The 230,686-nt window shown below is 43.2% G+C and carries 171 protein-coding genes, 9 tRNA genes, 4 pseudogenes and 3 riboswitches (2 of these 187 running past the window's edge); of the genes and pseudogenes, 132 read left to right on the top strand and 52 right to left on the bottom strand.

Translation table 11 applies throughout. The annotated features are described in order from the left end of the window. The 7 genes from nadD to NG78_RS00725 all read left to right on the top strand — a co-directional run. On the top strand, positions 1-141 hold the end of the coding sequence (gene nadD / locus NG78_RS00695; RefSeq protein ID WP_413422831.1) for a nicotinate-nucleotide adenylyltransferase. It extends 633 nt beyond the left edge of the window; only the last 141 of its 774 coding nucleotides appear in the window; its start codon lies off the left edge, out of view; its stop codon occupies positions 139-141. Between the two features lie 96 nt (positions 142-237). Continuing rightward, the gene (locus NG78_RS00700) at positions 238-1,260 is read left to right on the top strand and encodes a ribose-phosphate diphosphokinase (protein WP_032837849.1); all 1,023 of its coding nucleotides are present in this window, start codon (positions 238-240) and stop codon (positions 1,258-1,260) included. 83 nt (positions 1,261-1,343) lie between these two features. Then, positions 1,344-1,414: transfer RNA gene (locus tag NG78_RS00705), tRNA-Gln, on the top strand. Positions 1,415-1,526: 112 nt separating this feature from the next. Beyond that, positions 1,527-2,936, top strand: coding sequence for a bifunctional UDP-N-acetylglucosamine diphosphorylase/glucosamine-1-phosphate N-acetyltransferase GlmU (glmU, locus tag NG78_RS00710; RefSeq protein WP_004135317.1), 1,410 nt, complete (start codon positions 1,527-1,529; stop codon positions 2,934-2,936). 35 nt (positions 2,937-2,971) lie between these two features. Continuing rightward, entirely contained in the window at positions 2,972-3,790 is an 819-nt protein-coding gene (locus tag NG78_RS00715; RefSeq protein WP_004135315.1) for a histidine phosphatase family protein, read from the top strand. A gap of 178 nt (positions 3,791-3,968) precedes the next feature. After that, positions 3,969-4,490 carry a LytTR family DNA-binding domain-containing protein gene (locus NG78_RS00720; protein WP_004135313.1) on the top strand — a complete coding sequence of 174 codons (522 nt, stop codon included), beginning with the start codon at positions 3,969-3,971 and terminating at the stop codon, positions 4,488-4,490. A 55-nt stretch (positions 4,491-4,545) separates the two neighbouring features. Next, a complete protein-coding gene (locus tag NG78_RS00725; protein ID WP_004135312.1) occupies positions 4,546-4,995 on the top strand; it encodes a DUF3021 family protein in 450 nt (149 codons plus the stop codon). 145 nt (positions 4,996-5,140) lie between these two features. Here NG78_RS00725 and NG78_RS00730 read toward each other — a convergent pair whose 3' ends face one another. After that, the gene (locus tag NG78_RS00730; protein ID WP_004135309.1) at positions 5,141-5,545 is read right to left on the bottom strand and encodes a pyridoxamine 5'-phosphate oxidase family protein; all 405 of its coding nucleotides are present in this window, start codon (positions 5,543-5,545) and stop codon (positions 5,141-5,143) included. A gap of 459 nt (positions 5,546-6,004) precedes the next feature. On the opposite strand from NG78_RS00730, the gene NG78_RS00735 reads away from it, so the two are divergent. The 4 genes from NG78_RS00735 to NG78_RS00750 all read left to right on the top strand — a co-directional run bounded on the left by NG78_RS00735 (position 6,005) and on the right by NG78_RS00750 (position 10,155). Then, complete coding sequence (locus NG78_RS00735) at positions 6,005-6,910, top strand: DMT family transporter (RefSeq protein ID WP_196218481.1); 906 nt, start codon at positions 6,005-6,007, stop codon at positions 6,908-6,910. A gap of 134 nt (positions 6,911-7,044) precedes the next feature. After that, positions 7,045-8,142 (top strand): hypothetical protein, encoded by a 1,098-nt coding sequence (locus tag NG78_RS00740; RefSeq protein ID WP_004135305.1) that lies wholly within the window; start codon positions 7,045-7,047, stop codon positions 8,140-8,142. Positions 8,143-8,251: 109 nt separating this feature from the next. Then, a tRNA-Ala gene (locus NG78_RS00745) sits at positions 8,252-8,324 on the top strand. Between the two features lie 103 nt (positions 8,325-8,427). Next, a riboswitch (Lysine riboswitch) is annotated at positions 8,428-8,614 on the top strand. A 47-nt stretch (positions 8,615-8,661) separates the two neighbouring features. Continuing rightward, a complete protein-coding gene (locus NG78_RS00750) occupies positions 8,662-10,155 on the top strand; it encodes an amino acid permease (protein ID WP_004135303.1) in 1,494 nt (497 codons plus the stop codon). Positions 10,156-10,225: 70 nt separating this feature from the next. Here the strand turns inward: NG78_RS00750 and NG78_RS0105895 are convergent, their stop codons facing one another. Together NG78_RS0105895 and NG78_RS00755 are read right to left on the bottom strand one after the other, a co-directional pair. Beyond that, positions 10,226-11,164 (bottom strand): hypothetical protein, encoded by a 939-nt coding sequence (locus NG78_RS0105895; protein WP_004135301.1) that lies wholly within the window; start codon positions 11,162-11,164, stop codon positions 10,226-10,228. Between the two features lie 209 nt (positions 11,165-11,373). Next, a tRNA-Asn gene (locus NG78_RS00755) sits at positions 11,374-11,449 on the bottom strand. Between the two features lie 204 nt (positions 11,450-11,653). On the opposite strand from NG78_RS00755, the gene NG78_RS00760 reads away from it, so the two are divergent. Next, positions 11,654-12,268 (top strand): M23 family metallopeptidase, encoded by a 615-nt coding sequence (locus NG78_RS00760; protein ID WP_004135299.1) that lies wholly within the window; start codon positions 11,654-11,656, stop codon positions 12,266-12,268. 133 nt (positions 12,269-12,401) lie between these two features. Continuing rightward, entirely contained in the window at positions 12,402-14,213 is a 1,812-nt protein-coding gene (locus tag NG78_RS00765; protein ID WP_004135297.1) for an AMP-dependent synthetase/ligase, read from the top strand. An 8-nt stretch (positions 14,214-14,221) separates the two neighbouring features. Here the strand turns inward: NG78_RS00765 and NG78_RS00770 are convergent, their stop codons facing one another. The 3 genes from NG78_RS00770 to NG78_RS00780 all read right to left on the bottom strand — a co-directional run bounded on the left by NG78_RS00770 (position 14,222) and on the right by NG78_RS00780 (position 17,465). Beyond that, positions 14,222-16,033, bottom strand: a complete 1,812-nt coding sequence (locus NG78_RS00770) for a substrate-binding domain-containing protein (protein ID WP_004135295.1) — start codon at positions 16,031-16,033, stop codon at positions 14,222-14,224. Positions 16,034-16,098: 65 nt separating this feature from the next. Continuing rightward, positions 16,099-16,905, bottom strand: a complete 807-nt coding sequence (locus tag NG78_RS00775) for a fructosamine kinase family protein (RefSeq protein WP_004135293.1) — start codon at positions 16,903-16,905, stop codon at positions 16,099-16,101. 104 nt (positions 16,906-17,009) lie between these two features. Continuing rightward, positions 17,010-17,465 (bottom strand): hypothetical protein, encoded by a 456-nt coding sequence (locus tag NG78_RS00780; protein ID WP_004127064.1) that lies wholly within the window; start codon positions 17,463-17,465, stop codon positions 17,010-17,012. 240 nt (positions 17,466-17,705) lie between these two features. On the opposite strand from NG78_RS00780, the gene leuS reads away from it, so the two are divergent. The 22 genes from leuS to pyrE all read left to right on the top strand — a co-directional run bounded on the left by leuS (position 17,706) and on the right by pyrE (position 51,558). Further along, the gene (gene leuS, locus NG78_RS00785) at positions 17,706-20,690 is read left to right on the top strand and encodes a leucine--tRNA ligase (RefSeq protein ID WP_004135291.1); all 2,985 of its coding nucleotides are present in this window, start codon (positions 17,706-17,708) and stop codon (positions 20,688-20,690) included. Positions 20,691-21,036: 346 nt separating this feature from the next. Next, positions 21,037-21,726, top strand: a complete 690-nt coding sequence (locus tag NG78_RS00790; protein ID WP_004135288.1) for a ComEA family DNA-binding protein — start codon at positions 21,037-21,039, stop codon at positions 21,724-21,726. Positions 21,727-21,733: 7 nt separating this feature from the next. Next, positions 21,734-23,416: a ComEC/Rec2 family competence protein gene (locus tag NG78_RS00795; protein WP_004135286.1), complete on the top strand. Its 1,683-nt coding sequence runs from the start codon at positions 21,734-21,736 to the stop codon at positions 23,414-23,416. Positions 23,417-23,484: 68 nt separating this feature from the next. Further along, positions 23,485-24,483, top strand: coding sequence for a DNA polymerase III subunit delta (gene holA / locus NG78_RS00800; protein WP_004135285.1), 999 nt, complete (start codon positions 23,485-23,487; stop codon positions 24,481-24,483). Positions 24,484-24,567: 84 nt separating this feature from the next. Then, entirely contained in the window at positions 24,568-25,140 is a 573-nt protein-coding gene (gene tsaE, locus NG78_RS00805) for a tRNA (adenosine(37)-N6)-threonylcarbamoyltransferase complex ATPase subunit type 1 TsaE (protein ID WP_004135283.1), read from the top strand. Positions 25,141-25,278: 138 nt separating this feature from the next. Continuing rightward, on the top strand, positions 25,279-26,139 hold the full coding sequence (tsaB, locus tag NG78_RS00810) for a tRNA (adenosine(37)-N6)-threonylcarbamoyltransferase complex dimerization subunit type 1 TsaB (RefSeq protein WP_004135281.1): 861 nt from the start codon (positions 25,279-25,281) through the stop codon (positions 26,137-26,139). Between the two features lie 25 nt (positions 26,140-26,164). Further along, positions 26,165-26,695 carry a ribosomal protein S18-alanine N-acetyltransferase gene (gene rimI / locus NG78_RS00815; RefSeq protein ID WP_004135274.1) on the top strand — a complete coding sequence of 177 codons (531 nt, stop codon included), beginning with the start codon at positions 26,165-26,167 and terminating at the stop codon, positions 26,693-26,695. 21 nt (positions 26,696-26,716) lie between these two features. Further along, positions 26,717-27,760, top strand: coding sequence for a tRNA (adenosine(37)-N6)-threonylcarbamoyltransferase complex transferase subunit TsaD (tsaD, locus tag NG78_RS00820; RefSeq protein ID WP_004135273.1), 1,044 nt, complete (start codon positions 26,717-26,719; stop codon positions 27,758-27,760). A gap of 85 nt (positions 27,761-27,845) precedes the next feature. Further along, positions 27,846-28,955 (top strand): tRNA (adenine-N1)-methyltransferase, encoded by a 1,110-nt coding sequence (locus NG78_RS00825; RefSeq protein WP_004135272.1) that lies wholly within the window; start codon positions 27,846-27,848, stop codon positions 28,953-28,955. Between the two features lie 9 nt (positions 28,956-28,964). After that, positions 28,965-29,522, top strand: a complete 558-nt coding sequence (locus tag NG78_RS00830; protein WP_004135271.1) for a SixA phosphatase family protein — start codon at positions 28,965-28,967, stop codon at positions 29,520-29,522. 208 nt (positions 29,523-29,730) lie between these two features. Continuing rightward, positions 29,731-32,073 (top strand): 5-methyltetrahydropteroyltriglutamate--homocysteine S-methyltransferase, encoded by a 2,343-nt coding sequence (gene metE / locus NG78_RS00835; protein WP_004135269.1) that lies wholly within the window; start codon positions 29,731-29,733, stop codon positions 32,071-32,073. A 3-nt stretch (positions 32,074-32,076) separates the two neighbouring features. Continuing rightward, the gene (gene metF, locus NG78_RS06130) at positions 32,077-32,931 is read left to right on the top strand and encodes a methylenetetrahydrofolate reductase [NAD(P)H] (RefSeq protein WP_004135267.1); all 855 of its coding nucleotides are present in this window, start codon (positions 32,077-32,079) and stop codon (positions 32,929-32,931) included. Positions 32,932-33,523: 592 nt separating this feature from the next. After that, complete coding sequence (locus NG78_RS00845) at positions 33,524-40,804, top strand: FIVAR domain-containing protein (protein ID WP_004135265.1); 7,281 nt, start codon at positions 33,524-33,526, stop codon at positions 40,802-40,804. Positions 40,805-40,930: 126 nt separating this feature from the next. Beyond that, positions 40,931-44,131: a bifunctional [glutamine synthetase] adenylyltransferase/[glutamine synthetase]-adenylyl-L-tyrosine phosphorylase gene (locus NG78_RS00850; protein WP_004135263.1), complete on the top strand. Its 3,201-nt coding sequence runs from the start codon at positions 40,931-40,933 to the stop codon at positions 44,129-44,131. Positions 44,132-44,226: 95 nt separating this feature from the next. Further along, entirely contained in the window at positions 44,227-44,460 is a 234-nt protein-coding gene (locus NG78_RS00855; protein ID WP_004135261.1) for a hypothetical protein, read from the top strand. Then, positions 44,460-44,792 (top strand): type II toxin-antitoxin system RelE/ParE family toxin, encoded by a 333-nt coding sequence (locus NG78_RS00860; protein ID WP_004135259.1) that lies wholly within the window; start codon positions 44,460-44,462, stop codon positions 44,790-44,792. Before NG78_RS00855 ends, NG78_RS00860 begins: the two co-directional genes overlap by 1 nt. Before the next feature lie 138 nt (positions 44,793-44,930). After that, entirely contained in the window at positions 44,931-46,199 is a 1,269-nt protein-coding gene (pyrB, locus tag NG78_RS00865) for an aspartate carbamoyltransferase (protein ID WP_004135256.1), read from the top strand. A gap of 74 nt (positions 46,200-46,273) precedes the next feature. Continuing rightward, positions 46,274-47,686, top strand: a complete 1,413-nt coding sequence (locus NG78_RS00870) for a dihydroorotase (protein ID WP_004135254.1) — start codon at positions 46,274-46,276, stop codon at positions 47,684-47,686. A 52-nt stretch (positions 47,687-47,738) separates the two neighbouring features. Continuing rightward, positions 47,739-48,782, top strand: coding sequence for an orotidine-5'-phosphate decarboxylase (gene pyrF, locus NG78_RS00875; protein WP_004135252.1), 1,044 nt, complete (start codon positions 47,739-47,741; stop codon positions 48,780-48,782). A 94-nt stretch (positions 48,783-48,876) separates the two neighbouring features. Further along, positions 48,877-49,773 (top strand): dihydroorotate dehydrogenase electron transfer subunit, encoded by an 897-nt coding sequence (locus tag NG78_RS00880; RefSeq protein ID WP_004135250.1) that lies wholly within the window; start codon positions 48,877-48,879, stop codon positions 49,771-49,773. 5 nt (positions 49,774-49,778) lie between these two features. Continuing rightward, the gene (locus NG78_RS00885; protein WP_004135248.1) at positions 49,779-50,756 is read left to right on the top strand and encodes a dihydroorotate dehydrogenase; all 978 of its coding nucleotides are present in this window, start codon (positions 49,779-49,781) and stop codon (positions 50,754-50,756) included. Between the two features lie 109 nt (positions 50,757-50,865). Next, the gene (gene pyrE / locus NG78_RS00890; RefSeq protein WP_004135246.1) at positions 50,866-51,558 is read left to right on the top strand and encodes an orotate phosphoribosyltransferase; all 693 of its coding nucleotides are present in this window, start codon (positions 50,866-50,868) and stop codon (positions 51,556-51,558) included. An 89-nt stretch (positions 51,559-51,647) separates the two neighbouring features. Here pyrE and NG78_RS00895 read toward each other — a convergent pair whose 3' ends face one another. Beyond that, the gene (locus NG78_RS00895) at positions 51,648-54,215 is read right to left on the bottom strand and encodes a BspA family leucine-rich repeat surface protein (protein WP_004135243.1); all 2,568 of its coding nucleotides are present in this window, start codon (positions 54,213-54,215) and stop codon (positions 51,648-51,650) included. A gap of 197 nt (positions 54,216-54,412) precedes the next feature. Between NG78_RS00895 and NG78_RS00900 the strand changes: the two genes are divergently transcribed. The 20 genes from NG78_RS00900 to NG78_RS00995 all read left to right on the top strand — a co-directional run bounded on the left by NG78_RS00900 (position 54,413) and on the right by NG78_RS00995 (position 79,373). Next, positions 54,413-55,363, top strand: coding sequence for a hypothetical protein (locus NG78_RS00900; RefSeq protein ID WP_004135241.1), 951 nt, complete (start codon positions 54,413-54,415; stop codon positions 55,361-55,363). 127 nt (positions 55,364-55,490) lie between these two features. Continuing rightward, entirely contained in the window at positions 55,491-56,054 is a 564-nt protein-coding gene (gene efp, locus NG78_RS00905; RefSeq protein WP_004111770.1) for an elongation factor P, read from the top strand. Positions 56,055-56,220: 166 nt separating this feature from the next. Then, complete coding sequence (gene nusB, locus NG78_RS00910) at positions 56,221-56,703, top strand: transcription antitermination factor NusB (RefSeq protein WP_004135239.1); 483 nt, start codon at positions 56,221-56,223, stop codon at positions 56,701-56,703. A gap of 275 nt (positions 56,704-56,978) precedes the next feature. Further along, positions 56,979-58,190 (top strand): glutamine-hydrolyzing carbamoyl-phosphate synthase small subunit, encoded by a 1,212-nt coding sequence (carA, locus tag NG78_RS00915; protein WP_004135237.1) that lies wholly within the window; start codon positions 56,979-56,981, stop codon positions 58,188-58,190. 51 nt (positions 58,191-58,241) lie between these two features. Continuing rightward, positions 58,242-61,622 (top strand): carbamoyl-phosphate synthase large subunit, encoded by a 3,381-nt coding sequence (gene carB / locus NG78_RS00920; RefSeq protein WP_004135235.1) that lies wholly within the window; start codon positions 58,242-58,244, stop codon positions 61,620-61,622. 18 nt (positions 61,623-61,640) lie between these two features. Next, positions 61,641-62,552 carry an orotidine-5'-phosphate decarboxylase gene (gene pyrF / locus NG78_RS00925; protein WP_004135233.1) on the top strand — a complete coding sequence of 304 codons (912 nt, stop codon included), beginning with the start codon at positions 61,641-61,643 and terminating at the stop codon, positions 62,550-62,552. Positions 62,553-62,568: 16 nt separating this feature from the next. Further along, positions 62,569-63,186: a guanylate kinase gene (gene gmk, locus NG78_RS00930; RefSeq protein WP_004135231.1), complete on the top strand. Its 618-nt coding sequence runs from the start codon at positions 62,569-62,571 to the stop codon at positions 63,184-63,186. A 116-nt stretch (positions 63,187-63,302) separates the two neighbouring features. Next, on the top strand, positions 63,303-63,587 hold the full coding sequence (rpoZ, locus tag NG78_RS00935) for a DNA-directed RNA polymerase subunit omega (protein WP_004135230.1): 285 nt from the start codon (positions 63,303-63,305) through the stop codon (positions 63,585-63,587). A 144-nt stretch (positions 63,588-63,731) separates the two neighbouring features. Further along, on the top strand, positions 63,732-64,952 hold the full coding sequence (gene metK, locus NG78_RS00940) for a methionine adenosyltransferase (protein WP_004135226.1): 1,221 nt from the start codon (positions 63,732-63,734) through the stop codon (positions 64,950-64,952). Between the two features lie 65 nt (positions 64,953-65,017). After that, positions 65,018-67,378, top strand: coding sequence for a primosomal protein N' (locus NG78_RS00945; protein ID WP_004135225.1), 2,361 nt, complete (start codon positions 65,018-65,020; stop codon positions 67,376-67,378). Between the two features lie 9 nt (positions 67,379-67,387). Then, a complete protein-coding gene (locus NG78_RS00950; RefSeq protein ID WP_004135223.1) occupies positions 67,388-68,548 on the top strand; it encodes a shikimate dehydrogenase family protein in 1,161 nt (386 codons plus the stop codon). A gap of 134 nt (positions 68,549-68,682) precedes the next feature. Beyond that, positions 68,683-69,555, top strand: coding sequence for an RNase adapter RapZ (gene rapZ / locus NG78_RS00955; protein ID WP_050543432.1), 873 nt, complete (start codon positions 68,683-68,685; stop codon positions 69,553-69,555). A gap of 204 nt (positions 69,556-69,759) precedes the next feature. Next, the gene (gene whiA / locus NG78_RS00960; protein ID WP_019261085.1) at positions 69,760-70,707 is read left to right on the top strand and encodes a DNA-binding protein WhiA; all 948 of its coding nucleotides are present in this window, start codon (positions 69,760-69,762) and stop codon (positions 70,705-70,707) included. A 585-nt stretch (positions 70,708-71,292) separates the two neighbouring features. Next, a complete protein-coding gene (locus NG78_RS00965; RefSeq protein ID WP_004135218.1) occupies positions 71,293-72,498 on the top strand; it encodes a phosphoglycerate kinase in 1,206 nt (401 codons plus the stop codon). Between the two features lie 204 nt (positions 72,499-72,702). After that, positions 72,703-73,500, top strand: coding sequence for a triose-phosphate isomerase (gene tpiA / locus NG78_RS00970; RefSeq protein WP_004135216.1), 798 nt, complete (start codon positions 72,703-72,705; stop codon positions 73,498-73,500). 52 nt (positions 73,501-73,552) lie between these two features. Then, entirely contained in the window at positions 73,553-73,801 is a 249-nt protein-coding gene (gene secG / locus NG78_RS00975) for a preprotein translocase subunit SecG (RefSeq protein ID WP_004135215.1), read from the top strand. Between the two features lie 153 nt (positions 73,802-73,954). Beyond that, positions 73,955-74,791 carry an HAD hydrolase family protein gene (locus NG78_RS00980; RefSeq protein WP_004135213.1) on the top strand — a complete coding sequence of 279 codons (837 nt, stop codon included), beginning with the start codon at positions 73,955-73,957 and terminating at the stop codon, positions 74,789-74,791. Positions 74,792-74,797: 6 nt separating this feature from the next. After that, positions 74,798-75,358 (top strand): GNAT family N-acetyltransferase, encoded by a 561-nt coding sequence (locus NG78_RS00985; RefSeq protein WP_004135211.1) that lies wholly within the window; start codon positions 74,798-74,800, stop codon positions 75,356-75,358. Between the two features lie 330 nt (positions 75,359-75,688). Beyond that, positions 75,689-77,062, top strand: a complete 1,374-nt coding sequence (locus NG78_RS00990) for a hypothetical protein (protein WP_032837844.1) — start codon at positions 75,689-75,691, stop codon at positions 77,060-77,062. 490 nt (positions 77,063-77,552) lie between these two features. Continuing rightward, complete coding sequence (locus NG78_RS00995; protein WP_004135207.1) at positions 77,553-79,373, top strand: PASTA domain-containing protein; 1,821 nt, start codon at positions 77,553-77,555, stop codon at positions 79,371-79,373. Between the two features lie 480 nt (positions 79,374-79,853). Here NG78_RS00995 and tal read toward each other — a convergent pair whose 3' ends face one another. Beyond that, positions 79,854-80,957, bottom strand: coding sequence for a transaldolase (gene tal / locus NG78_RS01000; protein WP_004135204.1), 1,104 nt, complete (start codon positions 80,955-80,957; stop codon positions 79,854-79,856). A gap of 220 nt (positions 80,958-81,177) precedes the next feature. Further along, positions 81,178-83,277 (bottom strand): transketolase, encoded by a 2,100-nt coding sequence (gene tkt / locus NG78_RS01005; protein WP_004135203.1) that lies wholly within the window; start codon positions 83,275-83,277, stop codon positions 81,178-81,180. A 326-nt stretch (positions 83,278-83,603) separates the two neighbouring features. On the opposite strand from tkt, the gene hrcA reads away from it, so the two are divergent. The 7 genes from hrcA (at position 83,604) to NG78_RS01040 (ending at position 95,776) form a co-directional block, all read left to right on the top strand. Then, positions 83,604-84,620, top strand: coding sequence for a heat-inducible transcriptional repressor HrcA (hrcA, locus tag NG78_RS01010; protein ID WP_004135202.1), 1,017 nt, complete (start codon positions 83,604-83,606; stop codon positions 84,618-84,620). A 69-nt stretch (positions 84,621-84,689) separates the two neighbouring features. Beyond that, entirely contained in the window at positions 84,690-85,847 is a 1,158-nt protein-coding gene (gene dnaJ / locus NG78_RS01015; protein ID WP_004135201.1) for a molecular chaperone DnaJ, read from the top strand. Positions 85,848-85,976: 129 nt separating this feature from the next. After that, entirely contained in the window at positions 85,977-86,963 is a 987-nt protein-coding gene (gene fmt, locus NG78_RS01020; protein ID WP_004135200.1) for a methionyl-tRNA formyltransferase, read from the top strand. Positions 86,964-86,967: 4 nt separating this feature from the next. After that, positions 86,968-87,642, top strand: coding sequence for a phosphoserine phosphatase SerB (serB, locus tag NG78_RS01025; protein ID WP_196218479.1), 675 nt, complete (start codon positions 86,968-86,970; stop codon positions 87,640-87,642). A 247-nt stretch (positions 87,643-87,889) separates the two neighbouring features. Next, entirely contained in the window at positions 87,890-88,720 is an 831-nt protein-coding gene (locus NG78_RS01030; protein WP_004135196.1) for an inositol monophosphatase family protein, read from the top strand. A gap of 395 nt (positions 88,721-89,115) precedes the next feature. Further along, positions 89,116-95,055, top strand: a complete 5,940-nt coding sequence (locus NG78_RS01035) for a GA module-containing protein (RefSeq protein ID WP_004135194.1) — start codon at positions 89,116-89,118, stop codon at positions 95,053-95,055. A 184-nt stretch (positions 95,056-95,239) separates the two neighbouring features. Beyond that, positions 95,240-95,776: a peptidylprolyl isomerase gene (locus NG78_RS01040; RefSeq protein ID WP_004135192.1), complete on the top strand. Its 537-nt coding sequence runs from the start codon at positions 95,240-95,242 to the stop codon at positions 95,774-95,776. A gap of 224 nt (positions 95,777-96,000) precedes the next feature. Here the strand turns inward: NG78_RS01040 and thiC are convergent, their stop codons facing one another. From thiC to NG78_RS01060, 4 genes are all read right to left on the bottom strand, one after another. Then, positions 96,001-98,658: a phosphomethylpyrimidine synthase ThiC gene (gene thiC / locus NG78_RS01045; RefSeq protein WP_004135191.1), complete on the bottom strand. Its 2,658-nt coding sequence runs from the start codon at positions 98,656-98,658 to the stop codon at positions 96,001-96,003. Continuing rightward, positions 98,656-98,759: riboswitch (TPP riboswitch) on the bottom strand. (Overlaps the previous gene by 3 nt.) Positions 98,760-98,876: 117 nt before the next feature. Continuing rightward, positions 98,877-99,557, bottom strand: coding sequence for a methionine ABC transporter permease (locus tag NG78_RS01050; RefSeq protein WP_004135189.1), 681 nt, complete (start codon positions 99,555-99,557; stop codon positions 98,877-98,879). Between the two features lies 1 nt (position 99,558). After that, on the bottom strand, positions 99,559-100,359 hold the full coding sequence (locus NG78_RS01055; RefSeq protein ID WP_004135187.1) for a methionine ABC transporter ATP-binding protein: 801 nt from the start codon (positions 100,357-100,359) through the stop codon (positions 99,559-99,561). Between the two features lie 154 nt (positions 100,360-100,513). Then, the gene (locus NG78_RS01060; protein WP_004135186.1) at positions 100,514-101,347 is read right to left on the bottom strand and encodes a MetQ/NlpA family ABC transporter substrate-binding protein; all 834 of its coding nucleotides are present in this window, start codon (positions 101,345-101,347) and stop codon (positions 100,514-100,516) included. A gap of 279 nt (positions 101,348-101,626) precedes the next feature. Between NG78_RS01060 and NG78_RS01065 the strand changes: the two genes are divergently transcribed. The 7 genes from NG78_RS01065 to NG78_RS01095 all read left to right on the top strand — a co-directional run bounded on the left by NG78_RS01065 (position 101,627) and on the right by NG78_RS01095 (position 112,315). Continuing rightward, a complete protein-coding gene (locus NG78_RS01065) occupies positions 101,627-103,324 on the top strand; it encodes an NAD+ synthase (RefSeq protein ID WP_004135185.1) in 1,698 nt (565 codons plus the stop codon). Positions 103,325-103,441: 117 nt separating this feature from the next. After that, positions 103,442-105,817, top strand: coding sequence for a formate C-acetyltransferase (pflB, locus tag NG78_RS01070; protein WP_004135184.1), 2,376 nt, complete (start codon positions 103,442-103,444; stop codon positions 105,815-105,817). 141 nt (positions 105,818-105,958) lie between these two features. Then, positions 105,959-106,840: a pyruvate formate-lyase-activating protein gene (pflA, locus tag NG78_RS01075; protein ID WP_004127262.1), complete on the top strand. Its 882-nt coding sequence runs from the start codon at positions 105,959-105,961 to the stop codon at positions 106,838-106,840. A gap of 157 nt (positions 106,841-106,997) precedes the next feature. After that, a complete protein-coding gene (locus NG78_RS01080; protein ID WP_004135183.1) occupies positions 106,998-107,903 on the top strand; it encodes a hypothetical protein in 906 nt (301 codons plus the stop codon). A gap of 106 nt (positions 107,904-108,009) precedes the next feature. Beyond that, positions 108,010-109,347, top strand: a complete 1,338-nt coding sequence (locus NG78_RS01085; RefSeq protein ID WP_004135182.1) for an HRDC domain-containing protein — start codon at positions 108,010-108,012, stop codon at positions 109,345-109,347. 51 nt (positions 109,348-109,398) lie between these two features. Next, on the top strand, positions 109,399-110,748 hold the full coding sequence (gene tig / locus NG78_RS01090) for a trigger factor (RefSeq protein WP_004135179.1): 1,350 nt from the start codon (positions 109,399-109,401) through the stop codon (positions 110,746-110,748). Positions 110,749-110,893: 145 nt separating this feature from the next. Then, a complete protein-coding gene (locus tag NG78_RS01095) occupies positions 110,894-112,315 on the top strand; it encodes a chloride channel protein (RefSeq protein WP_004135177.1) in 1,422 nt (473 codons plus the stop codon). A gap of 54 nt (positions 112,316-112,369) precedes the next feature. Here NG78_RS01095 and NG78_RS01100 read toward each other — a convergent pair whose 3' ends face one another. After that, positions 112,370-113,305, bottom strand: a complete 936-nt coding sequence (locus tag NG78_RS01100; RefSeq protein WP_004135175.1) for a hypothetical protein — start codon at positions 113,303-113,305, stop codon at positions 112,370-112,372. Between the two features lie 206 nt (positions 113,306-113,511). On the opposite strand from NG78_RS01100, the gene NG78_RS01105 reads away from it, so the two are divergent. The 5 genes and pseudogenes from NG78_RS01105 (at position 113,512) to NG78_RS01125 (ending at position 117,272) form a co-directional block, all read left to right on the top strand. Then, positions 113,512-114,123 carry an ATP-dependent Clp protease proteolytic subunit gene (locus NG78_RS01105; RefSeq protein ID WP_004135169.1) on the top strand — a complete coding sequence of 204 codons (612 nt, stop codon included), beginning with the start codon at positions 113,512-113,514 and terminating at the stop codon, positions 114,121-114,123. Between the two features lie 3 nt (positions 114,124-114,126). Then, the gene (locus tag NG78_RS01110; RefSeq protein WP_004135168.1) at positions 114,127-114,801 is read left to right on the top strand and encodes an ATP-dependent Clp protease proteolytic subunit; all 675 of its coding nucleotides are present in this window, start codon (positions 114,127-114,129) and stop codon (positions 114,799-114,801) included. Between the two features lie 120 nt (positions 114,802-114,921). Then, positions 114,922-114,995 (top strand) — tRNA-Arg (locus tag NG78_RS01115). A gap of 131 nt (positions 114,996-115,126) precedes the next feature. Beyond that, positions 115,127-116,365: pseudogene (locus NG78_RS01120) on the top strand (Na+/H+ antiporter NhaA); the annotation flags it as partial. Between the two features lie 103 nt (positions 116,366-116,468). Then, positions 116,469-117,272 (top strand): LOG family protein, encoded by an 804-nt coding sequence (locus NG78_RS01125; RefSeq protein WP_004135158.1) that lies wholly within the window; start codon positions 116,469-116,471, stop codon positions 117,270-117,272. Position 117,273: 1 nt separating this feature from the next. Here NG78_RS01125 and NG78_RS01130 read toward each other — a convergent pair whose 3' ends face one another. After that, positions 117,274-118,317, bottom strand: coding sequence for a succinate dehydrogenase/fumarate reductase iron-sulfur subunit (locus tag NG78_RS01130; protein WP_004135156.1), 1,044 nt, complete (start codon positions 118,315-118,317; stop codon positions 117,274-117,276). A 93-nt stretch (positions 118,318-118,410) separates the two neighbouring features. Here NG78_RS01130 and NG78_RS01135 point away from each other — a divergent pair, with 93 nt between their 5' ends. The 5 genes from NG78_RS01135 (at position 118,411) to era (ending at position 123,076) form a co-directional block, all read left to right on the top strand. After that, positions 118,411-119,208, top strand: a complete 798-nt coding sequence (locus NG78_RS01135) for a 16S rRNA (uracil(1498)-N(3))-methyltransferase (RefSeq protein WP_004135155.1) — start codon at positions 118,411-118,413, stop codon at positions 119,206-119,208. Between the two features lie 113 nt (positions 119,209-119,321). Next, on the top strand, positions 119,322-119,699 hold the full coding sequence (locus tag NG78_RS01140; protein ID WP_004135154.1) for a histidine triad nucleotide-binding protein: 378 nt from the start codon (positions 119,322-119,324) through the stop codon (positions 119,697-119,699). A 101-nt stretch (positions 119,700-119,800) separates the two neighbouring features. Then, positions 119,801-120,355: an rRNA maturation RNase YbeY gene (gene ybeY, locus NG78_RS01145; protein ID WP_004135153.1), complete on the top strand. Its 555-nt coding sequence runs from the start codon at positions 119,801-119,803 to the stop codon at positions 120,353-120,355. Positions 120,356-120,432: 77 nt separating this feature from the next. Next, positions 120,433-121,992, top strand: a complete 1,560-nt coding sequence (locus NG78_RS01150) for a hemolysin family protein (RefSeq protein WP_004135151.1) — start codon at positions 120,433-120,435, stop codon at positions 121,990-121,992. Positions 121,993-122,014: 22 nt separating this feature from the next. Continuing rightward, positions 122,015-123,076, top strand: a complete 1,062-nt coding sequence (gene era, locus NG78_RS01155; RefSeq protein WP_004135150.1) for a GTPase Era — start codon at positions 122,015-122,017, stop codon at positions 123,074-123,076. A 114-nt stretch (positions 123,077-123,190) separates the two neighbouring features. Here era and NG78_RS01160 read toward each other — a convergent pair whose 3' ends face one another. Both NG78_RS01160 and NG78_RS01165 read right to left on the bottom strand, forming a co-directional pair. Then, complete coding sequence (locus tag NG78_RS01160; RefSeq protein ID WP_004135149.1) at positions 123,191-127,195, bottom strand: coiled-coil domain-containing protein; 4,005 nt, start codon at positions 127,193-127,195, stop codon at positions 123,191-123,193. A gap of 324 nt (positions 127,196-127,519) precedes the next feature. Continuing rightward, complete coding sequence (locus NG78_RS01165; RefSeq protein ID WP_004135148.1) at positions 127,520-129,571, bottom strand: AMP-dependent synthetase/ligase; 2,052 nt, start codon at positions 129,569-129,571, stop codon at positions 127,520-127,522. A 321-nt stretch (positions 129,572-129,892) separates the two neighbouring features. Between NG78_RS01165 and NG78_RS01170 the strand changes: the two genes are divergently transcribed. The 3 genes from NG78_RS01170 (at position 129,893) to NG78_RS01180 (ending at position 132,766) form a co-directional block, all read left to right on the top strand. Further along, positions 129,893-130,516, top strand: a complete 624-nt coding sequence (locus NG78_RS01170) for a 50S ribosomal protein L25/general stress protein Ctc (protein WP_004135147.1) — start codon at positions 129,893-129,895, stop codon at positions 130,514-130,516. A 270-nt stretch (positions 130,517-130,786) separates the two neighbouring features. After that, positions 130,787-131,956 carry a branched-chain amino acid aminotransferase gene (locus tag NG78_RS01175; protein ID WP_004135146.1) on the top strand — a complete coding sequence of 390 codons (1,170 nt, stop codon included), beginning with the start codon at positions 130,787-130,789 and terminating at the stop codon, positions 131,954-131,956. A 90-nt stretch (positions 131,957-132,046) separates the two neighbouring features. Beyond that, entirely contained in the window at positions 132,047-132,766 is a 720-nt protein-coding gene (locus NG78_RS01180; RefSeq protein WP_004127330.1) for a trimeric intracellular cation channel family protein, read from the top strand. Positions 132,767-132,910: 144 nt separating this feature from the next. Here NG78_RS01180 and rpsT read toward each other — a convergent pair whose 3' ends face one another. After that, positions 132,911-133,171, bottom strand: a complete 261-nt coding sequence (rpsT, locus tag NG78_RS01185; RefSeq protein WP_004127335.1) for a 30S ribosomal protein S20 — start codon at positions 133,169-133,171, stop codon at positions 132,911-132,913. A 347-nt stretch (positions 133,172-133,518) separates the two neighbouring features. Here rpsT and lepA point away from each other — a divergent pair, with 347 nt between their 5' ends. The 3 genes from lepA (at position 133,519) to NG78_RS01200 (ending at position 137,244) form a co-directional block, all read left to right on the top strand. After that, entirely contained in the window at positions 133,519-135,399 is a 1,881-nt protein-coding gene (gene lepA, locus NG78_RS01190; RefSeq protein WP_032837872.1) for a translation elongation factor 4, read from the top strand. Next, the gene (gene hemW / locus NG78_RS01195; protein WP_004135141.1) at positions 135,396-136,712 is read left to right on the top strand and encodes a radical SAM family heme chaperone HemW; all 1,317 of its coding nucleotides are present in this window, start codon (positions 135,396-135,398) and stop codon (positions 136,710-136,712) included. Before lepA ends, hemW begins: the two co-directional genes overlap by 4 nt. A gap of 76 nt (positions 136,713-136,788) precedes the next feature. Then, a complete protein-coding gene (locus NG78_RS01200) occupies positions 136,789-137,244 on the top strand; it encodes a tripartite tricarboxylate transporter TctB family protein (protein ID WP_004135140.1) in 456 nt (151 codons plus the stop codon). Positions 137,245-137,662: 418 nt separating this feature from the next. Here NG78_RS01200 and NG78_RS01205 read toward each other — a convergent pair whose 3' ends face one another. The 4 genes from NG78_RS01205 to NG78_RS01220 all read right to left on the bottom strand — a co-directional run bounded on the left by NG78_RS01205 (position 137,663) and on the right by NG78_RS01220 (position 141,120). After that, positions 137,663-138,112 (bottom strand): Panacea domain-containing protein, encoded by a 450-nt coding sequence (locus tag NG78_RS01205; RefSeq protein ID WP_004135137.1) that lies wholly within the window; start codon positions 138,110-138,112, stop codon positions 137,663-137,665. 289 nt (positions 138,113-138,401) lie between these two features. Continuing rightward, positions 138,402-139,334 (bottom strand): LysR family transcriptional regulator, encoded by a 933-nt coding sequence (locus NG78_RS01210; protein WP_004135136.1) that lies wholly within the window; start codon positions 139,332-139,334, stop codon positions 138,402-138,404. 102 nt (positions 139,335-139,436) lie between these two features. After that, positions 139,437-140,087 carry an HAD family hydrolase gene (locus NG78_RS01215; protein WP_004135134.1) on the bottom strand — a complete coding sequence of 217 codons (651 nt, stop codon included), beginning with the start codon at positions 140,085-140,087 and terminating at the stop codon, positions 139,437-139,439. A 40-nt stretch (positions 140,088-140,127) separates the two neighbouring features. Then, positions 140,128-141,120 (bottom strand): ADP-dependent NAD(P)H-hydrate dehydratase, encoded by a 993-nt coding sequence (locus NG78_RS01220; RefSeq protein ID WP_004135132.1) that lies wholly within the window; start codon positions 141,118-141,120, stop codon positions 140,128-140,130. Positions 141,121-141,439: 319 nt separating this feature from the next. Here NG78_RS01220 and NG78_RS01225 point away from each other — a divergent pair, with 319 nt between their 5' ends. The 15 genes from NG78_RS01225 (at position 141,440) to NG78_RS01295 (ending at position 156,365) form a co-directional block, all read left to right on the top strand. Then, positions 141,440-142,621: a metal ABC transporter substrate-binding protein gene (locus NG78_RS01225; protein WP_004135131.1), complete on the top strand. Its 1,182-nt coding sequence runs from the start codon at positions 141,440-141,442 to the stop codon at positions 142,619-142,621. Between the two features lie 71 nt (positions 142,622-142,692). Beyond that, positions 142,693-143,415, top strand: coding sequence for a metal ABC transporter ATP-binding protein (locus tag NG78_RS01230; protein WP_004135129.1), 723 nt, complete (start codon positions 142,693-142,695; stop codon positions 143,413-143,415). A 6-nt stretch (positions 143,416-143,421) separates the two neighbouring features. Continuing rightward, a complete protein-coding gene (locus NG78_RS01235; protein ID WP_004135127.1) occupies positions 143,422-144,354 on the top strand; it encodes a metal ABC transporter permease in 933 nt (310 codons plus the stop codon). Then, on the top strand, positions 144,355-145,215 hold the full coding sequence (locus tag NG78_RS01240) for a metal ABC transporter permease (protein WP_004135125.1): 861 nt from the start codon (positions 144,355-144,357) through the stop codon (positions 145,213-145,215). Positions 145,216-145,387: 172 nt separating this feature from the next. Beyond that, complete coding sequence (thrS, locus tag NG78_RS01245; protein WP_004135124.1) at positions 145,388-147,418, top strand: threonine--tRNA ligase; 2,031 nt, start codon at positions 145,388-145,390, stop codon at positions 147,416-147,418. 178 nt (positions 147,419-147,596) lie between these two features. After that, positions 147,597-148,253: a CDP-alcohol phosphatidyltransferase family protein gene (locus NG78_RS01250; RefSeq protein ID WP_004135122.1), complete on the top strand. Its 657-nt coding sequence runs from the start codon at positions 147,597-147,599 to the stop codon at positions 148,251-148,253. A gap of 61 nt (positions 148,254-148,314) precedes the next feature. Next, complete coding sequence (locus tag NG78_RS01255; RefSeq protein WP_004129193.1) at positions 148,315-149,073, top strand: YebC/PmpR family DNA-binding transcriptional regulator; 759 nt, start codon at positions 148,315-148,317, stop codon at positions 149,071-149,073. 6 nt (positions 149,074-149,079) lie between these two features. Continuing rightward, entirely contained in the window at positions 149,080-149,661 is a 582-nt protein-coding gene (gene ruvC, locus NG78_RS01260; RefSeq protein WP_004135112.1) for a crossover junction endodeoxyribonuclease RuvC, read from the top strand. Positions 149,662-149,751: 90 nt separating this feature from the next. After that, complete coding sequence (gene ruvA / locus NG78_RS01265) at positions 149,752-150,375, top strand: Holliday junction branch migration protein RuvA (protein ID WP_004135111.1); 624 nt, start codon at positions 149,752-149,754, stop codon at positions 150,373-150,375. Positions 150,376-150,411: 36 nt separating this feature from the next. Then, complete coding sequence (ruvB, locus tag NG78_RS01270) at positions 150,412-151,473, top strand: Holliday junction branch migration DNA helicase RuvB (RefSeq protein ID WP_004135109.1); 1,062 nt, start codon at positions 150,412-150,414, stop codon at positions 151,471-151,473. A gap of 59 nt (positions 151,474-151,532) precedes the next feature. Continuing rightward, positions 151,533-151,937, top strand: coding sequence for a preprotein translocase subunit YajC (yajC, locus tag NG78_RS01275; protein WP_004135107.1), 405 nt, complete (start codon positions 151,533-151,535; stop codon positions 151,935-151,937). A 143-nt stretch (positions 151,938-152,080) separates the two neighbouring features. After that, on the top strand, positions 152,081-152,662 hold the full coding sequence (locus NG78_RS01280) for an adenine phosphoribosyltransferase (RefSeq protein ID WP_004135105.1): 582 nt from the start codon (positions 152,081-152,083) through the stop codon (positions 152,660-152,662). Between the two features lie 89 nt (positions 152,663-152,751). After that, positions 152,752-154,164: a cell division protein PerM gene (locus tag NG78_RS01285; protein ID WP_004135103.1), complete on the top strand. Its 1,413-nt coding sequence runs from the start codon at positions 152,752-152,754 to the stop codon at positions 154,162-154,164. Between the two features lie 26 nt (positions 154,165-154,190). Then, positions 154,191-155,906: a bifunctional phosphoribosylaminoimidazolecarboxamide formyltransferase/IMP cyclohydrolase gene (gene purH / locus NG78_RS01290; RefSeq protein ID WP_004135101.1), complete on the top strand. Its 1,716-nt coding sequence runs from the start codon at positions 154,191-154,193 to the stop codon at positions 155,904-155,906. 141 nt (positions 155,907-156,047) lie between these two features. Next, positions 156,048-156,365: a hypothetical protein gene (locus NG78_RS01295; protein ID WP_004135099.1), complete on the top strand. Its 318-nt coding sequence runs from the start codon at positions 156,048-156,050 to the stop codon at positions 156,363-156,365. Between the two features lie 7 nt (positions 156,366-156,372). Here the strand turns inward: NG78_RS01295 and NG78_RS01300 are convergent, their stop codons facing one another. Further along, complete coding sequence (locus NG78_RS01300; RefSeq protein WP_004135098.1) at positions 156,373-157,314, bottom strand: MIP/aquaporin family protein; 942 nt, start codon at positions 157,312-157,314, stop codon at positions 156,373-156,375. Between the two features lie 237 nt (positions 157,315-157,551). On the opposite strand from NG78_RS01300, the gene NG78_RS01305 reads away from it, so the two are divergent. From NG78_RS01305 to NG78_RS01335, 7 genes are all read left to right on the top strand, one after another. Continuing rightward, positions 157,552-158,325 (top strand): pseudouridine synthase, encoded by a 774-nt coding sequence (locus tag NG78_RS01305; protein ID WP_004135096.1) that lies wholly within the window; start codon positions 157,552-157,554, stop codon positions 158,323-158,325. Further along, on the top strand, positions 158,322-160,514 hold the full coding sequence (der, locus tag NG78_RS01310) for a bifunctional cytidylate kinase/GTPase Der (RefSeq protein WP_004135094.1): 2,193 nt from the start codon (positions 158,322-158,324) through the stop codon (positions 160,512-160,514). Before NG78_RS01305 ends, der begins: the two co-directional genes overlap by 4 nt. A 36-nt stretch (positions 160,515-160,550) precedes the next feature. Then, the gene (locus NG78_RS01315) at positions 160,551-163,079 is read left to right on the top strand and encodes a DEAD/DEAH box helicase (RefSeq protein WP_004135092.1); all 2,529 of its coding nucleotides are present in this window, start codon (positions 160,551-160,553) and stop codon (positions 163,077-163,079) included. A 77-nt stretch (positions 163,080-163,156) separates the two neighbouring features. After that, entirely contained in the window at positions 163,157-164,551 is a 1,395-nt protein-coding gene (locus NG78_RS01320; protein ID WP_004135090.1) for a replication-associated recombination protein A, read from the top strand. Next, on the top strand, positions 164,538-165,644 hold the full coding sequence (locus NG78_RS01325; RefSeq protein WP_004135088.1) for a hypothetical protein: 1,107 nt from the start codon (positions 164,538-164,540) through the stop codon (positions 165,642-165,644). The genes NG78_RS01320 and NG78_RS01325 overlap by 14 nt, the downstream gene beginning before the upstream one ends. Positions 165,645-165,782: 138 nt before the next feature. Continuing rightward, positions 165,783-166,280: a hypothetical protein gene (locus NG78_RS01330; RefSeq protein ID WP_004135086.1), complete on the top strand. Its 498-nt coding sequence runs from the start codon at positions 165,783-165,785 to the stop codon at positions 166,278-166,280. Between the two features lie 92 nt (positions 166,281-166,372). After that, entirely contained in the window at positions 166,373-167,539 is a 1,167-nt protein-coding gene (locus tag NG78_RS01335) for a hypothetical protein (protein WP_004135084.1), read from the top strand. Between the two features lie 116 nt (positions 167,540-167,655). Here NG78_RS01335 and NG78_RS01340 read toward each other — a convergent pair whose 3' ends face one another. The 3 genes from NG78_RS01340 to NG78_RS0105890 all read right to left on the bottom strand — a co-directional run bounded on the left by NG78_RS01340 (position 167,656) and on the right by NG78_RS0105890 (position 171,080). Continuing rightward, complete coding sequence (locus tag NG78_RS01340; RefSeq protein WP_004135082.1) at positions 167,656-167,961, bottom strand: YhbY family RNA-binding protein; 306 nt, start codon at positions 167,959-167,961, stop codon at positions 167,656-167,658. A gap of 161 nt (positions 167,962-168,122) precedes the next feature. Further along, the gene (locus tag NG78_RS01345) at positions 168,123-170,453 is read right to left on the bottom strand and encodes an energy-coupling factor transporter ATPase (protein WP_004135080.1); all 2,331 of its coding nucleotides are present in this window, start codon (positions 170,451-170,453) and stop codon (positions 168,123-168,125) included. A gap of 48 nt (positions 170,454-170,501) precedes the next feature. Next, complete coding sequence (locus NG78_RS0105890) at positions 170,502-171,080, bottom strand: ECF transporter S component (protein WP_019261031.1); 579 nt, start codon at positions 171,078-171,080, stop codon at positions 170,502-170,504. A gap of 6 nt (positions 171,081-171,086) precedes the next feature. Next, a riboswitch (FMN riboswitch) is annotated at positions 171,087-171,233 on the bottom strand. A gap of 68 nt (positions 171,234-171,301) precedes the next feature. Here NG78_RS0105890 and NG78_RS01350 point away from each other — a divergent pair. The 3 genes from NG78_RS01350 (at position 171,302) to NG78_RS01360 (ending at position 174,519) form a co-directional block, all read left to right on the top strand. Continuing rightward, on the top strand, positions 171,302-172,345 hold the full coding sequence (locus NG78_RS01350; protein ID WP_004135075.1) for a glycosyltransferase: 1,044 nt from the start codon (positions 171,302-171,304) through the stop codon (positions 172,343-172,345). A gap of 107 nt (positions 172,346-172,452) precedes the next feature. Continuing rightward, positions 172,453-173,229: a polyphosphate--glucose phosphotransferase gene (ppgK, locus tag NG78_RS01355; RefSeq protein WP_004135072.1), complete on the top strand. Its 777-nt coding sequence runs from the start codon at positions 172,453-172,455 to the stop codon at positions 173,227-173,229. Between the two features lie 99 nt (positions 173,230-173,328). After that, the gene (locus NG78_RS01360) at positions 173,329-174,519 is read left to right on the top strand and encodes a pyridoxal phosphate-dependent aminotransferase (protein WP_004135070.1); all 1,191 of its coding nucleotides are present in this window, start codon (positions 173,329-173,331) and stop codon (positions 174,517-174,519) included. 18 nt (positions 174,520-174,537) lie between these two features. On the opposite strand, the gene NG78_RS01365 is transcribed toward NG78_RS01360, so the two are convergent. Continuing rightward, the gene (locus NG78_RS01365) at positions 174,538-176,751 is read right to left on the bottom strand and encodes a hypothetical protein (protein ID WP_004135061.1); all 2,214 of its coding nucleotides are present in this window, start codon (positions 176,749-176,751) and stop codon (positions 174,538-174,540) included. A gap of 56 nt (positions 176,752-176,807) precedes the next feature. Then, positions 176,808-178,409: an ABC-F family ATP-binding cassette domain-containing protein gene (locus NG78_RS01370; protein WP_004135059.1), complete on the bottom strand. Its 1,602-nt coding sequence runs from the start codon at positions 178,407-178,409 to the stop codon at positions 176,808-176,810. 213 nt (positions 178,410-178,622) lie between these two features. On the opposite strand from NG78_RS01370, the gene uvrA reads away from it, so the two are divergent. Together uvrA and uvrC are read left to right on the top strand one after the other, a co-directional pair. Beyond that, positions 178,623-181,583 (top strand): excinuclease ABC subunit UvrA, encoded by a 2,961-nt coding sequence (gene uvrA / locus NG78_RS01375; RefSeq protein WP_004135057.1) that lies wholly within the window; start codon positions 178,623-178,625, stop codon positions 181,581-181,583. 68 nt (positions 181,584-181,651) lie between these two features. After that, positions 181,652-183,949 (top strand): excinuclease ABC subunit UvrC, encoded by a 2,298-nt coding sequence (gene uvrC / locus NG78_RS01380; protein WP_004135056.1) that lies wholly within the window; start codon positions 181,652-181,654, stop codon positions 183,947-183,949. A 182-nt stretch (positions 183,950-184,131) separates the two neighbouring features. On the opposite strand, the gene NG78_RS01385 is transcribed toward uvrC, so the two are convergent. Continuing rightward, positions 184,132-184,722, bottom strand: coding sequence for a hypothetical protein (locus NG78_RS01385; protein ID WP_004135054.1), 591 nt, complete (start codon positions 184,720-184,722; stop codon positions 184,132-184,134). Between the two features lie 382 nt (positions 184,723-185,104). On the opposite strand from NG78_RS01385, the gene NG78_RS01390 reads away from it, so the two are divergent. From NG78_RS01390 to NG78_RS01465, 16 genes are all read left to right on the top strand, one after another. After that, the gene (locus NG78_RS01390) at positions 185,105-186,235 is read left to right on the top strand and encodes a GuaB3 family IMP dehydrogenase-related protein (RefSeq protein ID WP_004135052.1); all 1,131 of its coding nucleotides are present in this window, start codon (positions 185,105-185,107) and stop codon (positions 186,233-186,235) included. Between the two features lie 218 nt (positions 186,236-186,453). Beyond that, on the top strand, positions 186,454-188,511 hold the full coding sequence (locus NG78_RS01395; RefSeq protein ID WP_004135051.1) for an AMP-dependent synthetase/ligase: 2,058 nt from the start codon (positions 186,454-186,456) through the stop codon (positions 188,509-188,511). Between the two features lie 67 nt (positions 188,512-188,578). Beyond that, a complete protein-coding gene (locus NG78_RS01400) occupies positions 188,579-189,067 on the top strand; it encodes a peptide deformylase (RefSeq protein WP_004135050.1) in 489 nt (162 codons plus the stop codon). Between the two features lie 240 nt (positions 189,068-189,307). Further along, complete coding sequence (gene rpsB, locus NG78_RS01405; protein ID WP_004126798.1) at positions 189,308-190,126, top strand: 30S ribosomal protein S2; 819 nt, start codon at positions 189,308-189,310, stop codon at positions 190,124-190,126. A 102-nt stretch (positions 190,127-190,228) separates the two neighbouring features. Continuing rightward, a complete protein-coding gene (gene tsf / locus NG78_RS01410; protein WP_004135048.1) occupies positions 190,229-191,080 on the top strand; it encodes a translation elongation factor Ts in 852 nt (283 codons plus the stop codon). 170 nt (positions 191,081-191,250) lie between these two features. Continuing rightward, a complete protein-coding gene (pyrH, locus tag NG78_RS01415; protein ID WP_004126813.1) occupies positions 191,251-192,000 on the top strand; it encodes a UMP kinase in 750 nt (249 codons plus the stop codon). Positions 192,001-192,019: 19 nt separating this feature from the next. Continuing rightward, positions 192,020-192,574 carry a ribosome recycling factor gene (gene frr / locus NG78_RS01420; RefSeq protein ID WP_004135046.1) on the top strand — a complete coding sequence of 185 codons (555 nt, stop codon included), beginning with the start codon at positions 192,020-192,022 and terminating at the stop codon, positions 192,572-192,574. Between the two features lie 50 nt (positions 192,575-192,624). Next, on the top strand, positions 192,625-193,650 hold the full coding sequence (locus NG78_RS01425) for a phosphatidate cytidylyltransferase (RefSeq protein ID WP_004135044.1): 1,026 nt from the start codon (positions 192,625-192,627) through the stop codon (positions 193,648-193,650). A 66-nt stretch (positions 193,651-193,716) separates the two neighbouring features. Continuing rightward, a complete protein-coding gene (gene lgt, locus NG78_RS01430) occupies positions 193,717-194,658 on the top strand; it encodes a prolipoprotein diacylglyceryl transferase (protein ID WP_004135042.1) in 942 nt (313 codons plus the stop codon). Between the two features lie 55 nt (positions 194,659-194,713). Beyond that, positions 194,714-195,379, top strand: a complete 666-nt coding sequence (gene rpe / locus NG78_RS01435) for a ribulose-phosphate 3-epimerase (protein WP_004126825.1) — start codon at positions 194,714-194,716, stop codon at positions 195,377-195,379. Positions 195,380-195,488: 109 nt separating this feature from the next. Continuing rightward, the gene (locus NG78_RS01440; RefSeq protein WP_004135041.1) at positions 195,489-196,094 is read left to right on the top strand and encodes a CDP-alcohol phosphatidyltransferase family protein; all 606 of its coding nucleotides are present in this window, start codon (positions 195,489-195,491) and stop codon (positions 196,092-196,094) included. A 15-nt stretch (positions 196,095-196,109) separates the two neighbouring features. Continuing rightward, complete coding sequence (locus tag NG78_RS01445) at positions 196,110-197,192, top strand: DUF881 domain-containing protein (RefSeq protein WP_004135040.1); 1,083 nt, start codon at positions 196,110-196,112, stop codon at positions 197,190-197,192. 2 nt (positions 197,193-197,194) lie between these two features. Continuing rightward, a complete protein-coding gene (locus NG78_RS01450) occupies positions 197,195-197,527 on the top strand; it encodes a small basic family protein (protein ID WP_004135038.1) in 333 nt (110 codons plus the stop codon). A 1-nt stretch (position 197,528) separates the two neighbouring features. Then, positions 197,529-198,365: a DUF881 domain-containing protein gene (locus NG78_RS01455; RefSeq protein WP_004135036.1), complete on the top strand. Its 837-nt coding sequence runs from the start codon at positions 197,529-197,531 to the stop codon at positions 198,363-198,365. A gap of 18 nt (positions 198,366-198,383) precedes the next feature. Then, positions 198,384-198,824: an FHA domain-containing protein gene (locus NG78_RS01460; protein WP_004135035.1), complete on the top strand. Its 441-nt coding sequence runs from the start codon at positions 198,384-198,386 to the stop codon at positions 198,822-198,824. Then, the gene (locus tag NG78_RS01465; RefSeq protein ID WP_004135033.1) at positions 198,802-199,437 is read left to right on the top strand and encodes a MerR family transcriptional regulator; all 636 of its coding nucleotides are present in this window, start codon (positions 198,802-198,804) and stop codon (positions 199,435-199,437) included. The genes NG78_RS01460 and NG78_RS01465 overlap by 23 nt, the downstream gene beginning before the upstream one ends. A gap of 507 nt (positions 199,438-199,944) precedes the next feature. On the opposite strand, the gene NG78_RS01475 is transcribed toward NG78_RS01465, so the two are convergent. The 12 genes from NG78_RS01475 to hisS form a co-directional block, all read right to left on the bottom strand. Continuing rightward, the gene (locus NG78_RS01475) at positions 199,945-200,664 is read right to left on the bottom strand and encodes an HAD hydrolase-like protein (RefSeq protein WP_004135029.1); all 720 of its coding nucleotides are present in this window, start codon (positions 200,662-200,664) and stop codon (positions 199,945-199,947) included. Between the two features lie 7 nt (positions 200,665-200,671). After that, positions 200,672-201,019: an RNA polymerase-binding protein RbpA gene (locus tag NG78_RS01480; RefSeq protein WP_004126876.1), complete on the bottom strand. Its 348-nt coding sequence runs from the start codon at positions 201,017-201,019 to the stop codon at positions 200,672-200,674. Between the two features lie 62 nt (positions 201,020-201,081). After that, complete coding sequence (locus tag NG78_RS01485; protein ID WP_004135027.1) at positions 201,082-203,715, bottom strand: DEAD/DEAH box helicase; 2,634 nt, start codon at positions 203,713-203,715, stop codon at positions 201,082-201,084. A 15-nt stretch (positions 203,716-203,730) separates the two neighbouring features. Then, on the bottom strand, positions 203,731-204,069 hold the full coding sequence (locus NG78_RS01490) for a hypothetical protein (protein ID WP_004135025.1): 339 nt from the start codon (positions 204,067-204,069) through the stop codon (positions 203,731-203,733). A 1-nt stretch (position 204,070) separates the two neighbouring features. Then, the gene (locus tag NG78_RS01495; RefSeq protein ID WP_004135023.1) at positions 204,071-205,993 is read right to left on the bottom strand and encodes a helix-turn-helix transcriptional regulator; all 1,923 of its coding nucleotides are present in this window, start codon (positions 205,991-205,993) and stop codon (positions 204,071-204,073) included. A 229-nt stretch (positions 205,994-206,222) separates the two neighbouring features. Then, positions 206,223-207,662, bottom strand: coding sequence for a UTP--glucose-1-phosphate uridylyltransferase (locus NG78_RS01500; protein ID WP_004135020.1), 1,440 nt, complete (start codon positions 207,660-207,662; stop codon positions 206,223-206,225). A 131-nt stretch (positions 207,663-207,793) separates the two neighbouring features. After that, positions 207,794-208,945 carry an amino acid ABC transporter permease gene (locus NG78_RS01505; protein WP_004135018.1) on the bottom strand — a complete coding sequence of 384 codons (1,152 nt, stop codon included), beginning with the start codon at positions 208,943-208,945 and terminating at the stop codon, positions 207,794-207,796. 5 nt (positions 208,946-208,950) lie between these two features. Beyond that, entirely contained in the window at positions 208,951-209,628 is a 678-nt protein-coding gene (locus NG78_RS01510; RefSeq protein ID WP_004126890.1) for an ABC transporter permease subunit, read from the bottom strand. A gap of 1 nt (position 209,629) precedes the next feature. Beyond that, on the bottom strand, positions 209,630-210,463 hold the full coding sequence (locus NG78_RS01515; protein WP_050543430.1) for a glutamate ABC transporter substrate-binding protein: 834 nt from the start codon (positions 210,461-210,463) through the stop codon (positions 209,630-209,632). A 74-nt stretch (positions 210,464-210,537) separates the two neighbouring features. Continuing rightward, complete coding sequence (locus NG78_RS01520; protein WP_029600181.1) at positions 210,538-211,308, bottom strand: amino acid ABC transporter ATP-binding protein; 771 nt, start codon at positions 211,306-211,308, stop codon at positions 210,538-210,540. Between the two features lie 188 nt (positions 211,309-211,496). Continuing rightward, entirely contained in the window at positions 211,497-213,293 is a 1,797-nt protein-coding gene (gene aspS, locus NG78_RS01525) for an aspartate--tRNA ligase (RefSeq protein WP_004135012.1), read from the bottom strand. Between the two features lie 88 nt (positions 213,294-213,381). Beyond that, positions 213,382-214,782: a histidine--tRNA ligase gene (gene hisS / locus NG78_RS01530; RefSeq protein WP_004135010.1), complete on the bottom strand. Its 1,401-nt coding sequence runs from the start codon at positions 214,780-214,782 to the stop codon at positions 213,382-213,384. A 95-nt stretch (positions 214,783-214,877) separates the two neighbouring features. Between hisS and NG78_RS01535 the strand changes: the two genes are divergently transcribed. Beyond that, positions 214,878-216,248, top strand: coding sequence for a DUF349 domain-containing protein (locus NG78_RS01535; protein ID WP_004135008.1), 1,371 nt, complete (start codon positions 214,878-214,880; stop codon positions 216,246-216,248). Positions 216,249-216,307: 59 nt separating this feature from the next. Here the strand turns inward: NG78_RS01535 and NG78_RS01540 are convergent, their stop codons facing one another. The 9 genes from NG78_RS01540 to NG78_RS01580 form a co-directional block, all read right to left on the bottom strand. Further along, positions 216,308-217,441, bottom strand: a complete 1,134-nt coding sequence (locus NG78_RS01540) for an Mrp/NBP35 family ATP-binding protein (RefSeq protein ID WP_004135005.1) — start codon at positions 217,439-217,441, stop codon at positions 216,308-216,310. 15 nt (positions 217,442-217,456) lie between these two features. Continuing rightward, complete coding sequence (gene ligA, locus NG78_RS01545; protein ID WP_004135003.1) at positions 217,457-220,228, bottom strand: NAD-dependent DNA ligase LigA; 2,772 nt, start codon at positions 220,226-220,228, stop codon at positions 217,457-217,459. A 55-nt stretch (positions 220,229-220,283) separates the two neighbouring features. Then, on the bottom strand, positions 220,284-223,520 hold the full coding sequence (locus tag NG78_RS01550; RefSeq protein WP_004135001.1) for a tetratricopeptide repeat protein: 3,237 nt from the start codon (positions 223,518-223,520) through the stop codon (positions 220,284-220,286). A gap of 75 nt (positions 223,521-223,595) precedes the next feature. Further along, a tRNA-Gly gene (locus NG78_RS01555) sits at positions 223,596-223,671 on the bottom strand. A 246-nt stretch (positions 223,672-223,917) separates the two neighbouring features. Then, a tRNA-Val gene (locus NG78_RS01560) sits at positions 223,918-223,990 on the bottom strand. A gap of 40 nt (positions 223,991-224,030) precedes the next feature. Next, a tRNA-Val gene (locus NG78_RS01565) sits at positions 224,031-224,102 on the bottom strand. A 30-nt stretch (positions 224,103-224,132) separates the two neighbouring features. After that, positions 224,133-224,203: transfer RNA gene (locus NG78_RS01570), tRNA-Cys, on the bottom strand. A 28-nt stretch (positions 224,204-224,231) separates the two neighbouring features. After that, a tRNA-Gly gene (locus NG78_RS01575) sits at positions 224,232-224,304 on the bottom strand. 324 nt (positions 224,305-224,628) lie between these two features. Next, the gene (locus tag NG78_RS01580) at positions 224,629-225,402 is read right to left on the bottom strand and encodes a helix-turn-helix domain-containing protein (RefSeq protein ID WP_004134999.1); all 774 of its coding nucleotides are present in this window, start codon (positions 225,400-225,402) and stop codon (positions 224,629-224,631) included. A gap of 48 nt (positions 225,403-225,450) precedes the next feature. Between NG78_RS01580 and NG78_RS01585 the strand changes: the two are divergent. Both NG78_RS01585 and NG78_RS06060 read left to right on the top strand, forming a co-directional pair. Continuing rightward, positions 225,451-225,633: pseudogene (locus NG78_RS01585) on the top strand (type IIL restriction-modification enzyme MmeI); the annotation flags it as partial. A gap of 183 nt (positions 225,634-225,816) precedes the next feature. Then, positions 225,817-226,140, top strand: a pseudogene (locus NG78_RS06060) (transposase-like zinc-binding domain-containing protein); the annotation flags it as partial. A gap of 409 nt (positions 226,141-226,549) precedes the next feature. Here the strand turns inward: NG78_RS06060 and NG78_RS01590 are convergent. Further along, positions 226,550-228,292: an AIPR family protein gene (locus tag NG78_RS01590; RefSeq protein ID WP_004134995.1), complete on the bottom strand. Its 1,743-nt coding sequence runs from the start codon at positions 228,290-228,292 to the stop codon at positions 226,550-226,552. Positions 228,293-228,392: 100 nt separating this feature from the next. Then, a pseudogene (locus tag NG78_RS06210) lies at positions 228,393-228,634 on the bottom strand (HpaII family restriction endonuclease). 929 nt (positions 228,635-229,563) lie between these two features. Between NG78_RS06210 and NG78_RS01595 the strand changes: the two are divergent. Beyond that, a protein-coding gene (locus NG78_RS01595; protein ID WP_004134992.1) for a DUF2075 domain-containing protein crosses the window boundary here: on the top strand, positions 229,564-230,686 show its 5' portion. Its footprint extends 1,070 nt past the window's final position; only the first 1,123 of its 2,193 coding nucleotides appear in the window; the start codon lies at positions 229,564-229,566; the stop codon falls past the right edge of the window.

Genomic DNA, 230,686 nt, shown 5'->3' with positions numbered 1-230,686 from the left:
GTTGATATTTTGGAAATTCCAGCATTGTCGATTTCTTCTACGGATGTTCGCCGTCGCGCTGAGCATGGTGAGCCAGTATGGTATTTGGTTCCAGATGGAGTAGTGCAGTATATTGTTAAGCACGGCTTGTATAGGTCGTGACTATTTACTTTTTCGGCTTGTCGCTGCAAGTCTGCGCAAAAAGTTAGTATTGATTATGTTCATTTCGCGAACTAAAGCGAACTAACGTTTGGAGATATGGTGAGCATCGTCCTTGAAGGAAAGCCAGATAAAAACCTCGTTCTTGTTACCGGTCGCGCCCATCCAAAGCTTGCGCGTGATGTAGCAGATCAGCTTGGCATTGATGTACTGGAAACAACGGCTTACGATTTTGCTAATGGCGAAATGTATGTTCGTTACACGCAGTCGGTGCGCGGTACGGATGTGTTCGTATTGCAAAGTCACAGCGACCCTGTCAACAAGTCCATTATGGAACAGTTGATTATGATTGACGCTTTGAAGCGCGCTTCTGCTCGTTCGATTACTGCAGTTTGCCCACTTCTTGGCTATTCTCGTCAGGATAAGAAGCATCGCGGTCGTGAGCCTATTTCTTGCCGTTTGATGTTTGATTTGCTTAAAACTGCTGGCGCTGACCGCATTATGAGCGTTGATTTGCACGCAGCTCAGTCTCAGGGATTCTTCGATGGCCCGGTTGACCACTTGATTGCTATGCCTGTTTTGGTTGATTATGTGCGCGATCGTTTCCGTGATGATCTTGCAAACGTAACTGTTGTGTCTCCTGATGCTGGTCGTATTCGCGTTGCTGAACAGTGGGCGCAGCGTTTGGGCGGCGGTCCTTTGGCTTTTGTGCATAAGACTCGCGATATTACTTGCCCGAATAAGACTGTTGCAAACCGCGTAGTTGGTGACGTTGCTGGTCGCGATTGCGTGATGGTTGACGACTTGATTGATACTGCTGGCACTATTGCTGGAGCTTGCAACGTTTTGAAGGAAGCTGGAGCTAAGTCGGTTACTGTTGTTGCAACTCACGGCGTGCTTTCCGGCCCTGCTGTTGAACGTTTGAAGTCTTGCGGCGCTCGCGAAGTTGTTTTGACTGATACTGTGCCAATTCCGGAAGAAAAGCGTTGGGATGGTTTAACTGTTCTTTCTATTGCTCCTCTTCTTGCAAGCGCAATTAAAGCAGTGTTTGAAGATGGTTCGGTTGCAAAGCTTTTCGATACTTACCCGGAGCATCACGGTCAAGGCTTCTTATTTGCGTAAACGCTGATTTTACTTTTCGCCACGCCAAATTTGACGAAGTCAATTCGTGTGGCATAATAGTGACTTGGCGGTTTTTCCGCCGTTCCCTCATGGTGTAATGGCAGCACACGGGTCTTTGGAACCCTTTGTCTTGGTTCGAATCCAGGTGAGGGAGCTTATACAGGCGCTACTTGTTTTGCAAGTAGCGTTTTTGTTTTGGATAGACGTTAAGACGTAATAGAATTGAATCAGTAAGAATATTATTTGATACAACATAAGGAGCATGCGTGGAAAAGCATGATGTTGCCGCGGCAATTATTTTAGCGGCGGGTGAGGGTACGCGTATGCGTTCAGCAACTCCGAAAGTACTTCATAACTTTGCTGGAAAAACATTCCTAAATCGTGTTATGAGCGCAATTGCTGGCGTAAATCCAAATAAGTTGGCTGTAGTAGTGCATGCTCAGGCTGATTTAGTAACTGAAGCTGCTCTTAGCTATAACAGCAATGCTTTAATCGTAAATCAAGACGAAAAGCCGGGAACTGGAAGAGCTGTTCAATGCGCTATTCGAGATCTTAATAACGTTTCAAAACGCGAAAATGGCGAAACGTTAAAAGGTGCTGTGTTAATCGCAGCAAGTGACATGCCTCTTTTGGACACTCAAACTCTTCAATCTTTAGTAGATTTTCACAATAATCATGGCAATGTTGCAACTGTTCTTACAGCAGTATTAGATGATGCTACTGGCTACGGCCGTATTGTGCGCGAAGCAAACGGCGATGTTTTGCGAATCGTAGAGCATAAGGATGCTAATGCTGGAGAGCTTGAAATTAAAGAAGTGAACACTTCCGTATACGTGTTTGATGCAGATGTGCTAAGTGATGCGATTGCAAATCTTAATTCTCAGAATGCTCAAGGCGAGTTTTATTTAACGGATGCTTTGGAACATGCTCGAAAGTTTGGTCATGTGGGAGCAATGTCTGCTCCTGACCCACTTAGCGTAGAGGGTGTTAATACTCGCGTGCAGTTGTCTGCGCTCGCAAAAGCTTATAATAAGCGCGTGTGTGAGCATTGGATGCTTGAAGGCGTAACTATTCTTGATCCGGATACTACTTGGATTGAAGATGATGTTACTCTCGCTCAAGATGTGACTGTTCTTCCTGGCTGCTTCCTTCAAGGTCATACTAATGTTTTAAGCGGCGCTGTTGTTGGCCCTTACACAACTCTTATTGATGCGCAAGTTGACGAGGATGCTGTAGTTGAGCGTTCGCGCGTGCAAGAATCGCATATTTGCAGGGCTGCTAACATTGGTCCGTGGACGTATTTGCGCGCGGGAAATGTGCTTGGTGAAGAAAGTAAGGCAGGCGCTTTCGTGGAAATGAAGAAGGCGCATATTGGTAACGGCACTAAGGTTCCGCATTTAAGCTATATTGGCGATGCCAACTTGGGTGAGCATACGAATATTGGTGGTGGCACGATTACTGCAAACTATGATGGCGTGCATAAGAATCATACGAGTATTGGTTCTGGTGTTCACGTTGGTGCAGGTAATCTTTTTGTTGCTCCAGTAAATGTGTCTGATGGTGTAACTACGGGTGCTGGCTCTGTTGTGCGTCACGATGTTCCAGCTGATTCTATGGTGTATTCGGAAAATACTCAGCACGTAATTGAAGGCTGGAAGCCTAGCTGGGAGCGCTAAATTATTTATAAAACGGCTTTAAAAGGCGGTAGGTTATGGTTGATTTTGTTGAAAACGCAACTAAGTCTCACAGTGTGAATGTAAATAGTAATCATGAAGGACTTGCGCGTTCTGTTATGCTGGTTCGTCACGGCCAGACGCCTTATAATGCGCAATTCCGTCTTCAAGGCATGATTGATATTGCTTTGGATGAGTCGGGAATGGATCAGGTGACTCGCTCTGGCAAGGCTTTGCGCGTGCTTTTTGGCGCTTCTGATTTGGAAGATCCAAAAGATCCGAATAGTCAGGAGCATGTGCGTATTACGCCGGAAGAAGCAGACGCGAGTTTTGTGGCGATTGTTTCGCCGCTTATTCGTGCGCAGCAAACAGCTCACGCTTTTGCGGATAAGCTTGGTCTTCATGTGCACGTTGAAAATGGCGTGCGCGAGCGCTTCTTTGGCGAGTGGGAGGGCTTGAACCGCCAGCAGATTAGCGAAAAATGGCCGGAAGATTTTAACGCTTGGGTAAAAGGCGAAGGCGGCGAGCTTCGCCACGGTGCAGAAACTAAGCAGGAAGTTGGCGAGCGCGCTGCTGCAACTGTTGAACAGTGGGCGCGCAAAACCGGTTCCGACCGCGATTTGCTAGTGTTTTCGCACGGCTCTTGCCTTTCTCAAACTGTTCATAAGCTTCTTGGATTAGACAAGGTGGATCCTTCTTATAAGACGATTGGTGGAATGGGAAACGGCCGCTGGGCGCGTTTAATTCCAAGTCTTAACGCGGATGGTTCGATTCGTTGGCGTTTGGATGCTTATGATCAAGGTCCTGCAGCTGACCCTACGAGCCAGCGCCTTATTCGCATTTGGGGAGCAGCTTAAGTGGCATAATCTCTCCTTTTTACCGCTTATATTTCGAAAACTACCGTTTAGCGATTTTGTAAAGACAGACTATTTACAGTGCCGTATAGTCAAAATTACAAAACAAAAAGCTAGAAATGCTAAGAAAAGTTAGAAAAATCTAGCAAACGCTAACGGTAGTATACGGAAGGGAGGCTTTATGAAAGTAACGATTGCTATTGTGCCGCCAGAAGAAGAGCAGCAAGCTCAATTGTCAGTTCACAATATTGACGATAATCTTAAACGCATTATAGCCAATTTGCAAAGCGTTGATTCTAAAAATGCAGAAGCAAGCAACGCCGAAAATAATACTGATAATGCCGAAAATAATACTGCGAATGCGGCAAATAGCAACAATAATTCATTCATATATGGTTATATTAACGATTCGATTATTGTTATGCATGAGCCAGATGTGATTATGATTTGCGTAGAAAATTCGCGCGTAATCATTCACAGTGATAAAGGCGAATGCGTGTCTTACAAGCGCCTAATGGATTTCGACAATCCGCAATTCGCGTCGTTTGTGCGCATATCTAAATCTGCAATCGTGAACTTGAATCGCATTGTTCGAGTCGATCCAGGATTCGGCGGAAGTATGAGCGTAAAAATGGACGACGGAAGCGTTGAGTGGATTAGTCGCCGCTGCTTAGCTGGGTTCAAAAAGCGCTTGGGAATGTAGTTTTAAGCGTATTTTTTAATACTAATTTTTAATACTTAAAAAGGAAACGATTATTATGGAAAAGCAAGTTACAACTTTTGGCAAAACAATGGTAAAAAACATTGTTAATGGCATTGGCATAGCGTGCACTATTTTTACTGCAATCAGTTTTGTGTCTAGCTTGTTAGCGCATAGCGCGGTTGGAAACAGAATTGCATCTTATGCTGTGGCGTCGTTTGTTATTGGCATAGGCTATGGAGTATTCGCTATTTTCTGGTCGAATGAGCGTATGTCAAATCTTGCAAAATTCGTTTTTGCACTAGTTCCACCAATTGCTATTCAATTTATTGTGTCTGTGATTGTTGGATGGATTTCATTCAAAGATGAGCCAGCTGTGATTTGCGGATGGATTGCGTTCACTGTTATTTTCCCGATTGCTATTGCTGGAATAATCTATTACTTCGAGAAGAAGAAAGCGGAAGAAATGAACTCTAGATTGCGCGAATTGCGTAAAGAAAGCAAGTAAATTAGTTGCAACTAAATAATCAAATAAAAGTAATCAAATAAAAAATTGAGTGGTGTTCATCTTCGCCTTTGAGGACGAACGCCACTCGATATTGTATGCCGCTTGCTTGAAACGTACTAATTCGGCGTTTTGCGCAAGCTATAAATTAATCTTTTGCGATTGTTTTGCCGGCAGTAGCGCCAGAAGTCAAATCCTGAATTTCAGTGATTTCCATAACTGGAACTGCAGCCGGCTTCTTTGTGCCTTTTTCTTCGGCCACGCGAACTTGCTCTTCGTAAATCGCGTCGTCAGTGTGAAGAGTTACGGTTCCGCGGAAGCGATAGCCCTTCTTTTCTGCCAAATTAGCAAAAGCAACTACTAGCTGGCTGCCGTCTTGCAAATTCTTAAAATGCTGGCCGGCAGTGCGCTCGTGGTAGGCCAAGTGATTGTCGTCAAGAACGAACATAGACATTTTTGGTCCTAAATCAAGCTCGCCATCTTTGCTTACTGTTGCAATCCAAGCCAAATTATTCGCAATAAATTCCTTCATATCGGCGTTAAGAGTTGCCATAATATTTCCTTTCGTTATTGATAAAATTGCGCGCGTCTGTGGTGTGCAATTAAACAAGTCATTACTTTTACATTACGCTGTTTTAGAAGAGTATACGAGTGTGTGCTGCAAAAAATTACGCAGTTGTGATATAAATCACCGAATTTTATAAAAGTTATTTAAGCGAAAGATATAAAGCAAAATAGTTAAGTATGCCGGTTTTATGAAGTGCATATCGGAAATTTTCCGAAAGAACGCCGAAAAGTTGTACTTTTCACGATTTTATGGCTAATCTGTGTATTTTATAAACTAAATTCACTAAATAAAAGAAAATTTTAAGGAAGCGATTTTAAGGAAGTAACTTTTATGAAGCGGCTTTAAGAAAGCAACTTTTATTAGTGGATCAACTTTTATAGTTGAAGGGGAGGCGTTATGAAAGCTAATGGTGAAGCAGCTAAAACAATAGTTGATAAATCTGGCATGCCTAAAGGGAAGAGTGTTCATATTTCTCAACTAATGTTGTTGGTTTGCGCTGCTATTTGGGGTGGCAGTTATGTCTCTTCAAAGTATGCTCTTGAAGTTTTTCCGGTTCAATGGCTTATGGGAGTGCGCATGGTTGGTGCGTGCGCGATTATGTTTGTAATTTTTTTCGGCACTCTTCGTAAAACTTTTACAAAAAAATTGATTATTCCTTCGCTAATAACCGGAGTTACATACTACGCAACTTTAGTTTTGCAAACTGAAGGATTGCAAACAATTGATCCGGGTCGTAGCGCTTTTCTTACTGCAGCCTACTGCGTGATTACACCATTTTCAGCTTGGCTAATTGTTAAGAAAAAGCCTACGATACTAGGTTTGATTGCTGCGGTAGTTTGCGTTGCTGGCGTTGGTTTTGTGGCTTTAAAGCCAGGAATGTTTGCTCTTACGCTTTCTTATGGCGATATTCTGACTCTTGTATGCGCTGCAGTTTTTGCTTTTAATCTTACGTTCCTTGCGTATTATTCAAGAAAATACAATCCTGTAACCTTAACTTTTGGCCAATTTGTTGTTTCAGGAGTTCTGTTCTTAGCTGGAGCGCTAATTTATGAGCCTTTGCCTAATTTCAACGGTGCGGATCATCTTTCTATTTTTGCAAACATGTTCTACTTAACTGTTGTGGTAACTGTTGTGGCACAAATTATGCAAAACTATAGTTTGGTTAATCTTTCTACAGCAAACGCATCGGTTATTATGTGCACTGAAAGCTTATTTACTCTGCTATTTTCTACGCTGCTTTACCATGAGCATGTGTCAAATATGGCATTTGTGGGATTTGCCTTAATATTTGCAGCCATTATTATTGCAAGTTTGGGCGAACATTATGGCAGCAAAGAAAGAACTAAGTAGATTCATAAAAATAGCTATCCAACTCATGTCTTGAGTGATACCATCGTTGTGAATGGTAATTTGTAATTTGTAGTAAGTTTATACATATTGCATTTATGTTTCGCAATACATTGTTAGGTAGTTAAGGTAAACACGTGAAGAATTTCTTCAAAGGCATATCATTTACGCAGGTTTTAGCGGGTTCGCTGGCAGCAGTGACCTCGTTTTTGCTTGCTTCTAAAATTGGTATTGCCGGTTCGGTTATTGGTGTGGCTATTGGTTCGATTGTGTCGGCTGTGGCTTCTCAGCTGTATCAGAATGTTATTCACGCTTCTTCTCGAAAGTTAGCTGAAGCAAATCCTAAGAATCTTAATAATTCTGATTCTGCTGGTTATGCTAATGATTCGAAGCAATATAAAGATAATGTTCAAACTCTTAACATGCATCCTGTCTACAATGTTGAAGTAAGAAATGCTGGATATAAAGTCGCGGGAGATGATGCTCGTATGGCGTATTCTAGGCAAAATAGTGAAGTTAATTCTGGGCGAACTATAAGCTCTGAAGCTAAAGATCCAGAATTAGAAAATACGCGACTTTTAGAGCTTTCTGCTTTACGAGAGCAGCGCGAAGAAGATATGGAATTGTCGGAAGGCGAGTTGAGTCAGCCTGTGCCGTTATCTAAAGCTATTCGCGATTCTAATTATGCTAACGAAAGTAATTTAAATCGACCTAAGAATAGTTATGCTGCAACTATTGCTATAGCTGTAATAAGCGCTTTAGTTGCTGTTGTTGTTACTGCAGGAATTGTTTTGCTTTTTACGCAAGGCAAGGGAACGGACAATATTCAGCCTCAGCAGATTCAGCAGAAGCCTAAAAATCAGGTAAATCCTCAACAAAATAGCAATAATGGCGTTGAGCATAAGAAGCCGTCTGATAGTGATTCAGAAAATCAGGATTCAGAAAAAGAGGATGAAAACAGCGGTTTACATTCCCGCGATGACTCGGATTCTAATTTAGGAAATTCTGCAGATGGTGAGTCTGGCGGTGATAATTCTTCAACAAGTGGCGGATCGCATTCTGGAGAATCAACTTCTGGAAGTAACGGGAGCGGGGAGTCTTCCTCGTCAACTGCTCCTGGTGGTGCTTCCGGTAGTTCTTCTAACGGCGGTTCAGGATCTTCTTCAGGGGGAGCTTCAGGCGGAGCGTCTACTTCTGGAAATGCAGAAAATTCCGGTAGTTCAAGCGGTAATTAAGTAGCGATATTTTTAGTAATATTTAAGCTGATTCGACACGCCGCATTTGGATAGAGCGCTAATTTGTTGTATCCTATCAAAGGTTCGCTTGAACAGCATAACTAAAAACGGGGCTATGGCGCAGCTGGTAGCGCATCTCCATGGCATGGAGGGGGTCGGGGGTTCGAATCCCCCTAGCTCCACGATTTATCTCGGCAAGTTACATAATTTGCCGAGATTTTTTTATTCTCTTTCCGCCACGCCGCAATTCTGTGTGTTTGTCGCTAAGTAGTACTAATAATGAACACCATCGACCAGAGGTTGCGCTCAACAAGAGTAGTAAGTATGAGCTCGGAAAAGCGTTGATTACTTACAAAAGGGGAGAGCGCCGAAGTTTACTACTGATTTCCAAAGGTAGTGAGCTGGGACTTGGTTTAATATGCCAAGTACTGTCGCAGCGATTCGGCATTCGCTGCGGAGCGCTATCGACACGCACGCTGTTGCTTGTTTTGCCTCTGATGCGACATAAAAGGAGGAAAAATGAGTAATAGTTCATTACCATCTACTGCTGAACAAACTTCTCAGCAGAATCACGATGTTCATCGTGCTTTGAAAACACGTCATATTTCCATGATTGCTTTAGGCGGCAGCATTGGTACCGGCTTATTTGTTGCCAGTGGTGCAACAATTCACATGGCTGGTCCTGGCGGCGCTTTGCTTGCGTACGGCGCAATCGGCATTATGGTTTACTTCCTTATGACTTCTCTTGGAGAAATGGCAACGTTTATGCCTATTAGTGGCTCGTTTGCTTCGTACTCCGGACGCTTTGTTGATCCTGCTTTAGGTTTTGCAATGGGCTGGAACTATTGGTTTAACTGGGCTATTACGGTGGCTGTAGACGTTAGTACTGCAGCAATTGTTTTGCAATACTGGTTCCCGAAAGTGCCAATATGGATTTTCTCGCTTTCGGTTCTTATGCTTATTTTGCTGATTAACGTTCTTACAGTTAAGTGCTTCGGCGAAACAGAATACTGGCTTTCTATTGTGAAAGTTGTTGCGGTTATTGTGTTCCTCGTTGTTGGCATGCTTACAATTGTTGGCATTATTGGCGGCAAAGCTCCATTCTTGCAAAACTTTACGCATAAGGATGCTCCGTTTGCCGGTGGTGTTCCTGCAGTGCTGTGCGCGTTTGCTATTGCTGGATTCTCGTTCCAAGGAACTGAGCTTATTGGTATTACTGCAGGCGAGTCTGCAACTCCAGAAAAGAGCATTCCAAAGGCTGTAAAGCAAGTGTTCTGGCGTATTCTTCTTTTCTACATCCTCGCAATTTTCGTTATTGCATGCATTATTCCTTACACCGACAAGAATTTGCTTGGATCAGAAGTAACTGATATTGCTATAAGCCCATTCACACTCGTGTTCCAGCGTGCAGGTCTTGCAGCCGCTGCAGCAGTTATGAATGCTGTTATTTTAACTTCTGTTATTTCTGCAGCAAATTCTGGAATGTACGCTTCTACTAGAATGCTTTATGCTCTTGCAAAAGACGGTAATGCTCCGAAAGTTTTCGGCAAAGTAAGCTTCCGTGGTATTCCAGTTCCAGCTTTGATTGCAACATTTGTGGTGGCTTTGTTCACGTTCTTCATGAGTATTTTTGGCTCGCAAATATACATGTTCTTGGTTGCTGCAAGTGGTTTAACAGGCTTTATTGCTTGGGCGGGTATTGCTTTAGCGCATTACCGCTTCCGAAAAGCATATGTGGCTCAGGGACATTCTTTGGACGATTTAGTGTACCGAGCAAAGTGGTATCCTTTTGGCCCGATTGTTGCGTTCCTTCTGTGCGTTCTTGTTATTATTGGCCAGGATTTGCACTCATTTGCAACTCTTAACTGGCAGGCCATTGGCATTACGTACATGTCTGTGCCACTGTTCTTAATTTTGTACGTTGGATACAAGATTAAGAATCATACTAAGGTTATTCCGCTTGAAGAAGTTGATTTAGCCGGTATTAAAGCTGCTAATCAGGTAAGAGCTTAAAAACTATTTAAAGGCACAAATAAAGCTCCCAACGAATCCGTTGGGAGCTTTATTTTATAATTCTATTTTATTAATGTGCTGCAGGTGGGTTTTGTGCAGGTGGGTTGGTTGTAGGTGGGTTTTGTGCAGGTGGGTTGGTTGTAGGTGGGTTGGTTGTAGGTGGGTTGGTTGTAGGTGGGTTGGTTGTAGGTGGGTTAGTTGCAGGTGGGTTAGTTTTCTTGCAGTTTTCGTCGCCTGGCTTGCATTCTTTCTGTGGTTTCTTGCAGTTTTCGTCGCCTGGCTTGCATTCTTTCTGTGGTTCCTTGCAGTTCTCGTCGCCTGGCTTGCATTCTTTCTGTGGTTCCTTGCAGTTCTCGTCGCCTGGCTTGCATTTTGGCTGTGGTTTCTTGCAGTTCTTGTCGCCTTCTTTGCATTCTGGCTTTTTAGTGTCTTTCTTCTTGTTGTTATTCTGAGGCGCTGGCTTCGTCTTTTGAGGAATAACGTTCGCACGCCTAATCACATTGCTGGTTGTTCGCTGTATTTCCTTCTTTTCTTCCTTCTTTTCTTCTTTCTTATCTTTGTCTTCAGCTTTTGTGTCAGCGCTATTTAGTAATTCAACAGCTAAAGCTCTAATTTCTTTTGCTTTAACCGCATACCATTCAGAAGCTGCCAAAGCCTCAGCGCTTTGGCTTCCAAGCTCTTCTGGAGAGTTTGCTGTGCAGCTTACAACTTCAGGAGTTGTCTCTTTTATTATTTTCGCAAGCTTCTTGCCATTTTCAGACTTATCTTCCGAAAGCTTAATAAGAATTCTGTTTTTAACTAAAGTGTCCCACGTTTTCTTAGCTTTCATAACTTGGGCAACTTTAACTTCGCACTGTTTACGTGCAGCCTTTGTGCGCTCAGTTTGTTTTACATACCAAAATGCGCCAAGCGCGCTAAGAGCTAATGCAAGTACAACAATACCTACAATAAGTATGATTAGCTTCTTCTTTTTGCCTTTATCGGCACTTTCGGAGGTGTGTTGAATCATTGTTTTCCTCTGTTTGTTAATGATTGCCCAATGCGTATCTTCTGATGACACATTTGTATCTATTTTACGACAAAGCTTTTAAGTTAGCCACTTTGTTAGGCGTATATCTTGTTGATATTTGAGGGTGTTGCCTTAAGCCTAATTAGCAATTCGCGGGGTATTCTCGTGTTCTTAAAAACAAAAAAGCCACTGGACTTCCAGTGGCTTGATGGCTCCTGCGGCTGGGCTTGAACCAGCGACCATTCGATTAACAGTCGAACGCTCTGCCAACTGAGCTACGCAGGAATATTTTGTGCAGGCTTACTGCCGCGCACAAGACATTTATATTACACGGAATTTTTGAAGATGCAAATATGGCGTGTTTTGGCGTGTCGAAATAGTGCTTATAAACATATGTTTTATCCACAATGCGCTAAAAGCTTATGATTTTGGCAAATTAGCTGCAAAACTTTTATAAAAGCCGCTTTATAAATATGGATGGGGGGATATATGTGTATTCGCAAAAATTATGAATTATATTGCCGAATAGCTGCCTGCTTTGGGATTTTTATAATCTCAGTTATTTTATTAGATGCACTGTTTTCGCAATATGAAATGCAGCAAAATAACCCTGCTAAATACTACGCTTCTAAATCTTTAGGTGCATGCTGTAAAACCTGCGCTCTTGCTAAAAGTTCTTATAGTGAAGAAACGTGCAAATCTACTATGAAGTGGCCGGTAAAGCCTCCTCGCATTGTAAAAGCTTTTAATCCGCCGCCTAAGCCTTGGATGGCTGGCCATCGCGGTGTGGATTTAGCAGCCTCAAAAGGAACTCCTCTTTATGCTCCTGCAGATGGTGTTATTAGTTTTGTTGGTAAAGTTGCGCGAAAGTCTGTTGTAACAATTAGGCATGGTGAGCTTACTTCTACTTTTGAGCCTGCAGTAACAAATCTTACTGTTGGAGTGTTTGTAAAGCAGGGGCAAAAATTTGCTCATGTTGAAGGTGGATCGGATCATTGCGCAAATCGCTGCGTGCAATGGGGTCTAAAACGAAAGAATCGCACTTACGTAAACCCTGCAAGTATGACTGCTCGCAAAAAAATCGTTCTTAAGCCAGTCGACTAAATAACATAATTAATATTCATATTTGTAGAAAACTGAACAAAATCTGCGTCAATCTTGTAGATATTGCCATAGTGTGAGGGTGTGAACAGCGTATAGTAAAGATTAACATCGATTATGCAACACAGGAGCGCATATGCAAGAATATTCTCGTCCACTTGATGAAGCTATTGATACAGATGTTAATATTTTTTCTCTGCTAGAAGATCGAGTTTCTCGTTGCGCTAATGATTCGTTAATTGAGTATGTTGATTCTTTAGGCTCGTGGAAGTCTTATTCTGCTAAAGAATTTCGAGATATGGTAGTTGCTGTTGCTAAAGGTTTTATTGCGCGCGGAGTTATGCCGGGGGATTCTATTTCGATTATTGCGCATACTTCATGGCAGTGGACTGTTCTTGACATGGCTATTATGTCTATTGGCGCTTTAACCGTGCCAATTTACGAAACTAGCTCATCTATTCAAATACAGCATATTGTTGAGGATTCTAAAGTTTGCTCAATATTCGTTGAGTCTGCCGATATGCTTCCAAAAATAGAAGCTGTTAAGGATGATTGCTCTACTCTTCACGACGTTTATGTTATAAACCGTGGAGCGCTTGATGCTTTTATTGAGTACGGTAAAACTGTAACTGATTCGGAGTTTTACGAGCGAGTTCACGCGGTTTGCGGAAGTGATTTAGCAACAATTGTCTACACTTCCGGTTCAACAGGCGAGCCTAAAGGAATTGAGCTTACGCATAGTAATTTTGCTTTTATTGCAAAGTCAGGCGTTGTTTCTATGCCAGATATTGCCTTAAAAGGTAATCCTCGCTTAATGCTGTTTTTGCCTCTTGCTCACGTGTTCGCAAGATTTATGCAATTCTTCTGCTTTGCTGGAAACGTTACGCTTGGTTTAACGAGCAATTTGAAAACAGTTTTGTCTGATTTTCAAACGTTTAAGCCGACTTTTATTCTTGGCGTTCCTCGTATTTTTGAAAAAATCTATAACGCTGCTTCGCAAAAAGCTGGCAGGGGAGTTAAAGGTTTTGTTTTTGCTTATGCGGCAAAAGTTGCGCGTCAATGGTCTTATTCTCAGCAGTCTAAAGCGATGGTTCCGCCTATGCTTGCTTTAAGCCACGCATTATGCAAAAAATTAGTTTATAAGCCACTTTTGCAAGTCTTTGGCGGTTCTGTTTCGTACGCTATTTCCGGAGGCGCTCCTCTCGATATGTCTATTGCGCACTTCTTTAACGGCATCGGTTTGCCTTTGCTTGAAGGTTACGGAATGACTGAAACTTGTGCTCCGGCTATGGTGAATCCTACAACCGGATACCGTATTGGAACTGTTGGTTTGCCGGTAAAAGGCGTGTCTGTTGCAATTGCGGATGATGGTGAGCTGTGTATTAAAAGCCCAGCAGTATGCAAAGGGTATCATAATAATCCGGAGCTTACTCGTCAACAAATTGTAAACGGCTGGTTGCATACGGGTGACTTTGGTTCTTTAGATGATGACGGTTTTGTGCGTATTACCGGAAGAAAGAAAGATCTTATTATTACGGCTGGCGGAAAGAATTTATCTCCAAACGCGTTAGAAGCTTCGTTAATGTCTTCTCCAATTGTTTCTCAAGCGGTTGTTATTGGAGACAGAAAGCCATTTGTTGCGGCGCTTATTGCGCTTGATTTGGCGGAAGTAAATTCTTGGCTTGCTTCCAGAGGAGCGTGCAAAGTGCGCTCGCTTAAAGAAGCGTCAGTAAACGGAATTGTACGTGCAGAAGTTGAGCGTGCCGTCACTAAAGCTAATTTGCTTGTTTCTAGAGCGGAGTCTATTCGCAAGTTTGAAATAGTGCCGGACGCTTTTACGCAAGATAACGGTCTGCTTACGCCAAGCTTAAAAGCTAAACGTCAGGCAGTTGTTGAGCGTTACCACGAGCTTATTGAGCGCGTTATTTACGCTCCTCGAAAGCACTAAGTGTAACTTTACAATCCTGCATCAGCTAGGGAAATGTAGCCCGGGTCTATTAGGCGAGCCTTCAAATTCGTTGCACTAACTGCTATCAGCTGTTCATAAACAGTTGGAACCGTAATTCCAGGCTCAATTGTCGATTGTTTTGTTGCAATCTTTGTAGAAAGATTTCCGGTGCTATTTAACGAATCGCACATTTCTGTAATATCTTTACTAATCTGTGCCTGATGCTCAATAGTTGTCATCCACTGCTTGCCGCTTACAATATTTGGCATAATATTCTTGTATGCTCCGTAGCCGGTTATTGCAGGCCATTTTTTTGCGTTAGCAGCATCGTTAGCATCTTCGGACTGTTCCTTGCTAATTTGCGCGTCTTTTGCGTGCTTATTGGAGCTGTTTTTAGGAGAAGGAACAGGGCGTTTAATAAGATTTCTTTTACCAATGAAGTTTCCAATAACATCCGGCAAAGTAAACGAAGGATTTATGTCTGCAGCGCTTCCTTCGTAGCCTAAATCGCTTAAAGTTTGCGAAGCTTGTAAAGCAACTTGATCGTCAAGAGCAATAATTCCGTCAACATGCATTAGCGAAGGTGTTAGGAGATTATTGTGTTTAGTAATACGATTCTTCAACTCAGTTTTTACAGCATCCGAATCGTCGGCGTCAAAAGCAACGTTAATCCAGTCTTTTTCGCTACTATTTGCGTGCAATTTTCCGGAAGTGCTAAGCAGAGTGCCAGAAGCGAAATATGGTCTAAGTACTTTCCACATTCCAGCAAAAGCGTCTTTTGCAAACTCGTCTTCTAACTGTGTTGAGGAGCTGGTATCTGCATTGTCTGAACTATTTTCGTCACTATTTTGAGATTCTTGATTATTATTTGAGGAAGAGTTTTGGTTTTCACTATTAGAATCTGCATTATTTGAGTCAGAAGCATTTGAATTGTTTGACTCGTTTGAGTTTTGACCGTTTGTGCCACTATTAGTTTTTGCGTGCAAATTTATATTTTTCTGATTGTGGCATGGCAAAAGAACTTCAATATAGCGCGGATTTTCGCGAGTAGCTCGGTCGAGAGCAAGTTTTTGAACTAATGTTGCTGCTTGAGTTTCGCCAATGCTATTAGCGTCAGAAAGGTGGAAAAGAACATCTGGCTTAAATCCTGGAATTGAGCGCGAAAGCATAACTACGTGCATTCCAGACTTTTGAGCAAGTCGAAGAGATGATGCTAAACGTTTTTGAGAAAGAAGAATATTTTTGTCTGTGTCTTCAGAATCATTTTTGCTTGTCAAAAGACCATGCTTGCTTTTTGTATTTTCTGTTTTGTTTGCTGTAGGTAAGGTTGCGTAATCCCCATAATTATTATTGCCATTCTTATTAGTCCATGGAGCAATAACAATAGTGGTTTTACTCAGCTTCTTCTTAATTTTTTCGCTTGAATTGCCAATATTTTGCTTATTTTTATTGTTATGATTTTCTAAATGCAATGGTGTTAGCAAATTCACAACATAATCCTGCACGTCTTGACTCTGCTGCGAAAGACTAGAAGAAGTTTTTGTAGTAATAGAATCATCGTTAAAACCCTTATTTTTTAAGTCTTTAACGATTTCTGGAACAAGATGATCCCATGTGCTTAGTGGCTTGTGTCTTGTTAAAGCTAAACCATCTGAAGGGGTGAAAATAACAACATTTCCGCGATACGTTTGCTGCACGTTTTTAGGACTGGAAGAAGTTTTAGAAGTAGTTCCGCATGCACTAACAACAAATAGTGTTGAAACTAGTGCTGTTAGCACAACTATAATTCTTTTCCAAGTGCTTACACGCAAACGAATCATACTAATGGCCTTTCGTAATTTTTACGATTAAGTCTTTAAATGTTTTATTTGTTTACTGCTGAAAGTCAGCTATTTAATAATCTTCTGCACATTTCTCGATACTCGCTTACGTATCCGCCGCCAAAGAATACGCAGTGGCCTGCAATAGGGTAGAGCTGCCAAATAATCATGCGCTGCTCAAAACCTGCCTTAAGTGGATGTACAGACTGGTATCCGTCCAAAATCTGCTTAAAATAGCTGATTCCAAACAGGTGAAGCATAGCTAAATCTTCTTCGCGGTGCCCGCCGTGGGCTGCAGGATCAATCAGCACAGCCTCCGTATGCTCTCCATCCTCGCTTTTAGTCCACAAAACGTTTCCGCTCCACAAGTCGCCGTGAACGCGCGCAGGCTTATCTTCCGCAGTCTTTCCTAATAAGTCGTAAAGATCGTCAATAACTTCGTTCGTAAGAGCCAAATCGCTTTTAGTAAGCTCTCCGCGAGCAATCCCAAGCTCAACCATAGGGCGCAAACGCCCATCCGCAAGGTAGTCAATAACGTTATTCCACTCGCCAGTTGGCATATTAACAGGGTCGCTTAAAGGCCCAAAATAGCATGTTCCATCATAATCTGCAGGAGCTTGACCAAAATATTTCGCACCATAGTCGTGCATGTGTGCAAGAGCTGCACCGAACTCAAAAGCAGCTAAAGGAGTTGGGGAAGCAGTGTCAATTCGCTCAATATTAAGGTAGTCGTTTCCCCAATCAAACACTTTTGCAACTCTAGGGCCGCCAAACTTGTGGGCTTCTTGCAACCATTGCAAACCCTTGCCTTCGCATTCAAAAAAACGCTCAGGTGCGTATAATCTGCTTTTTTTATACACATTATTGTCCATAGCAGCCTTCTTAACGTACTAGCATATACAGCTTATGCATATACGGCTTATCGTTACACACTTAATAAATATTTTACGAATAAACTAAATTATTCCCAATCTCACTATTTTACTGAAGTATTAGCACAATCAGACAAGCTGTGTTTAAATGCAGGGCAGAATGTTTTTGCAAACTGATATCCAAAAAGCAATCCTGCTAAAAATAGTGCAGAACCCAAACCGGTGTAAAACACTGCAATAAACTGTTCGGGAGCTATGTTGGTTGCGCGCAAAACAATTCCAAAAGTCATCATAAAAGCCATGATTATAAAAGATTTAACGTCAAAGAATTTGAGGAAAAATTGTTTTTCTTTGTATGCGAGGATTCTTTGAGTATGTTTTTTAACGAGTTTTCCAAAAATCAGGAATTGGAATATTGCAAAAACAACTAGAGACAAAGCGTAATTCAGCGGTTGCAAATAATTCTGGTAAGCCAACAAGCCAATCTTAAGAATATTAAAACCAGCAGCGCCCCAAACTAAGCAAGCAATAAGTAGTAACGTATTTTTTTGTACTTTCAATTCACAACCTCTTTAATATTTATAGTTTTATTGAATTTTACCTAATTTTCTAATCTTTATTCGCTTAAAAAGTTTATTTACTATTGTAATGATTTATTTTGCAAAATAAGCATAAAATCTTAATTTTGTGCGCGTATTAGGAAAACTTACGTTAAAACTACATATTTTCTCAATAAAATATCAATAAAACTTGTAAAAAGTGTTGCATAATGACTGCATAAGACGCTATAGTCCTAGGGTATGAACGACAACGATCAACAGTATGCAACAGCTGACAATAAAGCTACTATTGCTGAGCCAGCTTTTCGTTACAACGCGCAGCTCGCACAAGATATTGAGCAGCGCTGGCAAAAAACCTGGGACGAGCAGGGCACGTTCTGGGCTGCTAATGTTAAGGGCAATTTGAAGGATGGCGAAGGCAGGAATGCTGACGGTCGTCCTTCTTTCTTTGCAATGGACATGTTCCCGTATCCTTCCGGTAAAGGCTTGCACGTTGGGCATCCTCTTGGATACTTGGCAACGGATGTTGTAAGCCGCTACCACCGCATGAAGGGTGAGAATGTTCTTCACGCAATGGGTTACGACGCTTTTGGTTTGCCGGCTGAACAGTATGCTGTGCAAACTGGTCAGCATCCGCGCATTACTACCGAGGCAAATATTGCCAATATGCGCAGGCAGCTGCATCGCATGGGCTTGAGCTTTGATGATCGTAGGTCTTTTGCAACTATTGATACGAATTATGTGCGTTGGACGCAGTGGATTTTCTCCAAGCTTTATGACGCTTGGTACAACCCTGATTTTGTGCGCAAAGACGGCGGAAAGGGTTCTGCTCGACCAATTTGCGAACTTGTTGACGAGTTTAAGAGTGGCAAGCGCGAAATCCCAGGATTTGCAGGCAAAAAGTGGGAAGAGCTTAACAAGGTAGAGCAGGCGGATGTTTTAAACGACTTCCGTATTGCATATATTTCTAAGTCTCCTGTAAATTGGTGCCCAGGTTTAGGCACTGTGCTTGCAAACGAGGAAGTTACTGCAGAAGGAAAATCTGAGCGTGGAAACTTCCCAGTATTCCAGCGCAACCTTCGCCAATGGTCCATGCGAATTACCGCTTATGGACACCGTTTGGTTGAAGATTTGAACACTATTGATTGGCCAGAAAAAGTTAAGCTTATGCAGCGAAACTGGATTGGCGAATCTCACGGTGCTTCCGTGCACTTTGAAGTGCCATGTGCGGACGGCGAAACGCGCGATTTGGAAGTGTACACTACTCGTCCAGACACGCTTTTTGGCACAACATTTGCGGTTGTTTCCGTAGATCACCCAATTCTTGAGCATGTTCCAGAAGCTTGGGGTGCGGACGTTCCAGAAAGCTGGAAGGGCGGTTACGCAAGTCTTAAAGAAGGCTTGGCAGAGTATCAAGCTCAAGCTCGCGCGAAGACTGCAAAAGATCGCACGGAAGACGCGGGCGCTAAAACCGGCTTGTTTACTGGTCTTTACGCAATCAATCCTGTAACTGGAGCAAAACTTCCGCTCTTTACTGCAGACTACGTGCTTATGGATTACGGCACGGGCGCAATTATGGCAGTTCCAGGCGGCGATCAGCGAGACTACGATTTTGCAAAAGCCTTTGGTTTGCCAGTAATCTACACTGTTGAGCCTTTGCCTGAGTCTGGCGAAAAATTGGCAGATTACGAAGGTAAAGCTCCGTTTGTTTCTCACGACGGAATTGTTATCAACTCTTCTGTAGAGCATACGCACAAGCTTGGTGACGAATTGTCTATTAACGGTTTGCGCGTGGACGAAGCTATTAAAAAGGTGACGACTTGGCTTGAAGCTGCAGGCGTAGGAAAAGGTAGGGTTTCTTACCGACTTCGCGACTGGCTGTTTTCTCGCCAGCGCTACTGGGGCGAGCCTTTCCCAATCGTCTACGACGAGGACGGTGTAGCACACCTGGTTCCAGATAGTGAGCTTCCAATTGCTTTGCCGGACGTTCCAGACTATCAGCCAAAAACTTACGCTCCAGACGACGCAAATTCTGAGCCTGAAGCACCATTGAGCCGAAACGAGGATTGGGTAAAAGTTCAGCTCGACCTTGGTGACGGCGTAAAAACCTACTATCGCGACACCAACACCATGCCAAACTGGGCTGGTTCCTGCTGGTACTACATGCGCTACTTGGATCCAAACGACGCTGAGCATATGGTTGACAGCGACGAATACGACTACTGGATGGGTACAAACCGTCCAGGAAAAGAGCATGTGTCTGGCGGCGTTGACCTTTACGTTGGTGGCGTAGAGCACGCAGTTTTGCACTTGCTTTACTCAAGGTTCTGGCATAAGGCACTTTACGACTTGGGTTACGTGGATTCTGCTGAACCATTCCACCGCCTGTTTAACCAGGGCATGATTCAAGCTTACGCATACACGGATGAGCGCGGACAGTACGTGCCGGCCGACGAAGTTGAAGAAGGCGCTTCAAACGGCGCTGGCGAGCCAACCTTTACATGGCACGGCGAGAGCGTGAACCGTGAATTTGGCAAAATGGGCAAGAGCTTAAAGAATATTGTGACCCCAGACTACATGTACGAAAACTACGGTGCAGACACGTTCCGCTTGTACGAAATGAGCATGGGTCCGCTTTCTGAATCTCGTCCGTGGAATACGCGCAACGTTGTTGGCGGCATGCGATTCTTGCAGCGCTTGTGGCGTAACGTTGTTAACGAAGAAAACGGCGCTTGCGTGGTTACAGACGACGCTTTGGATGAGAAGACGTTGAAGATTCTTAACAACACAATTTCCGAAGTGACTGTGGAAATGGAAGCAATGCGACCAAACACTGCAATCGCTAAACTGATTGTGCTGAACAACCACTTAACTTCTCTTCCTCACGTGCCTCGCGCAGCAGTTGAGCCGCTGATTCTTATGCTGGCTCCAATTGCTCCGCATATTTGCGAAGAAATGTGGAGCAAGCTTGGACACACAAAGTCTATTGCTCACGCAGACTGGCCTGTTGCAGATGATTGCTACGTTGGTGAGGATACTGTTACTGCAGTTGTGCAAATTAAAGGCAAGGTTCGCGCAAAGCTTGAAGTTGACCCGAATATTGAGGCCGACGAGCTTGAAAAGCTTGCGCTAGAAGCTGTTGCCGATCGCTTGGGTGGCAAAGCTCCGCTCAAGGTGATTGTGAAGGCGCCGAAGATTGTGTCTATTGTGCCAGATGAAAGCTGAGTGTCAAGGTTAAAGACGGCTTGATTGTGCTGTGTTGCGCGATTTTTCGCGCAACACAGCATTTTTTTCGGTGTTAAAGGTTTTAACCACAGGCGCGACGACCTGCTTTCGCGCTTAGAGCGTAGCGCGCGAAAGCAACTCGGAGCGGAAACTCGCTTAAGTTGGAAGTCCGGTGGACTTCCAACGCGAGTTTCGTAGCGAGCGCGCTTTGCGCGTAAGCGTTCCTTCGTGCTTTACAGCATTTTTTTCGGTGTTAAAGGTTTTAACCACAGGCGCGTATTTTTCTTGCGCATACTTGCTATTTGTTCAATAGTATTAGCAAGAATTGCGTTAATTGGGGGATGCTATGGAATACTACGAGCCGGGGAGCAAGGTTCCTGAGCCTAAAACTTACTTGCCGAATAGGCGAATCGCATCGTCTTTGGCGGAATTTTCTAACGACGCTTTTAGCGAAAATAATATCGAAAATAACTTTAATTCTTTCGACGAAACTATTAGAAACATAAAATCTTCTCCGCGCTTTCACATGAAGCCTGTTCATACTTTGGCAATTATGTTTGTGCTGGTTGTTGCATTGTGCGCGAGTCTTACCATGCTTATTTCGCAATCGTTAACGTATCAGCGCGTGCAAAATAGTCAGTCTGAATCATTGCAAAAAATAGAAGATAATGCGGATTATTCAAAGCGTTCTTTTGATGATTTAGAAGATAGTAATTCTAAGAAAAATAACGAAAATAGTGAATCTGACTACGGTAACGAAAATAGTGACAATAGCGAAAGTAACGAAAGTAGTAAAAGTAACGAAAGTAGCGAAGTAAGCGAAAGCAACAAAAGCGGTACTCTTCGCATAAATATTAACACTGCAACAGTGGATCAACTGCAAAGCTTAAAAGGAATCGGCCCAAAAACAGCTGCGCGCATTATTGCTCATAGAAAGCGAGTTGGCGGTTTTAAAAGTTTAGAAGATTTGCTGCAAATAAAGGGCATTGGTCCTAAAACTTTGAATAAATTCCGCGGAAACGTTGACGTTAAATAGGTGAATTATGCGAGAAAAAGTAGAAAACGTTTCTGGAAGTCGCGATTTTAGAATGATTTTTGTTGCTGCAGCTTATTGGGCTGGATGCCTAATAGGAAAATGGATGAGCCAAATGCGAGTAATTAACGCAGGAATCGTTGCAATAATAGGATTTTCCTTCGCTTTTCTAGTAGCATTTTTTCTGCGTCGTAAATGCAATGACTGGAGCAGAACTATTCAAGCAGTAGTGTACGTTTCTTTAGCAGCATGCATGATTTCATACCTTGGTCAATGCGTGCTTTCAAAAGACGTTATTGCGCAAGAAATACGTGCAGAAAACCTTACTAAAATTCATTATTCTAACTATAAATCTACTTTGAATACTCGTGTTGCAGAAGCGGAAGTTAGAGTATTGACTCCTTTTAGAGCGTCAAAAAGTTTTAATGGAGATTGTCAAGCTAATGTGCGCGTTTACAAATTTGCAAATGCGCAAAGTTACGTTAATGCTAGGCTTTACGCATACAATCCAGTTTGTAGAAATATTAGTTACGGTATGCGGATTCGAGTGCCTGTTAGCTTAAAATCTTCGCGTTTTGACAATAAGCCTGAATTGCATGTGCAAAAAACGCAACAAAATGTGCAGATTGTACAAGACGCAAACTTTTGGCAAAACTCTGCTAGTAGCTTGTGGAAATCGTTTTATAACGTAACGAATAATCTTGATACTCAAGGCAGAATGTTGGTTCCGGGAGTAACTATTGGAATGTTGGGGCAAGAGTATGTGCCAACGGAAGCAACAAATTCGCTAAATCCAATAGACGAAACTTATTCAACTATGACACGTCAGCATTTTCAGCATGCTGGAATTATGCACGTTATGGCTGTTTCAGGCGGACACTTTTTGCTACTTAGCATGATTATTTACCGATGCTGCTCATATTTACTACTTCCGCGTTGGGCTACTTCTTCAATACAAATTGCGCTGCAAATTTCTTTAGCTGCAATAGTTTACCCTTCTGCATCTGTGCTCAGGGCGCTGATTATGGGAATAATATCCGCTGTTGCCTGGTGCTGCAAGCGCCCATACCAGTCGGCAAGCGCGCTAAGTTGGACTGTTATTGGAGTTCTACTAGTAAACCCTTCGTACGCTTGGGACTATGCTTTTGCGCTTTCTTCTGCAGCAACTTTGGGAATTGTTGTTATGGGAGTGCCAATGTCTAAAACATTTTCGCAATATGTGCCGCGTTTTATTGCTTCTGCGCTCGCAATAACTTTAGCTGCACAATTGTGGACTATGCCAGTGCAAATTCTTATGCAGCCGGAAGTTTCTTTTATGTCTGTGCCAGCAAACTTAATAATTGTGCCTTTTATGGATTGGGCAACAGTATTCGGCTTAATTTCGCTTGTTTGCGCGAGTTTTAATGCTGGGGCGTCGCTTGTTTTTGCAAGAGTTTCATCAATTGGAACAAGTTTTATGGAAAAGTGCGCGTATTGGTGTGACGAAGCGTCTTTTGGCGTGTTTCCTTGGATGAAGGGTGCTGCTGGAGCGTGGATGATGGCAGGAGTAGAAGTTGCAATATTTGCTGTTTTTATGCTTGCTTTTCGTGTCTTTCACAATCGTGCCTGCGTTCAGCGCATGAGCATAATCGGGCAATTATGGGCATCTTCTGCAAAGCGAACCATAAGTGAAGCTGCGCAAATCTTCGAGTAGTACTAAACACGCACGCATATTCGAGAGGAATATTATGATGGTTAAAGTTGGTTTGTTTAAGGAGCATTATGGCAGCAAGTAATAATCGCGCACAACGTATTATGCTGGTGACTCTTGTAGTTGGCGGGGATGCTTATTTAAACAATCTTAATGCTCGAACTTTGCGAGAAAAAATACAGAAGAATGCTCCGGATGCTGAAATTATTGAGCTTGACGCTTCGTCTGCAGACAAGTATGCGTTTGAAGAAGCTGTTGGCCCTTCGCTTTTTGGTGACGGTACAATTGTTATTATTGACGATTTGCAAAGTGCGGATGAGTCTTTAGTAGAAGCGATTGAAAAATTCTGCCAACAAGCGCAAAATAACGAAAATAATTTTGAAGAATCTTCTTTAAGCTGGGTTATTGCTCGCCATGAAGGCGGTCTTAAAGGAAAATCTATTGTTACGCGTCTTACAAAAGCTGGTGCTCAAACAATCACAGTGCCGGATCTTAAAAAAGACGATGCAAAACTCAACTTTGTTATGAGCATATTTGATCGTCACAATCGAAGTGTTGAGCCTCAAGCTGCCCAACGACTTGTGGCAGTTTTGGGTGGAAAAACAGGCGAGCTTGCAGCATTGTGCTCGCAATTATGCTTCGACTATGACGATAATCCAATAACTCTTAATATTGTTGACCGATACTTGATTGCAGATCCGCAAGTTACCGGCTTTTTTGTGGCAGATAAAGCTGTTACAGGTCACTTAGGTTCTGCAGTGCTTTCTGCAAGAACTGCAGTTGCGCAAGGAGTTGATCCTATAGCGTTAATCGGCGCTTTGGCTTCAAAAGTTCGTTTAATTGCGCTCGCAATGGCAGTTCGTAACGGCACAATTTCTAGTGCGGAAGCAAAAGCAAATCCGTGGGCGATGAAAATGGCAATGCGTCAGCTTGCAGGATGGAGTAGCGCTGGAGTTTCTAAAAGTTTACAAGCTTTAGCTTGGGCGGATGAGCAGTGCAAAGGCGGATCTAGCGACGCGAATTACGCGCTTGAAAAATGCATTATGATAATTGCGTCTAAAGGAAATTAAAAAACGTAAATTAAAAATTGTAAATTTGAAGTCTTAAATTAAAAATCTTAAATTAAAAATATTGTGTGAAAGATTGTGTTAAGAATGACAGAACAAATTGTGTTGGAACAGCAAAAAGTGCGTACTGTGCCTACGGATACTAATATGCGCGAGCTTGGTGAATCTGTGGCAAAACTTGTTAAAGAAGGTGACGTTCTGCTGCTTTCGGGCCCTCTTGGAGCTGGAAAAACAACGTTCGCACAAGGTTTTGGAGCAGGTCTTTCAATTAGCGAGCCGATTGTGTCTCCAACTTTTACGATTGCGCGCGAATTGCACGGCACTTTTGCGGATGGTAAGCCTGCAACTTTAATTCACGTTGACGCTTACCGTTTGGGTGGTGAGAATTTTGCTCCGGGTCAAGATACTGTTTCGCGTTTGCTTGACGAGCTTGAATCTTTGGGTCTTGATGAAGCTTTGGAAGAGCCAGGAGATGGCACTGTTGTGCTTATGGAGTGGGGTGAGCAAATGGCTGGAGTGCTGGCATCTGAGCGCTTAGAGGTTCATATTGCAAGGCCTATTGATTCTTCGCAAGTAGATGATTTTACTAGCGATGGTGAGCGAATCGTAACTTTGAAAGCTGTTGGCAAGGATTGGCTTAATCGACTTGCAAAATTGTAATTAAAAAATATCGCGGCAAATATTGCGGCAAATATCGCGGCAAATATCGCAATAAATAACGCTGTAAATATCGCTGCAAATAAATCAAGTTGTGGTAAGCGAGTAAGCTGATTGGGTACGTTTTGTTAAGGAATGAACATGAGTAATACGCTGATTATTGACACATCATTTGGCTCTACTGTTGGAATTGTGGGCCATGAGCCGATTGTTGAAACAGATTCTCGCACTCACGTAGAGCGTTTGCAAGTAAATATTGCAAAAGTCGTGGAAAATGCAGGACTCAAGCCTTCGGATATTGATCGCGTGGTTGTGGGAGTAGGCCCTGCTCCTTTTACAGGTCTTCGCGCAGGATTAGTTGCAGCAAAAGCGATTGCGTTTGCAAATAATGCTGAAATTTTGGGGTGTGATAGTCTTCTTCCTCAAAGTTTGATGATGCGCTCTGGTGCGTTTGAAGAAGCGCGCAAAAATGGCGTTATTTGCAAGGATTTGCTACTAAATATTCCGAATGACGCTGATTCTTGCGAGTCTTGCGAGTCTACTGTTCATCACTACGTGCTTTCGCTAAACGATGCGCGCCGCCGCCAAGTATACATGTGTTTGTACGACTGCGAAGGAAATGCGCTAATAAATATGGATATTGACTATCCGCAAAATGTTGTGTCTCGTGTGAACGAGTATTTAGCGAGCGAAACTAGCGAAAATCATTGCGTGGATGTGCTCGGTCATGGTGCTAAAAAGTACGTTGAAGACTGGCGAAATATTGCTCACGTTGGCGTTATTGCAGAAGTTTGCGCGCTTGACTTGGGTGTTAAAGGTTTGCAAATTTTCGAACAGTGCGCTTTAGAATGCGCTGAGAATTGCGCTGAGAATTGCTCCAATAAAGATGAGCACGTAAAAGCTGTTGAACCGCTGTATTTGCGCCGCCCGGACGTGTCTGTACCAAATCCGCTTAAGCATGTGCTTGGATCTGGCGAAGCGAATAAGGCAAAAGAAAAATAGAAGCGTTTTAACGATTTGAGTAATTATGATTGTTGATATAACGCGTTCTAAATTTCCAGCAGTAGCCGAGAATTGCAATATAGTTCCTAAGTGCGATTTTACTTGCGATGAGTTAGCGCAAAAAATAGCTCATATTGAAGCTGACTTATTTGGAAAAGGCTCGTGGAATGAAAGCATGATTTCGCAAGAATTGCAAGCTCCTATGCGCGCGTATTACGCTCAAATCGACGAAAATACGCATACGTTATGCGGGTATGCTGGCTACTGGTTTGACGGCGATGATGCGCAAATAATGACAATTGGCGTTGCGAAAAAATATCAAAGAAAAGGCTTAGCGGCGGAACTTTTATCAACTATGATCAAAACCGCAGAAAAAATTGGTGCCAAACGCATGCTTCTGGAAGTGCGAGTTGACAATGTTCCTGCGCTCGCGCTGTATAATCGCTTTGGTTTTAAGAAAATGGGTTTGCGAAAACGTTACTATCAGCCAGAAGGCGTGGATGCGTACACAATGTGCGCTGATCTAACCGCAAAAAATAACGGAACTGAGGAATAACGAGGAATAAAGAGGAATAAAATGAGCGAAGCAATCGTATTGGGAATTGAATCAACTTGCGACGAAACGGCCGCAGCTATTGTGCGCGGACGCACGCTGGTGTCAAATGTGGTGGCATCTTCAATGCAGGAGCACGCGCGCTACGGTGGCGTAATTCCAGAAATTGCTTCTCGTGCTCACGCCGAAGCTTTTGTGCCGGTTGTTTCTAAAGCTTTAGAAGACGCAAACATGGATTTAAGCGATGTTGATGCAATTGCAGTAAGTGCAGGCCCTGGTTTAGCTGGCTGCTTGGCTGTGGGAGTTTCGGGAGCTAAAGCCTTGGCTTGGGCTGCAAATAAGCCAATTTATGGTATTAACCACGTAATCGGGCATATTGCAGTAACGCAGTTGCAATTTGGTGACGTGCCGGAAGATGTGCTGGCTTTAATTGTTTCCGGCGGCCACACTTCGCTTCTTCACGTGAACGATATTGCTAGAAGTATTGACGTTGTTGGCACAACTTTGGACGATGCTGCCGGCGAGTGCTTCGATAAAGTTGCGCGCTTGCTTGGATTCCCATACCCGGGTGGCCCTCATATTGATAGGCATGGAAGGCTTGGAAATCCGGATACTTTGAAAGTTCCGCAAGGATTAACACAAGGTCGTTCCGGCAAAGAGCATCCTTACGATTTCAGCTTCTCGGGTGTAAAAACTGCTGTTGCTCGCTGGGTTGAAGCTCGTGAGGCTCAAGGTCTTGAAATTCCAGTTGACGACGTGTGCGCTTCTTTGGCTAATTCTGTGGCGGAAGTGCTTTCCAGAAAAGCTATGATGGGCTGCGAGCAGTATGGTTCTAAAACTCTTATGATTGGCGGCGGCTTCTCCGCTAATTCGCAGCTCCGTGAGCATTTGTTGGCTTGCGGCAAAGAGCATGGAATTGAAGTGCGTTTGCCGGAGCTTAAGCTTTGCACGGATAACGGTGCAATGGTTGCAATGCTTGGCGTGAATTTGGTGGAAGCAGGGGTTCGCCCTTCTGCTCCAGATTTTGCAATCGATTCTGCTATGCCGCTTACAACGGTGAGTTTATAATAGTAGAAATAATAAAAGTTGCGCTAAAAAGTCGTGATAAAAATCGTGCTCTAAAAAGTCGCTCTAAAAATAAGTGAGGTGTTTTGTGCAGTCAGTTAATTCGCGTAGTGGAGTATTACGAGTAGGTGAGAAGATTCAATTCACCGATCGTAAAGATAAGCGAATTACTGCACAGCTTGTTGCAGGCGGTGTTACGCAAACTGAGCACGGTCTTATTTGTCACGACGACGTGATTGGTCAAAGCGAAGGCGTTGTAATTACTACTGTTAGCGCAAAGCGCGAATCTTCGAAAACTATTTTAGATCCTTCTAAATCGTCTAATAAACCTTGGAAAGCAGCTCGCGCTATTGGTGGCTGGGATTATGTAGTTATGCGACCTCGCATGGTTGACTACGTGCTTTCTATGCCTAGAGGCGCGCAAATTATGTATCCGAAAGATATTGCGCAAGTAATCGCTTTAGGAGATATTCGCTCCGGAATGCGCGTTTTGGAGTCGGGCGCTGGCTCTGGAGCTATGAGCTTAAGTCTTTTGGACGCAGTTGGGGAGTGCGGAAAGCTTACGACGATTGAGCTTCGCCCGGATTTTGCGCGAATTGCCGAGTCTAACGCAACTTTGTACTACGGAAAGCGCCCAGAGTGGTGGAATTTGCTTACCGGCGATTTTGATTCGGTTGCAAAAACTTTAGACGCGCACAGCGTTGACCGCATTATGCTAGACATGCTCGACCCTTGGAATCGACTTGAACAAGCGCATCGCGTTATTGTGCCGGGAGGCGTGCTTATTGCGTATGTGACGACTACGACGCAAATGTCTCGAATGGCTGAAGCTTTGCGAGAAAGCGGCGTGTGGACCGAGCCGGAGATTCAGGAAACCTTGGAGCGAACTTGGAAAGCTCAAGGTTTGGCTGTGCGACCGGATCACGCGATGATTGGTCACACTGGATTTTTGATTGTTTCGCGCGCAATGGCTGAAGGTTTTAGCGCTTTGAAGAAGCGCGAGCATGGCACTAAAGACACTGTGAGCGATATTGACGATATGACAGCCGAAGAGCGCGCTGAGCAGTTGGAAGACTTGTCTTTGCGCGATATTTCGGATCGTAAGCTTCGTAAAGTTTTGCGCGATTTAGACGTGCAGCTTGCGCAATTGCCGCAAGATTCGCAATCTCAAAAAATAGAGCATAGTCAGGCTAAGTAGGAGATCATTATGGCATCACCAATGAAAAAGCTTATGAAGAAAGCACATCATAGTAAGTATGTTTTGTTGCTGATGCGTCATGCGAAGGCGGAAGCTCCTCAAATGGGCGATGACTGGGGTCGTGGACTTACAGATAAGGGCTTGAAGCAGGCAAAAATTATGGCGAAGGGCTTGCAGTCTTTGAAGCTTGTGCCGGATTATATTGTGTGCTCTAGCGCGAACCGCACTGAGCAAACTTTGAAGCGAATGTTGAAGCGTTTTGGTGATGCGCCTGTGGTTGAGTCGCGCAAAAGTCTTTACGATGGCGGCATGCAATCGGTTATGAACGAGTTGCAAGCTATTCGAGGCGATGTTCATACGACGATGATTGTGGGCCATGAGCCAACGATGTCGATGGCTGCGCAATGGCTTTCTTCGCCGGATTCGGATCCGGATGTGCTTGGGGCGATGCGTTTGGGGCTTGCTAATGCGTCGGTTGTGGTGCTTGTGTCTGATCGTCCATTCGCAACTTGCGGCTTGCGCGGCGCCACGGCCCTCGCAATCCTCACGCCCAAATCCTTCGAGTAGCTTTGCGCCAGTGCTCTGCAGACGCTGATTCCTGTTGTTCAAGGAACACTAGCATCAGTGCTGCCGCACGCAATTAAGCATATAAATTAAGCTTATAACGACACCCCAAGTTCTTTAATGACCCCAATCGCGCATTTCTTTGCTAGGCTAAAGCGAGTCGAAAGAAACAAATGTAAATGTGAGTCGAAAAGAAATTTTTGGAGGACGTATGTCTACGGTTTTAACTTCGGTGTCTGGTTTTCCGCGAATTGGCGCTGATCGCGAGTTGAAGAAAATTATTGAACGCTACTGGAAGCAGGATGCTTCTTTGGATGATGTGCGCAATGTTGCGAAGTCTTTGCGCGCTAAGCATTGGCGTTTGCAGTCTGAAGCTGGAATTGATTTAATCCCGAGTAACGATTTTAGCTACTATGATCAAATGCTTGATACTGCTATTTTGCTTGGTGCTGTGCCGGAGCGTTATAATGCTTTGAATTTTGAGCATGCTGAGGATACTTTGTTTGCTATTGCTCGCGGCTACCAGGGTGAGCGCGGCGATGTGACGGCTTTGCCAATGAAGAAGTGGTTTACTACGAACTACCACTATATTGTGCCGGAAGTTGAGAATCCGGAAGACTTGCATTTGGCTGGAACTAAGCCTTTTGACGAGTTTTTGGAGGCTCGCGCGCAGGGTTTGGAAACGAAGCCTGTGTTGATTGGTCCTTACACTTTTTTGAAGTTGGCTCGTACTCCTGAAGCTCAGGAGTTGGAAGTAACTGAGTCTGTGATTTCGGCGTTAAGTAACGCTTATGCGAGTATTGTTAAGCGTTTTGGCGAGCTTCACGCAACTTGGTTGCAGTTTGATGAGCCTTATTTGGCTTTGGATAAAGAGGAAGGCGATTTGGAGCTTTTTGAAGCTTTGTATAAGCCTTTGCTTGAGGCCAGGGGCGCGGAAGTTAATCTTCTTCTTAACACTTATTTTGGCAATATTGCTGATGCTTACGAAACTGTGAATAATCTTGGTTTTGACGGCGTTGGTGTTGATTTGGTGGAAGGCAAGGACGAGAATCTTGCAGCAATTGAACGTTATGGTGTGAATGATAATACTACGCTTTTTGCTGGCGTTGTGAACGGCCGTAATATTTGGCGCAACGATTATGCTGTAAGCCTTGGGCTTATTGACGCTTTGCGCGAGAATATTACGGATCGCGTGGCTGTTTCTACTGCTTGCTCGCTTCTTCACGTGCCTTTTAGCACTGTTGGTGAGGATGCTTTGGGTGCGGATGTGTTGCAGCATTTTGCTTTTGCTGTTGAAAAGTTGCAGGAGATTCGCGATATTGCAAATCTTTCTGCAGAAGGCGACGAAAATCGCAAATCTAGTAACGTTTTGGCTAAAAATCAGGCTTTGTTCGACGGTTCACGCGTAAAAGCGGATTCTGCTGTTGCTAATCGTCTTGCGAATCTTAAAGAGTCTGATTTTGTGAGACTTCCGGAGAGGGCAGAGCGTCAGCGTTTGCAGAAGGAAGCTCTTGGCTTGCCGGATTTGCCAACGACAACTATTGGATCCTTCCCGCAAACTAAGGATATTCGTAACGCTCGTGCTGATCTTCGTAAGGGCGAAATTACTCGCGAAGATTATGACGAGTTTATGCGAGATCGTATTGCTAAGTGCATTGAGCATCAGGAGCAAATTGGCTTGGATGTGCTTGTTCACGGCGAGTTTGAGCGCAACGATATGGTTGAATATTTCGGCCAGCATTTGCGCGGCTTTAAGTTTACGAAGAACGCTTGGGTGCAGTCTTATGGCACGCGCTGCGTGAAGCCTCCAATCGTGTGGTCGGATGTTTCTCGCGAGTCTGCAATTACTGTGGCGTGGAGCGCTTATGCTCAAAGCTGCACGAAGCATATTGTTAAGGGCATGCTTACAGGCCCGGTGACTATTCTTAACTGGTCTTGGCCTCGCGAGGATATTACGCACGAGGAGCAGACTCAGCAGTTGGCTCTTGCTATTCGCGATGAAGTGTTGGATTTGGAGCGCGCTGGTATTCGTGTGATTCAGATTGATGAGGCTGCTTTGCGTGAAAAGTTGCCGCTTCGTCGCTCTGATTGGCATAAGAAGTATTTGGATTGGGCGATTTCTGCTTTCCGCCTGGTTCATTCTGCAGTGGCTGCGACTACGCAAATTCACACGCATATGTGCTATTCGGAGTTTAATGACATTATTCGCGACATTGACGCTATGGATGCGGATGTGATTTCTTTCGAGGCTTCTCGCGGCGACTTGGTTGTGCTTGACGCTATTCACGACGCGCATTTTGAGACTGAGGCTGGCCCTGGCGTTTACGACATTCATTCTCCGCGCGTGCCTGGTAAGGCGGAGCTTGTGGAGCGTATTCACGAAATTTTGCGCAAGATGCCTGCCGAGAAGCTTTGGATTAACCCGGATTGCGGTCTTAAAACTCGAGGCGACGCTGAAACTTGGCCGAGCTTGGAGAATCTTGTTGCTGCAGCTAAAGAGGTTCGGGAAGAATTGCAAGATAACAAGCTAATCGATCATCCGAGCAAGGGGTGAGTTATGCCGTATAAACCAAAGTTTTCGCTGGAAGTTTTCCCACCTAAGCGCACATCTCCTATTGGTACTATTTACGATACTTTAGATGGCTTGAAAGGTCTTGACCCGGATTTTATTTCGGTTACTTACGGCACTGGAAAGCTGCAGGATCGTACTGCTACTGCGCGCATTGCGCATACTATTCGCTCCGAATACGGCATTGACGCGGTTGCGCATTTAACAGCTCGCTACCTTGATTATGATGCTGTTGATGAAGCTTTGGAAATGTTTAGCAATGCTGGCGTTTCCGGCGTTTTGGCTTTGCGTGGCGACGTGATTGCAGGCCAGGAAGCGGCCGGCGTTTTTGAGCACGCTAGTGACTTGGTTTCCTACATTCGTTCAAAGCACCCGGATTTGCCTATTCTTGGCGCTTGCTACCCGGAGAAGCATCCGGAAGCGGAAAGTTTGCAGGCGGATATTGAGAATCTTAAGCGCAAAGTTGACGCGGGTGTAACTCACTTAATTTCGCAACTTTTTTACGATAACGAGGATTTTTTGCGCTTCCGTGATTTAGCTCGTGCGGCTGGCATTAACGTGCCGATTGAGGCTGGCGTGATGCCTGTGGCGAATGCTTCGCAAGTGCAGCGCATGACAAGTCTTTGCTCTTCGCGCATTACTTCGCAAGTTTCCGCAATGATGGATCGCTGGGGTAGTAACGCTGAGTGCTTGCGCGATGCTGGCAGTATTTTTGCTTCGCAGCAGATTAACGATTTAATTGCTGAGGGTGTGGATGGTATTCACTTGTATACCATGAATCATCCTGGTATTGCGCGCAGGATTTGGGCGAATGTGAAGCCGCTTTTTACGAAGATCGGGTAGGTGGCGCGACGACCTTCCTGAGCGCTTAAAGCGTAGCGCGCGAAGGCAACTCGGAGCGGAAACTCGCTTAAGTTGGAAGTCCAGTGGACTTCCAACGCGAGTTTCGTAGCAAGCGCGTTACCCGCGCGAGCGTTCCTTCATCGATCCTCATTTTGCGAGTTTTTGTTTGCTGTGGCGCGAGTGCGCGGCTGGTTGCGTTGCTTTATAAATATTAATATTAGTGTATAAATGTATAAAATAATCGCGTTTTATACTAAACATTTGTTTAGAATCGCCATTAGAAATGTAATCTAGCTTACATTTGTTATATTAATTTTGACCGTAAAAACCTGCCAAAAACGTTGAAATAAAGCCTCACGGGGGGGGGTCTAGTAGGCTATACATCATAACAAATATGTTGAAAAAAATATGTATATTCGGTATTATTGAATATAAATCTCAACAAAAGAGATTGCGCTTCAGGGAGCTGAGCAGAAGTTTCATATGTATTTGACCGTAGTTCAATCAGCGTTTTGATTACTGCATCAAGCTCTTCGCTAATAAATTCACAAAGACTTGTTCAGAGAGAATTTGGTATTCAAGGAGATACACAATGACTAAGTCAAATTCTAGAAAGCACGCACGCAAGGTAACTTTGGATGCTGCAGTAAATAACGCAATTGAAAAGGCTGTTGACGCTCGTAAGGTGGCGGCGTTTACGGTTGGAGCCGCAGGCGTATTAGCCGGTGCGGCGTTCGCTTTTGGAGCAACTCCTGCAATGGCCGCGGAGACTGGTGCTGCGACTGAGCCTACAAAAGCACCTGTGGCTGCTGGTGATAAGGCTGGGGCTGGCAAGAAGGATGAAGCTGGCAAGAAGGATGACGGTAAGGCTGATGCTAAGCCTGAAGCTAAGGAAACTGTAGCTAAGGAAACTGAGTCTAATAACGCTGAGGACAAGGACGCTGCTAAGCAAGAGCAGACTGGCGATAAGAATCAGACTGAAGCTAATAAAGATGCTGGGGATAAGGCTGAGAATACCAATAAGCAGGCTGAGCAGCCTGTAGCAAAGACTGAAGATAAGAAGTCTTACGAAGAAAATCAGAAGCAGGAAACTACTACTACTGTTGGTCAAGATCGCGATGCCTCTGCAGCACCAGAGCCGAAGCCACAAGCTAACAACACAATCAACCTTTCAAAAGATACAAAAGATAATTTGCCAAACATGTACGCATGGGGCAAGTCTAATAACGTTTATATTGAAGACGGTCAGAATAAATCCGTTACAATTAACTTTGCAAAGCCTGATGACGGATACACAATCACAAAGGTAGCTATTTTCCCATCTGATGGTAATACCGTTGATAACAAGAAGTCTAGAGGATTCCTTGAGTATTATTCAGATCCAAGCGCTAAAGATGAGCATAAACCATATTCCGGCATATACGACTTTAAGGTAAATCCAGATGGTACAGCCACGCTTACTATGAGTAAGCTGTACAGAGATGGCAATCTTAAGAGCGGAGAAAGCTACTCTGCAAACCGTTGCATTTATTTGTACGGTACAGATAAAGACGGTAAAACAGTAGTGCTGTACAAGACGAATATTGTGCGTGCAGCAACACTTATTCCGCCTAAAACAGCTGGCTCTATTGTTTTACAGTATGATGAGAAGCTTAATGAAGATCAGATTCAAGCAAAGCTTAAGCAAGCTCTTGATGCTCCTACCGAAGCAACTGGTAATAAATCAATTCGCGAGCAAATTAAAACTGCAAGTACATCTAATGGCGTTGGTGTGCGCAATGAAGCAGCCAAAACGCTTACCAATACGCCAGATACCGCTGAAAACAAGGTAATTATTACCGACCATCAGGCGTATGACCCTTCCCAGGTTGCTAGAATCAACAAGGAAACGTCACAGCAGGGCCAGCCAACAACATATGTTACGGGAGTGAACAACCTCAAGACGTACCTTATTTCCGACTTAGGCTACAAGTCCGAGCCGCTCGCTCTTACGGTTGCTCGCTACGATACTCGTATCGATAAGCCGATTGTGGAAGACCCGACTAATCTTTCGAAAGAGGTTAAGGAAGAAATCGCAAAGAAGCTGGCAAATCTTAACCACATTGCTCAAGACAAGGTGACCATTAACGCTGACGGAACAGTCACCATCAACTTTGAAGGTGTGGACCCAAGCCTCGCGCCTACGCTTCAGCTCAGCGACCTTGTGTTGAAGCAGCTCAAGGAAGCTGATGTTAATGTTCCAACTGGCGAGAAAGCAGTCTTTGTTTACAACCCACTAGATTATTCAAAAGACGAGATTGCGCGTATTAAGAAGGCTATTTACGAGGCTAACAAGAAAAACGATAAGCTTGGTTTAAGCGATACTGACTACGAGAAGCAGATTTCACTTTCGTACCTTACTGGCAATCTTACTGCATCTGGTACTGGCAATCAGGGTATCTCAAATGGTCGTCAAGAGAATACGATTACCGTTAAGATTAAAACCGATAAAGCTGTTGCTGAGTTTACATCTGATGTGACGAAGAGCAAGCTAACGAAGTTTGTGAATATTCGCGAGGACTACACCGTTTCTTGGACTAAAGACAAGATTGATGGTCGCAACTCTGACGAAGGTCTCTCATGGAGCGAAGACCATAAGACTATCATCTATCGCTATGATCCAACCAAGGCTGTCGCGTTTAAGTCTAGCGACATTACCAAGTTGCTCACAGCTACACCGAAGGCTGGCAAAGCAGGTTTGCGAGTGCTTAAGGGTGACGAGCATATCGACCATGAAGGTGAGCCTGGAAAAGAAAAGAAGTCGCACGTTTACTACGTAATTGATAGTAATGGCGAGCCAACAGGCGCGCTTACGCTTGGTATTATGAACAGTGGTTATTGGACTGGTGATCCTCAGATTACAGGTACCGAAGTGGATAGGGGTAACGTGCTATCCAAGACGGGAGAATATAAGTGGGATGATGATGCTAAGCCTGTAACACTTGCGTCTAAGGACGGCAAGATCTATAGAGCGCGTCTGTTTGTTGCTCCGTATGGCATGGAGTCCTACCAGTATGTGTACACACACCCAGATGGAAAGAACCCAAACAACACAACAAAGGCAATTAACGTTATATTTGTGCCGCAGACGAATCATAAGACGAAGGATTTGAAGACGTCGGTTGAGGGTCACAAGCTTGCTGCTGACAAGAAGACTCCAATTGATTCTGCGTACTACAACGCGTCTAAGGATAAGAAAGATGCGTATGACGAGGCGTTGAAGGAAGCTAATGCTGCTCTTGAGGCTGCTGGTAATACAGAAGATTCCAAGCTGTCTGAAGCGCTTAAGGCGCGCATCGATAACGCTACGATTAACCTTAACAAGGCTCGCGAGGCTCTTGATGGTGCTAAGACTGACAAGGAAAAGCTAAAGGCCTCGATTGACGAGAACGGTAAAGCTGCTGAAGGCAACAATCCTGCAACGCTCACGCAAGCAACGAACCAGTTCAAGAACGTAAGCGACCCTGACTTTAAGGATGCTAATGGCAATCCTGATACCAAGAAAAATGAGGATGCTAAAGCGGCTAAGAAAGCTTACGATGAAGCACTTCAAGCTGCTGAGGCTGCAAGAGACGACGAAAACGCCACGCAGAAGGCTGTTGACGACGCCAAGGCAAAGCTGGACGAGGCTCGCAAGAAGCTTAACGACTTCACCACTAACAAGGATGAGTTAAGCGCCGCGATTGCTAAGGACGGCAAGGTAAACACGGGTGAGGCTGGTAAGACAGGTGACGAAAAGCTCAAGACTGCCGACCCAACCTACCAGAACTCTACTAAGGAAGAGCGCGACGCATACGACAAGGCTGTTGCTGAAGCTCAAAAAGTAGTTGCTGACCCTAATGCTTCCCAAAAGGAAGTGAACGAGGCAATCAAGAATCTTAAGGAAGCCAAGGCTGCGCTTGACAAGAACGCAACCGACAAGTCTCCTCTTGATGCTGCTGTGCAAAAGAGCTTAGATAAAGATCCTAACAACCATAGCGTGTTCTACAAGAATGCAGCCGCGAAGAAAGACACCGACCCTGCTGCTAAAAAGGCTGTTGAGGACTACGATAAGGCACTCGCAGAAGCTAAGAGAGTGCTTGGTGACAAGAATGCTACAAAGGCCGATGTAGAAAAGGCTAAGAAAGATCTTGAAGATGCTGAGAATGCTCTTCATGCTGATGCCTATGCAACCGACAACAAGAGTCTCGGTGAAGCACTTGCCGACAACTTCAGCGGTTATTTGATGCCAGCGTACTTTAACGCTTTTGATAAAGCGCAAGCTGGCGACGAGCAAGCCAAGAAAGACTTCAAAGCCTATAACGACGCATATCATGCTGCAAAAGACTTGATGGATAAGACCAAGCAGCAGGGAAGTACCGTAACGCAAGACGAGGTTGACAAGGTTAAGAAGCAGCTTCTCGAAGCACGTAAGGTAATCGATAAGTATGCAACCGACACCAGCAAGATTTCGGCGGCGCTGCTCCACAGCTTGGCTATTACTAATAGCCCGGCGTATAAAAACGCGTCTGCTGGTGCAGAAGGTTCTGAGGAAGCGAAGGCAAAGAAAGCATACGATGATGCTCTTAAGGCTTTGCAAGATGCCTTCAATGATAAGATGCCTCAAGATACGGTCGATGGCAAGCCTGATAGTGATCCAATCTCAACAGATAATATTCCTGCAAAGGATGGAGATACTAGTAGCCCTGACTATCTTAAGAACATCCAGTCCCACGCTAAGGGTCAGCCTTTGAATAGGGATGTAACAAAGCTCCTTGCAAAGCTTAATGATGCTGTTAAAGGTCTGGATAAGTTTGCGACTAAGACCGATGAGCTGATTGAGTCCATTAACAAGGATTCGTATACGCATCCAAGCCCTGCGTTTAAGAACGCCTCGCTGCCAAGCTACAAAAACGATGATGGTTCTGACAATACCGACAAGAACAATGCTGCTAAAAAGGCGGTGGATGCTTATGGTGAGGCTCTTAACAAGGCTAAAGAAAAGCTAAACGATCCAAACGCTACGCAGAAGGACATTAACGACGCCAAGGCTGCCCTTGACAAGGCTCGCACAGAGCTTGACAAGTACAACACCGACGTTGCCAAGCTCCAAGAGAGTGTTGCTGCACACGGTACTGAGGCTGTTGAAGGCACTAAGGATTCCGACGCATACCGTAACGCATCCGACCCTCACTTTGTGGATGAAACCGGTAAGCCTGACGAATATAAGAACCAGCAAGCAAGAGATGCAAAAACCGCCTATGACAAGGCGCTCACTGAGGCCCAGGCCTTGCTTGCAAAGCATAACGACGATAAAACGCCGCAAGATGCAAAGCCAACGCAAGCCGAAATTGATGCTGCTTTAGCAAAGCTTGATGAGGCTCGTAAGACGCTGGTTGGTGACGACTCTGCTCTAGATAAGCCAGGATTTGGCACAAAGACTACTGATTTGGATGTGGAGCTAGCTAAGTCTTCGCCTGTTGATGCAACCGACCCAACTCCTGGTACGGTTGAAGATTTAACCACATACAAGAATGCATTAGCTAAAACAACCGAAGACGGCAAAGAGAATCCTGATATAACAAGATATAAGGAAGCTCTTAAGAAAGCTACCAAGCTTGCTGAAAAGCAAAAGTCTACAAAAGCCAGTGAACGTCCGTTGCAAAAGGATGTTGACGAAGCATACCGTGCGCTTTTGGATGCCAAGAAGATTATTGCTGATGGCTACAAGACCGATGCAACGGCTCTTCAAGACGAAGCAGCGCTTGGTGCAGATGACGGTAACTTTACCAAGAGCCCGGAGTACAAGAACGCCGAAGCTAAGAAAGCTGAAGACGGCGGTGACAATGCTGAGCTTAAGGCGTACAAGGCTGCTCTAACTGAAGTTAAGACTATGCTCAACAACTTTGGTAAAGATGGCAAGCCGAATGCGGGAGTAGGTGACCAAGACCTACCAACGCAAGCTCAAGTTGACGCGGCACTTAAGAAGCTCAGTGAAGCTCGCAAGGCAGTAGAAGCTAAGTATGCAACCAACACCGACAAGCTCAAGAACGAGGTTGGCGATAAGGATCAAGATGGCAATCCTGTAATTCCTCCATTCGAGGCATCGGTTGCGTACAAGAACGCGCTTGAAAAGGCAAAGACGGAGGAATCTACAACAACGGATCCTAACTCCGCAACTGCAAAGCTCAAGACCTACGCCGATAAGCTGAAGGAAGCGAATGACCTCATCAACAAGGTCAAGAATCCTGATCCAAACGCAAAGCCAGAAGATCGTCCAACTCAAGATGACGTTGACAAGGCTCTTGCAGCTTTGAAGCAGGCCAAGAAGGACATCGACGACAACTTCAAGACCAACGTTGAAAAGCTCCAAAATGAAGTTGATGATAAAAACGAGGATGGCAGCGCGCGCACTCCAGAGTTTGAAAAATCAACTGAGTTTGCCAATCTTGAAGCAAAGACTGTAGATGGCAAGAAGCCTGATGACCTTGTAGCGTATGAGCAAGCTTTGGCAAAGGCTAAGGAACTCATCGATAAGAACGATGGCGAGGTTGCTGATCCTACAGACCCGACTAAGAAGGTTACCGTTCCAAAGGATCAGCTCCCAACTCAGCAAGAAGTTGACGAGGCTAAGAAGGCTCTTAAGGAAATCAAGGACAAGATTCTTGCTAACTACAAGACGAGTCCTGTTGAGCTTCAAAACGAAGTTGACTTGTCTAAGGACGGCGACGACGACACCAGCACCGACGTGTTCGAGAACACTCCTGCGTTCAAGAACGCTCAGGCTAAGGGTGATGAAGCTGCTCAGAAGGCTCTCAAGGACTACAACGAGAAGCTCAAGGCTGCCAAGGAGATGCTTGCGAAGTTCGATCGCACTACTGGCAAGCCAAAGAAAGACGCAAAGGATGTTCCAACCCAAAAGCAGCTTGACGAGGCTCTAAAGGCCTTGCAGGATGCCAAGAAGAAGATTGAAGACGAGTACAGCACAAGCAAGTCTGATTTGCGTCAAGAGGCTGGTGATGATTTCACTAAGTCTCCTGAGTATCAGAATGCTCAAGCTAAGGGTGATGATGCGTCTAAGAAGGCTCTTGAAGACTACAAGAACGCGCTTGACGAAGCTAATTCTGTGCTTGCAGATCCTAATGCTACCCAGGCTGAGGTTGACGCGGCTTTGAAGCGTCTTAAGACCGCTAAGGATAAGCTTAAGGATGAAAATGGCACGGATAAGTCTAAGCTTCAGGCTGAGGCTGATGATGATGCTAACTTCCGTAATTCGCCGTACTTCATTATTGGTAATAAGGCTGATATTGAAGCCTATGAGGATGCTTTGGCTGAAGCTAAGAGCGTGCTTGCAGATCCTAATGCAACTCAGGCCGAGGTTGATGCGGCTTTGAAGAAGCTTGAAGAGGCTAAGAAGCGTATTCTTGACTTCTTGAGTCATTTCGGCGGCTCTGGTAATGGCACTGGTGATTACGGTTTTGGCGAAGGAAATGGTTTTGTAAACGGCCATGAGTCTTATGGCGCTTTGGTAGATAAGTCTGCTTTGCAAATCGAAGTTAACAATGCTGTGGAGACTAGTGCTAATACTGCTGAGGCTGTGGCTTACAGGCAGGCTTTGGCTGAGGCTAAGAGCGTTCTTAACGATCCTAATGCAACTCAGGCTCAGGTTGATGCGGCTTTGAGGAAGCTTCAGGCGGCTAAGGCTGCGTTGCTTAATAGTTTGAGTGGTGCATCTGGCCATAAGATTGCTAAGACTGGTGCTGCAACTGGCTTGTTTGCAGGATTTGCTGCAATCTTTGCTGGTCTTGGTGCTGCGGGTGTGGCTTCTCGCCGTCGCAAGCACTCTAACGAGTAACCTTACGCATAACTAACAGATCCCTCGCAGGTTATCCTCTGATAATCCGCGAGGGATTTTTTCGTGCTCCTGCACACATCTCATACACAATTCGCCTTGTACATCACCACAGTGTAAAGTTGCGGTATGGAAAGCGCTAATAAAACAGATATTGCAACTGCTGAAACCAACTGCAACGAAAGCAGCACAACCTCTTGCGCACTCACTTCCAGAAGTCTTATTAAAGCCGGCTTTGCTCGCCCGGATTTTGCGCGCGAAGCTATTGTAAATATTTGCGAAAATTGCATGAATCATGCTGTTAGTCCGCAGCAATTTCTTGATTATGTAAGCCGCTGCGCAGACCCGGATTCTTCTTTAGTTGCGCTTCAAAATCTTGTGCAGGCGCAGCCGCAAACTATTGCTGATATTGCTTCAATGTCTGCAATCTCGTCTATGAATTGTCCGCTTGCTTCGCTTATGCAAGTGCTTGGTGCTTCTAGCGCTATGGGAATGTTTATGCGAACGCATCCGAATCTTATTATGGCTGCGGCAAGTGACCCGGATCATCTTTTTTCTATGACGCGTGATGAGCGTTGTGCTGATTTGCTTTGCGCAATTCAGGCTTACAAGGCTACGGTGGTTTCTTCCGAAAATAACGCTTCTAACACGATTTACTTAACTTCTCTTGGCTTTGCTCAAGCTGTTTCTGCTCTTCGCGCGCGCTATCGTGAGCATGTTGCTGCGATTATGGCGGCTGATTTAGCGAGCGCTGACCCTGTTGAAGTGCAGCCGGATATTAGCCGTAAGCTTTCCGATGCGGCGGATGCTGTTTTAGAGGCTGCTTTAGCGGTTGCTCGCGGTCAGGTTACTGGTTCTTCTGCGTGCAGGTTTGCGATTATTGCTATGGGTAAGCTTGGTGCGCAAGAAATTAACTATGTTTCCGATATTGATTTAATTTATGTTGTTGAGCCTGCGGATTCTGGAAATAAGCAGAATCAGGATGCTTCTTTGCGCGTTGGTGCGTCTATTGCAATGGTTTTGCAAAAAGTGTGCCAGTCAACGGTTGCTGGCTCTTTGGAGCCGCCTCTTTGGCAGATTGATACTGCGCTTAGGCCGGAAGGCAAGGATGGGCCTCTTGTTCGAAGCTTTGAATCTCACCGCGAATACTATGAGAAGTGGGCGAGTAGCTGGGAGTTTCAGGCGCTTTTGAAGTCTCGTCCTGCGGCTGGGGATGCGGATCTTGGAAAAGCTTACCGTGCTATGGTTGAGCCGCTTATTTGGAAGGCTTCTGGCCGTGAGCATTTTGTGGCGGACTGCCAGCATATGCGTCAGCGAGTGGAGTCGCTTATTCCTGCTTCTCAGCGCGATTTGGATATGAAGCTTGGCCGCGGTGGTTTGCGCGACGTTGAGTTTACTGTTCAAATGCTGCAGCTTGTGCACGGAAGCGAGGATGAGTCGCTTCGAGTAAGGGATACTATTTCTGCTTTGCAGGCTTTGGCTCAAGGCGGCTACGTTTCTAGGTCTCAGGCGGCGATTTTGGCGGAACATTACCGTTTTGAGCGTGTGCTTGAGCATCGTCAGCAAATGTGGAACATGCATCGCACGCATTTGTTCCCAGATTTGGGTGCGCAAGGAAACGGCGGTTTGGATCGTGCGCGCACAATTTCTGCTGAGCAGCTTAATAATAATGAGCAGATTCGTCGTCTTGCGCGTGCTGTTCGGCTGCGCCCGGAGGAGTTAGTTGAGCGTTTTGATAAAGCTCGCCGCGAAATCCGCAATTTGCATAAGGATATTTACTATCGTCCTATGCTTCCGATTAACGCTCAAACGGATGCGGATCCTATTGTGCTTTCGCCGGAGGCTGCTCGCGCGCGTTTTGCTTCTATTGGTTTTGCGGATGCTCGCGCCGCACAATTGCATGTTGAAGCGCTTACGGAAGGGCTTTCTAGGGCTGCTAAAATTCACAGGATTTTGCTTCCGGCAGTGTTGAAGTGGCTTGGCGACGGCCAGAATCCAGATATGGGTTTGCTTGCGTGGAGGCGTCTTGCGGAGCGTTTTGGCGGTAAGAACACGTATCTTGGTTTTTTGCGTGATTCTCCTTCCGCAGCTCAGCGTCTTTGCCACGTTTTGGCGGATTCGCGCTACTTGGGCGACGCTATGATGCAGTCGATGCAGTCTATTACTTGGCTTGGCGACGACGAAGCGCTATCTGCTCGCGATAGAGCAAGTCTCGATATGCAAACTAGCGCAATGGTTGCGCGTTATGCTAGTAATATTGCGGATTTTGCGCAGTCTTTGCGCGCGCTTCGCCGGCAGGAAATTGAGCGAGTTGCTTTAGCTTGGATGTGTGGTCTTATTGACGACGATACTTCTATGTGCGCTATGAGTGATGTTTTTGACGCTGTTTTAGACGCGGCTTTGTGCTGGTCTATGCGAGAGGCTGTTTTGCGAATGAATTTCAGCGCTCCTCAAGCCGAAATTGCGATTATTGCGCTCGGTCGCTACGGCGGTAGGGAAGTAAACTTCTGCTCGGACGCAGACATAATGGTAGTTTATAAGCCGGTTGGTGAAGATTGCGATTTGGATGCAGCTCACCGTTTTGCTCAAACAGCTGTAGAGATTTTGCGCAATATTTTGCAAGGTCCTCTTACTCTTGAGCCAAAAATTATGGTTGATTTGGATTTGCGTCCGGAAGGAAAAGACGGCCCGCTTGTGCGCAGCTTAGAGTCTTGCGAAAAGTATTATCGTCAATGGGCGAGTACTTGGGAGCATCAGGCCTTGCTTCGTGCTCGTTTTGCTGCAGGTTCTAAAGATTTGGCGGATGCTCTACTTGATGGCGTTGTGAACGACTTGCGTTACGCTGTAAATCCTCTTAGTGAATCTCAGCTTTCCGAAATTCGCAAGCTTAAAGCGCGTATGGAAGCGGAGCGTTTGCCTAGGGGAGTTAGTAGAGACAGGCATTTGAAGCTTGGTCGCGGCGGTTTAAGCGACGTTGAGTGGACTGTTCAGCTTTTGCAATTGCAATACGCTGGATCTTACGAGTCTTTGCGCGTTGTTGGCACAATGCAAGCTTTGAAAGCTTTGCAATCTGAGCATTTGATTGATAGTGACGATGCTCAAATTTTGGAGCGCTGCTGGCATATGTGTTCCGCTGTGCGCAACGCGAACTTCTTGTGGTCCGGGTCAATGTCTCGCGCGGATGTGATTCCAACAGACTCGTATTCTTTGGGCGGAATTGCAACTTATCTTGGCTACGAGCCTAACCAGGGTCGCGTTTTTGAAAATGATCTTTTAGCAACTATGCGTCAGTGCCGCGAAATCATGTCTCGTCTTTTCTACGCTCGCTAGGCGTTATGGCGTAATTGCGTCATCTTAGTACGATTTGCGTTTATTGTTGCATTCTCTGCTTTAGGTTATAATTACAGGATGGGAGGTGATTTTTAATGAAAAATGCAGTAATAAGTAATGATGTAAAAGAAAGAGCTAATTCTTCAGTTTTTTATGCTGATGTTTCTGAACCTATAAAACAAGCAGTCAGTAGTGAAAATTTAGAAGAAAATGACGAATTATTATCTACTGATTTTGCTGCAAAACTTATGCATAGTTATAAGCAGTCAGTTTCTGGTTTAGCACGCCCATATGCGGATGTTTTTGCTGAGTTAGAAAAGGGCTTGTAATGAGTTCTTTTAATATTCTTGTTACTCAAGATGCAGAAAATGATTTAAAAAATATAAGAGACTATATTGCATCTAATATTTCTAAGAAAACTTCCGTAAGAATTATTAATCTTATTAAATCTAGTATTGAAAGACTGTCTCTTTTTCCTCAGTTTGCGCCTGTAGTTAAGTATGAGCCTTGGAATTCACTTGGCGTGCGTCGTATAGTTGTAAAGAATTTTCTTGTTTATTACAGAGTTGTTTTAGAAGAAAATACAGTTTATATTTTGAAGGTTACTTATGGTAAACGTAATCAACAAACTGTATTGGAACAAATAGATTTATTGGATTAAGTACTTATTAAATGTTTCATAATAAGTTATAGTTCTTCGCCACTCCGCATATAGATTCGTCAACGCTAATCAGTAAAATTGCGTAGGTCGCGTGTGATTGCGGCCGTCTTGCCAACTGACGAAAGGTAAGCGATATTTATGACGAACGCAATGAACGCTTCTAGTTCTTCTAATTCATCTAGTTCTTCTAATTCTTTGCATCAAACTTTTTCTCTAAGAACAATTGCAAATTCTCTTGCCGGTAAAAGTGTTGTTACATTAGACGATATTTCAACGGCGCAAATACGAATGCTTTTAGACAAAGCGCGATACATTGATTCGCACCGTAAAGAAGTGGCTCACACTTGCGATGGCAGAGTGTTGGCCACTCTTTTTTATGAGCCGAGCACGCGCACTCGCTTAAGTTTTGAAACAGCAATGCTGCGTTTGGGCGGAAAAGTGATCGGTTTTGCAGGCGCGCAACTTTCTAGCGCAAGCAAGGGCGAAACTGTAAACGATACTTTGAAAGTCGTGTCTAATTATGTTGATGTTGTTGCTATGCGTCACCCAAAGGAGGGTGCTGCTTTTGTTGCAACTCAAGCTGTGAGCACGCCTATTATTAACGCGGGCGACGGCGGCCACATGCACCCAACTCAAACTCTTGCAGACTTGGCAACGATTCTTGCGCGATTCGGTCGCCTTAATAATTTGACTGTTGGCTTGTGCGGCGACTTAACATATGGTCGCACTGTTCACTCGCTTATTGAAACTTTGTGCCGCTTTGGAAACGTTCATTTTGTGCTGATTAGCCCGGATGAGCTTAAAACTCCGCAGTACGTAATCGACCGCATTAACGACACTCCTTCTTGCACTTATGAGGAAACTCGCGACTTGATGGAAGTTATTGGCAATCTTGACGTGCTTTACATGACTCGCGTGCAAGAAGAGCGTTTTACGGATCGCGAGCAGTACTTGCGACTTCGTGACACATATATTTTGACGGAAGAAAAATTGCAGAAAGCTAAGTCACATATGCCTGTGCTGCATCCTCTTCCTCGAATTAACGAGATTGCGGTTGATGTTGACGACGATCCTCGTGCAGCATACTTTGAGCAGGTTAAAAACGGTATGCTTATGCGCATGGCTTTGGAAAGTTCCGTTCTTGGCGACGAGCTTTGCGGCTACGAGCCAACCGATTTTGTGAACGTTCCAGAAGACGAGCTGCAATCGGTTGACGCGCACGGAATTTCCTTGGCAGATCCTCGCGTTCACACAACCGACGAGAATGCACCTGAAACTCTTACATGCCCGAATCCTCGCTGCATAACAAACAGTGAGCTAACTCTTAAACGCAAGTTCTACAAGGCTGATTCCGTAAGGCATGAGTATCGCTGTATGTATTGTGACGAAGAAGCAGAAAATAAGTAAAATTTACGAAAACTTACGCAGAACTTACGAAAATTTACGAAAATTTACGAAAACTTAGGCAAAACGGGAGTGATATGAACGAAGCTGGCACATTAACTTTGCGCAATATCTCCGTGTGGGATACTGGCGAGCGAATTGATCTTATTGTTGATGGCGTTCGTCAGGATGCGCTTATAGAAGGCAATGCGCGCATTTCTGGCGATATTGATGCAAGCGACTTTGTTGTTGCTCCTGGTTTTGCCGATCCGCACGTGCATTTTAGGGATCCTGGTCAAACTGAAAAAGAAACCATGATGACCGGCGCAGATTCTGCGGCAGCAGGCGGCTATACGCAAGTTTTGATTATGCCGAATACGATTCCGGCTCTTGACGGCGAGCCTTGGAATGACGCTCCTTTTGATGTAGAAAACGTAATCGACTACTTGCAGCGTTACGGCTGCATTTACGGCGTAAAATTGCCGGTTCGCTACGATTTAAGCGTGTGCGCATCTTTGGGTCGTAAAGGCTTAAAACCAAGCAATATTGAGCTTTGGAAAAAGTATGTTGCTGGAATTGAAGACGCAGAAAAAACGTCTCCAATGAAAAAGCATCCAATTACTGCCATAAGCGACGACGGTTCTGCAGTGCCTGAGCCAATTTTGCGAGATGTGTTAGCTATGGCGAAGGAAACTGGTTTGCCTTTTGTTGAGCATTGCGAGCATCACGATACTGGTGCTGTAAACGATGGTCCGGTTGCAAAAATGCTTGGCGTTGGCGGAATTCCAGCTTCAACAGAGCTTGCAATCGTTCAGCGAGATATTGACGCTTCCAGCGAAACTGGAGTGCATGTGCATTTTCAGCATGTGAGCACGGCGGCAGCTTTTGAGGCGATTCGTAAAGCGAAAAAAGAAGGTTTGCCAATTACTTGCGAAACAGCTCCTCACTACTTAGCTTTGTGCGACGAGGACGTGCTGAAGTACGGTTCGATGGCAAAAATGAATCCGCCGCTTCGTTCTAAAGCGGATCGTCAAGCAACTCTTGCAGCTATTGCAGACGGCACAATCGACATGATTGCAACGGATCATGCGCCTCACACTGCGGAAGAAAAGTCGGGAGATTTTGCAAAAACTCCTAACGGAATTATTGGTCTTGAATGCGCGTACGGCGTTTGCTGCAAAGTTTTGGTTGATGCAGGATACACGGATGACAAGCATTTAATCGAATTGATGGCAGTAAATCCAATGCAATTAATGAGCAGAAGACCTACGGATATTGCGGCTTTGCTTAACGTTTCTTCGAAATGTGCAAATAAGCGAACTCTGCGCTTAAATATTACTGAGCATCCTGAAAACGTTGATTTAGTGCTGATTAACATGCGAGAAAAGTGGACGGTTGACGCAAATTCCTTCCATTCTAAAGCTCGAAACACTCCTTTTGACGGCTGGCAGCTTACAGGCAGGCCGGTTGCGACGATTATTGGTTCGGAAATTGCGTTCTCAAGACTGTGAATGAAGTTTTTCAAAACTGTGATTGAAGTTAAATAATTTAGGCTGGTAGTAAATGGACGAATTAATTGAGGCGATTGAAGCCAAGCAAAATCCTAGCGTTGTGGGATTGGATCCTAAACCGGGTATTGTGCCTAAGGAAGTTATTAGCGCTCTTGCGGACGAAGTTTTGCAAGAAGTAGAAGGCGAAGATGCGCTGCCAACGCTTTTAGCAACAGCTTATTTTGAGTTTAATCGTGCGATTATTGACGCGGTTGCGGATTTTGTGCCTGCTGTAAAGCCGCAAATCGCAATGTATGAAGCGCTAGGTCCTGCTGGAATGGACACGTACGCAATGACTTGTGAATACGCAAAATCGCAAGGATTAGTTGTAATAGGAGACGCTAAACGCGGAGATATTGGCTCTACTGCAGGCCAGTACGCGGCTCATTTAAGCGGTTTTGCTAATCTTTCAGCATATTTTGAAGACGATAATGCTCAAAGTAACGCGCTGCCGCAATTTCTTAAAAATCTTCTAAAAAATTACAAAAATCTGGACGTTTGGCACGAAGATTCGCTTACAGTAAACCCTTATATGGGTTCGGACGGCGTTAAGCCTTTTATTGACGAAGCAGTTTCGCATAATAAAAGCATTTTTGTGCTGCTTCGCACATCGAATCCTTCTAGCAAAGAGCTACAGGAGCTTATTTTGCAAGATGGAAAGCCAGTGTATGAGCATATGGCTGATTTGATTGAAAACTGGGGTGCTTCAAACATTGGCAAGCACGGTTATTCTAAGGTTGGTGCTGTTGTGGGAGCTACGCATCCGGAAGAAGGAAAGCGTTTGCGCGAACTTATGCCTCACACTTTCTTCTTAGTTCCAGGCTACGGCGCTCAGGGCGGCACAGCTCAAGATGTTGCTGGAATGTTTGACGCAAACGCCGAAGGTGCTATTGTAAACTCTTCTCGCGGTATTATTGGCGCGTGGCGAAAGTCTGAAGATTACGCTAAAAATCAAGGAAATATGTCTCTCGATAATATTCTTGATATTGTGCGCGAATCTGCGTCTGTTGCTGCTAAAAATATGCGAGACGACTTGCGGCATGCAGTGTACCGTTAGAATGTATAACTAAAATAAATATAAATAAAAATATAATTAAAACTAAAAATAAAACGCAACGCTACAAAACACATACAAGGGTAGGGGAAACCACATGAGTGATGGCATGTTTATTCCAACGCGAAAAGCCTATGTAAACGCCATAGTTACGTTACGTGAAGACGCTTTTGACTCTTCCGGCTCAACTTGTGAGGATGAAAGTAAAAGCGCAAAATATTCGCGTCTTTGGGGGCGCAGGTCTGTAGAAGTTCTTAATAACGAGCAGCTTGATGAAGGCGTGTACCGTTTGACTTTGCGGGATGCGGAGATTGCTAAAAAAGCTGCTCCTGCGCAATTTGTGAACTTGTATTCGCCTGATCCAACTGCCATGCTTCCGCGTCCTTTTGGGGTTGCAAGCGTTGATGGAGATACTTTTACGCTTATTTTTGCGGTTGTTGGTAAGGGTACGGAAGTTTTTTCGCATCTTCGCTCTGGAGATAAAGTTGACGCATTAGGTCCTTTGGGATTGGGCTTTAATATTGATTCTCCTGCGCATTACGTGCTAGTTAGTGGCGGATTGGGTGTGCCGCCTTTAATGTTCGCGGCTCAAGCTTTGGGTGCGCGCAAGGATTCTAGCGTAACGGCAGTTCTTGGCTACCGTAGTAAGCGTTTTGCAGACGACTTAATGAAGGAATATATTTCAGACGTGCACAGTATTACGAATGCTGAAGGCACTGTTATTACGCTGCTTGACGAGCTTGAAAAGGTTAAGCATTTTGATTTTGAAGACGATTTGCCAACTGTTATTTTGTCTTGCGGACCATTGCCAATGATGAAAGCTGTGGCTCACTGGGCGCATGAGCGCGGAGTTAAATGCCAGCTAAGTCTTGAGGCGCGTATGGGATGCGGGTACGGAACTTGCGTTGCTTGCGTGGTTGACACTTTGGAAGGCAGGCTGAAAGTTTGCAACGACGGTCCTGTTTTTGATGCGAATCGTTTGGGTTGGGAGTAAAAAATATGAGTGCTGCAAATAATTCTGTAAATAACGCAAATTCCGCTGAAACTTTAGGTTTCGATACAAGCCACGTGTGGAAGCACCCAACTCAAGTTGCAGGCGTTAAGTGGAAGAACATGGTTGGAACCGCTTCTGGAACATTCCAGCTTGCAGCATGCAGACGCTTTTACGACGTAAGCCAGCTCGGCGCAATCTGCACAAAAGGCGTGTCTCCTGTTCCGTGGGAGGGTAATCCTTCTCCACGCACTGCAGAATCACCTTCTGGAATGGTAAACGCAGTCGGCTTGCAAAATCCTGGCGTTGACCATTATCTTATTGACGAGCTGCCGAAATTAAAGTCCATGGGAGCGCTTGTTATTACTAATGTTGCGGGTCACAGTGACGACGATTATGCGCAAGTTGTGGAAAAGCTCGCGGATTCTTCTGCAGACATGCTTGAAATTAACGTAAGCTGCCCGAACGTGACTCACGGCGGAATGAGCGTTGGCACGGACCCGGTTGCGTTACACCGCTTAATTAAGCGACTTCGCGCAATGACAGATAAGCCAATGATTGTAAAAATGACGCCAAATGTGACGGATATTGTTTCGATTTGCAAAGCTGCTGTTGACGCTGGTGCGGACGCTCTTAGCATGATTAACACGCTTGTTGGTTTGCGAATTGATATTCGAACAGGCGAGCCGATTATTGCAAACCGTACGGGCGGTGTTTCCGGCCCTGCAATCTTCCCGATTGGACTTGGCTTCGTGTGGAGAGTTCGTCAAGCTATGCCAGATATTCCAATTATTGGAATTGGTGGTATTGATTCCGGCGAAAAAGCTTTGGAATACTTGTATGCTGGCGCGAATGCCGTAGAAGTTGGGGCTGCCGCACTGGTTGATCCTACTGCTCCTATTCGCATCGCTCGCGAGCTTGACGATTTGCTTGATTCGCGTCCAAAGCTTGCGTCTTTGCTTGCCGAAGGAAAGACTTGGCGCTGAAGCGAGAATAATGCGAGAATAATGCGCAAGTAAAATCGCAAATAAAAGCGCTAATAAAATCTTAAAATATCAATCAAAAATAAAATACTCAAAAGAAAGAGAGAAGAAAATGGTTTCATTAGACGAGCGTTTTACAAAGTTTCTGCTTGATTCAGGCGCGCTTAAATTCGGCGACTTTACACTGAAATCTGGCCGTCAATCACCGTATTTTATTAACGCTGGCGCTTTTGACGACGGAATGAAAATCGCGAATTTAGGCGCATACTACGCAGAGCGCGTAATGTCTGCAATAGAAGACGGCAAACTTCCGCAAGATATTGACACAGTTTTTGGTCCTGCTTATAAGGGCATTCCGCTGGCTGTTTCTACGGCAATGGCTTTAACAAATAATCACAATATGCCAGTCGGCTTTACTTTTGACCGCAAAGAGCGAAAGGATCACGGCGACGGCGGAATTATGGTTGGAAAGCCGCTAAAAGACGGCATGAAAGTTCTGCTTGTTGACGACGTTATGACAGCCGGAACTGCAGTTCGCGAAACTTTGCCAAAGCTTAAAGCGGAAGCAAATGTTGAAGTTGTTGGCTTGATTTTGGCAGTAGACAGAATGGAGCGCACAAAAGACAGCGAGCTTTCCGCAGTAAAAGCAGTAGAGCAGGAGTTTGGATTCCCAGTTTTGCCAATTGCAAACGTGCGCGAAATTTTCGCCGCTGCCGAGCGTATTAAAGGCGAGGACGGAAAGCCTGTAATGAGTGAGGAATTAGCTTCGCGCGCTGCTAAATATCTTCTTCAATATGGCGCTTAATAAATATCTAAAAATCTTAGAGTTTTCCGCAAAATGTTGTAAAACGTGTCGTGTAGAACAACATTTTGCGGAAGATTATTGCAAATGTTTTAGTTTTTCTTTAAAATAAAGGTCACAATTCCAGCAATTGTAGAACCAAATACAACTAATATAGCAATCGCTAATACATTCGTATTCTTGTTTGAAGAGGCTGATTTTGCGATAGAGTTATTATTTTTTAGTGCGCCCTTCTTTTTATTTACGCTTTTACTTGAATCATCATCTTTAGAATTGTTTTCTTTAGAATTATTGCTTTGCGAATCTTTGGAATCAGCCTTATTGCTGCTCGAGTTGCTGCTTGGCTCGGTATGCTTCTTATTTGTTGCAGTTTTATTGGTGATTTCTGCTTTGTAAGAAGTATCTTGATTTTCTTGTTGCGATTGAGCTGATTCTGCAGTCTTAGTTTCTGCAGTCTTAGTTTCTGCAGTCTTAGCTTCTGCAATTTTAGATGGTTCTGCAGAATATGCTTTTGCAGCAGCACTAGCTTGATAATAACGGCTATAATTATAGTCATTTTGATTGAACGCAGCTAATAGTCTATATAAATTGAGCAAACTGTAATCAGAATCAGAATCTGAATTAGAATCCGAATTAGAGTCAGAATCCGAATTATAATCCAAATCAGAGTCTAAAGATTCATCTGCGCTAGGCTCAACAACGTTTGAATTTTCCGTTTGAGTGCTTTGAGTTTTAACAGTTGTTTTAACAGTCAAATTAAAATCTTTAGTTAAATCAAGATCTTTTAAATCTGTGCTAAAAGCAGAGTCGCCATTATTCCAATCTTTAACTACTTCATCTTTTAATCCGAGCAGTGCAGCTAACCTTGTATTTGCTGCGTTTGTATCTAGATTATGGAAGTCAACTATTTTGTTGTCTGCATCTTGGCAATTAACAATTGCATCAACAAAATTATTCTTTCCATTTGTATTAACCAAGCAACTAATACTAGCATCACCGTGCTTTATTGCGGCCATAAAGTATCCACGTAAGAATCTTCTAGGAGCCTTATTATCGCTTGATTTTGCGTTATTTTTTATTAATTCTTCTGCACTATTTGAGAATCCACCTTTTTTAATACGAAGATTTCCACCTTGTGCGCTTGCTTCTTTCCAAATGTCAGTAAGTGCCGAAAGATTTGTTTGCTTAAGGTCAACTCCAGATGGAATAGTAATATCATCGATTTTGCTGCCGCCAAACATGTTCTTAACGCCTTGGTTTAATGAACCAGTTTGAATATTAAGAGCTTGCGTTAAATCCCACTTAGAAATATCTAGCGAAGTTACAGAAGAGTTTGCAAACATATCGTTCATATCTGTTGCGCTAGAAGTGTTCCATTTTTCGATTCCTGGTATTTGCGTTAAATTAGGAGTATTTGAAAATGCTTTTCCCATATTCCAAATGTTTTTTGTATCCCAATTTTCTAAGCCAGTTATCTTTTTAACGCCACTGTTTTCAAAAAGACCAACAATATTTCCAACATAAGAAGTTTTCCATTTTCCAAGATTAGCTTCTTTAAGCGCAGTTGTTCCAGTAAACATTCTGCCAATGTCGTTAGTATTGCTAATATCCCAGTTTTCAAGCGCTTTAATGTCTTCTAGCTTGTTGGCGTTCATAAACATTCTTCCCATTGAAGAAAGATTGTTGTTTGTAAACACTTCTAGGCCTTCGGTAGTTGTTAATCCACTTTCTTCAAACATTCCAGTTGCTTCATCGCAGTAGGTATTGTCCCAAGTAATTCCCTTAACGTTTGAAAGGTTATGTGCTTGGTAGAACATGTTGTTCATATGATGAACATTGCGCGTTTTAAAGTTTCTAATGCCGTCTGCAGATTCGATTGCGCTACCTTCGAACATACTAGTCATGTCGGTAACGTTGTTAGTGTTCCACTTTTCGTCTAATCCGTGAACTGTGTGCAAATTTTTTGTGTTTCTAAACATTAGTTGCATGTTTTCAACATTGCTAACGTCCCAATTAGATATTGGATTTATGCTGTTTATTCCGCTATCTTCAAACAGGCTGCTCATATCTGTTACGCGGCTTGTATCCCAGTCTTTAGTTCCATTAATGTTTTTTAACTTAGGTGTTGAAGAAAACATTCCAGACATATCTTCTACATTAGAAGTGTCAAATAAATCCAAATTGTTTATTGTTTCTAGATTTGCAAAGTTTGAAAATAGATTGCTAGCACCGTTGCCGAGTTGAATTTTTCCAGCATTTTCAGTTTGATCGCCTGATTGAACAATATTTATGACTTTGACTTTAGATGTATCAAAATTTACGACATCTGGATTATTTTTATTAGATGAAATTATCTTTTCAATTGAGTTGGATGCAAAATCTGTTCCGTTAATTTTTGATATTTCAAGAGTGTTAGTGGATTCATTAAACTTCCACTTTAGTCCAGTAGGAGTTGGGTCAAAGAATCCCTGATATTTTGCTTCATGCCAAGTGTTTAGTGTGTTTTCTTTGTTTTCTTTGTTTTCTGGATTAGTCGCAACAGATTCTTTTTGCTGCGTTAACCCTGTGTTTAATTCTTCGCTAGCAATGGCTTGATGAACTGGTATTAATGAGCAAATCATTGCTGCGCATGCGCAAGATGCGAATATATGTTTCTTCATGGTTTTCCTTCTGGGTTAAATCATGTGTATGTTCGTTTTTGTTCGAACGTGTTCATTATATAGACGCATGTAAACAAAAAAGGAAGTTATGTTAGTTTATGTTCTTTTTTTGTAAAAATAATTATAAATTAATGTTTTGTAATGATGCTTTTATATGTGATTGAAAAATATCAAAAGATTGTAATAATCTCTATAACATGGAAGGCAATGATAATCGATATCAAGATACTAGCGATTTGGATTCTTTTAATAATCCTGCTCAGTATGAGCAAGAAAATATTTTTGGATCTTCTAATGATGATTCAAACAACTCCTTGTTAAGCGATAAAAAGGCTATTGCTGTTATTGTTTGTGTATCTCTTATATCAATCGGAGTTGTTGCTGGATTATGGTTTGCATTATTTGCTAATAACTCTAAGCCTAATCTAAAAGCAAGTGAGCCTTCTAAAATTTGCATTCAATTGCGCAAAAAAGTAATCGATGCTAAAGAAGAGCTTAAAAAAATTGTATCAAGTCAAGATGTTAAAGATGCTTCTAATATAAAAGCTGCTGATTTTGATGAAGATTTTGATGCCACTAAAGACGCTGCAGATGATTTTGAGTCTTCTCTAAGCTACGCTAATGATGACTTAAATGATGATATTCCAGTATGCCCACTTGGCGCGGATTCTTACGATTCTACAACAGTTGAAAATAAGCTTTCAGACACATTGGATGCTTTGCGTAAAGATGCTAATTCTGTTAAAACGCATGCAAAGAATTTACTAAAAACTAGCAGAACTGCTTTTGGTGATCAATTATTAAATCTTGTTAAAAAAGCTAGAGAACTTGTAGAAAAAGCGAAAAATTTGCCTATTTTAGCTGCTGCTTCTAAAAGTCTAGAAAATGCTATTAATGATGCTGGCAATGCTCTTGCTAAAAGCAGCAATAATTATCAAGAGTTAAAGCAAGCTTATCAAAAAATAAAAGCTGTTATAAGCAAGTACGAAGATAGAATTAAAAAAGTGAGCGATAGATTTTTAAGTAGAGATGGCAATGGGTATCCTTTTGATGCTCCACATCCTAAGGATGATCAAGGTGGCTATATTCCAATGGGTCGTAGTCAAAACTCAGAGTCTTCGGAACAAAACGATCAGAGTAACAAATAATTGCGTTAAATGCGGTTGTTATTTTAGTTGTTATTTTAATTAGTTGACGCTTTGTGGCATAATAAGCAAGGTTTATTTCTTAAGCCGCGAAAATTGCGGCTTTATTAGCGAAAGAAACGGGTAACTCGTGGCACAGACTACCAATGATATTAAGAATGGATCGGTTTTGAACCTTGACGGTCAGCTTTGGACCGTCGTTAAGTTCCAGCACGTGAAGCCAGGCAAGGGTCCTGCTTTTGTGCGTACCACCATTAAGAACGTGCTCTCGGGCAAGATTGTCGACAAGACTTTTAATGCCGGCATGAAGATGGAGTTCGAGACCGTTGATAATCGTACTTTGCAATACTCCTACGAAGATGGCGACAACTTCGTTTTCATGGACATGACCACTTACGACCAGGTTTATATTCCTAAGGTTTTGGTTGGTGAGCAGAGCAAGTATTTGCTTGAAGGCACCGACTGCATCGTAAGCTTCCATGACGGCACTCCTTTGAGCGTTGAGCTTCCAGCTTCCGTAATTTTGACCATTACGCACACTGAGCCAGGCTTGCAAGGCAACCGTTCTAACGCTGGCACTAAGCCTGCAACCGTGGAAACCGGTGCTGAAATCCAGGTTCCACTCTTCGTGGGTGAAGGCGAAAAGGTGAAGGTCGACACTCGTGACGGCTCTTACCTTGGTCGCGAAAACTAAAGAATTAATTATCTAATTAAAAAATTAGTTATCTAATTAAATTAGCTATTTATTTCTAAATAATTTTTATAGTGTGACCCGGTGGCGATTATTCGTTACTGGGTCGCGTAATTTTTAATACAACTTTATTAAGTAATTTTTATACGTTACACAGAAGGGCGCTATTATGGCACGTTCCACTGCTCGTAAGAGGGCTTTGAATACGCTTTATGAGGCGGATGAAAAGAATCAGCCTATTCTTTCTTTGCTAGAGGAGCGCGTTAAAGAGCCTGGCGCTCAAACTCCGCTTCCAGAGTACGCTATTGAGATTGTTCGAGGCGTAGGAGAGCGACGCAACAGAATCGACAAGACGCTTAACCGTTATTCGACTGGCTGGAAAGTTGGCAGAATGGCTGTTATTGACCGCAATATTTTGCGCATTGCGGTGTGGGAAATGCTTCTTAACGAGGAAATTCCAGACAAGGTTGCGATTGACGAGGCGATTGCGCTCGCAAAAATGTATAGCGATGAGGAAGCTATTGCGTTTATTCACGGACTTCTAAGCGCGATTATGGCAGATAAAGATGCTTGCTTGGCAAAGTTTAATGGCGAAGCTTCTACTGAAGACGCTGCTACGGAAGAGTCTACGGAAGAAACTGCTGCTGAGTAATAAGCTTTGCAGTTGTGCTCTGCAGCTATTACGTTAAACCAAGCCCTCCAAATGTGAGATACTTTTCTCGTGTTTGGAGGGTTTTGGGTTGTGTTTTGCTCCAAATGTGAGGTAGGTTTCTCGCGTTTGTAGGGTTTTGGGTTGTGTTTTGCTCCAAACGTGGGGAACTTGTCTCGCGTTTGGAGCGCTCAAGCAGGTCGCCGCGCCGGCGCGTCGCCCGTCCGCCAACCTGAGTAAACTTGCCACGAATATCCTAAAGCCATAAGGGGGTTAAGGTGGATTACAACGACACCTTCGCCGGATTCGGCAGTGATGATGCAGTATTGGTGTTGGAGGATGGTCAGGTTTACGTTGGTAAGCCTTTTGGTGCGCAAGGTTCTACGCGCGCCGAGATTGTGTTCTCCACGGGCATGACTGGTTATCAAGAAACGTTAACTGATCCAAGTTATGATCAACAAATCGTAGTTCAAACATTCCCGCACATAGGTAATACGGGAATGAATCACGAAGATCCTGAATCTAATCGCATTTGGGTTGCGGGTTACGTGGTTAAGGAGCCAAGTCCAGTAGTTAGCAATTGGCGCGCTGAAGGTTCCTTGGAAGACGATTTACAAAAGCAAGGTATCGTTGGCATTAGTGGTATTGATACTCGAAAGCTGGTACGTCATTTACGCTCGGTAGGCGTTATGCGTGCCGGCATTTTTTCTAATAGGGCCCTGGTTGATTCGTCAACCGGGGCTTTTCGTACCGTCGCTTCCTTCGTTGACGAAATTAAGCAGACTCCTCAAATGCAGGGCTTGCGTTTAACGGATGAAGTCAGTACTAAAGAAACGTATACGATTGAGCCTTGCGGTGATTTTGAAGGAAAAGATCCGCTTTACACGGTTGTAGCAGTCGACTTTGGTATTAAATCTATGACCCCTCACCGTTTGGCTGAGCGCGGCTGCCGCGTGCATGTTGTAAGCTCCTCAATAAGCTTCGAATCGCTGCAGGCTCTTAACGCAGACGGCGTATTCTTCTCGAATGGTCCTGGAGATCCTGGCCAAGCAAATCGCGAGGTTGAGCTTTTGCGTAAAGTTTTGGACGCAGGATATCCGTTCTTTGGCATCTGCTTTGGAAACCAGTTGCTTGGTCGCGCTCTCGGATTTGGCACTTACAAGCTAAAGTTTGGCCACCGTGGTATTAACCAGCCTGTAAAAGACGTTACAACCGGAAAAGTGGAAGTTACGGCTCACAATCACGGCTTCGCAGTGGACGCTCCTCTTGACGGACCTGTTCAATCTCCTTACGAAAACGGCCACTTTGGTCGCGTGCTAGTTTCCCACGTTGACTTGAACGACAATGTTGTAGAAGGCTTGCAATGCCTTGATATTCCAGCGTTCTCTGTGCAATATCATCCGGAAGCTGCAGCAGGCCCTCACGACGCTTCCTACCTGTTTGACCGCTTTGTGCAATTGATGCGCGAAAACGCTCGAAAAAGCAAGTAATACTCGAAAAAGCAAGTAAGATTTTAAGATTTACGGAAAGAGAAGTTTACTATGCCAAAACGTACTGATATTAAATCGGTTATGGTAATTGGTTCCGGCCCGATTGTTATTGGTCAGGCTGCGGAATTTGATTATTCTGGAACGCAAGCTTGCCGAGTTCTTCGCGAAGAAGGCATTCGCGTAATTTTGGTTAATTCCAACCCGGCTACGATTATGACCGACCCGGAGCTTGCTGACGCAACTTATATTGAGCCAATTGACACTTCGATTTTGGAGCGAATTATTGCAAAGGAGCGTCCGGATGCGCTTCTTCCAACGCTTGGTGGTCAAACTGCGCTTAACGCTGCAATGGATTTGGGTCGTGCAGGAATCCTCGAAAAATACAATGTTGAGCTTATTGGTGCTTCTTTGGAAGCAATCGACCGCGGCGAAGACCGTGAGCTTTTCAAAAAAGTCGTTGAAAAAGCTGGAGCGGAAAGCGCAAAATCCTTTATTGCTCACTCAATCGAAGAAGTAGACAAAATTGTTGAAACTTTAGGATACCCGGTAGTAGTACGCCCAAGCTTTACAATGGGCGGACTCGGCTCTGGTATTGCTCATAACGAAGAAGAGCTTCACCGAATTGCAGGAGCAGGCATTCACTATTCTCCAACAGACGAAGTGCTTATTGAAGAAGGCATTGAAGGTTGGAAGGAGTTTGAGCTTGAGCTTATGCGCGACGCAAAAGATAACGTCGTAGTTGTTTGCCCAATCGAAAACGTAGATCCTGTAGGCGTTCACACCGGCGACTCGATTACAGTAGCTCCATGCTTTACTCTTACAGACCGCGAATACCAGAAGATGCGCGATATTGGTATCGCTATTATTCGAGGCGTAGGCGTTGACACAGGCGGCTGCAATATTCAGTTCGCAATCAACCCTCAAACCGGTCGCATTATCGTAATCGAAATGAACCCGCGCGTATCTCGCTCTTCCGCGCTCGCATCTAAAGCAACCGGCTTCCCAATCGCAAAAATCGCAACGAAACTTGCTCTCGGCTACACTTTGGACGAAATTCAAAACGATATTACGCGTTCAACTCCTGCAAGCTTCGAGCCAACAATCGACTACGTTGTAACGAAGATTCCGCGTTTTGCTTTCGAAAAGTTCCCAGGAGCAGACACCACGCTTACAACTTCCATGAAGTCTGTTGGCGAAGCAATGGCTTTGGCTGGAAACTTCCAGGAGTCCCTTGGAAAAGCAATGCGCTCAATCGACAAGCGTCACGCGTGCTTTAGCTGGGATGGCGAGCGTCCAAGCAAGGAAGAAGTACTCAGGCTTCTTGAAGCAATGCACACTCCAACAGAGCATCGCTACTTGCAAATTCAGCGCGCGCTTTGGGGCGGGGCAACGCCGGAGCAGATTTTTGCCGCAACAAAAATCGACCCTTGGTTTGTTGAGCAGCTGGCTCAAATTAACGAAACTGCGCTCGCAGTTCGTGAAGCTGAAACTTTAACTCCTAAAGTTTTGAAGCGCGCTAAGCTTGCTGGCCTTTCGGACGTTCAAATTGCGCATTTGCGTAATCTTGGCGACGAGGGCGAAAACATGGTTCGTGAGCTTCGTTGGGCTTACGGTTTGCGCCCTGTTTATAAGACGGTTGATACTTGCGCAGCCGAGTTCGACGCGGCAACTCCGTACTACTATTCTTGCTACGCTGACGAAAGCGAGTTGAAGAAGCGTGATCGCGAAGCTGTTATTATCCTTGGCTCTGGCCCGAACCGAATTGGTCAGGGTATTGAGTTTGATTACACTTGCGTTCACGCTGTTCAGGAATTGGGCAAGGATTACGACACCATTATGGTTAATTGCAATCCTGAAACAGTTTCTACAGATTACGATATGTCTGACCGCCTTTACTTTGAGCCGCTTACTTTCGAAGATGTGCTTGAAATTTACGAAGCAGAAAAGAAGCTTGGTCCTGTTAAGGGTGTGATTGTGCAGCTTGGTGGTCAAACGCCGCTTTCGCTTGCTGCTCGTCTTAAAGCTGCAGGAGTTCCAATTTTGGGAACAACTCCTGAGGCTATTGATTTGGCGGAAAACCGTGAGCTTTTTGGTGAGGTTCTTCGTCAAGAAGGCATGAATGCTCCTCGCTACGGCACAGCTTTAAGTCTTGAGGAAGCAAAAGATGCGGCTCACGCAATCGGCTACCCGGTTCTTGTGCGCCCAAGCTACGTGCTTGGCGGTCGTGGCATGGAAATCGTGTACGACGATGCTCAGCTTGCAAAGTATGTTGATCGCGCTTTGGATGAGGCTCGTGCAGACACGGTTGTTTCTGGCCGTTTGCCTTCGCCGCTTTTGATTGATAAGTTCCTGCAAGACGCTATTGAAATCGACGTTGACGCGCTTTACGACGGCAACGAGCTTTATATTGGTGGCATTATGGAGCATGTTGAGGAGGCTGGCGTGCACTCTGGTGACGCTGCTTGCACTCTTCCTCCTAGCACTCTTTCGGACGATCAGATTCGTCGCCTTCGCGAAGGTACGCTTTCGATTGCTCGCGGCTGCTCTGTTCGTGGTCTTATTAACGTTCAGTATGCTTTTATGGCAAACACTTTGTACGTAATCGAGGCAAATCCTCGAGCTTCTCGTACTGTTCCGTTTGCTTCTAAAGCTACTGGCGTTGCTCTTGCTAAAGCTGCTGCTCGAATTATGGCCGGTGAAACAATCGCCCAGCAGCGTAAGCGCGGTCTTCTTCTTCCAAAGGGAGACGGTGGTGATATTCACCCAGGTCAGCAGGTTGCTATTAAAGCTTCCGTGCTTCCGTTTAAGCGTTTCCGCACTCCTGTTGGTCGCACGGTTGATATTTTGCTCGGCCCAGAGATGCGTTCTACTGGCGAAGTTATGGGCTTCGACCGTGACTTCCCTCACGCTTTTGCTAAGAGTCAGCTTGCAGCATACAAGGGCGGTTTGCCAACCAGTGGCAACGTGTTTGTGTCTGTAAGCGATGCTGATAAGCGTCAGCTTCCGCTTCTTGCAGTGCGCTTAGTAGAACTTGGTTTTACTATTTGGGCTACGGAAGGTACTGCTTCTGTGCTTCGACGCTACGGCATTGATTCTGTAATCGTAGACAAGCTTTCTAGTCAAGGCGACACGGCGAAAGATGTGTCAAATGGAAGGAATGCTCACGAAAGAATCGGCAAAAATGTTGTGGAGCTTATCGAGAATGGTAAGATTGACATGGTACTCAATACACCGAATTCAAGAGGGTCTCGCACGGACGGCTACGCTATTCGCGCAGCAGCTGTTGCAGCAGATCTTCCGCAATTCACAACTATTACCGAATTTGCGCCAGTATTAATGGCTATTGAGGCTGTTAAGAACAACGATTATCAGGTGATGAGCATTCAAGAGCATGCTCAACAACTGTTTGCAATTGAACAGGCAGAAAGTTAAGAAAGTCGGGCTTAATACATGACCGAGAGCATTCGTGATCAAGAATTACAAGCGCAGCGATCCGATTTTGGCTTGCGCTTGAAGAACGCTATGGCCAAGTATGGTCCGCTATGCGTTGGTATTGATCCTCATCGCAAAATGTTGCTTAATTGGGGATACAACATGGATGCTCTCGGAGCTGAGCTGTTTTCAATGCGCATGCTTCAGGCTATGAACGGCAGGGCAGCGGCAGTAAAATTCCAGTCCAGCATGTTTGAGCGCTACGGTTCTAAAGGTTTCGCAGCGCTTGAACGTGTGCTTTACGCGGCTCGTCAAATGGACGTTATTACGATTGTTGACAGTGGCCATGGTGGATTGTCTACTACGATTTCTGCGCTTGCGGACGCATATTTTAAGCCGGGTGCTCCTCTTCTTGCTGACGCTATTACGCTTCTTCCGTATTACGGTGCTAGCTCAATGGGCGGATTAATTAACGAAGCGCTTAATAATGGTCGCGGCGTTTTTATTGCGTCGCTAACTTCTAACCGCGAAGGCGCAAGCTTGCAAACTGCAATCCGCCAAAGTGGAACTTACCGCGGAACTACAGTAGCTCACGGAATTGCTCAAACAGCTCAAAGTTTTAACAATAAAACTAAGGGCTTGGGCTCAGTCGGCTTAATTGTTGGCGCTACTATTGGCGACTGGATGAATGGCGGCGGAATTGACGTAGCGAGCTTTACCGGCCCAATTCTTTCCCCAGGCTACGGCTGGCAGGGTGCTGAAGCTAACGACTTAAAGCGTGTTTTTGCCGGTACGCATGGTAATGTGTTGGTAACTGTTTCTCGCTCTATTGCGTCTCATGGGCCAAGTATTGGCGAACTGTCTGCCGCAACAGAGCGAATAGCGTGGGATATTCGTCAGGCTCTTATTGATTCAGACGAACGTGCGTAATTGAGAGGTGATGGAAATGTCTACCAAAGATGATTCGGCTGCTTCTGAGTCTTCACAGACTAAGCGTCGCCTAATCGTATTAACTGGTCCTACTGCAGCCGGTAAAGGTACGGTAGAAGGCGTACTTCGTGAAAAGCATCCTCATATTTGGTTGTCTGTTTCTGCAACTACGCGCGCGCCTAGACCGGGTGAGTTTAACGGGATTCAATACTGGTTCTTAGATGAGGAAGAGTTTGAGCGGCGTAAACGCAATGGAGAATTTTTAGAAACTGCTCTTGTTCACGGCATGGCACACTACGGCACTTTGCTGCAGCCTGTTTTGGAACATCTTGAGCAGGATATTCCAACTTTGCTGGAAATTGATTTGCAAGGCGCTAGGCGAGTAAAGCAAGAGGCGTCTAGGCTTGGTTTGGAAGTTGTGTACGTGTTTATTGCGCCTCCAAGTTTTGAAGAGCTTAAGCGCCGTCTTATTGGCAGAGGCACTGAAACCCCTGAGCAGCAGGCAAAACGTTTGGAAACCGCAAAGGTTGAGATTGCTGCAGCCAGCGAGTTTGATGTTGTTATTGTAAACGACAATGCTGAGCGAGCGGCGGACGAACTTTGGAACGTTATTGCTCGCGAATACGAGCTATAAATAGCTTATAAATAGTTCATAAAGAAGTTATAAATAGAACTTACCGCAATATCCAATCTATAGCCTATAATAGGCGTTTTGGAACTATTGTGGCACCATAGAATTTGGAGAATATTATGGCATTAGGCACTCAGCCAACACCTACGGGTCTTGCGAATCCACCAATTGATGATCTTATGCAACATGCGGATTCCAAGTATGCGCTTGCCTTATTTGCTGCAAAACGAGCACGTCAAATTAATTCTTATTTCACGCAGCTTAACGAAGGTTTGCTTCAAAATGTTGGCCCACTAGTTGAGTATAAAAATCAAGAAAAACCTTTGTCTATTGCTTTCCGTGAGATTAATAGAGGCTTGCTTGAAGAGACGCTTGGTGAAGACGATTTAAGCGAAGGCAATTAATTTATTTATTAGTTAAGTGATAAAGCTTATACTTATTGCTTTAGCGTCTTTTTATGCGCATAATCGCAGTCGTATCATCTGTGCTTGAAACTCGGATGTGCGGCTGCGTTTTTCACTTTACGAGTATTTGTATTGGAGGGGATTGTGGAAGAAATTAAGTTAATTTCTGCAGAATCTGTTACTGAAGGTCATCCGGATAAGTTGTGCGATCAGATTGCTGACGCTATTTTGGACGATATGCTTCGTCAAGATCCTCACGCTCACGTTGCCGTAGAAGTTTGCGCTTCTGTAGGCCAATTTGTGGTGTTTGGTGAAGTTAGAGGCGAAGTTTATAGCGATATTCCAGGAATTTTGCGCTCTGTGGTTCGTAATGTTGGGTATACGAGTTCCACTATTGGTCTTGACGCTGATTCTTGCGGAGTTATGGTTTCTTTAACCGAGCAGAGTGATGAAATCAATCAAGGTGTTACTCGTTTGGATGCAAAGAGCGAAAGTGCTGCTTCTCGCGAGGAGCGTTATGCTGCTCAAGGTGCTGGAGATCAAGGTGTTATGTTTGGCTACGCAAGTGACGAAACTGACACTTTAATGCCGCTTCCAATTTATCTTGCTCACCGTTTAGCACAAAGGCTTTCTAAAGTTCGAAAAGATGGTATCGTTGCGCATTTGCGTCCAGATGGGAAAACTCAGGTTACTATTGAGTACGATTCCAAAGGTACGCCTAAACGTTTGGATACTGTTTTAATTTCCACGCAGCACGATTCTGAAGTTTCCAGCGATTGGCTTAAGTTACAGCTTGTTGAGCATGTTGTTAAGCCTGTGTTGGACGAAGTTCTTGCTCAAAAAGTTGCGCACGATTCATACCGTATGCTTGTGAATCCTACTGGCTCTTTTGTTTTGGGCGGTCCTGCTGCAGATTCTGGTTTGACTGGTCGAAAAATTATTGTTGACACTTACGGTGGTGCGGCGCATCATGGCGGCGGAGCTTTTTCTGGAAAAGATCCAAGTAAAGTTGATCGTTCCGCAGCTTATGCAGCGCGTTGGGTTGCTAAGAATATTGTTGCAGCTGGTCTTGCTCATAGGGCAGAAGTGCAGGTTGCTTACGCTATTGGTATTGCGGATCCTGTAAGCGTAAACGTTGAGACTTTTGGTACTGAAGCTGACGGTATTACGCGTGCTGATATTGCTCGCGCTGTTCGTGAAGTATTCGATTTGCGCCCGGCTGCAATTATTGACGAGCTTAATTTGCTTCGCCCAATTTACGCTAAAACCGCGGCTTATGGCCACTTTGGTCGCACAGATGTTAAGTTCCCTTGGGAAGAAACGAATAGAACTGATCAGCTTCTAGCCGCATTAAATCTTAAGTAGAATCTTAAGTAGAATCTAATTTAGAATCTAAAAGCTAAAAGTACGAGCTAAAAGTAGAAGCTAAAATGGCAGAGCAACCTTCGTTAGACGGATTCGCGCGTAAAACTAAACGCAAGCGTAATGCTGTTTCGCGCGTTCCTGCAGACGATTGTGCTATTGCTCACGTAATGTTAGATGTTCAAGCTTCACATTTAGGTCGTACTTTTGACTATTTAGTATCCAAGGATCAAGATGATGCGGCTCAGCCGGGAGCTTTCGTGCGCGTACGTTTTGGTGCGCAAAGGCTTACAGGCGTTATTTGGTCTCGTTCTTCTAATAGCGATACTCCTTCTTCTGCTTTGCGATTTTTAGAGCGTGTGTTTCCTTCAGATGTGCTGATTTCTAAGTCTTTGCGAGAAGATATTGACGCTATTGCAAAAGCTTATGGTGGAACTATAGCTAATATTCTTCGTCTTGCTGTGCCTCAAAGAGTTGCAAGAGTTGAGCATGAGGAAGTTTTTGATAGCATACGTTTGCATCGCAGAAAAGATTGGTGCATAAATCTTAAAAAGCTTTTGGAAAGCAGTAATAAAACTTATAAATCTAATGAAGCTAATGAAACTGATTCTTCTATCGCTACTTTCGATAGAATGATTGAATCTTACGAAAATGCGGATATTTTGCATGATGCTTTAGTTAAAAAAGCTAGTAACGCGGATTTTGACGGCGAAAAAATCGAAAATAATAATGCTAAATCTTTTGTAGTTGATGCACCTGCAGGCTCTTTAAGAATGGCTCAAGATTTAGCTTGGATGATTGTAACGGCTGTAAGTCAAGGAAAGCAGGCTGTTGCTGTTTTGCCAACGCTTAGGGAAGTAAATGACGTTATGCGCGCGCTTATGGCTTACGGATTAAAACCGTATAAGCGCGTTAGTGAAAATCACCGTGGTTTTTCTGCAGGCGGTTTCGATGGAGATGTTGCGCGTCTTTGCGCGGCGGATGCTCCGGCTGACCGTTATAGAGCTTGGCGTGCAGTAGCTTCCGGAATAGTTCCTTGCGTGCTTGGAACGCGCGCTGCAATGTATGCTCCGGTTGAGGGGGATGCTTTATTCGCTATTGTTGAAGATACCGCATACCAGTATGCAGACGGAATGATGCCTTACGCTCAAGCTCGTGGCGTTATGAGACTTCGCGCAAAAAAGCATGGTGGCGTTTTTGTAGCAATGGCATATTCTAGAAGCGCGTTAAGTCAAAGCGAAGTAGATTCGTATTCTTCCAATACGCAAGTTGCAAAAGATATAAGTGGAAGTAGCGTTCCTGTAACAGTGCGCAAAGAATTGCGCGAAAAAATAGTTCCGTGGGTTCGCTGGCTTAATCGAGAAACTTTGTCGAAACTTGCTGACCCAAGCATTGGCGCTAGAATACCGCATACCGCTGTAAGAGCAATAAACGAGGCTCTTGCAGACGGAAATCCTGTGCTGCTTTCTATTGCTCAAGATGGCGTTACTCAGTCTGCAATGTGCTCTTCTTGCCTTCACCAAGCGCGTTGCAGGCGTTGCACTGGACCTTTGGATATTAGTGCTGGGATTAAATCCCTTCGATGCTTATGGTGTGGAGCAAGCGCAGTCAATTGGTCTTGTGCTAATTGCGGAAACACTAATCTGCGTGCTATACGCGTCGGTGCTGCAGGTATTGCGCAAGAAGTGTCAAAATTGTTTAGAAACGTGCCTATTTTGCTTTCTTCTCCGCATCAGCCGAACGGAATTATTCATAGCATAGATAAAAAGCCTGTAATTGTTGTGGCAACTTCCGGCGCAGAGCCGCGCGTTAAATCTCAAAACGGTGCGCAAAGCGGCTCGTATGGCGTTGTGGCAATACTCGACACTTGGGTGAGCTTGTATGCGTCGGGGCTTGATTCCAGAATTGACACTCTTACCGCTTGGATGAAAGCTGCAAGCTTGTGCGCTCCTAGAACTAGCGGCGGAAGTGTGCTTTTAATTGGTGAAACGTACACAATTTTGTCTAGAGCGCTTACTTTGTGGGACACAACGCAACTTTCGTTAAACGAGCTTTCGGAGCGCAAACAGGCTGTTTTGCCGCCATTTGTAACTGCAGCATGCGTGTGGGGAGAGCGCGATGCTGTTATGCGTGCGCTTGAAAATATTGGGGCAATGAAGGAAAATCTTGGGTGCGAAATTAGTCAAAATGATGATTTTTCAACAATTTCTCCATTATTAGGCATTGTTCCAATGCATCCGCCTGTTACAGACAGATACCAGCATTTTGACGATTTTGACGACCGTGTAAAAGCTGTAGTAAGAGTTCCGCTTTATTTAAGACAAGAATTAGTGAACCGATTACACAAGGAAGTAGCGCATCACGTGGCAAAGCGTGCTGCAGGAGAGTTGCGTTTTTGCGTTGATCCAAAAGATTTATTAGCGTACTGAGGAGTGATTATGTCAAAAATATATCGTTGTGCAGTTTTAGGAGATCCTATTTCGCACTCGCTATCTCCCGTATTGCACAACGCTGCTTATAAAGCTTTAGGACTTACAAATTGGCAATACAGCAAAGAAAAGGTAAGCGAAGCTGAGCTAGCTGATTTTATATCTAATCTTGACGATTCTTGGAAAGGCTTAAGCCTTACAATGCCGCTTAAAAAAACCGTAATGAAACTCGGCACTCCTTGCGACTACTGGTCAAGAACTCTTAACGTTGCAAACACAGCGATTTTTACAAGCAATCCAGCAGCCGCCTCGCCTTCACAAATTGAACTGTGCAATACGGACGTGAGCGGCATAATTATGGCTTTTATTCAGGCTTTGCACGAGCGCATAAGCGGCGTGAAAAAGGCTGTTATTATTGGCAGCGGCAACACGGCATCTTCAGCAATGGCGGCACTTATAGAAATCGCGCAAGCCTCAAAACTTGAGCAGGTTAAAGTGATTGCTAGAACTGAAAATGACGGTAGCGTAAAAGGTGTAGAGCGTTTTAATAATCTTCTGCGCGCGTATTGCGCTGATTCTCCAAATAGCAGAAGCATAGAGCCGTGCTTAGAAAGTAGCGAAAATGAAAGTAGTGAAAAGAAAAGCAATGAAACCGACGCAAATTACGAATCGGTTATAGGGATTGAGTTTCCAAAAATTAGCGAAGAAATATTAAAATGTGACGAATCTCTCATTTTGCAATCTTTAAGTTCCTTAGACGCAATTCGCGCAATTGCAGAAGCAGATATTGTAATAAGCACCGTTCCTGCGCACGTTGCAGACGGCTTGGCAATAGCACTAAAAGCATACTGCAAAAATAGGCGCGTAAAAAGCCTAGGAACACTGCTTGACGTAGTGTACGATCCTCGACCAAGCATGCTTCTTAGCGCGTGGAGGCAATACGGATTGGGGATTGGCGGCGAAGAAATGCTTTTGTATCAAGCTTTAGAGCAAGTAAAGCTTATGACGTTTGAGTACAGAAATTCTAAAGAAGAAGCTGAAGTAAAATCTGAAGTAATCGCGGAAAATATTTCTAATAATGATTCTGACAAGACCGAAGATTACGATAATTCTAAAGATCCTAAAGATTTAATTGATTGCATGCGAAAAGCATTACAGGAGGCATTATGAGCGCCGAAAATCAAGCTGATGCGAAAAGCGATATGCAAAATAGTGCGCAAAATATCTCGCAAGATTGTGCGCAAAATAGCTCGCAAAATAGCGCGAATCAAGAATTAGACGCAAATGCTCACGGCGCAATCAACATGCAATTAGCAGACGGTTTTGAAGTTATGCTGATTACCGGCATGAGCGGAGCCGGGCGCTCGCACGCTGCTAACGCTTTGGAAGATATGGGTTGGTACGTTATCGACAATCTTCCTCCAAAACTGCTTATACCGCTGGTAGATATGATGACGTCATCCGGCTCAAAAGTGCATAAGCTTGCTGCAGTTATTGATGTGCGCTCGCGAGGATACTTCGATGACTTATTCGCTGTGCTCGCACATATTGACGAACTTGGTGTAAAAACGCGAATCTTGTTCTTAGATGCTTCAGATTCCGTGCTTATTAAACGCTACGAGTCCGTTAGAAGGCCTCATCCTTTGCAGCGCGGAGGAAGGCTTATTGATGGCATTTTAGAAGAGCGAGAGTTGCTCAGCCATTTGAAAGATTGCGCGGATATTATTATCGATACTTCAACTCTTAGTATTCACCAACTTTCAACCAAACTTTACGAAGGTCTACTTGGCAAAGGATCTTCCACAGTGGCCGTGCATATTTTCAGCTTTGGCTTTAAGTACGGCATTCCAATGGACGCTGATTTTGTGGTTGATATGCGATTTTTGCCTAACCCATTCTGGGTTCCGGCTCTTCGTGATTTAACCGGAAAAGACAAAGCTGTAAGCGATTACGTGCTTTCTAATCCTGCAGCAGTCGCTTTTTTGGACTCTTACGAAAAGGCGCTGCTTACTGCTATCGACGGTTTTGCTAAAGAAGATAAGCATTACGTTACGATTGCAGTAGGCTGCACAGGCGGACAGCATCGCTCAGTTGCTACAAGCATTGAGCTTGCAAGACGCTTGCGATTGCACGGTTTGCAGGTTACGGTATCTGCACGCGAATTGCAGCGCAGGTAGTAGGTAATAAAGCAAGTAATAAAACAAGTAATTTAGTAAACGCAAAAATTTTGTGCTAAAAGTATATGCAAACGTGTGCAAATAACGCTAAAATGTCCAACGTATTCTGTATCACAGAAAGCCGGGCATGTCGTGTTCAAACGCATCATGTGAGTATCCAACAGCACGCATATTTTAAGAAGAACAAAAGTAGGAGGTTGTCCCTTGGCTCTTCTTGACGACGTCAAAAATGAACTCGTTTCCAACAACAATGAGCTCCCGACGGTCATTATGGCTCAAGCGGCAGCTATGATGCGCTTTGCTGGCGGTTTAAGGCCAGTAAATAACCAAGCTGTGATTCGCGCTCAGTTTGACTCTCAGCGTTCCGCACAGTGGCTTGTAGAGGTCTTAAAGACGCACTTCCAGCGCGAGGCGACCATTTCGCAGGTTTCGCGTCAGACTCCAACTGGTACTGTTCTTCGTTACGACGTAGTTGTTGATCACGGTGCTGCAGCATTAGCACTACAATCTGGTTTACTTGACCGTCGCATGCGCATTGTTGCAGGCCTGGCCCCAGAAATTATCGGCGGAAGTATCGCTCAAATTAAGGCAGCATGGCGTGGTGCATTCCTAGCTCACGGCGCAATTTCCGATCCTGGCAAAGCAAGCTACTTGGAAGTCGTGTGCCCAACTCACGAAGCTGCAAACGCTTTGCAAACTATGGCAGCTCGCTTAGGTATTACGGCTAAAGCTCGCCAAGTGCGCAGTTCCGAGCGCGTAACATTGCGCGATTCCGACGCAATCGAACGAATGCTTAACTTAATCGGAGCTCCTCGCTCTGCTCGCGAATGGACAGGCAAGCGCTCAGACGGTGAAGCCCGCGGAAAAGCTAATCGTCTTGCAAACTTTGACGATGCAAATATGCGACGTAGCGCAAAAGCTGCTGCCGAAGCTTGCGAAAAAGTTCGTCACGCATTCGACATTTTGGGCGACGATATTCCAGATAATCTGCTGATGGCTGGAAAGCTTCGCTTGGAGCACAGTGACGCAAGCTTGGAAGAGCTTGGTCATTTAGCTGATCCTCCAATTACGAAGGATGCTATTGCAGGACGAATTCGTAGACTTTTGCAGCTTTCGGCGAAGGTTGAGAAGTCGCGCATGCAGCAGCTTTAATTTTGATTTTGCTTGGTCTGTGTGCGTAACTGTTTTGCTTGTGATGTTCTTGAGTTACGTCTATGAGTTTTGACTGACGTTCTTGTTCTTTTGCTTTGACGAGACTAGAAAATTTGTGTTTGCGTGCGTCCCGTCCTTCGGGCGCTCTGGCTGCCAAAAGAGTTTAGTGTGTTCGCCTTTCTTCAAGAATGTAGCTTCTCAGTCCTCTTTTAGCACTGAACACAATTTTTCCAGCCTCTCAACACACTAAACCGCAACACAAAACTCATAGACTCGTGCAGAAAGTTACGCAAAGTGCATGGTTTACTAAGTGCAACTAGAGTAGCGAAATTAAGCTGCGGGTGGTTTTGAGGTTGGGAAATTATTCTTGGCGTGGCGTGTGCGGCAGCAATAATGCTAGTGCCGCTAATCAATAGGAATAAATGCTCTCAGAAGCATTGATGCAAAGCTGCGTGGCTCATAGGGGATTGTTGAAGACTTGCGGTATAATTGCACACGGCATTGAGTTAATGTTTAGGCTGATTTTAAGTCTTTTTGAACGCATTAAGCCAGTATGGTAAGCCAATAGATCTGGAAAGGATACCAATGAAGACACTGAAAGATTTGGGAGATTTGAGCGGCAAGCGCGTTTTGGTTCGCGCAGATTTTAACGTTCCTCTCAAGGGTACTACGATTACCGATGATGGTCGTATTCGTGCTGCTTTGCCAACAATTAAGGCTTTGCGCGAGCAGGGTGCGAAGGTGATTTTGATGGCTCACCTTGGTCGTCCAAAGGGTCAGGTTGTTCCAGAGCTTTCTTTGGCTCCAGTTGCAGCTCGTTTAGGTGAGCTTCTCGGCGTGAAAGTTGCTTTGGCTGCAGACACCTACGGTGAGGATGCACAAGCTAAGGTTGCCGCAATGAACAACGGTGACGTTGTTTTGCTTGAAAACGTGCGCTTTAACGCAGAAGAAACCAGCAAGGATGCTTCCGAGCGCGCAGCTTACGCTAAGAAGATTGCGTCTCTTGGTGAAGTATTCGTTTCCGACGGCTTCGGTGTTGTTCACCGCGCTCAGGGCTCTAACTACGATGTTGCTGCCGATCTTCCAGCAGCTGCAGGCTTGCTTGTTGAAAAGGAAGTTAAGGCACTTTCTCGCGCAACCGAAAATCCAGAGCGTCCTTTGACCGTTGTTCTCGGCGGCTCCAAGGTTTCCGACAAGCTCGGCGTTATTGAAAACTTGCTTTCTAAGGCTGATCGTCTTGTTATTGGTGGCGGCATGGTGTTCACCTTCCTCAAGGCTTTGGGCCACGAAGTTGGTACTTCCTTGCTTGAGGAAGATCAGCTCGAAAAGGTTAAGGGCTACATTGAAACCGCTAAGAAGAACGGCGTTGAGCTTGTGCTCCCAACCGATATTGTTGTGAACGCTGGCTTCCCAGCAGGGGACACTCCTGTTGCTCCAGAAGTTGTTCCAGCTGACGCTATTCCAGCAGACAAGATGGGCTTGGATATTGGCCCTGACTCTCAGAAGCTTTTCCACAGCAAGATTGTTGATTCCAAGACTGTTGTGTGGAATGGTCCAATGGGCGTGTTTGAAGTTCCAGAGTTTGCTGCTGGCACTCGTGCTGTAGCTCAGGGCTTGGTTGACGCAACTAAGAACGGTACTTTCACCATTGTTGGCGGCGGCGATTCTGCTTCCGCAGTGCGTAATCTTGGCTTTGCGGAAGATGGCTTCTCGCACATCTCCACTGGTGGTGGCGCTTCCCTCGAGTTCTTGGAAGGCAAGACTCTTCCAGGCTTGAGCGTGCTTGAGTAAATAAGCCTTACGCAAGTCGTAAATAAATTTTACGCAAGTCATAAGTAAACTAAATATTTTAGATTATGCCGGCTTTCGATTTTATGAATCTTTTGTAAATCGGAGTCGGCATAATACTAATTAGCTTAAAAATCTTGCGTAATATTTCGCGTAAAATCTTGTGTAATACTATTAATCTTCAATCCTCAACTTTTAAGGGTGATTATGGTTGCTAAAAGAAAGCCGCTAGTCGCAGGTAATTGGAAAATGAATTTCAATCACCGCGAAGCAACGCATTTTATACAAAAATTTGCGTGGCTCTTGCGTGACGTGCACTACGACTGCCGCGATTGCGAAGTGGCTCTTATGCCTTCTTTTACTTCTATACGAAGCGTGCAGGTTCTTGTTGAGTCTGATCGTCTACCAATATTGTACGGAGCGCAAGCAGTTTCCGTTACTGCTCAAGGCGCTTTTACAGGCGATGTTTCTGCAGATATGCTTGCAAGTCTTGGATGCTCAATGGTTATTGTTGGGCATTCTGAGCGCCGAAAGTATCATCCGGAAGACGATGCGAATATTGTAGACCAGGTACGTGCGGTTCTTGCAGCTGGAATGACTCCAATTTTGTGCGTTGGTGAAAGTTTTGAGGAACGCAAGCAGGGGATTGAGCTTGATTTTGCTGTTGGTCAGGTTCATGACGTAACTCGCGATTTGGACGCAAAGCAGGCTAAGCGCTTGATTATTGCTTATGAACCTGTTTGGGCAATTGGAACAGGCATGGTTGCTACTGCTCAGTCGGCTCAGGAAGCGGCGTCTGCTATTCGCGAAGATTTGCGCGCGACTTTTGGAAGTGATGTGGCGGATACTGTTCGTATTCTTTACGGCGGATCTGTGACTTCTTCCAACGCTGCAAGTCTTATTGCTGAGCCTGATGTTGATGGCTTTTTGGTTGGCGGAGCTTCTTTGGATGCAGAGGAGTTGTCGAATATTGTGCGACTCACCGCAGCTCAATCGCGTCTATAGGTCAACGGTTCTTATTAAGATTAGTCGAGTACTCTAAGACAGGAGGTTACTTGTGTCCGCTCTGAAAATCGTTTTGCAGGTAGTGCTTGTGCTTACTAGCATTTTGCTCACTCTGTTAATTTTGATGCACAAGGGCAAGGGCGGCGGCCTTTCCGACATGTTCGGCGGCGGTTTAACGAAGAACGCCGGTAGCTCTGGTGTTGCAGAAAAGAATTTGAACCGTTGGACCGTTATTATTGCACTGATTTGGGTTGCTGTGATTATAGCTTTGAACTTAATGACTAAGTTCTCGCTAATTTAAGTATTATTCTTTAAAAAGCGCATGGTCAGCAGATTGTGCGCTTTTTGTTTATTTAGATTCGTTTATTTAGATTAGTTTATTTGTTTAGTCTCGCTTGTTTAGTCTCGCTTGTTTAGTCTCGTTTATTTAGGTTTATTCATTTAGGTTCTTACAATGCTTCGTTTTTCTCCTTCTTTAGTAATTGCTGATCTTGACGGCACTATGCTTCACGATTCCGATACTTTTGAATGCCGCTTTTTAAGCCGCGAAACTATGCAAGCTGCTGAGCGTTTGCACGAATCTGGTATTCCGCTTGCTATTATTACGGCTCGTCCTGTTGGAAGTGCTTTTGATTTTGTTCACGATTTAAAAGCTCAAGTTTGCGCGTATCTAAACGGTGCGCTTATTGATTTTGATTGCGTTCACAGCACTGTTTCTGAGCTTACTTCGCAGCGAAGTATTGATACTCTTACGCGTTTTGGCTTTGATTCTAAGCTTGCGAGTGATGTGTGCTTGCGATTGCTTGATAAAATCCCTACGCTCCGTCTTGGTATTGTGATGAACGACGTTCGTTACACGAATTTTGACGTTCGCATGCTTTGGAGTAAGCAAGATTTTGTTATTACCGACTTTTCTAACGTTCCGCGCGGAATTGCAGACAAAATTATTATTGTGCCGCGAGATTGCGAGAAGGAGCAGCTTCAGCGTATTCTTCCGAGCGATTTTTCGCTGCATATTAGCGAAGACGTGTTGTGGATGCTCACGAATCCTCTTGCGAACAAGGGGCACGCGCTGAACGTTATTTGCGATCGTTTGGGCGTAAAGACGAGCCGCACAGTTGTTTTTGGCGATGATGTTATTGATATCGATATGTTCCGTGCAGGCGGTTACGGCGTGGCTGTGGCGAATAGTAACCAGCGCTTGCTTGCGATTGCGGACGAAGTTTGCGCTTCCAACAACGACGACGGCGTTGCTCAATGGCTTAATTCGAACCTTTTTACAAGATTGTGAGTAAAAATGAGTAAGCAGATAATCGAAACGGAAAGATTAATTTTGCGCTCTTGGACTCAAGATGACGCTGAAGATTTGTTTAAGTATGCCACGGATCCAGATGTGGGTCCTATTGCAGGATGGCCTGTTCACAAAAGTATTGAGGATAGCAAATCTATTATTAAGAATGTTTTTCTTAATGCAAAAGAATGTTATGCTGTGTGCTTAAAGTCGAGTAACAAGGCGATTGGATGTATTGAGCTAAAGCTTAACGGTCATACGGATATGACTTCTAGAGATGATGAGTGTGAGCTTGGATATTGGGTTGGTAAGCCTTTTTGGGGTAACGGTTATATTCCGGAGGCGGCGAAAGCTTTGATTCAGTACGGTTTTGACGGGCTTAACATGACGACTATTTGGTGCGGATATTACGATGGCAACAATAAGTCGAAACGAGTTCAGGAAAAGTGTGGTTTTGAAGCATATTGCGTGGATTCTTCCGTTGACGTGCCACTTATGCACGAAACTCGCGTGCGCCATCGCAGCGTTTTAACCAAATCTCGCTGGCAAACTCTTTCTGGCAGGTAATCACCGTTATTTTCTCAGTTTGTTAGCTGAGTTTTTAACAGTGTTGTGCTTATTACTGTTATTTTCTCAGTTGGTTGACTGAGTTAGTAACGGTGTTTTGCTTATTACCGTTATTTTCTCAGATACTTGACTTAGTTTTTAACGGTGTTGTGCTTATTACCGTTATTTTCTCAGTTGGTTGACTGAGTTTTTAACAGTGTTGTGCCTATTACTGTTATTTTCTCAGTTCGTTGACTGAGTTAGTAACGCTCACTATCTTCCTGTAATACCTTTTATCCACAACGCTCAAAATTTATTGCGCAAATATTGTATCTTTGAATAATAAATTGTATGAGCAATACCAGTAACGAAATAATACGCATGATTGAAAATGCAGAAAGTAATCATCACTGCATACGACCAATTACTAGTGCGCAAAAGCAGTATGCGTATAGGTGCGTGAAAAAAGGCACTTTTGTGCGCACTTTTCGCAATCTTTACTCGCGAACTGAGTACTGGAAGAGGCTATATCCGTCTGAAAAAATGCGTCACATAGCTATTTCTTTAATGGAGATTTATCCAGAATGGAAGTTCACTGGTACTACTGCTGCTGCGCTACTTGGCTATGATATTGTGGAAAATTATGATTATGTAGAAGATGGCAGTGATAATATTCAGCGCAACTTCAGTTCTTCTGTAAGTTCAACGAAGATTTATATTCGTAGTTCTGTGCACAAGTCTGCTAACGATAATCCGTATTTGCATAGGATTATGCGAACATGCAAAGAGCAGGATGGTACAAGTGATGACGTGCGCATTGTGCAGCCGAGTCGAAATCATGGTAGACGTCTCGTTACGCTTCCGCATTCAAGTGACAGGGTAAGTTATGAGATTAGAAGTCATATTGTTGACAAGAGCACGATGCTTTTTGATGTTGCGAATACTGTGAATTTTAGGACAGCGCTGCCGATTTTTGATTCTGCTGCGCGTGATAACGTGAACTTTAACAAGGTTCTTGAGATTTGCGGTAGAAGATACGGGACTTCTGCTGGCGGACGTAGAAATGGTTGCGTTAATGAGCTTAAATACGTGGAAGACGTTTATGATGAGTACGATTCATTCAATGAAGAATATGAAGATTTGCGTACTCGTGAGAAGAGTGTAGTTACTGCTAATTCTGCGGAGTCGTTTGCGAATGCATTTGCTGGCGGCGGGTTCGGAAAATCTGGGAGTGAGGAATATTCGCTTCTTAGGCTGCGCCGCCTTTGCTTTTTTAAGAATGGTTTAAGCGAGAATGGCGGCGAGTCTTTTGCGCGCGGCACGATGATTGATCTTGGGTTTATGATGCCTGAGTTGCAGCATGAGTTTGTTGTGCCGAATTCTAGGGTTAAGTATAGGTGTGATTTTTTGTGGCGGGTTTCGGGCGGTGGCCTGATTGTTGGTGAGCTTGATGGGTATGACAAGTATTTTGTTGATTCGACTAATTCTACGCATGCGAACATCAACTTTAATTCTTCGTCTGATACTCAAATGTTGCGTAATTCCTACAATCAGGCCGCTATTAATCGCAATATTGATAGGCAGGCGGAGCGTGAGTCTGTGCTTTTTAGGGAGTGCGGCGTGAGTAAGATTGTGCGCTTTAATTTTGCGGATGTTGTTGGCGTTAAGAATCTTGAGCGGAAGCTTGTTGAGGCTGGTGTGCCGCGGATTATGCGCGTTGGATAATATCGAGCGCTTTTAGAACGCGCACGCTTTACCGTTTTTTTCGTTACTGGCGCAGTTGGGCGGAGTCATACGTCGAGCGCTCCAATTGTGAGGAAATTTCCTCGCGTTTGGAGCGTCTAACCCTCCGCAACCCTCCAATTGTGAGATGATGCTCGCGCTCTAAGCGCTCGCTTACGAAACTCGTGTGCGCCATCGCAACGTTTTAACCAAATCTCGCTGGCGAACTCTTTCTGGCAAGTAATCACCGTTACTTTCTTAGTTGGTTGACTGAGTTTTTAACGGTGTTTTGCTTATTACTGTTATTTTCTCAGTTGGTTTACTGAGTTTTTAACAGTGTTGTGCCCATTACCGTTATTTTCTCAGATACTTGACTGCGTTAGTAACGCTGTTGCGTGGCTCGCATCATTTTTTGGCGGTTGGAGTATATTGGTCTTTGTAAAGAGAGCATATGAGGCGCCAATAAAGAAGGTGCCGGCAAAGAAGGTGTGTTATGGCGTTTTGTATACAGTGTGGTAGCGCTCTTGAAGATAATTGGTCATTTTGCGAAAATTGTGGCGCTCCAGTAAATAATCAGCCTGCAGATTCGCAGCCTCAGTTTGTCAATCAACCGGAATACCCGCAGCTTCCGTACGATTCTTCGCAAGATCCTTCGCACAATCTTCCGCAAAATGAAAACCGCGAAAACCGCGAAAATAGCGAAAATAGCGAAAATAGCGAAGTGCACAAAGTAGATAAAAAGAGGGTAATAATCGCAGTTGTTGTTGCTGTTTCAATAGTTATTGCTGCTGCTCTTGGCACACTTCTCTATTTTGAGCTTAACAAAGTTAAGCTGCCGAATGCTTCTGAATTTGCGCGCACAAGCATTACAAAAATGACTAAAAAGCTCGAAAAGCAGGGCTTAAGCGTAAGAATTAAAGGCGAATTTAACAAGCGTAAGCGCGGAAGTTTCTTAAGACTTGATGGTACGAATCCTGGAAATTCAGTGCTTAAATTTATTCCTGTTACGATTGTTCAGTCCAAAGGCCCGGGCGTGCCATCTAAAGGCATAGTTGGCAAAAAAGTTGGTTCAGTTACTAAGATTCTTAAAAATATGGGTGTGGAAGTAAAGGTCCACAATGTTGTTGTTGATAATAAGCCGACTGGGGAAGTGATTGGCTCCGAGCCTATGCCAGGCTATTCCGTTATAAATGGGAATAAGGGCGTTATCAATCTTGCCGTCGCAAGCAAAAATAAGGGTATTCCTGTAAATATATTCGGCATGGATAAAGATAAAGCCAAGGAAAGGCTCAACTCTCTTGGTTTTAACGATATTACTTTAAAGCCTCATTTTGCGTCTAAAAAAATGATAGGCAAAATTATGGGAACTTATCCTTCGCTTGGATCGCAATTTACTGGAGGTCATATTGATCTTCTCTATGGCGTTGACGCGTCTGGCGCAAGAACTGCTATTGCAACGGATATGAAAGGTAAGTCTTTAGAGTATAAAAAGGGCAATACAAAACTACAAGTTATAGGATTTATGGAGCCTTTGCTTGGAACTTGGTGCACTAAATCCGGTGACTGCATAAATTTGGGAGCAACAAATATTTATACTCCTAACGAATATCAGAAGGAAACACGCATCTATACTATAAACGGGTATCCGGGTGATGATTTTAGTTCGTCATTTGACCGAATATTACGTAGCTACACTCCAAATACGCTTGAAATGTCAACAGATAATTTAATGCAAATGATTCTAGACGTTATTTCTTCTGCGTCAGTTACTAGTGGAGAAAAGCTTGATCCGCATATGAAGGATCTTATGCATAATCATCTTATAGCTGGAGATACTGGCGCTATTGAATTTTATCAGTCGCTTGGTGTACCTTATTGCGGTGATGATTTGTATTTGTTGCCTATTTTAGATCAAAAAGTGTGTGAAGCTGGTCATCTGAAGAATTACGATGGCGATGTTCTGTCTCTATTTATGGATTTGCACAATCATAAGAAGTGGACCGGAATGAGCTATAAGATGACTGATTTCTTTGTTGCAATTCCGGTGAATGCAAAACTTAATGAGCTGGAAAGTAGCGGATATTTTAAAGGCAAAGGTAAAACGCAGCCTGATCCTAATCGTCCATTTATTTTGCGTAGGGATCCTAAGCTTTACAAAGAAACTGTTGTGCCGTTTGATGGCGAGTATTCGACCTCAGATAATCCGTTTGTGCCGACTAGCAAGCATAAGCCTGTGCCGTTTGCGCCTGCGCCGGATGACAGCAATGCGTACTATCTTGTTGAGCAGCCGTTTGATTGGAGCTCGCTTAAGTAGCGAATCGACGGTTTGACGGTTTGTTCGGGTGATCACAAACGTGGGGAGTTTTGCTCATGTTTGGAGCGCCTAACCCTTCGCAACCCCTCAAATGCGAGATGATGCTCGCGCTCTAAGCGCTCGCTTACGAAACTCGCGTGCGCCATCGCAACGTTTTAACCAAATCTCGCTGGCGAACTCTTTCTGGCAAGTAATCACCGTTACTTTCTCAGTTGGTTGACTGAGTTTTTAACGGTGTTGTGCTTATTACCGTTATTTTCTCAGTTGGTTGACTGAGTTTTTAACAGTGTTGTGCTTATTACTGTTACTTTCTCAGTTTATTAGCTGAGAAAGTAACAGTGGGTAGATTATTTTATTACGATTGATAAAAACGCAAAACAAAAACCGCGCCTGCGTAAGATTAGTACATACGCAAGGTGCGGTTTTCGTTATTTAGCAGTTTCGCTGATTAGCAGTTTCGCTATCAGACGATTAGCAAAATCAGGCGTTTACGCGATCGATGCCGGACTGCACATCAGCAATCACGGAATCCCAAGACTTGATGAAGGCGGCAACACCGTCGGCCTCAAGCTTGTCGGTAACGTCCTTAATGTTGATGCCAAGCTCAGCAAGCTTGTTCATAACAGCGTGGCTCTCTTCGTAAGTGCCCTTAACGGAAGCAGCGCCGTTGCCGTGATCAGCAAGAGCGTTTAAAGTCTTTTCTGGCATGGTGTTCACAACATGCTCAGCAACCAACTCGTCAACGTACTTGCAGTCGGAGTAAGCTGCGTTCTTGGTGCCGGTAGAAGCCCAAAGTGGACGCTGCTTCTTAGCGCCCTTAGCTTCGAGGGCAGCCCAGCGTGGATCAGCTGCGAACTTCTTCTCGAAGAGTTCGTAAGCCAAGCGAGCGTTAGCAACAGCAGCCTTACCTTCAAGAGCCTTAGCTTCATCGGAGCCGTTCTCTTCGAGGAGCTTGTCAACAGCGCTATCAACGCGGGAGACGAAGAAGGAAGCTACGGAACCAATGTGCTTCAAGTCGTGGCCGTTAGCATCTGCCTGAGCAATACCTTCGATGAAGGCGTCGATAACCTGCTCGTAGCGCTCGAGGGAGAAGATCAAGGTTACGTTCACGGAAATGCCCTTAGCAAGGGTAGCGGTGATAGCTGGAAGACCTTCCAAAGTTGCTGGAATCTTGATCATAACGTTTGGACGATCAACCTTTGCCCAAAGCTCTTCAGCCTGCTTCTCAGTGTTAGCAGTATCGTGAGCCAAGCGTGGGTCAACTTCGATGGAGACGCGGCCGTCAACGAAGTCGGTCTTTTCAGCGATCTCGCGGAAGATATCGGTTGCGTTACGAACATCGGTGGTGGTCAACTCGCGGATAGCGGTTTCAACGTCGACCTTGCCGAGTTCCTTAAGCTGTGCATCGTATGGGCCAACCTGGCTCAAAGCCTTCTGGAAGATGGATGGGTTGGTGGTAACGCCAACAACATTCTTGTTAGCAATCAAATCCTGCAAAGAGCCGGACTCAATGCGGGTGCGGGACAAATCGTCCAACCAAATAGAAACGCCGGAATCGCTAGTGCGCTGCGTTGCTTCAGTCATGTTATCTCCTTAACACTGTGCTCCACCAATTGGGGCACGTCGGTATTTTGGCGTTTTTACAAGAAACAGCGGTTGATGTCGAACCAACGGTAGCTCGGCATCAACACGCCGTCGCTGTCTCTTGTGAAGTGTTTCGTTAGCACTTCTAGTTTTGTGACATACCAATTTTATTTTGATACATCAAGTTTTATTTTGCTTACTTGCTTTTTGCCAAGTTACCTTAGGCGCGAGCTTCTTCGATAGAAGCCTTAGCAGCTTCTACTACGTGCTCAGCAGTAATGCCCAAGTCGATCATGTTCTGACCGCCGTCGCCCTGCAAGCCGTACTGTTCAATAGAAACAGCCTTGCCGCAATCGCCAAGATACTTGTACCAAGGCAATGCCAAGCCAGCTTCGATGGAAACGCGAGCCTTAACGGACTTTGGAAGGATTGCTTCCTTGTACTCTTCGTCCTGCTCTTCGAACCATTCGAGGGATGGCATGGAAAGAACGCGAGCCTTAATGCCTTCAGCTGCCAAAGTCTTGGCGCCGGCAACAGCCCACTGAACTTCGGAACCGGTTGCCATGATGATCACGTCTGGAGTGCCTTCGCAATCAACCAAAACGTAAGCGCCGTGCTTCACGCCTTCGCGAGCCTTTTCAGCAGTCTCAGCGAGGGTTGGAACGCCTTGGCGGGTCAAAATCATGGCAGTTGGGTAGCTGTTCTTCTTTTCGAAGAAGTAGCGGTAAGCTTCAGCAGTTTCGTACTCGTCTGCTGGGCGCACAACCTCAAGCTGAGGAATAGCGCGGAAAGCAGCCAAGTGTTCGATTGGCTGGTGAGTTGGACCATCTTCACCCAAAGCTACGGAATCGTGGGTCCAAACGTAGAGGTTTGGAATCTCCATCAAAGCAGCCAAGCGAACTGCTGGGCGCTCGTAGTCAGAGAACTGGAAGAAGGTGCCGTTGAATGGGCGAGTGTCAGAACCAAGCAAAATACCGTTGGTAATAGCACCCATTGCGAACTCGCGCACACCGAAGTGAAGCTGACGACCGTACTCGGAAACGTTTGGCCAAGTGCGGGTTGCGTCTTCGGATGGACCGAAGGAGTCAGCGCCCTTAATGTTGGTGTTGTTGGAGCCGCCCAAATCAGCGGAACCACCCCAAAGTTCTGGCATAACAGCAGCAATTGCGTTAAGAACTGCGCCGGAAGCCTTACGTGTAGCAACCTTAGAGCCAACTTCGAAGCCAGCAACCAAGTCGTCAATAGCCTTGTCGAAGCCTTCTGGAAGCTTGCCAGCCTTAAGACGCTCGTAAAGAGCAGCCTTATCTGGGTTAGCAGCAGCCCACTTTGCAAGAGCTTCATCCCAAGCCTTGTGAGCAGCCAAGCCGCGCTCTGCAACCTTGCGAGCGTGAGCCAAAGCTTCTTCGTCGATTGGGAATGCAACTTCTGGGTCGAAACCGCAAAGTTCCTTCAAGCCCTTCACAGCTTCTTCGCCAAGCTTGGAGCCGTGGGAAGCTTCGTTGTCGGTCTTGCCTGGGGTTGGCCAAGCAATCAAAGTATTAACCTTAATGAAGTGAGGCTTGTCGGTAACTTCCTGAGCCTTTTCAATAGCAGCAGCCAAAGCCTGAACGTCTTCCTTGTAGGAGCCGTCTGGCTGGATGAAGCTAACTTCATCGGTGTACCAACCGTATGCACGGTAACGAGCAAGAATATCTTCAGAGAAGGTGAGCTTGGTGTCGCCTTCAATCTGAATGTGGTTTGCATCGAAGATTACGGTCAAATTGCCGAGCTTCTGGTTTCCAGCCAAGGAAGCAGCTTCAGAAGAAACGCCTTCCTCAACGTCGCCTTCGCCGCAGATAACCCATACCTTGTGATCGAATGGGGAAGTGCCGGCTGGAGCTTCTGGGTCAAGAAGACCGCGCTCAAAACGCTGGCCGTAAGCGAAACCAACAGCAGAGGCAAGACCCTGGCCGAGTGGGCCGGTGGTCATTTCAATGCCTGGGGTTAAGCCATACTCTGGGTGGCCTGGAGTACGCGTGTCAGCGCCGCCACGGAAATACTTGAGATCGTCAAGAGTCAAGCCGTAACCAGAGAAGAACAACTGCACATATTGCGTAAGCGAAGCGTGACCGCCAGAAAGAATAAAACGATCGCGGCCGGCCCACTTTGGGTCAGCAGGATCGTGCTTAATGAAGTGCTGGTACAGGGTGTACGCAATTGGTGCCAATGAAACAGGGGAGCCAGGATGTCCGTGTCCTGCTCGCTCAACAGCATCAGCCGAGAGAACCTTCGCCATCTTTACGGCGCGCTCGTCTAATGCAGACCAGTTGAAATCGGTCATGTGATCTACTTTCCTTCCAATAATCCGGGTTTTTAAGCACAGCTTACGCTGGCTTTTTACCCTCTCATTGCCCTTCAATCCTATCTTTCGCGCGCGACGAATATGTTACAAAGTGTGTCAAAAGTTTGCTTTTATGTTCTGTTGCGAGTTTGCTTTTGTGCTCTGATAATAGTTTGCTTTTATGCTCTGTTGAGTGCTAAGAAATAGACTATTATATGAATATTAGAAATACTAAAAATATTAGAAATATTAGAAATATAGATATTAAAAATATAGTATTTAGACGTATTTGTTATTTATAAGGAGCGGTAATGCAGTCACGACGCATGATGATTTTGCGCGCAGTTGTGGAGGATTATATTCGTTCTCAAGAGCCTGTTGGTTCTGCAGCTCTTGCAAAGCATCACCAGCTTGGAGTAAGTTCTGCGACTATTCGTAACGATATGTCGGCTTTGGAAGAAGAAGGCTATCTTGTTCAGCCGCACACTTCTGCAGGACGCATTCCTACCCAAAAGGGGTATCGCTATTTTGTTGACGGCTTGGCTGCTATTATTCCGCTTTCTGAGCCTCAACGTCGTGCTATACGTAACTTTTTAAGCGGATCTGTTAGTTTGCAAGATACTTTGCAACGTTCCGCACGTCTTCTTGCAAGTATTACCGGTCAAGTCGCGCTCGTCGCATCTCCAGCATTGTCTAAGTCAAAAGTAAAAAGAATTGAGATCGTTCAAGTATCATCTTCTATGCTTCTGGTTGTTGTAATTACAGACGCTGGAGGCGTAGCCCAGCACATGATTCAAGCCTCTAACATAAATCCAGACGACTTATTGCATTTAGTTAATATGGTTAATGAGAATTGCGTTGGAGCCTCTCTTTTAGATGCTTCTAAGCGCGTTTATTTGCTTGCAAATCGCAAGGATTTAGCGTCAGCGTTGCAAATTATTAGTCAACTTTCTAACGCTTTAGAAGACATGCACGACGGAGAGCACACTCACGACTTGTATATGGCTGGAGCTTCCCAACTTGCGCATAGGCAAAGTATTGGCGATTTTGCTTCCCTTTTTGACGCTCTTGAGGAGCAGGCTGTTATTATGCGACTTATGACTTCGCTAAGCGAGGAAGCAAGCGATTGCGAAAGCGGCGTTAGTGTTGCAATCGGCTCGGAAACGCACACTCCGGGCTTGCTTAATGCTTCTGTTGTAACAAGCGCTTACGGCTACAATGAGGATTCTGATTCCGCGTTTATTGGCTCAATCGGCCCTACTCACATGGATTATGCTGCAACTATGACAGCTGTTAAGGCTGTTGCGCGCTATCTTAATTCGTTTATATCCGAAAATTCTTAAAATTAGCTGGCTTATAGCTGGCTGTGCCTTATGCAAAAATAATTTAGGAAAAGGTAAAAGGGGAATTAATTGACTGATTACTACAAGATTTTAGGTGTTGACCATAACGCTAGTGACGACGAAATTCGCAAAGCCTACCGTAAGATGAGCCGCAAGTATCATCCGGATATTGCAGGCGCTGAATTTGAAGAAAAGTTTAAGGAAGTAAACGCAGCTTACGACGTGCTTTCTAATCCAGAAAAGCGTCGAATGGTAGATATGGGCGTCGACCCTAACGATCCTTCTGCAGGAAGTGCCGGAGCTTCAGGCGCAGGCTTTGCAGACATGGGCATGGGGGATATTTTCAGCCAGTTCTTCGGTGGCTCTTTTGGAACTTCGCAAGAGCCAATTTCTAGGGTTCAGCCTGGTGAGGACTCTTTAGCGGAAGCTAAGATTGATTTGAAAACGGCTATTTTTGGCGGAAATGTGAGCGTTCGCATAACCGCTTTTGGAGTCTGCCAGGATTGCAGCGGTTCTGGTTCTGCAGATTCCGCAAATTCCGCTCCTGAGCAGTGCTCGCAGTGTCATGGAACTGGCTTCTGCCAGAAGGTTGTGCGCACAATGCTCGGCCAAATGGTTTCTTCAATGCCTTGCGACAAGTGCGAAGGTCACGGCACGATTATTAAAAATCCGTGCCAAAATTGCCGTGGTCGCGGCCGAGTGCGTGCGGTTCGCGAAGTTGGTGTGAACGTTCCTGCAGGTATTCGAGATGGCAGCCGTTTGCGTCTTGCTTCTCAGGGTAGCGTTGGCGAGTGCGGCGGCCCTGCTGGCGACTTGTATGTTGATATTCACATTCGCGCAGACAAGCAGTTTACGCGAAACGGCGACGATTTGCATTGCTGGATTACTGTTCCTATGAGCTGGGCTGTGCTTGGTCACGATGTTGAAATCGAAACTTTTGACGGCTCTCAAAAGCTTGAAATTCCTGCTGGATGCCAGAGTGAGGACACTGTAACTCTTGAAAATCTTGGAGTTACGAAGCTTCGTTCTAAAGATCGCGGCAATATTATTGTTCATGTTTTGGTTCAGATTCCAACGAAGCTTAGTGCAGAAGAGCGTTCGCTTATTAGTAAGTTTGCTAATTTGCATGACGGTGACGTAAAGCATGTGAAGCAAAATTCGCTTGATGAGCAGTCGGGTGAGCGAAAAGGTTTCTTTAGTAAATTAAAGGAAGCTTTTGCCGGCTGATTTTGTTGGATAATTTTGCAGGATAATTTTGCAGGATAATTTTGTTGGCGTATTTTGCCGACTGATTGTTGCTGATTGTTTCTGATTTTGCTGGAGAATTTTTACGTCTATTAAAATAGTAGAGGAAATATGGCATTACCAATTTTGTTTGCAGGCACTCCGGAAGTTGCTGTTCCATCTCTTAAGGAGTTGGCAAAAAACACCGAGCATTTTGACGTTCGCGCTGTTATTACGCGCCCGGACGCTCCAACTGGTCGCGGCCGAAAGCTCGTTCCAAGTCCAGTAAAACAAGCGGCTCTTGAGCTCGGCTTGCCAGTAATCGAAATTGACCCTAGCAAAGACGAAGCTAACTTCCTTAATAAGCTTGCCGAAACTGGCGCGAAAGCTGCAGCAGTTGTGGCGTACGGAAAGATCTTGCGACAGAACGTTTTAGACGCTTTGCCGCTCGGCTGGTACAATCTTCATTTTTCGCTTCTTCCGCAATGGCGAGGTGCAGCTCCTGTGCAGCGCGCAATTTGGGCTGGGGATGATATTACAGGAGCTACGGTTTTTCGCATTACGCGCGGCATGGATTGTGGCCCTATTTTGGCGCAGTTTACTACGAAAATTGAGCCTCACGAAAATTCTGGCGATCTTCTTGCGCGCCTTGCAGACGATGGAGCGCCGCTTCTTGCAGCATCTCTTCGTGGCATGGAAACTGGCGAAATTGTGCCGGTTGAGCAGGATAAGACTCCTCAAGAAGTTGCGCAAAAAATCACGGTTGAAGATGCGCATATTGATTTTCACGCGCCAGCTTTTGCGGTTGACCGTCAAATTCGCGCTTGCACGCCAAATCCGGGCGCGTGGTGCGAGCTTCATGCGGACGACGAGAATAACGCGGAACCGATTACTTTGCATGTTTTGCGCGCAAAGCCGGCAGACGCTAACGATCCGCATGCTGAAGATTTTAAGCAACTTGATCCTGGAAAATTACTTGCCGGCAAAAAGCAAGTTTGGATCGGTACTTTAAGCGGCGCGCTTGAGCTTTTGGAAGTAAAAGCGCAAGGAAAGAAAGCTATGAAAGCGGCCGATTGGGCGCGCGGAGCAAGGCTTTCTGTCAAAGCTTACTGCGCATAAAATTATGAGCATGAACTTTTCTTCGCTGCTGCCAACTTTAGCCAAGCCGGGGCTTTTGGTTATGGATGTTGACGCAACGCTTATTGAGGAAGAAGTTATTGATTTACTCGGCGAGGAAGCTGGATGCGGCAAGGAAATGTCTTTGATTACAGCGCGCGCAATGCGTGGCGAAATCACTTTCGACGACTCCTTGCGTTTGCGCTTGAAGTTGCTTCGCGGCCTAAACATTGACGAGTGCAAAAAGCATATTATTCCCAAAATTCACGTAACTAAAGGCGCGAAAGTTTTAATTGACGCGCTTCACGCGCACGGTTGGAAAGTTGGTGCAGTTTCTGGCGGTTTTCACGAGATTTTAGACGAATTGCTGCCGAGTTTGAATATTGATTTTTGGGTGGCTCACCATTTAGAGTCGGCTGACGGCAAGCTTACTGGCAACGTGCTAGGAAATATTGTTAACGCTAACGCAAAAGTTGAAGCGCTTCAAAATTGGGCAAGTGATCTTGGCGTTGAGCGCGAGCAAACTGTTGCCGTGGGGGATGGAGCGAACGATATTTCAATGATTAAATTCGCTGGATTAGGCGTGGCTTTTTGCGCAAAACCAGCAGTTCAAGCTGCTACTCCTTACCGCATTCTTACTCGCGATTTAAGCGCTGTATTGCGTTTTTTGACTGCGAGTTAATACATTTATAGAGCGAAAAGTTGAGTAATGTACATAAGCAATGTAAAATAATGAAGCAATGATTAAAGATTAATGATTATTTTTTGTGAAAGTTCTGTAGCTTTTATCCACAGAGCATAAATGTGTTGGTAAATCTTTCTATTGATGAGTAAAATAACAGTTAGTTTTTTGAGAGAAAAGTGTGCGTGAATGCAGAAGATTCAGGAATTTACATTGAAATTCACGCACGAAGGGTAGGGAGTGTAAGTTGAATTTACGAGAAGTTGCGCTTGAAGTTGCGCGTATTTTGGAAGACGTTGGTAAACACGCTTATCAGGATCAATTAAGCCCTCAAGATATGACGTCGCTTGCGTTGGGCGATTCTACGCAGTCAGAGTCCGGTTTTGGCGATAAGCTCGTGCGCTTTATTCAAAACCGTTTAACGTACGTAAATCCTTTCCAAGGTTTTTGGCGCACTAGGCCGGAGCATTGCAATCCGGGCGACCGTTTTTGGTGCGTTGGAAACGTTGATGGCGCTATTAATTTTAACCGAGACATGGCAGAGTGGACTCTTACCGTTTCGCTTTTTGAGTTTAACGATGAAGGTTCCGCTCGCCCAGTGCTTGGCGTTGTACACGCTCCTGCATTGGGATTAACCTATTTGGCTGCGAAAGGCCAAGGTGCTATTCGTATTCGTAGAACTCCGCAAGGAGAAAAGCGCGAGAAGATTACGCCTTCCACAACTTCTACTTTGCAAGGATCCGTTGTGTGCTACGGAATGTCTTATATACCGGGCGAATCTAAGCGCGCGCTTGACGTAGTTGCTTCTGTTGAAACCGGCTGCCCTGCTGATATTAAGCGCATTGGTCCGGCCTCGCTTGACTTGTGCAAAGTGGCGGACGGCACGTACGACGCTTACTTTGAGCCGCATTTGCATCAGTGGGATATTCCAGCCGTTTCTGCTGGAGCTGTGGTTGTGCTAGAAGCACAGGGTCAGGTTTGCCAGTGGGATGGAAACCCTATTCATTGGCGACGCGAAAATGACGTAGTTGCTTCTAACGGTTTGCTTATTAACGAGTTAAAGCCGTATCTTAAGTAAGCAATAATCTCTTGCGTAAGTAACTAATATTCTTGCGTAAGCAGTTAATTATCTTGCGGAGTGTCGTAATTTTTTAATAAATATTATGACGTCTTAACATGTAATTTATACGTATTCATGCGTGATTTGCGAATTATGTGATTTACGCTACACAAATTATTGCATGAAAAGGCTTGTAATGTATGAATAGTTGAGTACCATATAGCCTATACGAATGTCAGTTTGCAATTTGTGTGCGCTGAAATGTATTAAGAGAGTATGAAGCGTTGTGTAAATAGCAAATTGGTATGAAACAAAGAAGCGAATGCTAATTTGTTTGGTTGCTGCATTATTGCATATTACAAGTTATGCATAAGCAGAAACATAAAGAATACACATTGTTTAAGTGAGGAATAATGACAAAGAAGATTATGAGCTCAAAGCATCTTGCTGATTTGCAAAAGTCTATGCAAAAGTCTAGTAATAACGTTATTTACGCGCCACTTTCTAAGAGCGTGTGCGCTGCTATGCTTGCCGGCGCTATGGTGCTTGGGGGGGGGGTATTCGTTTCTCCTGCGCCTGCCTATGCTGACGGTTATGTGAGCCCTGACGGAAACAATATTTACTACGGTTACAAGTCAGACGCAGATTACAGTAAAGATCGCTTTAAGATTGAAGTTCATTATTACAATAATCCACAAGATGCTGAAAACGATGACGTTTCAAAGCAAGATCCTCTTGGCAAGTATGTACATGTAAAGTACATTGCAAATCTTAATAAAGATGGAAAAACTTTTGATAATTGGGCATTCCGACCAATGTGGTGGTACGGTGTTCCTAAAGGTTTGCAAAACGTACACGATATTAGATATGGACGCTTTGAAGAGCTTACAAGTGGTGGAAGCAAGCACATTACTCCTGGTGCAAGAAAAGATTCAGATAAAAGTATTAGGTTCTTAGATACGCCAAAAGATTGGAAGGGTATTTCCAATTTCTATATTACCGATCCAAGCAAGCTTACTTCTATGAATGGTTTGAAAACGCTGCTTGGCATCGATGACGGTAATAACAAAGGTTACGACAATAAAGGCAATACTGCAGGCAATTGGAAAGACTTCTACGATGCTTCTAAGGGCATGCAAAGCATGTTCGTTGATTGGGAGTCTGCAGGTAAGCGCTATTACGAGATGACCTACGTTGCAGAGTTGACGGATGAAGCATGGAAGCAGCGCGATGTTAAGCCATTGCATTTTGCTGCTGGCGTTTACCGTTTTGCTGGTAACTGGCATATTGCTACTGGTCAGATTCATCGCGCTCCAAAGATTGCAGACAGCTTGAAGGTTGCCTATCCGTCCTTAACGCCTGTTGCTAAAGCTGATGCTCTTAATGATACTGAAAAGACTTCAGTTAAGGATGCTATTAAGACAGCTAATAAAGACACTAAGCATTTCAACAATCTTCTTGAAAAGATTGATGTAGCTAATGACGGTACTGCAACTCTTACTTTCCATGACAATACAACGATTAAAATGCCTGGAAAGTTGCTTGTAGTTGAAGAGAAAAAAGATAACGTTAAGTTCCCACCTGTCTATCCTGCTCCTATGGGCGTTGTGGATCCTAAGAGTTTGAGCGAGGCTGATCAGAAGGCGATTATTCAAGGCTTTAAGGACGCGAATAAAGGTAAAAAGTTCCTTGATAAAGTTTCTACTACTGATTCGGACGTTTATAAGTTTGATAACAACAAGCAGGAACTGACTATTACTTATACTGATGGTTCTACAATCACAGTTCCTTATTCTTCTTTGGTGTATCAGGGTGCAAAAATCTCCGACTGGGCGCCGTATGTTGTGCCTGATCCAATCGCGGTTGCAAATCCTTCAAGCTTGACTGACACGGAGAAAAAGCAAGTAACTGATGCTTTTGACGCAGCAAACGCCGATTTGGATGTTTATACTGCAGCTAAGAAGGATAGCAAAACTCCTGTAAGCTTCGATAAAGACTTCAAGAACGCTATTATCACCTGGGCTGATGGCTCTACGAGCACAATTCCTTCATGGCAGTTCTTAAAGCAAAAGGCTGCTGAGCAAAAGCCAACTCCAGATCCGTCAACTCCAAAGCCTGCAGAAAAGAAGACGTTCACGGTTGATGTGCCTGCAAGTCAGACTACTGTTAATTTTAATCCATTCAATATGAAGGACTCGGATTTAACAGATACTAATAATTCTACGCAACTTGGTTCTATTAAAGGCGTATTGAAAGCAAAGGGTGGTAAGGATTCTAAGAATCCAAATACAAAAGTAGCCATTGATAGCGTTGAATATAGTGTTGAAAACGGTATGGGTTACATCACCTTTAAGGCAAATGGATACAAAGATGCAAAGTATCCAATGGGTATGTTCTTTAAGCAGAATCCAGGTAAGCAAACTCCTAAGGAAACTGAGCATACAAGTGGAATCTATAAGTATAAGGTAACTCCAATAGAGTATACAGGTAATAATCCAACTCCTCAGCAGCAGATTCAGGCTTTAAAAGATTTTGTTAAATCTAACTATGGAACTGATATTTCTAACGATACTTCTGCTGCCGGCGGTACATATGTTCTGAAAAGAACTGATATTCCAGTTCAGGGTACTTCCGGACTACAATTCTATGATAAAAATTCATCAGATGGAGCTGGTGTAGCAACAATAGGTTTATCTACTACATCAACTGATGGTAGCTTGACGATTCAAGGGTATGAGAAGGGTGATAGTAATATTAAGACTCTATTCACCGTTCCAGCAACAGAGTTGTATGTTAAGAAGAATACTAGTGGCATGGATCACACTGTTTCGGATTTGAAGGATCTTGCTAAAAAGATTCGCGATGCAAAGAAAAACAGTGGTGTAACAGACAACGATTTCAAGCGAGCTGGTATTGATGATGCTAGTGACAACACTATCAACGGCATGAATGAGAAGCAGCTTCGTGAACTTATTGCTAAGCTTACTAATGCCACAAAGGCTGAGTACATCTACACTGCAAGTCCAATCGAAATTGATGCTGATCCGAATGACGCTAACTTTAATGCGACAGATGAAGATGTTCAAGCAGCTGTTAAAGCATTCTTAAAGGCTAACTACACTGGTGAAGGAATTGATAGTTATAGTATCACTGGCAATAGTGGTAACTTTAATAACTTAACGTTGACTCCTAAAGACGGCACTAAGAATCTTGAGCTTAAGTCTGCCTCTAATCCTGCTGGTATTGATTCATTTAGTATTAATCTCAATGATAATAAGAGCATCGATTTTAAGAATGGTGATGCTGTTCTGTTCAATGTTCCTGCAAACAAGCTCTACAAGAAGAAGGCCGAGTCTAAGCCAGCTCCATCTGCTGACGAACTCGAGAAGCTCAAGAAGCAGGCGGAGGAGATTATCAACCGTAATCCTAAGCTTACTGAGGATCAGAAGACAGACTACATAAATCAGATTAAGAATGCTAAGAACAAGGAGGAAATTCAGAACATTCTCAAGAAGGCCAATGAGCAGGCTGGTAAGAATAATGTAAAGCCTGGCGACATCAAGAAGAAAGAGAAAGAAGAAAGGGAAAAGCGCGAGAAAGAGAAGCGCGAAAAAGAACAGCAAAATAAACTTGCTGAAGATAAAACCAAAGCCAAAGAAGCTCTCAATAGCATGACCAATCTAACTGATGGTGATTCTGGTGATAAGAATAAGCTATCAGGTGAAATTGATAAGGCTCAAACTTCCGAGGATGTTAAGAAGATTCTCGAAAAGGCCAAGGCGATTAACGACGCTCGAGGTGCTTTGAAGGAAGGTGCGCTTCCATTCTTAAGCCACGGCAATGCTAACAGCGATGATGATAAGGCTCTTAAGGAGTTAATCGGCGCTGATCCAAGTAAGAAGGATAGTGCTCTCACTTCTTTGGAAACTGCGTTGAATGATGCTAATGCTACTGCTGACAGCATCAACAAGGCTCTTGACGAGGCAAAGCGCCAGAACGGCATTAACGAGCAGGCTGCAAGGCAGGCTGCTAACGCCAAGATTGCTGAGTTTGAGAATAAGCTTCAAGCTGCTGAAAAGGTTCTTAAAGATAACACAACAATCAAAGCTGAAGATAAGAATGCTGCTACTAGCGCTATTAATGCCGCAAAAGATGCTATCACAACTGCCAAGGCTCAGGTAGCTAGCGCTACTACGCCTTCTGGAATGTTGACGCAACTTAGCGATGTTAAAACTAAGTTCAAGGCCGCTAATGACAAGGTCAATGATGCAGTTAACAATGCTCAGAAGGAAAACAAGAAGGGCAACACCAACGATCCTGATGCTAAAGCTTTCGAGAAAGAGAAGAATGACGCTAAGGGTGAAATTGATAAGATTCCTGGTTTGACTCCTGAGGAAAAGGATAAATATAAGCAGGAAATTAATGATTCTACTCATTCTGGCGATCCTGAAGCAGTCGTGAATCGTGCTAAAAAGAACCAGAAGATCAAGGATGCGCTTGCAGCGATTGACAAGCTCGAGCATTTGAACAATGCGCAGAAGAAAGCGTATGAAGACATCATCAACTCAACTGATGCGCACAACATCAAGGATGACGATGGCAAGGATACTGGCAAGGACGACATCGACAATGCGCTTGCTGATGCTATTGCAACCGATCATGCTATGGAGCGCCTTGAGAAGCTGAAAGAGATCGCTGATACGTTCGCTAATGGCGAAAAGTACAAGTCATTGCAAGACAGCGATGACAAGAAGAAGGCGTTTAATACCGCCTCCACAGCCGCTGGTGCCGTGCTTGCTAAGGAAACTGGCGATGCCAAGACGGCAGATCAGGTTAATGAGCTGTACAAGGATCTTCTTAATGCAATGCAGGCCATTGACGACAAAGCTAAGGGTGCTGGCGTTATTACTGATGCACTTCAGGCTGAAGTAGATAAGGATTCTAAGCTTAAGCCAACGCAGGCCGATCCTCAGGATCCAACTAAGCCGGCAACACCGGGTGATCCTATCTACAACACATCTTCTCAAGAGAAGAAGCAGGCATTTGATCAGGCTTTGACTGCTGCTGAAAACGCATTGAAGACTGCTAAAGATGATAATGCAAACCAACAGAATCCGAACGCTACTCCTCGTACTCCTGAGCAGGAAGCTGCAGCTCAAAAAGCAGTGGATGAAGCGCTTAAAAATCTTCAAAAAGCGCGCGAAGAGCTTGATGGTGTTGATACCAAGCCGTTGCAAGATGAGATTGGTAAGGATAGCACTGTTAATACCTTAGATAGGTATACGTATTCTACTAAGGAAAAGAAGGATGCGTTTGATCAGGCTCTTCAAGAGGCTAAGGATCTTATCGATAAGCTGACCGGTAAGAAGCAGGCTGGCACAGACGATCATCTTGACACCAAGGAGAATAAGCAGAAGGCTTTGGATAAGGCTCTTGCAAAGCTTAAGGCAGCTGAAGAGGCTCTTAAAGGTAAGAAACCAGTCGAGCCAACTCCAACCCCAACTCCAACGCCTTCTGTTGATAAGTCTCACTTGCAGCAGGGCATTAACGATGGTAGCGATGTTCATAATTCGGATGAGTACAATAATGCTCCTTCGGATAAGAAGCAGGCTTACGATCACGCTTTGGATCACGCTAACGAAGTGAACAATGATCCTAATGCAACTCAGGATCAGGTGAATCAGGCTGCTGAGGATTTGAAGAAGGCTGAGAATGATTTGAAGCCAACTCCAAGCCCGCTTCCAACTCCTGTTCCTGGTAGTCATGAGGATTCTGGTTTTGGTGTGAACGATAACGCGCCTACTACTGTGGATAAGGGCGAGTTGAACGTTCAGATTGATAGTGCTGAAGCTGATTCTCAGACTGGAAACGCTGGAGCTGGCAACGCCGGTAATGCTGGTAACGCAAACGCTGGTAATACAAACTCTGGTAACGCCAATGCTGCTAACGCTAATAATGCTAATGGCGCAAATTCTGCTGCTGTGAATGCTGCGGTTGAGAGCAATCCGGCTGTGAAGCAGGCTGATGCTCAAGTTTCTAAGGCTCAGGCGGCTTTGGATGCTGCTTTGGCTGAGGCTAAGAAGGTTGCTGCTGATCCTAATGCAACTCAGGCTCAGGTTGATGCTGCGGCTCAGAAGCTTTCTGCTGCTCGTAAGGCTTTGGCGTCTGCTAAGGCTCATGCGGCTGAGGTTCGTGCTTCTGTGCGTGCTCAGGTGTTGAAGAGTGGTGTGTCTCAGCTTAGTAAGACTGGTAGCAACGTGTCTGTGATTGGCTTGCTTGCTACTGTTGCTGCTGCTGGTGCTGCGTTCTTCGTGAGCAAGCGCCGCGGAATCTCCCGCCATAGCAACAACTAGGCGAGAGGCTGCAAAGCCTGCAAAGCATGTAAAGCCTGCAAAGCCTGCTGCTTTGCCAGACAATAAATAAATACTTGCCCCACTTCGCATCTTTCTTCACTCCGCGAAGTGGGGCATTTTCGTATGCGAATATTTTTATCTAACACGAATTGAAACAGTCACGAAAATATGGGAGAATTGCCACATGACTACAGTTATTATGCATACTTCTGAAGGCGATATTAAAATCAACCTGTTTGATACCAAAGCGCCTGAAACCGTCAAAAATTTCGTTGGCTTAGCTACCGGTGAGCGCGAGTGGCTTGACCCATTCAGTGGAGAACCTTCGCATGAGCCATTTTACGATGGTTTAACTTTCCACCGCATTATTAAGGAATTTATGATTCAAGGTGGATGCCCACTTGGTAACGGAACTGGTGGACCTGGCTACGAGTTTGACGATGAAATTGACTCATCCTTGAAGTTCAACAAGCCTTATTTGCTCGCTATGGCAAATGCTGGAAAGCGTCGCGGTCGTGACGGTCGTTTGCATGGCACTAACGGCTCGCAGTTCTTCATCACAACCGTTCCAACTCCATGGCTTGACGGTCACCACACGATTTTCGGCGAAGTTGCGGACGACGAGTCGAAGTCTGTTGTTAATAAGCTCGAGTCGGTGGCAACAGATCGCTCTGATGCTCCTCTTGAGCCTGTTGGCATTATTTCTATTGAAGTTTTGTGAAGTTTAAGCTGTAAATAAATCAGCAATAAAAAAGCGAGCTTTATAGTTAAGCCCTGCAAGATTCCTTGCAAAACCTAGCTATAAAACTCGCTTCGGTTGTTCAACCTTCTTCTGTTATGCATTATCCATTGTAAGTATTTTATTCATTACTTTAAAAAAGTAATTCGCGCGCTGTAAGCTCACACAAGCTTCGCCTACAGCGCTTAAGTTCGCACTTACGCACTTTATGCTTTAACACTTTGGTAAAGCGAAGACCCAGATTCCTGGAACTTCTTGCTCATCTCCTTCATGCCGTCAGCAATAGCCTGGTTTCGAGCTTCTTCAACAAGCTGCTCCTGCTGAGCGGCTCCACCAAAGCGCTTACGAATATTCTGCGAAATAGCCATCGAGCAGAACTTTGGTCCGCACATGGAGCAGAAGTGAGCCATTTTTGCTGGCTCTGCAGGAAGCGTATCGTCGTGGAAGGCGATTGCGGTATCTGGATCGTAGCTTAAGTTGAACTGATCCAACCAGCGGAACTCAAAACGAGCCTTACTAATAGCGTTGTCGCGATCCATTGCATGCGGGTGATGCTTAGCAAGATCAGCCGCGTGGCAAGCAATCTTATACGCAATTACGCCCTGCTTCACATCGTCCTTGTTTGGCAATCCCAAATGTTCCTTAGGAGTTACGTAGCAAAGCATTGCAGTGCCGTAGCGCGCAATCTCCACGCCGCCAATTGCGGAAGTAATATGATCGTAGCCTGGGGCGGTATCGGTAGTTAAAGGACCAAGCGTATAGAATGGAGCGTTCTGGCAAATAGCCTTCTCCATTTCAATATTCATACGCACAGTGTCGAATGGCACGTGGCCAGGGCCTTCAATCATCACTTGCACATCGTGCTGCCAAGCAATCTTTGTAAGCTCGCCAAGCGTCATAAGCTCGGAAAGCTGAGCCGCATCGTTAGCGTCAGCCAAGCTACCTGGACGCAAACCGTCGCCCAAAGAGAATGCAACATCGTACTTTGCAAAAATCTCACACAATTCTTCAAAGTGCGTGTAAAGGAAGCTTTCTTGATGATGCTGCAAGCACCATTCAGCCATAATCGAGCCGCCGCGAGACACAATACCGGTTACGCGGTTTGCGGTAAGCGGCACGTAACGAAGAAGCACGCCGGCGTGAATAGTCATGTAGTCAACGCCCTGCTCGCACTGTTCAATAACCGTATCTCGGAAAAGCTCCCAGCTGAGCTTAGAAGCATCATCCTCAACCTTTTCCAAAGCCTGGTACATTGGCACAGTTCCGATTGGCACAGGGGAGTTGCGCAAAATCCATTCGCGCGTGGTGTGAATATCGTTACCTGTGGAAAGATCCATAACGGTATCCGCACCCCACTTCGTTGCCCACGTAAGCTTTTCAACTTCTTCGTCAATAGAAGAAGTTACGGCAGAATTGCCCATGTTTGCGTTGAGCTTAGTTAAGAAGCGCGAGCCAATAATCATAGGCTCTGCCTCAGGGTGGTTAATATTGCAAGGAATTACAGCGCGTCCTGCTGCAAGTTCGGAGCGAACAAGCTCAACGTCGCAATTTTCGCGAGTTGCAACATACTGCATTTCTGGGGTTACAATTCCGTGACGCGCATACCACATTTGCGTAATCGGATGATCCGCGCCCTTCATTGGCTTATGCGTGCGTCCGCGCCATTCCTTAGAAGCCTTACCGCGCTTAATTGCGCGCTTTCCGTCGTCTTGAAGATTGCGTCTGCGACCTTCATATTCCACAACGTCACCGCGGTCACGAATCCAGTCAAGACGAAGCGGAGCCAAGCCCTCTTTAGGATCGCACTTTGGACCTTCAGTATTGTAGTCCTTAAAAGGCGGGTTAGGGCCAACGCCAGGAGTGTCAGAAAGCTTAATCTCAGTGTATGGAACTTCCAAATCGTAAGAACCGTACTCGTACTCAAAATGAACTGGAGTAGTTTTGCGAATATGAGCCTTGTCTCGCTGAGTGCATCCGCGTGAAGCAATATCTACGCGCTGCTGCTTAGCTAACTTTGCTGCTTCTTTTGCTTCTTTAGCGTTAATAAAAGTTGGCTTCTGTTCGTCTTTTTCTGCAGACTTTTCTTCCTTATTTTCTGCAGAAATTACGCGCTTAGCATAGCCGTGCTTGCTTTCTTGGCGAACAGACTTCCAGCTTTCAACAAAATCATGCATTGTTGATTCTGGAGTTTGTGAAGCATAAATCGGTTCTGTAACGAAGAAGCCTGCAGCTTTTGTGCGAGCAATCATAGATACGTCTTCAAGCTGAGTTTTTCCGCCAACAAGAACAGGGAAGTCGCTTGCGGAGCAAATCGTATTGATTTTTGCTTCGTCCAACGTTGTGTGATTTGCTTCCAATTCGTAAGAGGCAGTAGAGTTTTCTTGCCCTTCTTCTGGGTTTCGCATTGCTGTTACGCAAATGTAGTCAATGCAACCGTCTGGAAGCTCGTTAATAACCTTAACTAAGCTTTCTGTTTCAACTGTTAAACCAATAACAGCATCCTCGCCAAGCAAAGCGCGCGCTTCTCGAGGTTCCATGTCGCTTTGAGCTAAGTGAACGCCGTCAACTTTAATGCTTTGATTTCTAGCCTGCCAAGCAACATCAACTCGCTCGTCAATAACAAAAGTTACTGAATCGCACTTGTTATTGTCTTCAATAATTTGCGCAATATCTCGAGCAATAGTTGTGATTTCTTTTGCGCTCTCATCGTTTGCATGCAGACGAATCAACGTTGCTCCTGCGCGCAAAGCATCATCAACAATATCGGTAAGCGGACGATTATTACAAGCTTTTGGGTCTGCAATAAAGCAGGCGGTGAGATTGAACTGATCACGCATTGATGCGTATGGATAATTCGAGGTCATACTAAAATCGTTGCTCCCTACGTTGTATTAACTAAACAGGTTCGAAGGGTTAGGTTTTGCCTATCTCAGCCTTCTAAAAGAAAGCACCCCTGCAAATGTCGAATTATCAGCCATTTTACACGATTACATGCACTTTTTATTAAAGGCATGTTGCGAAGACTTCGTTCTTGTAAAGTTTTCACAACATGCCTTAGTTTAAAAGTTAGAGTTTTAAATTTTTATCGTTCGTGGTGATTTATAGTGCGTGAAATAAAATCTCCTAAGCTTTGCACAATCTGTACAAGAATAATGCAAAGAACCACAGCAACTGTCATAACATCGTACTGGTAGCGCTGGTAGCCGTAGCGTATTGCAATATCTCCAAGTCCGCCAGCTCCAACTGTTCCAGCCATTGCGCTAAAACCAAAAAGCGTTATGAATGTAAGAGCAGCGCCGCGAATAAGAGAAGGCAAAGCTTCCCAAAGCAGCACTTTGCACACAATTTGAAGCTTGCTTGCTCCAAAGCTTTGTGCAGCCTCAATTAAGCTTCCGTCAACTTCTGCCAAAGACTGTTCAACAATTCGCGCCACAAACGGAGCTGCCGTAATAACAAGCGGCACAATAGCGCCTGGAACGCCAAGAGATGTGCCAACAAGTAGGCGAGTGAACGGAATTAAAGCAACAAGAAGAATAATAAACGGCACTGAGCGCACAATATTAACTATCCAGCCAATAACAGCGCTTAAAGTTGCGTTTGGGCAGATGCCTTTTTTGTCCGAAATAATAAGCAGCACACCAATTGGAAGACCAATTGCATAAGCTAAAAGTGTTGCAACAGAAGTCATTACTAAAGTATCTTGCACGCCTTCAATTAGTAAATCGCCGTAGTTGTCAATAAATTGTGTAACAGTTTCAAGCATTTTACTTCACCTCGCTTGCAAGTGTGTAGTTTTCGGTAAAACTCTTCTTATTTCTATGATTTTCTACTTTGTCGTCTGCAATAAGCGTGCGCAAAATATCGCTTTGTGGATTTGCAAAAAGATCTGCAGTGTCTCCTAATTCCACAATATTTCCTCCGTCAATCATTGCCACGCGGTCGCAAATATTTCTAGCAACTGCCAACGAGTGCGTAATAATAACGAGTGTTACGTTAAGCTCGCGGTTAATTCGGCGCAGTAAGTCAAGTATTTGAGCGGTTGTAGTGGAGTCGAGTGCGCTTGTAGCTTCGTCGCAAAGCATAATCGAAGGATTATTTGCCAAGGCTCGAGCAATTGCTACGCGCTGCTGCTGTCCGCCGGAAAGCTGGCTAGGGTAGCGGTTAGCAAAATCCTGCAATCCAACCAAGTCGAGCAAATAGTGTGCGCGCTCTTCGCATTCCTTTTTTGGAGTGTGATTTAGTTCCAGTGGAAAAGTTACGTTTCGCAATACTGTTCGCTGCTGGAAAAGGCTAAAGTTTTGGAAAATCATTCCAATATTCGCGCGAACTTTAGCAAGCTCTTTATCTTTTACTTCTGTAATATCGTTGCCGTCAATTACAACTTTTCCGGAAGTTGGTCTTTCAAGCAGATTCATGCAGCGCACTAATGAAGATTTACCGGCACCGGAAGAGCCGAGTATTCCGAATACTTCACCAGATTCAATGGTGAGATTAATATCGTGCAATGCTTCATGTGCTTCGCTACCTTTTCCGTAGCTTTTATGAAGATGTTCAATCTGAATCATGCTTATTCCCTAACAGCTTATTGTTCTTAAATACTTTAGGTAAGTTCAATACTTAACTAAAATATCTACCCTACGTATATTACAAACTAAAAAATACTAAAAATACTGCCGCAAAGCACACACCTTGCGGCAGTATGTGGCTACTTGTTATTCTTTAGAAAACTGGAAGCACAGCGCCCTTATAATTCTTGGTAATATAATCGCGAACTGCACTTGTTTTCAAAGCTTTAATCAAGGCTTTAATCTTAGCCAGCTTTTGCGAACCCTTCTTTACAACAATAATGTTTTCGTAAGTTTTAGCGGCAATGCCACCAACTTTTTCGGAAGTAAGAGGATCCTTAGTTGGGTTAAAACCAGCCTGAATAGCGTAGTTTCCGTTCATTGCAGCAAGATCAACATCCTTAATAGCTGTTGGAACTGCAGACGGGTCAAGCTCTTTGAACTTCAAATTCTTAGGATTGCTCGTAATGTCGTTAACTGTTGATTTTACATCCTTTGGATTCTTCAACTTAAGCAAGCCGGCATCCTGAAGAAGCAGAAGTGCGCGGGCCTCATTAGAAGGATCGTTTGGAACTGCAATAGTAGCGCCGTTAGCTAAATCCTTAATGGTTTTTGTCTTTCCCGGGTAAAGTCCAAATGGCTCAAAATGGATTCCTGCAATTGAAATCAGGTGCGAGCCCTTTTCCTTATTGTAGTTGTCCAAGTATGGAAGATGCTGGTAGTAGTTTGCGTCAACTTCGCCTTCTTCGGTTGCAGCATTTGGCTGAACGTAGTCGGTGAATTCCTTAACAACAAGCTTGTAACCTTCTTTTTTCAAAATTGGTTTCACAACATTGTTAAGAATTTCAGCATGTGGTGTTGGCGTTGCTGCTACGGTAATGGTCTTGTCGTTGCCGTTTGCGCTTTTAGCGCTTCCGCATCCGCTTAAAGCAAAAGTTGCGAGCGCTGCGAGTGCTGTGAGCGATGCAATAACCTTAATCCTGCGCATATTTTCTTCTCCTTGGTTGTGGTTTTGTTTACCTGTTTGTTTGTTGTTTTTGTTGTTGTTTGTTTTTTTTTATTTTTCTTTTATTTTGTTTTTACGTTTCTCCCCTTCGCGAGTAACGAGTTCTCAATATAGGCCAGAAAAATTAAGAATTCTACAATTTGCTTATTAGTAATATTTATGACGTGTTACTAATCCGCATGCTTACGGCATGTGCGGGGAAAAAATAAGTTTTTCAACACGTCGCTTACTTGCGTAACGCATGCTATTAAACTAGGAAATATGAGTTTTTTGCGATTGGCATTAGCGCAGATAGATACCTGCGTCGGAAACATTGATAGCAATGTTGAAAAAGTAGTGAAATATGCAACTTGCGCCGCAAATAATGGTGCGAATATGGTTGTGTTTCCAGAAATGACATTAACCGGATATCCGATTGAAGATCTTGCTTTAAGAGGAACTTTCCGTGCTGCCGCGCAAAAAGCTGCAGATTCGCTTGCTAAAAAACTTTTGGAAGAAGGCTTGGGGGAGCTTTACGTAGTAGTTGGCACTGTTGGTTTCGACGAGTCTGCCGGAAAGCCTCGTAACCGTCTGCTTGTGCTGCACGAAGGTGAGTCAGTGCTTAAGTACGATAAGCATTTTTTGCCAAATTACGGCGTTTTTGACGAGTTTCGTATTTTCTCTTCCGGAAATAAGTGCGAAATTTTGCAGATTAATAATATGCGTCTTGGTTTTGCTATTTGTGAAGACATTTGGCAAGATGGCGGACCTGTTGCACGCTTGTCAGAACTTGGTATTGATGCGCTTGTAACAATGAACGGCTCTCCTTACGAGGAAGGTAAAACTCATGTGCGCTTGAACTTGGCTAAAAAGAGGGCTGCGGAAGTTCATGCTCCGGTTGTGTACGTGAATCAGGTTGGTGGCCAAGACGATTTAGTATTTGACGGCGGAAGTTTTGTTGTAGATGCGGATGGAACTTTGCTTGAGCGCTCGCCAATGTTTGCCGAAGACTTGTCTTTTATTGATTTTGACACTTCGCTTTCTTCTCAAAAATCTTCTAGCATTGCTCCAAAACTAGATTCGGATGAAGAAGTTTACAGCGCTTGCGTTCTAGGTCTTCGCGACTACATGCGTAAAAACGGTTTTAAAGGCGTGTGCTTAGGTCTTTCTGGCGGTATTGATTCAGCTTTAGTTGCAACTATGGCTGCGGACGCGTGTGGCGGCGAAAACGTTCACGGAATTTCCATGCCGAGCATGTATTCTTCTGACGGTTCTAAAGATGATGCTTGCGATTTAGCTGAGCGTATTGGAGCGCACTACGACGTGCAGCCGATTGAGCCGCTTTTTAAGGCTTTCCAATCGCAACTTTCCTTGCAAGGTGTTGCTGCAGAAAACTTGCAGGCTCGTGTTCGCGGAGTAATCGTAATGGCTTACTCAAATTCTCTCGGCGTGTTGGCGCTCGCAACTGGCAATAAATCAGAGCTTGCTTGCGGATACTCAACAATTTACGGAGATGCGGTAGGTGGGTATGCTCCTATTAAAGATTTGCTAAAAACGCGTGTTTGGGCTCTTTCTCGCTGGCGAAATCGTGCAGCTAAAGCTGGAGTAGGCGTTGGCATGCTAAAAATTGTTGGTTTTGAGGATGCTAAAAAGAAAGATACTCCTAAAGACGGCATTTTGATTCCAGTAAACTCTATTATTAAGCCGCCTAGCGCGGAGCTTCGTCCGGGTCAAAAAGATTCCGATTCTTTGCCAGAATACGAGCTTCTTGACCGTGTTTTACAAGCCCATATTGAGCATGCTCACGGAAGAGCTGATTTGCTTGCCGACGGTTTTGACTCTCATACGGTAGATACGGTTATGCGTTTAGTAGATCGCGCCGAGTGGAAGCGCAGGCAGTATCCGTTGGGTCCAAAAGTAAGCGCAATTGCTTTTGGTAGGGATCGCAGAATGCCTGTTACAACCGCTTTTCGTGAATAAAATGTGACATATCTCACTAGATTTCTTGCAAAACTCCTCGCGCACTTTTCTACGCATGCCTTAATATTGTTATTGAGACAGCGTGAAGGTGCGCTGCATTACAAAAGGAGCTTAAAAATGACATCGGTTGATGCTTCCGTTCTCAATGAAGAGGATCTTCGCACCAAAGCTTGGGACGGTTTTGAAAGTGGCAACTGGCAGAAAGATATTGACGTTCGTGACTTCATTTTGAAGAACTATACGCCGTATGAAGGCGACGAAAGCTTCTTGGCTAATGCCACAGAAAAAACGAAGCACATGTGGAAGTATCTTGATGACAATTACTTGGCTGTTGAGCGTGAGCGTCGCGTATACGATGTTGAAACTCATATTCCTGCAGGAATTGACGCCATGCCAGCAGGCTACATTGAAAGCCCAGAAGTAGATAACGTAATCGTAGGTCTTCAAACTGATGAGCCTTGCAAGCGCGCTATGATGCCAAACGGCGGTTGGCGAATGGTTGAGCAGGCTATTAAGGAAGCTGGTAAGGAAGTAGATCCTCAAATTAAGAAGATCTTTACCGTTTACCGCAAGACGCATAACGATGGCGTATTTGGTGTTTACACCAAGAATATTAAGATTGCTCGCCACAACAAGATTTTAACCGGTTTGCCAGATGCTTACGGCCGTGGTCGTATTATTGGCGATTATCGTCGCGTGGCTTTGTACGGCGTGAACATGCTTATTGAGTTCAAGAAGCGTGATAAGGATTCGATTCCATACCGCAACGATTTTACCGAGACTGAAATTGAGCATTGGATTCGTTTCCGCGAAGAGCATGACGAGCAGATTAAGGCTTTGAAACAGCTTATTAACTTGGGTAACGAGTACGGTTTGGATTTGACTCGTCCAGCTCAAACCGCTAAGGAAGCTGTTCAGTGGACTTACATGGGCTATCTTGCTTCTGTTAAGAGCCAGGATGGCGCTGCAATGAGCTTCGGCCGCGTTTCCGCATTCTTCGATTGCTACTTTGAGCGCGATTTGAAGGCCGGTTTAATTAACGAAACTGATGCTCAGGAAATTATTGATGCTCTTGTTATGAAGCTTCGTATTGTGCGCTTCTTGCGTACTAAGGATTACGACGCAATCTTCTCTGGAGATCCTTACTGGGCAACTTGGTCCGATGCAGGCTTTAGCGAGGATGGTCGCACTTTCGTAACCAAGACTTCCTTCCGTCTGCTCAATACTTTGACTCTTGAGCATCTTGGGCCAGGGCCAGAACCAAACATCACTATTTTCTGGGATCCAAAGCTTCCAGAAGCCTACAAGCGTTTCTGCGCACGAATCTCTATTGACACTTCTGCAATCCAGTACGAGTCAGATAAAGACATTCGTGAGCACTGGGGTGACGATGCTGCTATTGCTTGCTGCGTTTCGCCAATGCGCGTTGGTAAGCAGATGCAGTTCTTCGCTGCACGCGTGAACTCCGCTAAAGCTTTGCTTTACGCTATTAACGGTGGTCGCGATGAAATGACCGGCATGCAGGTTATTGACAAGGGCGTTATTGAACCAGTTCGCCCAGAAGCCGACGGCACTCTCGATTACGAGAAAGTCAAGGCCAACTACGAGAAGGCTTTGGAATGGCTTTCCGAGACTTATATTGAGGCTTTGAACATAATCCACTACATGCACGATAAGTACGCTTACGAGTCCATTGAAATGGCTTTGCACGATAGGGAAGTCTACCGTACGCTTGGCTGCGGTATGTCTGGCTTGTCTATTGCAGCGGATTCTTTGGCTGCCTTGAAGTATGCAAAGGTTTACCCAATCTACAACAAGGATGCTAAGAATACTGAAGGCCACGAGTACGAGTACATCGAAGGCGGCGACGACGATTTGGTCGTAGGTTACAAGACTGTTGGTGAATTCCCAATCTACGGTAACGACGACGATCGCGCAGACGACTTGGCAAAGTGGGTTGTAAGCACAGTTATGGGTCAGGTAAAGCGTTTGCCTGTGTATAGAAACGCCGTGCCGACACAATCAATTTTGACAATTACTTCTAACGTTGAATACGGCAAAAACACCGGTTCTTTCCCGTCTGGACACAAAAAAGGCACGCCGTACGCACCAGGCGCAAACCCAGAAAATGGAATGGATTCTCACGGAATGCTTCCATCTATGTTTTCTGTTGGTAAGATTGATTATGACGATGCCCTCGATGGCATCTCACTGACCAACACCATTACTCCTGATGGTTTAGGTCGAGATGAAAGTGAGAGGATTGATAATTTGGTCGGCATTCTGGATGCTGGCAACGGTCACGGACTGTATCACGCGAACATTAACGTGTTGCGCAAGGAACAGCTCGAGGATGCAGTTGAACATCCAGAAAAGTACCCGCATTTGACGGTGCGAGTTTCTGGCTACGCGGTGAACTTCGTGAAGCTCACTAAGGAACAGCAGCTCGACGTTATTTCTCGTACGTTCCACCAAGGATCAGTCTCTGACTGACTCATCTAATCTATGAGCGCCGGGAGCGAGCTTAGCTTCGCTCCCGGTTTACTTATTTGCACAACGGTTAGACGCAAGTTACTGTTGCAATAGTTACATTCAACAGTTACACACAGCTAAATAAGTTTGGAGGGCAGAAAAGTGGTTGAAAATACAGCGTTTCGCACTACTACTCAGCATATGCTCAAAGAGTCAAAAGAGTATGCTCGCCAAACTTTAATGGGTGGACTTTCAGGCTTTGAGTCGCCAATTGGATTAGACAGAAAAGATCGCTTAGTAGCTCTTAAAACAGGCGATATTGGGTTCGTACATTCCTGGGATATTAACACTTCTGTTGACGGTCCTGGAACTCGTATGACAGTGTTTATGAGCGGCTGCCCGCTTCGCTGCCAGTATTGCCAAAATCCTGATACTTGGAAAATGCGCGACGGCAAGCCAGTCTACTTAGATGCGATGATTAAAAAAGTCGACCGTTATCAGAGTCTTTTTAAAGCAACCGGCGGAGGAATTACTTTTTCTGGCGGCGAATCCATGATGCAACCAGCTTTTGTATCTAGAGTCTTTCGTGCTGCAAAAGAAATGGGCGTTCACACTTGCTTGGATACTTCCGGCTTTTTGAATCGCAATTACACAGACGAAATGATTGAAGACATTGATCTTTGCCTTCTTGACGTTAAATCCGGAACTGAAGAAACGTATAAAAAAGTTACCGGCGGCTTGCTTCAGCCCACTATTGACTTTGGTCAGCGCTTGGCGAAGGCTGGTAAGAAGATTTGGGTGCGTTTTGTGCTAGTTCCAGGTTTGACCGACAGCGAAGAAAACGTTGAAAAAGTTGCCGAAATTTGCGATTCGTTTGGGGACGCTGTTGAGCATATTGACGTGCTTGGCTTCCATCAGCTAGGCCGCCCAAAGTGGCATGAGCTTAGGATTCCGTACCCTCTTGAGAATCAAAAAGGGCCTTCTAGAGCACTTAAAGAGCGAGTTGTAAACCAGTTCAAAGACCACGGTTTTGTAGTGTACTAAATCTAAATATGCGCATTGAATTGCCGAAGTGCTTAAATAATATCGCTCTGTAAGTTGTAATAATTCTGTTAAGAGCGTATTTTTCTATATTTACATTTTTTTTGTTTATGATAGAATCTCATCAATATTCAATATTGCATAGGCAAAGGAGCTTATCATGAAGAAGTTGAAGGAATATTGTACTTGGAATCGCACGCATACTGTGGCTTTGGTTGCTGTGATTGTTTCGCTTATTTTTTATGTGACTGTTCTTGCTTCCGCTCCTTACGCATTAGTGCATAGTAGTCATTTAAGTGTTTCAGTTGCGTGTGGTCCAGCAGTTTTACTGGTTGTAATATTTTTTGTTATTCAATCCTTATTTGCTATGATGCGTTCCAGAAGCTTAACGTTGCCGATAATCACATCGATATTAAGCGTGTTATGTGGCATACTTTTCGACATTTTTCTTGCTTCTTATCCTTATGCAGGCAGTAAGCTTTCTTTCGGCTTGTTAATACTTGCGCTTCTAATTATTGCTTTTGGCGGAATTATTGGTACCTTGGTTGGTTACGCTTTTGGATATTACGTGTTGGATGCTGTTAAAGAGTATTGTTTGCGTAAAACAGATTTTATGAAAGAAGATAGTTGGATTTCTAAGCATAATATTCTTGCTGGTTGCTGGTTTACTTTAGTTATTGGTTATATTGCTTCTACAGTACTCGTGCTATTGAGCGAAGGCATTGGCATTATGATTTCGCTTATGATATTCCCATTCTTGCTTATGGCCGGAGTGTCCGTGTGTGCTGGAATGGCTGGCAAAGGCGGATGGATTGTTGTGCTTGTAGGTATTATTTATGACGCGCTTTTAGTGTGTTTTGCAGTGCCTTTGCATCTTCTTGGTTTACCATGCGGTTCTAAGAATTTAGCTGAGAACGTGTGCTTTAGTCTTGGCTCAATATCGTTAAGATTCTTCTATTTGGATGCTTCATATTTCCTTAGTGCAATGCTTCCAACCTTAGTTATAAGCGTATTAGGTTTTGCTATTACGCGAGGAATACTATTGTTGCGTAAACCTCGTAATTAGAATATCCGGTTGCGTTACTCGCTGTAGCAATGTGCAAACTATGTGTGTAATATTGCGTATAGTTTTAAGTGCATGTGTTTGCTAAGCGTACAATCAGGAGGCTTTCTTGAACGAGGAACCAAAGCTTTTAAAAGAGCCGCGAGAAGGTGTTCCAGAAGTCATTGATACGCTTGAATCATATAAAGAGTATTGCAGTTTGTTGGCAGCAGGCTCTGGGCCTTTGGCTGCGGACGCTGAGCGAGCTTCCGGTTTTCGCTACAATCATGAAGATTGGTTGATTCAATTTAAACGCAAGGGTGCAGGAATTGGATTGCTTGATCCTGTGGCTCTTAAAAATCTCGGTGTTGATTGGCATGAGTTTAACGAGGCAATAGGGGATTCGCCTTGGATTATTCACGACTCTATGCAAGATTTGCCAGGATTTTTCGACATTGGTTTGCGCCCGCGTGACTTATTTGATACTGAAATCGCGGCTAAATTACTTGGCAGAAAGCGCTTCGGCTTAAGTTCTGTAACTGAATATTATTTGGGTTTGACGCTCGCAAAAGAACATTCTGCAGCGGACTGGTCTTATCGTCCTCTTCCTCGAGATTGGCGAAATTACGCGGCTTTAGACGTTGAGTTGCTAATCGAACTAGAAGAAGTTATGCGCGGTGAGCTTAAAAAGCAGGGAAAATTTGACTGGGCTAAAGAAGAATTTAAGCACTTGCTTATAAAGGGTGCGCAAAAGAAAGCGCCTCATCCGCGTCCGTGGCTTAAAATTTCGCATATAAATGTTCTTATGCACGATCGTGTTGGCTTAATAATTGCAAAAGACTTGTGGCAAGAGCGTGACGCTTTAGCTCAAAAATACGATATTGCGCCTACGCTTTTGCTTTCTGACGCAGCAATTATTGAAGCTGGAAAGCGTAAGCCGCGTAATGCTCGCGATTTTCGTTCTATTCGTTCGCTAAACGAGCGTGTGCGCATTCACACAGGCAGCGAACAAGACAAAATGTTTGAACGTTACGCGCCAATTCAGCGCAAAATTAAGCCATCTCTTTGGAAGAATATTATTGAAAACGCGCTTAATCGTGCAAAATCCGGCGAAACAGCTATGGATGATTTTTCGGAGATTGAGCATAATAATTCTAACGATTTTAAAGATTCTAAAAGTTTGCAGCAGTCTCAAGACTCGCAATCTGCTCCTCGCTCAATGCGCTATTGGAAAGAGCATCATCCTGCTAGATATGAGCGTTTGCAACGAATTCGCGCAGTTCTTACAAGTATTTCGGAAGACACGCATACTCCAGTAGAAGTCATTATTAAACCGCAAATTATTCGTAACTTATGCTGGTGCGAAAATATTACGGATGTTGACGTTTATTCCTTCTTTTTGGAACAGGGCGCTAGGCCGTGGCAAGTTGCACTTATTGCTGAGTCCGTAACTCGCGCTATCATGTAACGGTTGTGCCATACGGCAGAAGGTAGAAAACGTAATTTCAGGAGCGCAAGCGTGAAAATCAGCGTCAGGAATCTTGAGCCAACTAAGGTTAAGCTCACTATCACCGCAGATCTCGAAGACTTCAAGCCATTCTTGGATGAGGCTCGTAAGGAGATTGCTAAGCAAATTAACGTGCCAGGTTTCCGTAAGGGTCATGTGCCAGGCAAGATTGTAGATCAGCGTGTCGGTTTTGCAGCCGTTGCTGGTGAAGCCGTTAATTCCGCTGTACCAGAGCTTTATTCCAATGCTTTGGAAGAAAAGAAGATTCACCCAATGGATCAGCCAGAGTTCGACGTTCAGGAAGTTCCAACGTCTACTGAAGCTGATGCAACTCTTAAGTTTGTTGCAACCGTTGAGCGTCGTCCAGAGTTCAAGCTGAACAAGTTCAAGGGCGTTGAGATTGAAGTTGAGAAGCCAAAGGTTTCCGACAAGGATGTTAAGGCTCGTTTGGAAGCTCTTCGTCAGCGTTTCGCAACTTTGGTTGGCGTTGATCGTCCAGCTACTAAGGGTGATTACACCAATATTGATTTGGAAGCTCGCATTAACGATGAAGTTGTTGACGCTCAGGAAGGCGTCAGCTACGAAATCGGTTCCGGCGTTTTGCTTGACGGCTTGGATGAGGCTTTGGATAGCCTTTCTGCCGGCGAAGAAACCACTTTTGAAGGCAAGCTTGAGTCCGGTAAGCATAAGGGCGAGAATGCTCAGATTAAGGTTAAGGTTAATTCCGTAAAGACTCAGGAATTGCCAAAGCTTGATGATGACTTCGCTCAGGAAGCTTCCGAGTTTGACACTTTGAAGGAATTGAAGGAAGAAATTCGCAAGTCTTGCGAGCAGGCTGCTGAAGGTCGTCAGGCCACCAATGCTCGTGACGCATTCCTTGTTAAGCTTCAGGAAGAAGTTGAAATTCCTGTGCCAAAGGGTGTTTTGGACAAGGCTGTTGCTGAGCATTTGAAGGGCATGACCCCAGATCCTGAAAAGGCTACTAAGAAGCAGAAGGATGAAGCTCAGAAGGCTGCAGAAAAGGAAATTCGCGACCAGATGGTTCTCGATGCTTTGGCTGAGCAGATGGATGTATCCGTTTCTCAGGCAGATGTCACTAACTTCTTGATTTCTGTTGCTCAGCAGTACGGCATGGATCCAAACCAGTTCATCAATGCAATCGTGAACAACGGTCAGCTTGGTTCCGCTATTCAGGAAGTTGCTCGTTCTAAGGGCTTGCTTGCTGGTATGCGCGCTGTAAAGTTTGTTTCTGAAGGCGAGGCTCTTGATTTGAGCGCATTCTTGTCTGAGGAAGATGAAGAAAGCGAAAGCGTAGAAGCTGCAACTAAGGCTGCTGCTGTTGCTGACGAGCTTTCCAAGTAGAAGTAACTAAGTTCTACGTTACTTTGTAACGGCTTTAAGTAAGACCTGGCGGAATTATTCTTCCGCCGGGTCTTACTTATAGGGTCTTATTTATAGCTTAACTAACTAATCAAAGGGCTAATTTACGTAAGAATTGCGAGAAGTTATGGATAGTAGCGCTGAAACTAAGTCTGAATCTGGTTGCAGATTTGGCGGTTTACTTAATCTCGCAATTCGAGTAGCGCGATTTGCTGCAGCTTCTATTATTCTCGGCATTCTTGCAGGCTTAGGCGCAACAGTTCTTACGCTTATTCTTTACGCAGTACAATACCTTGCTTTTGGCTCAATTGAATCTGCTGAAAACACTGTATTTTCGGCGCTTCCTTGGTATCGCTACGTGCTATCTACAACCATTTCAATGACTATTGCTTCACTGGCTTGGTATTTTTTGCGCAAAAGAGAAAATCCTCCTCGTATTGTTACAATTCCGCAAGCTGTTTTCGGAAGTATTATGCCAATTTTTTCTACTATTGCACACGTTTTGCTGCAAATCGGCATTGTTGGTTCTGGAATTTCAATCGGCAGGGAAGTAGCTCCGCGAGAATTGGCTGCAATGATTGCTCAGCGTTACAGCAGTATTTTTCATGTGTCCGCTAAAACTCAGCGCGTACTTATTGCTTCTGCTGCGGGCGCTGGCTTGGCGGCAGTGTATCACGCGCCTTTAGCTGGTACTGTGCTTGCACTAGGTTTGCTTAGTAAAACTCAAGGTCTTGGTTTTTATGCGTGGCTAAATCGCGAAAATGGTCCTGTAGCGGTTAATGTAGTTAAAAATATTGCGCAATCGGAGCGCATGTATTGCTTGCCTTTTGCTCTTGTTATGAATTATGTTGCAACGTTTGTTGCAGAATTTTTACTGCATCATTCCAAATACTACAATATTTCGCAATTTTCTTGCACGATTTCTTGGCAAATTTTTGTTTTAGCTGTTGCTGTTGGCATGGTGTGTGGCTTATTTGGTTGCGTTTTTCGCATTTGTATTATTTGGTGTCGCACTCATGCTTTGCGCGGCGTAAAAATGCTGTGTTTTATGCCAATAGCCGGCTTACTTATTGGTGTTATAGCTTGCCTTTTTCCGCATATTATGGGCAATGGTAGGTCGCTTGCTCAGCTTGCTTTTTCTGTATCAAGCTTTCCGAATTTGGCAGCTAGTTCGAATATTATGATTCTTTTGCTGCTTCTTGCAATGATTAAAATGCTTGCTACTTTGCTTGTTTTGCGCTACGGTGCTTCCGGCGGCGTGCTGCAGCCTAGTATTTCATCGGGTGCTTGCATTGGGCTTGTTGTGTGCGCTGTAAGTATGAAACTTCCTATTGGAAGCGTTCTTATAAACCAGCCTAATGTATTGGTATTGTCTGCTATTTTTGGCGCTGCAAGTCTATTGGCTGCGAGCCGAAAATCATTATGGTTTGCGCTTTTACTTGTGGCACAACTAGTGAATGTTCCGCTTATTGTGATTGTTCCGATGATTGTTTCCTGCGCTGCTGCACGAAGTGTAACGCTGCTGCCAAGAATTTTTAGACGCAAATAAAATATGCGCCTTTGCTAATTCAATTAGTAGCAAAAGCGCATATTGTAATATTGTTTAGTTATCGATGAAGTCATCTTTATAAATAACACTGCCGTCGTCATTTAAAATAGTGTAATACAAGTGTATTGGAGAGCTGACCTTATTTTTAGCTTCTTCAACTACTGGGAACAGATTTGAAAGGAAGAGTCTGTCGGAAAAAGTAGCAGTGGCCTTTGGAATTGCATCGTCAGGTACGCGATCTGTAAATTTAACAGTTATATTGAGGTTATCTCCGTTAGCGTCAAACGTTGCGGATATGTCATCATCGCCTCTTTCTTCAAAGTCTGATGGATGGCAATTTACGTATTCTTCAATATTGGCGCTTTTTTCTGAAGAACAATTGTGATAATTTGCTACAGCGTTAATAGATATGAAGCCGAAAATTATTACTGCTAAAACAATAGCAATAATTGCATAGGCTCTTTTTGTAGGATCAGCTGGTAGCGTCGTATTCATGAAGTTTATTGCTTTCTGCTGAACATTCTTATACGTTTTTAATAATTTATCGTTATTTATATAACTATTTGCGTACCCATTTTGGTATCCATTTTGATACCCGTTTTGATAGTCGTTTTGATACCAATCATTTTGATAGCCGTTGTTTTGGTATTCACTATTTTGGTATTCACTATTTTGATAGTCGTTGTTTTGGTAAGTGTTTTCTGTATTCCAATTATTCTGGTAATCGTTGTTCACGTATGAATTGTTCTGATACCCATTTTGATAGCCGCTATTTTGGTATCCGTTGTTTTGATAAGTGTTGCTCTGGTATCCGTCGTTTTGGTAAGTGTTGTTCTGATATTCGTTGTTTTGATAGCTGTCCGTTTGATTAGCATCATTTGGGTAAGTATCCGCTGGATTCCAATTATTTTGGTAATCGTTGCTCTGATTGTCATTATTTTCTTCCGTATTTGGAGAATAATTGTTGCTTGGCAAGTTGTTAGAATCCATGACTTCTCCTCTTTGAGCGAATTTGCATTAATAAAAAATATACTAAACATTTTATATCAATCTGTATAATAGTTGAATAATTATCTGAATCGATTCGTAAAAATTCAGTCTAGAATATTTCGCTGATTCGCTGCATACTATATTTTCTATACGGTCACGCGCACACGATAATCTAGGAATACTTAAGTTTATGGTAAGGAGATAAGGTGACTGAGCTTTTTACAGCTTCTCCTGTTATGGAACAGGCGGAAGCGTCTTCGCAAACCGATTCTATTTTTAATCGGTTGCTAAAAGATCGCATTATTTGGTTGGGATCTGAAGTAAAAGACGAGAATGCTAATATCATCTGCGCTCAGATGCTGATGCTTGCTGCGGAAGATCCTAAGAAAGATATTTGGTTGTATATTAATTCGCCTGGTGGCTCTATTACCGCAGGCATGGCAATTTACGACACTATGCAGCTAATCGAACCAGATGTTGCAACTATTGCAGTCGGCATGGCAGCTTCTATGGGTCAGTTCCTGCTTAGTTCTGGAACACCTGGTAAGCGTTATATTACGTCTCATGCGCGCGTGCTTATGCATCAGCCTTCTGGCGGCGTTGGTGGCACTGCTACGGATGTGCGTATTAATGCTGAGCTGATTATGGATATGAAGAAAACACTTTCTGAATTAACAGCTAAGCAGACTGGTCATACCATAGAAGAAATCTACCGAGATAACGAATATGATCACTGGTTCACTGCTAAACAGGCGTTGGAGTATGGTTTTGTAGATAAAATCGTAACAACTCCTGCTTCAATGCGAGGTGAGGAGTAACTTATGGCAAGTGAAGAAGCAAAGTTTGTTGCGCGTGCTGAGCGTTTGGCTGGTTTTGGCGGCGTTTCTTCGGCACAGCGAATTACTAACCGCTACGTTTTGCCACAGTTTGGTGAGCAAACTCCATACGGCTTAAAAACACATGATCCGTATACGAAGCTTTTTGAAGATCGCATTATTTTTATGGGCGTTCAGGTTGACGACACTTCTGCTGACGATATTATGGCTCAGCTTTTGGTGTTGGAAAGCATGAATAGCGAACGCGACATTATGATGTATATCAATTCTCCTGGCGGCTCTATGACTGCAATGACTGCTATTTACGACACAATGCAGTATATTGGCCCGGATGTGCAAACCGTATGCTTGGGTCAGGCTGCATCTGCTGCTGCGATTTTGCTTGCTGCTGGAGCTCATGGCAAGCGTATGATTCTTCCGAATGCGCGCGTGCTTATTCATCAGCCTGCGATGGGTCAAGATTTTGGTAAGGCTACTGAAATTGAGATTCAGGCTAAGGAAATGCTTCGATTGCGAGAATGGTTAGAAAATACTCTTGCTAAGCATACTGGTCAAGATGTTGAGCGTATTCGCAAAGATATTGAGGTGGATACAATCTTAACTGCTCCAGAAGCTAAATCTTACGGTCTTGTAGATAAAGTGCTTGAGCACCGCGAGTAGTTTTTGTGGAAGATTAAGCAAACCCCGGCCGACACGCCGGGGTTTGTGTTTTGTTGGTGATGGTTGTATATTAGTCAAGTTGCCGAAAACGAGAGCGTTGTTCTTGTGAGCGGAAAACATGCGCCAGTAGCCCAACGGATTAGAGCATCTGACTACGGATCAGAAGGTTGCAGGTTCGAATCCTGTCTGGCGCACAAGCGAAACGCGAAGCATTTGCCTCGCGTTTTTTTTTATCTCAACTTCTTGGTTTATACCTCTCCGCTATACTAAAAAGTGCTGCAAAATTAATGTGTTTTGCATAACTTTGGGAGGAAATATTTACAACATGATACGACGCAGCTGGATAATAGTACGCAATATAGCAAATAATGAGCGAATTTCTGGCTTAATTATGCTTGGTTTTGCTCTTACTGGTTTATTGCTTGCAAACATTCCTTTAACCGCGCCAGTATTTGAAGCCGTTTCGCATACTCATATTGGTATTCCGTTTACTAATATTCACATGTCGATTAGTCATTGGGTTCAAGACGGCGTGCTTACTATTTTCTTCCTTTCTGTTGGCTTAGATTTAAAGCACGAGCTTATTGCTGGCTCTCTTTCTGATCCTCGTGCTGCCGCAATGCCAATGATTTGCGCAGTTGGTGGCATGATTGCTCCGCCTTTGCTTTTTGTGGCAATAGTAACCGTATTTTCGGAGCTTCACGCCGGTCAGGAGATTATGCGTCTTACATCCGGTGCTTTACCTTCGTTAGACATGGTTCGTGCTGGTTGGGCGATTCCAACTGCAACCGATATTGCTTTTTCGCTTGCAGTATTAGCTTTATTTGCTAAAACTTTGCCTCATTCTTTGCGCGCGTTTTTGATGACTCTCGCAACTGTTGACGATTTGCTTGGAATTGCGCTTATTGCAGTGTTCTTCTCTTCGCTAAACGCGTGGTACTGGTTTGTTGGCGTTGTTGTGTGTGGTCTTATTTGGACTACTTTAGTGCGTCTTAAACATGTTCCGTGGCCTCTTGTGGCGCTAGTTGGTGTTGTGGCATGGGTAATGATGTATGAAGCTGGAGTGCACCCAACTTTAGCTGGCGTAATGGTAGGATTGCTCACTCCTGCGCATCTAGTTCACGGAGAAAAAACTTTGCGAGCTGAGCGTTATCGCGAAAAAATTCAGCCTGTATCTGCTTTAGTAGCGTTACCTATTTTTGCGCTTTTTGCAACCGGCGTGCATTTTGAAACGCTAACTTGGGAGCTGTTCTTGTCTCCAATTCTTATTGCTATTACTATTGCGCTGGTTGTTGGAAAACCTTTGGGAATTATGGTAACTGCTTGGCTTTCAAAGCACTTACTTGGCTTAAAAGTTCCAGACTCTTTGCGCGTAGTTGATTTGCTTCCGACTGCCTGTGCGTGCGGTATTGGTTTTACAGTGTCGCTACTTATTGCTTCTCTTGCATATTCGGACGCAGATTTGTCTGCAGAGGCACGTTTTGGTGTTCTTGTTGCTTCTATTGTTGCGGCTGGTGTTTCGGGATTCTTGCTTTCTATGCAATCAAAGCATATGGAAGAAGAATTGGACGATATTGAAGATTAGCTTTTCGTATTAGCTTTTCGTATTAGCTTTTATGATTATTCTTTGAGATTATTTTTTTTTTGGGATTATTTTGGGAGTAGTTATGAATAATAGTCAGGAAGATTATTCTTCAGAAGTTCCACCTTGGTCTAATACGTATCATCGCGGTTCGGTGCTTATGCGCGGATCTATGATTCCTAAAGAAAGCACAACCGAAACGCTTCTTCGCAAAGATAGAAGTCAGCAGATTGCAGCAGGAGTTGGCGCAGACCGAGATAACAAGTGGGATTGGAGAAGTGCAGACCCTTGGCGCGCGCTTCGAATTCAGGCCGAGTTTGTTGACGGTTTTGACGCTCTTGCCGGGTTAGGTCCTGCTGTTAGCGTTTTTGGTTCTGCGCGTATAAAAGATGGCGAGCCGGAATATGAGGCCGCGCTAACTATGGGCAAGGAGCTTGTAAAACGCGGTTTTGCGGTTATTACAGGCGGTGGCCCTGGAATTATGGAGGCTGCGAATCGCGGTGCTGCAGAAGCGGGCGGAACTTCGGTTGGTTTGGGTATTGAGCTTCCGCGCGAGCAGGGTTTGAATAAGTGGATTAATCTCGGAATGCAGTTTAGATACTTCTTCGTTAGAAAAACAATGTTTATGAAGTATTCTTCCGGAATTATTGTGTGTCCTGGCGGATTTGGCACAATGGATGAAATGTTTGAAGCTCTAACTCTTGTGCAAACGCATAAGGTTGCGCGCGTGCCGGTTGTGCTGTTTGGAACTGAGTATTGGAAGGGCTTGATTAACTGGCTGCAGTCAACTGTTACTTCTCGTGGATTAATTTCGTCTCTTGACCCGCACTTGTTTGCTGTTACGGACGATCCGCTAGAAGCAGTGCGCATAGCGTCTGGAATTGAATAATCTAAGAGTTTTTGCGCTCATTCACTAGTGTTGTAAGTTGCCAAATTTCTTCGCCGACGTCAATTCCGCGCGGACACTGCCTTGAGCACGCACGAACCGACTGGCACGCGCTAATACCGTCGCTGCCGTCAATCAAATCTAATCGACGCTCTGTTGCATTGTCCCTAGAGTCGTAAATAAAACGAGCCGCGTTAATCAAAGCAGCAGGCCCAATAAAAGCCTCGCCGCCAGCGTAGATTGGGCATATTCCTTCGCACGCACCGCACATAATGCAGTTACTTAAAAGCTCAAACTTTTGTAACTGTTCAGGATGCTGCAAAAACTCAATAAGCTTAAGTTTTCCTTCGGCATTTCGCACAGAAACGTCTGCTGCTTGTAAATAAGGCTCTAAACGTTTTATTTGCGAAACCATAGGTGAAAGGTCGCAAATAAGATCGCGCTGAACTGCAAATCCAGCTAACGGCGCAAGTTCGATAATACCGAAACTTCCATTTTTTTGAGCTACAGTCTGCGTAGATTCTTTTTGTAGAATTGGCGATTTTGCTGAGCTTTCAACGCTACTTGAAGTTCCGGTTTTTCTAAATCCGCGAGATTGCACGTTATTTGTGATTTCTGGACGAGCGTTCGCGCCTATTGTTGCGCTGCAAAGTAAAGTTGGCATGCCGTTTACGTTTGCAGCATCCGATCCGCAAACTCCATGGCCACAAGAGTATCGAAAAGCCAAAGTCGGGTCGATTGTGCGCTTAATAGTTAGCAAGCAGCTAAGAATAGTATCCGTTGAGCGAACGCGCAAAACGTAATCTTGAACCCAATGCCTGCCTTGAATGCGTTTTATTGTTGTTGATAAAGATTCATCAGCATTATCATTTTCTGCAGAATCTACTTTTGCAAAAGGATTGCTACGCTTTTTTCGAGCAAAAGGACTTTCGTGACGTTTTCGCACGAGTTTAGGAGCGTCTTGCGGATTTTGCGTTTCTTCGCACGGCGCAAAGCGGGAAATACGCAAAGTAACAAGCGCAGTGTTATCACCAAGCTCATTACTCATTGCAACCTCCAGTACGTACTGTTCTAGTTTGCCACAATACTTGCACAGAACTATTTTTAGTACTTGGCGCATCCTCACGTTAGGCTTTAGATTATGACTGACGCTTTATTTTTGCTAGATACTGACCATGATAATGCTCCCGTGCTTGCAGATGGGATTGAGGAAGGATGGACGCTTACGCTTCCTTCCAGCGTAAAACGCCACGCAATATCCGCTATGCGATTGGCGGAAGGTGACGCTTTGCAACTTTCCGACGGCAAAGGCTTGCGAATTCACGCAACTGTTACGGATGCGGAAAATGGTTTAGTTCGCGTCGATGCTTTCACTAGTGAAGCGCGTCGCACTACGCGTCTTGCGCTTGTGCAGGCTTTAGCAAAAACCGGTCACGATGAGCAAGCAATTGACATGGCTACGCAAATTGGCGTAGATGAAGTAATTCCTTGGTGCGCTGACCGCTCAATCGCAAAGTGGAAGCCTGGTCGCACGGATAAGCGTTGGAATCAGGTGTTGCAGGCTGCTACAGAGCAGTCTCGAAGAGCTTGGATGCCGGAGCTTCAAGAATGCGTATCTAGTAAGCAGATTGTTGCAATATGTAGGCGTGCATGCGTTTATGGAAACCTAGTAGTGGTATTGCATCAGGATGCAACTGACTGCTGGAGTCAAATCGAGCAAGCTGTGAACACTCTTACCGAGCGCTGCCTGGATGATGGCAAGGAGCGCACTGTTTACGTGCTTGTTGGTCCAGAAGGCGGTATTAGTGACGACGAGGTTTCGATGTTTGTTGACGCTGGAGCTAAAAGCTGCGTTTTAGGCAGCAATATTTTGCGCGCTTCCACTGCAGGGCCTGTGGCACTTTCGCTTCTTTCGCGCGCTTTAGGCCGCTACGAATAGTGAAAAAATCATAAATAAAATGCGCAAGTTTGTGTAAAATAGTATGTGGTATGCCGATTGCTTTTGGCTTTTGGCATGAATTTTATTTCGTAATAAAAAATAGGGGAGAAACCATGAGCGATGCAACTATGAACGGTGCTGCGAGCCATACTGATCCAGACTGCATTTTTTGCAAGATTATTGCAGGCGAAATTCCAAGCACGCGCGTTTATGAAGATGATTCGGTAGTCGCTTTTAAGGATATTAATCCGCAGGCAAAAGTGCATGTGCTGATTGTGCCGCGCAATCACTATAAGAATGTTGCTGAGCTTGCTAGTAAAGCTCCTGAAACTTTAGCTCATATTGCTGGTGTTGCGCAAAATATTGCTAACGACGCGTTTAATGGAGACTACAGGCTTGTTTTTAACACTGGTCTTGCAGCTGGTCAAACAGTATTCCATGTTCATGCACATGTTCTTACTGGCGAAAAGCTTGTGGAAGGCAGCTTATAAATCATACAAAGTCGCGTGCTTCTACAAAATTGTGCGCTTCAAGCAAAATCTAAACTAGTAACACCTGAAAAAATAAACTTCGAGAGGAATAACAAATAATCATGAGCATTGAAGTCATGAACGAAACCGTGTGGCGAATCGACGCTAAAATCTTCTCCGATCTTGGCATGTGGGTGTTGCAGCAGATGAAAGTCAGCACGCAGTCAGATTTATCAATTACTTTCGTTGATCCTGAGCCAATTGCCTGCCTTCACGAGCGCTGGATGAACCTTGAAGGTCCAACAGATGTTATGAGTTTTCCAATGGACGAGCTTACTCCTGGAAGCGATGAAAAAGTTTCCGAGGGCATGCTTGGAGACTTGGTGATTTGCCCTTGGGTGGCTCAGCAGCAGGCGCTCGCGGCGGGGCATAGCACAATGGAAGAGATGATGCTTTTAACCATTCATGGCATACTGCATTTGCTTGGTTACGATCACACAAATCCGGAAGAAGAAAAGCAAATGTTTGGTTTGCAGCGTCAGCTTTTGCTTACTTTCTTCGCTGCACGTTCTGGGGAATTGTATGACGCGACTCTTCCGGAAGGAGCTGTGAACGAGCTTGAACGTTACGATGCTGAGCATGATTCAAAAGGCAGCAAAAATAACAAAAGCAAGTAAGCATAAATAAGCAGAAGTAAGCACAAACTACCGCAAACAAGCACAAACAAGCAGTTGTAAGATGTAAGAGCATAATTATGGAAGATATTAAAGCATTTTTTACAAATATATCGTTACCGGAACTTCCGTTGCACGTGTGGCTAGGATTAGCCGTTTTGCTTTTGCTTGCAATTCTTCTTGTGTGGCTGTCTCTTGCAATGGCAGCTGCAGAAGGGGCAGTTCCTAGGGTTACGCGAGCGAGCTTAAACAATCTTATGATTGAAGCGCAAACTCACGATGATGACACAAGCGCAATAGTGCGTATGCGTAGAATCGCAAGAATTCATCGTGTAAAAAAGCTTATTTCAGACCGTTATGCAACTTCTAGCGCATGCGCTTTTGTGCGCGTTCTGTGCAATGTGTTTGACGGCGTTATTATTGCTGCGGTTTCGGCGTTTTTCGGCGCTCCAATGTGGCTTACTTTGGTTGTTGGCGTTGTGGTTTCGGTGATTGTTGCTGTTATTTCTATGCTTGTTCGCCCGCGTTCTGTGGGAGCTGCTCAGCCTGTGGCAAAGTTGATGAGACTTTCTCGCATTGTTTCTATTGCTATGGCGATTAATCCTCTGGTGCATATTGCTAGCGATGTGGACGTAACTTCTAGAAAAAAGAATGTTGATCTTTCAGACGATGAGGCTTTGGAAGATATTCAGCTCGACCAAGCGAAGGCGAGTATTGATCGCCTTGTTGAAGCGAATGATTTTGACCCTGAAGTTTCTGAAATGATGCGCAATGTGCTTACGCTTTCAGACACTTTGACTCGCGAAATCATGGTTCCTCGAACCGATATGATTTGCGTAAAAAGCGACGAAACGCTGGAAAATTTCCTGAAATTATGCTCAAGATCCGGATTTTCTAGAGTTCCTGTTATTGGAGATTCGGTTGACGATTTAGTTGGCGTTGCTTATTTGAAGGATGCAGTAAGAGCTACCGTGTTTAATCCTGCAGCTTCTTCTAGAGCTGTTGACACTATTAGCCGAGACCCTATGCTTGTGCCGGAGTCCAAGCCGGTTGACGATTTATTCCACGAAATGCAGCGAATCCGTCAACATGTTGCTGTAGTTGTTGACGAATATGGCGGTATTGCAGGCTTGGTTACTATTGAGGATGCTATTGAGCAGATTGTGGGCGAGCTGGAAGATGAGCATGATCGCACTCAGCATGCGGATCCGGAAGAAGTAAGCGAGGGCGTGTGGAAGATGCCTGCTAGAACGCCGATTGCGGATTTGGAAGATATTTTTGAAGTTCATATTGACGAAGACGATGTTGACACCGTGTTTGGTCTGCTTACGAAGCTGCTTGGTAACGTGCCGATTGTGGGATCTAGTGCGGTTACAAGAGGCTTAAAATTAACTGCTGTGGATTCTGCTGGTAGACGAAAGAAAGTCTCAACTATTTTGGTTGAGCGAGATGTTAAGGGCTTAGAAGAGCCTAAAGACGAGCAGCCTGAAAATAGCAGCGCGGCAAAACTTTCGGAAAAAATATCTGAAAAACTTTCGGAAAAAATATCGGAAAAGATTTCCACGCAAGCGTTGGAAAGTAAGCAAACTAACGCGCTTAAGCAAGCAAGTAATATGAAGCAAACAAATTTAATGAAGTAAAGAACTGGACGGTAAGAATAACGTGAATAATATTAACAACTTTGACAATACTGATGACTTCGACGACACTGATGACTTCGACGACGAGATGTTTGCAAATCTTGACTCCTCAACCAGAGCCACGATTCCGACTCCTGATTTTCATGGCTACCGTTCCGGTTTCGTAGCTGTAGTCGGTAGGCCAAACGTTGGCAAGTCTACTCTTATGAACGCTCTTATTGGTACGCAGATTGCTATTGCCTCGTCTCGTCCGGAAACTACGCGTAAGGCTATTCGCGGAATTGTTACAACCGATAATGCGCAAATGGTTCTGGTTGATACTCCGGGTATTCACCGTCCGCGCACGCTTCTTGGCCAGCGTTTGAACGATATTGTTGACGAGTCGCTTTCAGATGTTGACGCGATTGCATTCTTGCTTCCAGCAGACCAGGAGATAGGACCAGGAGATAGGCGAATCTTGAGCCGCCTTCGCTCCGATTTTGCTAAAAAAGATGATAAGGGAAATTGGACTTGGAAAGTTCCGCTTATTGGTATTGTTACAAAAATCGATACGCTTAGTCGCAGCGAGTTAGTTGCGCATTTGCTTCAAATTCAGCAGTTTGCCGATTTTACGGATATTGTGCCTGTTAGTGCGCTGGAACGCGACAATGTTGACGAAGTTAAGAATGTTTTGATTCAAAACTTGCCGGAAGGTCCGCAAATGTATCCAGCGGATCAGCTTAGCGAGGAAAGCCCAGAAAGCATGATTTCGGAGCTTATTCGCGGCGCATTTTTGGAAGAATTGGACGACGAGTTGCCTCATTCTTTAGCTGTTGTAGTTGACGATATTGTGTATCCGGATGGCGACGAAGATACTCAATACGACGACAACAAAGCGCATGTGCTTGTGTCGGTTTATGTTGAGCGTGATTCGCAAAAGCCGATTATTATTGGGCATCGTGCGGAGCATTTAGTGCGCGTAAAGAAGCGTTTGCGCACGGCGGTAAATCGTATTACTGGCGCGAAAGCTGTGCTTGAATTGCATGTGAAGGTTGCAAAAGGATGGCAGAGCGACCCTAAGAAGCTTGAGCGTTTGGGCTTCTAATTTTACTTAGTGTGTTTTGACGCGCGCGTTTTGCCTAGTGCATTTTGCGTAGCGCTTATAAAAAACCGCAGCCGATATAATTTCGACTGCGGTTTTTGTTTTATTTAGTTTCAACTACATGCGACGGTGACGTGCGAAAGTCACACCTCCGCCGATTGCAACAATTCCAGCAATCACAACTGCCACAACTGCGCCAATTGTAAGCGTGTTGTTGGAGCCGTTTTGTGCCTTTGCAGCACTGCCGTTTGCTTGAGTATTCTTGGACTCGTTGCTTGGAGTGTTGTTTGGCGTGCTGTTTTGATCGCTGCTATTGCTATTAGAATCCTGAGTTTCTTGCTTTGCGGAGTCTTCCTTTGCAGATTCCTTCGATTCAGCATTCTTAGAATCCTTAGCGTTCTTGCTTTGTGCTACGCCAGAATTAGAAGTTGCGGCCGCATTTGCAGAAGCAGTGTGGTTAGCGTGCTTCGTGTTCTTTGCATTCGCACGTTCTTCCTTAGTGGACTTTCCGGCTTCACTCTTAGCAACAGCCTGTGTAACGTGATTTTCTGCGGTAGCTGAAGCAAACTCGTTAGACTGTTGTTCAACATTAACAGCAGGAACACTAACATGCGGTGCTTGTGGTGTGAATGGAACATTACTGTTACCAGTGTTACCAGCGTTTTCAGTGTTTCCGGTATTGTTTGTGCTTCCAGTATTGCCAGTGCTACCGTGGCCGCTTTCTCCATCATGACTTGGATTAACAACCGGTGGCTTTGGTGCAGGTGGTACTGGTGGCTCTGGAGTAGGAGCTGGTGGTGTAACAACAGACTCTGGTGCAACATCTTTCAGATGTTGCGCGAGTGTTGTTGCAGACGTGCTGAGCTTGTTAGCAGTATCTTGCAGCGTACTAACTTTTCCTGTCAGAATTTGTACGAAGCTTTCAAACTCCCCAGTAGCTGACATGAAGATTGAGTTAAGATGTGCTTTAGCGCTTGTATCTGTAATAGTTGCAGCTAAAGCTACTTGCTTGGTTGCAAGATTCTTCTTTATGCTTTCAATCTTGGTTTTAGCAGCTTCAACAACTTCTCGAGCATGCTTAACCTTAGCTTGAGCATTTGTTACAGCAGTTTGAGCAAGTTTAATCTTCTCAACAACAGCTTTCTTTGCGACTTCAACAGCTGCTTTTTCTGTCTCAACCTTTTCAGCAGCCTTTTTAGCTTTTTGGGTTGCTGCTGTAAGCGCTGATTTATTTTGCTCTTGTGTTCTTATAGCACCTTGAAGAGCAGTATTAGCTTCAGTTACCTTTTCACCAGCTTTAGTAACATTATCAGTCTCAGTTTGAATCTGAGTTGTAAGCTTATTAATCTTTTCAGTCAGATTAGTTACCTTCTCATTAGCCGCTTTAAGCTCTTGGGCAACCTGTTTCTTTGCAGCTTCAGCAGTTGATACTGCTTGCTTGGCTGACTCTACATTAGCTTCAGCTTCAGTAATATCCTGAGTAAATCTGCCATTAACTTCAGCTTGCTTATTGTCGGCAGCAGCGCGAGCTGTATCAGCATCATTCTTGGCTCTTTGAGCTTCTGACTTCAAAGTCTTGGCTGTTTCTTTCAAGCCGTTAAGGTCATTCTGAAGCTTCTGAATCTTCTGCTCGCGAGTCTTTTGGTCTTCTTGAGATGCTTGAGTTGCTGCATGTTCAGCTTCTTGATATTTCTGCTGAGCAGTAGTCCAAGCCGTCTGCAGCTTATTAGCATTTTCCGCAGCCTTAGCTGAAGCTTCATTTGCTGCGCTAGCATCGTCCCTAGCCTTTTCGAAGTTCTTCTTTGCTGTAATGACATTCTTAATAAGCTCAGTTACTGTGTTAGCGCCTGTTTGAGAATTATTGCTTTCAGCGGTAATGACTTTATAAACAGAATCAAATAATTTGATATTAGCTGCGTTTTCTTCTGCGGCAAGATCTGCCAAATTTCTAGATTTAGCAGGCTCTAGCTTCTTTTTGCCATTGTCTGTGACTTTATTTATATAAGAATTCAGCAGATTCTTGTAAGTATCAACAGATATGGTTTTTTCGGAATTGCCATGCCATACAGCAACGTCATAAATCAATGTTCCATTTTGGTTATATGTTCTTTGAGTGCCGTCGGAAGATGTTTCAGTAACAGTGTAGCTTGTATTTTTTATAGCTGTATCAGCCTCTGCAAATCCTGCTGCAGTATTATTAGTACTAACAAAATTTAGATAGTGTCCAACAGCGTGTTTGAACTTGGCTTGTACGCTTTTATCCGAATCATCATTAAATAAGGTTGGTGAAAGTCCAGCTGATGCATAATCTAAGAAATCATATCTATGTTCCTGTAAGAAAGTTTTTCCTTCATCTGTTAGTGTTTTTCCACCGAATGAATTGGATGAGAGTGTATCATCATATATATCTTTTTCTTTGTAATACCATCCATCCATTGCGTTAGCTTTAGTGGAAGAATGAACGATATTAGAAGTACTGTTTATATCAAGGCTCATAGTTCCATTTTTGTTCATAGCACGATTGGAATCGTTGCCGTCAAATTCTCCCCATGCAAGATTTTCTGAAGAATCATCGTACGCGTGAGATTTAAGCTGCTCTGGAGAATTAGGGTTCACATTATGTTCCATGTCGAAGTTAGCAGCGTGACCTTGTATAGAAGAAGAATAGAATGAGTGTATAATGCTTTCAGCAATAAGGCTTAAGCGTACGCCAACTTTTGGCAATTTAGCATTTTCTTCGTTACGAACTTTGTTAAGTGCATCATAATAAGTTGCAGCTTCCTTCAAATTTTGCAAAGAATCTGCTCCGCCAACACGTCGAAGTTTTTTAACGTAATCAGCCCAGATTGGAGCTTTCATGTCTTCTACGGTGTTGTGGTAAGTATCCTTACCTATTTTGATTTCTGTATAGGTTGACTTAAAAGTTTCACCTTTAAGAATTTTTTGAGCGCGTTCAGCATCTGCAATTAAATCTTCATTTCTTGAGCCATCGGTTTTTGCTTTTTCTGTGGAAATAATATATTCCAAGAATCCTTCGAAGCCTTTTTCTACTTCTGGATCAAGTTTCGCTTTATTATATTCTTCATTGTATTTTTTAGTTGCATCATCTGCAGCTTGGTCAAATGAAGCTATATTATTCTTATAATTTTCGTTGCCCTTAAGCGCAGTTTCTGCGTTGGCAAGTTCTTGTGCTTTAGGAGCGATTGCATTATTAGCATTGGTAGCGTCCTGAGCTTTTGTATTTGCTTCGTTTTGAGCTGAATCATAAGCCTGCTTAGCTTCATTTGCTTTCTTTTCTAGCTCTTTTACATCGGCATTTGTTGTTCCGGAACCAGCAGCGTTCAGATTATCTATTTGTTTTTGAATATTTTCCTGATGTTGCGTATTTTCTTCTACTTTTTGATCTGCTTCTTTTTGTGCTTGCTCTTTTTGATCAGCCTCGCCAGAAAGCCTATCTGCTTCTGTTTGAGCATCCTGCCTATCTTTCTTAGCCTTTTCAAGCTGAGTATTAGCGTCATCTAGTTTGCCTTGTTCAGTTTCTACGTTTTTTCCAGCTTGAGTCTGTTCTGTTGTTTTAGTTTGAACTTCTTTTTCTGCAGTTTCAAGCTCTGTAGTTTTTGCATCTTTTTCGTCTTGAGTTGCTTTCAGCTTATTTTCAGCAGTTTGCTGCTCTGCTTGTGCTCCATTGAACAATTTTTGCTTATTTGCAACATCTTCGTTGTCTGTATTTACCTCAGCTTGCTTATCAGCTAATTCTTTATCGGCTTTACCTTTTTCTTCTTCAGCTGTATTAGCTTCTTTTTGCTTGTCTTTTAAGTCTTTCTGAGCTTCAGTTACTTCATTGTTGGCATCAATGGCTTTGCTGTTAGCATCTTTAGCTTCGCTTTCAGCATCCTCGACTTCCTTAGTAACTGTTTCTTTCTGCGTTTTAGCATCTTCAATAGCTTTATTAGCTTCGCCTTTAGCTTTTTCTACCGGATTCTCATTGCTTGGCTGAACAACAGGCTGATTTGCGCCAGTGTCGGTAGTTGTTGCTGTTGCAGCATTGGCCACATTTGCCATGCCGAATAATGCAAGGGAACTTGCGCCTAATGAGATTGCTACTGCGAGTTTGGCGTTCATATTAACCTCTCCTCTTAATTGTTAATGGAAATCAGAAGATTTTCATATCTCTTGCCAAGCTTTTAGAAAAGAAACATTGCCGTAAATGTAGCTTTTCTTTTAACCTGTGCTAAGAAAATATTGTATTCTCCAACGGGGGGGGGGTATCAAGTTTTTTCACTGTAATTTTATCAAATACCCATAGATTATTAAGAAAAAATTTATGGATTCGCGCAAGTCGCACTTAACATACGCGAATCCATATACAAAACTTGCAAACGCCTGCTTCTTGCGAGCGCTTACGTTTTCTTCTCGCAAGAAGCAATATACAAAACTTGCCTACGCTTACTTCTTTCGCGAAGTGTACATCTGCGTATTAAGCAGCGTTGCGTAATGCTTAATAACACGTGGGCGAATAATCTTCATAGATGCTGTCATTAAGCCATTTTCTTGCGTAAACTCTTCTGGCAAAATAATGAACTTTCGCACGGATTCTGCGCGAGACACGCCTTCGTTAGCACTGTCAACGAACTTCTGCACTTCGGCGCGCACAACAGCATTATTTGCGGCTTCGCTCATGCTCATGGTTTCGTCTAATCCCTTAAGCTTAAGCCAGTTGCGCAAAATCTCCTCGTCTAAAGTAACAAGTGCGGAAATAAATGGACGCTTATCTCCAAGTACTAATGCTTGAGACACAATCTCGCATCTCTTAATCATCTCTTCAATAGGTCCAGGTGCAACGTTTTTACCGCCGGCTGTAATAATCAAATCCTTTTTGCGGCCGGTAATATAAAGCATGCCTTCGTCGTCAATTCTTCCCAAATCGCCTGTTGCATACCAGCCGTCTTTGGTGAACGAAGTTTCAGTTGCTTCGTCGTTCTTATGGTACTTATGGAACACGCATGTGCCCTTAATTTGCACTTCGCCATCTTCTGCAATGCGCAAAGTAAAGGCTGGGAATGCAATTCCAACAGAGCCTTCGCGGAAAGGAACTCCGATTGGTGTAAACGCGCATGGGGCAGTGGTTTCAGTAAGACCGTAGCCTTCGTACACTGGAACTCCTGCGCCTCGGAAGAATGAAAGCAGTTCAGGGTCTAGTGGAGCTCCGCCGGCAACAATCCAGTGCGCGCGTCCGCCAAGAGCCTGGCGAAGCGGGCGGTAAACAAGCGGATCGTAAGCAGTTCTGCGGGCCTTAGTAAGCGCTTTGGCATCACCAAACTCTTGAACTTCCTTCATATACTGCTGAGCAGTCACAACAGCACCCTGGAAAGCCAAGCCTTTAGCGCCGTGACCGGCCTTCTGAGAAGCCGCGTTATAAACTTTTTCAAGAACTCGAGGAACAACAATCATAACCGTAGGTTTTGCAACCTGCAAATCAGAAATTAAAGTAGAAATTCCTTGAGCAATGTAAATTCGCAATGTACTTGCCACAACAATGTAGTTGATTGCGCGCGCAAAAGAGTGTGCTTGCGGAAGGAACAGAAGCACAGAACCGTCTTTTTCGCTTAACAAATCTGGCAGGTAGATTGGCAGGTTTAGTGCGGTTGTGCAGTAGTGCTCGTGTGTCATTTCAACACCTTTAGGCGCGGCTGTGGAGCCGGAAGTGTAAACAATTGAGCACAAGTCTGTTTTCTTTACAGAATCAATGCGCGCGTCCAATTCTTCGTCGCTAACGGTAGATCCAAAAGCTTTAAGCTCTTCCAATCCGCCGGTTTCTAAGCAAATAATACGTTCCAAGCTTGGGCATTCTTCAATAGCGCCGTCTGCTTTATCTCGCATTTCTGTAGTTCCAACAATAAGGAAACGCGAGTCGGAATTATTAACAATGTTGCGAATCTGCTCTGCAGAATCCGTGTCGTAAATAGTGGCGAGCACGCCGCCGCAAGCCATAACAGCAGCATCTGTAACATCCCACTCGTACGACGTTTTGCACATAAGAGCAATAGCATCTCCCTTGTGCAAACCGTAGTGGATTAAGCCTTTTGCTGCATCCCTAACTTCTTTAAGGAACTGATTTGCTGTTTTAGTAACCCACTTATCGTTTTCTTTGTAAGTGTAAAGCGGGTCGTCTCCCATTCGTGCAGCACGGTCTGCGTACAAGTCGTAAATACTTGTGCCTTCGTCCAGTGGGGCAGCGCTTTCCGTTTTTGTGGTAAGCAAACCTGTTTCTGGGTCAATAAACGTGGTTGTTGGCATTCCTGCGCCCCACTCTTCTACGAGTGGAAGACGCTTATTTTGCGAAAGTAGAGTATTTGTTGAAGATTCTTGTTCTTCATTTGGGTAGCCTGGTTCGCCTGCGCGATCGTCGCTGACTGGGTGTGCGAAATTGCTGCCAATACGCAATGCTTTACGTGCAAGATTAAACGCTTGCTGTTGGAGTGCATTAAAGACGGACACATCTGCTCCTTAATCATGCCTTAGCGGCTCTTAAAAGCGCATAGTTTTAAAGTGCGCTTAGTGCTGTTATCTATAATAATCGTTTGTGTGCTCAAGTTGTGTAAGTGTTTGCATATTTTTATTTATTAAATAATTGAGATTTAAGATTAGTCTTGCGCTGTGGTTACACTAGAAAAGTTGCTTTGGCGAGGGAATATGTCGACTGATTGTTGGCAAAGTTCCGTTATCGACTGGGCTGATGGCCACTTATGGTTTTCGGCGCGTCGGTGCGCCTGAAGCTGGATTAACAAACAAAACTATCCAGACCATAAGGAGACCGATATGGCTACAAAGATTACTCTTGAAGGCGAAGTTCGCAACGAGTTTGGTAAGGGCGTTGCTCGCCGCTTGCGTGTTGCAAATTTGATTCCAGCAAGCCTTTACGCTGGCGGTGCTGATCCAGTGCACGTTACTCTTCCAATGCGTGAGACCACTTTGGCTTTGCGTCACGCAAATGCTTTGTTCACTATTAAGTTTGGCAAGGAATCTCGCATTGCAGTTGTTAAGGATGTTCAGCGCAATCCTGTTAAGCGCATTGTTGAGCACATTGACTTCTATGAGGTTAAGGCTGGCGAAAAGATTGATGTTGAAGTTCCAGTCTTCGTTGAAGGTACTCCAAAGGGTGCTGCTGTTGCATTCGTTGACGTTCAGGAGCTCAAGGTTCGCGCAGACGTTGCCAACTTGCCAGAGCGCGTTGTTGTTAACGTTGACGGCTTGACCGACGGCACCAAGGTGTTTGCTAAGGACGTTAAGCTTCCTAAGGGCGTTGTGCTCGACATGGATGGCGAAGAGTCTGTTGTTAGCGTCACCGTTCCTGAAGATGCTGCTCCAGCCGAAGCTGCTGCTCCTGCTGCTGCTGCCGCCGCTGCTCCTGCTGCCGCTGCTCCAGCTGCAGAAGAAAAGTAAGTTATAAAGTAAGCTATCGTATTTAATTACTAATTAACTTATAACTTATAAATAGTTTAAAATTTTAAGCCGCATAAGTCAGTTCTTATGCGGCTTTTTCTTATAAAATCGGTAAATTTGCTAAATAAATTTTACTTTCAATCATATTTTTTGAAATATTTCTTAAAATATTTTGGCGTGTAAGTTTTGCTAAACGCAAGAATCGTATTATTCTATACGTTAATTGCGTTAAAAGGCAATCAAAAATATTACAGATAGAAAAGAGACATAATGGCTGATTTAGAAATCGCTCCAGAGTTTTCGGACGCCTATGAATCCGATGATCATAGCGATCCTGCTCTGTTGAACAAATTAGCTGGCAACTTTGAAGTTCTGCCTAACGATAATCCAGTTTCGGACGCAAAGCGCAACGAACTTATTGATAAGCCTGCTTTCGGTCAGATTTTCTCCGACAATATGGTTCACATGTCTTGGACTAAAGGCGAAGGCTGGTCGGATCGTCGCGTTGAGCCTTACGGACCATTGAAAATGGATCCAGGCGCATCCGTTTTGCATTACGCTCAGGAATGCTTTGAAGGTTTGAAGGCATACAAGCGTGCAGACGGCTCTATTTGGCTGTTCCGTCCAGATATTAACGCCGCTCGTTTCCAAAATTCTGCTAAGCGTTTGTATTTGCCAGATCTTTCTATTGACGACTTTATTGGTTCTGTTGCAGCTTTGGTAAAGCGGGATAGAGAGTGGGTTCCAAGCCGCCGCGAGTACACGCTTTACATGCGCCCATTCATGTTTGCTTCCGAACCATTCCTTGGAGTTCGCGAAGCTCATGAGGTTGAATATTGCGTGATTGCTTCTCCATCCGGCCCATACTTCAAGGGTGGTTTGAAGCCTGTGAGCATTTGGGTTGAAGATCAGTGGTTCCGCACCGGCCCTGGTGGTACCGGTTTCGCTAAGTGCGGCGGAAATTATGCTGCTTCCTTGCTCGGTGAATACAAGGGTATTGAGCATGGTTGCGAGCAGGTTTGCTTCGTGGATGCTGCAACTAAGACTTATTTGGAAGAGCTTGGCGGCATGAACATGTTTGCACTGCACAAGGATGGTCATTTGGAAACTCCATCTCTTACTGGCAGCATTCTTCCTGGCGTTACACGTCGTTCTTTGATTCAGCTTGCTAAAGAGGCTGGTCATGATGTTGTTGAAACTATGATTCCGCTTCAAGGTCTGCTTGACGACATTCGTTCCGGCGAGGTAACTGAAGTCTTTGCTTGCGGTACTGCTGCAATCATCACTCCAATTGGTCGCTTTAAGTCAGATGATTTCGATCTTAAGGTTTCTGACGGTGGCGTTGGTGAGTTGACTCAGGCTTTGCGTGACGAGCTCCTTGGCATTCAGCTTGGCGATGTTGAAGACAAGCACAACTGGATGTGGAAGGTTTGTGACTAATTAATTGGCGCGTCGTACTCCGTATGTAGATTCATATGTGGGTGCGGCGCGCTATTTATTTTGCTATTTATTGTTTCGAAGGGGTAATTTGTGGAAGGCGCATTAGGGGATAACATCTTCTTTCTAATTGTTGAATATGTTGCTGTTGGATGCTGCGGAATGGTTGGCGGACTGTGGGCTATTCGTAAAAAGTACGATGTTTTTGCCATTATTACCACTTCTTGGATTACTGCGTTGGGCGGCGGAATTGTGCGCGATGTTTTACTTGGAGCACTTCCGCCAGTTGGAATTGCGGATCATGGTTTTGTGATTGCTGGTTTACTTTCCGGCATAATTGTTGCGATTGCGCATCCGGAGATCGATAAGTGGCGTTGGTTTATGCTTACGATTGACGCGCTCGCATTGGGATTGTTTGCTGTAAACGGAACCGCAAAAGGCCTAGATTTTCACATGTCTGGCACGACTTCAGTATTTTTAGGAATGGCAACCGCTTTGGGAGGTGGTCTTATTCGAGACATGATTTTGAATCAGGTTCCGGTTATTGTGCGAGATAAACATTGGTATGCTGTTCCGGCTGCAGTTGGTTGCGTTCTTACGGTTTTTGTAGTTAAAGCAAAACATGCTGGTTTCTTTGGCGTAACTGTTGAGATTATTCTGGACATGCTTATTGTTGCGCTGGTGGTTGCAATGCGCTTGCTATCTGTAAAATTTGACTTGACTTTATTCGGCGCAATGAATCGCACTGAGCCGATTAAAGTGCGTCGTCCGCGCATTCGTCGCTTAAACTTAAACAATCGCAAGCGCAGATAGTCTTAGATAGTCTTAGATAGTCTTAAAAATCTTAAGTGCGAATAATCTAAATGAGTTTTAGTCGCGTATAAAAATAATCCCCAGTGCCTGTTGGTACTGGGGATTTTCCTTACATGCTGTGTTATGCAGTTACCTGCACAAACTTCACAGAGCGTTAATCGCTACAGCAAGACCAGACTTGCGGTTTGCAGCCTGATTCTTGTGAATCACGCCACGGCCTGCAGCCTTGTCAAGCTTCTGAGCGGCTACTGCGAAAGCGGCCTGTGCTGCAGCCTTATCACCAGCGGTGATGGCTTCACGAGTTGCACGAATAGCGGTCTTCAAAGCAGACTTTACTGCTACGTTACGCTTGTGTGCTTTCTCGTTGGTGAGCACGCGCTTCTTCTGCGACTTAATGTTTGCCACTGTTACTCCAAACGACGTTTGCTATATAAGGACATACAAAGCGTAAGCATATCATGATTATTGGATAACTTTACTAGCCGCTGGCGTTTGTTGTTGTTTTGGCTGTGTGTGACTACATTTGCCGTGTATTTTCCTGGCATTTGTTGTTGTTTTGGCTGTGTATGGAAACATTTGCCGTGTATTTTCCTGGCGTTTGTTGTCGTTCTGTCTGCATTTGACCACATTTGCCGTGTATTTTCCCGGCGTTTGTTTCACTAGACTAGGGGTAGTAGAGTTGGTAAGATTAATTACTTGCGTAGCTTGCGCAATTTAATACTATCCGCGTATCTAATAAGGAGATGCTTGCTTTGATTACACCGCATAACCAGCCAGGATTTACGGATCAGTCGTTGATACGCAATTTCTGCATTATTGCGCATATTGATCACGGCAAGTCTACCGTAGCTGACCGCATTTTGCAGCTTTCCGGAATCGTTCCGGAGCGTGAAATGCGCGACCGTTTCTTAGATCGCATGGATATTGAGCAAGAACGCGGAATTACTATTAAATCTCAGGCTGTTCGTGTTCCTTGGACTTTTGAAGGCAAAGAGTATTCGCTTGGCATGATTGATACTCCTGGTCACGTCGATTTTACTTACGAGGTTTCGCGCGCGCTTGCAGCATGCGAAGGTGCGGTGCTGCTTGTTGACGCAACTCAGGGCATTGAAGCGCAAACGCTTTCTAATCTTTATATGGCAATCGACCACAATTTGACGATTATTCCTGTGCTTAACAAAATCGACTTGCCAAGCGCAGAGCCAGACAAGCATGCTGAAGAAATCGCGGGCTTAATCGGCTGCAAGCCGGAAGATGTTCTACGCGTGTCTGGCAAAACCGGCGAAGGTGTTAAAGACTTACTTGATCAAATTGTGCTGGAAGTTCCAGCCCCAAGCGGAAATCCTGATTCTCCTGCTCGCGCACTTATTTTTGACTCCATCTACGATTCGTATCGCGGAATCGTCACCTATATTCGTATGGTTGATGGCGAACTTAAGTCGCGCGAAAAATTACATATGATGGGAATCGGCATGACGCACGATCCTATTGAAATCGGCGTTATTAGCCCAGATATGACTCCAACAAAGGCGCTTGGAGCCGGCGAAGTAGGTTACGTAATTACAGGTGCAAAAGACGTGAGTCAATCTAAAGTCGGCGACACCATTACCAGCGCAGTAAATCCCGCATCTGAGCCTTTGGATGGATACCGCGACCCTAAGCCTATGGTTTACGCAGGCTTGTTCCCAATCGACAACGCGCAATTCCCAGAACTTCGAGATGCTCTTGACAAGCTAAAACTTAACGACGCTGCTCTTATTTACGAGCCAGAAACCTCGGTTGCGCTGGGCTTCGGTTTCCGTTGCGGATTCTTAGGTCTTTTGCACATGGAGATTGTTTCCGAGCGTTTAAGCCGCGAGTTTGGCTTGGATCTTATTTCTACCGCCCCAAACGTAACTTACGATGTTACTAGCGAAGACGGCAGCGAGCATCACGTAACGAATCCTAGCGAGTTTCCTGAAGGCAAAATCAAGCGCATTATTGAGCCAATGGTTGCGGCCGATATTATTACGCCGAAAGAATTTATTGGTGCTGTAATGGATTTGTGCCAGGAGCATCGCGGAGAAATGGGCACAATGGAATACATTAGTGCTGACCGCGTGGAAATGCACTACAGGATTCCTCTTGCAGAAATCGTTTTTGACTTCTTCGATCAGCTTAAAAGCCGCACAAAAGGTTACGCTTCTCTTGACTACCACGAGGATGGCGAGCAAGCTGCCGACCTTGTAAAGGTTGATATTCTTATTCAGGGAGATAAGGTTGACGCTTTTAGCGCGATTGTGCACCGAGATAAGGCTTATTCTTACGGCGTTATGATGACTAAGAAGCTTCGCGGTCTTATTCCTCGCCAACAGTTTGAGATTCCAATTCAGGCGGCAATCGGCTCTAGAATTATTGCTCGCGAAACTATTAGCGCTCTTCGAAAAGACGTGCTTGCTAAATGCTACGGCGGCGATATTACGCGTAAACGCAAGCTTCTTGAAAAGCAGAAGGCTGGTAAGAAGCGCATGAAGATGCTCGGCCACGTTGAAGTTCCGCAGGAAGCCTTTGTTGCAGCTTTGGCTACAGACGAGAGCGCAAACGATCGCGATACTAAAGATAAGATTCGCGCTGCGCAAAAGTCCGAAGGATGAGTTTAGAGTTGGATGCTGAACTAAATAAATCAGCTACGCAAACTAAAAGCATGCCTTTTGAAGTGTACGTGCACGTGCCGTTTTGCTTGCGCCGCTGCGGCTACTGCGATTTTAACACGTATACGGCTCGCGATTTGGGTGAGGGAGCGAGTCGCGAAGGTTATGCGGATGTTGCGATTCAAGAGATGCGTCTTGTAAAAAAATGGCAGGAATATCACGGGATTTTCGAGCCTAAAGCGCAATCTGTTTTCTTCGGCGGAGGCACTCCAACAGTTCTTAAAGCGCAAGATTTAGTGCGAATTTTGCAGGAAATACGCGACTTGTGGGGATTTAAACCTGGAGCGGAAATAACTACGGAAGCAAATCCGGATACTGCAGACGAAAAGTATATTGAAACGCTTGCAGAAGGCGGATTTACGCGAATATCTTTTGGAATGCAATCAGCAGTGCCGCACGTGCTAAAAACTTTGGACCGCACGCATACTCCAGAAAACGTAACTCGCGGTGTAAAAGCGGCAAATGCTTGCGGCTTGCGTTCAAGCGTTGACTTGATTTATGGCGCTCCAGGGGAGAGCTTGGATGATTGGCGAAAGTCAGTAGAAATGGCTTTAAGCCTAGGAGTAAACCACGTTTCCGCATACGCGCTAACGGTAGAGCCGCGCACAAAAATGGGCCGTCAAATCGCTGTCGGCGCTATTCAAGCGCCAAACGACGATGATGAAGCCGCAAAATACGAGTTGGCAGACGAGCTTTTTAGTTCTGCTGGATTAAAGTGGTACGAGATTTCTAATTGGGCGCGCACCGGTTTTGAATCTCAGCACAATCTTGGCTACTGGCGAAACATTGATTGGGCTGGAATTGGTCCTGGAGCGCACTCTCACTACAATGCGGCGAGCGCTCTTAGCAAGCAAAGTGTTGATTCGGATGCTAAAGAAGCGAATCCTAATCAAGAATACAATTTGCGCGCGTGGGATATTTTGCATCCAAAACGCTGGGCTCAGGCTATTAACGCAGGAAACGTGCCGTGGCAAAACTACGAGTGCATAAACGCTGAAGACGCGCTAATTGAAGAAGTAATGCTTGGGTTGCGCATTAGGGAAGGGCTTAATATTTCGCAATTGTGCGCAAAGATGCGTGAAACTAATCAGGTGTTCGACGATTCGCATTTGCAAAAAGTGGTACGCGAAGTGTGCAAGGAAGACTTGGCAGAGTTGCACGAAAATCGCATTATTGCAACGCGCAAAGGTAGGCTGCTCAACGATTTATTAATAGAAAGAATCGTTGACGCGTGTGAAGAAGGCCTTACGTGCTAAAATAGTGCGTATTGTGTGAGTTTTGTGCAATAGATGCGTTGTATGCGAAAATTTCAGCGTAGAAAGGAACTTAATCATGGCAAACCGCAAAGAGCGTCGCGCAAGGGATAAGCAGAATCGTAGGGGTATTCCTTCGCAGTATGATGAAACGAAAGGTCGCGCTCGCGGCGGCATGATTGACGAGTATAATTTGCAAGAGCGTTCACGAAAGCTTCAAGAAAAGGGTGCTGGCCCTTGGAAGCCGACTTCTAACGTGACGGCTGAAGAAGAAAAAATTGCACGAAATATTCGCCGAGCTGAATCAGGCGACGACACTTGGAACGCTGTTCGTAAGGTTATTGGCGTGTGCTCTTGGGCTGTGATTTTGCTTTCTGCATTCGCATTTTTGGTGATTATGTGGTTCCCAAGTCAGCCAATGGTGCTTGTTATAACGATTGCTGTGTTGTTTGCTTTGGGCGTATTTGGGCTGTTCTTTAGCTTTAGCAACGCTAAACGCAATCCGCGCCTAGACGAGCATGGCACCGCGCTTTAGGTTGATTTAGGTTGATTTAGGTCAATTTAGTCGCGTTTATAAATAAATAAAACTGTTTTTAATAATTAAGGCGGGCACTCGTAACATAACGTGCTCGCCTTAGTTGTTTTCTTTTGCAGCTTACCCCAATATTGTCGCATACTGATACAATAAATTTATTGCCTATCTCTTCGGAGGATATGGAAGTTGGAGCCGGAATTGCCTGAGTATCTTGGGCGCCGGCTCATGCGATATCTAGAGTCATGTGCCAAATGCAAAACACTGTTACTAACTCAGCTAACGAACTGAGAAAACAACGCTAATCGGCAAAACACTGTTAATATCTCAGCTAACGAACTGAGAAAACAACGGTAATTGACCAAACCGCTTCTCTCGCTAAATTGCTTCTATCACCAAACCGCTCCTCGCCAAACCGCGCCTACACAACAGGATGATTTACGTAATAGTCGTGAATAGACTTCTTGGAAATTATTTCCTCGCTGCCTTGATTCGCAGGTATGCCTATTCTTGCGCTAATCCACGGATCTTCCCTGTGTGTTCTTTCGCTTAGCTGATTTCCGGTAAGCTTTCCAAGCTTCGCGCACACTTCCTCTATGATTTTCACCTGTTCATCTTCCAAATCTGCGCATCTTTCTGGAAGAGAAATCAGTAGTTCTTCTCTGCGAATTGTAAATCTTCCTCGATGCCTGTTGAATAATTCCAATGAGACTGGACCGTTCGTCCAGGCTTCAAAATCTTCCGTAAATAGCGACAATCCGGTTGTGGCTAAGCTGTGCGCTTGAGAATAATATACAAGCTTCTGCAGTTTCATGGTTGTCATTGGCCCCATAATTTCCAATATTTTTGCCGCTACGTTAATAATGCTCATCGCGCACCTCCTTTTTTGCAGCGAATTAATAGAGATTTTATGAATGTCAAAAGTGAGCGTCAATTCGATTAAAAAAATGTGGATAACTTTTAGCGTTTTTTGTGTTTAAGTTTTGAGGTTTTGATTGTTGATTTCTGATTGCTAAAATTAATAGCGCGCAGCTAACGCATAACGTATTAGCTGCGCGAATATTTATGTGTTGTGCGTCTTAACCTGCGCTGCGTACGCTACACTACTTTGAGTTGCTTCTCTTTGTTTTGCATTGATTGCGCAATGCAAATGTATATATCTAATTTTGCGAATCAATAAGCGTGTAGCCGTGCCTTGTTATTACAGACTTAAGCTGAGTAAGGTAGGCGAGTGAGGCTTTAGAAAGTTTAGTTCTTTCGTTGGTAATCCAGCCAACAAGCATAGTGTCGTCGCATTTTAGCGGAATCGTAACGATTTTTTCGTTGTTCAAGTCGCCGTTGTTAATTCCAGTGCAAATTGTGTAGCCGTTTAGACCAATAATAAAGTTCAGTATTGTTGCGCGGTCGGAAACGTTGATTTTTTTTGGCGGACGAGTTGGCCACACTGCTTCCTCCGCAAAGAAGAAGCTTCCTTCTTCGCCCTGCTCGTACTGAATGAACGGGTATGGTTTCAAGTCTTCCAAGCTCAGGCTTTTGTGAGCTGCAAGAGGATTGTTTCTGGAAAGAAAAACGTGCAATGTTGCGCGGAAAAGCGGGTGGAATTCCAAATGTTTTTCGCGAAGCAGTTTGCCAATTACATCCTTGTTGTAGTCCGAAAGGTACAAAAGTCCAAGATCTGCGCGCATATCGCTTACTTGCTTAATAATATTTTTCGTGCGCGTTTCGCGAATAGAAAACTCGTATTCGTCGGAATTTATGCTACGAATCATATCAACAAATGCTTCAATAGCGAACATGTAGTGTTGTGTTGCAACGCTGCACAATTGTGGGCGTGGCTTTGTGCTTTTGTAACGTTCTTCAAGTAAATCGGCTTGCTCAATAACCTGTCGTGCGTATGTTAAAAATTCTGCACCGTCGGAAGTTAAAACAATTCCTTGAGTTGATCTTGTAAAAATCTCAATATTTAGCTCGCGTTCAAGCTCTTTTACAGATGAGCTCAGTGCAGGCTGTGAAATATAAAGTGCTCGCGCTGCTTCGTTCATTGAACCGCAGTCGACGATTTTCACAATATATTTCAGCTGTAGCAAAGTCATATTGAGTTTCCTTTATAAACTTTTGTAAGTTAAGTAGTAGTGAGTTAAATAAGAGCCGGTAACGAATTTAGCAAAGGGCATCGCCATGCGAATTTGCAAAAATTAAAGCTCAACGCCAATTGATGCTAAATCTTTACGCGCCTGCTCGGCTGTTGTAAAAACAAAACCGTGCATGCCAACAGCATGAGCTCCGTCAATATTTGCAGGCTTGTCGTCAAAGAATACTGTGTGTTCGGCCTCAAGATTAAATCTGCTCATTGCAAGCTCAAAAATTTCCGCCTGTGGCTTGTGTAAGTGTTCAACGCCAGAAATAATAGTGCCCTGCAGAAGCGTTGAAAGTTCCGGGAATTTTTTAAGCGCCAGTGGGAATGTTTCGCTAGACCAATTCGTAAGTCCCCACACTCCGTAGCCTGCTTTTTTTAAATCGTGAAGCAAATCAACCATTCCTGGCATCATTCGTGTTAAAACCTGATCGTAATTTGCGCAATACCAACAGAATGCTTCTGCAAGCTCGCTTCCAAATCGGCGTTCATATTCTGGCATAAGGTCTTTCAAAAGCTCGCCACCGTCCATGCGGTCTTCAAACTCGTAGAATCCTGCTAAATCATCTTTTCCAAAGCTTCCGTTAGGGCAGATTGTGTCAACTAAATTAGGGAACTGTTTTTGCAAGCAATCGCGGCAATTCCACTCGAGTAGAACTCGGCAATAATCAAACATAACGTCGTGAATTTCAAACTGTTTTTTGGTGTTCATACTAAGATTCGCTTTCTTTTGGTAGTTTCTGTTTTGCAAGTTACTTCATATTTATAAGAATCCCAAGTACGTGGGGAAGTGCGCTAATTATGTCGCTTGCCACAATCGGGTGTTCTAAAGCCAGCGGCTTTTTTGCTTTTAGCATATCTTGCACGAGCTGAGTGTAGCTATTTCCTCCGCTGCTTCTAGAAGCAAATACTGCGCAAATTTCGTGAATTACCGCTGCGCTTGCTGCAATAAACGCGTAGTTTGTGCGGCTTTCGTCTTGCTTTTCTCTCTGTGCAAGTAGCGCCCCTAAAATTCCTGCTAACACATCCCCAGATCCTGCGGTTGCAAGCCAAGTTGGGCCGTACTGAGCAATGTATATTGGCGTATGCGTGTAGCTTGCAGATGCAACAACTGTTGTAGCTCCTTTAACAAGCACGGTTGCTCCAGTAAGATCTGCAGCTTTTTGAGCGTACTCAACAGGATTTTTCAATATTTCTTGAACGCTTATTTCTAAATCGTATCTTTTAAAAAGTGAACATAATTCGCCTGCGTGCGGTGTTAAAACTACTTTTGCGCAAACTTTTTTAGGAAGTAAATCTAAAGCTCCAGCGTCAACACATATTGGGGGGAGTGCGTTTTGTGATTGCGATTGAATATTGCTTGATTGGCTTTCGTTTTCATAGTTTTTAAGTATGTTCGCAATTTGTTCTCTTTGCTCTTGTGCGCTTTCGCTGTTGCAATTGCTTTCGTCTGGTATGCCAGAGCCGACTGTTATTGCGTCAACTTTTCCTTGCAAATTTTGCGATGCTACTACTTCGGGGGATGCTTGTAATACTAAGTTTTGTGCGCGAAGAGGTCCTGAATAACGAACCATTCCAATATTTGCGTATGCGGCTGCGCGAGTGCTTAATACGGCGGCTCCCGGATATTCGTTAGATCCAGTGATTACGCCTAAAACTCCTCTGGAATACTTATTGCTCGACTGATTCGGTATTTTTAGGCATTTACTAGCATCTTTTGTTGCTAAATTTACAAGTGGGCTCATATATACGATTGTAGTAAATATTTGCGATCGGTGCGCTATGTTTTATTGATTGTATATTTGATTGTATATTCGTTTGCTTATACACTATTTGCCGTAAGAATGCAAGAAAAATCGTGATTATAACAGACGAAAATTTTGCGACACGCGCTTTTATAAAAAAATGTAAAGAAATTTTTGAAATATTGTTGACCCTCGTCCATATTTTATTTAAGCTATAAGCGTTATTGCGAATGATTATTTTTTTCATGAACAATTTTTCATGGCTACTTTACGCAATCAACCCATGCAATAACAGTAAAGATTCCCGAAAGGAACGAGTGTGAAAACTTCACGAATTTTCGCAACTGCCGCTGCGGTTGCACTTTTAGCTACTTCTATGAGCGCTTGCGGCTCCGCTAAGACTGCCGAAAACAATGCAAAAGGCAATCAGGTAAACGTAGTGGCAACAACAACGCAAATTTGCGATTACGTAACTCAAATCGCGTCAACTGCAGACGCAAATTCTGGTTTAAGCCTTAATAAAACCGATTCCCAGGGCAAAAAGTCTGTAATCGGAGCTCCAGCAAACAAAGCAAAGTCAACAATTAACTTGACTTGCTTGCTTGCGCCAAACGCTTCTGCTCACGAGCACGAAATGACTCCAGCGCAGTCTAAGGCTCTTTCAAAAGCTGATTTGATGCTTGTTTCCGGCGTTGATCTTGAGCACTTCTTGGATCAGGCTGTAGAAGCAACCGGTTTTAAGGGAACAATGGGCGTCACTTCCGGTATTCTTACCGCAGACGAAATCAAAGATCCAAAGGCCGAGGCTGCTAAGGAAAAGAATCTTCCTTACAAGGTTGACCGCGGTATTGCTAAAGTTCATGCCGAAAAGTGGCCATTCCCTCCAGAAGAAGGCGAAAAGGAGCCTGAATTCCAGTACGATCCGCATATTTGGACAAGTACTAAGAACACTATGATTCAGGTTAAGAATATTGGTGCATTCTTAGGCAAGGCTCTTCCTGCAAGCAAGTCGATTTTCGACGAGCATGTTGAAAAGTTCGTTAAGGCTTTGACGGATTTGGATGCTTGGGCAACTAAAGCCTTGAACAGCGTGCCACAAGAGCATCGCGTTCTCTTTACTTCTCACGACGCATTCGGTTACTTCTCTCGCGACTACAATGTGAAGTTTATTGGTGCAGCACTTTCTGACTTCAACAGCCAGCAGGATGCAACAGCAGACCACATTAAGAAGGCTGCGGAAGATGTTAAAAAGTCTGGCGCTGTGGCAATCTTTGCAGAAAACTCCAACAATTCCAAGTCAATTAAGGCTGTGGCTACAGCTGCAGGTGTAAAGGCTATTATTGGTGACGATGCGCTTTATGGCGACTCTTTGGGACCAGTTGGTTCTGCAGGTGAAACCTACATTGGCTCCATTGTTCACAATGTTGAAACATTGGTGAAGGCTTGGAATGGTAAGGTTCCGGACCTTCCAGAGTCAGTTAAGTCGGCATTAAAGAAGTAGTTTTAAGAATCAAAAGATTCTAAAAAGATACTGAAAAGACTGGAATTATAGTGAATAAGAGCGTCCTTGCAATGAAGAATTGCAGCCTTGCTTACGGTTATAAAACTGTGGTTACAGGTATTAACGGTAGTGTTGAACCTGGAGAGGCTTTGGCTTTAATAGGGCCTAATGGTTCTGGAAAAACAACGTTTTTGCAAGCCATTATTGGGATTGTGCGCGTAAGTCACGGCGAACTTAGCATGCCAAAAGCTTTGTCTATTGGCTATGTGCCTCAGCAGGTTGATTTGGACTTGACTTTCCCTATTACTGCTCGTCAGGTTGTTGCCATGGGATTGAGCAGAAAAACTGGATTCCTCGGTTTGCTTAAAAAAGAGCAAAAACAAGCCGTTGAGGACGCTCTTAATCACGTTGGATTGCTTAACCGCGCGGATGTTCGTTTTGGCGATCTTTCGGGCGGTCAGCGCCAGCGCATTTTACTTGCGCGTGCTATTGTTGCGCGCCCAACTCTTATTTTGCTCGACGAACCTTTTAATGGTCTTGACGAGCCAAATCGTCGTGAGCTTCTTAATATTATGAAAGCCGCTAAGCAAGAAGGAATAGCTTTTGTTGTTTCTACTCACGACTTGGTAATTGCGGATGCTATTTGCGAAAAAGCGTTACTTTTGGCTGGTCGCCAAGTTGCGTTTGGTCCGCTTAAAGAAGTTATGACTAAAGAAAATATTACTTGCGCATACGGCGGAAGCATGCCTGCTGCTTCTGCAGGTCTTACTTTTTCGGAAATTGCGGAAGGCTGATTTTCAATGCTTGCCCAATTAGTCGAGTTATTAAGACAATCGTTGGAATCAATTCCAGGCTTTGATTTTATTGCTTCTGCTCCTTACATTTTCCGCCCATTCTGTCTTCTTATAGTTCTTTCCATAGCTAGCGGAATTGTTGGAGTATTTGTAAATCTTCGTTGTGCAGAATTTAATGCGGAAGCTATAGTTCACGGCATTTTCCCCGGAATTGTGGTCGGAGCTTTATACGGTGGCATTAATCGTATTATTCCGGGTGCTGCAATTTGCGCAATATTTTTAGTTGCAGCTCTTGTATGGGCTTCTCGCTCGGCTAGAATTAACGAGTCTGTTATTGCTACTGTTCTTACGACTTTCTTTGCGCTCGGCGTAGTAATTTCGCTTAAAAAAGGCGATATGTCTGGGCAGCTTGAATCGCTTATGTTTGGCAGACTTCTTGACGTAACAGACGAGCGCATGACTCAAGCTATGTTGATTTGTATTTTTGCAATTATTGTTATGTTAGCCACATGGAAGCAGCAAATTATAGTTGCTTTTGATCGCGCAAGCGCTCCTCTTATGGGCGCTAACACTTTGCTTGTTGACATTGTGCTAAATGTTGGAATCGCGGCAGTTGTTGTTTCAGCGTCTTCTGCGGTTGGTGTTCTTCTTGTTATTGGATACCTTGTTATTCCGGGTGCTAGCGCTCGATTAGTTTCGCGCACTGTTTCTGGCATGGTAGCTGTTGGTATTGTTGTTGGTATTGCAGGCGTTTTTCTTGGAATGTACGCTATGAATCTTGAGCTGGATCATCCTGTTTCTCCGCAGGCTGCAATTGCTTTAAGCATGTGTGCAATGTTTGTTGTTGTGCTTATATTGCGATGGGCTTTCCGCTTTATTTCCTCAATAATTCCGGCGCATGAATCAAATAAATCAATCTTAAAAAAGCAGGGAGCTTAAATGGTAAGTATTTGGCAAATTATTGCGCTCCCGATTGTTGAGGCGATTGTAGTTGGCGCATTATGTGGTTTCGTAGGGTCTTTAGCTCTTCTAAATCAGCGCATATTCTTTACTGAATCTATTACGCACGCAGCTTTTCCTGGAGCTGTTCTTGGAGTAGTCTGCACATCTTTATACACAATCGATCAGAATGTGCTTTCTTTAGGATTATTTATTGGAGCTGCAATTGCGTGCGTATTTCTTTCCTTAGTAATGCATGCGCTTTCTCATATTAAAGGTATTTCTTCGCAGGCTGCTGCTGGAATTACTCTTACTGTTGGTTTTGCTAGTGGATATTTTTTGAATAAGTGGTTTGCGCCTCTACCGCTTCGCATTGAAGGCTTTTTAACAGGCTCTTTGCTTAATTGCACTCCTGCAGACGTGATTTCAGCCTCCGTAGCTTTCTTGCTTGTTTTAGGATTGTGGATTTTTAACGCTGCTAATCTTGTGCACTGCTCTTTTGACCCAATCAATTACCGCGCTGCTGGCGGAAAATCTGGTTTTATACAAGGCATGGTTTTAGCTTTAATAATTATTACAGTTTCTGTTATTATTCCAGCTGTTGGAACGGTTGTTTCAGTATCTCTTATTGCTGCTCCTGCCGCGGCTTTAAAATCAAGAATCGCCTCTATTAATAAATTTGTTCTAGCCTGCGTACTTTCGTCTATTTTAATTGCGCTAACAGGCTTAGCTCTTGCCGTAATATTAAAGCTTTCAGCAGGAGGAACTATTGCTATTTGCGCTGGTGCTTTCTTCCTTCTAACTAAACTTGTTGAGCGGATTGTTTACGGCATTTGCAAATGCAAATCTGTTACAGCATAGTTGAAGTCTTACGAGTGTCCTAAAGTATCAATGAATTGCGCGTGAAAAATGCGCGCGATTGACGTCGTTTTTTGCGCGTTTTGTTGATTGTTTAATCGCGTAAGTTTATCGACGCCACACAAGTCCAGGTCTGCACATTAGTAACGCAAGACCCCGATAGAAAAGGACAATTATGGCTGAAAATACCATCTCCATCACCGTAAACGAGGAACGCAAGGAGGTGGATGCAAGCTTCACTGGCGTTGAACTTTTCGCGGAAGATAAAAATATTATTGCCGTGCGTTTAAATGGCGAGTTGCGTGATTTGTACACGCCTCTTCATAACGGCGATACCGTGGAATCAGTAGCACTTGATAGTGAAGATGGCATCGCAATCATGCGTCATTCCGCTACTCACGTGATGGCTCAAGCTGTTCAAGAAATTCGACCAGACGCAAAGTTAGGCGTAGGTCCTGTAATTAAAGACGGCTTCTACTACGATTTCGATGTTGATACTCCATTTACGCCAGACGATTTGAAGCAAATCGAAAAGCATATGCAGCGCATTATTAAAGAGTCTCAAAGCTTCCGTCGCCGCGTTGTAACAGAAGATGAAGCGCGAGCTGAAGAAGCAAATCAACCTTATAAGTTGGAGTTGATTGGGGATAAAGAAGCGGCTCTTGATCCGGCTGCCTCTGGCGAAATCAGCAAGCATGAGCTTAGCATGTACGACAATTTGGATCGCGAAGGAAACAAGGTTTGGAGCGATTTGTGCCGCGGACCTCACCTTCCAAACACGCGTTACATTAAGGCTTTTAAGCTTGAGCGTGTGGCTGCAGCTTACTGGCGTGGCTCGGAGCAGAATCCTATGCTTCAACGCATTTACGGAACTGCATGGCCAAGCAAGGAAGAGCTTAAAGCTTACACAACTCGCATGGAAGAAGCTGCTAAGCGCGATCACCGCAAGCTCGGTCAAGAAATGGATTTGTTCTCCTTCCCAGACGAGATTGGCCCAGGCTTAGCCGTATTCCATCCAAAGGGTGCTGCAATTATTAACGCAATGGAAGATTATTCTCGCGAGCAGCACAGAAAGCATCACTACAGCTTCGTGCAAACACCGCATATTACTAAGGGCGGCTTGTACGAGACTTCCGGCCACTTGCAGTGGTATAAGGATGGCATGTATCCGCCAATGAAGCTTGACGAAGAGCGTGACGAAAACGGTAACGTAACTCGCCAGGGTGCTGACTACTACTTGAAGCCAATGAACTGCCCAATGCATAACTTGATCTTCAAGTCTCGCCAACGCTCGTACCGCGAGCTTCCTTTGCGCTTGTTCGAGTTTGGTACCGTGTATCGCTACGAAAAGTCTGGCGTTGTTCATGGCTTAACTCGTGTGCGCGGATTGACTCAGGATGATTCGCACATTTACTGCACTCGCGAGCAAATGCGCGACGAGTTGAAGAGCTTGCTTAACTTTGTGCTTGGTCTTCTTAAAGACTTCGGTTTGAACGACTTCTACTTGGAGCTTTCCACTAAGGATGAGCACAAGTTCGTTGGTTCTGACGAGATTTGGGAAGAGGCAACAAACACTTTGGCTGAGGTTGCTAAAGAGTCTGGTTTGGAACTCGTGGACGATCCAGGTGGAGCTGCATTCTACGGTCCGAAGATTTCTGTGCAAGCTCGAGACGCAATCGGCCGAACTTGGCAGGTTTCTACTATTCAGCTTGACTTCAACTTGCCTGAGCGCTTTAAGTTGGAGTACATTGCGGCTGACGGTAGCCACCAGCGCCCGGTTATGATTCACCGCGCACTCTTCGGCTCTATTGAGCGTTTCTTCGCTATTTTGCTCGAGCATTACGCGGGCGCGTTCCCAGCATGGTTGGCTCCAGTTCAGGTAACTGGCGTTCCTGTTGCAGACGAGTTCGCTCCACACTTGCAAAAGTTCATTAGCGATTTGGAAGAGAACATGGTTCGTTGCGAAATGGACAGCTCCGACGATCGCTTTGGCAAGAAGATTCGTAACGCTTCTAAGTCTAAGGTGCCATTCACTTTGATTGCTGGCGAAGAGGATGTAAACAACAATGCTGTGAGCTTCCGCTTCCGCGATGGCAGCCAATTGAACGGCGTTCCTGTTGCTCAAGCTAAAGAGTGGATTTTGTCCATTATTAAGCAGCGCGTTCAGGTGAATACTGCCGAAGATTTCGAGCGCTACACTAAGTGATTTAGGTTAGCTAACTTAAACGCTAACGTAAGTTTTTGTGTAAGCTGAATCTTTAACTAAAAAGCCCACACTTCTTAACGTTGTGTGGGCTTCTTGCTATCTTCTTACAGCCGCGCGGTTACTATAAGAATGTTGATTGAACACAAGTTTTACTTGCGAGAGCAGGAAGGTTGATTCAATGTTGGAATCGTTACGCAGCAGCTTTAAGCGTGTTATTGCTCCGGTTGCAAAATTGTTTGTTCGCCTAGGCGTAAGCGCTAACGCTGTAACAATTGTTGGAACATTAGCAGTAGTTGTTATATCTTTCGTAACGGCTTTTACAGGACAACTTTTTGCAGGAGCAATATTTCTTACGATTTTCGTACTTGCAGACGGTTTGGATGGCTCAGTTGCTGCACTAACTACTGGTGGCACTCGTTTCGGCGCATTTCTTGACTCAACTCTTGACCGTATTGCAGACTGGTCCTTATTTATGGCAGTGTTCATTTGCTTGTGGCGTGCAAATAATAAAAGCGTGTGCATGTGGATACCGTCCATTATTGGAATGTTGTTAAAATACGCTGGATTATTTACTTGCATGATTGCGCTTATGGCAGCTTTCGTAACTTCGTACACTCGCGCTCGCGGTCAGTCAATTTCGGTTGATCCTAAAAGTGGATTGATTACTAGAGCAGATCGTGTAGCTATAATTCTTGTTGCTATTGGGTTATCTGGTATAACTAATCAACTTTTCTGGTTAAGTTGCGCAATGATACTGCTTTCTATCGGCGGTATTGTAACTGTTATTCAGCGTATTCTCGAAGTAAAGCAAGGTCTTCAACAAAAAGATAAGTAAAATTGTCGCGAAAGCGCAATAAAATCGTTTCGTTTGATTAATTGTACATTTTAGGAGTATCATGTCAGGTCATTCCAAGTGGGCGACTACCAAGCATAAGAAGGCCGCTATCGACGCAAAGCGTGGCAAGCTTTTTGCCAAGCTTATTAAGAACATTGAAATCGCTGCTCGTTTGGGCGGTGGAGATCCTGATGGTAACCCTACGTTGTACGATGCCATCGTTAAAGCTAAGAAGGCTTCCATGCCTGCTGACAACATCAAGCGCGCGGTGAAGCGTGGCTCTGGTGAAGAAGCTGGCGGCGCTAACTACGAGGAGATTGTTTACGAAGGTTACGCTCCTGCAGGTGTTGGCTTGATTATTGAATGCCTTACAGATAACCGTAATCGTGCTGCTGCTGACGTTCGTTCCACCCTTACTAAGGGTAACGGCTCTTTGGCAACAAGCGGTTCTGTGAGCTTCAACTTTGAGCGTAAGGGCTTGATTGAAGTTCCATCCGAAGGTGTTGATTACGATAAGCTTTTCGAAGTAGCTGCAGAAGCTGGTGCTGAGGATGTAGCTGACGATGGTGATGTGTACTCCGTTTACACTAATTCCAGCGATTTGGTTACCGTTCGTAAGGCTTTGCAGGATGCTGGTTTCGACTACGATTCTGCAGATATTATTATGCATCCAAATAACGAAGTTGAGTTAAGCTTTGAAGATGCTCAGAAGGTTTCTCGTTTGATTGATAATCTCGACGACCTTGATGATGTTCAGAATATTTACAGCAACTGGACTGCATCGGATGAAGTTATGGCTCAGCTTGAGGAAGCAGAATAATTTCATATGTTGATTTTGGGCGTTGACCCCGGGCTTACACGCTGCGGGGTCGGCGTGATTGAAGCCGGCGTTTCGCGTCGGCTTTCTTTTATTCACGTCGATGTGTTGAGATCTGATCCAAATCTTTCTCAAGATTTGCGTTTGCTTAAGATTTACAATGGTTTAGTTGAAAAGATTGAGCGTTTTTCTCCGGATGCTGTTTCTATTGAGCGTGTTTTTGCTCAGGAAAATCTAAATACTGTTCTAGGCACTGCTCAAGTAGCAGGCCTTGCTATGTTGGCTGCCGCTCAACGCAATATTCCAGTTGCTTTGCACACTCCTACTGAGGTTAAGCTTGCTGTTGCTGGCAACGGCAAGGCGCAAAAGCCTCAGGTTGAGCGCATGGTTGCTCGTCTTCTTGGTCTTAATATGCTTCCAACTCCTGCTGATGCGGCTGATGCTTTAGCTCAGGCAATTTGTCACGCTCTTCGCCCGGAAGGTGCTTTGCAAGGAGGCGAGCGCGAGCAGCATTTAACTCCAGCTCAAAAACAGTGGGCTTTAGCTCAGCGCGCGGCTCGCGGTGCTTCTTCTGTCTCTCGAGGCATGTAGGATACCAATAGAACAGATGTTCTATTGATTGTTTTTTGACTTGTCTGCTACGTTATGCTGCGAGCTGTTATTGCTGGAAGGTGAGCGTTTATGATTGGTATGCTTGTTGGTCAAGTAGCGTCTGTTGATGCTCGCACTGCTCTTATTGTTGTTTCAGGCGTTGGTTACGAAACTTATATGCCTTCTCAAGATTTGTCTTCTTTGCATGAGGGGCAGGAAGTTCGTGTTTATACTTCTATGCAGGTTTCGCAGGATTCAATAACTTTATACGCTTTTACAACTCAAGCTGCTAAACGCATGTTTTTGCAGGTTCAAAAAGTAAGTGGTATTGGTCCTAAAGTTGCGCTTTCAATTCTTTCTACTCTTAATGTTGATCGTCTTTTGAAAGCTATTTCCGAAGGAGATGTTACTGCTCTTTCTTCCGCGCCAGGATTGGGTAAAAAAGGTGCTCAGAAGATTATTCTGGAGCTTAAAGGCTCTATTGATCTTAACAGTTTATCTGCAGATGCTTCTGAAACTTCAAGCAGCAAAACTATTGATACTGGCATTAATGCAGTAATTGATGGTCTTGTTTCTCTTGGTTGGAGACAATCTGATTCTCAGCGTGCTGTTGAACAGGTTTGTGCTGAGAATAATATTTCTACTCCTATAAAAGATGCTGATATGCCTAATATTCTTCGCATGGCATTGGCTTCATTAGATAGAGGTAGATGATATGCTACTTTACAATAAAGCATTGGGGGAGTTGAAATGAGTAATGAATACGCATCTACACTAAATACTGGTGTTTCGGAAGATTCTTTGCGCATGGTTTCTTCTGCTCCTTTAGCTAATGAGCAGCTTAGTGATGAGGAGCTTCGTCCGCGCGCTTTAGAAGGTTTTATTGGTCAGCCTTTACTTAAAGCACAGTTGCAACTATTTTTGGATGCGGCCAAAAAGCGCGACGTTCCGCCTGACCACATGCTTTTGGCTGGCCCTCCAGGTTTGGGCAAAACTACTCTTGCAATGATTGTTGCAAACGAGCTTCAAGTTCCTATTCGTATTACTTCCGGTCCTGCTATTCAGCATGCTGGAGATTTAGCTTCTATTCTCAGCGCTTTGGACACTGGTGAAGTTTTGTTTATTGACGAAATTCACCGTCTTCCGCGTGCTGCAGAAGAGTTGCTTTATATTGCGATGGAAGATTTTCGCGTTGACGTTATGGTTGGTAAAGGGCCTGGAGCATCTTCAATACCGCTTACTTTGCCACGTTTTACAGTAGTTGGTGCTACTACTCGCGAAGGCATGCTTCCTTCTCCATTGCGCGCTCGCTTTGGTTTTACAGCTCATCTTGATTTTTATCCTCACGAAGAGCTAGAAAAGCTTATTGAACGTTCTGCTAAAGTTCTTGGAATTAATCTTAAAGATCAGGCTGCTAAAGAATTATCTTTGCGATCTCGCGGAACTCCTCGTATTGCGAATCGTTTACTTAGGCGAGTGCGCGACTGGGCTATTGTTCACGACTTGGATTGTGTAAATCAAGATGCTGTTGTTGAAGCTTTAGCATTGTATCAAATTGATACTCAAGGTTTAGACAGGCTAGATATTGCAGTTCTAAAAGCAATGGTTTGCCAATTTAATGGAGGACCGGTTGGTCTTAATAATTTGGCTGCAATGGTAGGTGAAGAAGCGGAAACCGTTGAAACAGTTTGCGAGCCGTATTTGGTTCGTGAAGGATTCTTAATTCGCACGCCTAAAGGCCGCGTTGCAACTGCTAAAGCTTGGGAGCATTTAGGTTTGAAAGCTCCTAGTAATGTCAGCGAGATGGCTTAAAATAATTGTCTTGGACGGCATTTCGGCTGTCTTATGGTTGGACACTTAAGGAGTTTATTGTGCCTCAATTTTTCCAGCAGTACGGTCTTCTTATTGCGCTTATCGTAGTAATGGTTGTTATGATGTGGTTCCAAACTCGCAATGCTAAAAAGCGTCAGAATGAAATGCGTTCATTCCATGAATCTTTGCAGCCAGGTACTGAGGTTATTACAATCGGCGGAATTATTGGCAAGATTGTAAGCGTAGATATGCAGTACGAAGAAATTGTTATTGATTCTGAAGGTAGCTTAATGCGCGTGTCTTTTAGAGCTGTAAACAGGTTGTATGTGCGCCCTGCGTTTATTAGCGATGAAGAAGCTGCAGCTAACGAAGCTAACGAAGCTGAATCTAATGCAGAATCTGCAGAAGATGCACAAGCTTCAGAATCAGTAGAAGCTGAAAATACTGCAAATACTGCAGAGTGAAAAAATAAAGCTTTTAGTAAAATTTATAATTAAAAATTTTAAGTCGTGATGTGTGAAGTTTTTTTGCTTCGCGCATCACGCTAATATGCAGATTTTTTCCATATTCCAGTAACACATCTTGCGAAGAAAAGAACGTTAGGATTATGACAACAACGGATATTACAGTAAAATCGTTGAAAACAGTGAGTAAAGATGATTCCGATTATCTTGCTTCATTAATTCGTACCGTTCCGGGATTCCCAAATCCGCATATTATATTCCGCGATTTTCTCCCAATATTTTCTAACGCACGCGCTTCTCGTATTCTTGTTGACTCTTTAGTAGACGCTTTGCCTACTGAGCCTGATTCAATCGACTTAATTGCAGGCCTTGAAGCTCGCGGCTTTCTTTTCGGCCCACTTTTAGCAGAACGTTTAGGCAAAGGTTTTCTTGCTATTCGTAAAGCTGGTAAACTTCCACCTCCAGTTATTAGCGAATCTTATATGCTTGAATACGGTCAGGCTAGTATTGAAATCGAAAATGATGCTATTCAACCTGGCCAGCGTGTTCTTATTGTTGATGATCTTATTGCAACTGGTGGCACGGCTAAAGCTGCCGCAAATATTGTTGAAAAAGCTAAAGGGCAAGTTGCAGGATTTAGCTTTGTGATTGAACTTACTGGCATTAGTGGAATGAACGATTTAGAGGATTATCCGTGCAGCAGTTTAATGACTATGCCCGCGTAGAGTTTAGCAAAATATAAACAATTTAAAGCAGTAGGATTATTTACTAATATTAGTTTTACACGTTTGAAATAGTACTGAAAGGAGAAGCTATGGTTGAAAAACTTAAGTCATCCTTAATCAGCGTATCTAAAGGTGTAATTACTCCGTTTATTGTAATTTTTGTTTTTTCTCTTACAATAGGGCTTTTCTTATCTCTTACTTTACTCGTAGTTTCTATTGAAGAAGGAACTGGTAATCTTTCTGATTCCGCAATGTCTATGACTTGGGCTGTATTTATGTTTGCTCAAGGAATTGGTCTTACTTTTGACAATTGTGTGCTAACAATAACTCCTTTAGGCTTAACAATTTTGCTTATAGTCTCCCTTGCTAGTTTAATTAGAAAAGTTGAAGGCGGTTCTACTGCATACGTAACAGGTACTGTATTTTGGGTTGCTATTAACGTAATTCTTTCACAAAATACGCATATAACTTTGGTTGATTCTGTTCCTGTTATTATTTTCAAAACAGCTTTAATATACTTAATATCTTTGTTTATTGCTGTTTTCCCACGCAGTTTAGTTTATAAAACTTTTAAACAGCTTTATAAGCAAACGTGTCCTGAATTTGTGCAAAAAAATATTCGTGTAATTAAACGCTCGGCAGTTATTTTATTTGCAATATACTCGACTGTAGCTTTAGTAACTGTAATAGTTTGGTGCTGCACGAATATTGGTTCTGTTAATTCTTTCTTCATAAAACTCGGTATGCAAAATGGTTCGCGTATTCTTACGTCAATTGCATGCCTAGTATGGTTGCCAAATATAGCTATTTGGGCTTTGTCTTGGATTTGTGGAGCAGGATTTAGTATTGGCAAAGTTGCGCATTTTACTTTGGTTTCCTCAACGCACAAATCTTTGCCACCAGTGCCAGTTTTTGGAATATTTCCTGAATCAGTATCCGACTCTTTATACCGAAACGCAATATTGAGCATTATTCCAATAATTTGTTTTGCTGTAATACTTTTAGCAATATTGCATAAGCGCGGTTGTGGATTGCGCTTAAAAAATATTAAAGATAAAGAAGAGCTTAAAGCTTTTGCTATGGGCTTAGCTCAGTCAGCTGCAGTAAGCATTTGCATCGCTTCTTTAATAACAATTATTTTTACTATTGTTTTTGCTTTAGCAAACGGATCTTTAGGAGAGTACAGGCTTTCTTTTGTTGGAGTTGACATTGTTGAAAGCACAAGGGCTGTAGGTCATCTTACTCTTTATGCTGTTTGTGCAGCGTGGCTTATTGCAGTTCTTTCAATATTGCTATCTTGGGCAATTCGTTATCTTTTTGCTATGCTGCTTAATAAAAATTCTGCGCAAAACAAAACTCTTAGCGTTGAAACTGAAACTACTTCTGATCCTGCAGAAGATAATACAAATAAAACAGATACCGAATTAATACAAAGAAAATCACCTTTGTCTTTGAAAAAAGCCGCTCCTAGAACGGTTTCATCAAAGACCAAAATAAAATAAATTCCTCACTACTATTTTTAGGAAGGATGACCGCCGTGCAACAGACACATAGCCAAGAATCAAATGCAAATGTTCTGATAACCACAGGGGGAAGGTCGGTTAGACGAGTTCTTGTTTCTGTTTTTCATAAAGAAGGACTTGAAACTCTTGCTAAAGCATTTATTCAGGCAGGTACTCAAGTAGTGTCTACCGGTTCAACAGCGTCAAAGCTTTTAGAACTTGGTGTAAAAGTTACTGAAGTTTCTGCAGTCACTGGATTTCCGGAAAGCTTAGACGGTAGGGTAAAAACTTTGGACCCGCATATTCATGCAGGAATTTTAGCTGATATGAATAATGCTGATCATGTAAAGCAGCTTGAAGATCTTAATATAAAGCCGTTTGATGCAGTGGTTGTTAACCTTTACCCATTTGTGGATACGGTAATGAGCGGCGCGGATCGAGATTCTATTATTGAAAAAATCGATATTGGCGGACCTTCTATGATTAGGGCTGCTGCTAAGAATCATAAATCTGTTGCGGTTATTACAGATCCTAAAGATTACCAGCTTCTTGCAGACCGTATTATTTCCGGAGAAGGTTTTAGTTTGCAAGAGCGCGAATATCTTGCTGCAAAAGCTTTTGAACATACTGCGGCTTACGATGCTGCTATTTCTCAGTGGACTACAAGTGCATGGCCGAAGCCAGAAAGCCTTAACGCAATTAAGGAAGATGCTGAAAGCAGCGCAGAAAACAATGCTGCAAGCAATACTGAAGAAGCAAAGAAATGCATTTCGCTTCCTTCAAACTACACGCGCACCTGGCGTTTGGAACACGAGCTTCGCTATGGTGAGAATCCTCACCAGCAGGCTGGATTGTATGTTGACCCATTGCATAAGGGAGGACTCGCTCAAGCTGAGCTTCTTGGCGGAAAACCAATGAGCTACAACAATTACGTTGATGCTGATGCTGCTTGGCGTGCGGTTTGGGATTTTGCTCCACAAATTGCTGTTGCTGTTTGCAAACATAATAATCCTTGTGGCTTAGCAATTGGAGCTACTGCAGCTGAAGCTCATAAAAAGGCTCACGCTTGCGATCCTGTAAGCGCTTACGGTGGTGTAATTGCCGCTAATACCACAGTGACTTTGGAAATGGCAGAAAGTGTGCGACCAATTTTCACTGAGGTTATTGTGGCTCCAGACTATGAGCCAGAAGCTTTGGAATTGCTTCGCACTAAGAAGAAGAATCTTCGAATTCTTAAGGTTGCAACTCCGCCTGTTTTGGATTTGCAATTGCATCCTATTGACGGCGGTGCTTTAGTGCAGTCGGCAGATAAGATTAACGCTTTTGGAGATAATCCAGAAAACTGGACTTTGGTTTCCGGTGATCCTGCAGACGTTGATACATTGCGCGACTTGCAGTTTGCATGGCGCTCGCTTCGCTGCGTAAAGTCTAATGCTATTTTGCTTGCGCACAACAATGCTACTGTTGGTATTGGCATGGGTCAGGTTAATCGCGTGGATTCTTGCCACTTGGCTGTTGAACGCGCTAACACTTTAGCTGACGGCGTTGAGCGTGCTAAGGGAGCTGTTGCGGCTTCTGACGCATTCTTCCCATTCGCTGACGGTCCTCAGATTCTTATTGAAGCGGGCGTTAGTGCGATTGTGCAGCCAGGCGGATCTATTCGAGACGAAGAAGTGTTTGAAGCTGCACGTTCCGCTGGCGTAACAATGTACGTAACTGGAACTCGTCACTTCTTCCACTAAATCCTCGTAATTTAGTAAGTAAGTAAAATAAGTAAATTAATATTTTAAAAACGCAGCGTTTGATAACTTCAAGCGCTGCGCTTTTTGTTTTTCTGTAAAACAACTTGTGTTTTATTATTGCGAGTTATGTATTATACAAGTATGACAAATAGCGAGCAGCAGAATAAGGATAGTAAAACTGAACATCCGTATGTGTCGGAAAAGTCTGAAGGAAAACCTTACGCTGAGTGGATTGTGGCAGCTATTGTTGCAATAAGCGCAATATTAGCTTTTCTTGGATACGCAACAGCCGCCGCAGCTATTGTTGCTGTGACGGCTGTTACTCTCGGTGTTATTCGTTTATTAATGCGTCAACGCAGTCCTTGGAAGGTCAGATCTGTTAGATTTGATTCTTTCATAAGTATTGCGCTAGGCATTGGTTTATTTATAACTTATGCTTCAATCTCACTATTGCTGTAAAAGCTAATTATTTTTGGCTTGTTTCAGCAGTTTTATAGAAATCAATATCGATTTTATGTTCGCTGCCGTTATTAGCATCAGACTCTTCAATATCGGCTAGAGCATTATTTTTATGCAAAGCCTTAGTGTCGTTTTCAAATCCTGCTAAAGTTTTCTCTTCCGAAACAATAAGAAGCTTTGTTAAAAGAATAATAAAACCAACAAGCGCGGCGGCAAAAATTGGAGCAATCCAGAAAACCCACAACTGAGTTAGTGGCTTAACTTCAAGCTCTTTAAAGTTTGCAAGAACCGCAATGCCTGTAGAACGTGCAGGATTAAGACCCGAACCTGTAACCTGGTAGGTAATAAGCGTTGCAGCTGCGTAAGCAATACCCATGTGAGTGGAATATCCGCAATTGGTTTTGCCATTGTCTTTCATGTAATTCATTGCTGTAGCAACAATTATTGCAACTGCAATTACTTCAACCAACAAGGCTGTAATAACGCCGAAGGAAGAGTTTACGCTCTTTAGCTGCGTTGCAGAAATAGAGCCCTGCTCGAAACCGTTTACAACAGGAGCAAACCAGTTAGCATCTTTCACCATTTTTGTTTGCGGCAAAATGAACACAAAAGCGCCCGCTGCCAAAATGGATCCAAGAACTTGTGCAATAATGTAGCAAGGGCCTTCTAAGTACGATGTGCGTCCCGTAAGCATGGATGCAATAGTTACAGCAGGATTAAGTTGTCCGCCAGAAACTTTGGAGGCAATAGAAATTGCTGCAGCATACGCAACGCCTGTGCCTACTGCAATCATAAGCAAATTAATGCCGTACATTGCGGTTGAGAGTGAATAAAAAGTGTAAATTGTGAACGTTACTAACGCTGTAGCAATAAACTCGGTTGCTATTTTAATAACAAGTGGAGAGTCGCTTTTAGCTTCTTTAGAAGTTGTTTCTGGTGCTTCAATCATAGCTTTCCTTACTTTAATACGTGTTGCTGTATAGTTTGCAACTTATTAAAACAACTGCTATAGTATCACGGCCATGCCATACGGTAGCATAGAAAAAGTGGTAATTTTCTTATTTATCACAAATTGCGAAAGTAATACAAAATTATAAGTAATAGCGAATTGTTTAATTTAGCGCTTAAAAATAACTTATTTGCGCATTTTTTGTTAAACAATTCATGAGGTCACGTTGGGAGAACGATGCCAAACGCATATTCCCGCGCCAATCAGGCGCATTCAGATGACAACAACGCCATTCGACTGCAGAAGCTGCTTGCTGAAGCGGGATTTGGTTCAAGACGCAAATGTGAGGAGATTATTCTCGATGGGCGTGTTGAAGTAGATGACGAATTGGTTACAACACTTGGTACTCGCGTAGATCCAAAACGTCAAAAAGTGCGCGTTGACGGATCTAGAGTAAAGTTCAACACGCAGCTCGTAACTCTCGCATTGCATAAGCCTAAGCGAGTTTTGAGCGCAATGGACGATCCTAAAGGTCGTTTTACTTTAAGGGATATTGTTGGTGACAAGTACGAGCGAATCTTCCACATGGGTCGCTTGGACTACGATTCTGAAGGTCTTATTTTAATGACCAACGATGGCGAGTTAAGCCAGCATGTTATGCACCCAAAGTATGAGGTTGAAAAAACTTATATTGCAACGCTTGAAGGTAAAATTAACGGCATGGTTTGCCGCCGCTTGGTTTCTCAAGGCGTAAATCTTGAAGACGGTTGGATTAAGCTAGACCGCTGCGCAATAATCGACCAAAATCACGACACAACTATGGTAAAAGTCGTTTTGCACTCTGGTAAGAATCGTATTGTGCGTAGAATTTTTGGAGCTGTTGGATTCCCTGTAAAGCGCTTGGTTCGTACGCAAATCGGCCCTATTAAATTGGGGGACTTAAAAGCTGGATCTTACAGAGTGCTTTCTCAAACAGAAGTGCGTTCTCTTTCTAAGGAGGTTGGCCTGTGATTTGTGTAGCAATTGATGGACCAGCAGGAGTAGGTAAGTCTTCCACTTCTCGCGCTTTAGCACAATACTACGGTTTTGCGTATTTAGATACGGGAGCTATGTATCGAGCTGCTGCATGGTGGTGCTTAAAGCAGGGTATTGATTTAAGCACTCAGATTGAATTAGACGATGAAGGTCAGCCTGTAAATCCTGCTGATTTCGAACGTTTTAACCAAATTGTTGAAGCCGTTGGAGCATTATTTACTGAAAGCAATGCCGACTTTAGTGTAGATCCTAAAAATCCTGTAGTAACTGTCGAAGGTGAGGATATTAGCGAAGAGTTGCGTTCCAGTGAAGTTTCTTCGCACGTATCTACCGTTTCTTCAATTCCTGCAGTTCGCCGCATGCTTATTGCAGCACAGCGCGCCTATATTGCAGCAGAGTCTACAGAAGACTCTTTCTCTAAAGGTGAGGGCATTGTTGCGGAAGGCCGCGATATTACTACTGTTGTAGCTCCTAATGCGCAAGTTCGAGTGCTTCTTACAGCTCGTGAGGAAGTGCGTCAAGCTCGCAGAAACAAGCAGGAGATTTCTAAAGAAAGTTTGCAAAACAATCAATCTTCTGAGGAAGATGATATTCGCGCTCGCGACGCTAAAGATGCTAAAGTTACGCATTTTCTTCAAGCTGCAGACGGCGTTACAACGCTCGATAATTCAGATTTGACTTTTGAGCAGACTCTTGACGCGCTTGTTGAAATTGTCGATGCTGCTATTGAGCAGGACGAGTACGATCGTTACGCTGCAAATCTTGAAGGCTACGATCTTGACGATGAAGACCGTGCGCTTCTTCGAGGTGACGTAGCAAATCAAGACGATGCGAAAAACACTAAAGCAGTTGGTGTAATCGCCGTTATAGGCCGACCAAACGTTGGAAAATCAACGCTTGTAAACCGTATTTTAGGTCACAGAGTTGCTGTTGTTGAAGATACTCCGGGCGTTACTCGAGACCGCGTAAGCTACGATGCTGAGTGGGCTGGAACTAACTTTAAGCTGGTTGACACTGGCGGCTGGGAAGCAGACGTTGAAGGAATTGATTCTTCTATTGCTCAGCAGGCTCAAGTAGCAGTGCGTTTAAGCGACGCTGTAATTTTCCTTGTTGATGGTCAAGTTGGTTTAACAGCCACCGACGAGCGCATTGTTTCAATGCTTCGCGCTGCAGGAAAGCCTATTACTTTGGCTGTTAACAAGGTTGATGACGCTAGAAGCGAATATTTGACTGCAGAGTTTTGGAAGCTTGGAATGGGCGAGCCGTACGGAATTTCTGCAATGCACGGCAGAGGCGTTGGAGATTTGCTTGACGCGGCAATTAGCTCTTTGAAAAAAGCTAATAAAACTTCAGGATTCTTAACTCCACAAGGTCTTCGTAGGGTTGCTTTAGTTGGGCGTCCAAACGTTGGTAAGTCTTCGCTTTTGAACCATTTAGCTCACGAAGAGCGTGCTGTTGTAAACGATTTGGCTGGAACTACTCGAGATCCTGTTGATGAGGTTGTGCGAGTTGACGGCGAAGACTGGCTGTTTATTGATACGGCTGGTATTAAGCGAAGGCCTCATAAGCTTACTGGCGCCGAATATTATTCTTCGCTACGAACGCAGGCTGCTATTGAGCGTTCGGAACTTGCTTTGATTCTTTTTGATTCTTCCGTTCCTATTGCGGAGCAGGATCTAAAAGTTATGAGCCAAGCGGTTGACGCAGGTCGCGCAATCGTACTTGTTTTTAACAAGTGGGATTTGATGGACGAGTTTTCCAGGCAGCGTATGGAACGCTTGTGGAAGACTGAGTTTGATCGCGTTACTTGGGCTGAGCGTGTAAATCTTTCTGCAAAAACAGGCTGGCATACGAATCGACTTGCTCGCGCTATGCGAACAGCTTTAGACAGCTGGGATAAGCGCATTCCAACAGGAAAGCTCAACGCTTTCTTAGGTCGTATTCAGTCTGCTCATCCGCATCCTTTGCGAGGCGGAAAGCAGGCGCGAATATTGTTTGCAACCCAGGCATCTACTCGCCCTCCACGTTTCGTAATATTCGCAACAGGCTTCTTAGAGCACGGATACCGTCGCTTTATTGAGAGATCTCTTCGCGAAGAGTTTGGATTCGAGGGAACTCCTATTCAAATCTCCGTAAAAGTGCGAGATAAAAAGAAGCGCAAATAAAGCGTAATTAAGTCGTAAGTAAAGTAGGAGCGTAGTATGACTGAATTGGGCGAGTTAGCTCTTGATTTGCATCATGCTGCTGAAGACGAGATTTTTCAAGCATTTGTTGATTGGGTTACAGATAACAAGCATGTAGATTTGTGGCCTCATCAAGAAGAATCCGTTATGGATTTGCTTGCAGGAGACCACGTAATCTTAAACACTCCAACGGGTTCCGGGAAATCTCTTGTTGCGCTCGGCATGCATTTTGCAGCACTCGCTACCGGCAGACGCTCCTACTATACTGCGCCAATTAAAGCGCTTGTGTCTGAAAAATTCTTCGACTTGGTTGATATTTTTGGGCGAGACAATGTTGGTATGATTACTGGCGACTCGCATATTAATGCAGATGCTCCAATAATCTGCTGCACGGCGGAAATCTTAGCAAACCAAGCGTTAAGAGAAGGCGTAAACGCAGAAGTTGACTGCGTTGCAATGGACGAATTCCACTACTATGGTGACCCAGAGCGCGGATGGGCTTGGCAAGTGCCTCTACTTACACTTCCAAATACGCAATTCTTACTTATGAGCGCAACTCTTGGAGACGTAACGGATATTGCGGAACGCTTAGAAAAAACAACAAAAAGAAGCGTTGATATTATTGCTAACGCGCCAAGACCAATCCCACTTGAATACGAGTACACAGATAAGCCGCTTGCTGCAACTGTAGAACTCTTATTTAACAAGGGTTTAACGCCAATCTATGTAGTTCATTTTTCGCAAGATGCAGCTCTTGAAACAGCGCAAGCGCTCGCAAGTACGGGAGTTTCAAGCAAAGAGCAGCGAGATAAAATTGCTCAAGCAATTAAAGGCACAAAGTTTACTACAGGCTTTGGCAAAATTTTGCAAAGAATACTTAGAACCGGCGTTGGAGTGCATCATGCTGGCATGCTTCCACGCTACCGCAGGCTCGTAGAACAGCTGGCTCAGCAAGGACTGCTACCAGTTATTTGCGGAACAGACACTCTTGGAGTTGGTATTAATGTGCCAATTCATTCTGTTGTGCTTACAGCTCTTACAAAATTTGATGGGAACCGTAGTCGAAAGCTTCGCGCCCGCGAGTTTCATCAAATTGCAGGCCGTGCAGGCAGAATGGGATTTGATACTGAGGGCTTAGTGGTTAGCGAGGCTCCAGAGTTTGAGATTGAAAACGCGCGAGCTATTGCAAAAGCTGGTAACGATCCTAAAAAGCTTAAAAAAGTTAAGCGTAAGAAGGCTCCAGAAGGCTTTGTAGTTTGGGGCGAGCCAACGTTTACTAAGCTTATTGAAAGCGCGCCGGAAACTTTAAATCCGCACATGGTTGTAACTCACTCAATGATTTTGAACGAAGTTACGCAAGGTGGAGATGCTAAAGCGCGTGTGCAAAAACTTATTGAAGATAGCGCGCAAAAGCCGCAAGATAAAGAAAAACTTCTTGAACGTTGCGACGATATTTTCCAAACTCTGCTCGATACTCAAGTTATTGAACGCATAGAGCGCGCGGACGGTTCTTGCGATTATGAGCTTGACGTTGCAATGCCTGAGGGCTTTGCGCTAGATCAGCCGCTTTCGCCGTTCTTGCTCGCAGCTTTGGAATTGTTAGATCCCGAGTCTCAAAGCTACGCGCTTGACGTAATTTCTATGGTTGAAGCAACTCTGGATGATCCTAAGCCTGTTCTTCGTGCTCAAGAGCGCAAAGCTCGCGATGCTGCAATGGCTGGTATGAAAGACGATGGCATTGACTACGAGGAGCGCATGGAACGCTTGGCGGAAGTTAGCTATCCTAAGCCTCTTGAAGACTTGCTAACTCCTGCTTTTGCGCAGTATCGCAAAGACGTGCCGTGGGCGAACGACTACTGGATTAAGCCTAAATCTGTGCTTCGAGACATGGTTGAAACAGCATCCGATTTTACTGGCTACATTTCTCGTTATGGTATTGCTAGAAGTGAGGGAACGCTTCTTCGCTACCTTTCGGACGCTTACCGTTCGCTCGCTCGCACTGTGCCAGAAGACATGCTTAACGAAGAATTGCGTGATATTATCTCGTGGCTTCGTCTTGTTGTGCGCTCTATTGATTCTAGTCTTGTTGACGAGTGGGAGAGTGCAGGGGGTTCGGACGCTGAAGCTAATGCTGTAACTACGGCTGCACCTTCAACTTCTGAATCTGTGGTTGAAGATCGCAGGGGTCTTATTGTACTTATTCGAAACGCAATGTTCCGCCGTGTGCAACTTATGGATTTGGAAGATGCGGAAGCTTTAGGAGAGCTTGACAAGGCTTGGGGTTACGGCGTTCACGAGTGGAATGATGTGCTTGACGATTACTACGACGAGCATGAGTATGTTGGAATAGACGCCAAAGCTAGAAGCGGCGACTTGTTTATTCTTGACGATTCGCTAGAGAAGAGTGAGCACTCGTGGAAAGTGCGGCAGATTATAGACGATTCTGACGGGGATCATAATTGGGCTATTACTGGCATTGTTGATTTAGATACAACGCAAGATGAAGGCGAAGTTGTGTTCTTCGATTACCAAGTTTCGCACGTCTAGTGTTGTAAACTTGTTTTAGTTTGTAACCAACAACTAGAATCGAACGTTTGTTCTATACGTATTGTAAGCTGGTATTTATGGAGCAGGATTTATTTGCAGCAAGTAGCGCGCCTAGCGATGTAACGCGTCCGTTAGCTGTGCGCATGCGACCGAGCCGCATTGAAGACGTGTTGGGGCAAAATCACGCTCTAAAAGAAGGCTCTCCTTTGCGAAGGCTTGCGAATCCTCAGTCGAAAGGTTCTCTTACTGCTCCAAGTTCTGTTGTGCTCTTTGGCCCTCCAGGAGTTGGAAAAACTACGTTAGCATATATTGTTGCTCGCCAGTCTGGTCGCGTGTTTGAAGAGCTTTCTGCTGTAACTTCTGGTGTTAAAGATGTTCGTGCCGTGCTTGACCGCGCGCATGAGCGTTTAGTTAGCAAAGGTCAAGAAACGGTTCTGTTTATTGACGAAGTTCATCGTTTTTCTAAATCGCAGCAAGATGCTCTGCTCCCAAGCGTAGAAAATCGTGACGTAACTTTTATTGGAGCAACCACAGAAAACCCAAGTTTTTCAATCATTAAGCCGCTTTTAAGTAGGTCTGTTGTTGTTAAACTTGACTCTCTTAGTGTTGAAGATTTGCATACTCTTATAGAACGAGCAGTAACTAGCGAAAATGGGCTAAACAATCAGCTTAAAATCGACGAAGACGCAATAGATTCAATTATTCGTTTAAGCGGGGGAGACGCTCGTAAAACTCTTACTATTTTAGAAGCTGCGGCAGGAGCAATAACAGGAGATTTAGCGCTGCAGCATGGCAAAAAGAAACCTGTTATTACTGCAGATATTGTGTCTAATGTAATGGACACTACCACAGTTCGCTACGACAAAGATGGCGACGATCATTACGATGTGATTTCTGCTTTTATTAAGTCGATGCGCGGAAGCGATGTTGACGCTTCTTTGCATTACTTAGCGAGAATGCTTCGAGCTGGGGAAGACCCGCGTTTTATTGCCAGACGAATTATGATTGCTGCTGCCGAAGAAGTTGGTATGGCAGCTCCGCAAATTTTGCAAGTAACTGTTGCAGCAGCTCAAGCCGTAGCTTTAATCGGAATGCCGGAAGCGCGCATTATTCTTTCCGAAGCTGTGATTGCTGTAGCAACCGCGCCTAAATCAAACGCAAGCTACAACGCTATAAATCAGGCTTTGCAAGATGTTGATGCTGGAAATATTGGTCAAGTGCCTCTTCATTTGCGAAACGCTCCAACGAAACTAATGAAAAGCTGGGGAAACCACGAAGGATACCAGTATGCGCACGATTATCCGGGAGCTGTAGCATCCCAACAGTACATGCCAGACGAGCTTGTTGGCCGCGAATACTACCATCCAACGAATCGTGGCTACGAGCACGAGCTAACTCAACGCTTATCTCAAATTCGCAATATACTTCATGAGTCTAAAGAAAGTAGAGAAGTTGGCAATGAAAAAGAATAACGCTTTTTTGTATTATTGCGTATCAACAGTTGTGCTTATTTGCATGCTTACAACATGGGTTGTGTATGTTCGCTTCACTGTAGACACCGTGCAAAACAGCGGTTTTTCGCTGAAAAATGTTATGAACAACAATGCTGTAACAGCTGTAGTTGAACCAAATAAGTCAGATAATGCTCTTGCTCTAGCAGGTCGTGCTTATAAAAACGTGCTTGAAAATCTGCACGGAAAATACAAGTTCAAAAATGTTCCAGATTCCTTCGGATATTACTACGATTTATGGGATTTGGATAATGATAAGATTCCAGAACTTATTGTAACTGCAAGGAAAAAATTAGGTTACGATGATAATAAACCGCGTTTTACTAAAGTATTTTCTTTTGATGGTAAAAAAATTCTTGAGTCGCAGTTAATTGAAGATTTAGATCAATCTAATGATGGCGAATTCTCAGACACATTAATGTACGATCATAAACACAATGGCATAGTTGTATATCGTGTATTTGACGCGCTTAAAGTTCGTCGTTATACTTACAAGCTTACTGAAGATTATAAGTTTAAATTAGATTCAAGTGTTGAAAGCAGTTCGGCAGATCCTAGCAATGTAGGCGATCTTGATGCAATGTTTGTTGATGTTAAAAATCTTAAGCCTGTAGACAATCTCATCAATAATATGACTCTTAGCGAAAAAGAGAAGAAACACAATAAGTATATTCAAGATTTACGAGATGATGGATACACCATTCTTACCGGCAATGTTCAAGAGATGAATATTGACGAAGTAAAGCAAACAGCACAGCCGGATGCAGATTTAGAAAATTATTCTTATTATTTTGTCAACGATTCAAAAATTATTTATACAGTAAATATGCCATACAAAACCATCATAACTGTTGGAGTTGATGGCAAAGGTACGCCAGTTCCTGACACATACGTTTACAAACGTTTCTTTGTTGAACCTAAAGCCGGAGAAATGAAAGATTATGTAGGCAAAAACGTAACTATAGCAGTTAAAAAGGCTTCTTCAATATGCTTTACCTTAGAACCAAGTTACGATGACCCTAGCTACAGCGCTCTAAAAATCATTACAGACTAAACGTAAACTGAAGGTTTACGCGTTATCAAATCGTGCGACTAGAATCATGGTTAAGAATTTCATTTAAGAGAGATTGATTGATTCGAAAACTAAGTCAGCGATGCTTATTTTGTATCACGCTTAAGATGGAGGTTTATTATGAGCAAAGCTAAAAGTTACTTTTGGGGATTTGTTGTAATTGCAATACTAGCCGGTTTATTCTATTGCGTTCAGCACAATGGATCTTTTAGCGGCGTGCGAAATGCTCTTAATATAAAGCCAGATCTTAACGCTATTAGCGAAAAGTGTAATCTGCCAATAAAGCATAGCTATGCTCTTGGTGGGGCTAAAGCAATCGTAAAAGTTGGAACAGGCGACGCTTTTGAAAAAGATGCATCATGCGTACTCAATGAGTTTCCGTCCGCTGAAAAAAATCGTAAAAAATTAGAGAACATGCTTTACAAAAATGGTAGTCCATTCGATATGAGTGATGACAATCATATTTTTATTGTTGGTGACCCATGTTCTGTAATAATTTTCCCAACTACTGCTGGCGATGTGATGATTGTTGGAGATGCTAGTAATCTTTCTCACATTGACAACAACTCGCTTATGGCAGGTTTAATGAAAGATGTTTCTTCCAATTACGGTGACTAAATTTACGTATAGCACGTATAAAACTTATATAACCTGCGTTGCATAAAAACTATTAGTTGTTGTGCAGCTTGTCGAAAGTAGAGATGTTTGCGATGAAGAAGAATAATGCTTTTCTGTATTATTGCGTATCAACAGTTGTGCTTATTTGCATGCTTACAGCATGGGTTGTGTATGTTCGCTTCACTGTAGACACTGTGCAAAACAGCGGTTTTTCGCTGAATCATGTTGCGAGCAATACCATAAGCGCCATTACGAAACCGCATACTCGCAATACTGACGATATTCTTTCTCAAGCAGGCAAAGAGTACAAGAATGTGCTTGAAAATTCATCGTATGTTTCAAATAATATCCCACAAGATTCAAAATACTATTATGACTTGTGGGATATTGATAACGATACTATCCCAGAAATGGTTATTATTTCTGCAGATGAATTTAATAGTAATACTACTAAGCACATTAAAGTATTTTCATTTAAGAATGGCAAGTTAGTTAAATATCCAGAAATTATAGATAATGCGCATGATGAAAATGAGAATTCAGGAACAATATATTTTGATCCGCACCATAAAGGAATTGTAATTCTGCGCGCTATTGAAAAAAATTCTCCTGATGTTTTTCCATGGAGTAAAACAATCTATAAGCTAAATGAAGGCAACTTTACCAATACTCGGTCAATTGTTTATCACCCATTAGATAAAGATAATACATACGATCCAGTTCCTGGCACTGGTGAGATAAGTAAATTATTACATCCAACTTTTGTGTCAGTTGATGATTTTACTGATATTAATATGATGATTAATGCTAAAAACTTGACTCAAGCTCAGCGTAAGCATAATAAGCTTGTTCAACTTTGGCGCGAGAAAGGTTATCAAGTATTTACTGGAACTGTAAAAATATTAAATGTTGATGAAGCATATGATTTTCCTGGAACTACACCAAATAATACTGGTAAGAAAGACAATGTTCTAGAAGAAAATAAAGATAATATTTATACGGTATTAGTATTAGATAGAAAGATGTCTGTTGGAGGATACTGTAATGGTACGGATTGTGGAGTAAGACAAACGTTCAACTCTCTTAATAATATCTTGGTTACTATGAAGATTTCTAAATCAAATGAAAGCAATAGGTTTGAAAAATATAATAACAAAAAAATTACTATTGCTGCTCAATATGGGGGTGATGGATCAAATTGGCTAGATCTTCCAGCAGGTCAGTCAACAGTTAGTGGCGTACAAATCATTGACAAATAGCAAGCTACTATAAAATTAAGCTCCATGAATGTTGAACCGCCTCAGCAGTTTTTCAATCATGGAGCATTTTTTATTTACGAACTATCGCAAAAATATAAAAATATTAAGAGAAAGTTTTATTCACGCACAAGCATAATGTGTTCAACGCTGTCTAGTGTAGAGACGCGGAACAGCACAAAACGATTTCCGATTACTTGCACAACTTCGGCACCAAGCTTTTGAGCAAGAGTTTCAGCTGCTTCTTTAGCGCTTAATCCGGAACCATCTTGCACAGCGCACTTCATGAGTTCGTGGTACTGCATGGTTTCGTCTGCTTGCTTTACGGCCGCATCAGTAATGTCGTTTTTACCAACGTACAAAAGTGGGCTTAGCGTATTAGCAAGTGCGCGAAGCTGCTTAGTCTGCTTTTTAGTCAATGCCATAAGGCGTCCTTTCGCATGCAAGTTTAATCAAGTTTAACTAAACAAAAGTATTGCATAAGTTACATAAGTGCTTAACGGATTATACAGTATCTTGCGAATTATTTCACACCAAAATGGCAACATACGTATTTTGCTATGCATAATTTTGTTCTGCATAACATTTATAAACTCATAGCAATAATAGCGCTTATAGCACAAACCGTAATAGCCAATAACAGCACATCTTTTGCGCGCACTTTCAGCGTGTGCAGGTGTGACCTTGTTGCGCTTGGCGTGTAGCAGCGTGTGTCAAGCGCTAAAGAAAGTGTTTCTGAGTGGCGAATAACGCCTGCAAAAGCAGGAACAATAAGCGAAGAAATTGCGTGGATTCGTTTGCAAATTGAGCCGTCTCGTATGCTTCCGCCTCTAGCGGTTTGAGCGTGCGCAACTTCTACTGCCTCGTTAGAAAGCGTTGGCAAAAATCGCAATGCTAGGCTCATAATAAGCGATATTTCCTGCGTTGGTATTCCAATAGTTTTAAGTGGTGAAAGCAAAGACGTGCAAGCTTCGGTTAGCACTGTTGGGCTTATTGTAATAACTAATATTGCGCCAATAATAATTACAAGCGAGAATCGTGTGGCAAATAGTATTGCGCAATGAATGCCGTCGTTCGTTACAATAATTGGCCCAAGTTTACAAAGTATTTTTCCTGTGCGAACGGCAAGAATATTTAGTAATCCCGAAAAAGTAAATACTGCAATAAGCATGTGTAGTGAAGAAATTAGTTTTATGAATGGTATTTTTGCGGCAATGATTAGACACAGTGTGGCAAAAGCAAGAACAGCTAACTGCGTGTAATGAGTAATGCTAAAAGCGCTTAGCATGAGCATAAAGCAGGATAGAAGCGTTATTCTAGGATCAAAAGAGCTAAGTAGTGAGGTTGATTTCTCTTGCGAAGTTTTTTCTTGCGTAACCGTTTCTTGCTTAATTTTTTCTTGTGATGACTTCTTTTTATCTTCTAAACTTTCACTATTTTTTGTTTTTAATGTTACTAATCTTGCGCCTAAAGCTTTTACCTCATGAATATTATGCGTAATAACAACAATTGTTACGCCTTGATTATTAAGTTCGCAAAGAATTTGTAATAAACGCGATGCTGCTTCAAAATCTAATCCTGCTGTTGGCTCATCAAGCACAAGCACTCGCGGTTTAAAAGCAAGAACTCCTGCTATTGCCACAAGACGCTGTTGGCCGCCAGAAAGAGAAAAAGGTGATTTTTCAGCCAAATCTTCAAGATTAAGCAGTCTCAACGTTTCGTCTACACGTTCTTTAAGAGCGTCTCCTTTTAGACCAAAATTTTTAGGACCGTAAGCAACATCTTCGTGCACAGTATTAGCAAAAAGCTGCTGCTCTGGAAGCTGCATAACGTAGCCAATAGTTTTGCGCAAGTTTTGACGATCCGCTTTAGAAGTTTTTCCACTAACAGGTATTTTTTCTACGATTATAGAGCCAGATTCTGCTTTTAACAGTCCGCACAAAGCTTTAGCTAGAGTGGATTTTCCGCAGCCGTTTTCGCCCATTATTGCAACTATTTCACCTTCATTTACGTCAAGTGAATAGTCGTTAATTGCAGCTGTAGATTTATTATCGTATTTAACGGTTAAGTGTGATATTGAAATTGCTTTATTTGCATGCGTGCTATCGTTTATATTTTCGTTTCGCTTCGTGTAATTATTAATATTTTCCTGCAATCTTTTTGAAAGACTAGATTTAGAATTGTTTAAATATGATTCAAGTTTTTCTAAACAAATTTCGTGAAGCACACCATTTTCTAGCAGAAGTATGCGATCTGCACGCTGGCATTCGTCAATTCGGTGCGTAATTTGCACAATACTTGTGCCGCTTTTGTGCAAATCGTCGAATAACTCGTCAACGTTTTTGCGAGATTTAGAGTCAAGCATAGAAGTAGGCTCGTCTAGCACAAGTAGCTTTGACTGCATTGCAATAGATCCTGCTAAAGCAACTTTTTGCATTTGCCCGCCGCTCATAAGACTCGGGTTAGAAAGTCTATGATTTTGCATGTGAACAGCTTCTAAAGCATTGTTAACGAGTTTTCGCATTTTAGGCTGTTCTACGTTTAAATTTTCCAGTCCAAAAGCAACATCATCTTCAGTAACAGTAGTAACAATCTGATCTTCTGGACTCTGGAAAAGAGCGCCAATAAACTTTCGCGCGTTTCTGTAAGCATCAGCATAAGCAGTAGTATTTTCAAAAACTTTTTCGCCGCACAATTCAACATAACCGCTATCTGGAGCGGCTAGTCCTGCAATAATTTTTGCCAAAGTTGATTTGCCAGAACCGTTTTTGCCAACAATCGCTACGCGCTCGCCGGAGCGAATTGTAAGATTTAGTCTATCAAGCGTCCAAGTTTTTCCATCATCGTAGCTGAAGCAAATATTTTTCAACACTACTAGAGTATTGTTTTCAACTGCGCAATTTTGAGATTCATTCATGCTACTGCTTGTGCTGATATTTTGCATAGTTTATGCCGTTTAGAAGATTTACTTGCTGTGGTGAAGTAGTTTAGAAATTGGCTTGTAAACAAGCATTGTTACTACAACGTGAAGCGCAAGTTTAATAATATTAAACGGTAGCAGTGCCGGAATAATAAGAGCTACAACCTGCGAAACAGTCATGTGAGCGTAAAGCGGTGTAATAACAAGATTTCCTGCTATTGCGAGCGTAATTGCAACAACAGAGCCTACCAAAAGTGCAATGATTGCACCTTTTCTGGTATGCATTTTCTTGTATACGATTGCCGCTGTAACACTAGCTCCTAAAGAAACTAGCACTGCCATAACTGTGCCGAGTGGATTGGTAAATAAGTGTGGTGCAAAGCCGAGTATGCTTACGATTGCTGCAGCTGCAGGACCGTATGCGAATCCTGCAACTAGGCATACTATTCCTGAAGGATCATATTTTAAATACGATAAGTCTGGAATAAGTGGAAATTCTATGAAACTTACTGCCATTGAAAGTGCTACAAATAGCGCATATTTTGCTATTTTTTCACTAGACCAGCTTGTGTTTGAAGAGTTAGTTTGATGATTGTTATGATTGATGGTATTAGAAATGCCCATGATGGGCCTCCGTTTCTTTCATCCGGACTGTAACCGTTGGCTTCGGAATTTAACCGAATCAGCAGCTTTTACGCCGCTCGCGGGCTTCAAAAACGCTTAAAATACGTATTTTGTTACCGCCAGTAAGGATTTTCACCTTCCCTGAAACTACTATTCTTTTGTATCTTATGCTAGGAACATTGTTTAAATCGTGTGGCGAGGGTAGGTGCGAGAATACAAGTATGAGCAATATGGGAACAAAGAAAATTGTTAACGGTAAAGCTAATAGCGCATATAAGAGCATTGATAAGCTTGCTGTTGTTGTGGTTACTTATAAGCGTCAGGAACTTTTGGATAATTTGTTCCATTCTTTTGAATGTTTGAACGAGTGCCCTTGGCGAATTGTTGTTGTTGATAATGAGTGCAGCGATAAAACTCGCGAAATGGTTTCTGGTCTTGAAGCTGATTTAACTAATCGTTGGGGTAAGGCAGAAAAGGACAATGAGGGCAATTGTTCTCACGTTGTTTACGCTCCGCAGGATGAGAATCTTGGTGGCGCTGGCGGTTTTAGCGCTGGTGTTAAGAAGGCTTATGAGCTTGGTGCTAAGTGGTTCTGGGTTATGGATGATGACGTTGAAACAGTGCCGGAGTCTATTGAGCGTCTTGCTCCTTGGACTAAGCGCCACGCTGTTATTCAAGGAAGTCGTTTAGATTACGACGGCGGTAATTTCTACTGGCAGTATGATTTTTTGGTTCCTCTTGGCATACCGAATCCTATTGCGCCTTCAGCTTTTGGTAATGCGGGTTATCGTGTGATGAACACAATGTGTTTTGAGGGCGGTTTAATTCGTCGCGATATTGTTGAAAAAATCGGCTTCCCGGATTCTCGCTACTTTATTTACTGGGACGATACTACTTACGGGTATCTTGCGAGTAAGGTTACGAATCCTATTGTTGTTCCGGATATTATTCTTCGTCGCACTCGCGATATTCCTAACTGGGATATTGCTGGAGTTCGTCAACTAAACTCAACTTCTGACATGAACCGTTACCACATTATGCGAAATCGTGGGTTTATGGCTCGCTACTTTATGGTTCATGGTGATTTCCATCCGTTTATGTTTGCGTTTGGAACTGCTTTAACTGCTGCTAAAGAGATTATTCGTCTGTTGGCTGTTGACCGTGAGCATATTCTTTCCGGTATTTGGAAATTATTTACCGGTTGGCTTGCTTCTAGGAAGATTTTGCATGACGGAACGTGGAAACCTATGCCTTCTTTGAAGTAAAAGTGAAATAGAAGTTAACAATCAGCAAGCGTGTCGCAATAAATATACGATACAATACTTGTGAATATCCTGTTATCAGCACACATTCAGAGGGGAGTGTTAGTGAGATGATTGACACTGCACAAGCATTTGGCGTCGATATTGGTGGTTCTGGAATTAAAGCTGCTCCAGTAAATTTGGAAAAGGGCGAGTTTGCAGAGCCTCGTTATAAGATTCTCACTCCTGCAGTTTCTACGCCTCAGGCGGTTGCGGATATTGTCCGTCAGCAGCTTGAGCATTTTGAAGTTCCTGCAGACGTTCCTGTTGGAATCGCTTTCCCTGCCCCAATTAAGCCGGGCAAGAAGCTTGATTTTATGGCTAATCTTGACCAGTCTTGGATTGGTGTTGACGTTACTGAAGTCTTTAGTGAGGCTTGCGGTCGTCCAGTAACAGTTGTTAACGATGCTGACGCTGCTGGTTTAGCTGAACAGCGTTTTGGCGCAGCAAAAGAAAAGGATGGCTTAGTTATTGCTACAACGCTTGGAACTGGTATTGGTACAGCTTTGATTTACAACGGTGTGCTTATTCCAAACACTGAGCTTGGTCATATTCAGCTTGAAAAAGGTAAGGGAGATGCTGAAAAGTATGCTGCTTCTTCCGTTCGTGAAAAGCTTGATATGGGCTATAAGAAGTGGGCTAAGCGCCTAACTAAGTACTATGGTTTGATGGAAAAATACTTCAACCCAGATTTGTTTGTTGTTGGTGGTGGAGTTAGCCGCGTAAGCGAAAAATTCCTTCCACATATTGATATTAAGACTCCTATTGTGGTTGCAACTTTGCATAATGAGGCTGGAATTATTGGTGCAGCTTATTACGCAATGCAGAAGACTCAACAACAGGACTAAATATTAATAAATAGTAGTAATTTATTTGTTGTTGTTTTAAGCTGGGTGCAGGTTTAATCTGTTGCCCAGCTTTTTTATGCCAAGTGTTAGGGTTGTTACGTGCGATTTTCTTCCAGAGTAGATGTAAGCGAGCCAAATCCTATTATTTTAGCGCAGAGAAAAGCTGTGTCTAAAGGCATAAAGCTTACTAAATTAAACGATTCTAATCCTACTGCTCATAATCTTGCCCCAAGCTGTTTATCTGGACGCTATACTGCGGATGCAAGAGGCCCTAAAGAAGCTAGGGAACTTATTGCAGACTTTATTAACAAGCGTGATAATCGCACTAATACTTCTATTCCTTCAAAGCTTAATCCGGATCAGCTTTACGTACTTTCTTCAACGTCTCAAGCTTACGCGTGGCTTATGATGCTTCTTTGCGATGCGGGAGATGCTGTTATTGGCCCTACTCCAGGTTACCCGCTTATTGAGTCGATTGCGCGCTTGCAATGCGTGAACGCAATACCGTATCCTTTGCATTACGACGGTTCGTGGACTATTGATTTGCCTCGCGTAAGAGAGTTAATTGAAAATAAGTCTTTGCGAATTAAAGCACTTGTGCTTATTAACCCGAATAATCCTACCGGCTCTTACGTAAAGAGTGAAGAGCGTAAAGAATTATTGCAATTATGTCATGATAATGACGTTGCGATTATTGCTGACGAAGTTTTTTACGATTATTATCTTGAGCCTTTTGAAACAAACGCTAGGCTTGCTGGAGAATCGTCTACGCTCGTGTTTGCGCTCGATGGTTTTTCTAAAATGCTTGCAGCTCCTCACGCAAAAGTTGGGTGGATTGAAGTTTCAGGCCCTAAAGATGATGTTTACGAGGCTCAAAAAAGGCTTGATGTTATTGCAGACGACTTTTTGCCGATTGGAACAACGGTTTCTGAGCGCATACCTGAGTTGTTAGAGTATGCTTCTTCGCAGACTCAAAAGGTTCGTAACCGCGTTAGTAAAAATCTTAAAACTCTTCGTGAAACTTTAGCATCCTGGCCTAATTGTTGTGTTAGTGCTTTGCGTGCAGAAGGCGGTTGGAATATTTTATTGCGCGTACCATCGTGCATTGATGACGATGTGTTAGCGTTGCGCTTAATGCAAGATTATCGCTTGGTTTCGCAGCCAGGATACTATTTTGACATGCCTGTAAATGGGTATCTTGCTCTTTCTTTACTTCCGGAAGAAACTCAGTTTATTGAAGGTTTGAAATCACTTTTAAAAACCGTTGATACTCTTCTTTGTGAAGAATAATTTTACTAAAAACTTTTATTAAAATAACGTAAGCCAGGAGCGAACCAAATACCATAAGTCTGGGTTAAAACGAAGAGTGCTATCTTCACGACCTGTAACAAACCAGCTGAGTGCTGCAATAATAATCGAAGCAAAAAGTAGTGCTATTACAACAAAACGTATGCTGTATGAAATAGTTTTTTTCTGCCAACAATCATCTTTTTGAACAGAGGCCGCATGCTCTAAAAGTAAAGTTACGCCAACTACTGCAGCAATCGCAAAAGCCCACGCAAAATCTGCAATATATCTCCAACCAATTCCAGCTTTTAGACTGTCGAAAACAATAAGAAATACGCCAATTATTAAAGAAGTTATAGCAATATTCCACGAAGTCTTGTGCAAGCATCGTTTTCTCATAACTAAAGCAGCAAAAGACGCAACTAATGCGAGAGGAGAAAGCACGAACATTCCGCCAATCATAGGCTCAGCATACTGCCATCTGTCAAAAGCAACAGGCTGAATGCCAATCCAAGGAAAAGTTGGAATTAAACGCAAAGGTAGAGCAATATAGCTAAAAATAGACGGCAGAATATTTTGCGATGGCAAACGCATAGTTGTCATATCTGTAATAGTGATTTGATACTCGTTACCAAAGTTCAAAGGCGATCCAAAGCGCAGAAAATTATACAATCCAAACGGAATTGCAGTAATTACTGCTGGAAGAATCCAAGCTGTAGCATAGAGCAAAGGAATTCTCCAATATTCAGATTTTTTCCAATCTTTACTAAAATCTTTAAACGATTTTTTCAAAATAGGGTATAGCACAGGAATTGCAAATAAGACTGCTATTACAAAAGTAGGTCTGCAACCTAAATTAAGCGCTATAAAGAACGATCCCAAAGCAATATTTCTAAAAGAATTAGTTTTACTCTTAGCAAATGCGCCGAAATAAAACCATAATCCTAAAGATGTGAAAAATAGTGAAGCTGCCATTGGAACGGAATAGAAAGATGTTCTAAACCACAAGTAAACCGTGTTTGCGCTAATAAAGAACAGTGCTAAAGAAATTGATACGGTTCCTAAAGAAGCGTTTTTTACAGTATGCTCAATTATGCGAATAACCAGTAAAGATCCTGAAATAAGAAAAGCAATAAGAAACACAAATGTTGCAACAGTAGTTGGAAGCATTGCTCCGCCTGGAATCCAAATGCTTGTAATAAGACGGTAAGGCAAAAACAGTAGTACAGCTGGAAGAACACCAAAATACGAGTACCAGTGCCCCTTATAGTATGCGTAATCCCAGTACATGTGAGGAACTGAATGATTAAGAAGATTATTCCTAGCCATAGGATCATACGGGTTTGGCAAGGTGGTTAATTCGTGAGGAACAGGAAGATTAAGATGAACCTGCCCTTTTGCAAGAGCGTCAGCAGTATGAGCATACTGGTCGAAATCGTAAGCGTAATTTCCAGGCGAATCAAAATGCATTGGTGTAGCATTGCGCAAATTCCAAATAATTGTTGCAAGCGCAATGATTATAAAAGGCATCCATGATGCGAATAAGTAGAATCGTTGAGAAATGCTACTTGTGTTGAGTTTAATTTTCCAAAGCTTAGACCAAGGATTCCATAAAGCTATAAGTATTGCAAAAACAATTAGTATGCTTACGCGTCCCCAAGACCAGCTAAAAGGCGCTCTAACATTAGCTCTAGCATCCTCAATATCAAGTATTGCTCCAGCAGGATGCTGAAGCCACACTCTAACTACGCACGGCTGATCAACTACTTCTTCAGGAATGCTAAGTAGGGAAGCGTTAAGCGCTCGAGGATTTGTGCTTTGTGGTTTGCTTAAATATTTATTAGCTTCAACGCGCGTGTGAATATCGTCTATAATTTGCTGCTTTTTATGAAGCTTGTTTTTAACGCGAGAAGGTTGAAGACGAATATAAGGCGAGCTTCCATCTGAAATAACCTCTAAGTATGCTTCGGAAGGGTCTGTTATAAGAAGACCGCCTGATTTAAGACGTTTAACGCCGCTTCCTAAAGAATTGTGAACAGATGCGCTATCCGTACTTCCTGTAACACTGCTCCAAAATGGAATATTTCCAATAGAACATTCAAATAGTGTAATTATAAGTAAAACAAGAAGTGGAATGTGTAAAAAACGCCATGTGCAGCGCATAATGCGACTGTGAGTTTGCCTGCTAGTATGCGAAATAGTATTGCTAGAATCTTGCGGCAAGTTTTTAAGCATGGACGTTGTAATCACCACATAACCATTCTATTTCAAAGTTTCGAGCATTTTTCTAACTATTCTTCAGCAACCAAGTCAAGATATTCGTCGTTCCACAAATCTTCGTCGCCGTCAGGCATAAGAAGAACACGCTCAGGGCGCAAAGCTTCAACAGCACCCTCGTCGTGTGTGACTAGCACAATTGCGCCTTCATACTTAGATATAGCTTTTAAAATCTCGTCACGAGACGCAGGATCCAAGTTGTTAGTAGGCTCATCGAGAAGCAGTACGTTAGCTTGCGAAGTAACAAGTGTTGCGAGAGCAAGACGCGTTTTTTCGCCGCCGGAAAGCACTTTAGCAGGCTTCATTGCGTCGTCACCAGAAAATAGGAAGCTGCCAAGCATAGAACGTGCTTGTGTGTCATCCAGGTTTGGTGCAACATGCTGAAGGTTTTCAAGAACCGTAGCATCTAAATCCAAAGTGTCGTGTTCCTGGGCAAAATAGCCGATTTTGCAGCCGTGACCGTACTGAACTTCTCCAGTGTCTGCCGTTTCTTCTCCTGCTAGAATGCGCAAAGTTGTGGTTTTTCCAGCACCGTTGTAACCCAAAATAACAACCCTAGAACCTTTGTCTATTGCAAGATTAATTCCAGCGAAAACAATGTTAGAACCGTATGCTTTAGAAATATCTTTTGCCATAATTGGTGTGCGACCGCATGGTGATGGTTCTGGGAAGCGAATGTCTGCAACTTTTTCCTGTTTTTGAGCTTCGCTGGTTTCGCTAAGTAAACGTTCTGCTCTGCGCATCATGTTTTGAGCTGCTACTGCTTTTGTGGCTTTTGCGTGCAGACGAATACCTTGCTTCATAAGGCGTTCTGCCTTCTTTTCGGCGACTTCGCGCTCGCGGCGGCGGCGTTCTTCGTCTACTACTCGCTGATGCAAGTATGCTTTCCAGCCCATTGAATACATGTCTATTTGGGCGAGTTGAGCATCCAAATGCCAAACTTTGTTTACTACTTCGTCAAGTAGTTCCGTTGAGTGGGAAATAACAAGGAAGCCGCCTTCGAAACGTTTCAAATAATTACGCAACCAAATAATTGAGTCGGCGTCCAAATGGTTCGTAGGCTCATCGAGAATAAGAGTGTCGGCGTCAGAAAACAGAATTCTCGCTAGTTCGATGCGTCTGCGCTGTCCGCCGGAAAGAGTGCCAAGAGTCTGCTGCATAACTTCTTGAGGTAGTCCCAAGCTTGTTGCCATTGAAATTGCTTCAGACTGTACTGCGTAACCGCCTGCTTTTTCAAAATCTTGCATAGCTTTGTCGTAGCGGTTCATAGCTTTAGTCATTACGTCCGGGTCTGGATCGGTCATTTCTTTTTCTGCTTTGCGAATCCTAGACACAATAGAAGAAATATCTCGAGCACTCATAATGCGATCAATTACGCTTTGCTCAGGGTCTGCTGCGTGAGTATCCTGAGGCAAATATCCTAGGCCTCCGCTTACTCTAACGGATCCTCCTGCTGGAAGCATATCTCCAGTAATTACTCGAGTAAGAGTTGTTTTGCCTGCGCCGTTTCTACCGACTAAACCGATTTTGTCTCCCTTTGTAACGTGAAAATCGGTAGGGTTTAACAGCGTGCGCGCACCAATTTGAATGGTTAATGCTTGTGCGTCAATAGGCATAGTTTATAATCCGTTCCCCAAAAATTAGGCTTTATTTTATGTGTAATAAGTAAAGTATTGCCAAACTCACTATTGTACCGTGTGCTAGTAACGAATATGTGATTATAAGTTAGCAAAATACTTTAGTTTTTCGAACACTTGTTCTAAATGTAATTTTATAGTATAGTGGTTTGTTAACAGTTGGGGAGTGTTAATGGGGTTAAAAGTGGAGGTATGTGTTTGAATCAGCAAGTAAGTAAGCAGTCTGATGCTTTGCAAGAATTACTAGATAACACTAGGTTTTCTTCGCATGACGGAAAAATAATATCGGATTTGTCTAAAGTGCCTTCCGAATGGAAAATCACTATTCAAGGAGCACGTGAGCACAATCTTAAAAACGTGAGCTTGTCTATTCCTCGAAATCGAATGGTTGTTTTTACTGGTCTTTCTGGATCTGGTAAATCCTCTTTAGCTTTTGACACGCTTTTTGCAGAAGGTCAACGACGTTATGTTGAGTCGCTTAGTGCTTACGCTCGCCAATTTTTGGGGCGTATGGATAAGCCAGATGTTGATTTTATTGAAGGGTTAAGTCCGGCGGTTTCTATTGACCAAAAAACTACTAATAGAAACCCTCGTTCTACAGTTGGAACAATTACTGAAATATACGATTATTTACGACTGCTGTTTGCTAGAGTTGGAGTTCCTCACTGCCCTGAGTGTGGTGAGTTGGTAAGTGCACAAACTCCTCAACAAATGACAGACGCTTTGCTTTCTAAGCCAGAGCGTACGCGTCTGCAAATTTTATCTCCTGTTGTTAGAGGTAGAAAAGGAGAGTTTAAAGATACGCTTGAATTGTTGCGTTCGGACGGTTACGCGCGAGCAATTATTGACGGTCAAATGCATGAACTTTCTGAAGATATTACTCTTGAAAAACAAAAGAAACACAATATTGAAGTAGTAATTGATCGAATAGTCATAAAAGAAGGTATTCGCGTTCGTTTAACAGACTCAATCGAAACAGCATTAAAACTTTCTAAAGGCGTTATGGTTGCTGATTTTGTTGACGATCCAGAAAACTCTCCAAACAGGCGCCAATCATTTTCCGAGCACAGGTCTTGCCCTAATAATCACAAGCTAGATCTTGAAGAAATTGAACCTAGAACATTTTCGTTTAATGCACCATACGGAGCATGCGCAGAATGTTCCGGAATTGGCTACAAGCTTGAAATTGACCCTGAGCTTGTTATACCAGATTCAGACAAATCTCTTTCTCAAGGAGCTATTGAACCTTGGGCAATGAATAAAGCTGCAGGAATGTACTATCAGCACGTACTTTCAGGTCTTTCTAAAGACATGGGCTTTAGTATGAATACGCCTTGGAAAAATCTTCCAGAAGACGTACAGCATGCAATCATGTACGGACATGATTTTAGCGTAAAAGTCTCGTACAAAAACAGGTGGGGTAGGCAGCGCGAATATTCCACAGGCTTTGAAGGTGTAGTTAGAACGCTTATGCGAAAGCATGACGAAACTGATTCGGATCAAATGCGCCAATACTACGAGTCGTACATGCGCGAAGTTCCATGCCAAAAATGCCATGGAAAACGCTTACGTCCAGAGGTTCTTGCAGTTACAGTTGCAAATACTTCAATATCTGAAGTATGCGATATGCCAGTTGAACGCAGTCTAGAGTGGGTTAATGAGCTGCATTTAGAAGGATCTAAAGCACTTATTGCAGGAGAAGTATTAAAAGAAATCCGCGCACGACTTGGCTTCTTAAACGACGTAGGATTAAACTACTTAACTCTTTCAAGAGCTGCAAAAACATTATCTGGTGGCGAAGCACAACGAATTCGCCTAGCTACACAAATAGGCTCAGGATTAGTTGGAGTTATGTACGTGCTTGACGAACCATCTATTGGACTTCATCAGAGGGATAACGAACGACTGATTGCAACATTGCATCATTTAAGAAACCTAGGAAACACTCTTATTGTTGTAGAACATGATGAAGAAACAATTCGCGAAGCAGATTGGCTAGTTGACATTGGTCCAGAAGCAGGAGAACACGGTGGGGAAGTAGTGTACTCCGGTCCTGCAGCAAATATTGTGAAAGCAAAACGTTCGATTACAGGCGACTATATTTCAAGAAGGCGAATAATTGAAGTGCCAAAAAATCGTCGCTTAATTAACCCAGATCGAATGCTACATGTTATTGGAGCTCAGGAGCATAATCTTAAAAATATAGACGTTAACATACCTTTGGGAGTATTTACTTGCATTACGGGAGTATCTGGATCTGGAAAATCAACACTAATTAACTCAATTTTGTACCCTGTTCTTGCAAACAAACTAAACGGCGCTCGCATAGTTCCTGGAAAACACAAGCGTGTGGAAGGATTGGAATATTGCGATAAAGTAGTTCATGTTGATCAAAATCCTATTGGTCGAACCCCACGTTCTAATCCTGCAACGTACACTGGCGTGTGGGATAAAATTCGCACACTTTTTGCTCAAACTCCTGAAGCAAAAGTTAGAGGCTACGGTCCTGGAAGATTCTCATTCAATGTTAAAGGTGGCCGTTGTGAAGCCTGCCATGGTGATGGTACCTTAAAAATTGAGATGAACTTCCTGCCGGATGTGTATGTAGAATGCGAAGTTTGTCACGGAAAACGCTACAATCGTGAAACTTTGGAAGTTACTTATAACGGAAAGTCAGTTTCTGACGTTCTTGACATGCCAATTTCAGAAGCTGCAGTATTTTTCAAAGCATACCCGTCTATTGCTCGCTACTTGGATACTTTGGTTCAAGTTGGATTAGGTTATATTCGTTTAGGTCAAAGTGCGCCAACTCTTTCTGGCGGAGAGTCTCAGCGCGTAAAACTTGCTACAGAATTGCAGCGAAGATCAACTGGTAAAACAGTGTATATTCTCGACGAGCCGACTACTGGCTTACATTTTGAGGATGTTAGAAAGTTGCTGAATGTTTTGCAATCTCTGGTAGATAAAGGCAATAGCGTTATTGTTATTGAGCATAATCTCGATGTTGTAAAGTCTGCTGATTGGATTATTGATTTGGGGCCTGAAGGTGGAGATTCTGGCGGAAGAGTTGTTGCGGAAGGAAGTCCGGAAACTGTTTCGCTATGTGAGGCAAGTTGGACTGGTAAATTCCTTAAACCAATGTTAGATTCTTAAAATTAAATTCGCATATTGTGTAAAGCTTAAAATTATTGTTCATATTTTGTGCTTGAAAGGAGGTGAAAATGCAGAATAATAATCTTAATAAAAATTCGCATAAGCAAGACAATTTGCAAGAATTAGATCAAATGAAAGCGAACAAAAAATGGCGAAAAACGCAATCGTTTGAAGATGAACAGTATTTCGAAGATTCAGAAGATTCAGAATATTCAGAAGATTCAGAAAATGCTATCGAAAAACTAAATGCTTTTGGAGCTCCATTATTGGGGGATAGCCGTGACTTATTCCGTCCAGCGGCTAAAGATATTCCAGCGCAACCTGGAGTATACAAGTGGCGTGATGCAGATGGTCGAGTAATTTATGTTGGGAAAGCAAAAAATTTGCGTAATCGTTTAGCAAATTATTTTCAGCCACTTTACCAATTGCATCCTCGTACGCAATCAATGGTACTTGCAGCTAGAAGCTTAGAGTGGACTGTTGTTGCTACAGAATTTGAGGCTCTTACTCTTGAATACACTTGGATTAAAGCTTTTGACCCGCGTTTTAATGTTGTTTTTCGAGATGATAAAACTTACCCTTATGTTGCGGTATCTGTAGGAGAAACATTTCCTAGAGTGTGGATTACTCGAAATCGTTCCGCAAGAAACGCTAGATATTTTGGACCATATGCAAAAGTTTGGCCATTGCGTCACAGCTTAGATTTGCTTATTAAAACTTTTCCTGTTAGAACATGCTCAACTGCGGTTTTTAATAAGGCTCATAGAACAGGGCGACCATGTTTGCTCGCCTCTATTGGTAAATGTTCAGCCCCATGCGTTGGAAATATTAAACCGGATGAGCATCGTTATTTAGTTGAGCGCCTAGTTGGGATTCTTACTGGAAGCGTAGGCTCATCATATATTTCTCAAATCACTCGTGAAATGAAGCAAGCTAGCGAAGATCTAGAATTTGAGCGTGCTGCTAAATTGCGTGACGAAATTTCAGTATTAAGCACTGTTTTACAACAAAATTCAGCTGTTTTTGACGACGATGTGGAAGCTGACGTATTTGGTTTTTGTACCGATGAGCTTGAGGCTTCAATTCACGCATTCTTTGTTCGTTCGGGAATGATTCGCGGCGAGCGCAATTGGTCGGTTGAGCGAAATGAGCAAATAGCTGACGGTGAGCTTTTAGCTGATTTAATTACGCATGTTTATGCAGAATATGAACATAATGTTTTTAAAGGTCAGAATACTTCTATTAGTATTAGGAAGATTCGAGATGCTGTTAGCGATACGCAAAAAGCTACTGCAACTGATGTAATATTGCGAGCTCAAGCAACTAGAGAGCGTAGAGAGCGCCAAGAAACTACGGGGCGTGAAGATTTGCTTGCCCCTATCTCTCCAGTTCCTCGCGAAATAATAGTTCCAATTTCAATTCCTGAAGATCGTCAAGAAGAACTTGAATCATGGCTTAGTAATATGCGCGGCTCTAAAGTAAGTATTAGAGTTGCGGAGCGTGGAGAAAAGCGAGCTCTTATGGAGCGTGCTAACGAAAACGCTTCTCAAGCGCTAACTCGCATAAAATCGAGTCGTATTAACAGCATAGATATTAGAACTGAAGCTATGAACGAAATTTCTAAGGCTCTTGGCATGAAGGAATCTCCTTTGCGCATTGAATGCTACGATATTTCAAATACTGTAGATGGTAGTTATCAGGTTGCTTCTATGGTTGTGTTTGAAGATGGAATTGCGCGTCCTAGCGAGTATCGTCATTTTGTTATTCGTGGAGAAAATGGTGTTGGAAAACTTGATGATTTAAGCGCAGTTTATGAAACAATTTTTAGAAGATTTAAGCATTCTGATTCGAATGTGGAATCTGAAAATTCGAATAATTCTACTTTTGCTGCAGATTCTAACCAGAATCGTCGTTTTGCCTACAAGCCTCAACTTATTATTATTGATGGCGCAAAAGAGCAAGCTAAATCTGCTAAGCGCGCAATGCTGGACGCTGGTATTAGCGGTATTACTGTTTGTGGTTTAGCTAAAAAGCTTGAAGAAGTATGGCTTCCGGATGAAGACTATCCGATTATTTTGAAACGTAGTTCAGAAGGATTGTATTTGTTGCAGCGTGCAAGGGATGAATCTCATCGTTTTGCTATTACTTACCATCGTAAGCGTAGAAGAAAAGGTGCTTTGCATTCAGCTTTTGACACTATTCCTGGAATTGGCGAAGTGTATCGTAAACGTTTGCTTTCTTCCTTTGGCTCTTTAAAAGAGTTAAAGAAAGCTTCGTTAGAAGATTTACAAAAGGTTAATGGTATTGGTGAAAGTAAAGCAAAAACAATATTTGACGCTTTACATTCTGCAACGGCTGGAAGCTAATTGTCGTAAAAATTTCGCTTTGCTAAATAGTGATAGTTGGAAATAGTATAAGTTGCTTCAACAAAAAACTCCACCTTGTAGAAGATTCTCGCTTGATTCGCAAAATATTAATCTACAAGGGGGAGTTTTCTGTAATTTTTATTAAATACTTATGAAACATTTGTGAACTTCATTACCATTCGTTAGCCCAAATCTGCATATGTACAAATCCATTTGCTGTATTTGTGCTCTAAAACAATTGAAGCCCAGTATTCTACAGGTCCTGCAGAAATATGAACAACGCCTTCAAAATGATGAGGATTCGTTAGCATTCCATTAACAAAACTCGGCACTGCCGGCATTGCGCACAATGCTGAACGTGTTTTCATATCATTCTTATACTGGAAGTAATCATCCATTAGTTTCCACATGTTATCTAATTTTGTAACACACTTTGGTGTTAGCAATTGCTTCATAGCTGTAGAAGTAGGTCTTCCTCTGGAAATATCAGAAGCAATGCAAGCTATTTGGCAAGTTTTTAATGCGATCTTAACAAGATCTTTTTCACTTTGATTGTCAAAATAGCATGTGCCAATATGGTACTCCAGTTTTTTGCGCGATAAAGCAATAGACAGTTCACCTTCGTACACTGGTAACGATGTGCGAGCGTTAAAAACAACGTGTGGCGGATGCTCATTGTTATCGTTGTTATTATTTGATGACTTGTTGTTAAGCACGTCATCATTTTCGTCATCGTTATCCATTTCATATGTATCAACTAAATTAATTTTCATTTTCTCTCCTGTGTCTCATCTGCTCTATGAGCCCTTAAATTTCAGTACTTGCTAAGCTCATATCCCTACAAAATCAGCAAGTTAGATAAAAGCTTACAACGCGAATTTTCGTCTATCTGTTTAAAATGCAAAAATGTGGATAAATTACAAAATATTCGTCATTTACGTTGAAAATAAACGATTTTAAGCGTGTTGAGTTATACACATTACGGTTTTATCGGTGTGTCGTAAGATTTGTATGAATATTTTGTATGCATTGTTATGCAAATTCGCTTATAAAAACCATTAAAAGTTGGATTTTGCAATAGCAAAAAGCTACTGATAATAGTTGTAAAACATTGCAGATAAAACTTCGTCAGCATAGGGCACTAGCCTAATAAGTATGTCTCAGGAAATTGAAATTGGTTTGGGCAAAAAAGCCCGAGTTGCATATTCGCTTGACGATATTGCTATTGTTCCTTCACGCCGTTCGCGTGACCCAAAGGCTGTATCTACTTCATGGCAGGTAGATGCTTATACCTTTGATATTCCAATTATTGCTGCTCCAATGGATTCAGTTACAAGTCCAGATACTGCAATTGCTATTGGTCAAATGGGCGGTCTTGGAGTTCTCGATTTGGAAGGATTATGGACTCGTTATGAGAATCCAGAGCCTTTATTAAAAGAAATATCCGAGTTGCCTAGCGAGGTTGCAACGCGTCGTATTCAGGAAATTTACACTGAACCAATCAAGCCGGAATTAATTGCTAAGCGCTTGCATACTATTCGAGACGCTGGTGTTACTGTTGCTGGCGCTCTTTCTCCTCAGCGAACTCAGGAACTTTACAATACTGTTCTTGAAGCCGGTGTTGACTTGTTCGTTATTCGCGGAACTGCTGTGTCTGCTGAGCATGTTTCCACAGATCACGAGCCTCTTGATTTAAAGAAGTTTATTTACGATCTTGATGTGCCTGTTATTGTTGGCGGTTGCGCTGATTACACTTCTGCTTTGCATTTGATGCGCACTGGTGCTGCAGGTATTTTAGTTGGATTCGGCGGCGGTGCTGTGTCTGCAACTATGAACACTTTGGGCGTACAAGCACCTATGGCTACTGCTATTGCTGATGTTGCTGAAGCTCGTAGGGATTATATGGATGAGTCCGGTGGTCGATACGTGCAAATTATTGCAGATGGCGGAATGGGTAATTCTGGCAACTTTATTAAAGCTCTTGCAATGGGCGCGGATGCCGTTATGCTTGGAACTCCATTAGCTCGTGCAACGGAAGCTCCAGGCCACGGCACTCACTGGGGTGCTGAAGCTCGTCATTTAACACTTCCACGCGGCATGCGCACTAATGTTGGAACTGTTGCACCATTGGAAAACATTCTATTTGGTCCAAGCCACGAAGCTGATGGCACAACGAATTTTGTTGGTGCTTTGCGTCGAACAATGTCTTCTACCGGATACGTGGATGTAAAGAGCTTCCAGCGTTGCAATGTTGTGTTTAACCCATTCCATCAGGATGTTCGTTAAGTTTATTTCAGCATAACTTTGTATATAAAATATGCGGTTTAGTGCATGAATTGTGTGCTAAACCGCTATATTTTTTAGCATTATTGCGTAACTTTTTAATATAATCGCTTGTAAAAATCCGTTTATTTAAATCTTTTGTTCGCTAATAACAATATTAATCGCTATTTTTTGTACGGCTCACAGTCGTGTCGGCATCGTAATCAAGTACAATTAATAATATGCTCCGAGAATTTTCTGTAGAAGTAATTCACCCAACTCAAGACGGTGACACCATTTACTCGCTTCTTTCTAACCGTGCTATGCGCGATCCGCAAGGTATTGTTGCGCAGTGGCAAGATGACGACACTCGCCAGTGGCATGATGTTACTGCTACTGAAATGCTCTCCAAAGTAAGGGCTGCAGCAAAAGGTTTGATTGCTCTTGGCGTGCAGCATGGGTCAAAAGTTGTTATTTATTCTGCTACATGCTACGAGTGGGGTGTTGTTGACTTTGCGTGCGCTTGCATTGGTGCAGTCAGCATTCCTATTTACGAAACGGATTCTGCTTTACAAGCTGCCGACATTATCAACGAAGTTAAGCCGGTTATTGCTTTTGCTGGTGATGATTCTCACGCACAATGCTTAGAGCGAGTTCGCCAAGATTATAAGCGTATTACTCTTAAAACCGTATTCAATTTCAAAGCAGGCGGTTTGGAAGCAGTTATTGACTTTGGTAAATCAATTAGTGAAGATGAGCTAAATCAGCGTGTTAGCGCTGTTAAAGCAGACGATTTGTCTACTATTGTTTACACTTCTGGCTCTACTGGAAAGCCAAAGGGAGCTATGCTTTCTCACCGTAACTTTACGCATATTGTTTTTGCAGGATACGATGTTCTTAGCGACATGCTTTGCAAGCCTAATCGTTTACTTTTGTTCCTTCCTCTTGCTCACTGCTTTGCTAGATACATTCAGTATGTTGCTATTGGCGCTCATGGTGTAATTGGTTATGTTCCTAACGCAAAGCATTTGCTCGCAGACTTGCGTAGTTTTAAACCAACCTACTTATTAGGCGTTCCTCGAGTCTTTGAGAAAGTTTACAATGCTGCTTCTCAAAAAGCTGGAGCAGGTATTCGTGGCCGCATTTTTGCTAAAGCTGTTAAGCATTTTATTCAGTGGTCTCGTGACAACGTTGATGGCAAAGCTCACTCTTTGGCTTCGCGCATGAATCACGCTATGTACATGCGCACAGTTGGTTCTTCCATACGCTCTGCTTTAGGCCCTAACCTTTCATGGCTTGCTTGCGGTGGCGCTCCAATTAATGCTGATTTAGCGCATTTCTTCAACGGTCTTGACGGCATTACCTTCATTCAAGGTTACGGTATGACTGAAACTGCAGCTCCTTGCGTAGTTAATTTTGAGCACGCAAATCAAGTTGGTTCAGTAGGACGTCCGGGCCCTGGAATTACTATTCGTCTTGCAGATGATGATGAAGTTCTTATCAAAGGCCCTAACGTTTTTATGGGTTACTACAATAAGCCTGAGCTTACTGCAGAAGTTATTGACGAAGATGGCTGGCTTCATTCTGGCGATCTTGGTGAAATTGATGACGAAGGCTTCCTTTCTATTACCGGACGCAAGAAAGATATTATTATTACTGCCGGAGGCAAGAATATAAGTCCTGCTCCTATGGAAAGCATTATTGCGCAATGCCCACTGGTTTCTCACGCAGTAGTGGTTGGAGATGGAAAGCCATTCGTTTCTGCCTTAATTGAGCTTGATCCAGACATGGTTCGTTCATGGCTTAAGAATAAGAGCATGGATGTTGACTTATCTATGAAAGAAATCGCTAACAACGACGCTGTCCGCTCTGTTGTTCAGCAGTTTATTGATCAAGCAAATAGCACTGTTTCTAGGGCTGAATCTGTTCGCAAATTTGTTATTTTGCAAGATGAATTCACTCAGGATGCTGGAACTTTGACTCCAAGTATGAAGATTGTTCGTCCAAAAATACTTGCACGTTACGCAGATATTATTGAAACACAATTGTATGCTCCAAAGCCAAACACGCGTCCTTTGCCTGCAACTGTTAAGATTCTCGACAAAACTACCGAAACTGTTAAGCAGGCTCAAGAAACAGTTAAGCAAGCTCAAGAGGCTGTAACTCCTCGAGTCCGTCAAGCAATTGATCAGGCTGCAACTCATCTTAAGCATTTTGGTGAAGAAGCTTCCTCGGAATCTTCTGTCTCGTCTCGCGGTGATCAAGACAATCTCGATAATAGCGTACGCAACAACGAGTGAAATTAATTACTAATCTGCAATAGAAGATAATGTGTAATTAGTTACATTGTGATTAAGGAGTTTTTGCGTGGCAATTAGAAAAATTCGTGTTGTTCCAGATCCTGTTCTTAGAACACCGTGCGACGAGATTCGTGAGATTACGCCAGCTGTTAAGCATTTGGTTGAAGATTTGTTGGAAACCGTGAACGATCCAGGTCGTGCAGGATTGTCAGCTAATCAAATTGGCGTAAGTTTACGAGCGTTCTCTTATAACATTGACGGACGTATTGGCTATATTCTAAATCCTGTTCTTGAAGATTTAAGCGGAGAACAATACGACGATGAAGGCTGCTTATCTGTGCCAGGATTGTGGTACAAAACTCGCCGATATAATCATGCTCGCGCTCGCGGTATTGATTTAGACGGTAAAACCGTTGTTCTTGAAGGCGATGGTCTTATGGCCAGAATGTTGCAGCATGAATGCGATCATTTGGACGGTCATATTTATTTAGATAGGCTAGAAAAGGACGTTCGCAAGCAAGCTATGCGTGAGCTTCGTAACAATATGCGTTCCTAACTTTGGCTGATTAAATATCGTATCTAGTATCTGATATAATTTCGCTTTGCGCGTCCATTTTGAGCATGAGTATTGTCGCGTTATATAAATGCTCGCTTTTTATTGTCTACAAGGACTCGCAAATACGCGCCATGTACGCGTCCGTTCGTGTCGGTCGGCTTGCGCTTAGACGTATGTTTAAGCCAAGTTGCATGCGAACAGACATGGCCAGGCAAGAACCGACAAGAAAGGTATATAGATATGGCACAGATTACCATGAGCGAAATGCTGAAGGCTGGTTTGCACTTCGGTCATCAGACTCGTCGCTGGAACCCAAAGATGAAGCAGTTCATTCTTACCCAGCGCAATGGTATTCATATCATCAATTTGTTCAAGTCTCTCGACATGATCGACAAGGCTTATGACTTCATCAAGCAGACTGTTGCTCACAATGGCACTGTTCTCTTCGTGGGCACTAAGAAGCAGGCTCAGGAAGCTGTACAGAATCAGGCAACTCGCGTAAACATGCCATATGTTTGCGAGCGTTGGCTTGGCGGTATGTTGACCAATTTCCAGACCGTTTCTACTCGCGTAAAGCGCTTGAAGGAACTTGAGGAAATGGACTTCAGCGATGTTCGTGGATCCGGCTTGACCAAGAAGGAACTTTTGCTTCTCGAGCGTGAGAAGGACAAGCTTTCCAAGCAGCTCGGTGGTATTCGCAACATGAACCGCACTCCATCTGCCATGTTCGTTGTTGATATTAACAAGGAAGCTTTGGCTGTTGAAGAAGCTCATAAGCTTGGTATTCCAGTCGTGGCAATCGTTGATACCAACACTGATCCTGAAGCTGTTGAGTACCCAATCCCAGCTAACGATGATGCTATTCGCGGCGTTGAGTTGTTGACTAGCTTGATGGCTGACGCTGTAGCTGAAGGTTTGCTTGAGCATGCTGGTAAGGGCGCTAAGTCCGAAGGTAATGATGCTCAGCCAATGGCAGCTTGGGAAAAGGAATTGCTCACCAAGGAAGGCGAAGCTGAAGCTAAGCCTGCTAAGGAAGAAAATACTGAGGCAAAAGCCTAGTAAGCTAATTTGCAACCAGATTCTTAAATTAAAGCTGCAAAATCCAATTAATTATTTGCTTTTTGCAGCTTTTAAGAATCATATTGATACGAGGAGAACAAAATGGCAGCAATTACTGCAGCGTTGATTAAGCAGGTGCGTGAAGAAACCGGCGCCGGCATGATGGACGTTAAAAAAGCTCTTACTGAAGCTGAAGGCGACGTTGCCCGCGCTAAGGAAATCATCCGCGCAAAGGGTATTCAGGCCGCTGGTAAGCGCGAGGGCCGTAAGGCTCAGGAAGGCACCATCGCTTCTAAGGTTGTTAAGTCTGCTGAAGGCGAAACTGGTTATGCAGTTGAGTTGAATTCCGAAACTGACTTCGTGGCAAAGACCCCTAAGTTTGTGGAATTCTCTAACACTGTTCTTGACCATGCTGTTGAAGCTAATGCTTCCACTACTGAAGAAGTACTTGCAGCACCAGCTGATGGCGCAACTGTTAAGGAATCTGTTGAAGAAGCAGCAGCTTTGTTTGGTGAGCACGTCAAGGTTGGTCAGGTTGCTAAGGTAAGCGGTCCACACGTTGAGATTTATGCTCACAAGAAGTCTGTGGAATTGCCTCCAAGCATCGTTTCCATGATTGCTACTGACGAAGCTGGTGCAAAGGTTGCTCACGAAGCAGCTTTGCAGATTTCCGCTATGGGTGCTCAGTGGCTTCGCCGCGAAGATGTTCCAGAAGAAGTTTTGGAATCTGAGCGTCGCGTTGCAACCGAGAAGTCCTTGGCTGAAGGCAAGCCAGAGAAGATTGTTCCAAAGATTGTTGAAGGTCGTATGAACGCCTTCTTCAAGGAAACCGTTCTTCTTGAGCAGACATACGTTAAGGATCCATCCAAGAGCGTTGGAGACTTGTTCAAGGAAGTCGGCGGTACCGCTTTGGCATTCGCTCGTCTTGAGGTTGGCAAGGGCGCTGCTGAATAAGCATTGCTTATGCTAAGAATCTATTCTGATTCTTAAACTATTGGGCTGTGTACGTTTTGTGCTCAGCCCTTTTTATTTATTTGACAGTTTAATGTGTGTTAAGTGTCGCGTTTTATAGATAAAATAGCAAAGATATACTTGCATTCGCCGTGATGACTGGAGGAATCTGTATGGCAATTGCACAAGCGGAGGAAAGCAAGTCCCGTAGGGTTTTATTGAAACTTTCAGGCGAAGCATTTGGCGGCGGCGCTGTTGGAATTGATACTCATGTTATTCGAAGAATTGCTGGGGAAATCATGACTGCAGTGCTTGAAGGTGTTCAAGTGGCTATCGTTGTTGGTGGAGGTAATTTCTTTAGGGGAGCAGAGTTGCAGCAGGCTGGTATCGATCGTAGCCGTGGTGATTACATGGGTATGTTGGGTACGGTTATGAATTGTCTTGCTCTTCAAGATTTTCTTGAGCAGGCAGGGCAGGCAACTCGTGTACAAACTGCTATTACAATGGGACAGGTTGCAGAACCTTATATTCCATTGAAAGCAATACGTCATCTTGAGAAGGGTCGCGTAGTTATTTTTGGTGCTGGCGCCGGTATGCCATACTTCTCAACAGATACTGTTTCTATTCAGCGTTCTTTGGAAATCCATTGCGATGAAGTTTTGATGGGTAAAAATGGCGTTGATGGAGTTTACAGTGCGGATCCTCGTAAAGATCCGTCTGCTCGAAAATTCGTAACATTGAACTATCAGCGTGCTCTTGTTGATGGTTTAGCTGTAATGGATGCGTCCGCACTTTCTATGGCTAGAGATAACAATCAAAAAATTCGAGTGTTTGGCTTAGAGGGTGAAGGTAACGTAACTCGTGCTCTTGTTGGCGAACCTATTGGTACATTAGTGTCTGACGCAGAACCAACATTTGCTTAAATATTACAAAGGAGAACACATGTCAGCAATTATTGATCAAGCAAAAGAGCAGATGAATAAGTCCGTGGAAGCTACTAAGGAAAATTTCATGGGCATTCGTACTGGTCGTGCTAATCCTGCTTTATTAAATGGAATTATGGTTGACTATTATGGTGCTCCAACTCCGATTAAAGCCGTAGCTTCTATTGGCGTTCCAGAGCCACGAACTCTTTCTGTTACTCCTTTTGATGCTTCTCAAGCGAATGCTGTTGAAAAAGCCATTCGTGATTCCGATTTGGGAGTTAGCCCTAACCGCGACGGCAATGTTATTCGCGTAACTATGCCGGAGCTTACTGAGGAACGTCGCAAGGAATACGTTAAACTTGCTAAAAACAAGGCAGAAGAAGGCAAAGTAGCTGTACGTAATATTCGTCGCAAAGCCAAGGAATCTATTGATAAGTCTGTTAAGGATGGAGAACTTGGTGAAGATGAAGGCGATCGTTTGCTTAAGGAACTTGATAAACTAACTAAGCAGATTACTGATTCTTTGGATGTTTTGCTTGATGGTAAGCAAAAAGAAATTATGGAAGTCTGAGTTTTAAAAGTTTTTCTTAGATTTTTGTAATCAATCTGAATGGGTGTCGTATGAGTCAACAAAAGCAGCATGATTTTGTAAACGAAGTAAATCAAAAGCGAGCTGACTGCGCTGCAAAAAAAGCAGATGCTACTTCTACTAATCAGGAAGAACGCGGCACCCATGAAACTTTAACAGACATAAATCGCCGAACTGGACGCAATATGCCTCAAGCGATTGCAACAGCAGCAGTTTTGGTTGTGGCGATTATTGCATGCTTACTTATTAGCATTGATGTTTTCGTCGTATTAATGGCTGTTTTTATGGTTCTTGCGTTGTGGGAGTTACACGTTGATTTTGCAACTCTCGGATTGCGTATACCATTTGTAACTTTGTCGCTTTGCTCTCTTGTTACTATTTTTTCAACCTATTACGCAAAATGGCACGCTGTTGCGATGGCTAGCGGAATTACAGCATCGTTACTTCTTACTATAGTTTGCGCAACTCTTAGTAGCACTATTTCTACTCGAACAATGCATGCTGTAGAAAAAAAGCTTAATGGTTCTAATTGCTCATCCTATGAGCATACGCTATTTACAAATATGTCTGTTTCTCTATTTGTAGTTTTGTACATTCCGCTTTTAGCATCCTGCATTGTTCTAGCTTTAACTAATACTCGTTATGCTATTGCTCATGCTATGCTTCTAGTGTTTTTGCCAGCATTAAGCGATACTGGTGGACTGTTTGCTGGTGCTTGGCTTGGTAAGCATAAGCTTTCTCCGCGTATTTCCCCAAAGAAGTCCGTTGAAGGCTTGATTGGCTCTATGCTTTTTGCTGTTGTTGGAGCGTACGCAATTATTGCAGGTTTTTACGGTTCTTCTTGGTTTAATTTCTGGTGGATGCCGTTAGTTATGGGCATTTCTTCAGGTATCGTTGGTACTTTTGGCGATTTATGCGCATCTATGCTTAAGCGCGATATTGGCATTAAAGACATGGGTCATCTGCTTAAAGGGCATGGTGGAGTGCTAGATCGTGTAGATTCTATTCTGCTTTGTGGTCCTGTTCTGCTTGTTCTTGTGCATCTTGCTCATTTTTAAGCATATAATCTTGAATATTGTCAATCTTTAGACTCTCAATCTTGGGTTTAGACTAATATCGACGCCATGACAGTCTGTTTTATTCCATCGCCAAGTATTTCGCAATTTTCACTTGGACCTATCAATATAAAGTTTTACGCGCTTTCTATTCTTGCAGGCATATTGATTGCAATGTTTATTACAAATCGTCGTTGGAAGCGCGTAGGCGGTGATTTTAATCAGATTCTCGATATTATTCTTCTGAGTCTTCCTATAGGCATCGTTGGTGCGCGCTTGTACCACGTAATTACAACTCCAGAAAGATTCTTTGGATCTCATGGTGATTTCTTAGAAATTTTTAGAATTTGGAACGGTGGACTTGGTATTTGGGGAGGAATATTTTTAGGAGCGATTGCTGCATGCGTTTTTTGCAAACATCGCAAATATCCTGCCGGGTTGCTTGCGGATGCTGCCGCTCCTGCAATACTTATTGCACAAGGCATAGGTAGACTTGGAAATTGGTTTAATCAGGAACTTTATGGCGCTCCAACAACATTGCCTTGGGGCTTGAAATTAAACTATAATGCCACTCAAGCTATTGGCCATGCTGAGCGCTGTTACGATGGTTTAACCTGCCCAGCTGGAACATTATTCCATCCAACTTTTTTGTATGAAATGATTTGGAATTTCATTGGTGCAGCACTGCTTATTTGTTTTGGTAAAATGCTTATGGCCAAATTAAAAGCAGGCTCATTATTCATGTTGTACGTTATGTGGTACACTCTGGGCCGTGTTTGGATTGAAGCTTTGCGTATTGATTTCTCGCATGTTTTCTTAGGCGTCAGAATTAACGTATGGGTTTCTATTATTGTTTTTATTTTTGCTGCAGTAGGATTCGCTTTACTTCAAAAAAGTAATACTACTCGCGAAATGTTAATTGAGCGTCTTATTGACATTACTTCGGATGAGCGTGAGCGCGAAGAGCAAAACATTTCGTCAAAGAAAATAAAATCTACTTTAAAAAAGTAGTATTAGGTACCGTTTATTGGCATTCTAGTCTCTTGCATTTCCTAGAATGGAACACATGAATATACAAATAGCACCTAGTATTCTTTCCGCAGATTTTTGCAATCTTGAGCGCGATCTTGACGCAATATCGAATGCGGATCTTGTTCACGTAGATGTGATGGATCATCACTTTGTACCGAACTTAACTTTGGGAGAGCCAATTGTTAAGCGTATTTGCGAAGTTACCAAGCTTCCAGTAGATGTTCATCTTATGATTGAAGATCCTGATCGTTGGGCTCCAGAATATGCTAAGCTCGGGGCTGCTTCTGTAAGCTTCCACATGGGTGCTACTCATGCTCCTGTGCGTTTAGCTCGCCAGCTTAGGGATATGGGTTGCAAAGCATGCTTTGCTGTTCGCCCTGCTGAACCGGTTGAACCTATTTTCGATATTCTTGACGAATTCGATATGGTTCTTATTATGACAGTCGAACCAGGTTTTGGTGGACAAAAGTTCTTGAGCAATCAAATGAATAAAGTTCGTCGTTTGCGCGATGAAATTACTCGCCGAGGACTTCAAACTCATATTCAGGTAGATGGTGGAGTTAGCCCTTCTACAGCTGCTACAGTTGCTGAAGCTGGAGCTGATGTGCTTGTGGCTGGATCTGCAGTTTACGGAGCTGAAAGTCCTGCAAAAGCTATTGAAGCTATTAGAAATACTGCTCAAGCCGCTTGGCGTGCATAGTTGTTTGTATTGGGGCATCAAAAGTGCCCCAATATTTTAAATCATTTGTAACAACTGAGCATATAAATATTTGTTTCAGTACACGCAAATATGTGATTAAGGAAGATTTATGGTTAAGTTCGTGATGAATCAGGAATACAGTCCTAAGGCGATGAATCGCGTTCTAACTGTTCCTAATCTTATTAGTTTTCTTCGCATATGCTCAATTCCATACTTAGCTTGGCTTATTACTAAGAATCATATGATTCTTGCGCTGATTGTTTTAGCTATTTCTGCTTTTTCTGATTGTATTGATGGTTATATTGCTAGGCGCTGGAATCAAGTTAGTAAATTAGGTCAAATTCTCGACCCTATAGCTGATCGCCTTCTGATTATTTTCAGTACTATAGCGTTGGCAATTGCAAAAATAATACCGTGGTGGGCGCTTGTATTAGTGGTTCTAAGAGATGTTATTATGGCAGCTTTGGTAGTTCTTTTGGCGCAACATGATTACGGACCGTTACCGGTTAATTTTGTTGGTAAAGCTGGGACTGCTCTTATTATGTTAGCTATTGTGTCTCTTATGATTGTATATGCTGTTAATACTGAGGCCATGTTTGTGCTGTATGCTGCCGCTATAGCTTGCGGAGTGTGGGGTGTTGTACTTTACTGGTATGCCGGTTTGCTTTATTACAGACAAGCCTATGTGCTACTTTCTGGTGCAAAATCTAAGTAAACTATGTAGGTTAATATGGCTCAAAATAGTGCATTAGATAACGCTCAGAAAGATTTTGAAGAAGAGAAGTCTACTAAGACTTCTAGCTCTTCTAGTGTTTCTAGCTTTTCTCGCGTTTCTAGTGTAGATATGCCTGAGTCTTTTGTAGCGTTGGACGGTATTGCGTTATCTCGTCGTCGCGCACTATTTTCCAAATCCTTTACAGGACTTGAATCTCACCATGTTGTTCTAACTGCAGATCGTTTTGCTCACAGTCACGATCGACGTCGATATATCGATGATTATGCTCTTCGTTTAATTGACGACTTAACAAATAGGCCTGTTGACCCACTATTTATGGATGCTCGCTTGGGAAAACAGCCTGTTAAACCATGGCACAAGTGGTTTACACGTATTATTGTTTTTCTTATTTGTATTGCTATTGGTACTGTTGGTAGCCAGTTTGTTCGCAGATTGCACACGGACCCAAGAAAAGCAATACGTTCTTCGTTAGCAAACGAGTTAGTTGGTTATACGAATCGTTTTGACAAGCTTGTTAAAGAAGTAACTCAGCTTAGAAATAGTGTTGATCATGAATCTCAGCGTATTACAACTGCCGAAGAAGACGAAGTTAGTAAATCCGACGATATGGTTAACGGTACGCATGCTGTTGAAGGAAGCGGAGTTACTTTAACTATTGCAAATCCTCTTTCTGCCAGGTCTGACACAAATAATGGCTCATTGCCTAGGGAAAATAACGGTGCTCGTATGCGCCTTGTTACAGATAGAGATATTCAAAAGCTGGTTTCAACCTTGTGGGAAGCTGGAGCTGAGGCTATATCTGTTAACGGACATAGAATTGGCGCTCAAACATCTATTCGTATTGCTGGTCAAACAATTCTTGTTGGTGTTAATCAAACACAAAGCCCTTATGTTATTGAAGCAATTGGCGACACGAATGAATTAATGCGAGCATTTAATGCAGCAAAACGTGTACGTTGGTATACTTCTTTACTTAACGCAGGTATTAATCCACAAATTTCACCTTCCAGGGTTATAAAACTAAACGCAGCTAGTACAGGTGATATTAATTTTGCTAGCGAAAGAAATAGGAGATAAGCATGGCAGCAATTCTAGGCTTGATTTTAGGCGTGCTAATTGGCATTGTGGTGCATCCAGATATTCCTATTGTTATTCAGCCATATTTGCCAATTATGGTGGTTGCGGCATTGGATGCATTGCTTGGTGCGGCTCGTGCGTATTTTGAGCGAAACTTTTCGGATAAAGTTTTCGTTATTTCGTTCTTCTCAAACGTTATTGCAGCAACTTTACTCGTTTTGCTTGGAAACCAGCTTGGTGTAGGCGCTCAATTGCAGACTGCAGTTATTGTTGTGCTTGGTATTCGAATATTCTCGAACGTTTCTGCAATTCGTCGCTTTATTTTCAGGAGTTAATATGCGACCACTGTTTTCTAATGCTTCTCGAGGAGATGACATTATTCATAAGATGCGCAGACAGAATGTTCACGATTCTGAAAGCGATGCAATTCAAACGGGTTCGTTTCCTGCTGTTCGCCGTAGGGTAAAGCCGTCTTTAAGCGGTCATATTACTTACACGCGAATATTTACCGGACTTTTAATGATGCTTCTTTGTGCTCTTTTAGGATTTGCTTATATGATTCAAGTTAATAGAAGCAACTCTTTACTGTATGAAACAATGAGCGAGGAAGAACTAACTCGACTTATAACCGAAACGCACTCTCAAATTCAGAGTCTTGAAATGAGAAAAAGTGAATTGACTGGTCAGCTTGATTCTTTAAAGCAGGCAGTTAATAAGCAGGATGAAGCGCGAAGAATTGCGCAACAAAACGCACAAGCCAATGGTCTTATTTCTGGTCGTCTTCCAGCTGTTGGAAGGGGTATTATTATACACATTACAGCGGGAGAGAAGGAAAATATTGACGCCGCAACAATGTTTCAGCTTGTGGAAGAATTGCGAAATTCTGGTGTAGAAGTTATGTCTATTAATGATGTTCGCATTGTGACTTCAAGCTATATTTCGCAAACAAAGCATGGTCTTTTATGTGACGGCGTTATGATTGATCCGCCATATATTGTTAAAGCAATTGGAGATCCGCAGAATCTTCAAAATGCTGTTAATATTGCTGGTGGTGTTGGGTCGCGTTTGAAGGTTAAATTCGGCTCTTCCGTTTCGGTTTCTGTGCCAGATGAGGTAGAAATTACTGCGACACGCGAGCCAAAACAGTACGAATATGCAAAACCCGTCGAGTAACAAGGTAGAATAGCAAGTATGACTGAACCAATTCCTACCGCTGGCGAAACAACTATTATTGGTATGCCAGCTATTCATATTCCAATGAATACTACTTCTGATCGTCCTTTGCAGCAGGATGATTTTGACACAATAGCAAAATTGCTGCCTGGAACCGCATTGTTGATTTCAACTAGGGGAGCGGTGTCCGGTTCTCGTTATCTTCTTGACGAGGATTTGGTGTCAGTTGGTCGCGATTCGCATGCTGATATTTTGCTCGATGATTCAACTGTTTCTCGCTCTCACGCAGTGTTTAAGCGCGTTAACGGCGTCTTTAGCATTATTGATGCTGGAAGCTTGAACGGAACTTACGTAAATCGTGAAAGAGTGGATGAAGCTGTGCTTCATAATGGTGATGAAATCATGATTGGTAAATTCCGACTGGTATTTTTCGCTCATGACGCAGTTACAGTCCGATAATTCTTCCGATAATTCTTCTTATGCTGTTCAGGGGGAGCTTTTTGGTTTTTCGCTATCATCTGATCAGCTAGGATATCGTGGTAGCGTTGCTATGAAGGTTGCTGGTATTACTTACCGGCAGTTAGATTATTGGGCGCGTAAAAGCATTATAGAGCCTTCGATTCACGCATCTAATGGATCTGGTTCTCGTCGTTTGTATTCTTTTAAGGATATTGCGATTATGGCAGTTGCTAAAAGGCTGCTTGATGCTGGCGTAAATTTAGTAAATGTTACGACTGCTATTATTTTTCTCAATCGTTATTCTGAGGATCGTTTGCGCAATATGACGATTATTTGCGACGGACAGTCTGTTCAAGAATGTGATGATAATCAAGAAAATATGCGTCGTATGCTTGCCTCTGGTTTCGCTGTATTTGCTATTGCTGTTGGGCGTATTGTGGCGCGTGTAGAAGATGATTTAGCTTTAGAAGCATCTTCTGAAAATACTAAAACAGAAGACAACAAGAAAATTTCTGGCAAATCTGCATCTAAATCTAATTTAAAATCGTCCCTTACAAAAACTTCGTTGAATAAGCATAGTTCTTGGAATCTCGTTCAAGAAACGTGGGGATAGCATGCTTGTAGCTGTTAGTATCGCTATTATTATGTTCTGGTTTGCATCAGTAGCGTTGTTCTCATATAGTCTATTTGCTTGCTTACGTTTTTTAGTAAGATTTCAAAAAAATGCTTATTCTAAATCAAATATAAATAAGCAAAATTCGGTTCGCTTAATACCTTGGAACATTGTTATTACGCATTGTTGTGGGTTGCCGTGTGCGATGATTGCATACATGCTTTTGCATTTTGTTTGCGATTTTGGATTTGTTTACAATAATTATTTCTTATTAATGGACTCAACTTTGATTCCTTCATACGTAATTATTATCGTGCTTATTCTTGCAAACGTTTCTACAATGATATTCTGTTCATACAGAAACTTAAAAGCATAGATTATTTTTAAATAGGGTTAGGGATGTAAATTAGGTGAGATTTTACTGCTTACTATAGTAATTTGACATAACGTACATTATCGGATAAATATCAGGTAATAATATACTAAAAAGTATTATTAAATAATAAGTTAAGCGAAATATTCTAAAACTGCTGTGCTTAATTCGCTTACGTTGTCAATAATCCTGTAAGATCCGTGTGCTTTAAGCTCACCAGGTTCAGCGTAACCCCAAGCGCATCCCAAGCAATCTAATCCGCATTCTTTTGCGCCGTCAGCATCAGTCCAACGGTCGCCAACCATAAGTGCTCTGTCTCCTTGAGACGCATCATAGCCTATTTGATCGAATACGTAGCGAATAACTTGCGCTTTAGTAGTACGCGACATATCTCTACTTGCGCCATAAATTCCGTCAATAAGATTGTTAAATCCAAAATAATCACAAATAGGTTTCATCTGATATTCAGGCTTGCAAGATGCGGTTGCTAAATAAAAACCTGCTTCGCGCAATTTAATAAGCTGCTCAGGAATACCATCGTATACTTTATTGAGCAAGCAGCCTGGAATTTTGCTTCCAGGAACATTCGGATCGTCAAATGTGGCAATCTCAGAATAATATTTGCGATAAATAGCAAGACCCTGCATCTGAAGATTTTCAGGAACTTTAATTCTTTGGAAGGATTCTAAAATAGACGGTCCTATAAAACGTTGCATTTCAGCATCGTCAGGAATAGGCTGACCTAATTCTTTCAAAGCAAGCTTAGCGCAGGTAATAATACCTACGTCAGACTTTGTTAAAGTGCCGTCAAGATCTAACAGCACAACATTTCGTGAGATTTTTCTCGAGTTCATCGAGCAATCACTCATAGTCAGGAATCCAGCCTTCGTGATGCATTTTCAAACGCTTATCTAGTAAAGTCTTTAATTCGTCTTCACTACGGCGCTCAAGCAACATATCCCAGTGTGTGCGAGACGGCTTGTTAAAATCGTCGTCAGGACGGTCGTCTTCGCCTTCGCGATGAGCAATCGAACCGCAGCGGCACTCCCATTCTTCAGGAACATCAGCACCTTGAGCAAAAGGAAGTATTGTGCGGTGACCCTTTGGGCACACATATGCCACATCCTCGCGTGCAGCAAAATCCACATTATCGTCAGATTCCAAAGATTTTGCACCAATGCTCATACCGCGTAAACTGCGTTCTGCCATAGTATCTCCTTATGTAGTACTTTATAAAACTACCTAATTGCACGGACTAGCTGTTAAAAATGTTAAACATCCGAATATGCTACAACGCCACGGTTCATAAGTAATGCAGCCTCGTGAGCGTTAGAGGCAAGATTTTTATCTACACCGCTTATAGCTTGTAAATACTCTCCCGCTGCGTAAAGTTGAGTAAGCAAATCAATAAGACGTTTTGCTTGACGAACAAAATCTCCGCCAGTATTGTCAGTATTTTGCAAAATGTCTGCTAAATCTGCTCCCTGAGCCCAATCGTACATAATATCAACCGCACCAAATTCAAGCGGTCTTAAAGCTGGAAGATGGGCGTTTGCGCACAATGCGCTGGTTCTAATAAATAGTTCCTTCATGCGCGAAACAGTTGTAAATACCGCTCCATTTTGACCACCAGGGTATCTTTTAGGCTCTCCGCCTGAAGCTCCCCTAGATTCGTACACTAAAGCAGATAAGCATGATAATAATTCAATAGGCGTAAGATTATTAAAAATTCCTTCGCAAATTGCTTCAGCAAAAACAATATCTAGTTCGTTATATAGTCTTCGCAACAATTGCCCGCGATTAGTAAGGCATAAAATATTTTGCTTGTTATTATCTTTAGAAGATTGTAAATAATCTAAACTGTAAAGAACATCGCAAATATGGTCAAAAGTGCGCGCAACAGAACCAGTACGAGATTCATAACGTTCACGCACTTGCTCAAGCTCCTTATGTTCGCGCATCCAATGGTATCCCCAACGTAAATGTTGTTGAATATCTGGGCATGCAGCGCAAGGATGCTTTCTTTCTTCTTCGCGAAGCAAAGAAATAGTGTCATCTAGCTTCTTAAAAGCTGCACTTCGTTCAGCATCCGTCTTAAATAAAGTGTGCTTAAGCTTACGACGCTGATCATGCTGAGCTTCTTTAAGTTTCATGCGCAGCTGAAGAAACTCAGCAAAATCCCCTTGTTCACAGTGAAAAGCTTCCTCATATCCCCTAAGAGCTGTTTCAAGCTCGTTCATGCGACTATGTAAGCGTTGGGCTGAAGCATTAGCTTCCCACTGTGCAAATGAGCAATCTAAAGTTGTGCGAGCAGTATCCGCATCGCTTGAATGCAGCAAATTAACAGCCATATTAAACGTTGGCACGAAGCTTGAATGTAAAGGATACACGCGCTTACTAGAAAGTGCTGCAGCTTGAGCTGGCACAAAATCAGCATGATCGACTAATACGGCATGACCAATATCGTCAATTCCTCGCCTTCCAGCACGGCCTGTAAGCTGTGTAAATTCGCCTGGAGTAAGAGGAACATGACCTGTGCCATCAAACTTTACTAGCTTTTCTACTACAACGCTTCTTGCAGGCATATTTAAGCCCAAAGCTAGTGTTTCTGTTGCAAAAACAACTTTAATAAGTCCGCGTTCAAATAGTGTTTCAACAATATGTCTAAATAATGCGATCATTCCAGCGTGATGAGCTGCAAAACCTTGTTCAAGCGAAAATCTGAATCTTTCAAAAGAAAGCGCATGCAAGTCTTCTTTTGAAAGTTGATTTGCAACCATGTTGTCAACGATTTTGCGAATTTCATACATTTCATCATCGGAAGTAAGAATTAATCCAGCATTCAAGCATTGCTGAACAGCCTGGTCGCAACCTGAGCGAGAAAAAATAAAGTAAATTCCAGGAAGCATCCCTAAGTAATCTAATTCGTCAATAACAGCCCAACGTTTAGGAGTATGTCGGCGAGTAGATTTATCTGACTCGGCTACTCCCCTTCTAACAATACGCTTTTTGCCTTTTCTATAACGGTATTTGCTGTCACTGTATGAATCCTGACGTCTACGAGCACGATGCTCCCATTCGTTAAGTTTCCTAGTTAATGCAGGATTTACGCGTTTAGTTTCTTTTCCGTTATTATCGCGGTCATACAAATCTAATAATTCAGGCTCAGTTCTGCCATCTTCTTGAATAACAACATGCCTTTCAAGAGGTACAGGCCTGTGCTCATCTACAACCAAATGTGTTGTTCCGCGCACAGATTCAAGCCATGCGGAAAAATCTTCTACATTAGAAACAGTTGCAGATAAACCGATGATTTTCACTGTTTTAGGAAGGTGAATAATAACTTCTTCCCAAACTGCTCCGCGGAATTTGTCTGCAAGATAATGAATTTCGTCAAGAATTACAAAGCCAAGAGAATTAAGCGTAATAGAGTTTTCATACAGCATATTGCGCAAAACTTCAGTGGTCATAACAACAATATCTGCTTCAGGATTTACAGATGTGTCTCCTGTTAGTAAACCAACATTTTTAGAACCGTATTGTTCGCAAAAATCATGATATTTTTGATTGCTTAAAGCTTTTATTGGCGTAGTGTAAAAAGCTTTTACGTTACGCTGTTGAGCTAAAAATACTGCAAAATCTGCAACAACAGTTTTTCCAGCACCTGTAGGAGCAGCAACTAGAACATTGTTTTCAGCTTCCAGCGCATCAATTGCTTCACGCTGAAAATCGTCTAAATCAAAAGGCAAAGAACGTTCAAAATCTGCGGCCATTGAACGCTCATGCTTCATAACTTCACGAAAAGCAGCAAAACGTTGAGCAGGAGACAATAAAACGTCACCGTCTTTGCAGTTATCTGTTTGTGAATTATGCAAAATATGCCCCGCGCTATCTTTATTGTTCAAATTGTTTTATGAGCTTTATAGTTTAATATCTTCTTCTCGAAGAGATTTTTCATCCCAGTGCTGCCATATTTTACGATGATTTTCGCGAATTTTTTGATGGCGTTCAAGCACTTTTTCTCTTGTTTTCTCATAGCGCTCTGCAGCTTTTTGAATAGGCAGAGTAAAAAGAGGATCTTTAGGCTCGTCGTCGTTTTCATTGGACTCGTTCAAGGCTTCAAACTTAGAGGCTGCACTATCTGTAAAGTTAAAGAAAGCCTTGGCTAGTTTTATTGCGCTTAAAACAACTACCACTACTCCGGCGGCAATCATGCACAGCATAAACACTGTGATGACTAGCCAAATCCACCATGGCATATTACTCCTCCGAGTTCGTGCTATCAGCGTGATTAACGCTTAATTCACGCTGTGCGCGGGCAATAATCATACTGCGCAATGTTTCTGGAGCAACAGCAGTAATGTGGCGAGCGTGAGCAATACAGAATGCTACGAACCAAGAATCTGAAGAAACCGTAAGATGAACCTCAACTCCGTTTCCGCAAGGTTTAATAGTAGCTCCAGATAAATTCTTTAAGAAATTAAGCTCTGTTTCGTCAGTAGTGAAGCAGGTTTCAGTACCATTGTCAAAACTCCACTTACGAAGTTCGCTAACTGGAACGTCTGGAATTTCTAACTTAGATACAGGCTCAACAACTTCCGCACGCTCGATTCTAGCTACGCGAAGTACCTGCCAAATTCGAGGCAAGCCATTTGCTTTATTAATAGTCGTATCTTTAGAAACAAACTCGCGCTTATCTTCAGGTGTTTGATTCTCAACATCAGTCCAAACAGCAACGTAGTAAACGCCTTCATCAACATAAATTTTTGAAGGAGCCACAACTTTGCGTCGAATACAGCCAGCTCCATCGGTGTACTCCATATCCAACAAGGCGGAGGCATTGATAGCACTACGAACAATCGAGCAATTGCGAGGCTCGATTTCGTAGCCTGTTAAGCTTAGCCAAGGAGTTTGGCCTGGAAGCACGTGGCGACGAAGACGCTTATACAACGATTCAGCTTGCGTTCGCTGCTCAACTGGTAACAGTAGAGAGTGCGCCAAATAGTTAGCAGACGCAGTTAGCATACTCAAATACTGTTGAGAAATGCCGGCAAGACGCTCCAAACCCAAAGAGTTTGTTGCAGAAACAATGCCCTCGTTTTCAAGAAGAGTCCAATCAATGTCAAAGAATTGGCTGCCTGCCATTTCACCATCGTCGGAAACAGTAGTAAGCGTATTAATATCTTTGTGAAGAATGGTAACGAAACGACGAAGCTCATCCTCATTCTTCGGCTTTCCAATAAAACGCTCAGCTAGTTCGTTTAATGGGAATTCTTCGCCAAGGTGAGCAGATAAGAAAAGCATCAAACGCAAACGACGATCAACTTCGCTGCCCGTTTGGAAGGATGAGCCTTTCTTTGTGTGAGATTTATCTGCTTCAGCATCTTGCGCTTCAGAATTTTGCAAAGGTGCTTCGTTGTTTTCTTCGCTATCAAGTTTGTTATTTTCGTTGCATGCTGCAAAATTTACTGCTGCGTGCAAGCGACGGTGGAAAGCGTCAACTGCCTCTTGAGGGCTTACAACGCTTGAGCCTGGATGCTCGAGCACAAACATTGCTAAATCGTCTGCATCCGTATAAGCAACGTTTAAGTGTTCTCCGTCAACGTCAACTGTTGCTGCAAAACGACGAGAATCAATAACTTTCACCAAAGAATCAGGAAGCATTTGAGTGCCTAAACCAGGCGCAATAGAATCCAAACCTAATCCTGGAATAGGAGTTTGAGGAACTCGTGGAGCTGTGCGAGAAGCACGCTGTTGCTCATGCTGATCTGATTCGAGAGAAGAAATAGACATTGAGCGAGCAAGATAATTTGCCGCTGCTAACACTGGCAATTCAGATTGGTCAAAACGTAAACGTACGCGAGGCTCATCGCCTAATTGTAAGCGATACGAAGCAAAGTCTTGGCCTTCGGACTTCGATGAGTATTCAGGCTGCCTAGACTCGATTGCAATTCCCATGGCTGCTAGTTTTGCGCGATCTCGCTGGAATTGTTTTGCGAATGCTGCTTTTGCTGCTTGATCAGCAAGCTCGCCATAAGAATCTGCGTATGCTTTAACGCGTTGTGCAATTTGCCGCGAAGTCAGCCATTGCGGGAATGCGGAAGACAATACAGCGAGCACATCGAGCTCGTGTTTGCCCCATTTGTCGGAAAAACGTCGCCTTCCGTTGCTTCCTTCTACCATTGGTCCTCACGTATCATGTTTGAAATCTGTTTACTTATGTGTAAGTGCATGCAAAACTTGCAAAATGCAGTTTTATTTGCGTTGCATTATTACACAACCTTTTCTATTTTAATGGTGTTTTGCGGTACGTGTGGACATTTTTTGAAAAAAGTTACAATAATTCTATATTTTTTGTTCACACAAACACAAACAACGTTGAAAATACGCCATTTTTTCGCGACACGCCATACTAGACCCATGAATCTGGCTCAATTCCTTGCGGTCCAACAAATTCTCCATTTGGAACATAACTTGGCTCACCAGTGTCTTCTAATACTGCGTCAGCAAACATTGATACCTGGTTGCCAAAAGTCCAATCTCCCCTAATAGTAACCGATTTTGCGGCAGCTAAAGCTGGTACGGAGTACGGGAATCTCTCGTTAAAATCGTTTATGTTCTTGTAATAGCGTGGATCCAAGTCAATATCTGGGAATATGTAATTTCCATCTTCCATCTCGTAAGAATCAGTAAGATGGAATCTGTCGGATCGCATAATAAACAAGTCATTCGTGGTTTTAACAGGCAAGAAACGCATACGGTCTACTTCCACGCAAAGCGCTTCGTCAAAAAGCGATGCAACAGCGCCCATTGCTGTTTCTAATTGAACTACTGGAGTGCTTGTTTCGTCAGTTGGGTCAACTGTTTTTCTGTTGCAAATAACAGGAAGAGGCAAAACGCCATCATATTCTTCCAGCTTTTTTTGCAACGCGTCAACACGAACCCAAATATTATTCGTATTAAAATATGGATGCTTTTTAATACTTTGAGCACTTCTACGATCTTCCGGATGAACCTGTGTCATTTCGCGAAGCATTAATCTTCCAGTTTGAGCATCTCGAACAATATGCCCACCTTTTCGATCAGCTTGGGTTCGTTTTGCCACTTCAATCATGATTGGAGCGCCAGTATTTTCAAAATGCTGTGCAAGTGTTCTTGAAGGTCTTGCGCCTAAGTTGTCGGAATTTGAGATAAACAAATACTCAATACCGTGTTCTTTTAAAGCTTGTAATAATTTAGATTCCCACAGAGTTGAAAAAATATCCCCATGTCCAGGAGGACACCATTCAAGACCATGATCTTTTTCGTAAGAAACTGGCTCTCCTGTTTCTTCAACAAGTTTAGGCTCTTGATGCTGAATAATTTCAACCGGAATATCTTCCTGAATAAACTTACGATTGCGTTTTAACACTTGCAAAGTATCGTGAGAAGTACGGAAAGAGTTCATAAAAATCAGTGGAAGCTCAACTCCTAAACGCTGACGTGCTGTAAGAACCTGACCGATAATAATATCAATAAAGCGCATTTGGCGAGCTTTATGTCTGCGAACTGGAAGTAAAGATTTTGCGCAAGACAATCCCATAGAAGTTCCCAAGCCGCCGTTCAGTTTAATAAACGCTGTTTTTGCGAATGCGTTTACTGCTTTATCGTGATCAATAGTTTCGTAAATTTCGTGAAAAGTTGGCACGCTTTTAATAGGCTCAATTGTGCTTTCGCGAATAAACTCCCCTGAATTATCTCCAGATTTATTTAAGCTCCAAACATTATACAAGTGCTCAAATTGTTCAATAGCAATTTCGCTCATTCCTTGTTCGCGCATCTTTGCAGCGGACAATTCAAACGCGCCATCCATGTATTAGCCTCCTTGTATGCATGTGGCCATAAATAGTTTATGACCCTAATAGTTTAGCTACAAAAAGCGTAGTCAGCAACTAAAGTCACTAACTACGCTTCCTAAATTTTGCTACAAATTTTAGCTACAAGCTAAGCTTTTGGATTATCTTTTTTAATATCTTTATGATTATCCTTTGGCTTATTTTTTGATTTGTTGCCAAAATTGCTTTGAGCATTCTTAAGATTTTCTTCTGTCTCGTCGCCAGTTTTTAAGTGATGCTCATCATAGCCTTGTATGTAGCGAGTTCTACGCCAATGATGGATAGAAGCATTAGTTCCACGGTGATGGACGTGATACTTACGAGGAGTACCACCATAAGGCAATTCCTTAACCTCGTCGGCCACAGCCATCTGGTTCACGTTAGAAGGATCCATAATAGCGATTGGTGCAACAGGATCTGCCTCTGTTGGAGCCGCAGTACGATTCTTCAAGTGAGCTGGGAGCCATTCTGCAAACCAAGATAGCGCAAGGCAAATCAGGAAGTATATAACTGCTGCCACGCTTAAAGTTTGCAAAATATTAAAGTACATTGATCCAAGTCGACGAGACTCCTGGAGCAAATCAGTGTACATAATAATCGAACCAAGTGCAGTATCCTTCAAAACAACAACAAGCTGAGTTACTGCAGCAGGCATCATAGCAATAATAGCCTGTGGCATTTCGATTTGCGTAAGAGATTGGTATTCACTTAAGCCTAATGCTAACGAAGCTTCGCGCTGTCCATTTGGAAGATTACCAACGCCTGCTCTAACAAGCTCGGCAACAACGGAGCCGTTGTACATAATCAAAGCAAGAACTACAGCCCAGTAAGATGCCTCTTTCATGCCAGAAAGTGCAAACGCTCTCCACAAGAAAATCATAAGCATTAATACTGGTACAGCTCGGCAGAACTCAACTATTACTGCAGAAATGCTACGAATAATGAAATTAGGTAAAAGACGGCACAATCCAAAGAATAAGCCAAATATTATGGAACCTACCACAGCAAGCATAGAAGCTTTCAAAGTCATCCATAATCCTGGAAGATAGAAATCAACCCATGCTTCAGTTTCAATAGCTGGATTCCACAATACCGAGGAAAGCTGGTTTTCTCCTTCTGGTGGATTACTAAGTCGCATTAGTACAGCAATAACAAATAAAGCAAACACGCAGGCTGCAATAATATTTGCTACTCGAATCTTCCTAAGAGCTTTAGGACCCGGAGCGTCAAATAATAATGATTGTTCACGTTGTTTAGCCATCACTATCACCTTCTTACAGCAAGCTTGTTAGACAGATACGTTGTCAAAATTCCAATAGGAATAATGAGGATGATGTATCCTAAGGCGAATATTAAGAAGATTGGTACGATTAAATCCGCATGCTTCTCAATCATTTCGCTCATCATTGTTGAAGTTTCTGTTGCAACAGATGCTGCTGCAGCAACTGTAGAGTTTTTAAGCAATGCAATAAAAGTGTTACCCAAAGGTGCTACAGATCCGCAGAATGTTTGTGGCAAAATAACTTGCGTTGCCGACTGGAAGAAGTTTAATCCAAGAGCGCGGCAGGCTTCAGCTTGACCAACAGGAACAGTGTTAAGTCCAGATCTTAAAGATTCGCACACAAACGCTGCCGTATATAGTGATAATCCAGCAATTGCAAGCCAGAAGAAATTCACTTCAAAAATTGGTGAGAAACCAAGCTTAAGCTGAGCGTACACGCCTAACACCATGAAAACCATGATGATTGTAAGAGGCATGTTTTTAAAAAGCTCAACGTAGGCAGTTGCAACCATGCGCAAAGAAGCCACAGGGCAAATACGCATCGTAACAAGTATTACACCAATTATTGTTGAAAACAGTACACTCCATAAGGTGATTTCAATATTGACCAAGAATGCTCCTGGAATATTGTAGGAGGTAAAAAGTTGCACGAAATCTTGCATATTACATCTCCCCCTCTTGAGGAATTGGCGGATTATACTTTGCGTTTGGCTTAAAACCAGTTCCGCGCAAATTATCGTCTAGAGCTCGCTTCCAAGATCCGTTACGAATCATGTCTTTTAATGCGGCGTTAATTTTCTTAGCTAAGCCAGTATTGCCTTTTTTGATGCCAATTCCGTAATATTCTGCGGTAAATGGCTTGCTAACAAGCTTTAAACGGCCTCTAGAAGCTGTAGCTAGGCCAGCAAGAATAATATCGTCGGTAGTTACAGCATCCACTATTCCTGAGAATAATGCAGTTGCACATTCCGCGTAGCCTGGCTGTTGCATAAGTTGTACTTTTGAAGAGAACTTTTCTTTAACAACTATTGCGGATGTTGAACCAGATACTGAGCATAAACGCTTACCGTCTAAATCGTTCGGGCCATTTACTTTATGCTCGCCTTTGCGAACTAGCAAATCTTGGCCGGCAATAAAGTAAGGTCCTGCGAACGAAACCATTTTCTTTCGAGCGTCAGTAATGGAATATGTTGCAACAATCATATCGACATCACCGTTTTGAAGCATTGTTTCACGCTGCTTAGATGGTGATTCTTTCCATACGATTTGATCTTCTGAATAGCCAAGCTTTTTGGCAACATACTTAGCAACGTCAACGTCGAATCCAACGTAAGTTCCTGCTTTTTTGAAACCCATACCAGGCTGATCGAATTTAATACCAATGCGTATTGCTTTTTTACCATCGCTACGATCGCAAGCTGTAAGCGGCATAACGCAGCATACGGTACAAAGCATCGCTAGTATCGCACGAAAAATGCGATTATGTAATATTTTCATATCTTTTCCCTTCATAAGAACTGTTTTTCGCATGTTTTGGCGTTTAAGCTAAAACGAAATTGAAAAAAGCGCTATTAGTGCGTAAGAATCTTGGAAAGGAAATCTTTTGCTCGATCAGTTTTTGGATGCTCGAAGAATTCATCTGGAGTACCCTGTTCGAGGATTTGACCATCGGCCATAAACACAATTCTGTCAGCAGCTTTACGAGCAAAGCCCATTTCGTGCGTAACACAAATCATTGTCATGCCTTCTTTTGCAAGCTCAACCATAACATCCAGTACTTCGTTAACCATTTCTGGGTCGAGTGCGGAAGTTGGTTCGTCAAAAAGCATAACTTTTGGTTGCATTGCGAGCGCTCGAGCTATTGCTACGCGCTGCTGCTGTCCGCCTGAAAGTTGCGAAGGCATTTTATTAGCCTGATTGTCTACGCCTACTCTAGTGAGTAATTCCATGGCAAGAGTTTCAGCGCTTTGCTGATCCATGTGACGAACTTTCATTGGTGCAAGAGTGACGTTTTCAAGAATCGTTTTGTTTGCAAAAAGATTAAATGACTGGAATACCATTCCAACTTCTGCGCGCAAGGCTGCAAGCTCTTTGCCTTCCTGTGGAAGTGGCTTGCTGTCTATGCGAATATCTCCCGAATCAATTGTTTCAAGACGGTTGATTGTACGGCACATTGTTGATTTTCCAGAACCGGATGGGCCAATAATAACGAGAACTTCGCCCTTATTGACAGTGAGATTAATATCTTTAAGCACATGTAATTTTCCGAAATGCTTTTCGACATGGCTTAATTCTACAAGGGGATTTGCCGCTTTGAGCACTTTAGAAGTGCTATTAGTCATATCCTCGGCGTTTGGATCTGACTTTGATACTTGCTTATCCATAAAAAGAAGTCTAGCTAAGCTGTGTTACGGTTATTTATCGCCACCGTTACGTTTTGTTACTCTTAGGTTACAAAAAAGCCGCTGATTGAGGATTATTAAATCAACAATCAACGGCTTTGTAACAATATGTTACGAGTAGATTTTATTTACTCGTCTTCTTCTGGATCGTAGTCTACGCCAGTTTCTGCGCGCTGTTCGTCAGAAATTGGAGCTGGAGCGCCAGTTAGAGGGTCTCTACCGCCGCCAGCCTTAGGGAAGGCGATTACGTCGCGAATTGAGCTTGCGCCTGCCAAAATTGCAGCAGTACGATCCCAGCCCAAAGCAATACCAGCGTGAGGTGGAGCACCGTACTTGAAAGCTTCAAGTAAGAAGCCGAACTTTTCGTCAGCTTCAGCCTTGTCGATTCCAAGAACGTTAAGAACGCGGTCTTGAATATCGTCGCGGTGAATACGAACAGAGCCGCCGCCCATCTCATTACCGTTGCACACAATATCGTAAGAATCGCTCATTGCATGCTCTGGATCTTTATCGAATTTATCAATCCAATCAGCAGATGGCATTGTGAACGGATGGTGCATAGAAGTCCACTTGGAGTGACCAACTGCAACATCGTCATCGTCTGGATCATCAGTGCGCTTAAACAGTGGGAAGTCAACAACCCAAGTAAAAGCAAACTCATCTGGGTGAAGCAACCCTGCGCGGCTTGCAAGTTCTACGCGAACTGCGCCAAGCAAAAGCTGGGAAGACTCACGAGAGCCTGCTGCAAAGAATACTGCGTCGCCATCTTCTGCTCCAACAGCTTCTTTAAGTCCTGCGCGCTCTTCTTCGCTAAGATTCTTAGCAACAGGGCCTTTAAGCTCGCCGTCTTCGCCGAAGACTACGTAAGCCAAACCCTTAGCACCACGCTGCTTAGCCCAATCCTGCCATGCGTCAAACTGGCGACGAGGAGTTTCAGCACCGCCCTTAAACAGCACAGCTCCAACGTAGGAAGCTTGGAACACGCGGAATGGAGTGTTCTTAAAGAAGTCAGTCAACTCAATAAGTGGGTTTCCAAAACGCAAATCTGGCTTATCGGAACCATACTTATCCATTGCTTCCTGCCAGGTAATACGAGGCAAAGGAAGAGTGATTTCGTGGCCTGCTTCCTTCCAAATAGCAGCAATAACGCGCTCGGCCATAGCCATAACGTCTTCTTGACTTGCAAAGCTCATTTCCATATCGAGCTGAGTGAACTCAGGCTGACGATCAGCACGGAAGTCTTCATCACGGTAGCAGCGAGCAAGCTGATAGTAGCGTTCAACGCCAGAAACCATGAGCAACTGCTTTAAGAGCTGTGGAGACTGTGGAAGTGCGTACCAAGAGCCTGGAACCAAGCGTGCTGGAACAACAAAGTCTCGAGCGCCTTCTGGAGTGGACTTAATAAAGGTTGGTGTTTCAACTTCCGTAAAGTCCATATCTTCCAAAGCGTGACGAGCAGCCTTAGCCATGTTAGAACGAAGCTTTAGATTGCGCTGCATAGATGGGCGACGCAAATCAAGGTAGCGATACTTCAAACGAACATCTTCGCTAGGAAGCTTGTTTTCGGACTCGTTTTCCAAAGCTGTAGAAACCTGGAATGGAAGAGCGTCGGATTTAGCGAGAATAGTAACAGTTTGAGCAACAATCTCAATTTTACCTGTTGCCAAGTGGTCGTTCTCATTTCCGTCTGGGCGCAAGCGAACCTCGCCGGTTACCTGCACAACAAACTCGCTTCTAAGCGGGCGTGCAGTTTCCTCATCATAAATAACAACCTGCACCAAGCCTGTGTTATCACGGACATCAACAAAGGCAACGCCACCGTGGTCACGGCGACGATCAACCCAACCAGCAATGGTTACTTTTTGCCCGACTAATTCTTCAGTCACTTCAACGGCATGATGTGTACGATACGCCGTCTGGCTCATAAGTCCACTTCCTCTACGTTCTAATAATGGTGTATTCATTTTTGTTGACATAAATTGCGTTTAATATTCAAGCAATTTTGCACGAATATTATTTAGCGCAAGAAACTGTCTGCCGGGCATAAACAGTATCCGGTTGCCACGACGTGGCGTCTGCTACCGTCTGCTCGCCAGTAATAATATTTTTTACCTCGTCTTTGGAAGACTCAGACTCGGTGCTGTCTGCTGGGAACCATACGTAAGGAATACCCAGCTTATCTGCATACTTGATTTGCTTACCAAGTTTTGCTGCAGTAGGTGCAACATCTGTTGCAATACCGCGCTCGCGAAGCTTCCTAGCAATCTCATTGCATGCTGGACGATCTTCCTCATTCCAAACTGCCACAAGAACCGCTGCAGGAGAAATTCTAGAAACTGTAGCACCAGCGCTGTGAAGCATGTAAGAAACCAAGCGAGACAATCCAATAGAAAGACCTACGCCTGGATACTTCTTTTTGCCTTGAGAAACAAGATTATCGTAGCGTCCGCCAGAGCAAATAGAGCCTAAAGATGCTGCATTATCGAGGAAAGTTTCGTAAACGGAACCAGTGTAGTAGTCAAGTCCTCTAGCAATCTTCAAATCTGCAACAACAGCGCCCGGACGAATTCGTGCAGCTTCGTCAACAATCATTGCGAGCGTTTCAACACCTTCTGTAGCCAAAGCGTACGATTCGTTATCTTCGCTCGTAGAAATATTGTGTTTAATGCAGAGAGATTCGAAACTAGACTTTAGTTTTTCCCCAGTTTTTGCAGTAAGCTCAGCCAATTCTAAGCAGGCAGCAGCTTGAGACTCATTAGCTCCGCACTCTTTTATAAGAAGCTTAGATACTTCTTCTGCACCAATTTTGTCTAGCTTGTCGATTTCGCGAAGAACACCTTCAATATCTGTTAAACCAATACCGCGGTAAAAACCTTCGGAAAGCTTACGATTATTTGCGTGAACTGTAGCTTTTGGTAAACCAAATTCTCTCAATCGTTCAAGAGCTTCAACCATAACCAAAGGTAGTTCAACTTCGTAATGGGAAGGAAGTTCGCCGTTGCCAACAACATCAATATCTGCTTGAACAAACTCGCGGAAACGACCTTCTTGAGGACGCTCCCCTCGCCAAACTTTTTGCATTTGCCAGCGTTTAAACGGGAATGTTAAATCTCCAGTATGTTCAACAACGTAACGGCTAAGCGGAACTGTTAAATCAAAATGCAAGCCAATTCGTTCTTCCACAGGAGTGTCAGATTCGTGACCAACTTCTTGCAATCTTGACAATAAATAAATTTCTTTACTTGTTTCGCCTTTTTTCAACAAACTTGAACCTTGTTCTACGGCGCGCGTTTCTATGCCAATAAAACCGTTTAGTTCAAAGACTTCTCGAAGTGTATCTACTACTCGCTGTTCAACAGCGCGTTCACTAGGAAGCCATTCAGGGAAACCTGATATAGATGAGCCTTGTACCATGTCCACTATAATAGGTGGTGTTGCGGAAAAATCATGGCTTACCGTCATACTTATTCGTAACATTGTTACCGTGCATCTGCTGTAAGGAGTCGACCGTGACCGAACAGACTAAACCTGAAGAAACTACTAAAACTACTACCGCGCCAAAGCCACTTGCTCCATCGCCAGCAAGCTTCGCGCATAAGACTCGTGTTGTTGCTCAAGCACCAACTATTTCTTATAGTGAAGAGGATATTAAATCCGCAAAAACCTTTGGCCGTGTTGATGAAAATGGCACTGTTTATGTTACTGAAAACGGTGCTGAACGTGAGGTTGGTCAATACTCCACTGGAACTCCTGAAGAAGCATTGACTTTCTACATTCACCGCTACCTTGATTTGAAGATTAAGCTCGATTTATTCGCTAAAAGGTTGGAATCAACCAACGTAAAAGTGAAGGAAATTGATGAAACGCTTAACACTTTGCAAGAAGAATTAGCTGAGCCTGCAGCCGTTGGTGACCTTGCTGCTTTGCGTGCGCGACACGCCGAGCTTAAAGCAAAGGGAGATGAAAAGAAAGAAGAAATTGCAAAAGCTCGTAAAGAGGCTCTTGAAAAAGCTTTGAAAGAGCGTGCAAATATTGTAGAACGCGCTGAAGCATTGGTTGCTAAAATGGGCGATTCAACAAATTGGCGTGAGCTTAACGATAAGCTTCGCTCTCTTTTCGACGAGTGGCAGGAGCATCAGCGCACTACTATTCATTTGAACAAGGCTGATGCAGACGCTTTGTGGCAGCGTTTCTCTAAGGCTCGTTCCGCATTCTCCCAAGCTCGTAACTCCTGGGTTAAGGAGCGTGAACATGTTCGCAATAATGCTAAGCAGCTTAAGGAAGCAATTATTGCTGAAGCTGAAAGCTTGAAGGATTCAACTGACTGGCGTGAAACTTCTACTAAGTTTAACGCTTTGATGGATCGTTGGAAGAAGGCTGGCAATGCTGGACGTCAGCATGATGATGCTTTGTGGGCTAAGTTCCGTGAGGCTGCTGACGCTTTCTACCATGCTCGACAGGCTGATCGTGAAAAGTTGAATGCTGGAGAGCATGAGAATCTCGCGAAGAAGGAAGCTTTGCTCGTAAAAGCAGAAGCGTTGCTGCCTGTAGAAAATGAGGAAGCTGCTAAGAAGGCTCGTAAAGCTTTGTCTGAAATTCAAGAAGAGTGGGATGCGATTGGATTTGTTCCTCGAGAAGATATGCGTCGCATTGAGGCTCGCTTGAATGATGTAGATAAGAAGATTAAGTCTGTTGAAGAGGCTGCTTGGAGAGATGCTGATCCTGAAGCTAACGCTCGTAAGTCCAGCTTTGCTTTGCAATTGGAAGCGCAGCTTGAAGAGCTTAACGCTGCTATTGCTAAAGAAACCGACAAGAAGCGTAAAGCTAAGTTGGAAGCTGAAAAAGCGACTAAAGAACAGTGGCTTAATGCTGTTAAGTAATTAGTTTTATAAATTAAATAAAAATATGGGGTTGCTTGAAAAATCAAGTTGCCCCATATTTATTTTTGATTAGATTCTTCCATTAAAGATTTAGCAAGTTGCACAAAAGTATTAGCAAGCTGTGAATTATCTAACTTTCCGTCTTCGTTTAGAACCGCAGGACGTCCCGCTTCACCAATTTCTCTAAGAGTTGGGTCAAGAGGAAGCTGAGCTAAAAGAGGAACATTAGTATGAAGAGCTTCACAAAGCTGTTCGCTAACTCTTTTTCCGCCCCCGGATCCGAATATTTCCAAGCGCTCGCCATTATTTTCAAACCAACTCATATTTTCAACAACGCCTCGAACACTCACAGGAATTTGCAAAGCCATAAGACCTGCCCTAACCGCAACGTCCGACGCACTAGGCTGAGGTGTTGTAACAACAACAAGCTCAACGTTTGGTAAAGTTTGAGCCACAGCAAGTGCCATATCTCCTGTACCAGGTGCTAAATCAAGCAAAAGAACATCTGGACTTCCCCACCAAACGTCTGAAAGAAACTGTTCTAACGAACGCTGTAAACGCGGTCCTCTCCACAAAATAGCACGATCAGTTCCAGCAAACATGCCGATTGAAATAAGCTTTACTCCCCAAGACACAACTGGCATAAGCATGCCGTTAAGATTAGTTGGCTGAGAGTTTACTCCGAACATGCGTGGTAAAGAAAAACCGTATACGTCCGCGTCGATTGCTGCAGTATCGTATCCTAAAGCTGCAAAAGTTGCTGCTAAATTAGCGGTTATAGAAGATTTTCCAACGCCGCCTTTTCCTGAAGCAATAGCAAAAATTTTCGTGCGCGTACCTGTTTTATTAAAAGGATTTTCTCTGCGCTCAGCTTTCAAATCTTCTACTAGTTTTTCTAGCTTATCTTTACTCATTGCGCTAGAAGTAACATGTGGTATAAGAGTTGCTTGAGGATATTTAGATACAGCTTCTTTTACTCGTTCTGTAATAATTTCAGCTAATGGGCAGTTTGGCACAGTAAGTTCAAGCTTTATTTCTACGTTATAAACTGGTTTAGAAGCATCTAAATTTTCAGCTTCAATAACACTAACGCCAGTTACCATATTTAGTTCTGTAACCGAACGGCCTAATTCTGGATCAATAACGCTACCCAGCAAATCGTAAACGCGTGTTTCGAGTTCGCTCGTGTTCATTTATGCTATGATTCCTTAGTTATTAATATCAAGAGAATTTTCGCCAGCTTTTTGTAGAGCTTCTTCCACACTTCCAGTTTCCAAAAGAACACTAAACTGATTTTCGTTAATCATTGGAATAGAAAGTTCTTGAGCTTTGGTTGCTTTAGAACCAGCATTTTCTCCCAAAATTACGCAGTACGTGTTTTTACTAACTGATCCTGAAGCTTTACCGCCTCGAGACACTATTGCTTCCTTTGCTTCATCCCTACTAAAGCCTTGCAAAGATCCTGTTACAACAACAGTTTTACCAGCTAGAGTTTGAGCAAGGGATGATGTTTCGACTTTTCCAACTACCCCTGCTTCTTGCCAAGAGTGCAAAACTTCAAATCTCCAGTTACTACTATCTTTTGCTTGCTTAAACCAGTCGTAAACAGCTTGAGCAATTTCTGGGCCAACGCCATCAATTTGCGTAAGCTCTTCAACAGACGCGTTCGCAATATTTTCTAAAGATCCTAATTTTGCTGCTATCAGACGCGCTGTTGGTGGGCCTAGTCTACGAATAGAAAGCGCAACTAAAACGCGCCACAGGGCAGCATTTTTGCCTTTTTGGGCTATTTCTTCAAGCATGCTGCGAGTAGTTTCCGATGGTCTTGTGTACCACGGAACGTTAATTGTTTCTTTTGAGTTATTTGAAGCTCGTTTAGTTTTCCAAAAAACTACTTGAGCATCTTTTGGAACCTGAAATTCTGGATATTTAGAATCAAATTCACTGTTCTGATCCAAATCTTCAGCTTCAATGTTTTGACTCGAAGATTCAGCAAATTTCGCTTCAATTGTGCGCGTCCAGAATGCTCGCACTTGCCTCCAAAGACCAGATCCCCCAATTTTTCGAGTATGCTTTTTTAATTTTCCGTCTTTTCCTACTTCTTGCCATTCTTCAACAAGCGGAATTTCCTTCCAAACCATAACATTTTGTAAATCGTTAGCTGTTATGCTAAAAATTCCAGATTCGCTTTTAAGCACAGGAATTTGAGGCTTAGGTAACGTTAAATTAGCAGGAGGAACATAAGGCTTCTGCATTGAGCCTCTTTGAACCACAATCTTATCAATATCCGGGCAGTAAACTTCAGCGGTAGATGGCCTAGAATCTTCAGGATTTGTAAGAGCTAAAGCGGCGTTATCTCCCAAATTCTCAATATCAAAAGCCTGCCTAGAAGCCAAGTGAATAATACGTTCAGTAAGCTGAGCTGGGCAGTTTTCTACATTCGGACAGCGAATATCTTTATCTCCCTGTTTTGCTGGAGCTAATTTTGTTCCGCAAGAAGGGCAATACTCAGGCATAACAAATTTTCGTAATTGGTTTTCACGGCCTTCTCTTGCCTTTAAAACAGGCCCAACTAATTCCGGAATAACATCTCCAGCTTTGCGAACCACAACAGTATCGCCGATAAGCACGTTTTTATGCTCAACTTCGTAAGCGTTATGAAGAGTTGTTCTGGAAATAGTAGATCCTGCAACAGTTACAGGCTCAAGAATTGCCACAGGCGTAACTCTTCCTGTTCTTCCAACCTGAACAACAATATCCTTCAAATAAGTGTTAACTTCCTCCGGAGGATACTTATATGCAATAGCCCATCTTGGGGCTCTTGAAGTTGCTCCAAGATTGCGCTGCAATGCGCGGTCATCAACCTTTACAACAATTCCATCCAATGCGTGCAAAATATTTGCCCTATGCTCGCCATAATAATCAATCATGTCTTGTATTTCGGCAAAATTAGTTACTCTACGCGTGTATGGAGAAACTGGAACACCCCACTGTTTGTAAAAATTGTATGCGTCAGACTGGTTAAAAGTTGTTTCACTATTAGCATGACTTGAGTTTGATTTCCAGCGAAGCTCCCCCAAGCCGTGTGCGAAGAAGCTTAAATGACGAGTTGCGGTAATGCGCGGATCTTTTTGACGAAGCGAACCTGCAGCAGCGTTTCTAGGATTTGCAAAAGCTGCTTTTCCAGCGTCTTCCTGCTCCTCGTTAAGCTTACGAAAATCAGCCCATTTCATAAAAACTTCGCCGCGAATTTCAACAAATTCAGGAATATCGTCAGGATTTTCAGCATGAAGCTGAGTTGGTATTGCTTCAATCGTCCTAACATTAAGAGAAATATCTTCGCCTGTGACTCCATCTCCTCTAGTAAGCCCCTGCTCAAGAGTGCCGTTTCTGTAAATAAGATTTAACGCAAGGCCGTCAATTTTTACTTCGCAAGTCATAGGAAGCGGCTTGGATTCAGGCCATTGCAAATCTCGAAGAACACTGTTGTACCAATCGTGTAATTCGTCAATAGAAAACACGTCATCCAAACTCATCATTCGCGAAGGATGTTTTACAGAAGTAAAATCGTTGGAAAAAGTTCCACCTACGCGGTGCGTTGGAGATTGCGGAGTGTCAAGTGTTGGAAAAGCTGATTCCAGAGCACTTAATGCTCGTATACGCGCATCATAAGCTGCATCCGAGCTTGTTGGAGCATCTTCAACATAGTAGGCAATTTGATCAGATTGCGTCCACGCTGCTAATTTTGCCCACAAGCGTGCAGCCTGTTCAGTAGTAAGAGATGTAGGCTGTAGATTTGAAAGAGCTAAAGCGTCAGCATCGGTAGGTTCTAGTTTATGAATCCACTCATCTGTGTCAACATTAGGATTCCAAATATGAGCATTAGAGTGCGCTTCATCAGTTACAGCTGGCTCATCAAAATCGTCAAAAAGCGTCCATTGAGAGCTTTGTGACGCTGTATTACCATAAGCAGCACTCATAAAAATCCCCTTTCAACCCAAATATTTAGCGTAATCTACTACGCTATTTAGCATCTTAAGCATTTAGTGAACGCAAGAATTGAGATTGCACAGCGCCTTCCAAATCTTCGTTTGAAGTCATGCGAATATTAGCAACGCACAAAGTTCTTGCAATAACAAACATTCCTTCATCAACCGTAAGTTTTGCAGCTTTGCCAATAATATGGCTGGCTTCAATATTTGGCCAAACAGGAATATCGTCATTCATAAAATTCTGCTTCACATCGTCCATATTAGCCGGAGCTTTATAACACTGCGAGCGCATTCTAGATAGCAGTTCTTCTAGTTCCATTTGCAATGGTTCTATTCTTCCTGGGGCTAAATAATCAGCCATACGATACGCGCTTGCAGCAAGTGCAAACCTGTCTTGCATCCATGCAGCGTACGCTAGTCGATAGTATGCGAATGCTGCATCATCTTTGTCGAAAGATACTCTCAAAGCGTTTAAGCATGCTGCTATAACAGATGACCAGTCTTCTTTTTGAGATAATTCTGCCGCAAGTTTTAAGTGAGATAGTGCGTATGTTGGAGCGTAAGCAACCATCGTGTTTAAGTGCTTTAATGCAGCCTCATGCTTATTCAATTGCGAAAGTAAGTCTGCTAACTCCATGTGCGCGTAGAACAATCCGTCTGGAATAAGTAGTGTATGCTCTTCTGGTGTTGCAAATATGTGATTGTACACAACTCTTTCCGCATATGAGTTAAAGTAGCGTGGAACAACATTTTCTACCGCAAACATTGAGTCGAATTTAGCAATATTCTTCTCGTATTCTTCTATTGCAGTGCTAATGTCGCCTTCCATAAGTTGCTCTTGGGCTCGAATACGCATGTTTCGTATGTTTTGCGAAGCTTTGAATGAAAGTTCAGGTATGTCTGTTTCATCAATAAGAGCTCTTGTTACACTGTCTGCTTTTTCACTAAGCTCAGGATCTGCAATTTGCTCAATAATATTCATTGCTTCTCTAGCTTTTTCTGCTGTTGTTTGAATTGGCTGAGATGCAATATGGTGGAAGTCTGTAACAGCTTGCTGCAAAAGGTCTTCTCGTTGAATCGATAATCCTTGTGCGTGTGATGTTCCAAGTATTTCTTCTTGTTCTTCGCTAAATATTGTGTCGGAAAACTCAGGCTCTTCTTGCGCTCCTCTAGGCGCGAAGCAAGTGTCATGCATGTCGAATGATGCTTCTACTGAGCCTAAAGTGTAGTCTTCGCGCATGCTCATTGTTGCATTAGATTGCTTATATATTTCCATTGGATTTTGCAAACCGTGAGCACGAATATGTTTAATAAATTTTTCGCGTTCAAACGTTACTGTCATTAGCGTACGTATTTCTGGAGGCTCGCTAAAAGCAGCTAAAGGATTTGAGTTTGAATCTGCTTTAGATTCCGTCTTAGAATCAACTAAAGATTGCGCACCTTCAACAACTTCTGCAAGCGGTAAGTGTTGCAAATCCTGGATTTGTGAAGGGTCTCCATGAACGTCACCGTCTTTTGGATCACCCTTTGAAGGCGCATTATTTACATTCATATTGTCTAATGCTTGAATAGTGCGGTTTAGTAGCGTACTGATTGCATTATCTTGCGCTGCAACCATCTCTTCTAAACCAATAGAATCAAGTCTAATTGAAACATGCTGTATTTTTTCGCTTGCACCAAAGGCGAGCGTAGCAAGCATAATGCCGAATCGCAGATTGTAATATGTTGCCATACGCGACTTTTCAACATTGCTTAGCTTATGCCACTTATGTTCTAAAGTATCGTATTTGCTTGTAGGCATTAGCGACGATCCTGTAGAAGTGAAAGCAATCGCCACATTGCCATCGTTTAGATTAGAGCGAAAATCTGCGTCGAATCTAAACGGCATGTATAAGCTTCTAATAAGCTTAGAAAGAGATTGACGGTACAGCCACTCTCCCGCATCGTTCTGCTTCAAAAATGTTGCAGACTGCTGATATTTTCTAGCCTTATTCCATAAGTGAAGCAAAGGACGAATACTATCGTCTTGTAAAGGATTTGCTAAACTTGGCGTATCAAAAGATTCACAAGCATTAAAAGCAGGGTTTTCAATCATAGCGTTATCTATAGCAGCAATGCGCTCTAAGCTAACGTTTCCTTCAAAATTCTTTCCGCCCTGCAAAGAATTAGCTTGTAAGAACTGGTATATTGCTTGTAAACGATTTAGTGCTCCTTCAATTCTTAAAACTTTTAGTGCTGAGGAAGGGTCTAATGAATCGTCCCAAATTAAGTAATGTGCAGAAGTTTGTTGAGCTTGTCTAAAATGTAGTCTTTCTGCGCCATGAACAGCTTCTAAGCTTCTAGTTGGATCTAATGCTCCAACCTCTTTCATAACTCGCTCATAGTAGCTTTCTAAGCCGGAAACTTGCAATCCGACTTTTTTTGCGTGCGCAATATCTGCAGCGCTTCTTCTTATTGCGCCAAGAGGTGCTTCAGTATGCAATCTTCTTAGAACGTGCGAATATCCAAAACCTATTAAGTTTTGATTTAAATCTGGTATGAAAAATGTTGCGAAAAATGTTGTTGCAATAGCATTCTCGTAAGTAAGATTACAACGCAAAGAATCAGGTAATTTTACGCGAGTACTTTCAAGCGTATACCTTTTATGCTTTCCAATTGTGCAGCAAAGCCACGAAGCAACCTGATGCAAACCGTCTTCTAAAGAAACTTGCATAACAATATCGCCATTTACTATAGAAATATTGTTGTTGCTGTTGGTGATTGCTGCGCTTGCCTTGGACGTGCTGGCTGTGTTTTTATTTTTTAAGCACAGGCTTGGCAAGCTTTTTAAACTTTGCAAAATATTGCGGAATTTTTTTGAAATATTATTTGATTTAGGTACTTTTAAGCTTCCGTAAAAACGAGTTGAATTTCGTAAAGTAAAAGAAGATTGCTCAATAAAAGAAAGTTGCGGAAGACGTTCAAACGTATCTTCAAGAGTTACTTTGTCACCCGTGTAAACTCTACCTTCTGAATCTGCAATAGCAAGTTGACGAAAAAGCTTGCCATCATTTTTAACTAATCCAATCGAAATGCAGAAGGATTTTCCAGGAATTCTAAACCATCCAACCTGAGTATTAGAAGGAAGGCTTGGAAAATCGGTGAAAATATTATGCTTTACAAAGTTTGGAATAGAAGTAATTTTGCCTTCTAACCATAAGGAATTGATGGCATCTACCATTGTAGACATACTATCTTCGTTAGAAGTCGTCTGATTGGTAGATTGTACGTCGTCAGCCATAAATTCCCATTCTTTCAAAATCGATGCTAGTAGCAATTATGGAAACACGATTTCTTAAACAAAATACTAAAAAAGTGGAGCGGACAACGGGACTCGAACCCGCGGTCTCAACCTTGGCAAGGTTGCGCTTTACCAACTAAGCTATGTCCGCAAAACAAAATGATATTTTAGTTAATTATTTAATTAAATGCAAATATGGAATGTCGCAAGGTTTGTGGTTGGGTAAGCGTTGGTAATTGGTGGAAAGTAGTGTCAAGCGGCGAAATTGGGGTTATAGCGGTATAGGGGTTATAAGGGTTATAAGGGTTATAAGGGTTATAAGGGTTATAAGGGTTATTGGCCAAAAATCGAGTAACAAAAACAAAAAACGCAGTGCTTTTACACTGCGTACCTATTGTGGGTGATATAGGAATCGAACCTATGACCCCTTCCGTGTGAAGGAAGTGCGCTAGCCGCTGCGCCAATCACCCAAAATTTTTTTAATTATGCGTGAAAGGCAATCCTTTCGAGTGGGCGATACAAGGTTCGAACTTGTGACCCCTTCCGTGTCAGGGAAGTGCGCTACCACTGCGCCAACCGCCCAGGTTGTTTATTAAGCATGAAGCTTAATCGAGGTGGGTACGAGAGTCGAACTCATCTATACGGCTTTGCAGGCCGCTGCCTAACCGCTTGGCTAACCCACCGTAAGGTCGAATAACTCATCGGACCTAGAGCGGACAACGGGACTCGAACCCGCGGTCTCAACCTTGGCAAGGTTGCGCTTTACCAACTAAGCTATGTCCGCAATGCAACTTTACTGACCAATGTCAGCGCCGAAGCACGAGTAACTACTATACCCGAAATATTCTCAAATGCAAGCCCTCGCCTATTTGGCGTGTCGTTTGGTGGTGTTTGCGTGTGTTGGTTGGATGTTTGTTATGTTTATGGTATTGGAGCATTTGCGAGCGCAAGTGTTACTTTCTCAGTTGGTTAGCTGAGTTTTTAACAGTGTTTGGGTGATTATCGTTACTTTCTCAGATACTTGACTGAGTTTTTAACAGTGTTTGGATTGTGGCTTATGTCACAGATATTCACAAGATTAGCTTTACACACTTTCGCATATAACACTTTATTTTGTGAGATTGTATTTAGTAAGCAGTTCGGAGAGTTTGCTTAATCCTGCTTGGCGCTCGCGAACGTCAAGAGATTCGGCCAAATCTGCAGCACAGACTGCAATCGGCATAAAGGATTTTGTCGATGTTGCTCGAGTTTCTTCAGTAATGCGCGAAGAAACATTTTGACGAATAAAATCGAAAACTTTATAATCTTCAATAACGCGGAGTTTAACGTTGATTATTGAACTATCTACGCCGTCTTCTTTATCTTTGAGATGAAACTCATTTATTAAATCTTCTAAATTATTACTGCTTACATATCCTTCTATTTTGTCAGTTTTTATAAGTTGAAATTGTGAATGCATATTTCCTGTTGCAGCAGAAAGTATTAAGTGCTTTGAAAGTCCTACCAAACGCGATTTTCTGCACCAGTATTCCATTGTTTTCGCGCGATTTTTAGATCGATTAACTAGCTCTTGTGGGGTAATCGATTGCAAATATTCTTCTATGCGATATTTCTGTTGCCTATTGATCCATGAAACTTCACAACCGCTAAGCATAAACAATGTTGCAAAAGCTAATAACGGAGCATATGCCCTACCGCTTTTAGAGTTTTGTTGTTTATAACGATTTACGGAATCAAGTGAAATTAAAATCTTCCTACTTCCAAATGTGTACGTTGTTAGTAAATGATTAGAGCATAATGCACTAACTCTTTGAGTGCTAACTGCTAACTTGGCTGCAGCTTCCTCACGCGTAAGAAGAGTATCATTCACAAAAATAGACATAACACAAGTGTATCAAAATTGTTGCGTTAAGGAAACAGTTTTGAGACGAATCGCCCAGGCCAATCACTAGCAGACTTGTATGATCCAACATACATGACAACAGATTTGCGCAAAGCTCGCGACAAGCTAGATAAAATAGTAGATGTTGCTTTTGGCACTACAAAGCCTTGCTCTAACAACGACGAGCGCCTAGAAGTTCTCTTCAACTATATTCGCATGACTAAGGAATGAGGGTTATAGGCCAAAAAGTGTGTAAGAAATCATGTCTTAGACCTTGTAATACAAGGGTTTTGCGGTAATCGAATCTGTTTTCTGCACATTCGCCACCCGGACAAAAAGTGTGTAAAAATAAGCTCATAACCCTTATGGCAGTAGGGCTCGTGGTATATCGAATGTGGGTTATTCTTCATTTGTATGAATAACCCACTATGCGATAACTGTCATCACAAAATGAGCAAGAATGATCACACCAATGCTGGCACTACTAGATACCGTTGCCCTAACTGCGGAGCCTCTAAAAGTAGATCGTATGATAAACAATCAAACGATTTAACAGTTAGTTTAAATTGGCTTTTATCTAATAAGACTCAGGATAAGTATTCATACGATTTCTCAGCCCGTACCCTACGACGTAAAAATAAGCTTTTATGGGACTTATGGCCACAGGTACCATTCGTGGATGAAGTTTATGATTACATTCATGTTGATGGTATTCATTTAGAACGTAACGCTGTAATACCAGTAATTATCAAAAAGCAAAGCTGACTAATTCTATTTCCAGAATATTAATCAGCTTAGCTTTACACGCTTTTTGTCCGCTTACCCAAAGGCATTACCGACTGCAAAAGTCAGTAATGCCTTTTATAGTATTAAGATAATTGCACCTGCAAACAGATAGAACATTTAGAATAGAGTCGTTTTATGGTTTGCTATCATTTTGCTATCAAATCGAGAAATTAAGAGCTGAAAACCAAGTGTTTATGTGGGTTTACGCAACTCTTGATATTATTCCCACTCTTCTTTTCCAAATGCACGGTATGCCTCAAATCATTCAAAATACTGGATTCTATTTTTCTAATATCACTAAATACGTCTAATTATAGGATATTTTCAGATTTTGAGTCCAGCACCAGTATTGGATGATATACTATTTTTCCTTGTATTTTTCATTCATCTTTTCAGTAATATAATTACTAAACTCAGATTGTTTTGATATATTATCTATAGACTGAGGATTGTTTTCTATGTAGTTTTGTATTATTTCTTTTAACATAAAGATTGATTCTTTTATTTGTTTTTTATCTATATTTTTCGTAATATTTTCATTTTTTAGTTCGTTTTCCTGAGGGTTTCCTTTTTTTGTTAATTCGCTGATCAAAATTCTAGACACATGGAATTTAAATATTTTAGTTATACTTTCTAAAATTGAATCATTTTTAAATTCTTCATCTGACATTATTGCTTTCATTTCTTTTTCTACCGATTTAAATATCATTACTGCATTTAAGTATGTTTGAAAATCCTTTATTGTATAAAACACCTTTTTATAATCTTCATCTTTTTTAATTAATATCGTAGGATTCGATCTAGCTCTTGAAGGATTCTTTTCAGGTAATATTAAAGATACTATGCACTGAGATAATAAATTAATAGATATGATTTTTTCTCTAGGTTTTCCTAAGTTTTTATAATAATTTTTTCTTCTATCGTAATAATAACCTTTGCTTAAAAAATATTGTTCAATATCTCTTTGTATATTATCTGTCGACCTGAGAACTCCTGAAGGGATTGAATTTTGAGAATTTGTTGCTCTTATAATTTTATCTATTGTATCTTTTTCATCTGATATGATAATTTTAACAAACAAACTCCTAGTATCACTATTTTTATCAATTTCTAATTCTTGAAAAGAATTAAATATTGAATATGATGTTTGTAAACCATTAACTATCTGAACATTTTTTAAAGATAATTTCTTACCTATTTGACTACTGTCTCTACCTGCAATAATTGTTATACCATTGTTTAGCCACCAAAAATCTGTATTTAGATCGTCTTTTATAGTGCCCTCTATTTCCTTGTTTACAACAGTCTTGTTTTGATAATCTCTGACATTATTATCGAATACATATTTCCTTATCCTACCATCATCTGTTATAAAATTGTAATAATTACTTAAACTTACAAGTGCAATATAACCTATATTATTCCCAAACTCCATTGTTAAAGGAGAATCTTTAAGTGTTAACTCTATAGAGTACTCTGGTTTTTTATAGCTTAGCTCTTTTAACTCTTCTCCTCCTATGAAATTATATTCTACCTCCAACCTACTTATACCAGACTCCTTTATGGTTTCTTTCATATTTCTAACTTTTCCCCAATATGATTCATTATCTTTAATATCACTAGAGTTAGCTTTAGATATATGATTTATAATAAATTTAATTTTTATTGCATATGTAGCCGTTTTTAATATCACATCTCTCAATAAAATAATTTTATCTTTAATTTCATCGTTCCACCCTTTAAGAACCTCATTATCAAAGTTTAAGATATCTCTAAATGCATTATTAAATTTTAAAACTACATCTTCTTGAATCTTATAACTATTTTTGTATTGATGAAAATACACCCTCATTTCTTTATAGGTGCCTTCTAACTGTCCTATTTCACGAACCAACTCACCATCCAAAAAAATATAAAAACCATCTATTCCATTATCATAAGAATCCCCAACTAATCCTGAATTTATTTCATCTTCATCCAAATTTTCATCTTTTAATAACTGTTCTGCCGCGAAATATTCAAATAATTTATCATCGTTAATGTTTTCGTCAAAGCCTTCTCTATATTGTTTAATAATTTCTTCTAATATAATATTTTTAGCCACAATAATCTCCTTGAATATATCCTATTTAAACCTAATTTGAAGATTTAACTTAATAAAATCTTCTCCATCCTCACTATAAATGTCATGATGTAGATGCGATTTAATATTTTACATTTTTAAGAAGATATTCTTCAAAATAATTGCGATTATAAATATGGTATGCTAGCGTGTTGCACTGTTTAGTTACAACATATATCCACCACTAGCTTCATCAATACCATACCGAATTATTGCTAGTTTCATGCCTAGCGCCACTGCTGTTAAAAACTTTTTAAATTTATACATATAAGCATTAACATTCCAATAATCCATTGGATTTTCAAGTTCAAGTTTCTTAACCATATTTATACAAGAACTAATGGGTAATCGGTAAAAAAGTGTGTCTAAAAAACCCTAGTTTTCTTTGAAATACCAAGCAAAAACGCGTGGTACTCCTCGGACTAATGTGCCAGTCTTGAAAGCTGGTTGCCGAGGACCATGCGTTGCATTAAGATCATTACCTCATATGCGAAAAAGACGATTCCAACCAACCTATATGGTTAGAAGTTCTATGAATCACCAACACATATTCACAAAGGATCTAAAAGCGCCATGGCGCGTCATTGTAAACAAGGACGAAAAGGATATAATCGCCCTTTGCGCCACGGATTCACTAGAGTATCACGATATACATCGAACGTAAACACATTCGCATAAATCTTTGTACGGAAAAACTAATTTCGTTGATTTAACAAAGTCAGTCCTCGCTTGCGTTGAAAGCACACTGTGCTTTCAGCTTTGAGCAAGCTCGGCGTTCCAAGGTTCTTTCGCATGCACTGTGATGCGCTCAAGCAGGTTGTCCCGCCCCACGGATGCAGGAAAGACTGTGAGCCAAGGCTAAAAATGACACCATACTCCAGCGATAATAACGAGTGAGAACATAGCAGATACTATTGCATCTAATTTCATAATGAGCTTGCAGTATAGTGGATAGTGTGTCCCGGACACTTCGGCTGTTCGGGACTCTTTATTTACTTATTGCGCTTCAAGGATTACTACTGCGTATTAGGGAAAGACTAGTGCCCCCGGTGAGGGACACTTTATTGAAAGGATCACCCCCGCGCATGCAGGAAAGCCTATCAAAAGCGATTATACATCAACAGCATTGTTATTGTGATTCCTTAATCTAGATCTTCTGCGTATCCAGTTGGGTCAATTTATATTGTAATTTTTACCACTATTAGTAGATTCTACTAATGGAATATTTCTTATCAGATAGTTATCATTAAATTATGATGAAAGCTATTGTTCCACCTAAGTCCATAATTGTTGATTTACCTTATAAAGTTTTCAAAGATAATGAATTGGAACGTAGCATTAATGAAAATCTAAAATATAAAAGAAGTGATCTTGATAACCAAACTATTCAGGTTTTAAATCATTATTTGCTGAAATTTCCAACTGTTTATATTGTTCATAAGAAAGAATATGAGAAATATACGGTTTATGTTGGTGAAACTAATAATATTGAGGCTAGAACAAAGCAACATTTGAATACTGATACCAAAAACAGAGATGATTGGGAAAAACTATCTGAAGGCGAAGTAAAACAATATATTATAGCTAATAAACATTTTAATAAATCACTTACTTTAGATGTTGAAAACCGTTTTATGCAGTATTTGCTAAGTGTTGATTCAATAGATAAAGTTAACAATCGCAGGCCTAACCCTCAAGGTGAATATTATCCTGAAGAAGAGTTTGAACGTATTTTTTCTGAAATCTGGGTTCAACTTCATGACATGGATCCAGTTTTGTTCCCAGAAGAAGGAATTATTCGCGACTCAGCTTTATTTAAAGCGTCACCATTTCATAAATTGACTTCTAAACAGCAGCATATTGAAGAAGCGGTTATACAAATCGTTAATGGAGTTCTAAAATCAAAAAATAAGTGTGACTCTGATTCATCTACTCTTATTTTATTAGAGGGTGATGCTGGTACCGGAAAAACAGTTTTGCTTAGTGACTTGTTCTACAAAATTTGTAATAGATTAAAAAACATAAATAATCGGTTACAACAATACAATGAGGATATTGAAGAAGAAAACTACGAAGAAGAAGATTTGGATTATGAATATAAGCAATCCTCAATTATTAAAAATAAAAAAACGGCTTGCATAATTGTAAATCATAAAGAACAAGTAAATGTATACAATCAAATAGCAACAAAGTTACGTTTGCAAAAGAGTAATGATGAACTTGTTATGTTGCCTTCTCAGTTTATTAATCGTTTTAGTGAACAAACTGAACAAGGCCGTGGCATTATTGACAAGCCAAAACGTTGCTGCGATGTAGCTCTTATTGATGAAGCTCACTTGCTGAATACGCAAGCTAATCAGGCTTACTCTGGTTCAA

Origin of the sequence: Gardnerella greenwoodii 00703Dmash (assembly GCF_000263635.1) — a bacterium.
GTDB lineage: Bacteria > Actinomycetota > Actinomycetes > Actinomycetales > Bifidobacteriaceae > Bifidobacterium > Bifidobacterium greenwoodii.
This window is presented reverse-complemented; position numbering and strand designations above follow the sequence as displayed.

What these genes read in the sequence shown, in the direction of transcription:
- NG78_RS00700 (WP_032837849.1), top strand. Translation starts at nt 238, where the DNA reads ATGGTGAGCATCGTCCTTGAAGGAAAGCCAGATAAAAACCTCGTTCTT.
- NG78_RS00715 (WP_004135315.1), top strand. Translation starts at nt 2,972, where the DNA reads ATGGTTGATTTTGTTGAAAACGCAACTAAGTCTCACAGTGTGAATGTA.
- NG78_RS00720 (WP_004135313.1), top strand. Translation starts at nt 3,969, where the DNA reads ATGAAAGTAACGATTGCTATTGTGCCGCCAGAAGAAGAGCAGCAAGCT.
- NG78_RS00725 (WP_004135312.1), top strand. Translation starts at nt 4,546, where the DNA reads ATGGAAAAGCAAGTTACAACTTTTGGCAAAACAATGGTAAAAAACATT.
- NG78_RS00730 (WP_004135309.1), bottom strand. Translation starts at nt 5,545, where the DNA reads ATGGCAACTCTTAACGCCGATATGAAGGAATTTATTGCGAATAATTTG.
- NG78_RS00735 (WP_196218481.1), top strand. Translation starts at nt 6,005, where the DNA reads ATGCCTAAAGGGAAGAGTGTTCATATTTCTCAACTAATGTTGTTGGTT.
- NG78_RS00750 (WP_004135303.1), top strand. Translation starts at nt 8,662, where the DNA reads ATGAGTAATAGTTCATTACCATCTACTGCTGAACAAACTTCTCAGCAG.
- NG78_RS0105895 (WP_004135301.1), bottom strand. Translation starts at nt 11,164, where the DNA reads ATGATTCAACACACCTCCGAAAGTGCCGATAAAGGCAAAAAGAAGAAG.
- NG78_RS00760 (WP_004135299.1), top strand. Translation starts at nt 11,654, where the DNA reads ATGTGTATTCGCAAAAATTATGAATTATATTGCCGAATAGCTGCCTGC.
- NG78_RS00765 (WP_004135297.1), top strand. Translation starts at nt 12,402, where the DNA reads ATGCAAGAATATTCTCGTCCACTTGATGAAGCTATTGATACAGATGTT.
- NG78_RS00770 (WP_004135295.1), bottom strand. Translation starts at nt 16,033, where the DNA reads ATGATTCGTTTGCGTGTAAGCACTTGGAAAAGAATTATAGTTGTGCTA.
- NG78_RS00775 (WP_004135293.1), bottom strand. Translation starts at nt 16,905, where the DNA reads ATGGACAATAATGTGTATAAAAAAAGCAGATTATACGCACCTGAGCGT.
- leuS (WP_004135291.1), top strand. Translation starts at nt 17,706, where the DNA reads ATGAACGACAACGATCAACAGTATGCAACAGCTGACAATAAAGCTACT.
- NG78_RS00790 (WP_004135288.1), top strand. Translation starts at nt 21,037, where the DNA reads ATGGAATACTACGAGCCGGGGAGCAAGGTTCCTGAGCCTAAAACTTAC.
- NG78_RS00795 (WP_004135286.1), top strand. Translation starts at nt 21,734, where the DNA reads ATGCGAGAAAAAGTAGAAAACGTTTCTGGAAGTCGCGATTTTAGAATG.
- holA (WP_004135285.1), top strand. Translation starts at nt 23,485, where the DNA reads ATGGCAGCAAGTAATAATCGCGCACAACGTATTATGCTGGTGACTCTT.
- tsaE (WP_004135283.1), top strand. Translation starts at nt 24,568, where the DNA reads ATGACAGAACAAATTGTGTTGGAACAGCAAAAAGTGCGTACTGTGCCT.
- tsaB (WP_004135281.1), top strand. Translation starts at nt 25,279, where the DNA reads ATGAGTAATACGCTGATTATTGACACATCATTTGGCTCTACTGTTGGA.
- rimI (WP_004135274.1), top strand. Translation starts at nt 26,165, where the DNA reads ATGATTGTTGATATAACGCGTTCTAAATTTCCAGCAGTAGCCGAGAAT.
- tsaD (WP_004135273.1), top strand. Translation starts at nt 26,717, where the DNA reads ATGAGCGAAGCAATCGTATTGGGAATTGAATCAACTTGCGACGAAACG.
- NG78_RS00830 (WP_004135271.1), top strand. Translation starts at nt 28,965, where the DNA reads ATGGCATCACCAATGAAAAAGCTTATGAAGAAAGCACATCATAGTAAG.
- metE (WP_004135269.1), top strand. Translation starts at nt 29,731, where the DNA reads ATGTCTACGGTTTTAACTTCGGTGTCTGGTTTTCCGCGAATTGGCGCT.
- metF (WP_004135267.1), top strand. Translation starts at nt 32,077, where the DNA reads ATGCCGTATAAACCAAAGTTTTCGCTGGAAGTTTTCCCACCTAAGCGC.
- NG78_RS00845 (WP_004135265.1), top strand. Translation starts at nt 33,524, where the DNA reads ATGACTAAGTCAAATTCTAGAAAGCACGCACGCAAGGTAACTTTGGAT.
- NG78_RS00850 (WP_004135263.1), top strand. Translation starts at nt 40,931, where the DNA reads ATGGAAAGCGCTAATAAAACAGATATTGCAACTGCTGAAACCAACTGC.
- NG78_RS00855 (WP_004135261.1), top strand. Translation starts at nt 44,227, where the DNA reads ATGAAAAATGCAGTAATAAGTAATGATGTAAAAGAAAGAGCTAATTCT.
- NG78_RS00860 (WP_004135259.1), top strand. Translation starts at nt 44,460, where the DNA reads ATGAGTTCTTTTAATATTCTTGTTACTCAAGATGCAGAAAATGATTTA.
- pyrB (WP_004135256.1), top strand. Translation starts at nt 44,931, where the DNA reads ATGACGAACGCAATGAACGCTTCTAGTTCTTCTAATTCATCTAGTTCT.
- NG78_RS00870 (WP_004135254.1), top strand. Translation starts at nt 46,274, where the DNA reads ATGAACGAAGCTGGCACATTAACTTTGCGCAATATCTCCGTGTGGGAT.
- pyrF (WP_004135252.1), top strand. Translation starts at nt 47,739, where the DNA reads ATGGACGAATTAATTGAGGCGATTGAAGCCAAGCAAAATCCTAGCGTT.
- NG78_RS00880 (WP_004135250.1), top strand. Translation starts at nt 48,877, where the DNA reads ATGAGTGATGGCATGTTTATTCCAACGCGAAAAGCCTATGTAAACGCC.
- NG78_RS00885 (WP_004135248.1), top strand. Translation starts at nt 49,779, where the DNA reads ATGAGTGCTGCAAATAATTCTGTAAATAACGCAAATTCCGCTGAAACT.
- pyrE (WP_004135246.1), top strand. Translation starts at nt 50,866, where the DNA reads ATGGTTTCATTAGACGAGCGTTTTACAAAGTTTCTGCTTGATTCAGGC.
- NG78_RS00895 (WP_004135243.1), bottom strand. Translation starts at nt 54,215, where the DNA reads ATGAAGAAACATATATTCGCATCTTGCGCATGCGCAGCAATGATTTGC.
- NG78_RS00900 (WP_004135241.1), top strand. Translation starts at nt 54,413, where the DNA reads ATGGAAGGCAATGATAATCGATATCAAGATACTAGCGATTTGGATTCT.
- nusB (WP_004135239.1), top strand. Translation starts at nt 56,221, where the DNA reads ATGGCACGTTCCACTGCTCGTAAGAGGGCTTTGAATACGCTTTATGAG.
- carB (WP_004135235.1), top strand. Translation starts at nt 58,242, where the DNA reads ATGCCAAAACGTACTGATATTAAATCGGTTATGGTAATTGGTTCCGGC.
- pyrF (WP_004135233.1), top strand. Translation starts at nt 61,641, where the DNA reads ATGACCGAGAGCATTCGTGATCAAGAATTACAAGCGCAGCGATCCGAT.
- gmk (WP_004135231.1), top strand. Translation starts at nt 62,569, where the DNA reads ATGTCTACCAAAGATGATTCGGCTGCTTCTGAGTCTTCACAGACTAAG.
- rpoZ (WP_004135230.1), top strand. Translation starts at nt 63,303, where the DNA reads ATGGCATTAGGCACTCAGCCAACACCTACGGGTCTTGCGAATCCACCA.
- NG78_RS00945 (WP_004135225.1), top strand. Translation starts at nt 65,018, where the DNA reads ATGGCAGAGCAACCTTCGTTAGACGGATTCGCGCGTAAAACTAAACGC.
- NG78_RS00950 (WP_004135223.1), top strand. Translation starts at nt 67,388, where the DNA reads ATGTCAAAAATATATCGTTGTGCAGTTTTAGGAGATCCTATTTCGCAC.
- rapZ (WP_050543432.1), top strand. Translation starts at nt 68,683, where the DNA reads ATGCAATTAGCAGACGGTTTTGAAGTTATGCTGATTACCGGCATGAGC.
- NG78_RS00965 (WP_004135218.1), top strand. Translation starts at nt 71,293, where the DNA reads ATGAAGACACTGAAAGATTTGGGAGATTTGAGCGGCAAGCGCGTTTTG.
- tpiA (WP_004135216.1), top strand. Translation starts at nt 72,703, where the DNA reads ATGGTTGCTAAAAGAAAGCCGCTAGTCGCAGGTAATTGGAAAATGAAT.
- NG78_RS00980 (WP_004135213.1), top strand. Translation starts at nt 73,955, where the DNA reads ATGCTTCGTTTTTCTCCTTCTTTAGTAATTGCTGATCTTGACGGCACT.
- NG78_RS00985 (WP_004135211.1), top strand. Translation starts at nt 74,798, where the DNA reads ATGAGTAAGCAGATAATCGAAACGGAAAGATTAATTTTGCGCTCTTGG.
- NG78_RS00990 (WP_032837844.1), top strand. Translation starts at nt 75,689, where the DNA reads ATGAGCAATACCAGTAACGAAATAATACGCATGATTGAAAATGCAGAA.
- NG78_RS00995 (WP_004135207.1), top strand. Translation starts at nt 77,553, where the DNA reads ATGGCGTTTTGTATACAGTGTGGTAGCGCTCTTGAAGATAATTGGTCA.
- tal (WP_004135204.1), bottom strand. Translation starts at nt 80,957, where the DNA reads ATGACTGAAGCAACGCAGCGCACTAGCGATTCCGGCGTTTCTATTTGG.
- tkt (WP_004135203.1), bottom strand. Translation starts at nt 83,277, where the DNA reads ATGACCGATTTCAACTGGTCTGCATTAGACGAGCGCGCCGTAAAGATG.
- hrcA (WP_004135202.1), top strand. Translation starts at nt 83,604, where the DNA reads ATGATGATTTTGCGCGCAGTTGTGGAGGATTATATTCGTTCTCAAGAG.
- fmt (WP_004135200.1), top strand. Translation starts at nt 85,977, where the DNA reads ATGGCATTACCAATTTTGTTTGCAGGCACTCCGGAAGTTGCTGTTCCA.
- serB (WP_196218479.1), top strand. Translation starts at nt 86,968, where the DNA reads ATGAGCATGAACTTTTCTTCGCTGCTGCCAACTTTAGCCAAGCCGGGG.
- NG78_RS01035 (WP_004135194.1), top strand. Translation starts at nt 89,116, where the DNA reads ATGACAAAGAAGATTATGAGCTCAAAGCATCTTGCTGATTTGCAAAAG.
- NG78_RS01040 (WP_004135192.1), top strand. Translation starts at nt 95,240, where the DNA reads ATGACTACAGTTATTATGCATACTTCTGAAGGCGATATTAAAATCAAC.
- thiC (WP_004135191.1), bottom strand. Translation starts at nt 98,658, where the DNA reads ATGACCTCGAATTATCCATACGCATCAATGCGTGATCAGTTCAATCTC.
- NG78_RS01050 (WP_004135189.1), bottom strand. Translation starts at nt 99,557, where the DNA reads ATGCTTGAAACTGTTACACAATTTATTGACAACTACGGCGATTTACTA.
- NG78_RS01055 (WP_004135187.1), bottom strand. Translation starts at nt 100,359, where the DNA reads ATGATTCAGATTGAACATCTTCATAAAAGCTACGGAAAAGGTAGCGAA.
- NG78_RS01060 (WP_004135186.1), bottom strand. Translation starts at nt 101,347, where the DNA reads ATGCGCAGGATTAAGGTTATTGCATCGCTCACAGCACTCGCAGCGCTC.
- NG78_RS01065 (WP_004135185.1), top strand. Translation starts at nt 101,627, where the DNA reads ATGAGTTTTTTGCGATTGGCATTAGCGCAGATAGATACCTGCGTCGGA.
- pflB (WP_004135184.1), top strand. Translation starts at nt 103,442, where the DNA reads ATGACATCGGTTGATGCTTCCGTTCTCAATGAAGAGGATCTTCGCACC.
- NG78_RS01080 (WP_004135183.1), top strand. Translation starts at nt 106,998, where the DNA reads ATGAAGAAGTTGAAGGAATATTGTACTTGGAATCGCACGCATACTGTG.
- NG78_RS01095 (WP_004135177.1), top strand. Translation starts at nt 110,894, where the DNA reads ATGGATAGTAGCGCTGAAACTAAGTCTGAATCTGGTTGCAGATTTGGC.
- NG78_RS01100 (WP_004135175.1), bottom strand. Translation starts at nt 113,305, where the DNA reads ATGGATTCTAACAACTTGCCAAGCAACAATTATTCTCCAAATACGGAA.
- NG78_RS01110 (WP_004135168.1), top strand. Translation starts at nt 114,127, where the DNA reads ATGGCAAGTGAAGAAGCAAAGTTTGTTGCGCGTGCTGAGCGTTTGGCT.
- NG78_RS01125 (WP_004135158.1), top strand. Translation starts at nt 116,469, where the DNA reads ATGAATAATAGTCAGGAAGATTATTCTTCAGAAGTTCCACCTTGGTCT.
- NG78_RS01130 (WP_004135156.1), bottom strand. Translation starts at nt 118,317, where the DNA reads ATGAGTAATGAGCTTGGTGATAACACTGCGCTTGTTACTTTGCGTATT.
- NG78_RS01135 (WP_004135155.1), top strand. Translation starts at nt 118,411, where the DNA reads ATGACTGACGCTTTATTTTTGCTAGATACTGACCATGATAATGCTCCC.
- NG78_RS01140 (WP_004135154.1), top strand. Translation starts at nt 119,322, where the DNA reads ATGAGCGATGCAACTATGAACGGTGCTGCGAGCCATACTGATCCAGAC.
- ybeY (WP_004135153.1), top strand. Translation starts at nt 119,801, where the DNA reads ATGAGCATTGAAGTCATGAACGAAACCGTGTGGCGAATCGACGCTAAA.
- NG78_RS01150 (WP_004135151.1), top strand. Translation starts at nt 120,433, where the DNA reads ATGGAAGATATTAAAGCATTTTTTACAAATATATCGTTACCGGAACTT.
- NG78_RS01160 (WP_004135149.1), bottom strand. Translation starts at nt 127,195, where the DNA reads ATGAACGCCAAACTCGCAGTAGCAATCTCATTAGGCGCAAGTTCCCTT.
- NG78_RS01170 (WP_004135147.1), top strand. Translation starts at nt 129,893, where the DNA reads ATGGCTACAAAGATTACTCTTGAAGGCGAAGTTCGCAACGAGTTTGGT.
- NG78_RS01175 (WP_004135146.1), top strand. Translation starts at nt 130,787, where the DNA reads ATGGCTGATTTAGAAATCGCTCCAGAGTTTTCGGACGCCTATGAATCC.
- hemW (WP_004135141.1), top strand. Translation starts at nt 135,396, where the DNA reads ATGAGTTTAGAGTTGGATGCTGAACTAAATAAATCAGCTACGCAAACT.
- NG78_RS01200 (WP_004135140.1), top strand. Translation starts at nt 136,789, where the DNA reads ATGGCAAACCGCAAAGAGCGTCGCGCAAGGGATAAGCAGAATCGTAGG.
- NG78_RS01205 (WP_004135137.1), bottom strand. Translation starts at nt 138,112, where the DNA reads ATGAGCATTATTAACGTAGCGGCAAAAATATTGGAAATTATGGGGCCA.
- NG78_RS01210 (WP_004135136.1), bottom strand. Translation starts at nt 139,334, where the DNA reads ATGACTTTGCTACAGCTGAAATATATTGTGAAAATCGTCGACTGCGGT.
- NG78_RS01215 (WP_004135134.1), bottom strand. Translation starts at nt 140,087, where the DNA reads ATGAACACCAAAAAACAGTTTGAAATTCACGACGTTATGTTTGATTAT.
- NG78_RS01220 (WP_004135132.1), bottom strand. Translation starts at nt 141,120, where the DNA reads ATGAGCCCACTTGTAAATTTAGCAACAAAAGATGCTAGTAAATGCCTA.
- NG78_RS01230 (WP_004135129.1), top strand. Translation starts at nt 142,693, where the DNA reads ATGAAGAATTGCAGCCTTGCTTACGGTTATAAAACTGTGGTTACAGGT.
- NG78_RS01235 (WP_004135127.1), top strand. Translation starts at nt 143,422, where the DNA reads ATGCTTGCCCAATTAGTCGAGTTATTAAGACAATCGTTGGAATCAATT.
- NG78_RS01240 (WP_004135125.1), top strand. Translation starts at nt 144,355, where the DNA reads ATGGTAAGTATTTGGCAAATTATTGCGCTCCCGATTGTTGAGGCGATT.
- thrS (WP_004135124.1), top strand. Translation starts at nt 145,388, where the DNA reads ATGGCTGAAAATACCATCTCCATCACCGTAAACGAGGAACGCAAGGAG.
- NG78_RS01250 (WP_004135122.1), top strand. Translation starts at nt 147,597, where the DNA reads ATGTTGGAATCGTTACGCAGCAGCTTTAAGCGTGTTATTGCTCCGGTT.
- NG78_RS01255 (WP_004129193.1), top strand. Translation starts at nt 148,315, where the DNA reads ATGTCAGGTCATTCCAAGTGGGCGACTACCAAGCATAAGAAGGCCGCT.
- ruvC (WP_004135112.1), top strand. Translation starts at nt 149,080, where the DNA reads ATGTTGATTTTGGGCGTTGACCCCGGGCTTACACGCTGCGGGGTCGGC.
- ruvA (WP_004135111.1), top strand. Translation starts at nt 149,752, where the DNA reads ATGATTGGTATGCTTGTTGGTCAAGTAGCGTCTGTTGATGCTCGCACT.
- ruvB (WP_004135109.1), top strand. Translation starts at nt 150,412, where the DNA reads ATGAGTAATGAATACGCATCTACACTAAATACTGGTGTTTCGGAAGAT.
- NG78_RS01280 (WP_004135105.1), top strand. Translation starts at nt 152,081, where the DNA reads ATGACAACAACGGATATTACAGTAAAATCGTTGAAAACAGTGAGTAAA.
- NG78_RS01285 (WP_004135103.1), top strand. Translation starts at nt 152,752, where the DNA reads ATGGTTGAAAAACTTAAGTCATCCTTAATCAGCGTATCTAAAGGTGTA.
- purH (WP_004135101.1), top strand. Translation starts at nt 154,191, where the DNA reads ATGACCGCCGTGCAACAGACACATAGCCAAGAATCAAATGCAAATGTT.
- NG78_RS01295 (WP_004135099.1), top strand. Translation starts at nt 156,048, where the DNA reads ATGACAAATAGCGAGCAGCAGAATAAGGATAGTAAAACTGAACATCCG.
- NG78_RS01300 (WP_004135098.1), bottom strand. Translation starts at nt 157,314, where the DNA reads ATGATTGAAGCACCAGAAACAACTTCTAAAGAAGCTAAAAGCGACTCT.
- NG78_RS01305 (WP_004135096.1), top strand. Translation starts at nt 157,552, where the DNA reads ATGCCAAACGCATATTCCCGCGCCAATCAGGCGCATTCAGATGACAAC.
- NG78_RS01315 (WP_004135092.1), top strand. Translation starts at nt 160,551, where the DNA reads ATGACTGAATTGGGCGAGTTAGCTCTTGATTTGCATCATGCTGCTGAA.
- NG78_RS01320 (WP_004135090.1), top strand. Translation starts at nt 163,157, where the DNA reads ATGGAGCAGGATTTATTTGCAGCAAGTAGCGCGCCTAGCGATGTAACG.
- NG78_RS01325 (WP_004135088.1), top strand. Translation starts at nt 164,538, where the DNA reads ATGAAAAAGAATAACGCTTTTTTGTATTATTGCGTATCAACAGTTGTG.
- NG78_RS01330 (WP_004135086.1), top strand. Translation starts at nt 165,783, where the DNA reads ATGAGCAAAGCTAAAAGTTACTTTTGGGGATTTGTTGTAATTGCAATA.
- NG78_RS01335 (WP_004135084.1), top strand. Translation starts at nt 166,373, where the DNA reads ATGAAGAAGAATAATGCTTTTCTGTATTATTGCGTATCAACAGTTGTG.
- NG78_RS01340 (WP_004135082.1), bottom strand. Translation starts at nt 167,961, where the DNA reads ATGGCATTGACTAAAAAGCAGACTAAGCAGCTTCGCGCACTTGCTAAT.
- NG78_RS01345 (WP_004135080.1), bottom strand. Translation starts at nt 170,453, where the DNA reads ATGAATGAATCTCAAAATTGCGCAGTTGAAAACAATACTCTAGTAGTG.
- NG78_RS0105890 (WP_019261031.1), bottom strand. Translation starts at nt 171,080, where the DNA reads ATGGGCATTTCTAATACCATCAATCATAACAATCATCAAACTAACTCT.
- NG78_RS01350 (WP_004135075.1), top strand. Translation starts at nt 171,302, where the DNA reads ATGAGCAATATGGGAACAAAGAAAATTGTTAACGGTAAAGCTAATAGC.
- ppgK (WP_004135072.1), top strand. Translation starts at nt 172,453, where the DNA reads ATGATTGACACTGCACAAGCATTTGGCGTCGATATTGGTGGTTCTGGA.
- NG78_RS01365 (WP_004135061.1), bottom strand. Translation starts at nt 176,751, where the DNA reads ATGCTTAAAAACTTGCCGCAAGATTCTAGCAATACTATTTCGCATACT.
- NG78_RS01370 (WP_004135059.1), bottom strand. Translation starts at nt 178,409, where the DNA reads ATGCCTATTGACGCACAAGCATTAACCATTCAAATTGGTGCGCGCACG.
- uvrA (WP_004135057.1), top strand. Translation starts at nt 178,623, where the DNA reads ATGTGTTTGAATCAGCAAGTAAGTAAGCAGTCTGATGCTTTGCAAGAA.
- uvrC (WP_004135056.1), top strand. Translation starts at nt 181,652, where the DNA reads ATGCAGAATAATAATCTTAATAAAAATTCGCATAAGCAAGACAATTTG.
- NG78_RS01385 (WP_004135054.1), bottom strand. Translation starts at nt 184,722, where the DNA reads ATGAAAATTAATTTAGTTGATACATATGAAATGGATAACGATGACGAA.
- NG78_RS01390 (WP_004135052.1), top strand. Translation starts at nt 185,105, where the DNA reads ATGTCTCAGGAAATTGAAATTGGTTTGGGCAAAAAAGCCCGAGTTGCA.
- NG78_RS01395 (WP_004135051.1), top strand. Translation starts at nt 186,454, where the DNA reads ATGCTCCGAGAATTTTCTGTAGAAGTAATTCACCCAACTCAAGACGGT.
- rpsB (WP_004126798.1), top strand. Translation starts at nt 189,308, where the DNA reads ATGGCACAGATTACCATGAGCGAAATGCTGAAGGCTGGTTTGCACTTC.
- tsf (WP_004135048.1), top strand. Translation starts at nt 190,229, where the DNA reads ATGGCAGCAATTACTGCAGCGTTGATTAAGCAGGTGCGTGAAGAAACC.
- pyrH (WP_004126813.1), top strand. Translation starts at nt 191,251, where the DNA reads ATGGCAATTGCACAAGCGGAGGAAAGCAAGTCCCGTAGGGTTTTATTG.
- frr (WP_004135046.1), top strand. Translation starts at nt 192,020, where the DNA reads ATGTCAGCAATTATTGATCAAGCAAAAGAGCAGATGAATAAGTCCGTG.
- NG78_RS01425 (WP_004135044.1), top strand. Translation starts at nt 192,625, where the DNA reads ATGAGTCAACAAAAGCAGCATGATTTTGTAAACGAAGTAAATCAAAAG.
- lgt (WP_004135042.1), top strand. Translation starts at nt 193,717, where the DNA reads ATGACAGTCTGTTTTATTCCATCGCCAAGTATTTCGCAATTTTCACTT.
- rpe (WP_004126825.1), top strand. Translation starts at nt 194,714, where the DNA reads ATGAATATACAAATAGCACCTAGTATTCTTTCCGCAGATTTTTGCAAT.
- NG78_RS01440 (WP_004135041.1), top strand. Translation starts at nt 195,489, where the DNA reads ATGGTTAAGTTCGTGATGAATCAGGAATACAGTCCTAAGGCGATGAAT.
- NG78_RS01445 (WP_004135040.1), top strand. Translation starts at nt 196,110, where the DNA reads ATGGCTCAAAATAGTGCATTAGATAACGCTCAGAAAGATTTTGAAGAA.
- NG78_RS01450 (WP_004135038.1), top strand. Translation starts at nt 197,195, where the DNA reads ATGGCAGCAATTCTAGGCTTGATTTTAGGCGTGCTAATTGGCATTGTG.
- NG78_RS01455 (WP_004135036.1), top strand. Translation starts at nt 197,529, where the DNA reads ATGCGACCACTGTTTTCTAATGCTTCTCGAGGAGATGACATTATTCAT.
- NG78_RS01460 (WP_004135035.1), top strand. Translation starts at nt 198,384, where the DNA reads ATGACTGAACCAATTCCTACCGCTGGCGAAACAACTATTATTGGTATG.
- NG78_RS01465 (WP_004135033.1), top strand. Translation starts at nt 198,802, where the DNA reads ATGACGCAGTTACAGTCCGATAATTCTTCCGATAATTCTTCTTATGCT.
- NG78_RS01475 (WP_004135029.1), bottom strand. Translation starts at nt 200,664, where the DNA reads ATGAACTCGAGAAAAATCTCACGAAATGTTGTGCTGTTAGATCTTGAC.
- NG78_RS01480 (WP_004126876.1), bottom strand. Translation starts at nt 201,019, where the DNA reads ATGGCAGAACGCAGTTTACGCGGTATGAGCATTGGTGCAAAATCTTTG.
- NG78_RS01490 (WP_004135025.1), bottom strand. Translation starts at nt 204,069, where the DNA reads ATGCCATGGTGGATTTGGCTAGTCATCACAGTGTTTATGCTGTGCATG.
- NG78_RS01495 (WP_004135023.1), bottom strand. Translation starts at nt 205,993, where the DNA reads ATGGTAGAAGGAAGCAACGGAAGGCGACGTTTTTCCGACAAATGGGGC.
- NG78_RS01500 (WP_004135020.1), bottom strand. Translation starts at nt 207,662, where the DNA reads ATGGATGGCGCGTTTGAATTGTCCGCTGCAAAGATGCGCGAACAAGGA.
- NG78_RS01505 (WP_004135018.1), bottom strand. Translation starts at nt 208,945, where the DNA reads ATGGCTAAACAACGTGAACAATCATTATTATTTGACGCTCCGGGTCCT.
- NG78_RS01510 (WP_004126890.1), bottom strand. Translation starts at nt 209,628, where the DNA reads ATGCAAGATTTCGTGCAACTTTTTACCTCCTACAATATTCCAGGAGCA.
- NG78_RS01515 (WP_050543430.1), bottom strand. Translation starts at nt 210,463, where the DNA reads ATGAAAATATTACATAATCGCATTTTTCGTGCGATACTAGCGATGCTT.
- NG78_RS01520 (WP_029600181.1), bottom strand. Translation starts at nt 211,308, where the DNA reads ATGACTAATAGCACTTCTAAAGTGCTCAAAGCGGCAAATCCCCTTGTA.
- aspS (WP_004135012.1), bottom strand. Translation starts at nt 213,293, where the DNA reads ATGAGCCAGACGGCGTATCGTACACATCATGCCGTTGAAGTGACTGAA.
- hisS (WP_004135010.1), bottom strand. Translation starts at nt 214,782, where the DNA reads ATGGTACAAGGCTCATCTATATCAGGTTTCCCTGAATGGCTTCCTAGT.
- NG78_RS01540 (WP_004135005.1), bottom strand. Translation starts at nt 217,441, where the DNA reads ATGAACACGAGCGAACTCGAAACACGCGTTTACGATTTGCTGGGTAGC.
- ligA (WP_004135003.1), bottom strand. Translation starts at nt 220,228, where the DNA reads ATGAGTGCTGCTTATGGTAATACAGCGTCACAAAGCTCTCAATGGACG.
- NG78_RS01550 (WP_004135001.1), bottom strand. Translation starts at nt 223,520, where the DNA reads ATGGCTGACGACGTACAATCTACCAATCAGACGACTTCTAACGAAGAT.
- NG78_RS01580 (WP_004134999.1), bottom strand. Translation starts at nt 225,402, where the DNA reads ATGTCTATTTTTGTGAATGATACTCTTCTTACGCGTGAGGAAGCTGCA.